This window comes from Pontibacter sp. CAU 1760 (genome assembly GCF_054482735.1).
Window position 1 is genome coordinate 403,699 of record NZ_JBTLRL010000002.1, and the last position, 176,957, is coordinate 580,655.

Consider the following 176,957-nt stretch of genomic DNA (forward strand, 5'->3'; position numbering starts at 1 on the left):
GGCCTTCCCTGGAGCCTTACGAGTCCCTATTGCCGGCTGAGGGGCAGAACTTAGCTGCTTCGCAGGCAAAGCAGCCCGCTCCGCTTCTGGCTGGCAACTACCTAAGCGAGTCGGTTATCAGCGCCTTATTCGAACACTACCATCAGGTAGGCGTGTGCCTGGATGAAAACCGGCGTGTGGTGCAGGCTTATGGCGATTTATCGCCCTATCTTGTCTCGAAAGGGTTTAACTTCAACTTTAACCTGATGGAGTTAATGCCCCAATCGCTGCTGGTGGCGTTTGGCACAGCCTTCAGCCAGGCCTTACAAACACAGGCACCAGTAGCCATCGGGGGAGTCCGCAATGACTTGGACGATACCAGTAGCATTGATCTGCTGATAAAGCCCTTTGTAGCCGCCAGAAATAACCAAAAGTTAATGCTGCTGCTGCTAAGCCCGGCAGGGCCACCCCCAAACGGGTGGCAGAAAAGCAGTCCCTTCGATGCCGAGCAGCAAACCCGGGAATACATTAACCACTTAGAAGAGGAACTGCAGCAGAGCAAGGACAGCTTGCTGCTCGCCTCCGAGAAGTTGGCTGCTTACCAGGAGAATTTGCAGTCTTTCCATGAGGAAATGCTCTCAGCGGGGGAGGAAATGCAAAGTGGCAACGAGGAACTGCAATCCCTGAACGAAGAGCTGCAAACCATCAACGCCGAATACCACACTAAGATCAAAGAGCTCACCGAACTGAACGATGACCTCAACAACTATTTCCGCAGCAATGTGGGCGGGCAGCTATTCGTTGACAAAAACCTGCTCCTGAAAAAATTCTCTCCAGCGGCAGTGCAGCACATTAACCTGCAGGAAAGCGACATTGGCCGGCCGCTGCACCACCTGACCACCAACATCCGGTTTGATACGATAGCGGATGACATTGTCGAGGTGCTGCACAAAGGGGGGACGCTCACCAAAGAGCTGCAATCTACTTCTGGAAAGTGGTTCGAGGTTACGGTAATGCCTTACGTTCGGCAAGCCGACAACCAGTCGGATGGCGCGATGGTGACCTTCTACGACATCCACGAACTGGTGCTCGCCCGCCAGAAAATGGAGGAAAATGCGGCTGCAGTACTTGCAGTCCTGGAGGCAATGCCCCAGATTGCCTGTACCACCTTCCCGGATGGGAGGATAGATTACTTTAACCAGCATTGGTACACGTACTCCGGCATGAGCGTGGAGCAAACGAAAGAATCCGGCTGGCTGCCAGCGGTTCACCCTCATGACAAGAAGAAGCTGCTACGGCTCTGGCAACAATCCCTGGCTAGCGGAAAATCATTCCAAAACGAGTTTAGAATCCGGCGGGGAAAGGATAGGTCCTATCGCTGGCATCTGGCCCGGGCTGTTCCTATTCATAACGCCGCAGGGGAGATCATCAAGTGGGTAAGCACCGCTACCGATATAGATAATCAGCGAAAGCTGCTGGAAGAGCTGACGGTAACTAAAAATGCGTTGCTCAACACCAACGGGAAGCTAAGTAGAATCAATGTGGACTTGGATAACCTTGTCTATATCGCCTCCCACGATTTACGCTCGCCTGTTATTGCCTTACAGGAACTGCTGAAAATCGCCACCCCTAAACTAGAGGGCCTATTGGAAGGAGAGGACGCTGAGTTAGTGGGGATGATGCAAACGTCAGTAGCTAAATTGCAACAGGTAATAAACGACCTGACCCGGATTACGCAAGTGCAGAAAGAAACCGATTTAGAAAAAGAAGCCATTTCTTTCCAGGAAATGCTACAGGATGTGCTCACGGATCTTGAAAAGCCCATCCTGGAATCGGGTGCTCTGATTCACCAAGACCTCTTGTTGGATGAATTGGTGTATGCCAGAAAAAATTTGCGCAGTATTCTATACAACCTGTTAAGCAATGCGATTAAGTACCGTTCCGAGGAGCGGACGCTGCAAGTGCACCTTACCTTTAAAATGGACCCAGAGGGGCCCCTGCTCCAGGTTGTTGATAATGGATTGGGCATAAGCCCCACCCAATTGCCGAAGCTGTTTACGGCCTTTAAGCGTTTTCATTCCCATGTGGAAGGCACGGGTGTAGGTTTATATATAATTAAGCGGATGGTGGAGAACAATGGTGGTTGGATAGAAGTGGATAGCCAGGAAGAAGTCGGAACTACCTTTAAAGTGTATTTTGGGCAGAAAGCAGTCAGTAAGAAAGAAGCTGAAGGAAAAGAAAAGAGGTGACTCCCGCGGCAGGCAAGCTAAACCAACTGGTGGCGGAGCAGAATACTATTACAAGGTTAGTAAACATAAGCCGTTGAAGAACGGTATGAGATCTTGTATGTACAAGAGATAGAATAGAGCGCCTGGTCAGGCCTGCCTTTCAACCCCGGCAAAGCTGACCAGGTAGTTTATCTGGTCATTGGTGAGCGGCTTGGTCAGCAACCCCTTTATCATCGGGTTCTGAGTGACATGCTCACTTCCTTCATATTTCTCAGAGGTGGTCATCAAGACAACGGTAGGGGGAGTAAGGCCTGTCGTTTCCACAAGCTTTTTAAGCGCCTCCAAAAATTCATACCCATTCATAACCGGCATATTCACATCCAGCAGGATGAGGTCCATTGCCTCACTCAGAAGCAGTTCAAGCGCCCTGCTTCCGTCTTCCGCTTTAAATACCTGCTTTATCGCGTTTGCCTGGCACAATGCACGCGCACTTAAGAAAGTATGTGCCGCATCGTCGTCAACCAGTAAGACTTTGCCTAATTCATGCATACACTTCAATCAGTTTAATGAGTACAAGGAGAGATTGACAGTGCCCATCAACTAACCTAGAGTGGAGGCCATGTAATACAATGTACGGATAATTTAAGATGTTAATTGTATAATGAACATCTTGGTTAGTGCTAAAACGAGATAAATTGAGCTAGCAACCATATATAAGGTGTATAGAAGTAAACTTTTCAGGTATGGCGCGCTCAAATACTGCTCCATCTTGACAAGGGCAAGCAGTCTGAGGTCGTAACCGAGGCAGTGTGTGTGTGCCTGGCCACGTTTTACAACGTGCATGGCCGCTTTCTGAAGGACAGGCTTGGGGCCCTGGAGGAGAAGCCGCGCCCGGGCCAGCCCCGCAAGGTGACCCCGGAGATGAAGGTGGCCGTCACGCGCATCACCTGCAGCGCAGGTGGAGCTGTTGCAAGACAACCTCACTACCCAAAGCCGCGGCTCGTTCTACGAAAACCTGCCTGCCGCACAGGCCAGGGAGCTTGCCCGCGCTCCACTTCCATTTCACCCCAAAGCACGGGAGTTGGCTCCATATGGCAGAGATAGAGCTTTCTGTGTTGGTATGGGAAAGCCTGAACAGGAGGATTGGCAACATGGAGGGGCTGGAAAGGGAGGTGCTGCGCTGTGTGAGAAGCGTAACAGAAAGGCTGCTAAAGTACATTGGAGCTTTCCGGTCAACTCTGCCAGGGAAAAGCTGGCAAAACAGTGCCAGAAAGTAAATACAGATAATGCTTTATCTAATAATTGAATTGGAGGAGCACTAGTTTTCCTTCTCATCCATGATGTTTCATTTAGTGGAAATTGCCTTTTCGTTCAAATGAGGCCATTGTGTTACACAATCACAAAGATTTGTTACATGTATTTTTACTCATGTAACACGGCTTGATACACGTGTTACGTGAACACGATTACTTCACCTTTTCGCAAAATATATTTGCTCACATATAAGTGAGCCGCTGCTTTGATGAGGAAGCGTCAGTTTCCGGACAAGATGCATTCGCGAAAAGAGCCAATAGAAGTTGTTGCTCCCCAAAAGAAAGCTTCGGGTACTGGAGGTATTTATTCCAGACGGTGATAGAAGTACAATCGCTAGTAATAAAGATAGCTTAAAAGGTAGGGATGACATATCAAGGAGAAAGCCTATTCAACAAGGAGTACAAAGACAAGTGGTACACCAACTATCGCAAGTTGAAGCCCTATGTTAGCAGCAACGAACTTCCTGCTGGTACTATTGACATAGAGCTTGCGAAGTGGGTAAGCATTCAGCGGCGCATCAGGCATATGCTTTCGGGTGAGTTAAAGGAGAAGCTGGAGGAGTTGAATAGTATAGTAGATGAATCAACAAGCTCCTGGAATGCCATGTACAGGCAGCTGGTCCTCTTCGTGCAGGAAACCGGCCATACCTCCATTCCAGATGATGAAAAACATGAGCAGCTTAAAGACTGGCTGATGCGGCAAATCATCCATAAAAGGCTCCTGTCGGAAACCCAGCTACAGCAGTTAGACAGGCTAGAGGTGGATTGGGACATATCCATTAGCAGGGAGCACCGCTGGAATCAGATGTACTGGAGGTTAAAGGATTTTTATGCAGCCTTTGGCCATAGCCGCGTACCCAGACGGTGGGAAAAGGACAAGCAGCTTGCCCTGTGGGTGACGATGCAGCGAAAGATGCACAGGGAGGGCAAGTTGAGTGAGGACCGGGAACTCAGGCTCAACGAACTGAAGTTTACCTGGAGCATTCTTGATGTGTATGATGCCCAGTGGGAGATGTATTTCCAAAAAATGGTCGCCTTCAACAAGAGACATGGCCACTGCCGGGTACCCTGCAAGCACACAAAGCTGGTAAGCTGGATAGAACGACAGAGGCTTTCTAAGCAAAAGGGTCAGCTCCCACAGGACAGGTATAAGCGGCTTGAAGAGATCGGGTTTACCTGGAGCTGTGAGGATATGAAAAGGAGTAGCTGGGAGGAAAGGTATGAACAACTGAAGGTATACAGAAAAAACAAAGGCGATTGCTTTGTACCTACTAATTATAGAGAGAACAAGAGCCTTGGCAATTGGGTAGCTACGCAAAGGAGACTTGAGGCGAAAGGTAGGTTACAGGCCACAAAGAAGAAGAGGTTGAATCAGTTGGGCTTTGTGTGGGGAAAGGATGTGAAGCACAAACTGCAGGCGATTTATGATAAGCAGTGGAGCGACAGCTTTGAGCAGCTAAAGGCTTACAGGGAGGAGCATGGTAGTTGTCAGGTATCACTGAAGATAAACCCGGTGCTTCAGCAATGGACCAACTGGCAACGCAAGCTTTTCTGCCAGGGCAAGCTCTCGCTTGCGCGCATCAATCGTCTGAATGAAATACACTTTCCGTGGAGCGTGCAGGAGGAGTATTGGATGAAGATGTACGAGGCGTTAGTTGATTTTAGGAATCAGTTTGGCCACACCTGTGTCCCTTTTCGGTGGGAGCCGAATCCACAGCTATCAGCTTGGGTGTACAGAATGAGGTTAAACAAGTTGACCTTGGGTACACCAAAGGTAGAGTTGTTAGAGCAGATTGATTTTGAATGGACTCTCAACCGCCGAAGCATCCTGCCGTGGGAAACAATGTATAAGCGCTTAACTGAGTTCAAAGAGGTTCATGGGCATACATGTGTGCCAGTTAAGTGGCACGAAGACCAAAAGCTGGGCAAGTGGGTAAGTAGGATGCGGCATGAGAGGGAAAAGCTGGATCCGGAACGGCTGTTTCTCCTGGAGGCAATAGGTTTTGAGTGGAAACACCGATTTGATTGCAAAAAGAACAGCGGTACTAGCAACTGATTTGCTTTATATATACGTACGCTTGTGTCTGCTTCAGGGATATTTCCCTTTGGTATAAAATACAATGGCTTGATCCATTAAATGCTCAAACTGGTGCATGAATAACATAGGGTGTATGGGTTAAGTGCTGCTTGCTGTTTCAAACTGATTTAAGTGCGTTTCCATGTAAGTTGTTGGAGGTACTCCATAAAGTTCTTTGAAGGCAGTTGAAAAAGAGGCTAGGCTTGTAAACCCAACCGCAAAGGCTACTTCAGAAATATTTATATGCTTGCTTGAAAGTAAGCCTGCTGCTTGCTGCAAGCGGATGTTTCGAACAAAATCCCGTGTTGTCTGGTTTGTTAGCTGCTTCATTTTCCGGTGTAAGTGTACACGACTTATACCAGCCTCATTGGCAAGCATTTCAACACTTAGAGCAGGGTTGTTGATATTCTGGTTGATAATATCCAAGAGTTTGGCTAACAGCTTTTCATCTGCAGACTTTAAAGCAACCCTCTGTACTTTATCAGCGTGGTGCTGATTGCCGCTAAAATTGTTTTTTAGCATTTCCCGGTTCCTGATGATATTTTGAACGGTCTTTCTTAAAATTTCAATGTTGAATGGTTTTACAAGATAAGCGTCAGCCCCCATGCCCAAACCTTCTAAATTGTCTTCTTCTTCAGATTTAGCGGTCAATAGTACGACTGGGATATGGTTTATATTGACGTTTTGTTTGATTTTCCGGCAAAGGGTGATACCGTCCATTTCAGGCATCATCACATCACTGATAATCAGATCGGGTGTTTCGCTTAACAAAATAGAAAGTGCTTCTTTCCCATTAGCGCTCTCCATCATGTGGTAGTCTGCGGCAAACTCCTGGCAGATATACCTCCTGATTTCTTCGTCATCGTCTACAACGAGCACATGGCTTTTGGGCTTAGATTTGATTTTTACTTCATCTGTATCATCTGCTGGTATGGGTAAGGCATGTATGGCAGGCGCAGATTTTTGCACTAGAGTTGTTTGTTCCTGCAGGTCTTCTGCCTTTAGGTGTTCCTTCCCTAAAGGTAGGCGCATGACAAAGCGGCACCCACGGCCTTCCGGTTTGTTTTCTACCCAGATGTTGCCGTGGTGAAGCGCTACAATTGAGCGGGTTAGGTTCAGGCCAATGCCTGTGCCTCCCACGAAATGGTTGTGGGGTGTTTGGACCTGGTAAAAGCACTCAAAGACTTTTTCCCGCTCACTTTCCTCAATGCCGATGCCGTTATCTGATACAATTATCTCCACATACTGGCGCAGCTCATTTTGCTTGTTTTCGTCTTCTCCGGAATGGAGGTAAATACTTATTTCTCCGTTCTTGGGTGTAAACTTAAACGCATTGGAAAGCACATTCAATATAGCCATGTCGAAATGTTTGGGGTCCACCCACACCGGTAGCTGTTGTACATTGTGGAGGAAGTGGAACTTTATACTTTTGGCCTGCGCCTGTTCGTCGAATATGGTGCAAAGCTCCTTGACGAATCCTACAATTTCTGTTTCCTGGAATTTCAACTGCATTTTTCCCTTATCGATCTTCCGGATATCCATGAGCTGGTTAATGAGAAGCAAGATGCGCTCAGCGTTACGCTGCATGGTGGCATAGGATTTCTGGCGCTCCCTGTCTTTGTCTGTTGCCATCAGCTTTTTCAAGGGGCTAATGATAAGGGTCATAGGTGTGCGGATCTCGTGCGAGATATTGATGAAGAACTGCAGCTTGGCATCGTTAATCTGCCTGGCATGCAAGTGCTCCTGCATTTTCTGGCGGGTGCGCTGCCGATGGCGAATCTGCATCGTCACCAATACGAAAACGACTGCCAGTATAAGCCCATAAGCGGCTTTAGCCAGGGGAGAAAAATACCAGGCAGGGGAAACAAGAATTGAAATTTCCCTGGCAGGTGAATAATGACTGTAGTCTTTTGCCCTGAACCTGAAGCGATACGTTCCAGGTGCCAGATCAGTGAAGTTGACGGTGTTCGTTCCCGGGCGCAGGTTAATCCAATCGCCATCCTGCAGGGAGTACTGGTATGTAATACGCTCTGGATTAGCAAAGTCCATGGCCGATAACTCTATGCTGAAGGAGTTGTCTTTGTTGGAGAGGTGGAATCTGTCGGCATCCATCACAGCGGTGTCGACAATAGCATACTTGCCGGATTTCATTCCTTTCTTTACCGCCTGGTTGTGCAAATAAAAGCCTGTGATACGAACATCCAGCTTATTTTCGGAAGCGGAAATCACCTCTGGTATTTCTGAGGGGTGGAAGTAGGTGACACCATTGATTCCCCCAAAAATGATTTGCCCTTTTCCTGTTACAAATGCTGCTCCCTTGCTAAACTCGTTTCCTTGTAAGCCGTCGTTTGCATAATAATTGATAAAGCTACTTCGCTGGGAATTCAGCTTTGAGATACCATAATTCGTACTGATCCAAATATTGCCGGCATCATCTCCTTTTATCGCACTTATCACATTGCTGGGCAACCCATCATCCATCGTATAGGGCCTTATTTTACCTGATTTGCTGTCCAGGTGCATCAGGCCCTGTGAGGTGCCAACCCAGATGTTCCCTTTTGGGTCTTCGTATAGGGAGTATACAATAGACCCATGCAGCAAGCGATTGGTACCATGTGTAGAAACGAAACTTTTGGTCTTTAAGTCGAGGCAGCCAATGCCATCATAAGTGCCGATATAAAGCTTGTCTTTGCTTGTCAGCAGTAGGCAGTTAATCCAGCGGTTATGGAGGGTATTTTCCGTGCCTTTGTTCTCGGAACCCGAAATGGCATCGTAGTGTGTGACCTGGTGCGATTGTAAGTCCATGGAAAACAACCCGGCGCCCATACTGGCAATCCAGAGTGTCTTGTGCCGGTCTTCCACCAGGCTGTAAATCCGCTCCACCCGATTGGAGTTTTCATCCCTTATTTCAGGTATGTATTCACTCTTTCCTGTTTTCCGGTTCACTTTCGCCAAGCCGTGATGGTACGAGCCCAGCCAGAGGGTATGATTAGAGTCTTCGTAAATGCTCATGATAGAGGAAGACACGGAGGCGGGGTCCGAGGTATGGCTGAAATGGGCTTTTTGCTTTCCATCCGGGCCGATCCCATAGAGGCCGTCGCTGTCTGTGCCAATCCAGAGCGTGCCCTCATGGTCTTCGAAAACAGAGAGAATGGCATTAGAGCCGATTGTGTTGTTATGAACTGACTTATAACCGATGTACTTAAAGTTACTGGCACTGGCAGGTAGTAGCATCACTCCTTTCTGATAGATGCCTAACCAAAGGTTGCCCACCTTATCCTCCAGAATGGAGTGGACCTTTGACTTTTTGAAATCGAAGGTCGCTACATTGAAATTTCCATCCGTTATGATCTTTTTACTCAGGTCATAGATTTTCACTCCTTCGCCATCGGTCCCCAGGTATAGCTTGCTCTCCTGCTTGCTCTGGTGCATAGAACTGATGGATAAGTTCGGAGAAGGCGAATAGGGAATCAGGCTAAGGACATCGGTCGCTTTGTTATGGACAAAAAGCCCATTGCTGCCTGTGCTAATATAAATATTGCCCTCCTTATCCTGGCAGATGCCAGTGATGGGGCTCCTGGGCATTTCAGCTTCGCTAAAGCGCTTGATACGCCCACTCTTTCCGATTCGAAAGAGCCCTTTGTCCTGGGTGGCTACCCACAGGTTCTGATTTGTGTCCTCAAAAAGGTAATCGATGATGCCGGCCGGGAGCTGAAATTTAGCTTGCTGTACTTTGGGTTCTGTGCCCTCAAATTTCAATGAAAATACCCCGTAACCAGAAGTGCCTATTAATACTTCCCCATTTTGACGTTCAGTTATACTCAGCACATGTGCATCCAGCTTGCCGTTTCCTTCCCACAGCATTGGGATTTGCCTGAATGAGTCTGTTGCATGGTCGTATAGCTGCAGGCCATTATAATACCCTACCAGCAGATGACCCTTCCTGTCCTCGAACAGGAAACTGACATAATTATTCAAGATAGAATGAGGGTCCTGCTGCTCATGCTTGTAGATAGTGAATTTAGACCCGTCGTACCGATTCAACCCATCTTCAGTGGCAACCCATATGATACCCTTACTATCCTGATAGACCTGATGTATTAAACTGTTGGAAAGCTCCATGTCAGCGGAAAACATTTTTCCGGCTTGTGCAAATGCACCATCGAACATCCAAAAGAGTATAAAAAGTAGCTTAATTTTTTTATGCACAGTACTAGAGTCATTAATGTAAACCAAGAGTTTAACCACACCGCTTAGCAAAATAGCTTATAAGAGAAACAATACTCTGTTTTCAGGGTGCGTCAGCTTCCACATGTTATAAAGCTTTCCCATCTTACGGGTTATGAGTTTAAACAATTTTGAAGAAAGTCTGTGATATTTTTGAAAACTTCTACTATAAAGTAAGTCTTCAGTTTAACCCGGCAGCTGCACATCCTTTGACTTTATGATGGAGAGACTGGGCCATCCTGTATGATGATAACCAGCGACAGCAGCTCCCTTTTACTTGTTTCCTGACTGATAGGGCCTAACCTATTGCTTTGGCTCCTGTTGATTTAGGAAGTTTGGCGCTTGCATTAATTAAAGCAGGTGCAGTTGAATTGAATTATCAAGCATGGACAAAGGAATTTCGCTTTTCGTTCGCTTAAAAGGATACTTTCTAGTTAAATAAGCTAATCAGTTGCCTTCCCGCTGACATCAAACTGACATATAACATGAACATATAAATATGTTATATGAGTTCTTGTTCATGTAACATGGCCTGAAGCACGTGTTATATCAATCTGATTAATTTTTCCTGTAAAACATTATATTTGTTTAAACATGTGGTTTCTTTACATGTGCACATAAGCTTTAAAGCAATTTACAGGGTGATCCGATAGGTATAAGGGAGTATTTGGTATTGAAAATAGGCTAAGAACAGAGAAAAACCAGAGAGCAAGCAAGACAGAACGCTTCCATAGCACGCCCTGCTGGGGTTTTACTTCACAGTCCGTCTGGCCTGGATGCCGCTCACTGCCTTTGCCCTGCCCCGCTCTTAGCCACCAGTCAGGTATTGGTAAATGATGGATTGTGGCATTCAGCCTTTAAGATACTTTGCAGGATGCACGCTTTTAACGGTATTTCTATTCACTACAAAATGTCAATGAGATAATGAGGTTTGCACTTACAATTCTTAATGTTTTGCTGTTCGCATCACTTTCCTGGGCACAGCACCTGGACAAAAGGGCTCCAATAGGATTTGACCAGTTCCAGACAAGTATCCCGCATGGGCAAGTCGACACGGTAGAGTACCATTCAAAAACAGTTGGTACAAAGCGAAAGGCGTTGGTGTATACGCCTCCGGGATTTACGGAGAAGGAGAAATACCCGGTCTTATACCTTTTGCATGGGATTGGCGGTGATGAATATGAGTGGTTAAGGAACGGGCAACCCCAAGTTATCCTGGACAATCTTTATGCACAAGGCAAATTGAAACCCATGGTAGTGGTGCTTCCGAATGGCCGGGCAATGAAAGATGATCGGGCGGTGGGGAATGTCTTCGATAGCGTGAAGGTACAGGCGTTTGCCACCTTTGAAAGGGATTTGCTGGATGATCTACTCCCTTTCATTGAACGGGAATACCCTGTTTATAAGGATCGGAAGCGCCGGGCTATAGCAGGCTTATCTATGGGAGGTGGCCAATCCCTTAATTTTGGCTTAGGAAACCTGAACAAATTTGCATGGGTTGGAGGGTTCTCGTCTGCACCTAACACGAAAGCACCGGAAAAATTATTGCCTGAACCGAAAAAGGCAAAAGAGAAATTAAAGCTGCTTTGGATCTCCTGTGGAGAGGATGATAACCTCATGAGCTTCAGTAAGCGCACCCACGATTACCTGGACAGGCATAATGTTCCGCATGTCTTTTATGTGGAACCAGGCGGACATGACTTTGAGGTTTGGAAAAATGACCTGTATATGTTTTCTCAGCTGTTGTTCAAGAACGGGGATATGTACAGAACTTTCTAAATCACTGGAAGGACGCAAAGGCGAAGCTTTCACGCAGCCTTTGCGTCAAGTAGCCAATGTGAGAACGCTGCAGGTTCGCCTTCGCAGGATTACGTTTCGAGGTTGATGCTTGCTTGTTCAGCCTGTACCAACCCACCGTATTGTTATAGCAGGCAGCAACTGTTACTGTTGTCCTAAGCGTGTACTCTCCAACTCAACTTTCTGGGCTGAAAAGCCTATTCCAGGTAAAATATGGCTCAATGTTACATGATCGAAAGTGTTTGTTACACTCATTTCTGGTGATGTAACATGGTCTAAAAGGCCTGCACCACACAGAAGTTCTTTCTTCCACTGATTAGATATATTTGTTTAAGGGTTTTGATACTGATGTAGGTATAGGGTTGGAGGCGCCAGGTGAATAAGACGCGGTGGCCGAACAAACCGGAATGGCATAGAACCAGATACAGATAGTGCAGCTATATTTCTGCACACTCTCAAGAGGCGAAAAATTTAGGAATGATGATAAAATGATGATAAGAGGAATATTAAATAAATCAATAGTAGCTATTCTTGGAGTTGCGCTTCTCTGTGGCGGCTGTAAGGTCGCTAACCCAGGTGCATCTGAAACCAATACCGCAGAACTATCGCTCAAGGAAGCCTACAAAAACAAGTTTTACATTGGTACAGCGCTCAACACCCAGCAGATTACAGGCCAGGACACGGCAGCCATCAGGGTGGTGAAGCAACATTTCAATGCGATTGTTGCCGAGAACATCATGAAGAGCGGGTTGATCCAACCAAGAGAGGGTGAATTCCGATTTGACCTGGCAGACCAGTTTGTGGCATTTGGTGAGCAGAACAACATGTACATCAACGGACACACGCTCATCTGGCACTCGCAGCCGCCACGTTGGTTCTTCACCGACAGCCTTGGCAATGATGTATCGCGTGACGTGCTGATCCAGCGCATGAAAGACCACATCCATACGGTTGTCGGCCGTTACAAAGGGCGGGTGAATACCTGGGATGTGGTGAATGAGGCTATCATGGACGACGGCTCCTGGAGGATAACGAAGTTCTATGAAATCATCGGTAAGGATTTCGTAAAGCTCGCCTTCCAGTTTGCCCATGAGGCCGACCCTGCTGCAAAGTTGATGTACAACGACTACTCCATGGCCCTGCCTGGCAGAAGAAACGGTGTAGTGGCCATGGTAAAGGAGCTGCAGCAGCAGGGGATGCGGATAGACGGAATCGGCATGCAGGGGCATATAGGCTTAGACCACCCCTCCCTCGAGGAGTTTGAAAAGAGTCTTCTTGCCTTTTCTGACCTGGGGCTGGAAGTTTCTATTACCGAGCTGGACCTCTCTGCGCTTCCTTCTCCAAGACGGGATGTAGGGGCCGATGTGGCTACCAGTTTTGAATACCAGCAAAGCTTGAACCCCTATACCGAAGGGCTTCCTGATTCCGTGACGGAGGCATTCAACGCACGTTATGTGGATTTCTTCAGGCTCTTTTTAAAGCACCAGGATAAAATTTCCAGAGTGACACTGTGGGGCGTAAACGATGGGCAATCCTGGAAAAACAACTTCCCTGTCAGGGGCAGGACAGACTACCCATTGCTTTTTGACAGAGAGAATCAACCAAAGTCCGTCGTTAAGGCTCTTATTCAGGCTGCTCAATAAAAGATGATCATGCGTTTAGAGGGTATAAAAAGATCAGTTCAGCTTTTAGTTTATTTGGTTGCGGTAGTTCCATGCCTGGCACAGGCACAAACCGGCACCGTCAAAAGTCCTGACGGTCAGCTTAAGATAGAGGTGTTCCTGCAGGGTGGTCAGCCATTTTACCGGGTAGCGTATAGAGGAGAGGCAGTTCTGGAGGATTCTCCCTTAGGGCTGGTCACCAATCTTGTTGATTACTCCAAAGAATTGACCTGGGTTGGTACTGAGCAGGAAACGATTGAGAAAACTTACCGGCAGGATAAGATAAAGCAATCCGAAATTCATTACCAGGCCAACAAACTGGTTTGCGCTTTAAAAAGCAAAGACGGCAAACCGCTGAAGATTGAGTTTAGGGTCAGCAACAATGACATCGCCTTTCGATACGACATCCCGGCATCCGGAGACCCGCTGGCTCTTGTTGTGGAAAGGGAGGTGACAGGGTTCAATCTACCTCAGGGTGCGAAGGGGTTTCTAACACCGCAGTCGAAGAGCATGGTTGGTTTTGCACGGACAAAACCGAGCTATGAAGAAGGGTATCAGGTAGAGCAGGACATTGCTGCCCAATCACCAAACGGCAAGGGCTATACCTTTCCGTGTCTCTTCCGGATTGGCGAAAAATGGACGCTGATTTCTGAAACCGGGGTGCGGGGACTTTACTGCGGTTCCCATTTAAGCGATCCCACGCCTGATGGGACGTATACCATTGCGTATCCTGACGAGACGGAGAACAACGGATTCGGAAGCACTGGCGCAGCCATCGGCTTGCCGGCCACGACTCCCTGGCGAACCATTACGGTAGGCCAGGGCCTGAAGCCCATTGTAGAAACAACCATTCCGTTTGATGTGGTAGAACCGCTTTACGAGCCTTCTATCGATTATGCGTACGGTAAGGGAACGTGGAGCTGGATTATGTGGCAGGACCAGAGCATGAACTATGAGGACCAGGTGAAGTACATCGATCTGGCGGCGCAGTTAGGCTACGAGTTTATATTAATAGACGCGTGGTGGGACCAGCGTATTGGCTACAAGCGCATGGAAGAGTTGATCGATTATGCCCGTTCCAAAAATGTTGGCGTTTTCCTCTGGTACAACTCCAACGGTGTAGTCAATGATGCTCCCCAAACTCCCATCAATAAAATGAGTACGGCCATCGCCCGGAAAAAGGAAATGCAGTGGATGCAGAAAAATGGTGTAAAGGGGATTAAGGTGGATTTCTTCGGAGGCGACAAGCAGGAGACCATGCGCTTGTATGAGGATATCCTGTCGGATGCCAATGATTACGGATTGATGGCGGTTTTTCATGGTACGACGCTGCCGCGCGGATGGGAGCGCATGTTTCCTAATTACGTGGGAAGTGAAGCCGTTCTGGCATCTGAGAACCTGATGTTCAGCCAGCGTGCCAATGATATGGAAGCTTATCATGCCACCCTGCATCCCTTTATCAGAAATGCCGTGGGCAGTATGGAGTTTGGTGGTGTGGTTTTAAACGAGCGGTACAACCGGACCAATGACGGGGGGAATTACAGAAAAACCACCGACGTATTTCAGCTGGCTACTGCAGTTCTTTTTCAGAACCCGGTACAGTTTTTTGCCCTGACGCCCAATAACCTGAACGACGCGCCTGATTACGCAATTGATTTTATGAAGCAGGTACCTACCACATGGGAGGAGACTATGTTCCTCGACGGGTATCCTGGTAAGTATTGTGTCCTGGCCCGAAAGCACGGAGACAAATGGTATGTAGCAGGGGTGAATGCCCTCTCAGAACCTGTTAAATTGAAGTTACGTGTGCCGATGCTCTCGGGGAAAGAGGTGAAGTTCTATGGAGACAAAAAAGACGGAACCAGCATTATGAAACGGGTGAAGGTAAATAAGAAAGGTGAGCTTGAAGTTACTATTCAGCCGCAGGGTGGAGTGGTTTTAGAACAATAACTACTTCTGGAGAGGTAACTACTTGATATTAATGCCTGCCATACAGTAACCATCCTAAGGGGAGACCTATCTGACGATGGTATTTAGTGAAGATACTTGTAGCGTGTCGCTGTTGAAAATTAAATCTATGAGAACATGAAATTTAAAATCAGCTTTTCCCTTCTTATCGCGTTGTTTTTAGTGCAATTACCCGCTTTTTCGCAGGGCAAGAATTTTTACGTCTTCCTAAGCTTTGGGCAATCTAATATGGAGGGCCATGCCAGGTTTGAACCGCAGGACACAACAGGGGTGGGTGATCGGTTTAAGGTCTTGGAAGCGGTAGACTGTGAAAATTTAGGGAGGAAAAAAGGAGAGTGGTATACCGCTGTTCCGCCTTTAGCCAGATGCAATACTGGCCTTACGCCCGCCGACTATTTTGGTAGAACTTTAATCGCAAACCTGCCCGACAGCATTAAAGTTGGGATTATCAATGTTTCTGTTGGAGGTTGCAAAATAGAACTGTTTGAAAAAGAAGGTTACAAGTCCTATGTTGCTACAGCTCCCGATTGGATGACGGCTGCCCTGAAGCCCTATGACAAAAACCCTTACGGGCGCCTGGTGGAGATGGCAAAGCTGGCTCAGAAAGACGGGGTGATAAAGGGAATCCTGCTGCATCAGGGAGAGTCAAACACAGGAGATACGGAGTGGCCCGTAAAGGTTAAAGGGGTGTATGATAACCTGGTGAAGGATTTGGGGCTCAACGCTGCTGCAGTCCCTTTGTTAGCCGGGGAAATGGTAAGCAAGGAGCAGGGAGGTGCCTGTGCCAGTATGAATGCCATCATCGCGAAGCTACCCGAAACAATTCCGAATGCACACATCATTTCTTCAGAAGGCTGCCCTGCCGTTGATGATCACCTGCACTTCAGTGCGGAAGGCTACAGAATGCTGGGCAGACGTTACGGAGAGAAGATGCTGTCACTGATGGGGTATGGCAAGGTTCAGCCTAAATAGTTAGGCTAAGATTTTAAATATTAGTAAGCTTATGCAATTGAAAAGAACCATTTAGGCGGGAACTACCGCATCATCACTCCTGAAATAACTTATAACACACCACCACAACATTAAATAATATGAGAGAATCTGTGAATAAATGGTTTTTATTGGTTGCTGCACTGTTAGTAACATTTGCTTCTCATGCGCAATCCAACTTCAGTAGCAAGTTAATTGGGTTAGGTGTGGTGGTGTCTGACCTGGACCGCTCTTTAGACTTTTATGTAAATGGAATTGGTATGGTGAAGGTCAACAGCTTTACGATCAATGAGGAATTTTCAAAGCGTTCGGGTCTTTCAAACGGCTTTCCGGCTTCTGTAACAGTCCTGAAGCTAGAGAATAGTTCGGATGCCAACGAATGGAAACTCATGAGCTTTGGGAAAAAAGCAACGCATCCGAAACAAACCTTCATTCAGGATGACACAGGGGTGCAGTACATTACCATCAATGTGAAAGCATTAAAGCCTGTAATCGAAAGGCTGAAGCAGCGGGATGTTGCATTCCTGGGAAGTTCTCCTACGCCTCTGAACCAGAATACGCATTTTGTGCTGGTGCAGGATCCGGATGGGACTTTTGTCGAATTGATAGGACCTATGGAATAAGTAGTCACTTGAAACTTTCATACCCGTTCAGTATGAAAGCAAGAGGCGAACAATCTTTTAACGGTAGTTATACCTTACAGAAAGCGAATAATACCCATGATAAAAAAGCTTTTCCAAGTAGTTTTTCTGACCCTCGTATACCTGTGCGTGGCCTTGCCTTCGCGCGGGCAAGGTGCCCAGAACCCCATCCTTCATGCTGACGTGCCCGACATGGCCATGATTCGGGTTAGGGACACATACTATATGAGCAGTACCACCATGCACATGAGCCCGGGCTTGCCTATCATGAAGTCCAAAGACCTGGTTAACTGGGAGCTGGTGAATTATGCTTATGACGTTCTGGGTGACGTGGATGCTCTGAATTTAGTCAATGGGAAAGATGCCTACGGGAGGGGTTCCTGGGCCAGCAGCCTGCGGTATCATGACAACACCTACTATGTGACCACCTTCGCCCAGACTACCGGGAAAACCTACATTTACTCGACAAAGGACATTGAGAACGGCCCCTGGAAGGTCCGGTCCTTTGAGCCCTCTCTCCATGACCATACCTTGTTTTTCGACGATGACGGCCGCGCTTACATGATCTGGGGCGGTGGACAGTTAAGGCTGGTTGAGTTGAAAGAGGATCTCTCGGGAATAAAGCCAGGTACGGAAAGCGTGCTGATTGAGAACGCAACGGCTCCCGCCGGCCATGACATTATGCTACCTGCTGAGGGGGCCCAGCTTTTCAAGGTGAACGGGAAATATTACCTCTTTAACATTGCCTGGCCTAAAGGCGGTATGCGCACGGTTATCGTGCACCGGGCCGATAGGCTGACAGGCCCCTACGAAGGCCGGGTGGCCTTGCAGGACAAAGGCGTGGCGCAGGGTGGGCTGATTGATACACCCAACGGCGATTGGTACGCCTACCTGTTCCGCGATTATGGTGCGGTCGGGCGCACCCCATACCTGGTACCGGTAAAATGGGAGACTGGCTGGCCCGTCATCGGTGTGGATGGCAAAGTGCCGGATGAACTAAGCCTTCCTGCCAGCAAGGGCCTGATGCCAGGTATTGTGGCATCCGATGAGTTTACGCGCAAAAAAGGGGAGCCTGCATTCCCCTTGGTTTGGCAATGGAATCACAATCCTGTTAATGAGCTTTGGTCCGTTAATGAGCGGAAAGGCCATCTGCGGCTAAAAACCGGGCGCGTTGACAAAGGCTTTTTGCAGGCAAGAAATACCTTAACGCAACGCACCATCGGGCCTGAAAGCGCTGGTTCAACAGTAATTGATGTATCGAACATGAAGGAGGGGGATTTTGCCGGTCTTGCCCTTCTGCAGAAACGCTACGGCTTGGTTGGGGTCCAATATGAGAAGGGCGCTAAATCCATTGTGATGGTCAGTGCCGAATCAGATAGCTCGGTTGTAGCGGAAAGTGTGCCGCTCAAACAGAAAAAGGTATACCTGAAAGCGGAAGCAGACTTCAATGAGCGCAGGGATGTAGCCACTTTCTATTACAGCCTGGATGGCAAAACCTGGAAGAAGATAGGTTCACAGCTGAAAATGGCTTACACCCTGCCACACTTTATGGGGTATCGTTTCGGGCTGTTTAACTATGCCACTAAAACGCCGGGCGGCTATGCAGACTTTGACTATTTCCACATCGAAGACCGGGTTTCCAGCGCTAGCAAAGCTCAAAACCCAGAACGAAAAAATCAACAGTAAAAATTAAAGATGAATAGAATGAAATTTAGATTTACTCCACCCATAAACAGGCGGTTTGTGCTACGATGTGTTTTCATGGCTTTGTTTTCTTTTATAGGATTAGAGGGGTATAGCCAGGCAAAGGGGAAGATGGCAAAGAACGCGCCCGTGTTTTCCAATTTTGTGTATGAAGGAAAAGACGAGGTATACAAAAACCACCCCTTAAAGGCGGGGGAATTTTACAATCCCATTTTGCAGGGCGCGTACCCCGACCCGGCCATTACCCGCAAGGGCGGGGACTACTACATGGTGCATTCCTCGTTTGCCATGTTTCCCGGGGTGCCCCTTTTCCATTCCAAGGATTTGGTGAACTGGACGCAGATTGGGCATGTGTTGGACCGTACCTCGCAGTTGGATGTGCACGATACTGGAATCAGTGCTGGGGTGTATGCCCCGGATATAGAGTACAATCCGAATAATGACACCTTTTACATGATCACGACAGCATTTGCCGGAGGGCTCGGCAATATTGTCGTCAAAACCAAAAATCCCTTAAAGGGCTGGAGCGAGCCGAACAAGCTACAGTTCGAAGGTATAGACCCTTCTTTATTCTTTGATGATAACGGGAAAGCCTATGTGGTGCACAACGATGCGCCGGATAAAGGAACAGAACTCTATGAAGGGCACCGCGTGATTAAGGTTTGGGAGTATGACCTTGAAAAGGACCAAGTCATAACCGGAACTGATAAGATTATTGTAAACGGCGGCGTTGATATCGAAAAAAAGCCGATCTGGATCGAGGCTCCCCATATCTACAAAAAGAACGGGCGGTATTATTTAATGTGTGCCGAAGGCGGTACGGGCGGTAACCATAGCGAAGTAGTTTTTATTAGCGATAATCCGATGGGGCCCTATACGCCTGCACCGAACAATCCCATCCTGTCACAAAGACATCTTCATCCAAACAGGGCAAACAAGGTGGACTGGGCCGGGCATGCCGATTTAGTGGAGGGGCCTGATGGCAAACATTATGGGGTGTTCCTGGCTATCCGGCCAAACGAAAAGGGCAGGGTCAACATCGGTCGGGAGACCTTTATCCTGCCTGTCGATTGGTCCGGGGAGTTTCCTGTTTTTGTAAACGGGCTTGTGCCTCTAGAGCCGAAGCTGAAAACGCCTGAAGGAGTAGAAAACAAAACAGGAAAAGAAGGTTTCTTCCCCAATGGTAACTTTACCTTCACCGATAACTTTGCTTCTGACAAACTGGACTACCGGTGGATAGGTTTGAGAGGACCACGTGAGGCGTTTGTTGCATCAACAAAGAAGGGGTTGAAAATAAACCCTTTCCCGGTAAATATCAAGGAGGTTAAACCTACCTCAACACTCTTTCACCGGCAACAGCACAGCAGCTTCTCCTATACCACCACACTGGATTACAGGCCGGCATCCGAAAAGGATTTGGCCGGTATCGTGGCTTTGCAGAGCGAAAAATTCAACTATGTTTTTGGTGTTACCAAAAAAGGTAAGGACGACTATATCGTGTTGCAAAGAACAGAAAAGGGGCAATCAGAAATTATTGCCAGCAGCAAGATAGATGTCAGAAAGCCCATACGACTGCAGGTAAAGGCAGATGGAGATAACTACCAGTTCAGCTATGCAACAAATGGGACCGACTTCGTGAATTTGGGTGGCACTGTCTCAGGTGACATCCTTTCGACCAATGTGGCGGGAGGTTTTACAGGGACACTGCTTGGCTTGTACGCCACTTCAGCAAATGATGCCTCACCCCAATAATAGGGTACTATGAATTCCTAATGCTGCATCACCACCTAACAGGCACATTGAAGCTACTACTTCAATGTGCCTGTTAGGTGGTGATGCCATAGTTCGTATAAAATCAAAAAGGCTGTTTTGATTTCATTAAAATAAATTTTTAGGTATGATGTCTATCATGGTAATCTGTATCATGGTCTCGGCAGACTTGGTGCAGCATTCATAGTCTTTGGAAAGCCTTCGGTAGAGGTTGAACCAGCCAAAGGTTCTCTCTCTGATCCACCGCTTGGGCAAAGCCACGAAGGCCTTTTTGTGAATCTTGTTGAAAATCTGCACCTTCCAGCCCAGGTGCCGGAAGGTATTGCTCACCCAGTCCCTCATCCGCTGCCCGCCATATCCCTGGTCTGCGAAAAAGACCCTGAGCCTGCTGAAATCCGCTATCCTGGAGGCTATGTCCAGCTACTGGAGAGGCGTTCATTGCGCTTTCTGTCTGCTCCGTACCCCTGCACTTCCAATAACTCTGCCATTTTGTGGGTATGAAACAAGGAGTATATCAGCTTTAGCTTGTCTGTCTCTTCCTCTAGCATGAGGTTCTCTTCATCTGCATTAGCTGTTAACAGAAAACGGAGTGGGTAAGCCCCTATAATTAACACTTGCTGCTGTGATGGGTGCGTTCCAGCAGGGCAGCTCACAGACGCCTGTCTCCCGCACCTGGTCTGCTCCCCTGGCTCACGGTCACATCATGCAAACGGCTGCTGTATCAGCACCTACTACGTGAGAGTTCATAATCTGTCCCCTTCTTTATACCTTAAACTGTAACGGATGCGATCAAAAAAACATGTGCTGTTGGTCTCAAAAGCATCCTGAGCGCGGTCTTCCACCCAGAAAAGTTGCATCTCCACCTATCTTCTACTCCCATAAATATTCTGTACAGAAGCATAATTTCGCTTGCCTATGATAATATGTCTTAATGGTTGGATAGTATATAGCATCGAAATAGGCATTTAAATTTATTCCTTTGAATACCATATGAGTGAGGGGTCACTCCAGAGGAAAAGCTATTGCTTTTGATTTCTAATAGGTGAGACAGGCTGTAATGGGTTTCGGCTTGTTGTGTAACTGAAAACCATGCATAAGAGGTATGCCAAAAGCTTGCTTTTGCTGGTGAAGCCATATCACTTCAGTGCCCGCAGCTTTAGGATCTGCCTTCATCGGCAGGTTGCCGGCACTCTGTTTTGTATGAACATCTTTTATTATAGATATATGGAAAAAGAACTACACCACAAGACAAGAACTTTAGAAGTTCTATCCTGTATTAAGAAAAGCAGGGTAAGGCTATCTTTGCTGCTATTGGGGACATGTGCCACATACTATCCAGTTCATGCCCAGAATTATGCAGATGTTGGTACGACAAAAACTACTGTTCCCATTCCCCTCATAAGAGCTGTTGACGAAACCAATCTGCTGGCGCTAGACAAAAAAGCTGGATTTGCGAAAAACATCGCTTTACAGACGGCTACTGTTTCCGGTAAAATTACCGATGAGAATGGCGAAGGGTTACCAGGAGTAACGGTATTGATCAAGGGGACCACGATTGGTACGGCCACAAGTGCAGATGGTAGCTATTCCTTAGCTGCCCCTGATGGTAATGCAACCTTAGTTATCTCCTTTATCGGTTATCAGACACAGGAGGTGCTGATTAAAAACAGGTCTACCGTAAATGTGTCGCTGAACGTAGACACTAAGGCTTTACAGGAAGTCGTGGTAGTGGGTTACGGTACGCAGAAAAAAGAAACCTTGACTGGGTCGGTTTCGCAGGTGGAGGGTGATGCAATCGCCAAAAGCCCTTCTGCGAATGTAACGGCTTCTTTACAAGGCCGGTTGCCAGGATTGACTGCTAGCCAGAGAAACGGCCAGCCAGGCAGAGACGACCCTGCTATTTTAATTAGAGGCTTAGGTACCCTAAATGACAATTCACCACTCGTGATTATTGATGGGGTGCAGAGAAGCCAACTAGGCAGATTGAATCCAGAGGACATTGAAAGTATATCTGTATTGAAGGATGCATCTGCGGCTATTTATGGTGCTCGTGCCGCTAACGGTGTAATCTTGGTCACCACTAAAAGTGGCTCCAAAGGAAAAGCGGATTTTACTTTAACCTATAGATACGCACTTGCCAGCCCTACTAAAATTCCCGACGTGCTGGATGCAGCAACATTTGCAGAAGTTTATAATGAAGGAGTGTTCTACCGCTCAAACCGTGATCCCAACTATACTCCTGCGTTTCTGCCTGATGCTATCCAAAGGTATAGGGATGGTTCTGACCCTGTATTGTACCCCAACACAGACTGGGTGGATGAGGTGCTGAAACCTTCCTCGTATCAGCAGAACCTAAACCTTCAGGTCAATGGAGGAAGCGAAAATGTCCGTTACCTGCTTTCTTTTGGTGCTTTGGAACAGGATGGCAATTTTAGAAATGACCCAACTTTTTACAGGCAATACAATATCCGAACGAAAGTGGATATCGACCTGACTAAGAACCTTACTGTTGGGGCCAATATTTATGCCATCCTGAACAGGCGGACATACTCCTCCACGATCCAGGGCGATAATTTCGTCAACATTTTACAGGCTAATCCAACCATTGTTTCCCGTTATCCTAACGGATTAATTGGTCCTGGCAGGCTGGGTGAAAACCCTCTCCTCATTGACCAGCGGGGTTATAATGAAATTGATGATAACCCCATCTATTCCACTTTTACAGCAAGTTATCAGGTTCCTTTTGTTCAGGGGCTTAAGCTGGATGCTTCCTTTAACTATGATTTGAGCAACCAGACTGAAAAAGTGTGGAGCCTCCCTTATTTCTTCCACGAGTACAACACAGTGACAGGCGAGTATGACCAAAAGCAGGGGACCGGGCAGGCGGCTGCTTCTTTGAATAATATTTCACGTAAGTGGACCACCATGCTTTACAACTTCAGGGTTTCGTATGATAAGACCTTCCTGGAGCATCACCATGTAGGAGCAATGGTGGGGCGGGAGCAACAGCAAAATACGTCCTCGTTTGTCAGCGCTTTCAGAAGGAATTATCTGAGTACCGCCATTGATCAGATCAATGTGGGAAGTACGGCTGCGGAGGACAAGGACAATAGTGGGTCAGCTTCAGAGAGTGCTTATGATAATTATTTAGGCCGCTTGAACTATGATTTCAAATCAAAGTACCTTTTTGAGTTTTTGTTTCGGTATGACGGCTCGCAAATATTTCCTGAAGACAAACGCTATGGTTTTTTCCCAGGCGTTTCGGCAGGATGGCGCTTGTCTGAAGAAGATTTCTTCCGAAATTCGGTTCCTTTTGTAAACCAACTGAAACTCAGGGCTTCTTATGGTGAGCTCGGTAATGATCGCGTAGGTGCGTTTCAATACCTGCAATCGTTTTTATTTGGCAACAACTATGTTTTCGGGACCAATGACGCTCCGGGCATTTATCCTGGCGTGATGCCGAATCCTTATATTACCTGGGAGCGGGCCAGGAAAACGGATGTTGGCCTGGAGGCGCAACTTTGGAATGGAAAGATTGGCGTCGACTTCACCTACTGGAGGCAGAATAGGAACAACATTCTGGTTACACGCAACTTATCAGTAAGCAACATATTTGGTTTCTCCGGTCTGCCATCGGAAAACTTCGGAGAAGTTAACTCCCATGGTTTTGAGCTTATTCTATCACATGGGAACACTATTGGCGATTTTACCTATAACCTGAGCGGCAATGGTGCTTACCAGAGGAGCGAGGTTGTTGAATTGGATGAAGTGCCGCCTGCAGAGTCTTACCAGCGCTATACAGGAAACCCTGTAGGTTCGCAATTATATTACAAAGCAGATGGCATATTTAATACGCAGGAAGAACTAGACAATTATCCGCATCATGATAATACACAGGTAGGGGATATAAAAGTTGTGGACCTGAATGGGGATGGGGTAATTGATGATAAGGACCGGTATCGGGTACCTTACACTGCCGTTCCGAGGTATGTATTTGGCCTGAACACAGATTTCCAGTATAAAAACTTTGATTTAAATATCTTTTTTCAGGGACAAACCGGGGCGTATAATTATGATGGTACTGCTGCGGCCCTCGGAGGTACTGACTTTGCAAACGCTTCCGTGTGGAGAGCGACTGATCGCTGGACAGCAGATAACCCTAATGGCACTAAGCCAAGGGCAGATGCATGGCAGCCCGGCAACACCACTTTCTTCCTGTTTGATGCGACCTTTGTGAGATTGAAAACGGTTGAGTTAGGGTATACTTTTCCGGAGTCGATCTTAGCAAAGACCAATTTCCTTAAGAGTTTTCGCGTGTTCGCCAGTGCATTCAACCTGGCAACTTGGTCTAAAGAAATTACTTGGGCAGATCCTGAGTTCAGTGGCGGCTTTCTTACCTACCCTCCACAGCGTTTAATCAACTTCGGAGCCAGTGTTAAATTTTAATACTTTACATATGAAAAAGATAATAGGAATATTCATACTACTGTCTGGCTTTCTCTTTTCATGTGAGAAAAACATTCTAGACATCGCACCTCTGGATCGTGTTGCAGAAAATGCAGTTTGGTCTGACGAAAACCTCATCAGGGCTTATCACAATGAGTTATACAATGCCATCCCACATGGGTTTTATATTCACATGTACTCTAAGTACACAGATGAAGCATACAATAGTGCACCGTGCTGTGGGGCCGATCTTTTCAGGCTCAATAATTATACGCCGGACAATATTGGGGGTGCCAGTGGCGGAGACTTTTGGGGAGGATACATGGCTTACTGGAGCCGAGGATACCAGTACGTTAGAAAGATAAATGTTTTTCTGGAGAAGATGTCTGCTGCAGATGCGCTGCAATTCGAAAACAAGGAGCAACTCATAGCCGAGGCCAAGTTCCTGAGGGCGTTTGTCTATTTCAATCTAATAGAAAGATACGGAGGCGTACCCATTGTTTCACAATCTTATAATTTAGAAGACGCAGGCGCTGTTTCTTTTACCAGAAATTCATTTGATGAAGTCGTTGCTTTTATAGAACAAGACCTGGATGAAGCGACACCTGGTCTGCCGGAACGATATGCGTCAGGTAACGCAAACTATGGCAGGGCTACACAAGACGCGAGCCATGCCCTGCGTTCCAGGGTTCTGCTGTATGCAGCCTCTCCTTTATTTAACCCTTCGAACGATAAGCAAAAATGGCAAAAAGCTGCCGATGCAGCAGCTGTGTTCATCAATGATAATGATAGAGGATATACGCTTTATCCTGAATACGGTGAACTATTTAACAGGCCCAGCGGCGCTCCGCAAAATGAGTTTATTTTTACCAGGAACTTTACTGTCACGAGCGGTCATCAGGCACCCATGCATAACATTGGCAGGCGCTACGGTGGATACGGTGGATGGTGGGCAAGCAATGGGCCTTCTCAAAACCTGGTGGATGATTATGATATGATAAATGGCGAGCCTGCATTTACCTGGTCCGGTGATGTGCAATCCATAAACTCCGCTTCAGGGTATAATCCCAACCATCCCTATAAGAACAGAGACCCTCGATTTGAAGCAACCATCATTCACGATTCCTCTTTGTTTCGAGGTGATCTGCATGAAATGTGGGTAGCGGCGAATGTAGACCAATGGGGGTTTGACTCCTGGAAGCAAAGCAGTGATAATCCACGCGGGGGTTATATTTTGAGAAAATTTATGCCAAATGACGGTGCCCTTAACTGGCAGGAAATATACACTATTCCATGGCCGCACTTCCGCCTGGCAGAGATATACTTAAATTATGCAGAAGCAAAGTTTGAGTTGGGTGAGGGGGCAACCACCAGGGAATATATATCAAAAGTAAGGGCAAGGGCAGGGTTACCGCCTATACCTAGTACAATAACGGGAGAGGCCCTAAGGCAGCGGCTTTATAACGAAAGGAGAATTGAACTGGCTTTTGAATCACATAGGTACTTTGATATCAGGAGGTGGAAGATAGCAGGTGTTATCGAAAACAGACCAATACGTGGGATGGATATCGTTAAAAACCTAACCACAGGCTTCACAACCTATACCCCCGTGCAATTGTCGATAAAAAATCCTTATCAGGAGAAAATGAACCTTCTTCCGATAGAAACAGCTGAACTCAGAAGAAACGAGAAACTGACACAAACACCGGGTTGGTAAACCCCTGTTTCCGTTGGGCAATGCTACATGAGGGGCCCAAAAATCGCCTTGTGTATCATTTTTTTTATATCTTCTCAGGCAGCCCAGCGAAAACTACTTTTCTTTTGGCAAGAATAGCCAACTCTGGAGCCTCTCCTGCCTACGCCAAGCCAAGAGAGGCTCCGGAGTTTATGTCAGGCAGACCTTATACCAATAGCAGTTGGTTGGTGCGCAGAATATTTTAATACACTTACAGGGAATTTCCCTCCTCGGAGGGGTTAGAGGTGGGTTGAAGTTATAGGCATAGTATGGAACGGCTTTATTATGCGGTGTTTAGTTGATAATGGGATGAAGTAAAAGTAGTGATTTTGGAGAGTGCACGTATGGGCGTATAAGTTTTACGGGTTAAATGCGGTTTTAAGATAAGTTGTTGCCTGCTGATTCTTTTCCCTGCTCTTCTTCCGTTATAAGCTCAAAAAGTATTTTAAAAAGCGGGGAACAAGGCGATGGAGTTATGGGCCCACTTATTAGACTTCGACTTTCAGGTATTCAAACTGATACAACTGTGGGGTTATCCCCATAATCTCTTTAAAATTCTTATGAAAACAGCTTAAGTTGTTGAACCCGCTTTCAAAGCACAGCTGCTTAATGCTCATCTTGTTGTCAATAATTAATTTGCAGGCAAAACCTATACGTACTTCGGTCAGAAACTGGAAGTAAGTTTTGCCGGTTATCGTCTTGAAGTAGCGGCAAAACGAATTAGGAGTCATGCCTGCAATATCAGCGATCTCCTCAAGGGAGATCTTCCTTTTAAAGTGAGTAAGGCTGTGCTCATATATGGCGTTAATCCGCTCACTCTGCGCATTAGAGAGATCAGCCTGAAAACCTATGGAGGAAAGTATCGTCATCTGTTCTTCCTCTGAAATGGCCAAAAGGCACTCTAACAAGGTGATTATCCGGTTTACATTTGATGAGTGGTATGACTTTTCTATAAGTTTACCCACTTTGTGACTAGCCTCACCCCGTATCATCACTCCTCTTCTTGCCCTTTCAAGTAACACTTTGAGCTGTTTGTTTTCGGGCAGGTGTAGAAACCTGTCTCCCCAGAAGTTCTCCAGAAAATGGATGGAGGTGGAAAAAGCAACCTCTTCGTTCGTATCGCAAAGAAATTCCTCATCCAGCCGCCAGTAATGCGGCAGGTTAGCACCAACCAAAACTATATCATCCGGCTGGAATCGCATGATGCTGTCTCCAACAAACTGTAACCCGCTTCCTTTATGGAAATGTATAAGCTCCACTTCTGGGTGAAAGTGCCACCTGTTATTCATGTAAGGGATTATGTTCTGGCGAACACTGAAAGAATTGGCTGGCCCTGTTGCAACTTTTAGGAACTGAGGTTTCATGTGGTATATGCTAGCTTAATCTGTGCTGAGAGAGAATATATGTTAAAATACCATAATGATAGGTTAATTAACGATTAGCAAGTTTTCTAAAATAAGCATTACTTTGAGAAGTAGCAACTGATTAAACACTTACTGCAACCACAGTTTTTGGTAGTAGTTTATATGAATGTATTATTTCTTGACTAATTTAAGCAGTCGCCCAAGGACAACAGTTGGCTTCAGGCATTTTCTCAACTTATAGTTCAGGGGAATGTCAGTAATTTGAAATACAGTGTGTATCTTAAAATATCCATAAAAAATGGCTGCAGTCACTAATAGAATTTCGCTGCTCAGAACAGGTAACGTTTGGCCGTTTATATTGATCACGAGCCTTTTCTTCCTGTGGGGGCTGGCCAATAACATGACCGACACGCTGCTTTCGGCCTTCAAGCGGATCATGAGCATGTCCGACTTCCAGACCTCCTGGATACAGATGGCCTTCTACGGGGCCTACTTCTGTCTGGCCCTTCCGGCGGCCATTCTCATCAAGAAATATACCTACAAGACCGGCATCCTGGTAGGGCTGGGGCTCTTTATCTTGGGCTCGCTGCTCTTCTACCCGGCCAGCGTCACCATGGCCTATGGGCATTTCCTGATTGCCTTGTATGTGTTGGCCGGGGGGCTGTCCATTCTCGAAACCACGGCCAACCCCTATATTGTGGCCATGGGACCGGAGGATACAGGCACCCGGCGGCTGAACCTGGCTCAGTCCTTCAATCCCATTGGCTCCATTACAGGGGTACTGCTAAGCAAGGTTTTCATCCTCTCCCAACTCAACCTCTCTGGTGCAGCGGAGCGCGCCACTATGAACCGGGAGCAGCTAAAGGCTATACAGTCTGAGGAACTGACTGCTGTGATGGGACCCTATGTGGGCGTGGCCGTTTTCCTGGGGGTGATATGGCTGGCCGTGAAGTTCACCAAGATGCCAAAGGCCTCCGATGCAGGTGGAAAGCTGGACCTGCTCCCCACCTTTAAGAGGCTTGTGAGAAGGCCGCATTACGTGTGGGCCGTAGCAGCGCAGTTCTTTTACGTGGGCGCCCAGATCTGCGTGTGGTCTTACACCATCCGTTATGTCATGCAGGAGATAGGGCTAAATGAGGACGGCGCCTCCAGTTATTATATGGCTGCCCTTGTGCTGTTTATGGTCTCCCGGTTCATCTTCACGGCACTGATGCGGTACGTGAGCCCGGGAAGCCTGCTGCTGCTGAGTGCCATAGCTGCTGCTGTCTGCACACTCATCGTGATTTACGGTAGCGGCCTCCTGGGAGTATATGCTCTAATTGCCATATCCGGGTTTATGTCGCTGATGTTCCCGACCATCTACGGCATGGGCATCAGGGGACTAGGCGATGACACAAAGATCGGGGGCTCTGGCATAATCATGGCGATCCTTGGAGGCGCTGTGCTCACCTCACTGCAGGGCTACATTTCGGACGTGACGCAGGATATCAGCCAGGCCTTCTATGTTCCTTTTATTTGCTTTTTGGTGGTGGCCTTATACGCTGCCTTTTCAGGAAAGCTTAGGCGTGAGAGCATAAGCACGACAGGAAAGGAGGCGGAAGCACTTCCTAGCGATGCTTTCCAGCAGGTGAGATAAGCCACATCAAGCATTAAACCAATAGCACATGAAAAGACATTTCCTGGCACTGGATCTGAAAGGCAACCCAGCGCACATCGCTGAATATGTGCGTTGGCACCACGACAACTTGCCGGAAATAAGGCAGAGCTTTCTGGGCGCTGGAGTAGTAGTCATGGATATGAATCAGTTCGGTAACAAGCTGTTCACAATTATGTAGACGGACGAACCTTTCAGCTCCAAGAGTGCAGGAATGGAAGCTATTGATGTGGAAGCACCGGCACGGGATCCAGCGTGCTGATGAGAAAGATGTTCTCTTTGTAGAATGAAAAATCATGGTTATAAATACACTTTATGTTTCGGTTAGATAACAAGATAGCCCTAATCACAGGTGGCGGGAGCGGCATCGGAAAGGCTGTCGCGCAGACCTTTGCCCGACAGGGCGCTGTGGTGCATGTGCTGGATGTTAGCCCTGAGAATGCGGGACAAACAGTAGAGGAGATAAAGTCGGCAGGAGGTAATGCTTCGTTTCACACCTGCGACGTTACCAACCAACAAGAAGTAGTGCAGGTGTTTCAGAGCATCGGAAAGCTGGATATACTGGTGAACAACGCCGGCATTTCCAATATCGGTAGAGCCGACACCACCTCAGAGGAGGATTTTGATAGGGTGTACAAGGTGAACGTGAAAGGCGTTTACAACTGCCTTTTTGCGGCCATACCGCTGCTGAAGGCAAACGGAGGTGGCGGTATCCTGAATTTAGGATCTGTTGCAGCTCTTGTTGGCCTCAACGACCGCTTCGCCTACTCCATGAGCAAAGGGGCGGTGCAGGCTATGACCCTGTCTGTGGCCAAAGATTACCTGCAGGATAACATCCGCTGCAACAGCATCTCACCGGCCCGGGTGCACACGCCTTTTGTAGATGGCTTCCTGGCAAAGAACTATCCCGGTCAGGAGGAAGAGATGTTTCGGAAGCTGTCTAAAACACAGCCCATCGGCAGAATGGCAAAACCCGAAGAAATCGCAAACCTAATCCTGTACCTCTGCTCCGACGAAGCCTCCTTCATTACCGGCACCGACTATTCTATAGACGGGGGCTTTGTTAAACTCAACAGCTGAAGAGGCCAAGAGAAAGCGTCATACAGTGCTGTAGAAACAGAACCCACCCCTGCCCCACCAAGGAGGGGAATCCATGCAAGAGTAACAATTCACCTCCTTAGAGGGGTAAGGGTGGGTTTTCAGCATGAGGAACAAAATGAAAATTTACTTATAAAAGGAGCCCGCCATTTTTGAAGAGCTAAAAAAAATAGAATATGAAATTGATACGATTCGGAGAACCGGACAAAGAGAAAACTGGAATTATGCTGGATGACGCTTATTATGACACGTCCGCCTTTGGGGAAGACTATAATGAGCAGTTCTTCCAAACAGACGGCCTTTCCCGCTTGCAAGAATTTGTAGAAAACAACAAGGGAAAGCTTAATCGCATACCTGAGGGCAGCCGTTTGGGCAGTCCTGTTGCCCGCCCGTCCAAGATTGTCTGCATAGGGTTGAACTATGCCGACCATGCGAAAGAAACAGGAGCTAAGCTACCCGAAGAGCCCATCATTTTCATGAAATCCACGACGGCGGTGGTGGGGCCAAACGACGATATCATCATCCCGAAGAACTCAGAGAAAACAGACTGGGAAGTGGAGCTGGCTTTCGTGATGTGCAAAAGGGCCAGCTATGTAGAGGAAGCCGAGGCAATGGATTATGTGGCTGGTTACTGCCTGCACAACGATGTATCGGAGCGGGCGTTCCAGCTGGAGCGCGGTGGCACCTGGGACAAAGGCAAGGGGTGCGACACCTTCGCACCCATCGGTCCTTTCCTGGCTACCAAAGACGAGGTGGCGGATGTAGACAACCTGCGCCTGTGGCTGAAGGTGAACAGCGAAATAATGCAGGACGGCACCACTGCAAACTTCATCTTCCGGATTCCAAAGCTGGTCTCGTACCTGAGCCAGTTCATGACCCTGCTCCCCGGAGATGTGGTTTCCACGGGCACACCTGCCGGCGTAGGTCTGGGCTTTAAGCCGCCAATATACCTGAAGCCCGGCGACGTGGTGGAGCTGGGGATAGACGGTCTCGGAACTTCTAAGCAGCAGGTAAAAGGATATGCTAAAAATTGACGCGCATCAGCATTTCTGGAAGTTCGACCCGGTAAGGGACAGTTGGATTACAGAAGACATGGCCGAAATACGCCGCGACTTCGGCCCGAAGGACCTGCAGCCCGTTTTGCAGCAGCATGGCTTTGGCGGATGTGTGGCAGTGCAGGCGGACCAATCGGAGGCGGAGAACGATTTTCTGCTTGCCCATGCCGCTGCTCATGATTTTATAAAAGGCGTGGTGGGCTGGGTTGATTTAAGAGCAGCGAATGTGCAGGAGCGCCTGGAGTATTATGCTGGACTGAAAAAAATGAAAGGTTTCCGGCATGTGCTGCAGGGGGAGCCAGACAGGGCGCTGATGCTGCAGCCGGAGTTTAAAAACGGTATAAGCCAGCTCGGCATGTTCGGTTTTACATATGATATCCTCATTTATCCAGACCAGCTTCGGTTCGCAAAGGAGTTGGCATCCACCTTCCCTGAGCAGCCTTTCGTGTTAGACCACCTAGCCAAACCCTATATTAAAGACCGGGAGATAGGTGCATGGTCAAGGGACATCAGGGCGATATCAGAGCATGAGAATGTGTACTGCAAAGTATCCGGTATGGTAACAGAAGCGGATTGGCAGAACTGGAAGCAGGAAGATTTCAGGCCTTACCTGGATGTGGTAGTGGAAGCATTCGGCACAAACAGAATCATGTACGGCTCTGACTGGCCTGTCTGCCTCGTTGCGGCAAGCTATGGCGAGGCGCTGAATGTAGCGGAAAGTTATATTTACTCCTTCAGCCAATCCGAACAGGCAGCCTTTTTCGGTGACAACGCCAGCCGGTTTTATAAGCTTACTTAACTGAAAATATCACCATGGACTTAGGACTGAAAGACAAAGTAATCCTAGTATCGGGAGGCGCGAAAGGTATTGGCAATGGCATTGTGAGCGTGCTGGCCGCGGAGGGAGCCATACCCGTGATTATAGGCAGAGACGAAAAAGACAATAAAAACGCAGTTGCCGAAATAGAAGCGAAAGGAGGAAAGGCCTTTCAGGTAGTGGCAGAACTTTCGCAGCCAGAAGAATGCGAGAAAGCGGTGAGGTTGACGATAGAGCAGTTCGGCAGGACAGAAGGGCTAGTAAACAATGCTGGCTTTAATGATGGCGTAGGGCTGGAGAACGGCAGTTACGAGAAGTTTATGGCTTCGCTGCACAACAACCTGACGCACTATTACCTGCTTGCCCATTATGCCCTGCCCGAACTAAAGAAGTCCAGAGGCGCTATCGTGAACATTAGTTCCAAAACCGCTGAAACCGGGCAGGGGTCTACCTCTGCTTATGCAGCGGCCAACGGCGGACGCAATGCCCTTACCCGCGAGTGGGCCGTGGAGCTGGCAAAGTACAGCATCCGGGTGAACGCAATTATTGTAGCCGAAAGCTGGACACCTGCCTACGATAAATGGATAAAGACGCTGCCAAACCCGGAGGAGAAGCTAAAGGAAATTACAAGCCGTATTCCGCTGGAAAAGAGAATGACCACGCCAGAGGAAATCGCCAACACCACCGCTTTCCTGCTCTCAGAGCGATCCAGCCACACCACCGGCCAACTGATACACGTAGACGGCGGCTATGTACACCTGGACCGGGCAATGGTAAGTGCGTGAAGCAGCCTAATAATATTAGAGAATATGAAAACATTAATATGTACCACACCTGGAACATTAGAATACAGTGCAGCAGCAAAGCCGGAGTTAACTAAAGGCAGCGCAATCATTAAAATCAGACGAATTGGCATCTGCGGGACTGACCTTCATGCTTTTGAGGGAACCCAGCCATACTTTGAGTATCCGCGCATATTGGGGCATGAGTTAGCCGGCGAGCTGGTTGATTTTGACGATGCACCAGGTTTTAAGAAAGGAGAGGCGGTCACATTCATTCCTTATTACAGCTGCGGTGTTTGTATTGCCTGTCGATCCGGTAAACCCAATTGCTGTACAAAAATGCAAGTGTGCGGGGTGCATATTGATGGCGGCATGGCAGAGTATATTACAGTACCCTCCAGTTCCCTGGTGCACGGGGGAAGTTTATCTTATGACGCTTTGGCATTGGCGGAACCTTTAGCCATTGGGGCACATGCTGTCAGGAGGGCCGGAATACAGTTCGGTGAACATGTGTTAGTTGTAGGTGCCGGCCCTATTGGCATGGGGATCATGGAGCTGGCACGCATCGCTGGAGCTACGGTCATGGCGTTAGACATAAATGAAGCACGCCTTGCTTTTTGTAAAGAGAAGTTAGCGATACCTAATATTATTAATGCCACTGACCGTGATGTGATGGAACAATTGTCTGAAATCACAAATGGGGACATGCCCACCGTTGTGATGGATGCGACAGGAAGCCAGCAAGCCATCCACAGTTCATTTCAGTATCTGGCACATGGCGTCAGGTATGTACTAGTGGGCTTGCAAAAGGGAGAGATCTGCTTTAGTCATCCCGAGTTTCATAAGCGTGAGGCTACTTTAATGAGCAGTCGCAACGCCACACGGGAAGACTTCAGCAAGGTTATTTCATCTATGGAAAAGGGTTTAATCGATCCCATGGCATACATAACGCATCGGGTAACTTTTGATCAGGTACAGCATGATTTTGACTCCTGGCTCAAGCCAGAGACAGGAGTGATAAAAGCGATGGTTGAGTTGAGTTAATATATGGTAGCCGGCATTAGTATCATAAGAAAGGAAGTTTAGAATGCGCATGAATTGATGATGATGAACTTTTAAGTTAAGACCTAAATAATGAAAGGATTACATAGAAAGCTGATGAGAGGACTTTTCTGTTTGCTGTTCAGCCTGACGTTCGTGGGCGGTGCATTTGCGCAACATGATGATCCTTCGAAGCTTTGGTACACACAGCCGGCACAGCAGTGGGTAGAGGCCCTGCCGGTCGGAAACGGACGCCTGGGCGCCATGGTGTTTGGTAACCCTGTTGCGGAAGTGATTCAGCTGAATGAGAACACGGTCTGGGCCGGGCAGCCCAACCGCAATGACAACCCCCAGGCCAGGGAAGCCCTGCCTGAGGTCCGGAGACTGATTTTTGAAGGCAAGTACAAGGAAGCCCAGCAACTGGCGAACCAGAAGTTCATCAGCAAGACATCGCACGGGATGCCCTACGAGACCGTGGGCAACCTGAAACTTTCCTTCGCCGGCCATGAAAACTACACAGACTACCGTAGGGAGCTGGATATTAAGAATGCGGTGGCTACCTCCAGTTACCGTGTCAACGGGGTGAACTACAAAACAGAGGTGTTTTCCTCTTTTCCGGACCAGGTCATCGTCGTCCGTATGACGGCGGACAAACCTGGTGCGATAAGCTTCTCCGCTACCATGGACAGACCTGCAAATGCCGGGGTTTCCACCAGGGGCCGTGACGAACTTGTGCTATCAGGAAAAACAGGAAGTCATGAGGGGGTGGAAGGAAAGGTGCAGTTCCAGGCCAAGGCCAGCGTCCAGAATACGGGCGGGACAGTCAAAGCCACTGAGGGCAGTTTGCATGTGGAGCAGGCGGACGAAGTCACTATTTACATCTCCATCGCGTCTAATTTCAACAACTACAAAGATATCAGTGGAGAGGCGGGAAAGCGGGCAGACGCATACCTGCAAAAGGCACTGAAGAAGAATGCCGAGGCGATTTATAAGGATCATGTGACGGACTACAGGCGGTATTTTGACCGGGTAAGCTTCGATTTAGGCGCAACAGGTGCCGCAAGCCTGCCTACCGACCAGCGGGTAGCGCAGTTTAAAAGCGGCAACGACCTCGGTTTGGTATCCCTTTATTTTCAGTTTGGCAGGTATCTCTTAATTTCTTCTTCAAGGCCCGGTGGGCAGCCAGCGAACCTGCAGGGGATCTGGAACGACCAGCTCACCCCGCCCTGGGACAGCAAATACACCGTGAACATTAATACGGAGATGAATTACTGGCCCGCTGAGATAACCAACCTGACAGAGCTGAACGAGCCGCTGATACAGATGGTGCGCGAAGTTTCCGAATCCGGCCGCCAAACTGCAAGAGACATGTATGGAGCCCAGGGGTGGGTGTTGCACCACAACACAGACATCTGGCGCATCAACGGGCCAGTAGACGGTGCCTTCTGGGGCATGTGGCCGATGGGCGGGGCATGGCTCTCCCAGCACCTGCTCGACAAGTACGCGTTTTCCGGTGACAGGGAATACCTTGCCTCCGTTTACCCCATCCTGAAAGAGGCTTCCAGGTTTTACCTGGATTTCCTGGTGGAGGAGCCGGAGCACGGGTGGTTGGTCGTGGCCCCTTCCGTGTCGCCTGAAAACGCGCCCGCTGCCCACCCTGGTGCGTCTGTGACAGCGGGCACCACCATGGACAACCAACTGATTTTCGACATGTTTAGCAGGACCATCGAAGCGGCTGAGATCCTCAAAACAGATGAGGCATTGGTCGCTGAAATGAAGGAGAGCCTACAGAAGCTGCCACCCATGCAGATTGGCAAGTGGGGGCAGCTCCAGGAGTGGATGCAGGACTGGGATAACCCGGAGGACAGGCACCGGCATGTGTCGCATTTGTACGGGCTTTACCCCTCGAACCAGATATCCCCCTATCGGCATCCAGCGTTGTTTGAGGCAGCCAAAACCTCCCTGGTTGCCCGGGGTGACGAGTCCACGGGCTGGTCCATGGGCTGGAAGGTGAACCTGTGGGCACGGCTGCTGGATGGGAATCGCGCCTATAAACTTATAAAGGACCAGCTGACACCTGCCGGTCGTGAAGCCTCTGGAGAAGGGGGCGGTACGTACCCGAATCTCTTTGATGCGCATCCCCCTTTTCAGATAGACGGTAATTTTGGCTGTGCGGCGGGTATTGCCGAGATGCTCCTGCAAAGCCACGATGGCGCCGTGCACCTCTTACCGGCTTTACCTGACGCCTGGCAGAAGGGCAGCATCAGTGGCCTCAGGGCTAGGGGAGGATTTGGGGTGGATATCAAATGGGAGGACAACAAACCAGATGAAGTGACCATCCAGTCTGCCTTGGGAGGCAACTGCAGAATACGTTCTTACTACCCGCTCTCTGGCAAAGGCTTGAAGCGAGCGAAGGGGGCGAATCCGAACCTTTTATACCAGGTAGCCGACATAAAAGAGCCGCTGGTTTCCCCTGGTGCAAACGTAAAAAGTGTGCAAGTCAGAAGCATCTACGAGTATGACCTCAAAACCAAACCGGGAAGTGTTCATGTCATCTCGCGGGCAAAATAAATGATCACATAAAATTTGTGGAAGGTCGGGGTGCCATGGCATTCTGACCTCCCTGTCTTCAAGGGTGGCAACAGACTAGCGGGCGCCGAAAGCAGAGGGCAGCCAGGTGAAAGCTGCTAAGTTTCATCCGTACCCTAAAGTCGAGTAGAAGAGATTTTATAGATCATGCGATTAAAATGGTTTTGCTCCGCCTGAGCGATACATCTGTTACAGGGAAGCGAAAAAGGGGACACAGGAAAGCCGTGATGAACTTCATAAGAACACGTTCAAGATGTCCTTCATGTAACATGGGAGAAAACACCTGTAACATGAAAAGTATTGTGTTAGGGTTCAGCTGTTTAAATTTGATTGTGCGAGTGAAATGACTTTCAGGATTTTCGCTGGTGGTATCTGTCTATGGAATATAATACATAGGGATGACTTCTGGGTGTACCATTCTCCACCACATGATACCCCCTTTTTGATTTGCATGGCAAGCTGGGAACTGACATCGCGGTGTTGATAATGCAGGTCGTTAGCCGATGTGGTGGTCCTGAGTTTCTGATGAAAGTGGTAATGATACTATTTCCTATTCATAGGATTTCTTTAGGGAGAGTCCTTTAACCTACTTAGAAAAAGATTTAACAGATGAGAAAAGTATTTATTAGTGGTGTTCTACTTCTTTGCAGCCTGATAAGCTATGGGCAGACCTTTATAGTCCTTGATGCCAAAGGCTCCGATCAGCAGATTAGCCGCCACATTTACGGCCATTTTGCCGAGCACCTGGGGCGTAGCATCTACGGCGGCTTTTATGTAGGAGAAGACAATACAAAAATCCCGCACGTTAACGGAGTACGTAAAGATGTTATTGCCGCTCTCAAAAACTTAAACATCCCCAACCTGCGCTGGCCCGGGGGGTGTTTTGCCGATACCTATCATTGGAAAGACGGTATTGGTCCTAAAAACCAGCGGCCTACCATTGTAAATACCTGGTGGGGTGGGGTTACCGAAAACAACAGCTTTGGCACTCACGACTTCCTGAACTTATGCGAAGTACTGGAGACGGAGCCTTATTTGGCTGGAAACATCGGTAGCGGAAATGTACAGGAACTGATGGACTGGGTGCAATACACAAACTTTGAAGGCATAAGCCCCATGTCGAAACTACGGGAGGAGAATGGTCGTGCCAAGCCCTGGCAGGTTAAGTACTGGGGCGTTGGCAACGAACCCTGGGGCTGTGGCGGAAACATGACGGCCGAATACTACGCCGATCTTTACAAGCAGTACGCTACCTACCTGGGCGGAGGCTACCTGAAAGGCGGCATCTACCGCATTGCATCGGGGCCTGCCGGAGACGATTATAACTGGACAGAGGTACTGATGAAAAAGATACCCCTTTCGCTCATGGAGGGTATTGCCCTGCATCATTATGCCGTTACCGACTGGGACGCAAAAGGCCCGTCCACCGCTTTTGACGAAAAGCAGTATTTTGGCACAATGAAAAAGGCGCTGTTGATGAACGAGCTGGTGGAGAAGCACAGTGTCATCATGGACAAGTACGACCCACAGAAAAAAATAGGCTTGGTGGTAGACGAATGGGGCGGCTGGTATGAAGTGGAACCTGGTACCAATCCCGGATTTTTATATCAGCAAAACACCATGCGCGATGCCATGATTGCTGGTGCTACGCTTAACATCTTCAACAACCACAGCGACCGCGTGCGCATGGCCAACCTGGCCCAAACCATTAATGTGCTGCAGGCAGTAATCCTTACCGATGAGGAAAAAATGCTGCTTACCCCAACCTACCATGTGATGGAAATGTACAAGGTGCACCAGGACGCTACCTTGCTGCCACTACAGGTAAAATCAGCAGAGTACCCCCTCGGTGGTGATAAATTGCAGGCAGTATGGGCATCGGCATCCCGCAGCAAGCAGGGCGTCACCCACATCAGCTTGGTGAATGTGCACGCAAGCAAAGCGCAGGAAATTAGCATCGACATTAAAGGAGCCAACTATAAAAAGTTAAGCGGTAGAATCTTAAGGTCCAAAAAGTTGCAGGATTATAATACCTTCGAAAATCCCAACCTGATCACCCCAAAAGCTTTTAAGGACGCCAAACTAAAGGGCAATACCCTTACCCTGGAAGTACCGCCCTTCTCGGTGGTAGTACTGGCGTTGGAGTAATGATGGCTTAGTAGTGTGTCCTTGAGAACGTCACCACCTTTACCTCAGCGTGCTGTCCCTGCTGAGAACTTCTGTCAACCATTTTGGCAGAGAGATAGCCAACTTGCCGCTATACTGCAAACAGTGCAGAAGTGGTAATCTTCCTCCTTGAGGAACAGGTAATCCTAGTGGTAGCAAAATGAAAAGGTTTTGCCGCCTTCGATGCGGTCCCAACGGATATGCTGGCTATAGCTGCTTAATCAGGATAATATAAAATTGTACCTCATGCTTATGGTAATCAGGAAAATTGTATTCAGCCTCTTACTGTGCTGTATGGCGGGCATTCAGGCAGGGCTTGCGCAAAGGGTATACGTGCAGTGCGATTCAGCTACTCCTCAGGCAGCATATGCCTCCAGGCAGTTAAAAGAAGCGCTATTAACGCAAAAGTATACCCTGCTTGAAGACCGGAACGGGTATGATTATTTGATCAGGATAGGGATAGACTCTGCCGGTTTGGAAAGTGAGGCATTCACTATCGTACCGGAGCAGAACAGCATCACCATCCGTGGTGGCGATAACAGGGGGATGATTTATGGCAGCCTCTCGCTTGCTGAAAGTATACAGCATGGCATTCGCCTGAAACAAGTGCAAAAGCGCAGCGAAAAGGCGCATTACCCATTTCGTGCCATCAAGCATAACACTCCCTGGTATACCTATCGGTCAAGTTCTGCCCTGGATCTGCATTACGAAACAGTGCGGGATGTGCGTTACTGGGAGTCTTTTCTGGATATGATGGCTGAAAACCGCTTCAATTCCCTTTCCCTCTGGAATCTTCATCCCTTTGTGTACATGATAAGCCCGAAGAACTTTCCGGAAGCCAGCCCGTTCAGCGCGGCTGAAATGAAAGATTGGCAACAACTGCACCGGGAAATATTCCGGATGGCCCACGAGCGTGCCATCGACACCTACATCATTCCTTTTAACATCTTTGTGAGTCCGGAATTCTCGGAAGCATACGGGGTGGCGCACAAAAATGTATACCCCAATTATTATGTGTCTGGAGATACTTCTGAGGTTGTAAAACGCTACATACGGGAGAGCATCACCCAAATGTTGCAGGAATATCCGACCCTTACCGGCATGGGCCTCACGCTGGGTGAGGGGATGGCCGGCATGACGCCACAGCAACGGGAGGACTGGATTTATGACACCTATATTGAGGGAATGCGCCAGGTGGGCCGTCCGCTTAAACTGGTCCATCGCATTCCTTTTTCCAGTACCACCGAATCGCTGGGGGCTACCAGTGTAGACCTAGAGCGACTCACCCGGAAATCCATCGAAAGGGAGGCAGCGCTGGATTTTATCCAGGAGCCTATCTGGGCCGACTTAAAATACAATTGGTCGCATGCTCACTCTACGCCAAAACTGGTAAAAGTGCATGGAGGGGAGATGTTTGATACATTTTACAACCCCATGCCGGAAGGCTACAAAATCACCTATACCGCTCGTAACGAAGATTTCTTTGCGCTTCGCTGGGGTGTACCGGCTTTCGTTCGTGCCCATGTTGCCCAGAACAGCCAGCCCTATGTAGGTGGGTACTTTATTGGGTCAGAGACTTATATTCCTGCAAAAGATTATTTTACAGCCGTGGAGGCACCCGTAAACTGGAAGTGGGCATTTGAGAGGCAGTGGCTATTCTATAAGTTATGGGGAAGGTTGCTGTACAATCCTGCCACTCCGGATCAGGTATTCCGGAATGACTTTACCATGCGCTATGGTAAACAGGGCAAGGACCTGCTGCAGGCATATTCCCTGGCTTCGTCTACCCAGTTGCACCTCGCCTCGCTCTACGATTCGAGGTGGGATTTCACGCTCTACGGTGAAGGGTTTATGGCGCTGATAGGCGACAGCACCCAGTACATTTCTGTAGACGCCCTGATCAACCAGCCGACCCTGGACCCGGATTATGTATCAGTGAAGGACTTTGTGCAGAAGGGTATGGCAGGAGGCACATTTGGGAAGAAGAACATTACGCCGCCTGTTCTAATAAAGATGCTGGAGCGGAACAGCCGAAAAGCCCTCCGCCTGGTCAATGACATTGATACCAAAAACAGTGCTTCGTTGATGTATGAGGTGGCAGATGTGAAAGCCTGGTCATACTTGGGCCTGCACCTTGCTGAAAAGCTGAAAGGGGCCGTGGCGCTTCAAACTTACCGGATGGGAGGCGGGAAAGATAACCAGCAAAAAGCGGTGGGACACCTGCAAAAAGCACTGGGTTATTGGGACGAAGTCATCAAAATAACCCGCCCCATTTACAAAGACATGCCCCTGACGCACTACAATGGAAGCAGCCATGACCGAAATGACAACAATCTGTTTCACTGGGCACGCATTAGGCCGGAAGTAGCCAGAGACATTGATATTGCAAAAGAAGCAACCGTTCAAGCTATCAGGTAACATGCGATTTTACTTATAGCAAAGGGGCAGTCACCGACGGAAAAAATTTTGCATACGTCACCAGAGCCAGGTAGATATCTGGAAAGGGATGCCTGGCTTACTCTATGTACGAAACAAAGGAGTGGGCTAAATACGTGCAGTGGCTTTGATGCCGAATAGTTATCCTGAAGGCAGAAAATTAAAATGCCAAAAAGTATAAACATCTTTCTTTAAAATTTAATCTATTAATCACATCTCTATGACTTTGAAACTTATAAACTTGACCAGGACGTTCCTTTTGGGCACCTTACTCTTTTTTGCCGCACCAGCAATGGCGCAGGATGGTACCATCTACCCACTCAAAGCCCCTGCAGAGCCGAATGCCATTCCACTGGGCACGGGTGGTGTCGATGACCAGCCTGCCCCAGAAACCTGGTTCCGCCAGTGGGGCGACCCGATGGCACGCAATATCTCCACAGCAACCCTCACCCCCTTCCTGCCTAAACCGGGCAAGGCGAACGGCACGGCCGTGATTGTGGCACCCGGCGGAGGGTTCAGGTGGCTTTCAATGGGCAACGAGGGCTGGGATGTGGCAAAGGCACTTGCCGACAAAGGCATCGCCGCCTTTGTGCTTAAATACCGGCTTCACCCGACTCCGGCGTCGCTCGACGATTTTACGGCATGGATGAATCGACCCCGCCCGGCACCAGCCGCGTCTGCAAGCACATCTCCAGGTGCAACACCGCCGAGTCCCCCGCAGCAGGACCTGTCTAACCAACTCGAGGACGCCGAGGCCGCCTATGCCATGATTCTCAATCGGGCTAAAGAGTGGGGGGTGGATACTAACAGAATAGGTATGATCGGTTTCTCGGCCGGTGCCGGCCTTACAATGCACGCAACACTCAATTCCAAGACCATGAAGCTGGCCTTTATCGGTCCGATTTATGGGGGTATGGGCCCGGTGGAGGTGCCGAAGAACGCCCCGCCTATGTTTAATGTTATCGCGACCGATGATTTTCTCTTCCGCGGTCAGTTCGGTGTGATTGATTCCTGGTACAAAGCGGGCATTCCTGTTGAGTTCCACCTCTACCAGAACGGCGGCCACGGGTTCGGCCTCGGCAACCCTGACCGCACCAGCAATCGCTGGTTCGATGCCTTCATCCATTGGCTGGAGGTGAACAAGTTCCTCTCAGCCAAGTCTGTGAAGTAAACACAGAGTTAGTTAAGGAACGCCACAGCTATGAGTCGCCGAGAAATTTACAAGACTAAATAGCTGTATGATTGATGTTGTATTTTCATGCAAAATACAACATCAATCTATTTTCGGAAGAAAAGGTTTGCTTGAGAAGTATTCAAAAGGCAATAGATAAAGTTTGTGTGGGTTGTTATGAAAAAGCACAATAACTGAGCTTATGGGCTATAAGCAAGGAAGGTTCCCCATGACAGGGAGCCTTTCTTGTGCTAGTGCGGAAAGTATAGTTGATGGGAGGAGCTTCTTGTAGTTGCAGCAACGTTTCAGCCTATGCCTAGGCCGTCTTTCCTTTTCTCATGCTGAACCTTTGGGTTTTACCGAATTCAAGGGTCAAGCCACCTCTTATCCTTCTAAAAATATCGCCTCTTCTATACGCACAGAAGGGGGAGTGTCGTGGATTTCTTTGACCTGGTGATCGATCATCGAGAAGCAAACCTACCACTGTAGCAGGATGGTCGATACGGCCAAGGGTTTATTCTTCAATATCCGGGCGGGCTTTGATGACGGGCGAGACAGCCAGCACCTGCCTCTTTGGGTGATGTAGGTGCAAAGCAGGCTAAAAGAGTACACGTTGCTCGTGCTGGAGCTGCTGGCTGATGCCGTTTACTCCATTTGAGGCCTTCAGCATACTCCTTACGGTACGAACTATATTAATATTATACACTTCATCTTACTTCCTGTCCTGTATAAACCGGTAAAGGTAGGGGGCTTTGTGCGCCGCACCCGTCCACTTCTTATCCACCCGCTCCAGGATGTTCAGGCTTAGCATTCTTCGCTGAAAGCTGGACCGGTTCAACTTCTCGTTCAGGATCGTTTCATGCAGGGTCTGTAGCTCGCCCATGGTGAAGGTCTCGGGTAGTAAGTTAAAGCCAATGAGCTTCCGGTCCAAGTTTGCCCGGAGTGCGTCGAGTGCTTTTTGAATCATAGTCTCGTGGTCCAACATCAAAGAGGGGAGGTTAACCAAATCGTGCCATTCGCAGTGGTCCGACAAAGCATCAGGGTTCGGGACGGCTTTTGTGAAATCAACCAAGGCATAAAAACCCACCGAAATGAATCGACGCAACAGCCAATGGTCCTTTGAGGGAGAGATGCCTTTCCCTTTCAGAATAGCCTGAAGCGGGGATGGGTCATGCCGGCTGCGGTCGCCGAACACGTAAAACTGCTCCAGGAAAATGTCCTGCAGCCCTGTCCGCTCGGTAAGTGCGCGCAGTGCTGCAGCGTTCAAGTCTTCCTCTTCTTGTATAAAACCTGCCGGAAGCGCAAATAATCCGGTATTCTCGTACTCCAGCACCAGTACTTTCAACTGGTCATGATGAAAACCCAGAATGACAAGGTCAATGGCCAGGCCAGGCAGGTAACCTGCACCGTTTGGCTCCACAATGCCTGGTAAACTAGTTGTTTCTCTTAAAGCTGTCATTCTCCTCTGAAAAAGTAGCAAAATACGCTTAAATTCTTATTGTCGCAATTAGTAACAATAATACTTGGATTTGTTTTCCGGTTTTTTTATAATTGTTGCATGTTGCGACAATGGTTTTTATACCCAATAAGATGAAGAGGCTACCCGTGAAGCAGTAGCCCCATGGGCATCAGGATTTGTTTGTTTAAGCTTGTTTTATCTAACCACCACCGTATGAAGATTTATCACCTGTTTCTTGTTGCTATCTTCCTGCTGCAGGGCTCTCTTACTTTTGCTGCCAAGGTAGACTCGCTGGATATTCCCAGCGCTGCCATGCACAAAACGTATAAGGCGGTTGTGGTGCTGCCGAGCTCTTATGCCAAAAGCAAAGCTGCCTATCCAGTAATGTACCTGCTGCACGGCGGGGGCGGACAGTTCAGCGACTGGCTGAAGCAAACGCCCGACAAGCAATTGCTGCACAAGCTGGCTGACCAGTATAATCTCATCATTGTAACGCCGGAGGGGGAGCGGCTAGGCGGTTACCTCGACAGCCCTGTAAAGCCGGATAACAAGTTTGAGACCTACATCACGAAAGAGGTTATCTCGAAAATTGACAATACCTACCGCACCATCCGAGACCGTAAGGGCCGCGTGATTACGGGCCTGAGCATGGGCGGCCACGGAGCCCTTTACCTGGCTACGCGCCACCCGGACCTCTACAGCGCTGCCGGGAGCATGAGTGGAGCGCTCGACTTAGACCCGAAGCACTGGAACATAGCGCCGGAATTCGCAGCGCAAATCAAACCTGCCTTCGCCAGTATTCTAGGTCCGCTTGGAGGCAAGCCAGATTATTATGCTGCGAACTCAGTGGTGCACATGGCCAACCAGATGAAAGAAAACGATGTGAAGCTGGTGATTGACTGTGGCGTGGATGATTTCCTGATTGAGCCGAACCGGGAGTTGCACCGCCGTCTGGTATACAACGGAACACCGCACGACTATACGGAACGTCCTGGCGGCCATACCTGGGACTATTGGGAGAATTCTTTGCCATACCATGTGCTATTCTTCAGTAAAGCTTTGAAGGGCAACGGTGCGCTGGCGCAATAGAATTCCTCACACCCGGATGGCTTACGGCCACACGGCTGAAACCAATGCTGATGTTTATTCTCTTTTATCCATTATGCAAGTATTCCAAAAAATCCTGCTGCTGGCACTCTTTTGCCTCGCCTTTACTTCCGCTACGCTAGGCGCGAAAGTGGATACGCTGGTGATAGCCAGTGCGGCCATGGGCGAAGATGTAAAAGCGGCAGTAGTGCTGCCTGCTTCTTATAAAAAAGAAAAAAAAGCTTCTTTCCCGGTACTGTACCTGCTGCATGGCGGCACTGGCAGCTACCGCGACTGGCTGAGCAAAACCCCGGATAAAATGCTCCTGCACCGGCTGGCCGACGAATACAGCCTCATCATCGTGACGCCCGACGGCGGGCCTACCAGTTACTATTTCGACAGCCCCCTCGACAAATCAAGCCAGTACGAGACCTTCATCTCAAAAGAACTGGTTGACAAAATCGACAATACTTACCGCACCGTCCGCGACCGCAAAGGGCGCGTGATTGCTGGTTTGAGCATGGGTGGCCATGGAGCCTTCTACATTGCCTCCAGACACCCTGATTTATATAGTGCCGCCGGAAGCATGAGCGGTGTGATGAACATCAATACCGCCACCTGGAAAGTGCCGGCAGAGTTTGCCCAGCTACGGGCACAGAACTTCGCAAACCTGTTGGGGCCACCGCAGGATGCCGCCAGTCCTTATCCGGAATACACGGCCGTGGGTAGAACAGAGGAGCTTAAAAACAGTGGCCTGCAATTGATCTTTGATATCGGCGTAGACGACTTCCTCATAGATACCAACCGTGATCTGCACCGCCTCCTGTTAGAGAACGGAACGCCCCACACGTACATCGAACGCCCCGGTGCCCACACCTGGGAGTACTGGGGAAAAGCGCTGCCTTACCAGGTGCTCTTCCTCACGAACGTCCTAAAAGAGAATGGAACCCTCGTGCAGTAGGTTGGTTTTGTTAGAAGCCAGACAATCAAAATAAGAATGCCACAGCGGCAACAGATATGATAGTTGATGAGCCTGAAAATAAGCTGCACCTATATAAAGATAGTGACCTGCCCGCTTCTTGTGAAGCGATTGTCATTGTTCTGAAGCCGGACGCAGTGAGGCAGCCAGTACAGAGCCAGCGTAGGTGCAGCCACACCGCGTTGAGTGGGGGAAATCCCTTCCTGCAGGAGAGGGCCACTATATGAAATGGATGTAAAAGAACTATTGGGTAATCTTTCGCAACCGCAGCTCAGGCAGAAATACTTTAAATTGATCAGTATTCGAAACAGTTTTTCAAACATTATATATATAAAACCTCACCTTATGCTATATAGCATCAAAAGCAAAATGTTACTGACTGGCCTGGCCTTACTGCTGGCAGCAAACCCTGGCATGAGCCAGAAGAAAAGCACGTCTTCGGACCCTGTGCAGGCTGGAGCCAACATAGCCGTTGCGCAAACCGACAACGGTAAAGTGCGCGGTTATATTAGCAACGGCATCTTCACCTACAAGGGCATTCCATACGCCCAGGCAGAGCGCTTTGAGGTAGCGCAAAAGCCAGCGGCATGGGAGGGAGTGCGCAGTTCCATGAGCTACGGTCCCGTTTGCCCTACCGATCCAACCACTACGGTGAATGACGAGATTGAATTTCCGTTTCAGCATAACTGGGGCTATACCAACGAGCATTGCCAGAGCCTGAATGTTTGGACGCCAAAACTAAAAGACGGGAAAAAGCGCCCGGTGATGGTGTGGCTGCACGGGGGAGGTTTCACGGCCGGTTCGTCGGTAGAACTGCCTTCGTACGACGGGGAGAGCCTAAGCAGCAAGGGCGATGTCGTGGTGGTGACGGTGAATCACCGCCTTAACATACTAGGCTTCCTGGACCTGTCTGCCTACGGCGAGAAGTACAAAGGCTCCGCAAATGCCGGTTTAACCGATCTGGCGATGGCCCTGCAGTGGGTGAAGCAGAACATCGACCAGTTTGGCGGCGACCCCAACAATGTGACCATCTTCGGGCAGTCGGGTGGCGGCGGAAAGGTGACCTCCCTGATGAATGCCCCGGCAGCCAAAGGTCTTTTCCACAAGGCCATTGTGCAAAGCGGAAGCTACATCACAAACTTTACGGACCCTGCGCTGGCAAAGAGCGTAAGCGCTGCCTTGCTGGAAGAACTGAAGCTACAGCCTAACCAGGTAGACTCGCTACAGAGAATATCTTATGAGCGGCTGAATGCAGCCGGGAAAGTTGCCATCCGAAAAGTGCAGGAGAGCTTGAAAGCAGAGGGCAAGCAGCCGGCTAACCTAGGCTGGGGTCCAATATTAGACGGGGAGTTCCTACCGTACCAGCCTTCTGATCCGGCTGCCATTGCACTTTCCAAAGATATTCCGCTCTTGGTGGGCACGACCAAAACAGAATTTGCTCCCTTTATGCCGACTAACCGGGTTACAAGCATGGAGGAGGCCAGAAAAAATCTGCAGCAGAAGTACGGCGATAAGACAGACACCTATTTAACGGCGGTGAAGAAAGCCTATCCGGAAACTGCCACGCCATCTGATTACGTGCTCTTCGACTTCAACTTCCGCTCGCTGGCCATTGAGCAAGCCACGCAGAAAGCAAAGTCCGGTACCGCGCCGGTTTATATGTATTTGTTTACCTGGGATTCGCCGGTGATGGATGGCATCTATAGCTCCATGCACTGCATGGAACTGCCTTTTGTGTTCGACAATATCAGCCGCTGTGCAGAAATGACAGGTGGAGGCAAAGAGGCACACGCACTGGCCGACAAGATGAGTAGCGCCTGGATCAGCTTTGCCCGCACCGGTGATCCGAATCACAAAGGCCTGCCAGCCTGGCCGAAGTACACAGGCGAGAATGGCGCGACGATGCTCTTCGATAAAACAAGCGTTGTAAAAAATCACCACGATAAAGAGCTTATCAAGGTGGCCACTGCAAACCAGTAACATATGAGAAGTTTCCGAAGCATCCTCTTGCTCCTTGCCTGCGCGCTGGGGCTGGCTTCTTTTATCTTCGCACCGTCGGGCCTTGAGGTGGTCAAAACTACGGCTGGCATGGTGGAGGGTGCCAGGAACCAGGCAGGCGACGTGGTCAGCTTCAAGGGCATTCCCTTCGCGGCACCCCCCGTTGGAGCCCTTCGCTGGAAAGCCCCGCAGCCGGTGAAGCCCTGGGCGGGCGTGCGCAAAACCGTTGCATTCGGACCCAGCCCCATGCAGCCCGAACCGGCCCCTTTCAGTATGTGGTCGGCTGAGTTCCTGATCCCGAAGGAGCCTATCAGCGAGGATTGCCTGTACCTGAACGTCTGGACGGGGGCTCAGTCGGCCAAGGAGAAGCGGCCGGTGCTGGTCTGGATATATGGCGGAGGGTTTAACAGCGGCGGAAGTGCCGTGCCAATTTACGATGGGGAGGCCATGGCCAAAAAAGGCATTGTGTTCGTGAGCCTGAACTACAGGGTCGGCCCCTTTGGCTTCTTTGCCCATCCTGCGCTGACGGAAGAGTCGGGCAGGAATGCCTCGGGCAATTATGGCCTTATGGACCAACTTGAAGGCCTGCAGTGGGTGAAAGAGAACGTGGCCGCCTTCGGCGGGGACCCCAACAATATCACCATTGCCGGTCAGTCGGCTGGTTCGATGAGCGTGAACGCACTGGTGGCCTCGCCTTTGGCAAAAGGCCTGTTTCATAGAGCCATTGGCCAGAGCGGGGCTAACTTTACGAGGGGTAGCGCCACGCTGCAGCAGGCCGAGGCGGATGGGGAAAAGCTGGCCCAGTCGCTGCATGCCGCCTCTTTGGAAGAACTGAGAGCGGTTCCGGCCAAAGAACTCCTGCAGAAAGCACAGGGCATGCGCGGGCCAATCGTCGACGGCTATGTGCTGCCCAACTCTATTGCAGCCATTTTCAAGGCCGGTGAGCAGAACAGGGTAGACCTGCTGACAGGCTGGAATGAAGACGAGGGACTGCTGTTTAGCCCTATTCAAAGCGCTGGCGACTTCCGGAAGCAGTTAGCGGAGCAATATGGCGCCGATGCCAAGACTTTCCTGAGTTTTTACCCCGCCTCTACGGACGCTGAGGCGGCAGCCTCGCAGTTGAACCTGTCCCGCGACATGCTATTTGGCGTGCAGAACTACACCTGGGCCAATGTGCAGAGCGAGCGGGGAAAGAACAGGGTATATGTCTACCGCTTTACCCGCGATGTGCCGGCAACAGGGGAATATGTGAAGTACGGCGCCTTCCATACCGGCGAGGTTCCGTACGCGTATGATAACCTGAATTTTGTGGACCGCCCTTGGGAGCCAGTGGACCATGCGCTGGCAAAAACGATGTCAGCCTATTGGGTGAATTTCATCCGCACCGGCGATCCGAACGGCAAAGAACTACCCCAGTGGCCAGTTTACCATACGGGCAAAAGGCAGATCATGACCTTCGGTAAAGAGGTCGAAGCAAAATCGTTACCGGACGGAGCAGCCTTAGACTTTCTGCACAGCTGGATGAGCAGCAGGTAGTCTGTTTTTATGTATTGAATAGCCATTTATATTTTTTTCATCTCGAGTGCAGTGAGAGGTCTTTTTAAAATTCAAGGTAGATTTCTCGCTGCGTCGAAATGATAAATTAACTTTTTTCTTGAGTTGACGGCATTACCCTAACCCTTCCGAGTAATGGAATTTTACTTATTGCGTGATTCCCCTCTTGGGAGGGGCGGGGGCGGGTTTCCTAAATCAGGTATCAAGCTGATCAAGAATGTCATAACCTGAGTTTGCTAATTTTTCTCCATAGTAGCTTACCCACCGACTAAACAAATGCACATGATTTCAAATAGAAGAAGATTTCTGAAGCAGATGGGAGCCGGCGTGGCTGGCATAGGCTTCCTTTCCCTGCTGCCGCATACGCTTTTGGCAGTACCTTTCAAGGCAGATAGTATGCCTCGCAGTACACCTGAACTACAGGGCGTTTCTTCTGAGGCAATTTTACGTTTTGTGGAGGCCGTTGAAAAGCAAAACCTTGGGTTGCACAGCCTGATGGTGGTGCGGCACGGGCAGGTAGTGTCAGAGGGCTGGTGGGCCCCGTATGCGCCTGAGCTAAAGCACACGCTCTTTTCGCTGAGCAAGAGCTTCACTTCCACGGCGATCGGTTTTGCGGTAGCCGAAGGCAAATTAACAGTCTCCGACAAGGTCGTGTCTTTCTTTCCTGAGGCTAAGCCCGCTGAGCTTAGCCCGAACCTGGCGGCCATGCGCATCAAAGATTTGCTGACGATGACGACGGGGCATGAGGCGGATACCCTGCGGCCTCTGCTGCAAGAAACCTCCGGCGGCTGGGCGCGCAAGTTCCTTTCATTGCCTGTGGAGCGGGAGCCGGGTACTCACTTTGTCTACAACACGGGGGCAACCTACATGCTGTCGGCCATTCTCCAGAAAGTTACCGGGCAAACCGTGCTGGCGTATCTGACGCCGCGCTTGTTCCAGCCGCTCGGCATAGAGGGTGCTGACTGGGAAAGCGACCCAGAGGGCATCAACACAGGCGGCTTTGGCCTGCGGGTCAGAACCGAGGACATCGCCAAGTTCGGGCAGCTCTACCTGCAGAAAGGAAAGTGGAACGGCAGACAGATACTGCCGGTAAAGTGGGTGGAAGAAGCCACTGCATACCAGGTGCCTAATGCGCCCAGCCCGACACCCGCTCATGATTGGAACCAGGGCTACGGCTACCAGTTCTGGCGAAGCCGCCACAATTCCTGCCGTGGCGACGGCGCGATGGGGCAGTTCTGCCTGGTGCTGCCGGAGAAAGATGCCGTGATTGCCATCACAAGCGAAACGCACGACATGCAGGCTATCCTGAACCAGGTGTGGGATATCCTGTTGCCAGGCCTGAACCCGGCTGCTTTACCTCCGAATGCTGCGGCCCAAAAGGCATTGAGTCAGAAGTTGGCTTCACTCACCCTGCTGCCGCCCATGAGCAGTCCCAGCTCACCTGTAGCGTCCCGGGCTTCGGGCAAAACATACAGATTACAGGAAAATCCGATCCACATCGATTCCGTGTCCTTCACCTTCAGCAAGGATAAAGCAACCATGAAGTTTAAGGAAGGCGAAAGCGTGCACCAAATTGTCTGCGGCCTTCATGATTGGGTAAAAGGGGAGACACAGCTACCGGGTAGCCCTCCTTCTTTTGTGCCCATGAAAAGGAAGCTACCCATGCCAACAGAGAAAGTAGCCGCCTTCGGTACCTGGGCATCCCCGGATACTTTCGTCATGACCTGGAGCTTTAACCAGACCCCACACACTGATACCGTTACCTGCCATTTTGAAGATAAGAAAGTGCGACTGGTTTTCACGGACAGCATCGCCCAAAAGGCACCTGAACGCAAATCCGAAAGGCCGGTACTGGTAGGGCAGATGATGGAGTGATGTATCCTGGCACATCAGGGTGGGGAAAAGAGTCGTGTTGGAAAGTAGTTATAATTGATCGCTGTGATGCAAACTTGTCCCAATATTCCCCCTTCAAAGGGAGACTGTTCTGAATTTTATCTTGCGAAACGTCACATCTAAAGCTTTCTTTAATACCAAAATCACATGCTTGCACTCCTCGGGCTCCTGACCATTCTACTCCTTCTCGTGTTGGTGATGACCCGAACAACCTCGCCGGTGGTGGCTTTGATTTTAGTGCCGATCGTGACGGCCCTTCTTGCAGGCTTTACAACCGAGGTAGTGGACTTCATGACGGAGGGCATCAAAGCCATAGCGACGACCGCCGTCATGTTCATCTTTGCTATCCTGTTCTTCGGCGTGCTGATGGATGCCGGTACTTTTGATCCGGTCATCTCCCGCCTGCTGAAAGCGGCCGGAGGCCATCCGCCACGCATTACGCTTGTTACAGCCATACTGGCTATGCTCGTGCACCTGGATGGTTCCGGCGCCGTTACTTTTCTGGTCACTGTTCCGGCCATGCTGCCACTTTACGATGCCCTGGGCATGCGCAGAACCACGCTGGCTACCGTGGTGGCCCTGGCAGCCGGCACCATGAACATTGTGCCCTGGGGCGGACCTACCATCCGAGCCGCCACTGCGCTGGAGGTGCCTGTTACGCAGCTGTTCAACCCCATGCTCATTCCGGTCTTGTGCGGCCTGGCAACGGTACTGGCGATTTCCTATTGGATGGGAATAAAAGAAACGAAGCGCATGACCGTGCCGGTTAGACTAGGCTTAGCAGCAGGACTGGAGACAGCGCCAAAGCCTAACAAATTGGCACGGCCGAAGCTGCTTTGGTTTAACCTGCTGCTCATCGTGGCGTCTATTGTGGTGCTGATCTCTGCGCTGGCCCCGCCGCACCTTATTTTCATGGTTGCCTTCACACTTGCCATTTCGGTTAATTACCCGAGTCTGGCTGAACAGCGGGAGCGGGTAGATGCGCATGCCAGAGCCGCCCTGCTGATGGCCAGCATCCTGTTTGCCGCAGGCTGCTTCACGGGCATCCTAAAGGGTTCTGGTATGATCGATGCGATGGCCGCCGCGGCGGTAGAGGTGATTCCCGCTTCCTTTGGGAACCACCTGGCCCTTATCACAGGGTTGCTTTCGATGCCGGCCAGCCTGCTCTTTGACCCGGATTCTTTCTACTTCGGCGTGCTGCCCCTGCTGGGGACCACCGCTACACATTTCGATGGTACTGCCATTGAGGTAGGCCGGGCTGCCCTGCTGGGTCAAATGACCACAGGTTTTCCCGTGAGCCCTTTGACCGGGGCTACATTTTTACTTATCGGTTTAACCGGCGTTGACCTGGCGGACCACCAGCGGAAGACGATTCCGCTGGCTTTTCTGGTCACGCTGGTCATGCTATTTGTCTCCTTGATGTTAGGCGTGATTTCTCTCTGACGTATGAAGAACAAAATAAGAATTGGCTGCGGAGCCGGCTTTTCCGGCGACCGCCTTGAGCCTGCCGTCGTGCTGGCCGAAAAGGGAGAACTGGACTACCTGGTGCTGGAGTGCCTGGCCGAGCGCACCATTGCCCTGGCACAAAAGCGGCGGATGCAGGACCCGGCGAAAGGCTATGACCCACTGCTGGAGCGCAGGATGGAGGCGCTGCTGCCGATTCTGGTGAAAAACAAGGTGCGGCTCATCTCGAACATGGGCGCTGCCAACCCTGCCGCTGCGGCAGAAGCCGTGTGCCAGCTGGCAAAGAAGCTACACCTAGATGTGACGGTAGCAGCCGTGACAGGTGACGATGTGTTTACGCAGCTCACAGGAGATGAAATAGCGCTTGAAACTAGGCAACCCATAAGGGTTTCCGGCCAGCTGATTTCTGCGAATGCCTATATGGGTACAGACGCCATTTTGCCTGCTTTGGCTACCGGTGCGGACGTGATCATCACGGGCCGGGTAGCAGACCCCTCGCTGGTTGTGGCTCCTTTGGTGCATGAGTTCGGCTGGTCCTTGGATAACTTTAACCAGGTGGGGCAGGCAACGGTGATAGGACACTTAATGGAATGCGCCGGTCAGTTGTGCGGGGGGTACTTTGCAGATCCGGGCAGAAAGAACGTGCCCGACATGGCTCATTTGGGCCATCCCTTTGTCGATGTTTCTTCCAAAGGGAAAGCCGTGTTTGGCAAGGTTGCCGGTACAGGGGGCCTCATTAGCTTGGCTACTGTGAAAGAGCAGCTGCTGTACGAGGTGATGGACCCCAGCCGGTATATCACCCCTGATGTGGTGGCAGACTTCACACAGGTCCGCTTGCAGGAAATCGGGGCTGACCAGGTAATGGCAACAGGCGGGCGCGGACAAACCAAGCCCGATACGCTGAAGGTCAGTGTGGGCTACCAGGCGGGGTATATCGGGGAAGGCGAGATCTCTTACGCAGGCACCCATGCACTGGCAAGGGCACAACTGGCGGGCGAAACGATACGGCAACGACTGGAGGGGCAGTTTCAGGACTTGCGGGTGGATTACATTGGGTGTACCTCTGCGCACCGTATTGCCTTTGGCCATTACCCGGAGCCTTACGAGATCAGGCTCCGCATTGCCGGGAAGGCTGCCACGGCCGCTCAGGCAGCCTTGGTAGGAGAGGAAGTAGAGGCCCTTTATACCAATGGCCCGGCAGGAGGGGGAGGCGCCCGGAAGTATCTGCACGAGGTAGTCGGGATTGTTTCTGTTCTTATGCCCCGGGAAAAAGTTACACCAGCTGTTACCCTTTCCAGATCATGAAGAAGAAACTATATGACATTGCCCATAGCCGGGCAGGCGACAAAGGCAATACGCTGACCCTTTCTCTCATACCTTACGAGGAGGAAGATTACCCGCTGCTACTGTCTCAGGTAACGGCCGAGGCGGTAAAAAAGCACCTAAGTAAGATAGTGGCTGGGGAAGTATCCCGCTACGAGTTGCCCAACCTGCCAGCGCTGCTTTTTGTATGCCAGCAGGCGTTGACGGGGGGTGTTACCACTTCCCTCGCCATGGACACGCACGGTAAAACCCTGAGCTATGCCTTACTGGAGATGGAAGTAGAAGTTTAAGCAGCTAAATTGTGCAGTTTTAGGTGGCAAGAATTTTATGTAAATAACTATATATCATCTTGTTGGTAAATATTTGCGATCCCCCGTTCGCTGCTGGTAGCAGTAATGGAATTAGACAGAAGCCCGTAAATGATCAATTTACGGGCTTCTATGACATTGGCTCCTAGGTTTCATTACTTTTTCCCTTGGCATTAGGTGTATGCACCCAGGCACCTGAATAGCTGTTGGCAACATAAAAATGACTGCAAAGCAGTTTAAACTGAGGAGGTTGCGCATGTGCTTTTCAAATGGTTCTCAACGAATAAAAGTGATTCAATGATTGTCAGCTCAACCAAGCGCATTGTCGCTCTGGGGGTTTACTTTCCCTTTGGATTTGGCAGGGCAAAAGCTACGTAGCTGTCTCCGCCTGCTGCCCCTAGTTTCGTGCCGCCACAGGCAATGACCACATACTGCCGGCCATTTACTTCATAGGTGCTCGGCGTAGCAAAAGCGGCTGCCGGCAGTTTGGTCTCCCAGAGCAGCTTTCCGGTTTTCTTGTCGTAGGCCCTGAACTTGCCATCTTTAGTGCCTGCTATAAACAAGAGTCCGCTGGCGGTAACGACCGGCCCGCCATAGCTTTCCGCCCCTGTCTGTGGAATCCCCTTTGCCATCAGCTCCGGGTGCTCCCCATAAGGCACCTTCCAGACATATTCTCCTGTGTTCAAATCAATGGCGTTCAGTGTCCCCCAGGGTGGGCGAACAGCAGGGTAGCCCTTGTTGTCTAAAAACTTGTCGTAACCTGAAATCTGGTAGGGCGCTTTTTGATTGGCCCCCTTTCCTAGTCCTGGCTCTTTCGCAATTACCGGCTGTGGCTGCTCCTCCCCAAAAAGGAATCCCACCAGCGCCGCCTTCTCATCTTCCGAGAGCTTGCTGAAGGCGGGCATCATACCCTTGCCATGGGTGATCACATTGGCTACATGCTCTTTACCCCGGCGGCTGCCAATCTCCTCCAAAGACGGATAGCCGCTGGCAGGGTTCCCTTTGCGCTCGGCACCATGGCAGGGCGTGCAGTTCAGGGCATACAGCCGCTGCCCAAGGCTAAGGCGCTTCAGCTCCTCTTCAGAAACGGAAGCACCCAGTGAAATACGCCAAGCCATCTCGTTGCTGTTCACATAAAGAATTCCTTGCGGGTCAACAGCTGCTCCTCCCCATTCAGCTCCTCCGTCCAGGCCGGGGTAAATGATGGTGCCTTTGCTGCTGAGAGGGGTATAGGGGCCTTCAGACCGGCTGCCTTGTAGCTTCTCAAGCAGTTCCCCACGGTTCTCGGCATATGGACTGATGTCGGCCTCCGTGAAAGTCTGCCGGGCAAAAGGCGCCGGCTTGGTAGGGAACGGTTGTGTGGGCCATGCTTCTTCCCCGGGTATGTCGGAGGCGGGCACTGGCCTTTCCTCAATAGGAAAGAGGGCCTCGCCGGTTGCCCTGTCGAAAACAAAAACATACCCTTGTTTAGTAACCTGTGCCACGGCATCCACTTTCTTTCCATCACGGGTAATCGTCACCAGGTTAGGGGGGGCAGGCGGATCGCGGTCCAGGATGTCATGGTGCACCAGTTGGTAATGCCAGATGCGCTCACCCGTTCTGGCATTCAGGGCCAGGAGGGTATTGGCAAAGAGGTTTTCTCCTTTCCGGTTGCCCCCGTAAAAGTCGAACGCGGCCGAGCCCGTCGGAACAAAAACAATTCCTCGCTCGCGGTCTACAGCCATACCCGCCCAATTGTTTCCTCCGCCGATTTCGGTGTTTTTGTAGGCATCCTTTGGCCATGTCTCGTAGCCATAGTCGCTCGGCTGTGGAATAGTGCGGAAAACCCAAGCCAGTTTACCTGTCCGGATGTTGAACGCCTGCACGTACCCTAAGGCAGCGTCAGAACCTTCTGATACCCTTAGCGGCATGATGATCAGGTCTTCGAATACGGTACCGGGTGTATTGGAGATAACCATCTTGTTAGCGGCAGTCTCTCCCAGCCCTGCCTTGAGGCTGGTGCGGCCGTTTTCCCCGAAAGTAGCAATCGGTTTACCAGTAGTGGCGTTCACGGCAAAGAGCCACTGGCCGTTGGTGTACAGGATGCGCTTGTCCTTCCCCTTTTCCCAGTAAACCAAGCCCCGGCTGGTGCTCAGATTATCAAAGCCCGCTGACTCCTTCCGCCAGATTTCCTTTCCCGTGGTCGCATCCAAAGCAAAAGGCTGCAGCCTGGCAGTCATGCCAAAGAGCACACCGTCTATGATGATAGGGTTGCATTGTATCTGTCCGGTGTCGCGGGTGTGGTACTCCCAAGCCATCTCGAGTTGCTGCACATTGGAGGGGTTTATCTGCTTTAGCGTAGAGTACTGATTTCGCCCCGGCCCGCCTTGGTACTCGCTCCAGTTCCGACCGGCCACAGAAGGTTTATCTGCCCGAGGGGAGAGTGCTATAAATCCAGAAACTACAAGAGCAACAAACAGCAGAGGAAGGAGAAGTTGTTTCATCTATAGTGATTATTAAGTATCCATTTTGAATCTGTGAAGAGAATCTGACTTACCGGGAAGCGCTTTTATAGTTCATCTCTATACTATATGGAGCTTAGCTTCCGGTTATTTCCAGGTTATACAGCATGCTCACCGCCCAAATACAAGGCTGTGCAGTCAAAAAGATGCACATGCTTCCCCCAACCACGAAGTTTTTGCAAACCTGATACCCTAAGGCTATTGTCGTTTTTGCCTGCAAACTGCGCTTAAGCCCAAAAGATAAATATGGTGAATTATAGAGTTCCATACCCAAGAATTCTTCTTAAAAATCACTTTTGCGAAATTAGATCTACAGTTACATCGCCATTTATTGACAGGGACAGAAGTGATGCACTCTGGCTAGAGGTAATTGGAACAAAATTTTCGTGAAGATTAAAGTTGATTTCAACCCTGAGCCCGCACTGGACACGGGAAAGAAAATGGTGTGAATGGATGTACAATGATGTATAACTGCCTAATCAAAAGAGCCACAGAAGTGGGAAGTGAGAATTTACCAGGATAAATAATTCAGCCAGCTTTTGTGAATCTCTCGTTGGCTTTCCTATCTTAAGAATGTTTAAACTCCATACGCTTATGCTTGTAACTGAGTGAAGTAACAGCAAATGCGGCGAAATACTTTGTCCAGACAAATGAAACGACTTAACTAATGTTCAAAAAAACGATTGGGTTATCTCTCTTGCTCCTGAACCTGGCTACAGGTATGACCCTGGCTCAAAAGAGCGGGAAGAAAATGGAATTTCATAAATGGGCTGCCACCCCGCCGATGGGTTGGAACAGCTGGGACAGTTATGGGCCAACCGTGACGGAGGAAGAAGTAAAAGCCAATGCCGATTACATGGCGAAGCACCTGAAGTCGTCGGGCTGGGAATATGTGGTAGTAGACATCCGCTGGTACGTGAGCAACGATAAGGCGCACGGCTATAACCAAACCGACCCGCAGTTTAACATGGATGAGTACGGGCGGTTTATCCCGGCCCCGAACCGGTTTCCTTCTGCAGCCAACGGGCAGGGCTTTAAGCCGCTCGCGGATTATATTCATAGCAAAGGGCTGAAGTTCGGGATTCATATCATGCGGGGTATACCGGTCGTGGCCGTGAAGCAGAATACGCCAATCAAAGGCAGCAGCGCCAGGGCTCAGGATATTTACTCGCCCGAGGACCAGTGCCGCTGGCTCCGCGACATGTATACCATCCTGCCTGACAAAGCAGGGGCACAGGAGTACTACAACTCGCTGTTTGACATGTATGCCGCCTGGGGCGTTGATTTCGTGAAGGTAGATGACCTCTCTTCGCCCATTTATTTTGCCGGTGAGGTAGAGATGATCCGTAAAGCCATCGACCGCACCGGTCGCAAGATAGTGCTCAGCACCTCGCCCGGCGAAACGCCAGTCGAGAAGGCCGCGCACGTGCAGCAGCATGCCAACATGTGGCGCACTGTAGGCGATTTCTGGGATAGCTGGCTGCAGTTGAAAGAGCACTTTGAGGTGTTTGCCCGCTGGAACGACTACCGCATGCCGGGTGCCTGGCCTGACGGCGACATGCTGCCGCTAGGCCGCCTGAGCATCCGGGGCGAGCGGGGCGACGACCGCATGACGGCCTTCACAAAAGACGAGCAGTATACCCTGATGACACTGTGGTCCATTTTTAAATCACCGCTGATGTTCGGGGGGGATTTGCCCAGCAACGACGCCTTCACCAATGAACTTCTCACAAACAAAGAAGTCCTGAAGGTGCTGAACACCAGCACGAACAACAGAGAGCTTTTCCGAACCGATGAGCAGGCAGCCTGGATTGCCGATGACCCCAAGACAGGCGACAAGTACCTGGCGCTTTTCAACATAGCCGACCAGGTGGAAGCGCTGGAAAGCAAAGCCAAATGGGTAAGCCCCATCATCAACAGAGAAACGCCAAGAGGGGGTATGGCAGTGGACGTGGCGATATCCGGAGCTAAAAAGCTTTACCTGGTTGTGACAGATGGCGGCGACGGGATAGAGTGGGACCATGCCGACTGGATCAGCCCAACCCTTTACAATGGCAAAGACTCGCTGCAACTGACTTCGCTGAAGTGGGACAAGGCTAAGGCGGGTTGGGGGAAGGCAACCCTGAACAAGGGGGTGGCTGGTGGCCCCTTAATGGTAAATAACAAGCAGTATGCCGATGGTATCGGCACCCATTCCAACTCTGTCGTGGCGTATACACTGCCCGGAGGGTATAACCGCTTCAAAGCCTTTGCCGCTCTTGATAAAGCAGGAGCAGAGCAAAACATAGGAGCTACTGTTAAGTTCATGGTGTTCACAGAGGAACCAGCAGGCCCGAAGCCAGCCTCCTCTGCCATGGTATCGGTACAACTGAAGGAGTTAGGCTTTGAGGCCGCCAAAGTAAAAGACCTTTGGAGTGGCAAAGACCTAGGTGAGTTTGAGGGTGAATTCGGAGTTGTGCTAAACCAACACGGGGCCGGGCTTTACAGACTGAAGCCTGTGAAAAAGAAGAAGATATGACGGACCTGAAAAGAGTATTTCTGATTGTAGCATTCCTTGCCACCGGCCTGGCACCGGTCTTCTCGCAAAACAGGCCGCGTGTCATAAAAAAGGATGTTTCCCTGGATTCCATACGCCTCAGCGACCCGGCAATTCTGGCGGACAAAAAAACAGGCATGTACTACATGACCGGCACCGGGGGGATGTTGTGGAAAAGCCAGGATCTTGAAAAGTGGACAGGCCCTTTCCAGGTAGTGCGGACTGACCCGAATTCCTGGATGGGAATGAACCCGATGATTTGGGCAGCAGAGCTGCATCAGTATAAAGGTAAATATTACTATTTCGCTACCTTCACAAACCGGGATGTGAAAATTGATACCGTGCGCGGAAACGTCATTGAGCGCCGTGCCAGCCATGTGCTGGTTAGCGGCAAACCCGAGGGGCCTTATGTGCCGATGAAAGATCCAGTGTATCTGCCCGCTGATAAGCCCACGCTGGATGGTACTTTTTGGATGGACAAAGACGGAAAGCCCTACATGGTGTACTGTTATGAGTGGCTGCAAAACTGGAATGGCACGATAGAGAAAATAGCGCTGAAGCATGATCTGAGCGGTCCGGTAGGGGAGAGCAAGTTGCTTTTTCGGGCGAGCGAGTCTCCCTGGAGCAAAGAGCGGGATGCAGCCGGTAATGTTGTGCCAAACAAAGTAACCGACGGACCATGGTTGTTTCGCACCCAAACCGGAAGACTAGGCATGTTGTGGACAAGTTGGGTACATGACGTTTATACCCAAGGTGTTGCCTATTCCGAAAGCGGGACCCTCGATGGCCCCTGGATACACGAAAAAGCACCGATCACACCGCCAGGCTTTGGGCACGGCATGATGTTTCGGACTTTAGGAGGCAAGCTCCTGATGGCGGTGCACAGCCACAAAGAGGAAAAGGATGGGCGTTCTATCCGCATTCCCCATTTGTTTGAGGTGGATGATACAGGAGATAAGTTGGTGCTAGGAAAGCTATTGTGATCCATTACCATTGTGATCCATTACCATTGTGATCATTAACTATGCTATCCTTGAAATAAGGCAAAGGTATACGGGAAAGTAGAAAAAAGCTGCTGCCTATACTATCCCTGCCAACTAAGATTAACACTATTATCAGCTGCATATGGTCTGGATATTACGAGCATGGTTTATGAAATCTACGGTGCGGAAGTTTAAAAAATCACTTTTGTTGCTCTTGGTGCCCCTCTCCTTTAGTTGTGGTGTGCATCATCAACGTAGCCTCCAGCGGCCAGGAAACCAGGTATGGATGGGAGTGGTTATTCAGGTTGATCCTGCCCAGCAGTATCAGACCATAGATAATTTCGGCGCTTCAGATGCCTGGAGCTGCCAGTTTGTGGGGCAATGGCCTGTAGAAAAACGAAACGCAATCGCAGACTTGCTCTTTAGCACCGAAACGAATGCCGATGGCAGCCCCAAAGGAATAGGGTTGTCTTTGTGGCGATTCAACATGGGGGCGGGAAGCGCACAGCAGGGCGCGCAAAGCGGAATTCGGGATGAGTGGCGTCGGGCGGAGTCATTTCTGGAGGCAGATGGCAGCTATAACTGGCAGCGGCAAGCCGGGCAGGTATGGTTCCTGAAAGCAGCCAGGGAGCGCGGTGTGAACAAATTCCTGGCCTTTCCGAACAGCCCCCCTGTGAATTTAACGAAGAACGGCAAAGCGTTCGCTTCCAATGCGCAGCCTAACCTAGCGCCGGAGCGGTATAGCGCTTATGCGGATTACCTGACTAACGTAATACAGGGAGTGGAGCGGACCCAGGGCATTCATTTTGATTATATCAGCCCGGTAAACGAGCCGCAATGGGACTGGAGCGACGGCGGGCAGGAAGGCACACCCTTCGGCAATGACGACATCGCCGGGATCGTAAGAGCGCTCAACGCTTCCCTTGCAAAACGAGATCTCAACACGAGAATTGATGTTGCGGAAGCCGGCAAGATCGATTACCTGTACACCCAAGGCGATAAGCCGGGCAGGGGCAACCAGATCGATGCGTTCTTTCAGCAGAACTCCCCGCACTACCTAGGTGACCTGTCCCACATTGGCCATAGGATCTCGGGCCACAGCTATTTTACTACCTCCCCGTATGATCAGGCGGTGGCTAAAAGGAGGCAGCTGGCACAAAAAGTCGCCAGTGTGCCGGGTTTGAAATTCTGGCAGTCGGAATACTGCATTTTGGGTGATAATGCCGGAGAGATAAACGGCAACAAACGAGACTTAGGAATCGACCCCGCCCTATACCTGGCGCGAGTGGTGCATAACGACCTGACTGTCGCCAACGCCACTGCCTGGCAGTGGTGGTTGGCGGTATCCCCTTACGATTACAAAGACGGTTTGGTGTATATAGATCGTGACAAGGCAGACGGGGCATACTATGAGAGTAAAATGCTTTGGGCACTGGGCAATTACAGCCGCTTTATTCGCCCGGGTGCTATACGCGTCAGCACGCATATAGCAGGGGAGCAGTTGGAGGATAATTCGCTGCTGGCCTCCTCATACATATATGCTGCTAAAAACCAGCTGATTATGGTAGTTGTGAATGCCGGAACAGCGCCCGTCAAATTCAGGATGAGTACCAAAGGAGTACGCATTGCCAGCATGAGAACGTATACCACCTCCGCTGATGACAACTTGAAGCCAGGTGCTTTGGTGATGGGCAGTAGTGAAGTAAAGCTGCTTCCACGTTCTGTCACCACGCTTGTCGCTAGCCTAAGGTAGGAGGCGTTATTTGTAGCGGCGCATCTTAGATATAAAAGAAGGAGCCAGCTGCGCAGGGGGCATGGCAAGCAGCAGTAATGCGGCAAGCACAGGAATTAAGAGGCGTCTCAAATTAACAAGTTATAAAATTGATCAATCCGATTTTCAAGCCTTCAACCTTTAGCACCTGAAAGGCCTGTCTCTGGTAGGCCGCTCATTTTATAGGCCATTTGGTGTATCCATCATCAGCTTAAAAGCAGGAGGAATGGATAAATTTTGTATAAGTGTATTTTTTACATTAATTTAGAAACAAGATTAAAAGTAGGTATTGTTTCAGTATATACAGCACGGAAAATGGAATTCACCAAACACGCGAAGCTTCTTATAATTGCCCTGGCGCTCCTGATCAGCGGATGTTCCGTTGGTGCGCAGAAGTCTAAAGAGATTCAGTTCGACAACCCGATTGCCCTGCAAAGGGCGGATCCGTTTGTGACGAAGGCGGCCGACGGGACGTATTACTTTATTGCCACTGCACCCGAGTACGACCGCATCGAGATACGCAGTTCGAAAACCATTAACGGTATAAAAGAGGCGAAGCCTGTGGTGGTGTGGCGCAAGCACGACCAAGGCCCAATGGGCAACCACATCTGGGCACCGGAACTGCACCGGATAGACGGGAAATGGTATATCTATTTTGCTGCCGGCTCGGCAGAGGAAAAGTGGAAAATACGCAAGTACGCCTTGTCTAACCCGTCAGAAGACCCGACAAAGGGCGAGTGGAAAGAGGAAGGGGAGATTCTGAGCAAGCGAAACGAGTTTACCCTCGATGCCACCACCTTTGAGCACAAGGGGCAACGCTACATGATTTGGGTAGACCGGGCATCTGACAAAGAGGTAAACACAGGGTTATACATTGCCAGAATGACCAGCCCCACCACCCTTGACGACAAGCAGGTGGTCATTTCTGTGCCGGAGTATAACTGGGAGGTGATTGGGCACCGGGTGAACGAGGGACCCGCAGTGCTTACCCGAAACGGGAAAGTGTTTGTGACCTTTTCGGCCAGCGCCACTGATGCCAACTACAGCATTGGCCTGCTTTGGGCCGATGAAGATGCTGACCTGCTCGACCCGGCCTCATGGCATAAACTCCCCAAGCCCGTGTTCTACTCTAATGAGGAGCTGAAGCGTTTCGGTCCGGGGCACAACAGCTTTACAGTAGCCGAGGACGGCAAAACCGATGTGATGATTTACCACGCTCGTGACTATAAGGAAATCGATGGGGAACCCTTGTATGACCCTAACCGCCATACCCGTGCCCGCGTTTTGAGATGGACGAAAGAGGGCATGCCTGACTTTGGCCAGGAGCTGAGCGACAACGAGACGGCTGAGAAAAAATAATTTCCTAAACCGGTCCATCCCTCGTCACCAGCATAGTTTAGCCAAACTCCTCATACCGCAGCACAGCATGGTGCTGATGAAAGCCAAAAAGCCTGCAAATAACTTTTGCAGGCTTTTTGGCTTTTGGGCCTCCAACTGGTAACTTAGGCGTTTCTTAAGAATTTGCCATTCAATCAATAGTTCATGGACAATATTAAACAGGAATACGCTATAGGAGTGGATGTTGGCGGAACCAATACGAAGTTCGGTATCGTGAACCACCGTGGGGATATCAGCCATAGCGGCCGTATGTCTACCAGCGGCTACGCGACCGTAGAGGGGTTTATCGCGGACTTATATAAAGCCCTGCTTCCAGCCATCGAGGCGGTAGGAATAGAGAACATAAAGGGAGTTGGAGTGGGCGCACCCAATGCCAATTACTTTACCGGCTCCATCGAGCACGCTCCCAACCTGAACTGGAAAGGCATTGTTCCTTTTGCCAGCCTGATCAGCGAGCAGTTCGGCTTGCCTTGCTCCATCACCAACGATGCCAACGCAGCGGCAGTAGGCGAGATGATGTATGGTGCAGCCAAAGGCATGAAAGACTTCATCGTGATTACCCTTGGCACCGGCGTAGGCAGCGGCATCGTAACCAGTGGCCACCTTATTTACGGCCACGACGGCTTTGCCGGCGAGTTGGGCCATACCATCATCCGGCCGGGCGGCAGAAAGCACTGGTCTACCGGGCTGGTGGGTTCTCTGGAGGCATACGCCTCCGCAACCGGCATTGTGCTGACGGCGAAAGAGCTGCTAGCCGAAACGGATAAGCCAAGCTCACTGCGCCAGTACCCTTTGGAGGAAATTGACTCTAAAATGGTGTTTGAGTGCGCCATGCAAGGCGACGATCTGGCACAGGAAGTTTACCGCTTCACCGGGCAGATACTGGGCGAGTCGCTGGCCAACTTTGTGATGTTCTCTTCTCCGCAAGCCATCATCCTTTTTGGTGGCGTAACCAAAGCCGGCGATTTGCTGATGAACCCCGTGCGTGAGCACATGGAGAAGAACCTGCTGACTGTTTTCAAGAACAAAGTGCAGCTGACTTTCAGTGAATTGAAGGAAGCAGACGCGGCTATACTTGGGGCATCTGCGCTGGTATGGGCCATGAAGCGCTAAGTTTTTTTACAGCCTTACGATCTTGATAAGATGCTCAGACGCCTGCAACACCTGCAGGCGTTTTTGTTTACAGGTGTCGTCTGGTTTCTCATTACCGGGACCCAGTTTGTTCAAAGCCAATAAAAAAGCACGGTCGCTTGTCTAAATAAGGATGCCGCGTGCTCTATACCTAAATAAGGGATGCGCGTGCGCAAGGTGGTCTATTGTGGCTTCCGCCTTTACTGGATGAGGCCTGGTTGGCAGAAAACGGAGGAGTAAAGCGCATCAAATTACGGGCAGGCCTACCGCACTCTAAACGAAATTAGCCTTGATCAACAAAACTATGTGGATAAGTCTGGCACTTGCGGCCACTTTGCTTTTATCTTGTCAGCAAAGCGATAACAGCGCAAAAAGGATCACCGTTAAAAACAACCTCGACCTAGGCCGCACGGAGACGGTGAGCGTGCCTGCACACCAAATCAGCGACTTGCTTAAACAGTACGGTGCCGAGAACATACTGGTCCGGGATGCAGCCACGGATAGCCTGCTGGTAACGCAGCCGCTGGATAACGACGCGGACGGCACCATCGATGAGATCCTGTTTCAGGTGAAGATCGGGGCAAACGCGCAGCGCACTTTCCTGCTGGCGGGCGCCAAAGACGCTGCCAGGAAGCAACCCAAAAGCAAACGTACCACCTACTCCCGCTTTGTGCCGGAGCGCACCGACGACTATACTTGGGAAAACGACCACGTGGCCTTCCGGACCTATGGGCCGGTGGCGCAGCAGATGGTGGAGCAGGGGAAAAGCGGCGGCACCTTAACCAGTGGCATGGATGCCTGGCTGAAGCGGGTAGATTACCCGATCATCAACAAGTGGTACGAGGGGTATAAAACAGATGGCAACTTTTACCATCAGGACCGGGGCGAAGGCTACGATCCCTACCATGTGGGGATAAGCCGCGGCATTGGTGGCATCGGGGTGCTGGAGGACGATTCGTTGTACGTGTCCAGAAACTTCACGGGGTATAAGACTATCGCCGAAGGTCCCATCCGAACCGTGTTTGAGCTGACGTATGCGCCGTGGCAGGCAAATGGCCGCACCATCACCGAGAAAAAGCGCATCTCCCTGGACTTGGGCAGTAACCTGACGCGCTTCGAGGAGCACTTGCAAAGCAACAAGCCGCTGCCAAACGCTACCATCGGCATCACGCTGCATGACGAGCAGGGAGAAGTGAAGGCCAATCCGGTGCAAGGCTGGTTCCGCTATTGGGAACCCATGGACGGCGCGCACCTGGGAACCGGCGTTGTGCTGGCCCCTGCGGCAGTGCAGGACTACAAAGACCACCGCGTCGCGGCAAAAGACCAGAGCCACCTCTATGTCATCGCAAGTCCTGACAAGGGCAGGCTGGTATACTACGCCGGATTCGGATGGGACAAGAGCGGCCAGTTCGAGACCAAGGAAGCATGGGATGCCTATTTAGAGAGCTTTGCAAAGCGCTTGGCCTCGCCGCTGGAGGTGAAATTCTAGCTTAAGGTATAGCGTGGAATGTAGGCTGGGGCGATTACTCCGGGACATACATTAGCGAATGCCGATTCAGAATCGTAAAATTAACTGTAGCAAGTGCCTTAGCCGTTTTTAGGGGTATGGCAGCCATTCAGCGCATGAGCAAACAGCCTCAATACACCATTAAAGACATCGCACAGGAGCTAGGCGTGTCTGTTTCTACCGTTTCCAGGGCGCTCAACGATCACCCGCATATCAGCGAGGATACCAAAGCAAAGGTGCGCGAGTTAGTGGAGAAATATGACTACCGGCACAACGCCCTTGCTTCCAGCCTGCGCAACAGCAGCTCAAACACCATTGGCCTGATCCTCCCCAGGCTGTCGCAGCACTTCCCGTCCACGGTGGCTACGGCCATCCAGAACAAATTACACGGATATGGCTATAACCTCATGATCTGCCAGTCGAACGACTCGCCCGAGATGGAGCGGGAGTTGATCAACGCGCTATACGCCTCGCGGGTGGCGGGGCTGATCGTGTCTACGACGCTTTATACCACGGATTTCTCTCCCTTTGATATTCTGGCTAAAAGCAGGGTGCCGCTCGTGTTTTATGACCGTGTGCCAAAAGACTATCCGGCCCATAGGGTGATTGGGGATGATTATGCCGGAGGGTATGAGTCAACCCTGCATTTGCTGCAGCAGGGCTGTCGCCGTATTGCGCACATCAGCGGCCCGCTGACCTGCCGGATCTATGAGGACCGTTACAACGGTTACCTCGCCGCCCTGCAGGAGTACGACGTGCCCTTCGATGCGTCGTTGGTGTACTTCCATGAGCTTACAAAGGAGAATGCCCTGAAAACCAGTGAAGCGATACTGGCAAAAGAAGTGCTGCCCGATGCCGTCTTTGCCTGTAACGATACCACCGCGATCGCGGTGCTGGAAGTGGCCCGGAAGCGCAGTATCCGCATTCCGGATGACATGCTGCTGACCGGCTACTCTAACGACCCCCGGGCAGAAATCATTACGCCAGCGATTACTTCGGTAGAGCAGTTTCCCTATGAAGTGGGGGAGAAGGCGACGAATCTGATGATGGACCTGCTGCAACACAAAATCAAGCAGGAAGGAAGTTATGTGTCGCTTCGGACTCCTGTCCGACTCGTGAAACGCGAGTCGAGCCAGCAGGGAGTGAAGCCTGTAAAAAGCCCTGCTTCGGCGGTGCGCTAAGCGTTCGTAGGCGAGGTATGCTATCCTTTTAGCTACCCTGCTTAGCGACTCTATTCCATACCCTTACTGTAAAGGCGGCTTTATAACATCCGGTTCGCTGCTGCCTTCTTCTAAACTTATACCTGCCAAAAGTGCGCGCTATTCCCGGCGGCGCTCTGGTATGCTGGAATTCGGCACATGGAGGTATACAGAAGGCCTGACTGTATTTTGCTTACAGCCTATCGTGCTAAAGCCTTTTCCTGTCAAGTGATTGAGCAGTAATTTCTGCCGGGCAAGCGCATGGTGGCGCCTAACAGGTTCAGTACCTGCACAAAGCATTTCGTTGGCGGCGCGGCAAGATTTTCAACACCATGTCCCGCCAAGCTTGTGAGTGCGCGCTCATTTAATTCATCAGAAAAAGCCTTTAGAATTTTGGAGTCAGAAAATCATTTTATACTTTTAAAGAGTAAACGCATCAGATACAAAATGCTTTGCGCTGCATTTCAGCATCCATCTGTCGTAAACCGATAACGAAACCCACATGACCGGGAAGGAAAACCACTTGTTTCAGGCAACATCTTTTCAGCAGGCCTTTTATTTTAAGCGCTATATGCAAACGTTTGCAGGCGTTTCATTCCGGCATGCGATGCAAACGGTAGATAATTTATTTCAGAGTTGTTTCTGCAAACGTTTGCAGAAATTTTAAACATAAGAAGATCAATTCATTGGGAGAATCAAAATCAACCATCATGAACAAAGGAGAAAAGATACGCTACGCAGTTAGCGCAGGGGAAACCAAGCAAATGGACACATCTGCTCTGCGTGAGAATTTTTTGATAGAAGAGGTGTTTGTGCCCGGGCAAGTGAGCCTGACTTATACCATGTATGACCGCTACATGGCCGGCGGTGCCATGCCCGTAGGCGAGCCGCTGCCCCTGGAGACAATTGATATCCTGAAGGCTTCTTATTTCCTGGAGCGGCGAGAGATGGGCATCATCAACATTGGCGGTACCGGCACAGTGCAGGCTGGCGGCGAGCGCTTTACCCTTCAGAACAAAGAGGCGCTCTACCTCGGGCGCGGCACAAAGGAAGTGGTGTTCGTGAGCGAGGATTCCCGGAACCCTGCCAAGTTCTATCTGAACTCGGCTCCGGCGCACCACGCTTACCCTAGCAAAAAAGTGACGCGCGAGCAGGCCGAAGTGGTGCAGCTTGGGAGTCCGGAAACCTCTAACCAGCGCACGATCACTAAACTGCTGGTAGCTGGCGTGATTGAGACCTGCCAGTTGCAGATGGGCATGACCGAGCTGCAGCGCGGCAGTGTTTGGAACACCATGCCCGCCCATACCCACGACCGCCGGATGGAGGTATACCTCTACTTCGACGTGGCGGAGGGGCAGTCGGTGTGCCACTTTATGGGCCCGCCCACCGAAACCCGCCACATCTGGATGCAGAACGAGCAGGCCGTGATTTCGCCGCCCTGGTCCATCCATTCCGGTGCGGGTACCACCAACTATACCTTTATATGGGGTATGGCCGGCGAAAACCTCGATTACAGCGACATGGACGGCTGCAAAGTAACTGATTTAAGATAGGCACAGAGAAGATAGCATATGATATTACAGCAATTTGACCTGACAGGGAAAGTGGCCTGGGTAACGGGCGGCACCCACGGCTTGGGTATGGCCATGGCCAAGGCGCTGGGCCAAGCCGGTGCTACGGTGGTGGTGAACGGTAACTCCTCCCGCGAGAAACTGGAGCAGGCCCTGAAAGCCTATGAGGCCGAGGGCATCAGCGCGCACGGGTTTATGTGCGACGTGACCGACCAGCAGCAGGTAATAGCGGAGGTGAAAACCATTGAACGCGAGATCGGCCCGGTGGACATCCTGGTGAACAATGCCGGGATCATCAAGCGCACGCCGCTGGTGGAGATGGAGCTGGCCGACTGGCAGCAGGTGATCGACGTGGACCTGACCTCCCCCTTTATCGTGTCGCAGGCCGTGGTGAAGGGGATGATGGCACGGGGCCATGGCAAGATTATTAACGTGTGCTCGATGATGAGCGAGCTGGGCCGCCAGAACGTGGGCGCCTACGCAGCGGCCAAGGGCGGCCTGAAAATGCTGACCAAGAACATGGCTACGGAGTGGGCCAAATTTAACATCCAAGTAAACGGCATCGGTCCGGGATATTTTGCCACGGCCCAAACGGCACCGTTGCGCGTGGAGGGGAACGCTTTCAACGAGTTTATTCTCAACAGAACACCCGCAGGCAAATGGGGCGACCCGGACGAGTTGGGAGGCGCTACCGTGTTCCTGGCCTCCAGGGCGAGCGACTTCGTGAACGGGCAGATCCTGTATGTGGACGGGGGTATACTGGCCACTATCGGTAAGCCACATGGCGAGTAATAGAAGGCCGCAGCAAGTCCTTAAGGCAAGTTTTGTGAGTGCAGTACTGGTGTAAGCCAATGGTTTATTCAATTTTAGAGTAGGTTTTACAATGAGCGTTACTTCCCGATCAGCTAAAAGTACACAGTCCGGAGCCAGCGTGAGCAGCATGGAGCAGGAAGCTGAAAAAGCCCTGTGGTTGCGTTTTCAGGCGGGCGACCAGGATGCCTTTGGCGCTATCTATGAAATGTATGTGCAGGTGGTTTACAATTACTGCCGGAAGTTCTCCACAGACGAGTTGCTGATCGAGGACTGTATCCAAGGGTTGTTCCTGGATATGTGGAAGAACCGCGAAAGCCTGTCGTTGCCAAATTCAACCCGCTTTTACCTGTATGCCGCCGTGAAGCGGAGGCTTTGCAAGGAAGCGAATAAGCTGAAAAACCTGCAGCTGAAAGGCCAGGAGGATTTGGAGTCCGTTTTGCAGGAGACAAGCGCAAACATAGAAGACCAACTGATTTATACCCAGGCGAAAGCTGAGCAGAAGGCTGGGCTGAAGCAAGGTCTGCGCCTGCTGTCTGATAACCAGCGCAGGGCCATTCTGCTGAAGTTTTACAGGAACCTGTCGTTTCAGGAAATTTCGGAGGTGATGCACATGAGCACCGACAACATCTATAAATTGGTGAGCCGCGGGATTCTGGTGCTCCGGAAAAGCGTCCAGTATGTGCATGCCGCTTAAGTGGCTTGAAAGGCAACCACTGTACCGAACCGCATTACCTGCTGCATCAGGCTGCGCTGTTGCGTATTTTTCGGTTATTTTGTCTAAACTTCAGGCAGCAGCTCTCTGTTAAGGTATATGGAGCGTGTTTGAAACGATGGAAGCCGGATGTTTGATCAAAAATACAAAGGATATACCGCTGAGCAGTTTGCCGAGGATGAAGCGTTTTGGCTATGGGTCTTAGGAGAAGATAAAGCCTTGAATGCAGCATGGGATGACTTTCTGCGTGCACATCCGGAGCAAGCTGCATGTATGGAGGAGGCGAGGGGGTATGTATTGGAACTGAACGGCCTACAGCACACGCTGCCGGAAAGCAAAAGCCAAGCCCTATTTGATAAAATACAGCACAGCATCAGTGAGAGCGAAGTCAACCCAAACTCTCCTACGGAGAGGGCTGCTGACAGTAGTTGTAACCAAGCGACAGGCAGTGAAACCTTGGGTTGCCGATAGCGAATAAGATAGCGTTTCCCGGTTGATCGATTGCACCCGGAGGACTCTGAATTTAACGGGTAGACTCTCACGCGTGAGATGGGTATAAACCACTCGATCCGGAATTACCTTGCCGACTTGCCAGCAACAACAGGGATTTGAGGCGCAGTTCCGGAAGCTGTTCGAGCCGCACCATCTAATACTTCAAAACTTAGAGAAAACCCTTCAGGAGAGGTATAGCCTAAGCGAGAAGCTTGTGAAAGAAACGGTTGGCTAGCCGTGCAAATCATCACTTCGTCAGCACGCCTGGAGGCTGCACCGCGTGTTTTGGAGCTTACAAGACCGGCAATTACAGATTAGCCCTTCTGAATAGAAGACACTCTCCCCCTTTCTTGTGAGGAAGGAGGAGAGAATTTGATATGAATCCAGGTTCGCAGCTGCGATATGGATCTTACTATTAACCATTTTCCCCACTAATCAACCACAAATTTCGCATGCGAAGCATTATTTTTATCTTGTGCATACTCTGGGCTCATGTGCTGGTGGCCCAGCAGCGTACGGTCAATGAATGGGAAAACCCTTCCGTGCTGGACTTCAACAAGGAAGCACCGCACGCCGCCTTCATGCTGTATGGCAACGCACAGGATGCACGAAAAAATGACTCCAGCCAATCGAAGTTCCAGCAATCGCTGAACGGCCTCTGGAAGTTCTCGCTGGTGAAGACGCCGGCGGCCCGGCCTACCGACTTTTACCGTGAAAACCTGGACGACAGCAAGTGGAAAACCATTCCGGTGCCCGCTAACTGGGAGCTGGAAGGTTTCGACACGCCGATTTATACCAATGTGGCTTATCCGTTTCCGGCCAACCCACCTTATATAGACAGCAGCTACAACCCGGTCGGCACTTACCGCCGCACCTTCTCCGTGCCCTCCGACTGGAAAGGGCAGGAGGTGCTGCTGCACTTTGGCTCCATCTCGGGGTATGCGCAGGTATATGTGAACGGCCAGAAAGCAGGCATGACCAAGGCCTCCAAGACACCGGCTGAGTTCAACATCACCAAATTCCTGAAGCCAACCGGCGAGAACCAGCTGGCCGTGCAGGTATTCCGCTGGCACGACGGCAGCTACCTCGAGGACCAGGATTTCTGGCGATTGAGCGGCATTGAGCGCGACGTGTTTCTGCAAGCCCTGCCCAAGCTGACGGTATGGGACTACTTCCTGAAAGGCGACTTAGACACCAACTACAGGCATGGCCTGTTCAGCGCCGCCGTGGACCTGCGCAAGTTTGAGGGCAGCCCGACCGATAAGGCAGCCGTGCGCGTGGAGCTGTTCGACAGCAAAAACAGGAAAGTGTTTGCGCAGGAGAAAGCCGCGACGGCAGGAACAACCGAATTTAGCGGAACCATCAACAACGTGCAGCGCTGGAGCGGCGAGGAGCCGAACCTGTATGACTGCGTGATCACGCTGAAAGACACAAAAGGCAACGTGATAGCGGTAACCGGCAGCAAGGTAGGCTTCCGGAAGGTAGAGATCAGGGAGGCACAGCTGCATGTAAACGGCGTGCCGATTCTGGTAAAAGGTGTTAACCGCCACGAGCACGACGGTGTGAAAGGCCACGTGATCAGCCGGGAGTCGATGCTGGAGGATATCCGGCTGATGAAACTGAACAACATTAACGCCGTACGCGCCAGCCACTACCCGAACGATCCGCTCTGGTACAGGCTCTGCGACGAGTATGGCATATACCTGGTAGACGAAGCCAACATCGAAACACACGGTATGGGAGCCGAGTGGCAGAGCTGGTTCGACAAGGGCAAGCACCCGGCTTACCTGCCTGCCTGGGCACCGGCCCATATGGACCGCATCCAGCGCATGGTAGCGCGCGACAAGAATCATGCGTCGGTGATCATTTGGAGCATGGGAAATGAGAGCGGCAACGGGCCAGTGTTTCATGATGCCTACAAGTGGATTAAAGCGAACGATACCACGCGCCCAGTGCAGTTTGAGCAGGCCGGCGAGGATTGGAACACAGACATCGTTGCCCCGATGTATCCTTCCATCCGCCACATGAAAGAGTATGCGGCCTCAGACAAAAAGCGCCCGTTCATCATGTGCGAGTATGCACACGCAATGGGAAACAGCAGCGGCAATTTCCAGGAGTATTGGGACATTATCCGAAGCTCTCCCAAAATGCAGGGCGGCTTTATCTGGGATTGGGTAGACCAGGGCCTCAAAGCCAGGGACGATAACGGCCAAGAATTTTGGGCCTATGGTGGTGACCTGGGTGGCTTCCATTTGCAAAACGACGAGAACTTTAACGCCAATGGCCTGGTGGACGCTGACCGACAGGCGCACCCAGGGCTATACGAGGTGAAAAAGGTATACCAGAACATCCTGTTCAGCGCCAAAGACCTGGATAAAGGTGTCATTTCAGTGAAAAACGACTTTGACTTTACGAACCTGGAGCACTATACCTTCAAGTGGCAGCTCTTTAAAAACGGGGAGTTGGAGAAAGAAGGAACCTTCGACGTGAAGGCCGGACCGCACGAGGTGAAGGACGTGAAGCTAAGACTGCCTAAAACCAATGCCGAGGCTGGGGAAGAGTATTTCCTGAATGTATACGCCTACACTAAAAATGCTTCTGCACTGGTGCCTGCAGGGCATGAGGTGGCCCGCGAACAGTTTGGCATCGGCAATAGCCAGTACTTTGCCAACGCCTCAGCCAAAGGGAAGGAAAACCTGAACATTACGAGAGAAGGCGATAAGCTGAAATTTACCGCTGGCAAAGTGGCCGGTGAGTTTGATCTGAAAGAAGGTCGCCTGAGCCGGTATGGCAACGGAAACCAGGGCGCCAGGATCATTGCCAAATACCCCGAACCATACTTCTGGCGTGCCCCCACCGACAACGACTTCGGTAACAACATGCCCGTGAAATCGGGGGTATGGCGCACAGCACACGTTAACCGGCAGGTAAAAAACGTGCAGGTGGGCGAGCAGCAGGCAGACGGGCTGAAGATAAAGGTGACCTACGAACTGACTGACATCCACGTGCCCTATACCGTGGAGTACCTGGTGCAAAACGACGGAGCAGTGCAAATAACCGCCGCCATCGATATGGAAGGCAGGGAATTGCCGGAGCTGCCCCGCTTCGGGATGCGCATGGAACTGCCCGGCCAGTATGATAGCCTGAGCTATTACGGCCGCGGCCCTTGGGAGAACTACAGCGACCGAAACACGGCCACCTTTGTGGGCAAGTATGCGGATGCGGTGAAAAACCAGTTCACGGCCAATTACATCCGTCCGCAGGAGAACGGTTACCATACCGATGTACGCTGGCTGAAGCTGACCAATAAGGACGGGCAGGGTTTGCTGGTAGAAGGCTTACAGCCGATCGGCTTTAGCGCCCTGCATTACAGCGCCGAGCAGATGGACCCCGGCCTGACCAAAAAGCAGCAGCACCCAACCGATATCCGGCCTGCCAACACCGTGTTCCTGCACATCGACCTGAAGCAGCGCGGCCTGGGCGGCGACAACAGCTGGGGTATGCTGCCACACGATGCCTACCGGCTACTGGACAAGAAATACAGCTATACCTATAAAATCAAGCCGGTTGGTAGCCGGAACAATCTGTAAGAAAGCCAGCCCATGGAGGTGCATGTTGCTGCCCACATGGGCTGGGTCTTTTAACCTATACCTGAAACGAAACATCATACCCTACAGCATGAAGCACCTATGGATTGGCCTTGTGATATTGCTTGCTGTATCGGGGCAGGCATTTGCGCAAAAGGGCAAGGGCAACACCTCTTTCAAGCCCGGTGCGATCTGGCCTGATACAGACGGGACCCATATCAATGCCCATGGCGGGGGTATACTGCCTTATAAAGGCACCTATTATTGGTTTGGCGAGCACAAAGTGGCGGGCAAAATGGGCAACAGGGCCATGGTAGGCATTAGCTGCTACTCGTCTAAAGACCTCTATAACTGGCGCAACGAGGGCGTGGCCCTGGCAGTGGCCCCCGAAAACAGCGGCTCTGAGATTGAGAAAGGCGCTGTACTGGAGCGGCCAAAAGTGATCTACAACCAGAAGACCGGCATGTTTGTGATGTGGTTTCACCTGGAGTTGAAAGGCCAGGGGTATGCCGCTGCCCGCACTGCCGTAGCGGTTGCTGATAAAATAACCGGCCCTTACACGTACCTGAAGAGCCTGCGCCCGCACGCCGGGGTATGGCCGCAGAACGCCACCGAAGCACATAAGTCAAATCCCATTGCGGTGTCCGACAATGACCCGGCATGGGAACAGAAAGTGGCATCGGGAGCATTCCTGCAGCGCGACTTTGCGGGTGGGCAAATGGCACGGGATATGGCACTGTTTGTAGACGATGACGGCACGGCATACCATATTGCGGCCTCCGAGGAAAACCGCACCCTGCACATCAGCAAGCTGACTGAGGATTACCTGGATTTCACAGACGAGTATGTGCGGGTGTTTCCGGGAGGCAGAAACGAAGCCCCCGCTATCATCAAGAAAGACGGGAAATACTACATGATCAGCTCAGGCCTGACCGGTTGGGCCCCTAACCCCGCCCGCTCGGCGGTGAGCGACCACATGCTGGGAGGCTGGAAAGAACTGGGCAACCCCGTACTCGGGACCGAAGACGAGCGAAAGACCACTTTCTGGTCGCAGAGCACGTTTATACTGCCTTGGGCCGGACAGAAGGACACCTACATTTTCATGGCCGACCGTTGGCGGCCTGAGAACCCGATTGATGGGCGATACATCTGGCTGCCGCTGGAGTTTGAGGATGGAAAGCCGGTGCTGAGGTGGCAGGATGAGTGGAAGCTCCCCACGGGCCGCCAGACAAAGCACAAGGCAGGCAGGTCATCTCACTAAATTAGGCTGGGCACATGCATTTAACGAACCGCATCCTTTTCTTATTTGCCCTGGCCGGGTTTTTCGCTTGTAGCCCAAAGCGATTAGCTTATAGGCCGAGTGTGGGCGCTCCGGTTGCCAAGGCAGGGTATGAACTGGTGTGGCACGATGAGTTTAACACAAACGGACGGCCCGACAGCGCTAACTGGCAGTATGAGCATGGCTTTGTGCGCAACAATGAATTGCAGTGGTACCAACAGGACAATGCCCATACCCAGGGCGGTGTGCTGGTGATCGAGGGGAGGAGGGAGCAGGTGAGAAACCACCGCTATGAACGCGATAGCGAAGACTGGCGCAGGAGCCGCGCGTTTGCCGACTATACCTCGGCCAGCATCAATACCCGGGGCAGTCAACAGTTCCGGTACGGCCTAATCGAGGTGCGTGCCCGGATAGACACCACGCTGGGCATGTGGCCCGCCATCTGGACACTGGGCGTTTCGGAGCGCTGGCCCGCCAACGGAGAAGTAGACATCATGGAGTATTACCGGGTGAATGAAAAAGGCACAATCCTGGCCAATGCGGCTTGGGCAAACGAGCGGATGAACGCGGTTTGGGACGACGCGAAAATCCCGATCACTTACTTCACCGACAAAGACCCGGACTGGCCCCGAAAATTCCATACATGGAAAATGGACTGGACCGAAAACTATATCCGGCTATACCTGGATGAGGAACTGCTAAATGAGATTGACCTCACAAAAACCCACAACGCCGATGGGTATAACCCCTTCCGGCAGCCGCATTACCTTCTGCTGAACCTGGCCATCGGGTCTAACGGCGGCGATCCTTCGGAAACCAGCTTCCCGAGAAGGTACGAAGTGGATTACGTTCGGGTGTTCCAGAAGAAGTAAGCCTGCGCAGGCAGGAATAAAAAAGAGTATAACTGTTTCATCCTATACGAAATGAGAAGCCTGACATATTGTTGGGCTTTTCTTTTATTTTGTGTAAATTATACACTTAATTGATGGCGCAAGCTCTAAATAGGAGTTTCAACGCTCTGTCAGCTTAGGTTTTGCTCTGATGTTTATACCTGTTTATCCATGAAAATGCCTTCCTTATTCTGTAAGACCCTGCGCCTGCTGCTTGTTTGCGGGCTGTTGCCTGCTTTGGGTTTTGCACAGCACCAAACTTCCCTGGAACCCTTCCCGCTTTCGTCGGTGCAGCTGCTGGAGAGCCCTTTCCGGCAGGCGCAGCAAACGGACATGCAGTACATCCTGGCCCTGGAGCCGGACCGGCTGCTGGCGCCCTACCTGCAGGAGGCTGGGCTAAAGCCAAAGGCCAAAAGCTACGGAAACTGGGAAAACACGGGGCTGGACGGGCACATTGGCGGGCACTACCTCACGGCGCTCTCGCTGATGTATGCGTCTACAGGCAACCCGGAGTTGTTGCAACGGCTCGGCTACATGGTGGACCAACTGGAGAAATGCCAGCAGGAAAACGGCAACGGCTACATCGGCGGCGTGCCGGGTGGCGAGGCCATGTGGCAGGAAATTGCCAACGGAAACTTGAAGGCGGAGAGCTTCTCGCTCAACGACAAATGGGTGCCCTGGTATAACATCCATAAGCTATATGCCGGTTTGCGCGACGCGTACCTGATTGCCGGTAACGAAAAGGCCAAAGACATGCTCGTGAAGCTGTCGGACTGGAGCATCCGGCTGACCCAGAACCTGACGGATGCGCAAATGCAGGACATGCTGCGCAGCGAGCACGGCGGCATGAACGAGGTGTTTGCCGACGTGGCCGCCATCACCGGTGACAAAAAGTACCTGGAGCTGGCGCGCCGCTTCTCGCACCGCGCGGTGCTGGACCCGCTGCTGGCCGGGAAAGATGTACTAAATGGCATGCACGCCAACACCCAGATCCCGAAAGTGATCGGCTACAAGCGGGTGGCCGAGGTGGCCGGAGACAGGGATTGGGCAGACGCGGCTGATTTTTTCTGGGGCACGGTGGTGAACAACCGCACCGTGTCTATTGGAGGTAACAGCGTGCGGGAGCATTTCCACCCGGCAAATAACTTCTCCTCGATGGTAGAGTCGAAGGAGGGACCGGAGACATGCAACACCTACAACATGCTCAAACTCTCGAAGCAGTTATACCTGTCCAGCGCCTCCACCGCTTATATGGACTATTACGAGCGCGGCCTCTACAACCATATCCTGTCTTCGCAGCACCCCACGCGGGGCGGCTTTGTGTACTTTACGCCCATGCGGCCCCGCCATTACCGGGTATACTCGCAGCCAGACGAAGGCTTCTGGTGCTGCGTGGGCTCGGGCCTGGAAAACCACGGCAAGTATGGCGAACTGATCTATGCCCATCAGGACAAAAACCTCTTCGTGAACCTGTTTATCCCGTCCACCCTGAACTGGGAGGCGCGTGGCCTGAAAGTGACGCAGCAAACGAAATTCCCTTTCGAGGAAACTACCCAACTGACCCTGGACCTGAAGAAAGCGCAAAAATTCGCCCTTTCCATCCGTCGCCCTGCCTGGGTGAAACCGGGGGGGATGGAAGTGCGCGTGAATAACAAGCCCGTACAGCTGAAAGACGATGCCGCGGCCTACGCAACGGTAGAGCGCAAGTGGCGCAGAGGAGATGTGGTAACAGTGTCGCTGCCGATGGAAACAAAGGCCGAGTACCTGCATGATGAGTCGGATTGGGTGTCGTTTGTGCACGGGCCGATTGTGCTTGCTGCCTCCACCGACACGACTGACCTGCAAGGGCTGGTAGCCGATGGGAGCCGCATGGGGCACATCGCCAACGGGCCTTTATACCCCGTGGAGGAAGCGCCGGTGCTGGTAACATCCAGTCGAAACCTGGCCACAGCCCTGAAGCCGGTAGCAGGCAAGCCGCTTACATTTACGGCTTCCAGCCTCATCGCATCTGACAAGTATAAGCATGTGGAGCTGGTGCCTTTCTTCCAGGTGCATGATGCCCGCTATATGGTCTACTGGCCTGTGGCTAGCCCCGAGGAACAAAAGGCCCGCAAGGAGGGCTTGCATGAGAAAGAGGCCGCCAGAATGGCCCTTGAAACGGAAACCGTGGACCAGGTGGCGCCCGGCGAGCAGCAGCCGGAGTCGGACCATAACTACAAAGGCGACAGAACCGAGTCGGGAGTGCACCGCGACCGCCACTGGCGGCATGCCAGCGGCTGGTTTAGCTACGACCTGAAAAATCCGAAGCAGGAAGCACGCAAACTGCGCATCACCTACTTCGGCCTCGATAAAGACCGCACCTTCGACATCCTGGTAAACGGCACGCTGCTGAAAACCGTGACCCTGGACGGCTCGCATGGGGACCGGTTTTTTGAAGAGGAGTATACCCTGCCGCAAAATATAGTGGCCAAGGCCTCCAAAACGTTGCAGGTAAAGTTTGTCGCGCACAAAGGTTCAGTGGCAGGCGGTATTTACGAGGTACGCTTGATGAAGTAACATACAGGTTTATACCTTTTTGAAGGAGGCTGTCCCGGTGTTGGGTCAGCCTTTTTTGCTTTTAGCCAGGCCTGCTAAAGCAGTATGGTAACCAGATTCCGGTCACGTAGGGGATAAGTTCAGCATTTGCTTCCCTTTAATGGTGGATTGCACTCCTGCTGTCTGCAGGAAATTCTTCAGACTTAAGTAACTGATTGCTTATTTGTTGCTGAGGAAATGCGCTGCCAACGAAGCAGTAGAAGCCATTTCGAGTCACTTAGAAATTAAACGAAATAATTTGTCTAAAAACTGCGGGAGGCACCTCTCTAAAATTATAAGTGTAAAATCAACATGAAATGCACATGGCGAATGTGAAAGGCACGCTGCAAAGGAGTAGCGCTTCAAGCCACGAATGCACCATGTCAGCACTGCAGAAAAGCAATTATCAACCTAATTCTTATTAGTTTATGCAATACAATTTACCAAAGGAGTTGCGGTATCTTTTGATACTCCCGCTATTGTTTCTCACTGTTGCCGGGGCCATTGCCCAGGGGCTGACTGTGCAGGGGAAAGTGACCGATGCGACTGGCGCTGGCCTGCCAGGCGTGACAGTGCTGCTAAAGGGAACCAACGTAGCTGCCCCTACTGGAAGTAACGGTAACTATACCATCAACCTCCCATCAGGCAACGGCACCCTGATCTTCTCCTACATCGGGTTTATGACACAGGAGGTGCCGGTAAACAACCGGACGAACATTGATGTGCGGCTCGGCACCGATGCCAAAGCACTGGAAGAAGTGGTGGTAGTGGGGTACGGCACGCAGAAGCGCTCCGACATTACCGGCTCCGTAGCATCTGTGCCGAAGGAAAGGCTTTCCAACCTGCCGGTAACAGACTTAACACAGGCCATACAGGGCACCACGGCCGGTCTGAACATCTCGCAGGGTTCCTCTGTGCCGGGCAGTTCCGGCAGTATGAGTATACGGGGCGTGAACTCGATCAGTGCCAACAACTCTCCCTTTATTGTGGTGGACGGAACGCCGTTCTTTGGCCAGATAAACGACATCAACGCAAATGACATCGAGTCGATCGAGATCTTGAAAGACGCTTCGGCGGTAGCTATCTACGGTACACGCGGCTCGAACGGTGTGATCCTGATCACCACCAAAAGAGGTAAGTCTGGCAAGCCGCGCATCAATTACAGTGGCTATTACGGTGTGGAGAACCTGGCCAATAAGTTTGAGCCGAGCTCGCCGGAGCGCTATGTGCAGAAGTACAAAGACTACCTGGTGGCTCAGGGGTTAACCCAGACGCAGGTGCTGCCGAACACTTTTGAGGTGGATAACTACAATGCAGGCAACACGGTGGATTGGCTGGATGAGGCCACCCAAGCCGGGAAAATCACGGAGCACAACCTAAGCATTGCGGGCGGGACAGATAACCTGCAGTATTACGTGACCGGAGGCTACCTGAACCAGACAGGCGTGGTAAAAGGCTATGAGTTTCAGCGGGCCAGTATCCGTTCTAACCTGGATGCTACCCTGACAGACTATCTGAAGGTAGGTACTTCCCTTTACTTTGCTGACCATAACTCCGACGGTGGTCGCGTGAACCTGTTGTATGCCACTGCCCTGAGTCCTTACGGCCAGTTGTACAACGAGACAGGCGGCTACGAGATTTTCCCGATGTACCCTGAGTTGCTGTTTGAAAGCCCTATGCTGGGTTTAACCACCGACAGGCTGGACAGACGCAAATACATCACGGGCTCGGGGTATGCCGAACTGACGCCAGGGTTTGTGAAAGGGCTGAAGTACCGGTTGAATACGTCTTATACCTATGAGATCGGGAAGCAGGCAGGCTACACCGGCCGGTTAGCTAACGACCGGGTTGGCTCAGCTTACATCAACAATCAGGAAACCAACAACTGGGTGGTGGAGAACATCCTGACGTATGACAGGGATTTTGGCAAGCACCACGTGGGCCTTACCGGGCTGTACAGCGCGCAGGGCACCGAGTACCTTACTTCCGGGGCAAACGCCAATACCTTCATAAACGACCAGCTATCCTACTTCAACCTGGGGGCAGGCGAGAACAGAACCTCGTCTTCTTACAGCGACAGAACCAACCTGCTGTCTCAGATGGCGCGTGTCAACTACTCTTACAACAGCCGTTATTTACTGACGCTGACTGCCCGAAGAGACGGTTATTCCGCTTTTGGCGCAAACACAGACAAATACGGGGTCTTCCCGTCATTGGCGCTGGGCTGGAACATTGCCAACGAGGCGTTTATGCAGAACAACGACTTCGTGAACCAGCTGAAGCTAAGGGTCTCTTATGGCCAGTCGGGTAATCAGGCTATTGGCGTAAACCAGACGGCCACCCTGTACAACACGGTACGCTTTCCGTTTGGCGGTGCCAGCACCATCGGTGTGTTAGCCAGCAGGCTCGGCAACGCCGACCTGAACTGGGAGACGACCACCTCCGGCAACGTCGGTGTGGATTTCGGCTTCTTCGGCAACAGGGTCAACGGTACGCTGGAAGTCTATAACTCGCATACAAACGACTTGCTGCTGAGCAGGCAGATCCCGAACGTAACGGGCTACTCCAGTGTGTTCTACAACCTGGGCGAAGTGAAGAACCAAGGCGTTGAAATGACGCTGAACACGGTAAATGTAACGGCTGGCAAGTTTAGCTGGGAGTCTAACATCAACTTCTCCCGAAACAAGAACGAGATCGTGGAGCTTTACGGCGACGGGCAGGATGACATCGGAAACCGCTGGTTCATCGGCAAGTCGCTGGGCGCAGTGTATTCCTATAACTGGTTAGGCGTGTGGCAGGAGGGTGATGATATTCCGGATGGCCTGAATGCGCAACCCGGCGACCTGAAATTTGAGGATGTGAACGGCGACGGCAAAATTACCGGCGATGACAGGGTATACCTGGGTTCTACCTTGCCAAAGTGGTACGGCGGCCTTACCAACACATTCAACTACGGCAACTTCCACCTGAGTGTGTTCCTGCAGACTTCGCAGGGATCGCTGAAGGGCAACCCGGACATCTTCTACGGCGATGAGGCCGGCAGAAGAAACCTCCCAGCCGAAGTAGGTTACTGGACACCGGAGAACAGAAGCACCGAGTACCCATCGCTTGCCTACCGAAACCCGCATGGCTACAACTTCGCCCGCGACAACAGCTATGTCAGAATCAAGGACGTACGCCTGAGCTATACCGTGCCACAGACCCTCCTCGACAAGTATGGCATCGGTGGCTTAACGATCTACACGGCTGGCAGAAACCTCCACACCTTTACCGACTGGGTAGGCTGGGATCCGGAAAGCAGCCAGTCCTCACGAGGGTCAGGAGACTGGAGAAACAACTACCCGCTCGTGCGATCTGTTTCTCTCGGCCTGAACCTTACCCTTTAACCGTCACGCTAAAATCTCGAACAAAATGAAAAGATATATAAAGATATTTGCTTTCGCCTGCCTCGGGTTGCAAACCTTCACCGCCTGCGACAAAGACTTGCTGGATGAGGAAGTGCTCAGTAGTTACTCTCCGACAACTTTAAGGGACTTACCGGGTTTGGAGGCATCGCTCGTAGGGCTTTACAACCACAACAGTACGTTTTACTCCGTGAGCTGGGCGCAGGGCTGGCCAGCCGTTTGGCAGGTAGGTACCGATGTGGTATGGCCGATACAGCCGCAGGGCATTGAGGTGCCTTATTTCAACTACAATACCCTGACGTCGCTGGACGGAGCCGCCGACCATACCTGGAACTGGTCTTATACCATGATCAACAACGCGAACGTGATCATCAAGAATGTGGAGAGCGCTGACTTGGTTGGGGTATCGGAAGCAGACAAAAACAGAATCAATGCAGAGGCGCGCTTTTTCAGGGGGCTTGCCTACAACACCCTGGCTACCGCCTTCGGCGGGGTGCCCCTGGTAAAGGAGCCGCTTACGGCCCCTAAAACGGATTTTGTGCGGGCACCGCTGGAAGAGGTAAACAGCCTGATCTTGACGGACCTGCAGTTTGCAGCCGAGCAGCTGCGCGACATACAGGACATCCCTTCCGCACAACAGGCGCGCGCTAACAAGTACATGGCCAGGCAGTTGCTGGCAGAGGTATACCTGCGAGTGGGCCAACCCGCGAAAGCCGAGGAGCAGACAAGCGCCATCATCAACAGCGGAGCCTTCAGTCTGGTTACCAAGCGCTACGGTGTGGCGGCCAGCCAGCCCGGCGATCCTTTCTCCGACATGTTTAAGTATGGCAACCAGCGCAGAAGGCAGGGCAACACCGAGGCCATCTGGGTGATGGAGGCTGAGAACCCCCGTAACGTGCCAGGCGGTATGACCGACAACCCGCAGCAGCGCCGCGTGTGGCAGGCCTCCTACCACAGCAGGGCGGGTATGATCCCGGCAGACTCACTGGGAGGCAGGGGAATTGCCCGAATCAGGCTGAGCAACTGGGTGCTGTACGGCCTCTACCCGGAAGGCGACATGCGCAACTCCGAGCACAACATCAACCGCAAGCTGTACTACAACGACCCTGCCCCGAAGTACAGCGCGATCTACAAAACCCGGGTGCCTTACGAAGGGCCGGACACGCTGTTCATCATCGCGCCTTACACCATGAAGTGGGGGCAGTTTGACCCGCAGGATGTGTTTGGCTACGGCATGTGGAAAGACTTTATCCTGATGCGCCTGGGCGAGACGTACCTGCTGCAGGCAGAGGCGCAGTTCAAGCAAGGCAAGCTGGCTGAGGCGGCCGAGTCCATCAATGCCCTAAGGCGCAGGGCCAACGCGCCGCTCGTAACAGCTGCCGACATCACGCTGGACTTTATCCTGGATGAACGGGCACGGGAGCTGATCGGGGAGGAGAACCGCCGTTTCACGCTGATGCGCACAGGTACCCTGGTAGAAAGAGCCACCAGGCTGAACACCAGCATACCAGGCTTGCCGGAAAACAGGCAAATCACCGGCCTGACGGAAACGCACCTGCTCATGCCGATTCCGCAGAATGAGATTGACCTGAACAAGGATGCTAAACTGGAGCAGAACCCAGGTTATTAATCCTGATGCGGTGACTTTTAAAATACTTATATAAATAGCTGAAAGACAGTGGTCAAAGCAAGTGTTCGCTTTGGCCACTGTCTTTTGTTTTGCAAAAGAACATAGTCAAATGAATAGATACAGGCGCGTGAGCAGCGCTTGCCAACCCACCATACCACAACTTGTATGACGACAACAACAACCCGCTACACCACCACAGGATTTTTACTCATCACACTGCTCTTACTGCAGGTTATGCTGCCCCAGCAGGCTTTTGCACAGAGGAAGAAGCAAACGAAAAAAACAGACCGGGAGGTATGGCTGCAGTACATGGACAAGGTGGCGCGACCTGTGCTGGCCAACCTGGCGGCAAACCAGCTGAAGGAGAGAATGCCGGTGGCCCTGTCAGACCGGATCGATAACAAGGCCTCGCGGACACAGGTGGCTTATTTGGAGGCATTTGGCCGCGTGATGAGCGGCATCGGGCCGTGGCTGAACCTGGAAGGCGGCTCGAAGGAAGAGGTAGCGTTGCGCAACCAGTACCGGCAGTGGACCCTGCAAGCGGTAGCCAATGCCGTGAACCCCAATGCCGAAGACTTCTTGCGCTGGGACGGCGGCCAGCCGCTGGTAGATGCCTCCTTTCTGGCTCTGGGCCTGATCAAAGCGCCCTGGGTATGGCAGCACCTCGATAAGCAGGTGCAGGAGCAGGTGGTCTCGGCATTCTTAACCACGCGCAACACCGTGCCGGTATACAGCAACTGGATTCTGTTTTCGGGTATGATCGAGGCGTTCTTCGCCAACTACGGCTTGGACTATGACCCGGTGCGGGTGGAGTTCGGCATCCGGGAGTTTTCGGAGCACTGGTATGCAGGCGACGGCATGTACGCAGACGGAAACAACTTTGCGCTGGACTATTACAACAGCTATGTCATCCAGCCTTACCTGGCCGTGATACTGGATGTGGCGGGCAGGCAGAATAACCGCTACAAGGGCTACGACCCGACGTTTGATAAGATCAGCAAGCGCTATGCCGAGATCCAGGAAAGACTGATCAACACCGACGGTTCCTTCCCGGTGATTGGCCGCTCTATTGCCTATCGGGGCGGCGCCTTCCACCACCTGGCGGACATGGCTGCCCGCAAGCAGTTGCCGGAGTCGCTGTTTCCAGGGCAGGTGCGCAGCGCCCTCACCGCCGTCAACCGGAAAACGCTGGATGCGCCCTCGGCCTTCACCAAAGACGGTTGGCTGAACATCGGCCTGTACGGCTACCAGCCCGACGCGGCCGATTTTTATATCACCACGGGCAGCTTATACCTGTGCGCCACCATTTTCCTGCCGCTTGGCCTGCCCGAGTCAGATCCGTTCTGGGCCTCGCCACCGGCCCCCTGGACGGCCGTGAAGGCCTGGACCGGACAGGATTTCCCGGCAGACCATGCCCTGCACCTGCGCTAAGCGACGCATAGGGATCGGCTTGATGCCGCTTCCCGGATTTTACAGACTTCGCTTGATACTATAATAGGTAAATTATATCTTACTACAATGAAAAGTTATTTATGCTTTGCTGCGGTAGCGATAGGGACACTCGCAGCGTCCTGTGGCAAACAATTAGCAAGCAGCACAACGGCAGGTAACGCGGCTGGCGAGGCCCTAAACAGCACAGCCAAGGAAGAACCCAGCGCCTACCTGTTCACTTACTTCACCGGCAACCGCAAAGACGAGGAGGCGATCCGCTTTGCCCTCAGCACCGACGGCTATACCTACCGCGCCCTCAACGGGAACGAGCCCGTGATCAACTCCGCCGACATCAGCTCGACAGGCGGGGTGCGCGACCCGCACATTCTGCGTGGAGCCGACGGCAGGACATTTTACATGGTGGTAACGGACATGGTGTCGGCCAACGGCTGGAGCTCAAACCGGGCAATGGTGCTGCTCAAATCCACGGACCTGGTTAACTGGACTTCCAGCGTGGTGAACATGCAGGAGCAGTTTCCGGGCAACGAGGACCTGCTACGGGTATGGGCGCCGCAGACCATTTATGACCCGGAGGCCAACAAGTACATGGTTTACTTTTCGATGAAGCACGGCGAAGACCCGGATAAGATTTACTATGCCTACGCCAACAAAGATTTCACGGGGCTGGAAGCCGCCCCGAAACAGCTTTTCCACAGCCCCACCAACGGCGCGTCCATCGACGGGGACATCATCCACAAGGACGGCAGGTATCACCTCTTCTTCAAAACCGAGGGGCAGGGCTCAGGCATCAAAATAGCCACGTCTGATAAACTGACCGAAGGGTATGAGCTGCAGGACAGGTACGTACAACAGACCCAGGATCCGGTGGAAGGCTCAGGCGTGTTTAAACTGAATGGTAGCGACGAGTATATCCTGATGTATGATGTGTATACCAAAGGGAAATACCAGTTTACCAAGAGCAAAGACCTGCAAAGCTTTACGGTGATAGACGAAGACGTCAGCATGAACTTCCACCCGCGGCACGGCACCGTGCTGCCCATCACGGCTACGGAAGCTGCCCGGCTGATGCGCAAATGGGGCTCCGCAACGGACGTAATTGCCTCGGCCAAAGCGGGTGCCATCAAGCAGACCAACATCACCTTCGACACAACCAGCCATACCCTGCACCTGCCGCTCAAGCCCGGCACAAACCCAAGCGCGCTTGATCCGGAGTTTATGACTTTTCCGGGTGTAACCATCAGCCCAAAGGGAGCACAGGATTTTAGCAAAGGACCGGTTGCCTACTCCGTGACGGTGGAAGGGCAGAAGCCGCAGGTATACCAAGTAACGGCTGGTGTGGCGCACAACCCCGTGCTCGGTGGGCTCTATGCCGACCCGGATGTGCTGTATGCTGAGAAAACCGGCAAGTTCTACATCTACCCGACCAGCGATGGGTTTACGGGTTGGGCAGGCACGTACTTTAAAACCTTCTCTTCTGAGGATCTGGTGAGTTGGAAAGACGAAGGCGTGATCCTGGACCTGCACAAAGACGTGCGCTGGGCTGATCGCAATGCCTGGGCTCCCACCATCATCGAGAAGAAACTAAACGGGGAGTACAAGTATTTCTACTATTTCACGGCTGCCCAGAAAATAGGCGTGGCGGTAGCCGATAACCCCACCGGCCCTTTCGTGGATTCCGGTAAACCGCTGATCGACAAGTTGCCGGAGGGGGTAAAAGGCGGCCAGCAGATAGACCCGGATGTATTCACGGACCCTGAATCAGGCAAAAGCTACCTATACTGGGGAAATGGCTACATGGCCGTTGCCGAACTGATGCCTGACATGACCTCCTTGAAGCCGGGGACCACCAGAGTCATCACCCCGGATGCCACGTTCCGGGAAGGTGCGCACGTGTTCTTCCGCAACGGAACCTACTACTTTTTATGGTCGGAAGACGACACGCGGAGCGAGAACTACCGGGTACGCTACGGTATGTCCACCTCACCGGTCGGCAAAATAAAGGTCCCTGAAAACAACCTGGTTATCGCCAAAGCCCCGGAGAAAGGCATTTATGCCACCGGCCACAATTCGGTTATCCAGGTGCCGGGCCGCGACGAGTGGTATATTGTGTATCACCGATTCAATTTTCCTAAAGGCATTGCAATGGGCGATGCAGCAGGGTATAACCGCGAAGTTTGCATCGACAGGATGGAGTTCAATGCCGACGGCAGCATCAGGCAGGTGATGCCTACGCACGAGGGAATCAAACCGCTGCAAAGAGCCAAGGCAAGAGGGAATTAACACAGCTTGTGCCAGTGCTTCGGCAAGAAAGGAGCAGTGTTCAACTGCTTTAAACAGATGGACCATAGGGGCCGGTAATTAAAACGAGATTGTTCTATGCAAAGACGTGACTTCATCAAGCTAACCAGCGCCACCGGCATGTTGCTGCTGGTAACGCCAACCGGAATCCTGCAGGCCTCTTCGCCCAAGTATACCTCCACGCTGGAGAAGCTCTTTGCCGATCCGCCTACGGTGGCGAAACCGGGCACGATGTGGTTCTGGATGAACGGGCAGGTATCCAAGCAGGGCATCACCCTGGACCTGGAGGCCATGCACCGGGTGGGGGTTGGCGCTGTGTTTAACTTTGATGCTGGCACGGGCATCCCGAAAGGGCCGCTGGAGTATTTGAGCCCCGAATGGCTGGAAACGAAGAAGTTTGCCTTTGCAGAAGCGGAGCGGCTGGGCATAGAGTTTAACATGCACAATTGCCCCGGCTGGTCCTCCAGCGGCGGCCCCTGGATAACCCCGGCCTTGGCGATGCAGCAGCTGACCTGGAGCGAAACCACCCTAAAAGGAGGCAAACGCGTGCGAGCGTCAGTACCCAAGCCGTTCCATAAGCTGGACTACTACCAAGATGTGGCAGTGGTGGCCTTTCCGACGCTGGCAGGGGAGGAACCGCTGGCGCAATTGCTAAGCAAGGTAACTTCAAGTAACGGTGCTGTGGATATAGAGCAGTTGAATACCAGTGACCCGAACGCTGTTGTGGTGCAGCCAACAGATGGGGAGGCCTGGCTGCTGTTCGAGTTTAAGAAAGACTTTCCGGCCCGGTGTGTTTCCTTTACTACCGCCGCCGTGAAAGCGAAGGCCCCAACCGGCGCTGTCAATACCATCCTGCCGGAGCAGCAGGAGCAGCTGGTGTTGGAGGCTTCCGAAGACGGCGTGACTTTTCATCCGGTAGCGACACTGGCGGCCTCGGGCAGCTTGGAACCTACGCAGGTAATAAGGGATTTCCCGGCCACGAAAGACAGATACCTGCGGCTAAAATCCTCGGGTGCCCGCAGCTTTTCGCAGGTGCGATTCTCGGCTGCAGGTAAGTTCAACGAGTGGCAGAAGCGGACAAACCTGGAGTATAACGGGCTGGGGCTGGAAGAATTGGCGCCTGCCGCAGGTACGGCCATCGACCTGAACAAGGTAGTGGACATCACCCGCTATATGAACGAGAATGGCGAGTTGAGCTGGAGAGCTCCTGCCGGCAACTGGACGGTGCTGCGCCTGGGGTATACCCCCATCGGCACAACGAACCGCTCCGCCCCCGACACCGGCTTTGGCCTGGAGTGTGACAAGTACCGGGCCGAGGCGGTGGAATTCCACTTTAACAAGATGATGGATATCCTGCTGCCGGTCATCGGTTCTATGGCAGAGAAAGGCATGGTGGGGCTGGAGATAGACAGCTGGGAAGTGGGCATGCAAAACTGGACGCCCGGTTTTGAGCAGGCCTTCGAGAAGCGGAATGCCTATGACTTGACCCGGTACCTCCCGGCGATGACCGGGCGCGTGGTAGGCAGTGCCGATACCACCGAGCGCTTCCTCTGGGACCTGCGGCGCACGCAGGCCGATATGCTCGCCGATAACTACTACGGCAAGTTCGATGAGTTGTGCAACCAGCACCAGATCATTTCGTACGTTGAGCCCTACGACAGAGGCCCGATGGAGGAGATGCAGATCGGCTCCCGCGCAGACAGGGTGCTGGGCGAGTTCTGGAATGGCCTTTCTTCCATCTTCCAGAACAACCTGACCATGCGCCGCACCTCGAAGCTCGCCGCCTCCGTCGCGCATATTAACGGGCAAAGGGTAATCAGCACCGAGTCCTTTACGGGAGAGCCCGAGGCCGCCCGCTGGCAGGCGTATCCGTTTGGCATGAAGGCCACCGGAGACAAGAACTTTTGCCTGGGCATCAACCGCATCGCCATACACCGTTTTGCGCATCAGCCGCACCCTACTGCCGTGCCCGGTATGACCATGGGGCCCTGGGGTATCCATTTCGACCGTACCAATACCTGGTGGGAGCCCGGCAAAGCGTGGCTGAACTATATGGCGCGCTGCCAGAGCCTGCTGCAACAGGGGCAGTTTATTGCCGACCTGGCCTATTTCTCCGGCGAGGACCCCGGCATGTACACCACCGTGAACCGCGAAGACCTCCACCCATCCCCGCCCTTCGGCTACGATTACGATGTGATCAACGCGGAGACCATCCTGAAAAGCGCCCGGGTGGAGAACAACCGCCTGGTGCTGCCGCATGGCATGAATTACGGCGTGCTGGTGCTGCAGGAATATGAGCGCATCACGCTGCCGTTCCTCCGGAAAGTGCACGAGATGGTGCAGCAGGGGCTGCCGCTGGTGGGGGCCAGGCCTGTCGGCACGCCTGGCCTTCAGAACCATTCTGCGCAGGCAGAGGCAGAGTTCAACAGGCTTTGCGAAGAATTGTGGGGAAAGCAGGAGGAGGCCGTTGTAAACCGCAAGGTAGGAAAAGGACACGTATACTGGGGGCAACAGCTGACAGATGTGCTGCAGGCGCTGCAGCTCCAGCCCGATTTTGAGTATTCTTCCCGCTCCGGCGATGCCCCTATCACCTATATCCACCGGACAACAGACGAGGGAGATATCTACTTTATCAGCAATCTGCGGCGCACGCCGGAAGAGGTGGTGGGCATATTCAGGGTAAGCGGCAAGCAGCCGGAGCTCTGGGATGCCGTGACCGGGAAGATGATTTCCACGCCGATCTACGAGGAAAGCCATGGGCGCACTCACGTGCCGGTGCAACTCAACCCTTATGGCTCCATGCTGGTAATTTTCCGTGGCGCTGCCGCTGAGGAGCGCGTGCAGGCCATCACCCGAAACAACCAGGTGGTACTCGGGACGCAGCCTTTCCCTGGGGTAGCGCGGGAACTGTACAAGGATGTGATCAACAACTTCACCGTCCTGTTTTGGGCGAAGCCTGAGCAGAACATCATGCTACGCACAGATAACTTTATGGAGCGCGTAGAGCACCCCTGGACGGATTTTTATGCCGTATACCCTGCCTCGGGAAGCGCCCTGTACGGGCCGGAACATGCAGTGAGCGGGGTGGCGCTGGGCCGGAACGGGGTGGCTGTCTGGGAAAATACCGCGAACCTGCCGGTTTTTGTGCTGGCAGCTCCTGTGGCTATTTCCGGCTGGTCTCACATCGCGATTGTATACAGCGAGGGGGTGCCCTCCGTGTACGTGAACGGGCAGCTGGTGAAAACAGGGGAGAAAAAACATACCTACGTGCATCCGGGCATCGGCAAAGCCTACCTGCAGGAGGGCGCTTCCTACTTCAACGGCGACATGACGAAGCCGGAGCTTTTAAACGAAGCCCTGCCCGAAAGCCGGATCAAGGCACTGGCTGCCAAGTCTCCGGACACCACGGCCGCATGGACTAAGGTAGTAGAGCCCGTGGGTGAAAAGTCGGCTGAATTCCTGTTCTGGCAGGAGGGCAGCTATACTGCCCTTAGCTCCCGTAACAAGTCTTACAAAATGTCAGTCGCGGGGCTGGAGCCACCGAAAGTCCTCACTGGCTCGTGGCAAGTCTCTTTTCCGCCGGATCGGGGGGCGCCTGCCAGCATCACACTGCCGCGGCTCATGTCGCTGCACAAGCACGCCGTAGATGGGGTAAGGTATTTCGCTGGCACGGCTACGTACAGCCACAGCTTCCGCGTCGTGGCCAGCAACCTCCAGAACGGCAAGCGCTTGTTTTTGGACTTGGGCCAGGTAGAAGTGATTGCCGAGGTAAAGGTGAATGGGAGGGATATGGGGATTCTCTGGACACGGCCCTATATGGTAGACATCACAGACGCTGTGAAACCGGGCACGAACCAGCTGGAGGTGAAGGTAACCAACCAATGGCCAAACCGCCTGATCGGGGATGCGCAGTTGCCGGATGTGGATGCCTATATGCCCGGAGGGGGGAACAGCGCCTTTGCGCCTTTGGTGAGCGGTGCCATCGAGAAGTTGCCAGCGTGGTACCAGCAGGGGCAGCCAAAGCCCGACGATGGCCGCGTGACCTTTACCACCTGGAAGCACTACACCGCCGACACACCGCTGCTGGAGTCGGGCCTGGTGGGGCCGGTACTTATCCGGACAGCTATGCTAAAAGCGCTTCGGCAGGTGTAACTGTACAGCGCGCAGGTTTGAAAGGAACGATCGCCTGGTGATAAAGCAAAATCAGGAAATTCATCAGCTGCTTTCGGAGGGATAGGAGGTATAAAATGACGCAAATTTATACCCCACGTTCGTCCAAAAACAGTTTAGCCTGCCTCTACACTGTAACAAGCCGCGCTATAGGCAGGTGCAACCGCACTCTGACATGCCGCGCATGGTTGCCAAAACGCAGCGTGTGCTGTCCCGGGCGGCTTCGGTGGATGACGATTTTCCTATGATTGATAATATACCCCAACAGGCATCGAAAATACTTTGCGCCCTGTTCTTTTTGTGCCTCAGTGTTACCTCCTGCACCACCCCGCGGCTGGCGCAGCCCACTTCCACCACAATTGCCGACGGCTGGGCCAACAACTCGGTGAATGCGGTGGTGTTCCGGAAAAACTCGTTGGTCACGCACCAGGGCACCCAGTACGCCGCCTGGTACGCTGCCGACCGGCAAGTGGTGCTGGCCAAGCGCAGGAGCGGGGCTGAAACCTGGGAAATCAGCAAAACCGGCTTTACCGGCAACGCCTCCGATGCGCATAATACCATTAGTCTGATGGTTGATGGCAACGGCTTCCTGCACCTTTCCTGGGACCATCATAACAACCCCCTCAACTATGCCCGCAGCGTAGCGCCCGGTTCGCTGGAACTGACCGAAAAAATGCCGATGACGGGGCAACAGGAGAAAGTCGTGTCTTACCCGGAATTTTACAGACTAGCGGATGGCAACCTGCTTTTCTTTTACCGCGACGGAGGTTCCGGGCAGGGCAATATGGTCATCAACCGCTACGACACCAAGCAGCAGAAATGGACCCAGCTTCACAGCAACCTGATCAGCGGCGAGGGGGAGCGCAACGCCTACTGGCAAGCGTACATCGACGAGCGGGGAACCATCCACGTGTCGTGGGTATGGCGCGAGAGCCCCAATGTGGCCAGCAACCACGACCTGAGTTACGCCCGCTCCACGGACGGGGGCATGACCTGGGAAAAAACAAACGGGGAGAAGTACACCTTGCCCATCACGGAGGCAACAGCCGAAATCGCCCAACGCATTCCGCAAAACAGCGAACTGATCAACCAGACCTCCATGGGGGCAGACGCTACCGGCAACCCGTTCATTGCCACCTACTGGCGGGAGGCTGACTCGGACGTACCGCAGTACCACCTGGTATATCATACCGGAAACAACTGGAAAACCCTGGCGCTTGACTTTCGCGCAACGCCGTTTAGCCTGAGCGGCGTGGGCACCAAAAGCATCCCGATTGCCCGGCCGCAGGTGCTGGTGAAAAACGCCGGCGATGCGACGTCGGTGCTCATGATTTTCAGAGATGAGGAGCGCGGCAGCAGGGCCTCGGCAGCCGTCATTCAAAAGCTGTCTGATGCCACCTGGACGATCCGAGACTTGACGCAGGAATCGTTGGGGGCATGGGAGCCAAGCTATGACACAGAACTCTGGAAGGCAAAAGGCATTCTGAACCTGTTTGTGCAAAAAGTGGTGCAGGTGGATGGTGAGGGCCAGGCCGACGTACCGCCGCAGCCCATCCGGGTAGTGGCGTGGAAGCCGGAATTTTAGGAGCTAATGGTGTGGCTGAGGATGAAAAATCACTGAAGCGAACAGCCGTACCCGGCTTCGGGTGAATAGTCTCAGGCAAGAGTAAATCGCTTTCACCCCCCCTTGGTAACAGAGGCGCATTCCACTATCAGACCTACATTAAGATAAAATTTATACCTCATGATAAAGACCAGATTGTCTGTTTATTGCACGTTTTTGCTGTTTTTGCTTGGTGCTTGTGCCACATCGTCCGGCACAAAGTCCGGTCACCCGCTTTTGCCTGACTCAAAGGAGGAGGTGGTGCAAGTAATCGATAAGGCGAACACGTATTGGCAGGAAACGAACCCGACGCCGGGCTGGGCCTTCTGGGACATCGCGGCCTACCATACCGGCAACATGGAGGCTTACAAGGTAACGCAGAATCCGGCTTTCAAATCTTACTCGGAGGCTTGGGCGGAGCAGAACCAGTGGAAAGGGGCTAAGTCAGAGAACAGGGCCAACTGGAAATACCATTACGGCGAGACGGATGAGCACGTGCTGTTCGGAGATTGGCAGATCGCGTTCCAGACCTACATCGACCTGTATAACCTGGACAAGGAAAAGGACCCGAAGAAAATTGCCCGCGCCCGCGAGGTAATGGAGTACCAGATGAGCACGCCCAACAGCGACTACTGGTGGTGGGCCGATGGCCTGTACATGGTGATGCCCGTGATGACCAAACTCTACAACGTGACGGGCAACGAGCAGTACCTAGATAAGCTCTACGAATATTACCGCTACGCCGACTCGGTGATGTATGACCCGCAGGAACAACTGTATTACCGTGATGCCAAGTATCTATACCCCAAGCACAAGAGCGCCAACGGGAAAAAGGACTTTTGGGCGCGTGGCGACGGGTGGGTGTTTGCCGGACTGGCCAAGGTGCTGCAGGACCTGCCGAAGGATGCCCCGCACCGGGACTTCTTTATGGAAAGGTACAAGGGCATGGCAGAAGCGGTGATGAAATCGCAGCAGCCGGAGGGCTACTGGACGCGCAGCATCCTGGACCCGGCACACGCCCCTGGCCCCGAAACCAGCGGCACCGCTTTCTTTACCTATGGTCTGCTTTGGGGCATCAACAAGGGCTACCTGGACAAAGAGGAATACCTGTCAGCTGCCGCCCGGGCCTACCATTACCTGACTACCACGGCCTTACAGCCCAGCGGCAAAGTGGGGTATGTGCAGCCCATCGGCGAGAGGGCCATACCAGGCCAGGTGGTGGACGTGAACTCAACCTCTGGCTTCGGGGTAGGCGCTTTCCTGCTGGCCGCCTCCGAGTTGTACCGCTTTCTGGATAAAAATTAGTGAACGTCAATCGCACAGGTGCCCGTTCCGAATGGTAACTGCGCTGCAGTTAGTATAAACAACACTCCTGAGGTTATGCTTCTTTGACCCAGCATCCTGCTCAGCGGCTATCCCGCTATTTGGGGTTTTAGAGGTGTATTTCTGTTGCGGATTTTGAAGTAGAGGCGAAGGGTATAAAAGCGAGCAGGGATAACTCAGGATAAATTTATTAATTTAAGGCATCAAAAATTAAAAACATATGGGCAAAGTACTCTCTTTCGGTGAGCTTTTATTAAGGATATGCCCCGACGAAGGCGGCCAGTGGTTACAGCACAACAGCCTGCCTTTTTATGTGGGCGGGGCTGAGGCCAACGTGGCCACGGCGCTGGCACTATGGCAAGTGCCTTCGGCTTATTTTACTGCCGTGCCCGACAACTTCCTCTCCGAGCAGCTGATTGGTTACCTGCAAAGCCGACAGGTTGGCACAGCGCCTATCGTGAAGCAGGGGGAGCGGCTGGGCCTCTACTACCTGCCCAAGGGCAAAGACCTGAAAAACACGGGGGTGATCTATGACCGTGCCGGCTCCTCGTTTGCTACGCTGCAGCCAGGCACCATCGACTGGGCGCAGGTGTTCGAGGGCGTTAGCTGGTTCCATTTCAGCGCCATCTGCCCGGCCATCACACAAAGTGTGGCCGACGTTTGCGCAGAGGCACTGGAGGAGGCGCGGCGGCGAAACGTGTTCGTGTCGCTGGACCTGAACTACCGCGCCAAGCTCTGGAAGTACGGGAAAGACCCTGTGGACATCATGCCGCAGCTCGCGCAGCAGTGCAACCTGATTATGGGCAACATCTGGGCAGCCAGCCAAATGCTGGGCACACCCCTAGACGAGGGGCTGATAGCCGACCGCAGCAAGGAAAGCCTGCTGCAGCACGCCCAGATCACCTCCGAGGCCATCATCAACCAATTCCCGAACTGCAGCATTGTGGCCAACACGTTCCGCTTCGATTACGGCACGGAGGGCATCCGCTACTATACCGCACTCTACACCGAGGGCCGGCTTATCGTGTCGCAGGAGTACGTGGCCGACAAGATATTGGACAAGGTAGGCAGCGGCGACTGCTTTATGGCGGGCCTGATTTATGGCTTCTACAACCAGTTGCCGCCCGCCGACACATTGGCGTTTGCCACCGCCGCAGCCTTTAAAAAACTGTTTATACCCAGCGACGCCACCACCTCTACGGTAGCCGAGATACACGAAACCATCCATACATATGCCAACTAAAGAAACCGCCTTGCAAGCCATCGTGCAGCAGGGCCTGTTGCCGCTTTTTTTCTACGAAGACCCGGAAGTGAGCCTGGAGATTGTCCGCGCGCTCTACAAAGCCGGCATCCGGACGCTGGAGTACACCAACCGCGGCCCGGCCGCTCTGGAGAATTTCACTTACCTGAAAAAGGAGCTGAGCCAGCAGTACCCGGACCTGCACCTGGGCATCGGCACCATCAAGACCACTGCGCAGGCAGATGCTTTCATCAAAGCCGGAGCCGACTACCTCGTTTGTCCGGTGGTGGATACAGCGGTAGGAAATGCCGTGCACGAGGCCGGGCTGCTATGGATACCAGGCTGCTTTACCCCCACGGAGATTCATACCGCACAACAGGCCGAGGCAGCGCTCATCAAGCTGTTTCCGGCTAACATACTGGGGCCGGCTTTCATGTCGTCTATCAAAGAGCTCTTTGCGGGGCAGCTGTTTATACCAACCGGCGGCGTGGAGCTGGAGAAAGCCAACATCAGCACCTGGTTTAAGGCAGGGGTATGCGCGGTGGGCATGGGCAGCAAGCTTATCAGCAAAGAGGTGTTAGAGCAGCAGCAGTACGGCCGTTTGCAGGAGGCCGCCGAAGAGGCCCTGCGCCTGGTAAAGGAAAGCAGGTAACTATCCTCTTTCTGATCAAGGAATAGCCATCTTTGGGTGTTTCGTTTAGACAAACCGGGAGAGCTGGTTTTACGCTGGCGGGCACCTGTCGTGGCCTGCCCAGGCGTGCCTGCCGCTAGGGGCTTTTCTTTTATTTGGTTATATTTACAGCATTGCCGCCGAAGTTGTCCCAGATGAAAAAGAAAATCCTTATAAGCGATATTGCCAAAGAGCTTAATATCTCTATCACTACTGTTTCCTTTATTCTGAATGGAAAGGCAAAGGAGAAACGCATCAGCGACAGCCTGACCGCCAAGGTGCTGAAGTTGGTAGAGGAGGTAGACTATAGGCCCAACCAACTGGCGCAAAGCCTGCGTACCGGCAAGACGAATACCATCGGGTTGATGGTGGAGGATATCTCGAACCCCTTCTTTGCGAGCATTGCCCGCAAGATTGAGGAAAAGGCCTATAGCGAGGGGTATAAAATCATTTACTGCAGCACCGAAGATAACGCCGAAAAAACCAGGGACCTGATCAGTATGTTCAAAGGGAAACTGCTGGATGGCTATATTATCACGCCGCCTTCGGGTATAGAAGAGGAGGTACAGAAACTGATGAGCGAGGGGCTGCCCGTGGTGCTGGTTGACCGAACCATTGCGGGCCTTGATACCAATACGGTCGTAGTGGATAACTTAACCGGGGCGTATGACGCCACTTGCCATTTGTATGAGCAAGGGTTTAAGAAAATCGCCTACATCACCACAGATTCCACGCAAACCCAGATGCAGCTGCGCCTGGAAGGTTACCAGAAAGCCGCCAATAGCTATGGCTTTGAGCCGATGGTGCTGGAAATCCCGTTCGGGAACGAGGCGGATGCGATCGTGCGGCAGGTGCGTGACTACCTGGAGGCGCATCCCGCTGTAGATGCCGTTTTCTTTGCCACGAACTACCTAGGGGTGCGGGGGCTGGAGGCCATTGAGTCGCTTGGCCTGGAGATTCCGTCGCGCATGGGCATGGTATCTTACGACGACAACGATGTTTTCAAGCTGCACAAACCATCCATCACGGCTGTGGCACAACCAACAGACGAGATAGCAAACCATACCATCAGCATCATGCTGGACCTGCTGAAAGCAGATAACCAGAAAACAGCCGCTAGCCAGTCTGTTATGCTGCCCACCCAGCTGATTGTCCGGGATTCCAGTCACCGCAGATAGTTCATCCGATCTCCTTTAATTTCCCGCTTTATCCATACATATGACAGCAGCAGTTAAGCACTGCTGCTTTTTGCTTTTTTCCGGGTGTTGCCTGCCTTTACCTGGCTTAGTTTTTCGATTGCTGGTGAGCTGTTTCGGTTCAAAGGTTCCGGGCTGAGGGTGAGTTCCAGGCCGTAACGCACCAAGCGGCCTGTGTCCCGGGCGGCTTTGTCCTCTATCTTCAGCGTCCAGGTGCCTTTGGCGCTCTTGCCCCGGAAACGGGTCAGGTCCGGCGTGGTCATCGCATCGAATACCTTGTTCAGGTTATTCGTGGAGCCCCCGCTCCGGTTGTGCAGCACCACGCTGCTGCCGGTAGGGGGAATGAGCGTCACCACCAAATCGCCGATATAGGTATGCCGGATGTCTACCTGCACGGTCAGGTCGTCCACCAGGTCTGTTTCCCCGACCTCTACTGCCACCCGCACGGTATGCAGGTCTGGCAGGCGCCGGTTAAAGGTGCGCACCACGCTTACCTTGTTGGTAGGCGCAGGCTTGGCCAGGCGCACGGCGGCAGCGGCATTCAGGCGGCCATACCCATAGAACTTGCTCCAGCCTTCCTCGTTATACCCGCCGCCATGCGGGTCGATCTTGTCGCAGCACTGGCGCATGATGTCCCGTACTTCTTGCCAGCGCAGGTCCGGGTTCTCTGCCAGGATGAGGGCTGCCACGCCTGCTGCCCCCGGGCAAGAGCTGGAGGTTCCCCCAAAGCTATTGGTATAGTTCCCGGCGACATCGCCTAACTGTGGCCGTCCGTTGTTATACCCTGCTGTGCCCGTCCGGTCGGTGGTCCAGATGCCGGTGGTCAGGGCATCGGGGTGGTTGTAGGGGGCATAGCCGAAATCGCTGCTCGGGAAGGCGCACCAAACCGCGTTGCCAAAGTCGCTGTACACGCTGCGCGTGCCCCGGTCGTTGCAGGCGGCCACCGCAATCACACGCTCGTAGCTGGCGTAGCCGTCGTTATCAACGCTCTCGTTGCCGTTACCGGCGGCAAACAGCACCACGCAGCCTTTTCCGTTGCGGCCCTGTGTGGTGGCGTAGTCGATGGCAAGGCGGGTGCTGGCCGGGATAGGCACCGTTTGGTTGTGGCGCGGGTCATCGGGGTTATACCAGGCCCCATCGGGTGGCCCCCAACTGCACGAGATCACATCAGCCCCATGGTCGGCGGCCCATCGGAAGGCGCTGGCTTCCTGCTGTGAACCGAGTCCCGACACTAACCTGATGGGCAGGAGCTTTGCTTCGGGCGCGACACCGGAGGCACCCACGCGGCCATCGGCACAGGCTACCCCGGCGCAGGCAGTGCCATGGTTATCGGGGTACTGCGGGTAAGAGTCTTTGGGGCGTGGGTCGGAATTACCTATAGTGGCATCGCGCGGGGCGACCACTTTACCCGCACTGGCAAATTCGGGATGGTCAATGTCTATGCCATCATCTATCACCGCAATGGTCATGCCCTGGCCTTTGGTGGTCTGAAGGGCGGCAGCCACGTTTGCGCTTGCGTTTACCAGCACATTGCTGACCGTGGTGGTGTGCAGGTGCCACTGCGGCGGGAAAACCTCCCTGAAATTCCGCTGCCGCAGGATCTCCGGATGGCAATACTCCACGTCCTCCCGATCTAGCAGGGCCAGCGCCAGGTCAAATACCTGCGTACCGCTGCCTTCCGGAGCCGCCACAAAAAAAGCGTTGGTGGCATAGTCCACCTCCTGTTTGATGGACAGGCCAGCTTCACGGATCACCTCCCGGCAGTGTTCCGGGTCGGCTTCGTCTACAAACTTCACAAACAGGTTTTCGGTATAGATCACCGGCTCCCTGGACTGCTCATCTACCAGCACTCCTCCGGCAAAGCGCACATCAGTCTGCATCCGGAGCGTATCTTTCCTTTCCTGCACCGACCTTGCCTCCAGGCCGCTGGGCAGGACTTTGTATACCTCCACGCCTGCTTCCGGAAAGGTCATGATAAGTTGGCTGTCTTCCACGGCTTTGGAGGCAGGCGTCAGGACCGGGCCGCCCAGCAGCGACCGTGTAGACCGGGTGCGCACGGCAATCAGGTCATTGCTTTTTTCGAAGGTAACGGCCGGTTCATCTTTTCGGCCAAATTTAACTTGAGGCATAAGGCAAGGCTTGTTTTCGTGGATGATGTTTTATGGTGGTGCGTCTGTCGATAGCTTCAGGACAGGAGCCAAGGGTGGTATGGGTAGGCAAAAGCACGAATCAATGATGGGAGCGTATGGTTTTATACTGCTAACCAAAGCTATTGTTGTATTATGAAAGGTATTTTTGTTTGTATTTATAGCTTTTCGTGGGCATCGGATTCCTACAAAACGCTCACAAGTCAAGAAAAAGGAAAAGGTGTCGCCGGCAAACATCATCGCGCACCTTTTACACAAAGCAGTCACATAAACCTGGTAAGATGACCTTAAAAACCTGTTTTTAATTTGATTAATCTTATTATCGTCCGTATACAGGTAAACCAGAACCATCAAACTACCTGCTGCGTCACCCACGTGCCCTTTTTGCCGCCCTGCCTTTCATGCTGCCTGCTGCAGCACTCTTGTTGAGACTTTATTTATTTGATGACCATATAGCGTGAATACTTATGAAGAATCTATTTACTCCCCAGGCGATAGCTGGCCGTGAAGTCAAAAAATGGCAACAAGCAGTGAACGAGCGGCTGCAGTGCCTGACCGTTTTTACCTATACACAAATCTGGCGCAATGCTGGCAGACACCTGGGTTTGCTGTGCCTGCTGCTGCTGCTTACCCAATGCGAGCAGCTGACAGACGTGGAGCCCGGCCGCAACATAAGTGAAAACAAGCGCGGCGCAGTGCAGGATGTGCAGGTTATAACAACAGTTGACGGGGAAACCACCCGCGTTACCCGGACCATGGAAGTGTTGCCTTCCGGGGAAATTATCCAGATAGTGGTGCCCGAACACTGGAACGGTGAACTCATTCTGTATGCCCATGGCTATGTGCCGGCGTTTGTGCCCCTGAGCCTGCCGGATGAGGCGGCGAAGTACATGCCACTTTTCACAAGTCTGGGGTATGCCTTTGCCACCACCAGCTTCAAGCAGAACGGCATTGCCATTCTGAGCGGGCTGCAAGACATGGTGGCGCTGCGTGCGCTGTTCATAGAACGGCACGGAATGCCGGAGCGTGTGTACCTGACGGGCGGCTCGCAGGGAGGGGTGATTACAACCCTCGGGATGGAGCGTTACCCGAGCTTGTTCGATGCTGGTCTAACGCTGTGCGGGCCATGCGGCTATTTTCAGGGGCAGATCAACTACTATGGCAATTTCCGGGTACTGTTTGATTACTTTTTTCCGGGTGTGTTGCCGGGCAATGCCATTGATATCCCACTGGAACTTCAGTTGAATTGGGAGGGGAAATATGTGCCGCTTGTGCTGCAGGCCATCCAGCAAAACCCTGCGGCCACCGAAAAACTGCTCCGAACCTCGATGGCCCCCTTTGACCCCAATGACCTGAGCACTGTTGGGGAAACCGTGATTGGGGTGCTGACTTACGATGTGCTGTATACCGAAAATGCTAAACAGGTGTTTGGCGGAAACCCATTCGACAACAGCAAGCAGGTATACTTCGGCACCGGCAGCTTCCGGGAAGACTATAAACTGAATGTCAGGGTGCAGCGCTTTTCCGGCGATAGAAGGGCCCTCCAAAACATCCGGGAGAACTACGAGACAAGCGGCGAACTGGCCCGCCCCCTGGTAAGCATGCACACCACCCGCGACCCGATCGCTTTGTTCTGGAACCAACCCATTTACCGGGGCAAGGTGTTGCTAAAGGGCAAGAGCCAGTACTTCACCGCTTTCCCGATCAACCGCTACGGGCACTGCACCTTCACCGACAGCGAGGTGTTTGCCAGTTTTTCGGTCATGGTGCTAAACGCAAATGGGCAGCAACTTCTTGCCAAAGCCAGCGACACGGAAGGGCGTATTGTGCGCTCCGTTGTTACACAGTAGCGCTGATCGGCCCAAATAAACCGGGATGCGTTGTTCTCTGTATGGGAATACGACGACAAGGGGATCTCCCAGCCAATGCATCAACTAAAACTTTCGTGCGAAAATCTACTTAAACCTGAGAGGTCCTGTTGCCCAATGCAGCAGGACCTCTCAGGTTTACAGACAGGCGCTAAAAAATAATTTCCTTAAAAACAGCCTGAAGCCGCAGCCTGTGCGGGAATCCAGGATTGTAAAAAATGTTCACACCATAGATAGAGTATAATACAATTTTTTGCAGTACATTGGAGGACTCATGACGACACGTTTTGCATTGTGCAACAGGGTTTTAATAAGCAAAATGATCGATTTTGATTTATAATTTTGTTAAAATATAATTTTATAAAACAATTTTTTAAAAATTATGTAAGTAATTGTTGGTCTGGCAATAAATCATTGAAATATATTTTTTTATAAAATAACTCATTTTAAACAGGAGGATACGGCTTGGGTATACTTGTACTAGCAAAAACGTAACATGGATGACAGCACACGTTGCGGGCGGCAATGACTTGTTTAGCCGTGACAGCAGTATGTATTGCTTTGATAAGTTGCTGCTACCGTTTAAGGTAGATAAGCTTCCCACGCCACTCCTCACTTTAGCAGGCATAAGATCATACCTGCTTTCTTAATCATTATCTTTTGAACCGAAGGTTAAGGGGATGCCATATCTGGCATAAACTTCGCACCAAAGGATTTTGCATCCTAAGGTGTCAGACAAGCGCTGGCGCCTCACTACAAAGCTTTTAAAATGCATACTAATCATAATCACACCTCAATTGAAGAAGAACGCTTAGCGCTCTCTACAAGCAACAGAAACTGGAAGAAGTGGGGCACCTATCTTTCGGACCGCCAGTGGGGCACCGTGCGGGAAGACTATAGCCCGGACGGTGAAGCCTGGAGTTTTATCTCGCATGATATGGCGCAAAGTAATGCCTACCGCTGGGGCGATGAGGGCATTGCCGGCATCTGCGACAACCAGCAGATTCTTTGCCTGGCACCTGCTTTCTGGAACGGGCAAGACGACATCCTGAAGGAGCGCTTGTTCGGACTCACGAACGGACAGGGCAACCACGGCGAGGACGTGAAGGAGCTCTATTACCACCTGGATGCCACGCCAACGCACTCGTACACCAGGTTCCTGTACAAATACCCGCAAACGGCCTTCCCTTACCAGGAGATTGTTGAGAAGAACCGCCGCGGCCGCCACCAACCTGAATTTGAGTTGCTGGATACTGAGGCTTTCCGGGAGAATCGCTACTTTGACATTTACATTGAGAGTGCCAAGGCCGAGCCCAACGACATCCTGCTGAAGGTGACCGTGTATAACCGCGGACCGGAAGAGGCTACCATCCATGTGCTGCCGCACCTATGGTTCCGGAATTACTGGAAGCACAACACGCGCTACACCAAGCCGAACATGACGGCACCTGCCGACAATTGCATCCGGACCAGTTCCGACCGAAACGGGAGGTTTTACCTGTATCACCAGGATGGCCAGCAGTTGTTTTGCGACAACGAAACGAATAACCAGCGTGTGCACCACCGCGACAACGAATTCCCTTATGTGAAGGATGGCATTAATAACCACGTGATCCATCACCAGGACACCGTGAACCCAGAGAAGCAGGGGACGAAAGTGGCTATCTGGTATAAAGAGAGCATTCCGGCCGGTGAGTCCGCCACGTTTAAGGTGCGCCTGAGCAAAAAGAAACTAGAGAACCCCTGGTCTGACTTCGACACTGTTTTTGACCTGCGGAAGGTAGAAGCAGACGAATACTACAAACAGCTTTTGCCAGCCCGGCTTTCTAAAACGCACAACCAGCTGGCCCGCAGCGCCTTTTCCGGCATGCTCTGGACGAAGCAGTTCTATTACCTGGACATGTACAAGTGGCATTATGGGGAGACACAGGAAGAGGCGCCTTTCCGCCACCTGAAGCGCAACCTCAATTGGCAGCACCTGACGTGTCGGCACATCATCTCGATGCCCGACAAGTGGGAATATCCCTGGTTTGCTGCCTGGGACCTGGCGTTCCATGCCACCACGTTTGTGCACGTAGACCCTGATTTTGCCAAACACCAGATGCAGCTTATGCTGCGCGAGTATTACATGCACCCGAACGGGCAGATTCCGGCTTACGAGTGGAACTTCAGCGATGTGAACCCGCCGGTACACGCCTGGGGGGTATGGCAGGTATACGAAACCGATAAAGCCAAGACCGGCGTGCCGGATTATGACTTTCTGGAGCGGGCTTTCCAAAAGCTGCTCATGAACTTTACCTGGTGGGTAAACCAGAAGGACGTGAACGGAACGGACCTGTTTGAGGGTGGCTTCCTGGGGTTGGATAACATCGGGGTTTTTGACCGAAGCCATTTGCCTCCGGGTATTAAAAAGCTACAGCAGGCCGACGCCACCAGTTGGATGGCCATGTACTCGCTGAACATGCTGCGCATGTCTCTGGAGCTGGCCCAGCACAACAAGTCGTATGAGGAATCGGCGGCGAAGTTCTTCCGCCACTTCCTGAACATCGCCAAGGCCATGCACCAGATCGGTAAGACCGATATTCCGCTGTGGGACGACGACGAGAAGTTTTATTATGATGTGGTGCAGTTTGAGGGCGGCACCAACGAGCGGCTGCGGGTGCGGTCGTTGGTGGGCATTATTCCGCTGCTGGCCGTAGAGGTGATTGACAGTAGCTTGTTTGATAAGATGCTGGAGTTTAAGCTTCGGGCAGTGAGTATTATCCGCACACGGCCTGAGATTGGGCAGCTGATTTCGGATATCGAGGAGAAAAGCAAAGACGGCAACTACCTGTTCTCAATCATGCGCGGCTACCGCCTCGACCACTTACTGCGCCGCATGTTAGATGAGAATGAGTTCCTGTCGGATTTTGGTATCCGCTCGCTTTCGAAGTTCCACGAGGAAAATCCGTTTCAGTTCGGGCATAACGGCAGCCACCATACCATCCAGTACGAGCCGGGCGAAAGCTCCAGCCCTATGTTTGGCGGCAACTCTAACTGGCGCGGCCCTATCTGGTTCCCGCTTAACTACCTGATCATCCAGTCGCTGCGCAAGTACCACAAGTATTTTGGCGACGACTATCGGTTTGATTTCCCGACGGGTTCTGGCAATAAGCTAAACCTGAAGGAGATTGCAAATGAGTTGACCAAGCGGCTACTCCGCATTTTCGGGCGCGACGAGAATGGGAAGTACCAATATCATTCTGACCATGCGCCTTACGCCGAGGACGAGCACTTCCGGAACCATCACCTTTTCTATGAGTTTTTCCACGGCGATACCGGCCAGGGGCTGGGTGCCTCGCACCAAACCGGCTGGACCGCCATGGTGGCCAACCTGCTACTGGAAATGGAAGATTACGATGCCAAGGAGTTTGAAGACTTGGAGCGCCAGGTACAGGCATCTGCTGTAGCGGCGTACTAAGTACTCCTGAGTTACCTAAAACAAGGCGGCCTTGCTCTCACTAGATTGTTATAGTGAGGGCAAGGCCGATTTTTGTTTGACTGGAAATTATTGCTTCAGCACCTGGCCCCGAAGTTCGCCCCCTGGGTTGGCGGTGGTATGTATGTTTACGTACCACAGTCCGTTCAACAAGTCAGCCTCCTGGGCAGCAGTCAGGGCAGGTGTCTGGCCCTGTATCGGGCTGGTGTACGGAGCTGTACCGATTGGTATTTCCACACCACCTGCCACGCCAACTGCCCCCTTATGGAAGTGCATTGCCGTTGGCGTCAGGCCCTGGAACGTGATGGTATAAGACAGGACATTGGTATCATCGTTATAAGTGCCGGAGAAGGTGCCGGTGGCCGAGGTGGTAACAGGTGGGGTTTCCTGGGCACCGGTAAGGTTAACCTGTTGCAGTGCAACCAGGTTAGGGGTTCCGTCATCGTCGTCGTCATCATCGTCATCACAGCCGCTGAAAGCCAGAAAGCCCCCAAGCAACACGATCATCCAAAATACATTTGGTTTATGGTTCGTCTTCATAGTCAGAAAATTTGTTGGTTTGATAAAATATTAATAACTCTATTAGTACGTGTGCGGAAGGGTGATGGGGTATGGAATAATTAAGTTTTTAAACTGACAATCAATAAGTTGTAAATAGAAGTCGGGCAATATGACTGGTGCCTACCATAGCTGAGCGGAGACCCGCATCGGATAATAAAAACACTGAAGATTGGAGTTTAGAAAAGGGGGGTTAGGTTGGAGCAAATACAGGGTTTGCTGCTTGGTTTTAACTGAATAGAGCGGATATGGCCCTGGAGCCAATAAAAATCACTTTCTTAGTAGTTCGTACCAAACCCTAACCTCACTACCACATTTATGGAGCAAGCCGCTGCCAATCCTGCTTTAATTACCAACGATGCCGTCGTGCTGGGCATCCTGGTGCTGATCCTGGCCTTTGTATTCAAGACCTCCTCCAGCCAGCATCCCTTTTTCCGGAAATTTTACGGGGTGGTGCCCTCGGTGCTGCTGTGTTACCTGCTGCCGAGTTTGCTGAACACCTTCGGCGTGATTTCGGGCGAGCATTCCGGTTTATACCATGTGGCATCCCGCTACTTGCTGCCGGCTAGCTTGGTGCTTTTCACTGTCAGCCTCGACCTGAAGGAGATTTGGAAACTGCGCCACAAGGCCGGCCTGATGTTCATCACCGGCACCGTGGGCATCCTGATCGGCGGTCCGCTGGCCATCCTGATCGTGTCTAGTTTTGCCCCTGACCTGGTGGGGGGGGCGGGTCCGATGGCGGTATGGCGCGGACTCTCGACGATAGCGGGCAGCTGGATAGGCGGCGGCGCCAACCAGTTGGCCATGTTCGAGGTGTTCCAGCCAGACCCTGACCTTTTCTCTGCCATGATCGCGGTGGATGTGATTGTGGGCAACGTATGGCTGGCCGTGCTGCTGTATGGCGCGGGCATCTCCGACAAAGTGGACAAGTTCTTCGATGCTGACAGCTCCGCCGTGAACGAACTGAAGGAGAAGGTGGAGAAGTACCGCCTCAGCATCATGCGCATCCCCACCGTGGCCGATACCTTTATGGTGGTGGGTGTAGGACTGGGTATCACGGGCATCTCGCACTTCTTCGCCGACATCATCGCCCCCTGGATCTCTGAAAACGCTCCTTACCTGGATAAATTCAGCCTTACTTCCGGGTTCTTCTGGCTCGTGGTTATTGCCACCGCATTCGGTATGGGCCTGTCCTTTACACGGGCACGCCAGCTGGAGGGCGTGGGGGCTTCGCGCATCGGCTCGGTGTTTTTATACCTGCTCGTGGCCACTATCGGGATGCAGATGCAGATCGGCGCTATCGTGAGTCAGCCCGGTCTGTTTCTGGTGGGCTTCATCTGGATCCTGATTCACCTGCTGCTGCTGGTGATTGTCGGGAAGCTCATCAAGGCGCCATTCTTCTTCCTGGCGGTGGGCAGCGAGGCCAACGTCGGTGGTGCCGCCTCAGCACCTATTATTGCCAGCGCCTTCCACCCAGCCCTGGCGCCGGTAGGGGTGCTACTGGCAATTTTCGGGTATGCCATCGGTACGTATGCCGCCTATATTTGTGGCTTGCTGATGCAGATGGCGGCAGGATAGGTATGGGAGTAAGCGCAGGTGCCAACGGGGTATGGGTGATTTAGTATCGCCCATACCCCGCTTGGTTTAATGGAAGAACAGGTATGCGATGGTGATGGCGGCAATGATGCCTGCCAGGTCCGCAATCAGGCCACAGGTAAGGGCATAGCGGGTTCTGCGCACGCCCACAGAGCCAAAGTACACGGCCAGAACGTAGAAAGTCGTTTCGGTGGAGCCCTGGATAGTGGAGGCCAGCTTCCCGACAAAAGAGTCCACACCATAGGTGTTCATCGCCTCCACCATCATGCCGCGTGCGCCGCTGCCGCTCAGGGGCTTCATGAAAGCAACAGGCAGGGCCGGCACAAAGTCCGTGTTCAAGCCCATCACACCAAACAGATAGCCCAGTCTGCCCACCAGTATATCCAGGGCACCGGAAACCCGGAACACCCCGATGGCGACCAGTATGGCCACAAGGTAGGGAATGATGGTAATGGCCACAGAAAAGCCTTCCTTAGCGCCCTCAATAAAGGCCTCATACACGTTCACCTTCCGGATGAGGGCCAGGGAGATGAAGGCGATGATGATGGAAAACAGAATCACGTTGCTGGCCACCGTAGAGATGATGCCGATCTGCTCCTGCGATATGGTACTGAAGTAATAGATCAGCCCCCCGATCAGCAGCGACAGCGTACCCAGGTAAGCCAGAATGACGGGGTTGAAGAGGTTGAGGCGCTGGTATAAGGCCACCGCAATAAGGCCCACCATGGTGGAGAAAAAAGTGGCCAGCAGGATGGGTATAAAGATATCAGAAGGGTCGGCGGCGCCCAGCTGCGCCCGGAACACCATGATGCTGATCGGGATGAGCGTGAGGCCGGAGGTGTTGAGCACCAGGAACATGATCTGCGCGTTAGAGGCCGTGTCCTTGTCAGGGTTCAGCTCCTGCATCTCCTTCATGGCCTTGAGGCCAAGGGGGGTGGCGGCATTGTCGAGGCCCAGCATGTTGGCCGAGAAATTCATCAGGATAGAGCCAAACACGGGGTGGTTTTTGGGAAGCTCAGGGAAAAGCCGGTTAAAGAACGGCCCCACCATCCGGGCAAAAATAGCGATGATGCCCCCGCGTTCCCCCACTTTCATGAGCCCCAGCCAAAGTGTCATCACCCCTGTCAGACCCAAGGAGATCTCGAAGCCCAGCTTGGCGTTGTCGAAGGTACTGGCGACCAGCTTCTGGAAAATTTCGATGTCTCCGAAAAAGATGAGCTGAAAAAGGGCGATGCAGAAAGCGATCAGGAAGAAAGCTGCCCACAGGTAATTTAAAACCATCAGAAGGTAAGGTTAGGGTGCTACAGATGAAGCCGTAAGTTACAAAGCCGCCCGGCATAAAAAAATACGTCCCTGACACGCCTGCTCCCTGGCTGGCCCCACTGCCATACCGCCGGTACTTGAGTAAGGGAATAATAAATTGCTGTTTTCAAAGAATTTTGCTCGGAGGTATAAAAAAGCGCCGAAGCGTTTTCATATATAATAAACTGATATACAGTGTGGTGTGCGGGAGGCGCTGGGAGAGGGGGATGGCATAGCGGTTTTGCCCAAATCCGGATAGGCAAGAATGGTCGTATTTTTGCCGTTCTAAACGCGTTACACCAAATACCTTTATTATGAAGAAGTTATTCTTTGCGATTGCCCTGTTAGTGGGTTCTTTCACAGCCGCACAGGCACAGGCCACCTTCGGCATCAGAGGAGGCGCCAACCTGTCGAACCTGTCAGGTGACCTGCGCGATGAGGAGATGTTCGAGAACAAGGTGTCTTTTCATGGCGGTATTACCCTGAACTTCCCGATCGTGAGCGACTTTGTGTCGATTCAGCCGGAACTGCTCTACTCCAGAAAAGGCTTTAAAAGCAGCGGCGAGGAGTATACAAACCTGCTGTTGCAGAAACGGAGAAGAGAGGGAAGCGTAAGCTACAACTACCTCGACCTGCCGATCCTGGCGAACGTGAATGCCGGTCCGGTATACTTTGAGTTTGGCCCGCAGTTGAGCTACCTGCTGAACGTGAACAACGAAACCCGCCTGTATGATGGCAGCGGAAATGAAATCGACAGCTCCAGCGAAAGCAAGAGCAAAGACGGCCTGTCGGAGTTTGAGATTGGCTACGCGGCTGGCTTCGGCTTCACTTCCAAGAACGGCATCAGCCTGGGGCTGCGCTATAACGGTGCCCTGACCGACTTTGTGGATGACAAAAACTACTTTGACGGCGACCTGTCAAATGCGCGCCACTCTGTGTTTATGCTGACGCTGGGCATCCGGGTGCCGTCTGCTAACTAAACCGGATTTACTTTGATCAAAAGCCAGTCTTGCCTCATGGGCAGGGCTGGCTTTTTTGTTTTTGTCGTATCAGCGCACCGCCACCACATGGAAGGTGTCCAGCATGTTGCTGATCAGGGTGACGAGGGCAGTGGGGTATACGCCGATGCCAAGCAGCAGCAGCACCAGCACCGAAAGCGTGCCGACACTGGCCAGCAGTATGGAGGGCCGCAGCCGCTCGCGCGGTTCCTCGCCCACTTCGGGTTGCTGAAACATCACGGCAATAATTTTAATGTAATAGTATAAGCCGATGACGCTGTTGAGGACAAGCGCACCCACTAGCAGCCAGAGTTGCGTGTTCACGCCTGCCGCCAGAATGTAGAACTTGCCCACAAAGCCCGCCGTGAGGGGTATACCCGCCAGTGAGAGCAGCATGGCCGTGAAGGCGGTGGCCGTCCAGGGGCGGCGCCACAGCAGGCCGCGGTAATCGGTGAGTTGCTCGGCGTCGCGGGCCTCGCCGGAGAGCATCGCCACGGTGCCAAATGCACCCACGGTGGTGATGAAATAGGCTACTAAGTAGAATGTAACCGCCTCCACGCCCATCTGGTTTCCGGCCATAAATGCCACCAACAGGTAGCCTAAATGGGAGATAGAGGAGTAAGCCAGAATGCGTTTCACGTTCTTTTGCATCAGGGCCAGCAGGTTGCCGGCAAACATCGAGGCAATGGCCACAATGGTAAAAATCAGCACAAGGGTAGGGTAGCGGAATCCGTCCACCTCCATGAAAAAGCGCATCAGCAGGCCCAGCACGCCGCCCTTCGACACCGTGGCCACAAAGGCCGATACAGGCGCGGGCGCACCCTCATACACATCGGGCGTCCACATATGGAAGGGTACCACACTCAACTTAAAACCGATGCCAATGATCATCATCCCGAATCCGGTGAGCAGCAATAAGGGCAGTTCCCGGTAAGCTGCCATGGCATTGGCAATTCCCTCAAAGGTCATGGTGCCGGTGCTGAAGTACACCAGGGCCATACCGAACAGCAGGAACGCAGAAGAGAAAGCCGCCAGGATAAGGTACTTGATGCCCGCCTCATCCGACCGCTCCCGCACCCGCAGGTAAGACACCAGGGCATACAGCGCCACGGTTAACACCTCAAGGCCTAGGAAAAGCGAGGCAAAATGCTTGCTAATGACCAACACGCAGGCACCCAAAGTAGCCAGGATCAGGAGGATATAATATTCCTCTTTCTGCTCTTTCTGCTGCTCGAAATAGGCGTAACTGAGCATACTAATGAGCAGCGACGTAGCCAGGATCAAGCCGATGTAAAACACCGCAAAGCCATCGATCACCAGCAGCGGCTCGATGGTATAGGGCACCACGTCCCGCAACTCAAACAACGACAGGAAAGCCGCCACGAAAGAGATGGCCGTGATGACGTAAATGATCTTGTGATTGCGCCATGCCGCAATCACGAGCATGATCAGCAGGGCCGCAAAGGTCAGGATAAGCAGCGGCATCAGGTGAAAAAAATCATTTTGGGTCATGGTCATGGCAGCTATGTTTTCTGATCATTTTATTGTCCCCCTTTAAGGGGGTAAGGGTGTTTCTTTCTCTATTTTACTGGCGCCCCGAATGCTTTCGGGGTGTCTATAAATGATGTCGAGTTTTTAACTCGACTGGGCCAGAGGCTCACTTATTCCTTCACTCGTTTTTTACTTTTTTAAGTCCCGCGTTTATTGTCCCCCTTTGAAGGGGGTAAGGGGGATGATTACATCTGTGAGCAATATATTTTGAGGATAAGTGTTTAGGTATTTCTGACGGCCTTTCATCCCCCTGCCCCCTTCTTTGTAGAGGGCCCCTACCCCCAAGGGGGACTTTTGGCTATTACTGCTATCCACTGGCATCACATTCAAAGCGACCTCTATTGGCTGTTCCGGCGGCGGCGCATACGCCTCCAGTTGCTTCATTAAGGCAGGGCGGGCGGTATCCAACACGGGTTGGGGGTATAGGCCGAGCCAGAGAATCATGACAACCATCGGAATGGCGATTAGCATCTCACGGGAATTTAAATCTGGAAGCGGTCTGTCGGTGGGGGCGGGCTCGAAGAATACTTTTTGCATGATGCGCAGCGAGTATACCGTTGCCAGCACGAGGCCGATGGTGGCAAACACCGTGAGCCAGTTATTGGCTTGCCAGGAGCCCACCAGCGTCAGGAATTCGGCGATGAAGTTGCCCAAGCCCGGCAGGCCGAGGGAGGCCATCACGAAGATGAGTGCGATGACGCCCATCTTCGGAGCCTTCGCCCAGAAGCCGCCCATCTCCCGGATGTCGCGGGTATGGAGGCGCTCGTAGAGGAAACCGGCGATGATGAAGAGCGCGCCGGTACTGAGTCCGTGTGCGATCATCTGCATCACCACGCCCTGCAGCGCCCACTCGTTAAAGGCAAACACGCCCAGAATCACGAAGCCCATGTGGCTCACGCTGGTATAGGCAACGAGCCGTTTCAGGTCGGTTTGGGAGAACGCGAGAATCGCGCCGTAGATAATGCCAACCACTCCGAGCAGCATCGCCCAAGGGGCAAACTCCACAGCAGCCATCGGAAAGAGAGGCAGCACGAAACGCAGCAGGCCATAGGCCCCGGTCTTCAGCAACAGCCCGGCCAGGATCACACTGCCTGCGGTAGGAGCCTCGGAGTGCGCGTCGGGCAGCCAGGAATGGAACGGCACCACGGGCAACTTGACCAGGAAAGCGGCCAGGAAGCCGAACATCAGCAGGCGTGCAGCCAACGGTGCCAACGGCGTGTTCAGCAACTCAAAATAGTTGAAGGTATACGTGCCGGTCTGGCTGCCGTGGATGAAGTATAAACCGAGTATGGCCAGCAGCATCAGCAGCCCGGATGCCTGCGTGAAGATGAAGAACTTATAGGCGGCGTAGTTGCGGTTGGCGTGGCCCCATACCCCGATCAGGAAGTACATCGGGATGAGCATCACCTCCCAGAAAAAGTAAAACAGGAACAGGTCCATGGTGAGGAAAACGCCTGTGATACCGGCCAGCACCCACAATAAGTTGAAGTGAAAGAAGCCCGTTTTGGTGTTGATCTCGCGCCAGGAAATAAGGACCGCCAGTATGCCCAGGAAGAACGTGAGCATGAGCATCAGCAGACTCAAGCCGTCCAGCGCCATCGAGAAGCCCACGCCCCACTGCGGAATCCAGGGGATTTCGAGGCGAATGAGCCAGGGCGAAGCGCCCAGCGTGGCTGCTGGCGTGGTGAGCCAGATCCAGACGGCGATTAACAAAGCGTTGAGGAGGGCGAAAAGGGCAATCCAGCGGGGCAGCATGGGGTGCACCTTCTTGGAGAGCCACGCCAGCAAGCCGCCACCCATCAAAAGCACGATCATCCAGAGCAGTATCATAGCAGTAGACTTATGGTTAGAATCATGATCGCGCCCACCACTATGCCCATCACGTAGTTGCGCAGTATCCCGCTTTGGGTTTGGGAGAATATCACATGGAAGCCCTCGGCCATGCGGGCAAGGCCGGTATAAAAGCTGTCGATAATGTCGCGCTTGTTAAGGTTGGAGAAAAACACATAAGGCCGCACGAGCAGGTTATCGTACAACGCATCGAAGCCCCAGCCCGCGAACCAGAAACGGTGCAGGCGCATGGCCGTGTCGGAGCGCTCGATGCTGTGCAGCAGGTGCGGGCTTTTGAGGTAGAAGAGGTATGCCACCAACACGCCGCCCAACGAAACTACCGCCGCCAGCAACTGAAACAGCCACTCGTTTGCGGCCAGCACCTCATTGGCCGAGATGCCGGGCAGCACCGGGGCCAGCAGGTCGGAGAACAGCACGACGTGCCCGAAGTTGTGCGGCAACTCGATAAAGCCACCCACCAGCGACAGCACAGCCAGTATGATGAGGGGTATGGTGATGCGCTTGCCCGGCGGGTGCTCTAGGTGCGTTTTACTTTCGCCATAAAACGTGAGGAACACCATCCGGAAGGTATAAATCGAGGTGAGGAAGGCGCCTGCAAGTCCGGCCGCATAGAGCCAGATATTGCCGTTCTCCCCGGCCAGCGCATACCACAGAATCTGGTCTTTGCTGTAGAAACCGGCGGTGATGATCGGCAGTGCCGCCAGCGAGGCCGCCCCAATCAGGAAGGTCCAGAACACGACGGGCATTTTGTGGCGCAGGCCGCCCATTTTGCGCATGTCCTGCTCGTGGTGCAGCGCCAGAATGATGGCCCCGGCACAGAGAAAAAGCAGCGCCTTGAAGAAGGCATGGATCATGAAATGGAAGATGCCCGCCGACCAGGCCCCCACGCCCAGCGCCAGGAACATATACCCGATCTGGCTGATAGTGGAGTAGGCAAGCACACGCTTCAGGTCATATTGGGTGAGGGCTGAAAATCCCGCGATGAGCAGAGTAACAGCACCAATGATAGCGACGGTTAATTGCGCCACGGGGGCCAGCTCAAAAATGACAAACATGCGTGTGATCAGGTATACCCCGGCCGTGACCATGGTGGCGGCATGGATGAGCGCCGAAACAGGCGTTGGTCCGGCCATGGCGTCGGGCAGCCAGGTTTGCAGCGGCAATTGCCCCGACTTGCCCACGGCACCACCCAATAAAAGCAGTGCTACCAATAAAGCCCCTTCGGCACCTACCGGCCATACCTGTGGTGCATCAGAAAGGATGCTTTGGATGTTAAGCGTGCCGAAAAGCTGGAAAAGCATGAACAGCCCGATGGCCATTGCTGTGTCGCCGACGCGGGTGATGATGAAGGCTTTTCGGGCGGCATATCCGTTGGCGGGCTCTTTATACCAGAACCCGATCAGCAGGTAACTGCACAGGCCCACGCCCTCCCAACCGAGGTATAACAGCAGCAGGTTATCGGCCATCACGAGCACCAGCATCGAGCCCACAAACAAATTCATACAGGCGAAAAAGCGCGAGAAATCTTCCTCGTCGGCCATGTAGGCGGTGGAGTAGAGGTGGATGAGAAAGCCCACGAAGGTGATCACGAAAATGAATACCAGCGAGAGCGCATCGAGGTGAAAGCCAATAGACGGACTGAATCCCGCCACACTGAACCACTGCCATACCTCCTGCTGGTAAAAAGCCGGTCGGGTAGCCAGAAAATCCATCCCCAAAATAATTGTGACCAATGCTGAAATGCCCACGCTGCCCACCCCGATGAGACCAGCCGCCGTACGCGGGAGTCTCGTACCGAAAAGCACTAGGAGCACAGCGCCTAAAAAGGGGAGGGCGGGAATTAACCAAAGTAGATCTGCCATAGCGTTATCCTTTCATAAAGTTAGCCGCGTCGCTGTCGAGCGTCTTGAGTTGGTGATAGATCTGCATGATGAGGGCCAGGCCCACCGACACCTCGGCGGCGGCCATGGTCAGGATGAAGATGAACATGATTTGCCCGTCGGGCTGCACCCAGCGCGAGCCAGCCACGATGAAGGCAAGCCCGGCGGCGTTCAGCATGATCTCCACCGAGATGAGCATGAAGATGATGTTGCGGCGGATGAGCACACTGATCAGGCCCAGCATAAAAAGTATGCCTGCCAGCAGGAGGGCGGCTTCCATGGATGCGGTGCTCATGCGGCGGCGCTCCTTTCCTGTAAGAACCGGTGAATGACTTTCTTCTTCTGCCTGCCCAGATGGTAAGCGCCCACAATGCCGGCCATCAGCAGGATGCCGCACAATTGCACGCCCAGCAGGTATGGCCCGAACAGCGCCAGGCCCACCAGCTTGGCATCCACGGCCACCAGGGCCTCTGTCTGTGCGGGGTTCGAGGTGGTCAGAATGTGAATCAGCTCAGCCAGCAGCACCGCCGACAGCAGGGCGGGACCTACCCAAACAGAGGGCTTCAGCCAGTCCTTTTCGCGCTGTATATCCTCCTTGGTCATGTTCAGCATCATGATCACGAAGATGATGAGCACCACGATGGCTCCGGCGTAAATGATGATCTCCAGGGCGGCCATAAACGGGGCGCCCAGCGTGAAGAACACCACGGACACAGCCATAAAAGAGACCACGAGGTAGAGCAGCGCATGAATCATGTTGTAGCGCGTGATGACCATGATGGTGGAGAGTATGGCCACCGCTGCGGCGATGTAAAATGTGAGTTCCATAGGCCTTAGGGGATTAAGCTTTTGATGTCTACTGGCGGGGACTCGTTCTCGGCCTCGCCTTTTCCTTTGCCGCCAATGGCCATACCGGCCACTTTGTAGTAGTTATATCCAGGGTACTTGCCCTCGCTGTTGATAAGTAGGTCCTTCTTTTCATACACCAGGTTCTGGCGGTTATACTCGCCCATCTCAAAGTCAGGGATAAGCTGGATGGCGTAGGTCGGGCAGGCGTCCTCGCAGTAACCGCAGAAGATGCAGCGCGAGAAGTTTATCCGGAAGAAGTCGGGGTAGCGGCGACCTGTCTCGTCCTCGGTGGCTTGCAGCGCGATGCAGTCGACGGGGCAGGCCACGGCGCAGAGGTTGCAGGCCACGCAGCGCTCGCCGCCGTCCGGGTCGCGCGTCAGCACAATCCGGCCACGCCAGCGCGTAGGTAGGAAAGGTTTTTCCTCGGGGTATAGAATGGTCTCCCGCTTATGAAACGCGTGCAGAAACGTGAGCCACATACTGCGCAACAAACTAAACATAGCTGCTCCTTTCGTTTTAGGGTTCCTTTATCTTGTAGAGGTATTGAGTATTTCTCCCCCCCAACCCTCCCCTAAAAACAGGGGAGGGAGCTTTATACATATTCTTCATCATACTATCCCTTTCACAGAGACTTTTGTCCGATGCCCGAGCACCGCAAGAGAAAGCAATGGAAAATGATTCTCCAAAATTCCTTTTGCTGGTGCGAGCTTGTAGCTCGTACCAATTTGATGTGCGGTACGAGCTACAAGCTCGCACCAGCGATCGGGCCTTTATTCACTCATTCAATCATGCACTCATTCAAAATTCCCACCTTACCCCTCCAGCCACAGCACCACCGCAGCCGTCACCATCAAATTCACCAGCGTCAGCGGCAGCAGGATTTTCCAGCCGAACTCCATTAGTTGGTCATACCGTGGACGGGGCATGGAGGCGCGGAGCAGGATGAAGATCATCAGGAAAAACACTGTTTTCAGGATGAACCATACCACCGGCGGAAGGAAATCCGGACCGAGCCAACCGCCGAAATACAGCGTCACGATCATGCAGGAGATGAGCGTGATGCCCATGTACTCACCGATGAAGAACATGCCGAACTTCATGCCCGAGTATTCCGAGTGGAAGCCCGCAATCAGCTCACTTTCCGCTTCCGGAATGTCGAAGGGCAGACGGTGCGTTTCGGCGATGCCCGCGATGAAGAAGATGATAAAACCGAGGATCTGCGGAATGATAAACCAGAGCCCTTCCTGCGCCAACACGATCTCCCGCAGGTTAAAGGAGCCGCTAAGCAAGACTACGCCCATCAGCGACAGGCCCATGAATACTTCGTAGGAGATCATCTGCGCCGCGCCACGCATGGCACCCAGCAAACTGTACTTGTTATTCGAGGCCCAACCGCCGAGGATGATACTATAAGCGCCCATAGACGACATGGCCAAGAAAAACAACAGCCCGATGTTCAGGTCGGCTACAACGACGCCGGGCGCAAACGGTATCACCACAAAGCTCATCAGCACCGTGACCACCACAATGGCCGGGGCCAGCACATACACGGCCTTGTCGGCGAAGGGCGGAATCCAGTCCTCTTTGAAAAATAGCTTGATGGAGTCGGCGGCCACGATGAGCAGGCCAAAAGGGCCTGCACGGTTCGGGCCATACCGGTCCTGGAACAGGGCCAGCAGGCGCCGCTCGACCCAGATAAGTGCCGCCGCCACGTTGAGCATGACGAAGAGCACACCGCCGATGATTAGAAAGTAGTTTGGGGCTGCTGTTTCCATTTGATGTCTCGGTTAAGTATGGCCCAGGCGGGAAGCTCGGCAAAGGGCACGCCCGGCAATCCGTTGGGCATGCCGGCTGTTCCGCTCGGTATCGTTTCACTTATTTTCGCTGGCAACTGGTAAACCTGCCCCTCAATGGAGAAGCTGAGCAGTTGGCCCTCGCTGAGTTTTAGCTGCACGGCGTCAGCGGAGTTTATTGCCACGTATGGCTCCGGGATGCGCTGCATGATGCCGGCGGCCTGGTTGCTGAGTTCCTCGGAGCCGAAGGTGTGGTGCAGCGGCAGCATGTATAAATGGCCCTCCAGGGGTATAAATCGCTGCGGCACCGCGATGGAATAGGCGGCTGTACCAGACGGCGCAACCAAACGCACGCCGGGGTCGCCGCCTTTCAGGTGGCCGCCCACTTCCTGCTGGTACTTGTTCGTGGACTGCACCGAGTTCCAGCCGGGTGCCCAGAAAAACGGGATCATGGCGGAAGGCGGCTGCCCGCGGTAGCCCTCCATGGTATAGGAAAGCGGCGAATCAGGGTCTACGGGCGGTTTGGGCTCGCTCACGTTAAAGCCCGCGTTCATGGAGGTGCGCCCGCTGAAGCGATGCGGCGCGCGCGGAATCCGTTGGCCAGCAATACGAAAATCGGAGGAAGGCGCCTCTTTGGTGATGGGTTGGAATTCCGGGATCTCCTTCGCCATGGCCTTCAGCACATCATCATACCCTACCCAATTGCTGATTTCCTCCTCGTTCATGATCGTGCCCAGTTCCGCGAGCCAGCGCCAGCTTTCCTGCAGTTCGTCGGGTGTGGCGTGCACCTGGAAGAAGCGCTGTGCCCGCCCCTCGTTGTTGATCAGCGTGCCGTCTGCCTCCGAGAAAGTGCCTGCTGCCAGCAGCACGTCCGCGTGCTCGGTGGTGGCATTGTGCAGGTGGTCCAGCACAATGACCTGCTCGCACTTCTCAAAAAACCGGGTTAGGGCTGCCGTATTTGCCCGGCGGTATAAATCGTTTTCCAGGATGATCACAGTGTCGGCATAATCGTTCAGCACAGCGTCAAAAGCCGACTCCAGTTTATGGCCTCCGAGCATCGCCAGCCCCATGCTGTTGCACTCCGGCACCACCAGGCTTATACCTGCCGACTTTTCTTTTGCGGCCAGTGCCTGGGCAATGTTGGCAGCGGCTTTCAGCACCCGCTCGCTGCCAGACGACGTGCCGGAGATGATGAGCGGCTTGTTGGCCTTCATCAGCGCGTCGGCTATCTGCTGCGCCATTTCCTGTTCTTCCCCGTTTATCTGCCTTACCTCCGGTGCGTCTGGGTGGATGAGGTTGGCTACGGCAAAGCCGAGCCGGGCAATGTCGTCCGGTGAGTCGAAATGGGTATGGGTGGCCAGTTCGTCGAGTTTGGTGGGGGTATAATGCGCGATAAAAAGTGGGCCTTTCTCCTGCTGCACCAGGCAGCGCACAGCGGCATCCTGCCATACCGGTATATTGGCTTTGGAAACCTGCTCTAGCTCAGGCTGCTGCCGTACCGATTGCCGTACCGCGAGGGCCAGCATGGGGGCGGTGTTGGTGAGGTCTTCGCCCAGTATAAACACGGCATCAGCCTGCTCCACTTCCTGCAAAGAAGGGGTTCGCACAGCGCCATCGCGTAGGATGTGCAGGGCCAGGTCTACGAGGTCGTGCTCCAGGTCGGCCACGCCATGATGAAAATTATCCTCGCCCACCAGTTTCTTCAGCACGTAATTCGATTCCAGGGAAGCCCGCGGCGACCCGATGCCAATCACCCGCCCGGCTTTGATGGCGGAGGCCGCGGCTTTAAGGGCGGTATACTTATCGGTGGCCTCCGGCAGTTGGCTGCGCACGAGCGGCTTCCGCACCCGGCCCGCGCTGTTCACGAACTCATACCCAAAGCGACCGCGGTCGCAGAGAAAATAGCCGTTCACCTCACCGTTATACCGGTTGGTGATGCTGCGGATGGTGCCGTAGCGCTCTCCGGCAATGGTGTTGCAGCCCAGGCTACAGTGGTGGCAAACCGAGGGCGCCATTGTCAGGTCCCATTTGCGGGTATAGTGCTGTTTCAGGGTTTTGTCCGTGAACACACCTGTTGGGCATACCTCGGCCAGGTTGCCGCTGAACTCGCTTTCCAGCACACCTTCTTCGGCGCGGCCGAAGTACAGGTGGTTGTGGGCGGCAAACACATCCAGGTCCTTGCCGCCGGCATAGTCTTTATAATAGCGCACGCAGCGGTAGCACTGGATGCAGCGGTTCATTTCGTGGTTGAGGAAAGGGCCAAGATACTGGTTGACGTAGGTGCGCTTGTCGAAGCGGTATTGGCGGTAGTTGTGGCCCGTCATCACGGTCATGTCCTGCAAATGGCAGGCGCCGCCCTCGTCGCACACGGCGCAGTCGTGGGGGTGGTTGGTCATGAGCCAACCGATGATGTGTGCCCGGAATTCCCTGGCCTCCATGTCGGCAATAGACACCCGCATACCCTCGCGCACCTGCTCCATGCACGACATGAACAGCTTGCCCTTGGTGTCGTTCTCGTCGCGGTATACCTTCACGGCACACTGGCGGCAGGCCCCAATGGAGCCCATGGCGGGGTGATAGCAAAAATAGGGCACGTCGAGGCCGAGAGAGAGGCAGGCCTCCAGCAGGTTCTTGCCTACCTTCACGTCGTAGGTTTTGTTATCTATATGGATGGTTGCCATGCTTTGGTTTTGCTCCAGGGACAGTGTTGCTCGTGTATGTGTCGTTCAAAATCCTCTCTGAAGTATTTCAGAGCGCTCTGCAGGGGTTCCATGGCACCGGGGGCAAGGGCACAAAACGTGTTGCCGGGGCCAAGGTATTTGGTATGGAAATCGAGGGTGGTCAGGTGTTCGGGTTTGCCCTCGCCGCGGTCGATGGCCAATAATATTTTCTCTACCCACGGCAGGCCCTCGCGGCAAGGGGTGCAGAAGCCGCAGGACTCCTGGGCAAAGAAGTGCTGCAGGTTGTGCACAAAACCCACCGGGCAGGTCTGGTCGTCCATGATGATCATGGTGCCCGTGCCCAAACGGCTTCCCGCTGCCTGAATGGAGGCGTAATCCATCGGCACGTCCAGGTGCTCTTCCACCAGGAAATCGGTGGAGGCCCCGCCAGGCAGAAGCCCCCGGAACAGGTAGCCGTCCTGCATGCCGCCTGCGTGTTCTTCCAGCAACTCCCGTATGGTTACGCCCATCGGCAATTCCCAGCAGCCCGGCGTATTCACACGGCCACTCACGCCATACAGCTTGGTGCCCGCATCCGCACTTTTGCTTAGCCCATTAAACCACTCCGCGCCGTTGTTGATGATGTGCGGCAGGTTGCAGAGGGTCTCCACGTTGTTCACGATGGTGGGCTTGCCAAACAAACCGCTCACCTGCGGGAAAGGCGGCTTGGCCCTGGGGTTGGCGCGTTTGCCTTCGAGGGCGTTGAGCAGCGCAGTTTCCTCGCCGCACATGTAGCGCCCCACGCCGGTGTGCAGGTGCATCTCCAGGTTAAAGCCGGAACCGAGGATATTTTTGCCGAGGTAGCCCGCTTCGTAGGCTTCCTGCATGGCTTTGGTTACCTCGTGGGCCGCCAGTTTGTAAGCCCAGCGCAGGAAGACGTAGGAGATGCTGGCCTGTATGGCGTAGGAGGCCACGATCATACCCTCGATGAGCTGATGCGGGTTGCCCTCCAGCAGCACACGGTCCTTGAAGGTGCCGGGTTCCATCTCGTCGGCGTTAGCTACCAGGTATTTAGGTTGTGCCGCGTCCGGCCCCATCGGCACAAAGCTCCACTTCAGGCCCGTGCTGAAACCGGCTCCACCACGCCCTTTCAGGTTCGAGGCCTTCACCAGTTCCTGCACCTCGGTGGGTGTCATTTCCTTCAGGATCTTGCGCACCGCTTGGTAGCCGCCCACTTTCTCATACTCCTTTAAGCTGAGGGGCTGGCGGCCCGGTACGATATGTTGGGTCAGGGGCTTCTCCATAGGTGCCCGCTTGGGTTTTAGGTGTACTTGCTCAGTATCTCATCCAGTTGTTCCACCGTCAGGTCACGGTACAGGTCGTTGTCAATCATAAGGGCGGGGGCACGGTCGCAGGTGCCGAGGCAGCAGTTGGGGAGCAGGGTAAAGCGGCCATCTGCTGTAGTCTGGCCATACTGTATATTTAATGTATTATAAAGATGATCGCGGATGCCGTCGTAGCCCATTACGTAGCAGCTGATGCTGTCGCAGAGCAGGATGACGTGCCGGCCAACGGGCCTCCGGAAGATCAGGTTGTAAAAGGTCGCCACGCTGTCCAGTTCGGCCGTCGACATGCCCACATAATCCGCCACATCCTTCAGGCTCTCATCCGACACCCAGCCGTGGCTGTGCTGCACAATCTTGAGGGCCTCGATGCAGGCGTTTTTCGGTGAGGGCACCAGGCTGATTTCGTGCTCGATTTTTTGTTTTTCCTCTGTGCTTAGCATAGTTCAGACACAAGATTTTTTACCTATTTTCTTTGCTGGTGCGAGCTTGTAGCTCGTACTCAATGTTCAATGATCGTGCTGTTTGGTACGAGCTACAAGCTCGCACCAGCGTGTGAAGCCTCTCCTGTACCCCCTCCACTCGGTAATCATAATTTGTGCTCCTGCCGGTGCGAGCTTGCGATTCGGTGTTGTCAGGACCTAACAAGTAAGTTCGCACCGGCGGAGACTTAAACTTTTAGTATATCTTTTGTTGGCCGTTGTTGGTGTTTTCACCAACAACGGCGACTAGCTCTTTTTCCCTGCAGCATTAATGATTGTAGGGAGCTGCCTTTTTACCTCATCTTTATACCGAAAGCCAAACCCATATCAAAGCCGCTGAGCTTGACTTTTACTGATCTGAATTCTGAACTATGCACTTCGGGCTCAGGCAATACAATACCCGTTTCGTGTTCCGCTATAAAAGGTCCTACTTCTGACTCTGGTGCCCATCTGGCATTTGCCTGATAAGCCAGGAACCAACTCCTTTTGTTGATGAGGTGAAGCGTATACCCTCCGGCTACACCCACCTTTGTGTTCCTGTTCTTTCCCTGGGCAGGGCTTGCGGATTTATCCTCTACCGCATGTAGAAATAAGGCCGGGCCAATGCTCAGATAGTGTCTTTCATTCGTGGAGCGTAGCACATAGTTCAGAGCTAGCTCCCATAGGGCACTTCTCAGCGTTAAGTAATTTCCAATGCCAACATCATCATACCCTCTCACCTCAAGGTGGTCTGCTAACCCGGCACTTGCTTTTATACCATGCCCTCTCTGGAAAAAATAGGCAGCCCCAAGCTTGGCAATTGGCAATCTGTAACTTTCAGGGTATTGCTTCTCATCACCAGAGAACCAATTTGAGCTCTGGTCATTGAAGCCTGAAGCTTTCATTTGATTCTCTATTTCTGTTTTCGGTCCTGCCAACCCTATGCCACCAGACAGAGACAAGTAAAATTTCGCTGGTGTACCCTGCCTTTCCGTGTTTGTTTTCCTCGTATCCTGAGCCTTGACTTCTGCCAAGTACAAGCAGAGAAAAAGACCAAGGATAGTGATTACCAGAGTTTTCATTATATGCTTCCTGTTAACATGCTGCACACTGTACCTCAACTCTTGATTCAACCTCACCTGTCAATATCCGCCAGCACATAATCCATGGCCCCGAGTATGGATAGCAGGTCGGCGACGGTATAGCCTTTGGTGATATAAGGGAGCATTTGCATGTGCGGGAACGAGGGTGTCCGGATGCGCAGGCGGTAGGGCGAGGTGTTGCCGTCACTGGTGACGTAGTAGCCGTTGGCGCCCTTGGTGGCCTCGATGCAACTCATGGCTTCCCCAAATGGCATCACTGGTCCCCAACTCACACCCAGAAAGTGCGTGATGAGGGTTTCGATATCGTGCATGGTGTTTTTCTTGATCGGTGGCGTGGTCAGCGGGTGATCGGCTTTGTAGGGGCCCTCCGGCATGTTCTTGAGGCATTGCTCAATGATGCGCAGGCTCTGGCGCATCTCGGCTACCCGCACCAGGGCACGGTCATAGCAGTCGCCGTTGGCGGCAGTCGGGATCTCAAAATCGAACATTTCGTAGCCGGAGTAGGGCTGCTTTTTGCGGAAATCCCAGTCGAAGCCGCAGGCGCGGAGGTTTGGCCCCGTCACACCCCACTCAATAGCCTCCTGCATCGTGAAAATGCCGATGCCTTTGGTGCGCGCCTTGAACAGGCTGTTTTTGAGCACCATGTTGTCGTACTCTTTCAGCCGTTTCGGGAAGTAATCGATGAACGTCTGCACCAGTTTTTCCCAGCCTTTGGGCAGGTCCTGGGCCACGCCCCCGATGCGGAACCAGTTGGGGTGCATGCGCCCGCCGGTAATGGCCTCCACAATGTCAAATATCTTCTCGCGGTCAGTAAACATATAGAACACTGGCGAAAGCTGGCCCACATCCTGGGCAAAGGTGCCATACCATACTAGGTGGCTGGCGATGCGAAAGAGTTCGCACAACATCACCCGAATCACTTTCACGCGTTCGGGCACCTGTATCCCTGCCAGCTTTTCCACGGCCATCAGGTAGGCCAGGTTGTTCATCACGCCACCCAGGTAGTCCACGCGGTCGGTATAAGGCAGGTAGGTATGCCACGACTGCCGCTCGGCCATCTTCTCCTGGCCCCGGTGGTGAAAGCCGATATCCGGGATGGCATCCACTATATCCTCGCCGTCCAGCTGCAGAATGATGCGCAACACACCGTGCGTGCCGGGGTGCTGCGGGCCGATGTTCAGGAACATAAAGTCGCTGTCCTCGCTTTGCCGAGCCAGCCCCCATTCCTCGGGCTTAAACTGCAGGGCGGCCTGCTCCAGGTCCACTTTGTCGTCATACAGCGCGAAAGGGCCCATCTCGGTGGCCCGGGCGGGGTGCTCCTTGCGCAGCGGGTGACCCACCCAGGTGCGCGGCATCAGAATACGCGACAGGTGCGGGTGCCCCTCAAAACGGATACCGAACATATCATACACCTCGCGCTCATACCAATTGGCGTTGGCCCACAGACTGCTGATGCTCTGCACGGTCGGGAACTCGTCGCGGAAGCCGACCTTTAACCGGATAAAACGGTTGCGCGCAAAAGAAAGGAGGTGGTAGATGATGGTGAAGGCAAAGGGCGCATGGCCGTTCTCGTGCTTGCGGGTGCGCTCATCGGTAGCGGTAAGGTCGTAGAGCAGGGGGAAGGGCTGCGGAATCTCCGTTTTCAGGAAAAGCAGCACGTCCTTTATCTTGTCATGCGGCATCCAGAGGGTGAGAATCTCATCCTGGGTGGTTTGCGGTTTGAAGGTGTCGTCTCCGAACCGTGCCTGCAGTTGCTCCAATATGCCACTTCCGTTTTCCATGTATAGGAAAGTTTAAATGCCCTGTATGCTTTACTTCATTTGATGCTAAGTGTGTTGTAAATCAAATTTATGCTGCTTTATATTTGGTAGTGATTAAACCACCCCGCCTGCGGCACCCCTCCTTAAAAAAAGGAGGGGAGTTGAAACATGCGTTCGCTTTGCTCACAGCTTGTCAATACTTGTTGCTTTGTCAGTCTTTTAATTCTAAAAAAGTAAGTCTAAAATCTTATGTCTGGCGTCTAAAGTCTGATTTTATACCTCCGCTGGTGCGAGCTTGTAGCTCGTACTCAATGTTCAATGATCTGTCCAGTTTGGTACGAGCTACAAGCTCGCACCAGCGCATAAAGTCTTTACTTCACAAACCTTTAACTTTCCAACTTCCTTACACCTCATCCGGCGAACGGAACTCGGTCATTTTGGACCGGGCTTCCTGCCGCCGTTCTTTCACATCTATTTTTTCGGGTCTGATTACGCCCTGTTCGCCAATGGTCCAGCTGAGGGGGCGTTTCTCCTTGCCCACCGATTCGGCCAGCAGCATGAGGCCCTCCATAAAAGCATCGGGGCGTGGCGGACAGCCGGGAACATAGACATCCACCGGCAGGAACTTGTCCACGCCCTGTACTACAGAATAAATGTCGAACATACCGCCGGAGTTGGCGCAGGAGCCCATCGAGATTACCCAGCGGGGTTCCATCATCTGCTCGTGCAGGCGCTTGATGATGGGGGCCATTTTAATGAAGACAGTGCCGGCGATGATCATCACGTCGGCCTCGCGCGGCGTGCCGCGTATTACCTCGGCACCGAAACGGGCCACGTCATATTTTGGGGTCATGCTGGTGGCCATCTCCACGAAGCAGCAGGAGAGACCGAAGTGAAAGGGCCACATGGAGTTCTTGCGGCCCCAGGCTAGCAGGTCCTGCATGGTACTCAGCATCACGCTTTGCTGTATGGTTTCCTCGTAAGAACTGGTGCCGCTGGTTGCACGCGCCGGGTCATCGGGTTTACTTAGCCACCATTTCATATGGTATCGGGTTTAGGGTGTTACGTCATGTTATCCGAAGGGTGATGATCTGAAAAGTGGCGCGCAATGCGGTAGGATGTCAGGTGCGGGGTATCGTATTATTTGGGGAGAAATATCTTGTTAGGAAGCCGGTGGCTGTATCAGGCGCTTGTAGGCAGCCAGAATTTTCTTGCCATCTGGGCCAAAATCCAGCGCGCCGTTTCGCCACTCGTAAATGAGCACGACTACCAGCATCAGCATAAAAACAGCCACACCCATATAGCCATACCACCCCAGCTCGCGGAAGGCGATAGCCCAGGAAAGAATGAAGACCGTCTCGACATCGAAAATGACGAAGAGCATGGCCACTAAGTAAAATTGAGAGGAGAAGCGGATGCGTGCGGACCCTGCGCTCATGATACCGCCTTCATACGGTTCGTTGGTGGCATGGCCCGTATGCCGTTGGCCCAGCACATGAGAAAGACCCAGTATAATGGCGACCAGGCTAAGCACAATGCCGCCATAGACCACCATGGGCCACAATAAAGTAGAAGACGCGGTAGGTATATCCACTTTGTATTGCCTCCTCCTAAGGCGTATGTTCTAAGTAAGGTATGCGTAAATTTTATCTGGGAGCCTTCAGGCGTTTAAGTACCGGTGATGTAATGCTCCAGGTTATCGATAATGAATTTCTGCTCTTCGATGATGTACTTCACAATGTCACCAATGGAGACAAGGCCAACCAACTGGCCATTTTCCACCACGGGCAGGTGGCGGAAATAATGCGAGGTCATGAGGGCCATGCATTCCTCTACCTTAGTGTCGGGGGTAACGGTGGCGGGATGTTCGCTCATGATCTCGCGGATATACGCCTCACGCGAGGACTTGCCTTTCAGCATCACCTTGCGGGCATAATCGCGCTCTGTGAAGATGCCGACGAATTTCCCGTTGTCCATCACCAGGATAGAGCCGACGTTCATTTCTACCATCAATTCCAAGGCGCTGTAGACTGTTGCGTCTGGTCCAATGGAGATAATATCGCCACCTTTTTTTTGAAGGATGTGCCTAACAGTTCCCATGTTGCCTCCTTTAAATGAATGATCTACTATGTTTTTTCTTGTTTTTGGGTATACGGGAGGCAGTGGAAATAAGTATAATATATATTATAAAAATTAAACAATTTTTTCGGACGTGCTATGTTGTTATCACATTGATGCTGCGTTTTTACCGCGTTCAAAACGCAGCGCCTCCCAGGCACCTATGTAAAAAAAGATGGCACCTGGGAGGCGCTGTTGTTGAGATGTCTGTTTCTTGCTCTGCGGGAGGTGGGCTAAACCGGAAACAGCAACTTGAATGCGGTGCCAGTGCCGGGAGTAGAGGTAACGGCCAGTTTCACCTGGTGGAACTGCGCGACTGTCTGCACAATGGCCAACCCTAAGCCCTGGCTTTCTCCATCCGGTGCATGTGAGCGCTTGAAGCGGGTGAAGATTTTAGGAAGCTGGTCTGCCGCAATGCCCGTACCTGTGTCCTCCACGGTGAGTGCATAGCCATCGGGCGTTTCAGAACCGCTGATGCGGATGCTACCCTCGGGTTTATTATATTTGATGGCATTGTTCACCACGTTAAAGAGCATCGTAAACAACAGCGAGTTGTTGGCCTGCGGCAGCACATGGTTCTGATCCATGGAAACATCCACGCGGATATCCTTCATCTCTGCCCGGTCACTGATCTCCTCCACTACTTCCTGTACCAATTCCTTCAGATCAACCGATTCGTTTTTCAGATACTGCGCGTTCTCAATCCTCGAAATAAACAGCAGTGCCTGGATGATGCTCTTGAGGCGATGCAAGGTTTTTTGGCTTTCCACTACTTTTAACATCATCTCCTCCGTCACACCGGGGTCCGAGAGCAGGTTCTCAAGGCGCGTTTGCAGGATAGAGACCGGCGTCAGCAGCTCATGCGACACATTGCCGATGAATTCCTTTTCCTTCATGAAGGCATCCTTTATCTGTCCCATCATGCTGTTAATGGTGTCGTTCAGGTAGATGAAGTCGCTGGTGGTGGTGGCGAGTGAGGCTGGCTTGAAAGTATCAGGGTGTCCGATGCGCTGTAGCCGCCTTAAAATCAGGGTAAGGGGGCGGAGCAGGATTTTGGCAAAAGCCAGGTCCACGAACACCGTCAGCAGCACGACAGCCACCAGAAAGTACAGGGCATACCGCTGCAGGGTACCGCTCGTTTCACGGATGGTGGCCAGGCTGCGGCCAATCTCCAAAAGGTAAGTTTCACTGTGCAGCTCGAAGGCCAGACTCAGTACCCGGTATTCTACTACCTCGCCCTCCACTTTGCGCAGGGTGTTCTCGATCCGGTTGTTAATCTGCGACGGGTCGATAGGTTCCATCGATATAAACTCCTCTTTCAGCAGGTTATAACTGCCGTAAGTGCTGTCTTCATTGGCTAGTATAAAGGAGTCAATACCGCGCAGCTCGATAATATCAAACACCTGTTCTTTTTTCTCTAGTAAGCCCTGGTCGGTGTTGCGCATGGCCACCTCATGGATGAGAGGCGGAAGCACCAGTACCAGCAGCAGCAGAATCAGGATCTTAGAGACCGCGTTGAACAGGGTAAGCTTGGACTGTAACCGCATCTTATACCGTTAGTCTGTAGCCTACTCCGCGCACTGTCTCCAGCCAGTCGTTGGGTATAAATTCTGACAGTTTCTTGCGCAGGTTCTTGATGTGCACGTCAATGTAATTGGAGTCGTAGCTATCCTCCAGGATATTACCCCAGATGTGCTCAGTCAGCTGTAGCCTCGTCAGGATTCGCTTGCGGTGCAGGAGCATGTAGTGCAGCAAGTCAAACTCCTTTTTAGTGAGGGAGATTTCTCGCTCCTGGTATGTAACCCGCCGGGCCACACTGTCAAGCGCGATGCCGTGCAGTTCAAACACCGAGGACTTCACTTTGAACTTGCGGCGGATGATGGCTTGCATGCGGGCCTGTAGCTCCAGCAGCGAGAAGGGCTTTGGCAGGTAATCGTCCGCGCCAAGTTCCAGCCCTTCAATCCGGTCTTCTAAAGCGCCACGGGCCGTCAGTACAATAATAGCCGGCTCGTGCTCCAGTTGCTTGGTTTCCCGCAACAGGTCCAGCCCGTCATAGTCGGGCAAGCCCAAATCCAGCAGGATGATGTCGTAGAGGTTAACTGCAATTTTCTCGGAGGCTTCCAGGCCGGTGCTTGCCCAGTCGCAGGTATAGTGCTCTTGTGCGAGGAAGTGCTTTAGCTCAGTGGCCAGGCTTACTTCGTCTTCAACAATAAGGACGTGCATAAGGGTGCTAAATAGGTGTTTTGCTTGCGTTAGAAAGTATACTTCACGCTTAGGGTATAGAACGACTGTGCTTTGGATTCATCGCCTTCCAGCTGGTTTACCGGTATCGAGTAGCGCCACGAAGGCTCGAGCTCAAAGTTACCATAATATACAACCAAAGGCACTTTAAAATCATAATTCAATACTCTGAACCTGCTTACGTTCTCGGTGGTGCTAGTCGTGATGGTTTCCTCTTGCTGTTGGCCGTTGTTGCCGTTATTGTTTCCGCCTGGGTTCAGCGGGTCCAGTATACCCCCGATCGGCCCGTTGCCGCTACTTCCGTTTCCGGCAGCGTTCTTCTTGCGGGTGGTGGTAACGGTATGGGTTTCGGAGAAGTGCTGCGTGCCAGCCGTCAGGCTTACCTTAGGGTCCAGGGCTACCAGCATCCCGCCTTTCCAGAGAGGGTTGAGGGGTATAAAGCGGGAGTTCTCCAGCACCGTGAATACGTCATTGTCGCTGCCGATGATGTAGCTGTTCGTCAGGGCGCTGTACAGGTACTTCCAGTCGTAGGCGGTACGGACGGAGATGGCATCGGAGGTAGAGGCATTCACCAACGGTGTATTCTCCCCAAATATAAAATGCGAATAGCTCAGATCCACCTCTAGGCGTTTCCGGATCTTGAAGCTATACCCCACGGTCACATCTACTTCATCCAAATAATCCTCGGTGTTAAAAAGCTGGTATGCCGAAGCCGCAGCCCACAAGCCGGTATGGTGGATATAAGTGACAGAAGGTGCCACGTAAGGATAACGGCGGGCAGTGTTTCTGCCAAAGAAAGAAGAGTTGTTCGCGGTTTCGAGGCCCAGCACCACCCAGTTTTGCTTGGTAGAGTCGGCGGGCGCTTCGGTTTTTGCCTGGCTCGGGTTCGCTAAAGCCAGCATAGGCAGCAGCAAGGTTGGTACAATCCATTTCCAAAGTCTCTTCATTTAATTAAAGGTTTAGTAAGCAGGCAGCCTGCGCGCATGCAAAGGCTGCCTGCTCAGTTACTTTAGCGTGAATTTAGTTGCCAATCCTGATCTTGGAACCAACCCCAACCCCAACGGCACCACCTACCTGCACCGGGCGGTTAGACTTGGCAGGCACAACAGCTTTAGTGGCTGCGTTTACGGCCCCTGTTGCCGTGGAGGAAGCTGCCCCAACGTTGGCTTTGGCACCACCACTAGCTCTGGCAGCACCTGCGGCACGGCTGGCACCACCTGTTACTTTCGCTCTGCCAGAGGCATTGCCTTCAGTCTCTACTTTAGCGGGTTTCTCTTTGCGCTTGGCGGTTGCTACTTCTTTCACTTCCTGCCCCTGGCCTTCAGCCGACGCCTTGTTACCCTGCGCTATCTCTGCCACGGCTTTGCCATGGTTCTGTGCGCCTTGTGCCTGGCCTTTCACGGTGGCTTCCGCCTGATGACTAGTTTCCAGGGCTAGCTGATTGGTTCTGTCAGCGGCACTGGTTACGTCGGCCTGCACGGAGGCTTGTGTACGCTGGGTGGCTTCTGCATTCGCTTTGCCCTTGCGCTCGGCTTGCTGGGCCTCAAACGCCGCAGTGGTCTTCGACTCTTGTGTGATGTTCAGGGCTACCTGCTCCTGCGTTTCTTTGGTGCGCTTGCCTTTGGCCGCTAAGGCCGTTGCATTGCTTTGGGCTACTGCTGCTACGGCCTGGCCGCGGTTCTCAGCTTTCTCGCCCTCGGCGGTGGCATTTGCTTTTAGGGTATGGGCTGTTTCAGAAACCACCTGGCCGTGGTTTTCCTTCGGTGCTTCCTCCTGGCCTTCCTGTGGTGCCTCCGGAGCCGGGGTAGGCTCAGCCTGCTTTTCTTTCTTATCTGCCTTCGCAACTGATGACCCTTTCAGGAATCCGCGGCCCTCGGCCTTGGTCTTGCCTGATTTTGTTTCTGTGGAGGTATTTGCCTCAGCGGTCGTGTTGCTGTTCACGTTCACGGATTTGCCGTTTCCATCAGCAGCTACCTGCGCAGTGGTGGCCGAGCTGGTCGTTGCTGAAGTTGTGTTTGTCTGGGCGAATGCTGTAGCTGTGCCTAGCAGAGCTGTAACTAAAAAAGTCATTTTCTTCATCGTCTTCGTGCGGTTTAATTAATTTATGATTCAAAACTACAGTGTCAAGATGAAGACAACATGAAGAAGCATATATATGAAAAAAAAATACAGAAAATCGAAAATAATATACTGGAATGGGTATAAGTATCTGTAAAACAGTATTTTATTTGTTTTGCTTTTGGCGTTTTTAGCTTAAGTTTTACCTATAATGAGCACCTGCTATAAGTTTTATGAAAAAAAAAACATGAAGCACACCTGAAAAATGAGTTCATACGACCATATTTATCAAACACGAAGTTGCATACAGGTAGACGAATACAGCAAGGACGCTGGCAAAGTAAAAAAGGCGAGCAATGTACAGCTCGCCTTTCTATGTAGGTATGTTCAGTGCTCTTGCTAGGAGGTTGCTTTCTGCCGCCGGGTCTCTGCTGTAGGAGCAGCGGATTTAACAGGGTGGCCCTCACGGAACGGTTGGACCTGCTGTTCCATGAAAGACTTCGGGTAGTGTTCAACTTCATCAAAGCCCAGTTCGATGTCACGCCCGTCTTCTGGCTCATAAGCGGTTCCGAATAAGTAATCCCAGACGCTTAGCGTGATGCCATAATTGGCACCGTAGCGGCGTGGCATGTGCTTGGCGTGGTGCCAGATATGCATCTGCGGGTTGTTGAACAGAAAGCGGAACGGGCCAAGCGGTACCTTAAAGTTTGAGTGGTTAAAATGTCCGACTGCCGTAGCGAAGATATGCACCAGGAAAAAGTCCTGAATACCAAAGCCGATCATGGCTAGCGGAATATACTCTAAGGTACGGTACACCACCGTTTCACCCCAATGGAAACGCAGGTGGGCCGCAAAACCCATCTGCTGTACCGAGTGATGCACCTTATGGAAATTCCACAGGAACTCGAAGCGATGTAGCAAGCGGTGCACGTTCCATTGAATAAAATCACGCACTACAAACAAGGTTAGCAACTGCGCCCATACCGGCCACGACTGCACCTCAAAAGCTACGAGGTTGCTAATCCCAAACAGGCCAAGAAAATCGTTGAATGCCTCGACTCCTACATTAGAAACTGCATTGAAACCGACCAGCGAGAACAGAAAAAAGTTAAAGAACATGTAAAAGCCATCGAGCCAGAAGTCCATGCGGAATTTAGGCTGATGCTGTCTCCAAGGGGCAATGATCTCCAGTAGCCAGAAGAACAGCGACAAGCCGATCAGCCAATAGAAGTAATTGCCCCAACTCGGGTTCAGGACCTCACGCCACAGGTAGCCCCCGTAGTCGGCGAAGGAGTTGATGAAAATGCTCCAGTATTTTTCCATGTAATGTGTTTAGGTTATAGCCTGATGTAGCTCCAACCTTCCTCTTGCTTTTCGATGATCTCCACCACACCCATCGGCACCGTAATCACACCCGGCAGTAACTGCTCTTTTTGCACGTTATGGGCACGCATGGCATTTTCGCAGGCTGCAAACACCACACCCTTATCCTGAAGTGCTTTCAATTGCTCGGCTGCGGTTGCTTTGTCTTTTACCAACATATCCAGGCCATTGCCATGCACCACTACCTCTAGTTTCGCCTCGGGCCAGTGGTTCATCATCCGGTCCATATGTTGCATGATTTTGCCTTGTCGATCACCGTCAGCCGAGACCACATCATACACCACGAGGTGCTGCTTGGCGGCTTGTGCTGTTTGGGTGCCTGCCAGTTTTGCCTTTGTTTTTACCTGGGCAAAAGTCAGTGGCGCAGCGAACAGGAAGAATGCTGCAAGAAAGGTCAGTTTCAGTTTCATGGTTTTATAGGTTAGGTGAGAATTATACGATTATTCAACAGGAACGCCTGCGCTTTTCAGGGACGAGAACCCTTCGGTGGCATCGTATACCTGCTTAAAGCCAAGTTGCTGCATCTGTTGGGCCGCTTGTCGGCTTCTGCCTCCAACGGCGCAGTATACCAGGTAGGTTTTCGACTTATCCAAAGCCTGCAGGCGCTGCGAAAAATCAACGGCACTGATGTCTACCAGCGTCGCGTTTTGCAGGTGACCAGAAGCGAATTCGCCAGGTGTGCGCACGTCCAGCACCACCACCTCGGGCTGCTGCGCCAGCAAAGCCTTCGCCTCCTGGCTGTCAACTTTTTTCACTGTTGCTGCTGTTTGTGCGGTGGTGGCAGTTTGCACGGCGCTGGTTTCGTCTGATGCGGCTGACTCGGCACTGCACGACGACAGGAGCGCGCCTGCTATCAGAAACAAGGATAATCCTTTCATAAGGGTTGTTTGGTGTAGGTTGAAGTTGAAAAGTATGTTGGCCACTGCCACGCAACAGCCAACATACGGTTTATTGATGTTATTTTACCATGCTCTGCAGGAAATCACGGACTTCTTGGTTGTCGTAGTCGGCCATACCTTCCTGTTTCGCCACAATCTTGCCTTCTGGCGAGATGATGAACGTGGTTGGGATAGCATTGCTGTAAAACTCCTGTGGTAGCTGGCCAGTCGGCATGTATACCGGGAACGTAAAACCTTTCTTGTCGATAAACTTCCTCACTTTCTCCGGGCCGCCCTCATCCACCGACAGCATCACGAAGGCAATTTTGTCGGAGCCCACTTTATCATAAAGCTTCTGGATGTTTGGCATCTCGGCCACACACGGCGGGCACCAGGTGGCCCACATGTTCAGGAACACTACTTTTCCTTTCAGGCTCTCAAAATTCACGGTCTTGCCATCCAGGGTCTGCATCTTAAAACCGGCTCCGGCCATCGGCGAGGTCTCGAACTCTGATGTCTCCGCAATTTCTCCAGCCGTTTTTGCAGGCAGCGTTTCTGGCATGTCAGCATTTTTTATACCCGTAGCGAGCAGCAGGCGCTGCACTTGCCCGATGGCCTCGGTATGAAGACCGGTAAGGTATAGTATTCCAAAAATGGCCAGTGTAATAGCCCAGCCCGGTATGTCTTTGAATGAAAATCTCTTCTTATCCATTTTATCTCTGTTTATTCTTGTTCAAAAATTGAGAATGATTTGCTGGCACCTCAATTGGTGCCAGTATTAGTTTAAAGTTCAACAGTTGTAAAGCCCTGCTGCTTCAGGTCGAACATGTGCGTCAGGCCGTTTGGTACCACTTCTATACCGTCCATCAGCGTGCCAGGGTCAATGTTGAATTTTTTGAGCGACATGCCACACACGCGGTACGTGACGCCCGCTTTTTTGCCTGCTTCAAACTCCTGGCTCATATCGCCACCCTTTACAAAAGCCTCCACAGATTTGCCGCAGGCTATAATCACGAATGCGCCGCTGTTGTATTTGCTTTCCTTCGTGATGGTTTCCGCTGTGTTTACGGCAGCCTTCAGGTGGTCGGGCTGGCTGATGAGCACGGCATATTGCTGCTTGGCAGCAGTAGTCGCGCCTTGCTTTGTAGTTGCTTGCGCCACAGAATCGATGGTAGTGCAAGAGCCTAGCAAAAAGAACAAGCCAAATGTGGCAAGCACCATCGCGCTACGCGCCTGAACGTTGGCAAATATATTTTTTCTCTTTAACATCTGATCTAATCCGTAGTACATGGCTCCGTTCGTTATGAAAAATAAAAGGACACCGAGCAAAGCGATGTTCTTGAAAAATGGTCCCGCCCCCTCGGGGTTTCCTATCTGTATGGTAAGGGTTATCGGGACGAGTATAGATAGCAACAACGATGCCGCTATCCGGGTTTTTAGGCCCAAAAACAGCATAAACCCGCCAACTACCAACCCCATACCCGACAGGATAACCAGCGTCTCCGCCGGCGCGATCCAGGTAGCCAGGTGGCCCATATCGGCGCTTTCCAGGCGGGCAGTAGCGCCGGCAGTTTTGAACAGGTGGTTAAAGCCCGCCATAATAAATATCAGGCTGCCCATAAGGCGCAGCGCTAAAAAGGAGATTTTCTGCAATGGTGTGATTTCCATAGTATGTTTTCTTAAAATAAAGGATGCAGGCATAGCGATTCGATAGCCTGATTGCCAAGGTAAAAAAGAGATACAGCGTTTGATTAGAAGCAGTATGGAGCACAGGTTTCCTGCGCAACTGCCTGCAAAAGCTGTTTAACCTAAGATTTTAAGAAAACCGGGGTGGGTCAGGGTCTGTCGCCAGATCAGGGGGGAGGTGGCTGCGCGTGTTCGTCTGAAAGCGTGTTCGCTCCACCTGGTTGGTGTATGAAATGTTGTATTCCGATGCCGACAAAACTGCATATACCTGCTGTCCGCATTCAATAACAATATTCGCGGCACTTTGCTGCTCGGAATGGGTCTGGTGCTTGATGCACTTTTTCCGGCAGGTGCGCTTCAGGGCGATCTTGTTTTTACTGCACGAGCTGCTGATTTCGCTTTGCCCGTTAGCCCCCATGCCACGCAAACTGCTGTTGTTTTTCGGCAATGCGAAAAGCAGCAGGAGGGTGCTCAGGAACAATAACAGGTAGGGCTTCATAGGCAGTTTAGCGCAATGTTGTTTCTGGGTTTATATGCGGTCTTAGTTTGAACAACAAACCAAGTGGTGTAAATCGTTTCAGCGGGTATAGTTGCAGGTATAAATATAGGCATTCTGGGCTTCTAAAACTACCCGACACCACATTCGTGGCTATGCCAGAGCAGCTTTTTTGTGCAGCACATCCGGACCTCTGAAAGCACCCCGGCACCGATGGTTAAAAAAGCCGTGCCCAGCAATACCGCCTGCAGGCCAAACATGTCGCTGAACACACCGGCTATCACAGCGCCGGCCACGTAGCCGAAATCGCGCCAGAAACGGAAAATGCCCAGGCTCTGCGGTCGTTGGGTGGGGTGCGTGTTCTCGGCCACCACCGACAGGAAGTTTGGGTATACCAGTGCCGTGCCCGCCCCCAGTATCACCAGCGCCAAAACCAGGATAGGGTAGGAGCCGGAGAAGTAAAGCAGCCCGATCGCTGCGCCTTGTATCATCATGCCGAGACTCAACAGCTGCTTTTTGCAGAGCATGTCCCCGAGTTTGCCCGTTACCAACTGGCCCAGTCCCCATACCACCGGGTAGATACCAGCCAGAAAACCAGTCTCCGTCAGGCTATACCCCTTCGAGAGCAGCAGCACAGGCAAAAGGCCCCACAAAATGCCATCGTTCAGGTTATTCACAAAGCCGTTGAGCGTGACAGAGCCCAGGTTACTGTGGCGCCAGGTTGTGTCCTTCCAGATGTTGCGCAGCAGCGGGATGTTGGTTTTGGCCGCCTCGGTTTTCACATGCGCGTGCGTATCGCGGATAAAGAATACCGTAAGCAGCAAGCCGATGATGGAGAAAGCGATGCCCGGTGTGAAAGCGTAGGATACGACACCCGTTGTGGAGGCGATATACCCTGCTAGAAACGACATCAGACCAACCGCGAGGTAACCGGCAAACTCGTTGATGCCCATGGCCAGGCCACGGTTCTTTTCGCCTACCAGGTCTATCTTCATCACCACCGTGGCCGACCAGGCAAGCCCTTGGTTAAGGCCCAGCAGAAGGTTGGCTGCAATTACCCACCACCAGCTACCTGCATACAGCAACAGCCACGGCACCGGCAGCGCAAATAGCCAGCCCAGGGTTAACAATTGTTTTCGGGTATACTTGGTGGCCAGGCGGCCCATCATCAGGTTGGCAAACGATTTCGCCAGTCCGAAAGCCACGATAAACGAGAGCAGCGCGGTATGGCCGCTGATGCCGAAAACGGTCTCGGCAAACTCCGGTATCACCGAGCGCTCCAGCCCGACCATCGCGCCCACAAACCCGTTGATCAGCACCAACAACCAGAACTGCGTGGCGTTTTCCCTTAATCCAAGTTGTGTGTCCGTTGTGCTCATCTTGTTACTTTTGTTGTCAGTAATGTGAACTCGTGAATTTAGCAACGATAGCAAGACTCGGAACTCTGTGTTTTCATAGCTTGCTTTGCGCTCCACGCCCGCTGGGGCGCGTTTTCCCGCTCGGCACTGTGTAGTTGAAGCTGCCTTCGCCTTGCTCAGGCTGCCTCTCTTCGTTCGGCACCGCAACACCTACAAGGTGCCTCTCGGAAAAACTGGAAATCATTTAGCCTTGATTTAGCTATACTATGCTTCTCAAGTGTTCAGAGATTTATTTCAAAGTAAGTTAACATATAGCAATTCCTGAGTTTACGTTGTCAGTAATGTGTACGTGCTGCCGGGTAGGGTATGGCTTGTGTCAAATTGAAGCACTATGCCATACCTAGGTAACCGCCTGTAAACACAGAACCGATAGACTTTGCAGGCCATCGGTTCCGGTTGTGTTTTAATCTTTGTTTCGCTTAATGAGGGAGCTTGTCGCGCAGCACCCCGTACAGGTAAGTGCCTATCAAGGCGCCTACTATGGCAATCAGGATGGCCCAGTAGCCATACCCCAGGTTCACGAACATCGGGCCCGGGCAAGCGCCTGTCAGTGCCCAACCCAATCCGAAGATGGTACCACCGATCAGGTAGCGCGGAACTGACTTTTCCTTTGGCGTGAAGATGATCGGGTTGCCCTGATAATCCTTCATGTTGTACTTCTTGATCAGATAGGTGGCAATAACTCCCAGTACAACGGCTGTTCCGATGATGCCATACATATGGAAAGCCTGGAAACGGAACATCTCCTGAATTCTGTACCATGAGATCGCCTCTGACTTACTCATCACGATGCCAAACAAAATGCCGGCTACTATATATTTTAATCCTTTCACGGTCTTGCTGTTTCTTGTTTATGGATAGTTGCTTTAGCGCGCTGCTGTTCTTAAAAAATTAACGGCAACAAGAGGTGTGTCATGATCAGGCCACCGATGAAGAAACCGATAACAGCGATCAAAGACGGCAGCTGCAGGTTAGACAAACCGCTTATGGCGTGGCCCGACGTACAACCACCTGCGTAGCGCGATCCGAAACCGATCATCAAACCACCGATCAGCATAATCAGGAAGCCTTTCACAGAGAAAATCGCCTCTAAGCTGAAGAGCTCGTCTGGCTGTAAACTGTCTGGTGACGAAATACCCAGAGCGCTTAAGTCCTGAATAGTTGCCTGTGAGATTTGCACGGCATCACCGTTTGATAAAAACTCAGAGGATATCCATCCGCCCAGGATAGCACCCACCACAAACAGCAGGTTCCAGGTTTGGGAGCGCCAGTCGAAGTCAAAGAATTTTGTATGTTTCCCTGCACCGCAGGCGGCGCATATCACACGCAGGTTAGATGAAAAGCCAAACGATTTACCGAAAAACAGGAGGATCACCATGACAAATGCGATCAAGATTCCTGAGGTGTACCAAGGCCAAGGCTGGCTAAGATATTCTAACATTTTCCTTATTCTAAAATTAGTGAGTGTGTATGGTTGAAGTAAGTATGAACAGGCCACTTGCGGTTCTGTTCATACCGATGGTTTCGTTTGGGTGATTACCTTGGCCAGGAGCCTACGCCCCCCACCAGGTTATGCGCTTTGTATCCCTGGTCTGCCAGCAACTTGCAGGCAGAGCTGCTGCGGTTGCCGCTGCGGCAAAACACATAATACGCCTTGTCTTTGTCGAGCTTGCCTAAAGCAGCCTGAAACTGGCCAGACAGGAAGTCGAGGTTTTTGGAGCCGGAGATAGTGCCTGATGCAAACTCACCTACGGTGCGCACATCCAGCAACTCGGCGTTATCAGCCTTCTCGAACTCAGCCTTGAATGTCTTTCCGTCCAGGTCGCTGTAGTTCTTCGGGGTTTTATTGAATATGTTAAACATGGTTTTATTTCTTTAGTGGTTTCCTTTTCTTTAGTGGTTTCCTTTACAACTTACTATATAAAGGTCCGGCTTTTCCAGCTTTCGTTCAGTGACTTAGGTCACGTAAGGGAAATTGTTATAAATAATTGTCATTTCGAACAAAGTGAGAAATCCGGAGCATTTTATAGACTCAAAATATTTCAGATTTCTCACGAAGTTCGAAATGACAAAGTTGATTTACTTCAGTGTAGAAGGGCAAACGAAAGCCGTTTTCGGAACGGCTGTTTCACTGATGGATTTGAAGCCACCTTCTACGTTTATGACGTTGTCAAACCCTCTTGCCTTCAGGATAGAAGCCGCGATCATGGAGCGGTAGCCACCGGCGCAATGCAGGTACATATCCTCCGTTTTTGGCAACTCAGCCAGGTAGTCGTTGAGGAAATCGAGGGGTGCGTTTTCGGCTGTCTCCACGTGCTCCGACTGGAACTCGCTTGGCTTCCGCACATCCACCACTTTGATGCTGCTGTTCTGGGTATAGCGGTCCGCAAACTCGGTGGCAGCAATAGAACTGATTGTGTCTACTTCCTTGCCTGCATTTGCCCAGCTGTTAAAACCACCTTTCAGGTAACCGATCGCGTGGTCGTATCCTACACGGGCCAGTCGGGTTACTACTTCCTCTTCGCGGCCTTCCTCCGCCACAAACAGGATTGTCTGCTTGATGTCCGGGATCAGGGCACCTACCCAAGGGGCAAAGTTACCGTCGATACCGATGTTGATGGCGTTCGGGATAAAGCCTCTGGCAAACTCCTCCGGCTTGCGGGTATCCAGTACCAGCGCGCCTGTCTCGTTAACGGCTGCCTCAAATGCCTCCGGCGATAAGGCCTGCAAGCCCTGCTGCATCACGTCGTCGATGTTGGCGTAGCCTTCCTTGTTCATCTTCACGTTCAGCGGGAAGTAGCTTGGGGGCGGTGCCAAACCGTCTGTCACTTCTTTCACAAACTCCGCTACCGTCATGTCGGCGCGCAGGGCGTAGTTGGTGGCTTTCTGGTTGCCGAGGGTGTCGGAGGTCTCCTTGCTCATGTTCTTGCCACATGCCGAGCCCGCTCCGTGCGCCGGGTAAACGATCACGTCATCTGCCAACGGCATGATCTTGTTGCGGAGCGAGTTGTACAGATGCGTTGCCAGTTGCTCCTGCGTCAGTTCCGATTTTGCGGCCAGGTCCGGGCGGCCCACATCCCCGATAAACAGGGTGTCGCCGGTGAAGATGGCGTAGTCTTTTCCTTGCTCGTCCTTCAGCAGGTAAGTAGTCGATTCCATGGTATGGCCGGGCGTGTGCAGCACCGTAATCGTCACGTCTCCAACTTTCAATACCTCACCGTCTTTAGCGATGTAAGAATCAAAACTGGTCTGGGCGTTCGGGCCGAAAACGATCTGCGCATTGGCGGCTTTCGCCAAATCGATGTGGCCTGAAACGAAGTCGGCGTGGAAATGCGTTTCGAGCACATATTTGATTTTTACGCCGTTCTGCTCTGCTTTCTCCAGGTATGAGCTGATCTCGCGAAGCGGATCAATGATGGCGGCCTCGCCGTTGCTTTCGATGTAATATGCGCCTTGTGCCAGGCAGCCGGTATATATTTGTTCTACTTTCATGGTATGCTTGTTTTGTTATCTGTAGTGCCACCCTTTCTGCCAGATGACATTACAAATATCGTAAGATTATTAGCTAAAGTCTGTGACAAAGGTCACCGGGGGCTGCCGCTTAGGCGAAAAATATCTCTTTCGTAATGATGTAAACACCCATGGCAAGCACGAACCAACCAAAGGAAGTCTTGAGTTTATCCGCGTGGATCTTGGTAGACAGGAAGGAACCCAGGAAGATACCCACCACTGAGATAGAGGAGAAGATAGCCAGGAACATCCAGTCGATTTCATAGTTGTACACATCGCCGATGAAACCGAACAGCGACTTTGCCGCAATGATCAGCAGGGACGTGCCCACCGCCATTTTCATGTCCAGCTTGCTGAACAGTACCAGCGCCGGGATGATCAGGAAGCCACCACCAGCACCTACAAGGCCTGTAAGCGTACCTACCACCAACCCTTCGGCCAGTATGCCAAAGTAGTTGAATTTAGGCTTCGGGTGCGGTGCATTCGGGCTTTCGTGCTCCACATCAATCTCTGTATCGATGTTATCATCCACAGTGCCGTTTGCCTCCTTCTTCTGTCGGATCATGCTGATAGACGCGAACACCATCAGGGCAGCGAAAAGCATCATCATCATCACGCCTTTTGTCACCTCAAAGTCACCTACACTGAACAGGTGTGTCGGGATGGCGGGTACCAGGTAACGGCGGGTGGTATAAACTGCGATGATGGAAGGTATACCGAACACTACCGCCGTTTTAAGGCTCACCAGCCCCTTTTTGTAGAACCTGTAGCTACCAAACAAACTGGTAAGGCCCACGATGAAAAGAGAGTAAGCCGTTGAGATTACCGGGCTCAGACCCAGCAGGTAAACAAGCACCGGAACGGTGAGGATAGAGCCGCCGCCGCCAATCAAGCCAAGGGAAAGCCCGATAATAAGGGCCGCAATGTATCCAAGTATGACAATCATAAGTTCTTTGTTTTATTTTCAACGCTACAAAGGTACAGCAGGCAAACCCCGACTACTGTGACAATGGTCACATAGATAGCAAACTCAGGATATATTTTCGGCCTCGTGTCGCATAAACTATTATGTGTACTGCTTTCGCTCAGGACTAGGTAATCGGCTGAACCGTTAATAATGCCGCGCGTATGCTAAGAGGCACAACATACGAGATGACTATGAATTACAACTTCACGAAAAAAGTAGACTTTACCTTTCAGGAGGCACTGGAAAAGACAAAAGAGGCACTCAAAGGGGAGGGCTTCGGCGTCATCAGCGAGATAGACCTGAAAGAGAAATTCAAGGAAAAACTGGATGTGGACTTCAGAGAGTATATGATTCTGGGGGCCTGCAACCCGGCGCTCGCGCACAAGGCCATTGCGCAGGAAGACAAGATTGGGACGATGCTGCCCTGCAACGTGCTGGTGCAGGAGCACGACGGCGGCAAGGTGGAGGTAACCGCCATCAACCCGATGGAATCAATGGCATCGATCGAGAACGATAACCTGGCGAAGATCGCCAAAGAGGTAAGCGAAAAGCTCAAAGCGGCGCTCGACAAGCTGTAAACCGGTATTTATACCCCATAAAGCAACAAGCCCTGGCAAATTATTTTGTCAGGGCTTGTTGCTTTTAGATGTTGTCCAGGTCGTGCACTTCGAGGTAGCTGCGGTGCAGGGTAATGGCCCCTGTCTGCTCCAGTTTTTTGAGTAGCCTCGAGATCACTTCGCGGGAGCTGTTGAGCTCGTAGGCGATTTGCTGGTGCGAAAGCTTTATCTCGTTGCCGCTCACTTTTACGTGGCGCTTCAGGTAAAACAGCAGGCGCTCGTCCAGGCCCTTAAAGGCAATGCTGTCCAGGGTTTGCAGCAGTTCATCGAAGCGCTGGCGGTAGGAGGCGATCACGAAGTTGTGCCACGTTTTATACTTGGCCAGCCAGGATTCTGACAAATGTGACGGTATGAGGATGATCTCGGCATCGGAAACGGCTTTCGCCATAATCTGGCTTTTCTCGTTTTTGGCAGTGCACATCATCGACAGGGCGCAGGCGTTGCCGGGCTCCAGGTAATACATCAGGAACTCGTTGCCCTCATCGTCCTCGCGGTATACCTTCAGCAGGCCGCTCAGCAGCAGGATCGTGGACTTGATGAACTGGCCGGTGCGCATGGCCTCTTCGCCTTCTTCAAGCTCTTTCAGCGTGCTCTCGCGCATGATCTCTTCCAGCAGCGGTTGCTCGAGTTGTGGGAAGGCCTTGTGCAGGATGTGTTCGGGAATCGTTTCCATGAAGGAGGATATAGGTATGGTGAATGTGTCTTTAAATATACGGGATTGAAAAATGAGAGCTTAAGAAACTTAGCTGTTGTTCCACAACTTGAAACTCTTTGCTTTCATAGTCTGCTTTTCGCTCCACGCCAGGGGTAGGGGCCCTTCTTAAGCTGGGGCGCGTTTTCCCGCTCAGCGCTGTGTAGTTGAATCTGCCGGGAGGGGCCCTCTATCGCTCTGCTCAGGCTGCCTCACTGCGTTCGGCATCGCAACACCTACAAGGCACTTCCCGGAAAAACTGGAAACTACAAAACCTTGATCTGGCTATATAATTTCTCAAAAACGCTAAAATATTTCTTTTAAAGCTATGCAGCTTAAACTTATCTCTTATTTCAAGAAAAAATAAAACCAGTAGGAGCAATGGAATGCCCCTACTGGTCTGTATATCAAGGGTACAAAGTAACCCTTTTCTTATTTGAAGTCGTTTACGGCTTCGCTCAGGTCTAGCACTTTGGTTTTCGGCAAGGCAGACTCCACGATGCTGCTACCCGCCGCAGAACGATACCCGCCAGCGCAATGCACCACCACAGGCTTGTCGTTCGGGATCTCGTCGGCGCGCTCGCGCAACTCCGGCAACGGAATGTTGATGGAATCCTTAAAGAATTTCTGGCTCTTCACTTCCGACGCGTTACGGATGTCGACGATGGTATATTTCTCCGGGTGTTCTTTAAAATCGCCAAGGTCAATTTTAGGAGAATCTACCTCTGCCTTGCCGTCCAGCACGAAAGCTCCTCTTATAAGCGCCTCATACCCAATTTTAGCGGCTTTCCCGATGGCAGTCTGCAGTTGCTCCTCGTCGGCAGCCACCAAATAATACTGCTCCTCCGGGCCCACGATGCTACCTAACCACGTCTCGAACTTGCCGCCTTCCTGCACGTTAATGGCGCCTTTCAGATGGCCTTTTTTGAACGTCTCCTGGTCGCGGGTGTCCACGATGATCGCGCCTTCTTCCGGCTGAAAGTTTTTCTCCAGGCGCTTCACGCCATCAACGCTTTGCTGGTAAGCCGGGGCGCCTTTCTTGTTCAGGGCCACATCATAGCCAAAGTACTTCGGCACGAACGGCTGCTCCTCGGTGATAAGTTTCACGAACTCGTCCTCGCTCATTTGCTGCAGGGCGTAGTTGCCTGTTTTCTCGGCACCGATGGTGCTGCTGTTGGCCTCGCTCAGGGCTTTCCCGCAAAGCGTGCCGGCGCCGTGCGCAGGGTATACCAGCACATCGTCGGTCAGCTTCATCAGCTTTTCGCGGGTGCTGTGGTACATTTCGCGGGCAAGTTCCTCGCGCTTGGCAGTTACGTTACCGGCACTCTCGCGCAGGTCCGGGCGGCCCACATCCCCGATAAACAGGGTGTCGCCAGTAAATACGGCATGGTCTTTTCCGTTCTGCTCCAGCACAATACTGATGCCGTCAGGGGAGTGGCCCGGGGTATGGATCGAGCGAAGTTTGAAGTCTCCGAAATCCAGCGCTGCGCCTTCGTCGAATGCCTCGAACGGATAGTCGGCCCCTACCATGCTGTGGGCATAAATGGTAGCGCCTGTTTTCTGATGTATCTCTAAGTGCGAACTCACAAAGTCAGCGTGCGGATGCGTTTCGATCACGCCTACGATCCTGGCCTTGTTTGCTGCTGCGTAATCATAGTATGGCTGCGGGTTGCGGGCAGGATCAACTAAAATTATTTCGGATGTATGCTCGCTTAAAACCGCATAGGAGTAGTGCGCTAAGCCTTTATCTTCAAACTGTTTTATTTTCATACGATGTCGTGTTTTTTATGAAATGATATTCTGGGCATGTATACATTTCAAGTGCTCAGAAGATTATACCCACAAAGGTATAGCATGGTTAAGATGCGCACAGTGATAATAGTCACACAAGCTAAAGGGAGTATAAAATAATTAGCCTCACAGCCCGCGCTAGAAAGTGAGTTGGGTGACGAAATTGAGGTTATGGAAATTGGTTTTGTAATACATATCCGCCAGCGGCAGGCTGGAGCCAGGGGACAGTTTGTTCACATAGAGCAACCGGAAGCTTAAGCCGTCCAGCACGGGCTTGCTCGGTTTGTACTGCAGGTCGGTTACAAAGCTGTAATAAGAGGGGTTTTTATATTTGTTAAAACGAAAAGCATTGGGGGCTGGCAACCAGGCTTTTGCCACGGCACCCTCCAGCGACAGGTTTTTCGACCATTGCTTCCTGACTTTTATATTCACCAAGTCAGATTTGCCGCTGCCTTCCATGCGGCCCCGCGGCAGGGTGGCGAAAAACTGCTCGCGGCCCCACTCCCTCGGAAACAGAAAGCGACCGCCATCCCCGGTATGCAGGTAGTTGACAGAAACATGCCAGGTGGCAGGCTCATACGCCAACCTGCCGCCCACCAGCCATTGCCGCTGGTCAGGGAAATAGGCGAGTTCCGCAGCCTTGTTGCCGCCGTTTCCTACCCTGAACTGGTATAGGCCTTCCATACCTGCCTTTACCTGTGGCGCTACTTCCAGCACCGCGCGGGCATACAGATTGTCCGAGACGTTATCTATCCAGTAATTCCATACCTCCGCTTGCAGTTTATCAGTCGGGTTGGCTTGCAGGCCTGCAATGGCCACGCCCTCGGTATGGGTATGCTGCGCGTAGCCGGAGGCCTGCCCCCGGTCATCGACACCCACCGCGTAAATGCCAATGCTTTCCGCAGCCGAAAACCACTTAACGGTGCTGCGCGGCGAGAACTGCCCAAGCCAGGCCAAGGTTAACATGCTTTTTTCGTGTAGCGGCAGTTGGAGGTGCGCCCCCTGTGCGGCATAAGGCTTCATGCGGGTGTCCTGCGGGTTGATGAGCGGGGAGGTGAAACTGATGCGGCCAACTCTTGCAAGCACCTTTCCGCTGCTGTACTCCAGGTATAATTCATCCAGCCGGTCCAGGTCCGCGTGGTTTTCGGGGTCCTGCACGTCAAACAGCTCCAGTTCCTGCTGAGGGTACTTGCCGGCAATAGCATCCCGCTCCGCAAGGTCAGAGGAAAAAGCATTATAGGTAAACAACCCCGCAAACCCAAACCTGAAACCATGGAGCGGAGCCGTCCGAAACCCAATGCGGGCCCCGATGGCGTTGGCATAGTTATCGGAAAGCTCCCGGTGGTTAAGGGTAGCCATAAAGTAGTTGCGAACATGACCTTCCACCTCCCCTTTGGTGAAGAGTTCTTTCACGCTCTTCACCTGCACAGTGTCGGAGGCAGGAACGTTAGGCGGGTGCGTTTGGGCTATCGATGTGCTCCCGCCTGCAAAGGCCATGAGGCAGGTCGCAAAAAAAACTTTGATGATCATATCAGATTATAAGGCAGCCAAATGTAAAGCCGCAGAAAAATTATTGCAAGGTTTCGGGTTTGGTAGCCACCAGCCGGGTCACGAAGCCTTTGCCCTCATGGTAGGTGCCCTCTGCCAGCGTGATCTCCCGTTCTTCGCGTAGCGTAATCTTCAGCCCCTGAAACTCCTGCTCCAGCAGGTCGGCGGTATAGAGCATACTCACGTCCTTCGGTCCTCCGGAAGGGTAGTGCTGCTGGAGTTGGTTCGGGTGAAAAGCCTCCAGGATAAGCGTGCCACCGGGTTTGAGCCACTGCGCCACCCGCGGATGGAACTGTTTCCGCACTGCACTCGGGAAATGGGCATAGATCAAGGCCACCGCATCCAGCGACTCCGCGGGGCAGGTATATTCAGCTGCATCAGCCACCTGGAAGTCAATACTCACGCCGGACTGCGCGGCCAGTTTCAGCGCCTTCTCGCGGCCTGCGGCGCTAAAGTCGAAGGCCAACACCTCCCAGCCCTGTTGGGCCGCATACACCGCGTTTCTACCCTCCCCCTCGGCGGGGAGCAAAATCTTGCCCGGTGTTAGACGGTTAAGCTGCTCCCGGAAGAACTCGTTTGGCTCTTGCCCATATGCCATGCCTTCACGGTCGTACCGCTCATTCCAGAATTCTTTCATCTTATCTTGTTTTAAACTGCTAAAGGATACTGCCAGCACAATAACTTTGATGCCACCAAAAGCAGGCAGTTACTCTTTTTGGTGATGCAAAGGTCGGCATGTGTGGCACCGCTTTCTGTGACATTGGTTACAGAGGCACTGTTTGCCTGCCGGTTCCGGGTTTTACGGAGTTATAGGGCCATAGTGCCGCGAAAGAAAATCAGCCAGGAAGCGTAACCAATCACGGTTTCTGATGTAAGGTATATTTTTTATGTTCATTCACGTATTATGTGGGCCAAATGTGGAAACGGATAGCTACATTTGAGGTGCATGCATACCCGGCAACCTTTAACCAGCGATTTTTTGGCTGATTTTGACTAGAAGTTGGGAAGGGGTTGCGCTTATTTTTTTATAACCTTATCGTACATGATAGAGCATACGACGCCCGAGCTTAAGAAAACCGGTAATGGCAAGCAAGCGCTTTCGTTTCAGCATATTTTTGAGTCGCAGGCAGGGGCCATAGCGGTTTTGTCGCAGCAGTTTGAGGTACAGGCCGCTACCAATGCCTTTGTGGCAGAAACCGGGATGCAGCGGGAAGAGCTGATCGGTAAAAATATTACGGCGGTGCTGGCGCTGCCACCTCTAGGTACAGGGCTTTTCACACAGGTCCTGCAAGCCTCGCTGCAGCAGGTGCTGAGCACGAGGGAGGCCTATCAACTCCAAAAACCCTTGCCATATACCCCCAGCACGGCAGCATTAGAAGCTAAGACCGAAACGCAGCACCGGCTCTTTCACCATACTCCTGTACTGAACGAGCAGGGCGAAATAGCCTATATACTATTTGAGTGGACAAAGGCGGTTGGCTGTCTGGAGGCCGAACAGGATCTTTTGGAGCGCAAGAATTGCGAGGAGGCTACCGAGGCGCTACAGCGGTATGAGCACACCTCGTTGCGCCTCGACCCGCTCTACAAGAAGCTGTCTGCCCCGGTCGCCATTCTGGAGGGCCCGGACTTTGTGTACGCTGATTACAATGATGCCTCCGCGCAGCTGTTCCGGGAAAAGAATAAGCTGGGGTATGCGCTGTTTGACATGCTTCCGGAATTAAAGGGGCAGGAGATAGAGAAGATACTGAACCATACCTACCAGACAGGTGAGACCTTCGAGGGGATGGGCATTCTGGTTCCGGTGGCGCCGCAAAAAGGGGCTGAGCCCGAGGACCGGTACTGGAACCTCATCTGCCAGGCAATCCGCAACGGCAGCCAGGAAATTACCGGCCTCATGGTGTTTGCACAGGATGTTACCAGCTGTGTGGAATCGAGGAAGGAAGCGGAGAAGCGCGTATTTAACCTGCAGGAGTTTAACCAGGAGCTGGAGAAACGCCTGAAAGAGTATACCGAAGAGCTTCAGCTGGCCTATGCCGAAACCAACAAACGCATCGAAAGTTACCATTCCCTGTTTATACAGGCACCGGTGGCCATCGCCATATACCGGGGCAGCCAGCACATCGTTGAGCTGGCGAACCCGCTTTTGTGCCAGTTAACGGGCCGCACGTCCGATGAGCTGCTCAACAAGCCGGTATTTGAGGTGCTGTCTGAGTTGAAGGGACAGGGCATCGAAGAGATTCTGGCCGATGTATACAATGAGGGCATCGACTTTGAGGTGAAAGAGATGCCGGCCATTGTGGACCTGAACGGGCAGAAGCACCACGGCTTTTACCATACGCTTTATACCCCGCTGCGGAACGTCAATAACGAGATCGAGGGCATTCTGCAGGTAGCTTACGAAGTGACTGAGCAGGTAACCGCCCGCGACAAGGCAGAGGAGATCGCCGACAGGATCCTGTTTATGGCGAATGCCATGCCGCAGAAGGTATGGACCGCCGATGCCAACGGAGCCGTGGACTATTGCAACCAGCAGTGGCTGGACTACACGGGCCTGAGCAGGGAGGAGTTTATAGGCTGGGGATGGCAGCACATTCTGGAGCCAGCCCTCGTAGAGTCTAACGTTCGGGTTTGGAAGCATTGCGTGGCTACCGGCGAGGAGTTTCAGTTAGAGCACCGGTTAAGGCGCAAAGACGGCGAGTACCGCTGGCACCTGACCCGTGCCCTGGCGCAACGCAACGAAAAGGGTGAAATCACGATGTGGTTTGGTACCAGCACCGACATCCACGACCAGAAACTGGCAGAGGAATCGTTGCAGGACCTGACAGCGGAACTGAGCGCGGCGAACATTTCTATCCGGCAATCGAACGAAGACCTGGGGGCCATGAACCAGAAGCTGACGCACATCAACTCGGACCTCGACAACTTTATTTACACCGCCTCCCACGACCTGCGCGCGCCGATCTCCAACATCGAGCGCTTGATGGAAGAACTGCTGATCGAACTTCCTGAGGAAAGCCTACGCAAGCAAGAGGTGAAGGCGATAACAGGTATGATGAGCAATGCGGTGGACCGTTTCAAGAAGACCATCATCAACCTGACCGAAATCACGAAGCTGCAAAAGGGAGAGGACGCAGTGATCACGCCGCTCAACCTGGAGGAGATTGTGGAGGATGTGAAGCTCGACCTGGCCCAATTGATCGGAGCCTCCAAGGCTGAGGTGACCATAGATTTCCATGGCTGCACGTTTATTACGTTCTCGGAGAAGAACATGCGCAGCATTATTTACAACCTGCTATCCAACGCGCTCAAGTACAAGCACCCGGAACGCGTGCCACAGATTGAGGTCAGTTGCCGCGAGGAAGGGGAGTTTGTCGTGCTTCGCGTGGAGGACAATGGCCTGGGTATCGGAGAGAAACACCAAAGCAAGCTGTTCGGCATGTTCAAGCGCTTCCACGACCATGTGGAGGGAACCGGCGTCGGGTTATACATGGTAAAGCGGATTATGGACAATACCAACGGCAAGATAGAAGTGAAAAGCAATGTCGGGGAGGGCACCTGCTTCAGCGTGTACTTCCGCAAGGTATAGCCATACCCTTTGCTCGTTGCCTCAAAAAAGTTCGCGCGCATCCTTAATCCGGTGCGCGCGAACTTTTTAATTTTTATACCTATTAAACGGTCACTATATATCATAAAACAATACTTTTAGCGTTACCTTACTTTGATTATAGCGCTACTGTTCAGATATTTTCATGCGACATTTTTACCGTAGCACCTGCTTTAGTACCTTTAAGTTTCATTCACTGCCTGAACCCCCTACGACTGGTTTCATCATGAAAAACAGCCTTCTTCTTTTATTCTTTTCCTTATTGATATGCATGCAAGCTGTTGCGCAGGAAGCCCCGGCTCCAGACACTACGGCCCAGGCGCCGCCGCTGCAGCTGAACTTTCCGGGCAAAGCCGGTTGGAATGTGGTGCAGGAGGGGCAGAAGTTGGAGTTTAAGGTGCAATCGATTGGCGGCAGAGGCACTAAGCCCACCTATGCCCTTACCCAAGGCCGTGTAGAGGGGATTAGCTTCGACTCGTTGGGCCGCTTCTCCTGGACGCCAAGCTACAGTTTTGTAGACCGCCTGAGCGGCAGCCGTAATGTGCAGTTGCTTTTTGAAGTGAAGAACGAGCAGGGCGAAAGCGTAAGCCAGGTGGTGGAGCTGGAAGTGAAGCACGTAAACCGCCCACCCATGGTAGGGGAGCTGAAGCCACTCTATGTGCTTTATAACAAAGAGAATACCTATACCATTGAATCGTCGGTGGTGAAGGACGAGGACAGCGACCCGGTGGTATTCGTGCCGATTATAGAGAGTATGCCGGAAGGGGCGAAGCTGTCGGCTCAGGGCGAGTTTACCTGGAAGCCGTCGTATACCCAATTCCGGAAACTGCAGCAGAACTCAATCATGCTCGAGTTTTACGTGGAGGACCAACCGCACAAGGCCCGTACCAAAGGGGCTTTCCGGATCGAGCCCACGCAGCAGGACTTGCCGCCCAGCATCCAGATGATCCCTTCGCAGAAAAACTTTGTGTATGACGAAGGGGCCACGGTTAACATCAAGTTCCAGCTCTACGACCCGAACGGGGAGAGCGACATCACCTCGTTCAGCTTTCTGTCCAGCAACCCCGATGTGCCGACTTCGGCCTTGGTGCGCAACACGCCCTCGCAGTATGAGTTCATCTGGAAACCGGGCTACGACTTCGTGAAAGACCCAAAAGACTCGGTGACGTTTGACATGACCTTCGTGGTGATGGACAAATCGAACAAGCGTGAGGAGCGCCAACTGCACTTCTCGATCCGGAACGCTGTGAACGAGGACGAGCGGGACAAGAAGCTGTACCAGGAGTACCGTGCTCCGCTGGTAAAGGCCTGGGACCTGATCGAGCAGCTGAAAGAAGTAGAGAAAGACCTGAAAAAGAAATACAAGCGCGCCAAGAAAGGCAAGAAAGGGCGTTCCCTTACCAATGCATCGCTAGGCGCCGTAACGGGCATCTCGCCGGTGGTGGTAGAGGAGCCGGCTACCTCTAAAAAGATAACAGCCGTAGGCGGCACCGTGGTCATGACCATCGGCACGCTGGAGGCCACCGAGGTGATCGGGCGTTCCACCAAAGACCTGATCGAGCGGCTCAACTATATCATCGAAAAACGCAACGAACTGCAAACCAAGGGCGACATCTTCGCCCGGAAGTATGCCCTGAAATCAGCGCGCCGCAAGCAGGAGTTTATGAAGGACTCGGATGAGCTGGTTGCCGCCATGAACCTGAAAGGGCTGGTGATGCTGGAACTGGACGCCAGCTGGCAGAACAAACACAAGCCTACGGACGAGAACATTGCCAAGACCTTCAAAGACTTCAGCCCGGCAAGCAGCCAGTAACAAGGTATAATCTGAAGCAAAGCGAGCCCCTGCCCGGACCATGTATAAATATACAGACCGGGCAGGGGCTCGCTGCTTTGAGTTGAGCGGGTATGGTCAGGGCTTGTGCCTGGGGTGTCTGATCAGTGCCCGGTACTTGGCTTTCAGCCGGGTGAGGGCGTGCTCCAGTTCCTTCACCTGCGTCACGTCTTTGAAGTCCACTACGCCGGCGGTTACCTTGCCCTCCGCCGACATGATCGGGCGCCCGGATACCCGAATGGTCCTGCCATGGGGATTTTTCTCGTTCCGGACCAGCATCTCCACTTCTGTGCTCGCAATGCCCTGCAAGGCCCTGGAAAGCGGAAGTTCCTCTGGCGGGAAAAGCGTTTTCCCATCGGGTTTATACAGCCCATACCGCGCGGGCCATTCCGAAATGGGCACATCAACCGCCCCGGTACCTAAGATCCCCTCAGCGGTTTTGTTAAATAGCAAAAACTTGCCTGCCTGATCGGCCACTACCACCCCTTCGCCGATGCTGGCCAACACTGTCTTCAGCTTTAGTTCGCTCTCGTTGATCAGGTCCTCCAGGTCTTTCTCGTTCGTGACATCCCGGAACACCACGACACTGCCGACAATGCGCTGCTGTTTGTCGTAGACCGGACGCCCGGTTATTTTGATGAATCGCCCGTCTGGTACATTGTTGTTCCGGACAAAAAGTTCTACCTCATTCGTGGATTCACCCTTGAGGCCCCTGGCCAAAGGCAGCTCCTCTGGCGGGAAGGGCGTAATGCCATCTGGCAGGAAAGAGCCGTACGTTTTTGACCACTCGGTCAGCGGGGTGTCGGTTATTCCCAGCCCAAGAATTTTCTCCGAAATGTCGTTGAAGTAGATGAATTTGCCCGTAGCATCTGCCACGACCACGCCTTCGCCCAGGTTTGTGAGAATGGCGTTTAGCATCTGCTCGCTCTCGCGCAGTTTCACCTCGGCCTCTTTACGATCGGTAATATCAGTGGCGATGCTGCACAAAGCATTAATGTGGCCAGCCATGTCTTTTAAAGGGAATTTCACGGTGATGTATGTTCGCTCCTTGCCTTGGGTCCTGAACACCTCTTCCATGGTTTTTTTCTGTCCAAGCTCCAGCACCTCATGGTCATACTCCTCGAGCGTGGATATCACCTGGTTGGGCAACACCTCTGCATCCGTCTTGCCTTTAATGGTATCGGCCTTCACCCCAAACACCCGTTCAAACTCCGAATTGACCAGTTCATACTGGCCCTGTTTGTTCTTGATATAAATGGGCGTGGAGGTGTTGTCCAGGATAGATTGGAGCTTGTGGGCGTTCTCCCGGAAAATAAAGTCGGCCCTGAACTTCGCAATATTTGTCCGCAGCCGCTCCTTGGCGTTTCTTCCCAGCAAAAACATGGAGATCGCAAAGGTGAGAAGCGCAAAAACAGCTGTGCCGAATTGCTCGGTGTAATACCCTGAATACTGGCCCTGCAACTTCACCCAACCCACCAGCAAAGGAACCACCAACGCCGACAAGCGTGTAAAGAGCTTCTGCCCGGTCTCCTCGCAAAAGATAGGGAACATGGTGCCTTTATCTGGACGGGAAAACAATATGCCAACGGCCAACAGCAAAAAAAGCAGGGCCGTATGCAGGGCCATGGGAATGTAGGCGGCAAACCCGATCAGGTACCGGACATCATAGATGTACCCATAAAGTGATAAAAGCGAGATAAGCGTAACCAGGATACTAAAAAACTGGGCAGGTCTCTTATGATTACTCGTCTCTACGTCCAGTAGCATCAGGGCCAGGGCAGCCAGCACAAAGCAAAGCGCAGTGTTCGGTGCCATGCGGTTCTCGAGCCCAAACTGTATTTCTGCCAAGTGCGTGGAGAACAGCAGCCTATCCAGGGCATAGTTCCAGTCCGTGAAAACAGAGACAAACTTGGCAGCGCAAACCCCCAGCACTACAAGGCTGATGAGCCGGGCTACCCGCATGCGCGTAGGCGAGGGGTAAACGAGCAGCCACAATGCCACACCGCATAAGATGAAGCAAACAGCGGTCAGCGGGTTCATGGCCACATAGTCCTCGCTCACACGCTTGAGTAACTCGATATCCAGGAGCCAACCTACTAACACCAATATGCCCGCCACCACCACCAGTATGCTGATTGAATTGGTCAATATGATCAGCCTTTTTTTGATATAAGGTCGTATCGTCGTGAAGTGATCGGGGATAGGCATTGTTGCCATGATAGTTGCCTTGTATAGAGTTGGTTATATAAATATCTACGTGCCAAAGTTGGTGTATGATTTGAAGCGAAAGAAAGCTCCCCTGCAACGGTGCTTCTATACGGGCATAAACTTTTTTAACTTGAGCGGATGATTCAACGTGCTTTGCTGATTTTGCTTATCTGGTGCTGCTCTTTCCCGGGAGTGGCGCAAACTATACCTGCCAAGCTTGCCGCTGCCTACAAGGCCTTTGCCCAGGACCAGCAGTTGCGCTATGCTATTGCCTCGCTGTATGTGGCCGAGGCAGAAACCGGGGAGGTGGTGTTTGCCGAAAATGCCTCTATCGGGCTTGTGCCTGCCTCCACCCTGAAGGTGGTGACTGCGGTAAGCGCCTATGAGCTTTTAGGAAGAAACTTCCGGTACAAAACCAGCTTCGCTCTGGCCAAACAGGCTGACGGCGCCTCGCTGCTGGTCCTGCCTTCCGGCGACCCTACCCTGGGGAGCTGGCGCTGGAACAACACCCGCGAGAAAGGGGTGCTGCAGGGCGTGGCGCAGGCAATCCGGCGGCAGAACGTTGGCCACATCAAAAGCCTTGTAGTAGACAACCGGGGCTGGGACGCAGAGCGGATACCCGACGGTTGGGTTTGGCAGGATATCGGCAATTACTACGGTGCGGGCCCTGCCAAACTAAACTGGCGCGAGAACCAGTTTGATGTATACCTCACATCCGGCAGCCGCATCGGCGACCCGGTATCGGTGGTAGGCACAAAACCGAGCATCAGCGGTTATAAACTGCGCTCCGAACTGAGCAGCGCTGCAGCAGGCTCCGGCGACCAGGCCTATATTTATTTCCCTCTTCAGGGCGATGTAGGCACCATACGGGGCACTATTCCTGTCAACCAGTCCCGTTTCAAAATATCCGGTGCCTTGCCCGATGCCTCTGCCCAGTTTATTGCCCAACTGCAGGAGGTGCTGCAGGAAAGCAAAATCCAAAGCCCCGGCAAGGCCATAGACGCAGCGGAGGTCAATATTCATCCGGACAGGTACAGCCTGGTGCATACCGTCACTTCTCCGCCCCTCGACAGCATCATTTATTGGTTTAACCAGAAGAGCATCAACCTGTTTGGCGAGGCACTGGTTAAAACCATGGCATTTCAGAAGACCGGCACAGGGGCCACCCGGCAGGGTATGGAAGTAATGCAGGAGTTTTGGGCAAAGCAGGGGATACAGGCAGCCGAGCTGAATGTTGTAGACGGCTCCGGGTTGTCGCCCCTGAACCGTATTACCACCAGGGCGCAGACTGCAGTGTTGCTGTATGCCCGCAAGCAGCCCTGGTACAGCGGTTTTTATACCTCCCTGCCCGTATACAACGGCATAACAATGAAGAGCGGCACCATGCAGGGCGTAAAGGGATTTACGGGCTACCACAAGGCTCCTAACGGAAAAGTGTACGTTTTCTCCTTCCTAGTAAATAACTACACGGGTAGTTCAGGCGAGCTGGTGCCGAAGATGTACAAAGTGCTGGATGCCCTCAAATGATGCTCCCCTGCTGCCGACCACTGCCTTCTATAAAACGTGCTTTGCATCCCTCGCTGAGTGCTTTCAATAGTTAATCGGGCCAAACATAGATTCATATAATTATTGTCCGTAAGATATACTTTAGTCTTTCTGGTTTTTAACTTAAAAAAGAAATTTTTATGGGAAACTTAGATGAAACTCAGAAATTCATTCAGGCAGACACGAAAGTGGAGGAAATGCAAGCCTGTTTTCAGAATGTGACGGTGGTAACAGGCGGGCACCATACCCATAAGGGTGAAGTGAAATGCCAGAAACTGGAGCGGATAGCCCGTGAAAAAGGTGCCAAACTGGTGCACTACTACCTGGATGAAAACATGCACCTGTACAAAATCACCTATGCTCCCCTAAGCGGAGAAGTCACCGTGATCTGCGCCATCGATCTGCTGGAGCCGGAAACTAAAAGCGTGCTGCTGCAGCTGCCGGATATCGTGATCGAGTATACCGCTTAGGTTTAACTGGTTGAACTTAAGCGGTATCTGCCTGAGTACAGCAGAACAGAACTTGGAGAAAGGATGAATAGCGTAGGTCGGCAGGTTGTAGAACCGGCACTACACAAACTGTGGAGGATTTACACACTTTCTGATGTTTGCTAGCGGGAGAGGGCTTGCCAGAATGGTTTAGAGAAGCTGTATAGGCCGCTTTAGGCCCTGCTTGCTGACTTTGGCACGGTTCTGCTATAGTGTAGTACATGAGCATAACCAAAGCGGCCTGTTTCACCAATCAATTGTTGGCAGAGGGTAACCCCTTCGCTATGTCAGGTTTAATCGCATTTTCTGCTCTTCCTCGATAAAAAACAGCTTTTAGCCAAGCTTATGCCTCCGTTCTGCGGAGGCTTTTTTGCTTCTTGCGCTACTATTGCACCTTCAGCACCTGCACACGGTGGCGGATTTTTCCACAAACCAGACTTCTGTTTTGCTTCTCACCCCATGCATTCACCATAACCTGTAAGCACATGACATTTAAAACGGCATACGAATCGGCTTTTTACAGAATTGAGGTAGACGTGCGCGCGAACCTGCTGAAGTCCGTTTGGCTGCGGCCCGCATCCGAGGAGGAGATCCGGACAGGTGGCATGAAGCTTTATGAGGTGCTGCGCGATACGAAGGTAGAATTTGTTCTGGCAAACGCCACGCTTCTGGGCGTGCTGACAGCCGCCTCGAAAGAATGGCTGGCCACAAAATTCTATGAGATGCTCTCGCAGACGAACCTGAAGAAGCTGGCCCGTGTGCTGCCCGAAATGGTGTTTCACCGGATTGCGCTGGAGTCGGTGGTGACGCGGGCAGAGGCCATGGGTACGATTTCCTTTTTGGTGAAGAACTTTTCGGGCCAAGCGGATGCAATGCGTTGGCTCCATACCTCCCATGCACCAAGTGGGTTGGTACAGCGCTAAGCAGGCGATACGGTGGCCTGTTTCATGCCGGCTTCTGTTGTTTTCAGGATATCCTGGCTTACCTTCTGAATAAAGGCCAACTGCTCCTGTAACGGGGCTTCCTCCTTTTCTGAACTGGGCATAAATACTGTTTCGGGTTGCGCGATGCCGCCTGTTGCGCTGGCCACAGGGGTTGGGTTTAACTGTTGCAAACTCTGCTGCAGGGCCTTTACTGCCTGCCAGACGGGTTGGGCATAGCTGTCGGGGTAGTCCTGCTCTTGCTGCGCCAGTAACGACGACATGACCGAGGCGATGTTTGAGGAAAGAATATGGTTGAGCACCAGAAACGAGTGGATTTTATCGACGTTTCCCTGCTTTCGCTTAGGCTCAGAGGTCATGCGCTGAAAAGCCGCCGCCAGGTTGGCCGCCGTAATGTATACCTCTTTCCGGGCCAGTTTATACTCCGTCATGCTGCGCCGGTTACCTGCCAGGTAGGCTGCCAGATGCTCCAGGTAACTGATGTTTGCCCGCACCACCTGCTGCATCAGCCCACTCAACTTCTCCGTTTCCCAGTTCGGAAAAATCAGGTAGCTGGCCGAAAAGGCAATGGCAGACCCTAAAAGCGTATCTACAATCCGTTCTTGCGCCAGGTTGAGGTTCGTGCCTCCCAGGAAACTGAAAATGATCAGGATGAAGGGAGTCATCAAGGTCACGCTCACTACATAGTTGATGCGCTGCGCGCTGAACGTGCCGATCATGAAAAAAACCAGCAATATAGCCTGCACCACCCGGTCCTGCACCACGGCCAAAATAATCACACCCAGTATACCACCTATCACCGTCCCGACCAGGCGCTGGTAATTGCGTTGTTTCGTCAGGCTGAAGGCAGGCTTCAGGATAACGATGATGGTGAGGAGCACCCAATAGCTATGGTGGCCAAGCGCGATGTACTTCGTGAGGGCATAGCCGAAAAAACACACCAGTGCCACCCGCAGCGAGTGCCTGAAAATAGCGGAAGTGGGCGTGAGGTTATCGCGGAAGGCCTTTAAGTCGTACCCTTGGCGGGGAACAAAGCGGGCATACTCCAGTTCATCCACTTTCCCGGTTTCGCTGGCCTCGGTGCCCGTCCGGAAATAGCGCTGAATCGCTTCCATGCGCTGGGCCATGTTCGTTAGGTTTTGCAGGGTGCGGTTGAGCATCAGGCTGCTTTGGCCCGGTTTTTTAGCCTGCTCCTCCCTGATCTGACTGGTGAGTTGCTCCAGGTCGGTCATTAGGGCATGGCGGCGCTGAAAGCGGTTGTTGGTTTGAATAGCCCAGCCCATCTCGTTCAGCTCGTCTGCCATAACGCTGGCCAGGCGCCCGATCTGCTCCAGAATACCCGATTGCCCATAGGCCCGCCGCAGCGTTTCGTAATCATATTGGGTAGCGGCAATTTGCTCGTAGAGGTCCACCACATCCACAAAAGTCAGTAGCAGCACATTGTCAATGTCCGTGGATTGCTTGTTTAGTCCGCGGCCCCGCAGCAGCATTTCGCGCACGGCGTCCTGCTTCTCGCTCACCACGGTCTGCTGCAAAATCATGTTGCGGTAGTCTTCGTTCAGGTTGGTAGCAGGGCTATAGAAGTCGGCCTTTAGCTTCAGGAAGCGCGCTGTCTCGCGAATGCACTCCCCCAGGGCGTGTTGGGCAGGCCGGTGTGGCAAGATGCTGGAGAAAGCCATGCTGAGCAGCACATACCAGCCGCCTCCTGCTGCCAGCATACCGCTGAAAACCCATGCATTGGCAGGTGCCAGCCCCATTACCAGCACCAGCACCAGCAAGCCCGCCGTACCGATCATGGCGGCGCGGTTGCCATATACCGAGAACATAGACAGGAAAAAGCAGGCAAGCAGGATCACGCCGCTCATGGCCACCACATGGGTATGGGCAACTCCCGCCAGCAGCGCCACCGAGAAGATAACCAGCGTACACACCAGTAAGCCGTTTCGCTTGTGTGCCACGGGGCCGGGTATATCGGTCAGGCTGCAGGCCAGTGCCCCCAGCGCCATCGGGATCCCCAGTGACAAGTGCCCGAGCTGATAGAACACGAGCGCCGGCAACAGGATTCCTACCGTAGAGCGGACCCCTTCAGCAAAATATTCACTTGATAGAAAGCGCCTCGCTGTCCATGCTTCTGTGCTCATGCGTGCTTATTTGGTAAGGACGTTGGTTTTAATGCCAGCGGGGCAAAGGTAGCAGATTATGGGCGGTTGGCCTATAACAGCAGCGCATCGATGCGCTGCGCCTGCACTATCTCCTGCGCCTGCGACCAGCCAAACACCGTGAAGCGCCCGTCCTGCGAGGCCACCAGGGCCAGGGCGTCATGCTGGTCATACACAAACTGGGCTGCAGACAGGTGCCGGGTGCCACCTAACTGCGCCGGGTGCATCACCGTGTTAATGCCGCCCACCACAGGCTCTTTGATGCACACCTGCGCAACAGGCGCGTTTTTGTCGGGCCGGCCGATTTTGGCACCGAAGGCCAGCAACTCATACTGGTTGCTGATCAGGGTGGCGCCATCCACAGCAGTGAGGCCGGCAATGCCGTCTATGGACTGCTGCAGGCGGCTGCGCCAGGGGCCTTTGTCCTGTACCTGCTCCGTCAACTGAATCACATCTTTCAGGCCACTGTAAGCGGGCTCCACGGCATAGGGGATCGGGCGGATAATAGACTGTTGCCAGGCATCGGACCCGTGGGGAACAACCAGCAGTGAGCCGCCACGCCCATGGTTGCGCATCGACACGGCTAACTCAATGAGGATATTTGCCGTGTCGAAAGAGGTGGAGGCAAAGTCGAGCACCGACGTCAGCAGGTCGCTACTGTCGGTCAGTGTGGTGGCATTGCCGTCCAGCAACTTGATCTCCTCGCCCTTTAGCACCACCACGTTGGCAAACTTGCCATATCCGGCCATGCGCCGGTGCTTTACCACCAGCAGCCCCGGTTCCACCACCTCCAGCACAAAGCAGAAGCTCGGGATTTTGCGGGTAGCGCCCCAGATGTATAACTCCTCTCCCTCATGCCATACCCCCAGGTGAATGCCGGGCCGCTCCACGGCGGGGGCCAGTTTTGTGATAGCGCCCGGTGTGAGCGGCAGCCGCAGGCTAAACAACATCGGTTGCTGTGCCTGCTCCGGCGGCAGGAACGCCAGCGATATCTTAGGGGAGCGCCCTTCCTCGCGCAGCAGGCTTGCCCAAAACGACACGTCAATCATGGCTTCGATGGCAAGGCGTTGCGGTGGCATGGCCAAGGCTTGCCCACCTCTCTGTCTGGCCGCGGCAATATGCAGGGTAAAGTGATTTTCTATTGCCTGGGCGACCGTACGCGCTGCCTGGTAAGTTGTTTTTTGCATCATCCTTCTGAAGACTTAGTTCTTCTGTACCCCCATCAACAACAATGGATAGCTTAAGTTACGGGAAGTGCCCTGGCAGAGATAGGTTTGGTGATTGCTACGCAGGGTAGGATGAATGGTCAGCGGCTTGTGAACTAGCCCCATGTGATGCGTCGGGTTGTGACAACGGTAAAACACACGCTAACAATAGACGCATTCAAGCTAATGCCGTTTAATGGTTGAGAGGCCCATTAGGGGTGTTTGCCCTGCACCCTCTCTGAAAAGGAAAAGCACGGGGGTACACATGAAAACAGACGCAATGCCAGACAAGAAACCGATCAGAGTTGTAGTGACAGATGACCACACGATAATCCGGGAAGGACTAAAGTCGCTGCTGGAGCGGGACCAGGCCCTGGTGGTGGTTGGAGAGGCGAGCAATGGCAACGAGCTGCTGGAACTGCTGGCCCATACACCTGCCGACGTGGTGCTGATGGACATCAACATGCCTTACATGGATGGGATTGTGGCTACACGCCAGGTCCTGGAGCTATACCCTGATACAAAGGTGATAGCCTTGTCGATGCTGATCAACATGCCTGTGGTAGAGAAAATGATCCAGAGCGGAGCGTCTGGGTACCTGCTCAAGACCTCCGGCAAAGAGGAACTGAGTTCGGCCATTCAGCTGGTAGCCTCCGGCACCACCTACATCTGCAGTGATTTGTCACTGGCCATGTTAAACAAGTCCGCCAGCCCCGGCAAACCAACAGAAGCTACCGCTAGCCGGGGCAGTATCCTCTCGAAGCGGGAACTGGAGGTGCTCTCGCTTGTCGCCGAAGGGTATACCAATGCCGCCATCGCCGAAAAGCTCTTTACAAGCAAACGCACCATCGAGACCCACCGGCAAAACATCATCGAAAAAACCCAGACAAAGAACACGGCCAACCTGATTAAGTACGCTATCCAGCACAAACTGATTGAGGTAGATGGGGAAGGGTATGCTTAATGCCAGTCCAGTAGGATGCAAGGAGAGGAGTATGACCCCGCTTTATCAGTTTCCATATCGGTGCCAGCATCTCCCCCCGCACAAACGGCAAGCGCAGGCTGCCAACGACAAACACAAATCCTAAAACAGTTAAAATTTTAAGCGAGTACTTGCTTATGTAATTCTTTTAGGCTTAATTTATAAATGTATTTTTAACATTTATAAAGAGGCGTTCGTACGAATACGCTATTACCTAAACCGTTACAACGTAAATACCAGCACATGAAGAAGACAATTGCGGCACTTTTGATGTTTGCCGGCAGCCTTACAGCCCAGGCCCAAAACACAGGAGCGCTTAACGTACCAGCAAAACCAGACAGAGAAATCAGCCGCCACATTTACGGGCACTTTGCCGAACACCTGGGGCGCTCTATCTATGGAGGGTTTTATGTGGGCGAAGACAACACGAAGATTCCCAATACCAACGGCGTTCGGAACGATGTAGTGGATGCCCTGAAGAAACTGAAGGTGCCTAACCTGCGCTGGCCGGGTGGCTGCTTTGCCGATACCTACCATTGGATGGACGGCATTGGCCCCAAAAGCGAACGACCGACGATTGTGAATACCTGGTGGGGCGGCGTGACTGAGAACAACAGCTTCGGTACCCACGACTTCCTGAACATGTGCGAATTGCTGGGAACAGAGCCATACCTGGCCGGAAACATGGGCAGCGGCGCGGTGCAGGAACTTGCTGACTGGGTGCAGTACGTGAATTTCGCCGGGCAAAGCCCTATGTCGGCCCTGCGGCAGAAAAACGGCCGTGAGAAGCCCTGGAATGTGAAGTTCTGGGGAATCGGCAACGAGGCCTGGGGCTGCGGCGGCAACATGACCGCCGAGTACTATGCCAACGAGTACCGCAAATACGCCACGTTTGTGTCTGACTGGACCAATACCGGCAACCTGTTCCGCATTGCATCCGGTGCCAACTCCGCCGATTACAACTGGACGGAGACGCTCATGAAGAATGTGCCGAAGAGCCTGATCGAAGGAGTGGCCCTGCACCATTACTCGGTGATTGATTGGAACAAGAAAGGCCCATCCACCACATTTGACGAGCAGCAGTACTTTACCACCATGCAGCGCGCCTTGTTTATGGAGGAGTTAGTGCAGAAGCACAGCGCCATCATGGACAAGTATGACCCGGAGAAAAAGATTGCCCTGGTAGTGGACGAGTGGGGTGGATGGTATGAGGTGGAGCCGGGCACCAACCCGGGCTTTTTATACCAGCAGAACACCATGCGCGATGCCATGATTGCGGGAACCACGCTTAACATCTTCAACAACCACAGCGACCGCGTGCGCATGGCCAACCTGGCACAGGCCATCAACGTGCTACAGGCCGTGATTTTGACAGACGAGGAGAAGATGCTGCTGACGCCAACCTACCATGTAATGGAAATGTACAATGTGCACCAGGATGCCAGCTACCTGCCGCTCACCATCAAAAGCGAGAGCTACACCATGGGCAACGAAAAGCTGCCGGCCATATCAGGATCTGCCTCGAAGGACAAAGCAGGTCTGACACACGTCTCGCTGGTGAACATCGATGCCAAAAAAGCGCAGGAAGTAGAGATCAACATCGCCGGTGCCAAATACAAAAACGTGTCCGGCAGAATCCTGTCATCCAAGAAGCTGCAGGATTATAACTCTTTTGACAACCCGAACATCATCACCCCGAAAGCTTTCAAAGACGCGAAGCTGAAGGGAGACAAGCTGACAGTGAAACTGCCGCCTTTCTCGGTGGTAGTGCTGGAAATGAAGTAACAATGCAGACCCGCTGTGGCTTGATTTTGAATGCAACATAGGATGAAAAACACACTTTTAGCCGGTGTAATGGCATTGGGTGCAGTAGCGTTTGCTGCTGCCCCAGTTGCTGCCGGCAACCTGCTCATACCCTCCGATACAACCTTCAAGGCAACGTCCAACCCCATCATCACGCACAAGTACACGGCCGACCCGGCGGCGCTGGTGCACGACGGTAGGGTATACCTGTATGCAGGCCATGACGAGGCGCCCAACGATTTCAATTTTTACAAGATGGATGAGTGGCTGGTTTTCTCTTCGCCGGATATGGTGACCTGGACAGAGCACCCGGTTCCTCTGAAGCCTTCGGACTTTAAGTGGGCCAAAGGCGATGCCTGGGCAGCCGAGGTGATCGAGAAGAACGGCAAGTTCTACTGGTACGTGACGGTTACCCACAACGACTCCAAGCCCGGGAAGGCGATTGGCGTAGCGGTAGCCGACAGTCCGGTCGGACCTTTCAAAGACGCCCGTGGCTCCGCCCTGATCACCAACGAAATGACCACTGCCACCTCCATCGACTGGGACGACATTGACCCGACCGTATACATCGACGATGACGGGCAGGCTTACCTTTTCTGGGGCAACACAAAGGCGTACTATGCCAAGCTAAAAGACAATATGGTGGAGCTGGATGGCCCGATCCGGACGATCGATAACCTGCCGCACTTTACGGAGGCCCCTTATGTGCACAAGTACAAGGATAACTATTACCTCTCTTACGCTTACCAGTTTCCGGAGAAAACAGCCTATGCCATGAGCAAAAGCATTGAAGGGCCTTGGGAGTATAAGGGCATATTGAACGAGTTGGCCGGCAATTCCAATACCAACCACCAGGCCATCATAGACTTCAAGGGCAGGCATTATTATATCTATCATACCGGTGGTGTGCAGCCGCATGGCGGCAGTTTCCGCCGCTCGGTCGCCATTGATGAGCTTTTCTATCACAAGGACGGAACGATAAAAAGGATCGTGATGACCTCGGAGGGTATCAAGCCAGTCACAAAGAAACAGGCGTTAAAGTAAACAGCACCGGGCAACACTTGTAGGTAGGCTTTAGCCATGCATGATACCCCGGCAGCCGAAGCTTTAAAGTTGTAGCACCAAAAAACAGGGTGAAAACTGCAGTAAGTCAATCCCTGTTTTTTTGATGCGCTCAAAAAATAAATCACTCCTGCACCAGCCTCTCAGAAGGTAAGAATAGTGCAGGAAAAGGTGTCAGACAGATTTAACAACAGCGATGAAAGTAAGCAGGTATTTTAGCATTGGTGTCATGTGTTTGCTAGGAGCAGGGGTGTTTTCCTGTGCTGAAGACAAAGAAGACCCAACCCCCCCGATTGATCCCGGCACCACGCCTCCGGAGGTTGCCTTTGATATAGACCAGATTGCGGATACCTACGCGGATATTGCGCCTTACCAGTTTCGCTTCAAGTGGGGGCCTTACAATACCCACGACCCTTCCATTCTGAAGGTAGGGCAGTATTTCTACAGTTACAGCACCGACGCGGCCTACGGCACCACGGCCCCGGCGGGTATACAGGTTCGCAAATCAAAGGACCTCGTGAACTGGCAGTTTGTGGGCCAGGCCTTTGACGGCTTGCCTAAAAAGGGAAGCGACTTTATTAAGCAACGGGGCAGCACGCCCTTTAATTCGCTGTGGGCGCCCTACATGATGCAGGTTGGCAACGAGTACAGGCTTTATTATTCACTGTCGTCGCCTGCACCGCGCCTCAGCGTTATTGGGCTGGCCACTGCCTCCAGCCCAGAAGGGCCATGGGTGGAAAAGGACCTGGTGGTTACCTCCCTCAACAACAACACATTGCAGACAAACGCCATCGACCCGGCAGTGGTGGTGGATGCCGCCGGGGACCATTGGTTTTACTATGGCTCGGCGTGGGACGGCATTTACGTGCTGAAGCTTAACCCCGCCACAGGCTTACCCGCAACGGCCGGCGACAAGGGCCGCCGCATTGCGCAGCGGGGTTTCACGGGTAGTAACATCAACGGCAATATCGAGGGGCCGGAGGTGATCTATAACCAGCAACTCAACAAGTATTTCCTTTTCCTCTCCTACGACTGGCTGGAAACCAAATACAATGTGCGCGTGGGGCGGTCTGACTCCCCAACCGGCCCGTTCTACGACTTTAACGGGCAGGACCTAAACGAGCCTGCGGATAATTTGCCAATGATCCTGGCGCCTTACAAATTCCAGGGCCACAGCGGGTGGCAGGGCGTGTCGCACCCCGCCGTGTTCCAGGACAATGGCCAATATTACATCGCGCACCAGGGCAGGCCGGGAGTAGACAAGTATTTTATGGTGCTGCATGTCCGCAAGATGCACTGGACAGAGAGTGGCTGGCCGATTGTGTCGCCGGAGCGGTATGCGGCGGTAGAGCAAACGCCCGTTGCCCAGGCCGATCTGGCAGGGGAGTGGGAGCGCATCGTGCTGCGGTATAACGTGGTGCCGGGTTACGCCAGCGAGCAGGTCACACCTGATTTCCAGGTAGCCACTTTGCTCACCCTGAACGAGAACGGCACGCTCAACAGCGACGCGTCGAGCAGCTGGGCATACCAGTCGCCCTGGCTAACCTTGAACTGGGGGAATGGCCAGACAGAGCAGGTATACGTGGAGCGTGGCAGAGACTGGGAAAATAAAGTGGCCAGTACCGTCCTCTTCACAGGGTTGAACAGCGAGGGGATAGCTGTTTGGGGCAAGAAGCTAAAGAAATAACAGGGTATGGAGTGGCGCATGCCAGGCCAGCACGACGTGTAACTATGAAAGAGATGACAAAGAGCTTAAATAAGCTAACAACCAGCTTATTCCTGTGCCTGGCTTTGATGGGTACCGGCTGCGCACAAAGTAAGAAAATATCCGTGCACGACCCTGTCATGATCAAACAGGGCAAAACCTATTACCTTTTCGCTACCGGCAGGGGAATCGCTATCTGGTCTTCCCGTAACATGAAAGACTGGCAGCGGGAAGAACCGGTGTTTGCGCAAGCCCCGGCATGGACCTCTGAGGTAGTGCCGGATTTTAAAAACCACATATGGGCCCCGGATATCAGCTACCATAATGGGCAGTATTATTTGTACTACTCTATATCGGCCTTCGGCAAAAACACCTCTGCCATTGGCGTGGCCACAAATGCTACGCTGCACCCAACCGACCCGGCTTATAAGTGGGTGGATCATGGTGTGGTGATAGAGTCGGTTCCGGGCCGTGACTTGTGGAACGCCATCGATCCGAACCTGATTGTAGACGAGCAGGGGCAACCCTGGCTTAGCTTCGGTTCTTTCTGGGAGGGTCTGAAATTGGTGAAGCTGGAGGATAACCGGCTTTCTGTGGCGCGGGAAAACCCGGTTTGGCATACCATCCTGAAGCGGGATCGCACCGAGACGGATGATCGCAAAGCCGGAAATGCAGCAGTGGAGGCTCCCTTCATCTTTAAGAAAGGCAAATACTACTACCTGTTCGCATCTTTTGATTATTGCTGCCGTGGACCTAAAAGCACCTACAAAATGGTGGTAGGCCGCTCGGAGAATGTAACAGGCCCATATCTCGACAAAGAAGGGAAGAAGCTGACACAGGGCGGTGGCAGCCTGCTGTTGGAGGGCAACGAGAATTGGTATGGCGTCGGGCATAATTCCGCCTATACCTTCGAAGGGCAGGATTACCTTGTTTTTCATGGGTATGATGCTGAGGATGAGGGTAAATCTAAGTTGCGCATTGAGAAGCTTGCTTGGGATAAAAAAGCGTGGCCTGTGGTGAAAGCAGGGAAGAAATCAAATAACTAACCCGGTTTAGTAATTTTTTTGTCCGGAACAGTGAAAAAGGTGCTCTGGAAGGACACTATTTTTCATGCAAAATTTTTTAATTGTAAAAATGACGCTTATATTTGAGTAGTCACTCATTAGAGTAGCGGCGCCCTAAACTACAGTAGATGAAGCAGAAGTACTTTAAGTCGATAGCCATAGCAGCGGGAATGCTTGCATGTGCAGGTTCGGTGCTCGCCCAGCAGGAACAGGTATACACTGTTAAGGCAAACGAGTTGAAAGCGGAGATAGCACCTACCATGTGGGGCGTCTTCTTCGAGGACATCAACCTGGGAGCTGACGGGGGCATTTACGCAGAGCTGGTAAAGAATCGCTCCTTTGAATTTGCCACGCCCATGATGGGCTGGAAAGAGCAGAAGCGCGGAAGTGCGGACGGCACCCTGTTGGTGCACAACCGCGGTGCAGCCGGGTTAGGAAACCCAAGGTTCCTGCGGGTAAACGTAAAGTCGGCGGAAGGCGAGTACGGCTTGTCGAACGAGGGCTTCCGGGGAATGGGTGTGCAGAAAGGGGAACAGTATAACTTCTCGGTACTGGCACGGCAGGAGCGTGGCGAAAAAGTAACGCTGAAAGTAGAATTGATAGATCCGAAGGGACAAAGCATTGGCGCTACCACCCTTACGCCAGAGGGCAACCAGTGGAAAGAATATAAAGTTAGCTTTAAGGCGACAGCGGCCGAACCGAAGGCGCAGCTCTATGTATGGGCCAAAGGCAAGGGCGAGGTAGACCTGGACATGATCTCGCTGTTCCCGGAAAAAACCTGGAAGAACAGACCAAACGGCCTGCGTCCGGATATGGTACAGCTGCTGGCAGACATGAAGCCGGGCTTTTTTCGTTTTCCGGGAGGCTGCATTGTAGAGGGCCGCACGCTGGATGAGCGCTTCCAGTGGAAAAAAACCATTGGCCCGGTGGAGACCCGCGAGATGACCGTGAACCGCTGGAATACAGAGTTTGGCCATCGCCTGACGCCGGACTATTACCAGTCGTTTGGCCTTGGCTTTTTCGAGTATTTCCAATTGGCCGAGGATATTGGGGCGGAGCCGCTCCCGATTTTGAACTGCGGCATGGCCTGCCAGTTCAACACAGCTGAGTTGGTACCGATGGACCAGCTGGACACGTATATCCAGGATGCGCTGGACCTGATCGAGTTTGCCAATGGCTCTGTAGAAACCACCTGGGGCAAAAAGCGGGCTGAGATGGGGCATCCGGCACCTTTCAATATGAAATACATTGGGGTAGGCAACGAGCAGTGGGGCGAGCAATACATCGAGCGGTATAAGGCTTTCGAGAAGGAGCTGACCGCCAAGCACCCTGAGATACAACTGATCACGACTACCGGCCCTTTCCCTGACGGCAAGGAGTTTGACTACCTGAACACTACGCTGCGGGGTATGAAAGACACCCGGGTAGACATCATTGACGAGCACTATTACCGCGCGCCGGAATGGTTCCGCGAGAACGTGACCCGCTATGACAGCTATGACCGCAACGGGCCGAAGATATTTGCCGGAGAGTATGCCTCTCAGACGGTGGCGGTCACAAGCCCGGAGAATAAGAACAACTGGAACGGAGCCATATCTGAGGCAGCTTTTATGACTGGCCTGGAACGCAACGCCGATGTGGTGGTGATGGCGTCTTACGCCCCGCTCTTTGCCCATACCGATGGTTGGCAGTGGACCCCGGACATGATCTGGGTAAACAACCTGGAGTCTTTCGGTACGCCTAACTACCAGGTGCAGAAGCTTTTCTCTACCAACAGTGGCACACACGTAGTGCCCGTGTTGCAAAATGAGAAGCCAGTGATAGGCCAGGAAGGCGCTTTCGCATCGGCTACAATCGATAAAGAAACAAACGAGCTCATTCTGAAAGTAGTGAACACCACAGACAAGCCACAGCAGAGCAAATTTATGGTGGATGGGGTGAAGAAACTGAAAAGCAAAGGCACCATGACAGTGCTTCAAAGCGATAATCTGAGCCAGGAGAACTCTTTTGAGAACCCCAAAGCAATCAGCCCGCAGCAGAAGCAAATCAAAGTAAACGGCAAGACAATCAATGCTTCGTTGCAGCCTTACTCTGTGAATGTGATCCGGGTGAAGCTCTCTTAGTTATAGCGATATAAAACAGCTGCCTTAACACGGTGTAGCGATTAAGTCAGCTGTTTTATACCTAAAAAAATTTACGCATTTTTTTAAATGTATTTTTTACGTTTAAACATTATTTGTCATCCAGAGCTACGCTAATGGTAAGATTTAGCATAGGGCAAAGTAGTCAGGAAGTGCAGTGATTGCTTTGTCTGTAGCAGGATGCATTGTCCAACTATATGATAAAGTACCCGTGGATAGCTGAAACATATTGAGAAGGAAGGCGATAGCTGAATCTGTCACAAGCTCACCGACCCCCCTGGGCCTGCATGACCGCAGGAGATACTGATTTGCAGAAGAACTCACTACCCTCAAACCCATACTATATGAAGAAACGTTTTCTTAAATTCCCACTTCTGGCGCCCGTAGTGCTTTGCGCCGGGCTTCAGCTGCCTGCCCAGGCACTGCCTGCATTGCCTGGCATGCTGGCAGCCGGCGAGAAGCCAAAAACAGAGATCGCTGCTAAAGCAGTGGCTGTGACCGTGTCTGGTAAAGTTACAGGCGCCGATGGCACAGGGCTGCCCGGTGTAAGCATTGCCCTAAAAGGAACTTCCGTCGGAACCATTACGGACGTGAACGGAAGCTACTCGCTGCAGATACCCAGCGGCCAGGAAAACGGCATGCTGATATTTTCCTATATAGGCTATGTCGCACAGGAAGTGCCGGTAAACAACCGCAGTACAATCAATGTGCAGATGTCCGCTGACCAGCAGTTGCTGGATGAAGTGGTAGTGGTAGGTTACGGTACGCAGAAGAAATCCGACATTACGGGTTCTGTGGCTGTCATCAACGCGGAGGAGATGAAGAAGGTCTCGACCAACGATGTGGCGCAGCTGCTGCAGGGTAGAGCGCCAGGGGTTGCCGTAACAAGCGACGGACAGCCGGGTGCATTCCCAAATGTAAGGATACGCGGCGTGGCCACCTTCGGCGATTCGCAGCCTTTGTATGTAGTGGATGGGGTTCCGGTAGGGACGTCTCCTCGTGACTTTAACCCGAACGACGTTGCCTCCGTGCAGGTGTTGAAAGATGCTTCTGCAGCGGCAATCTACGGTTCGCGGGCAGCCAACGGGGTTGTGATCATCACAACCAAGCAGGGCCGCAAGAACATGCCGCTGAAAGTAGAGTACAACGGATATTATGGTGTGGATGAGGTTTGGCAGCGCATACCGGTTACCAATCGGACAGAGTACCAGATGCTGCAGAACGAAACCCAGCTGAATGGTGGACAGACGCTGGCCCCGGCCAACGACCCGAATTCACCGAGTTTCATCAGCGACATCGACACCGATTGGCAGGAAGAAGGCCTGAAACTGGGTAATCGCCAAAACCACAACGTGGTGCTTTCGGGTGGTGGGGAGTTCAACACCTATAACATCTCCCTGGACTACTTTGACAACGAGGGAACTTTCGAGGGCAACGGACCTAGCTACGAGCGTTACTCAGGCCGTATTAACACCACTGCCGAGAAGGGTATCTTCAGCTCCGGCCTCTCGCTATACTATGCCCACTCCTTCGAGAACTCGCTTACTTTCCGGGATGATATCCTGTTGGGAGGCAGACCACCCCTGATCGGCGACCTGGTAACAGCCATACCCACTTTACCGGTCTATGACCCAAACCGCCTGGGAGGCTTCGCAGGCACCTCATCAGCCATTGAGCGGGGCATCATCCTGAACGCCATTGGCGCAAACAGCCTGATCGAAAACAACGTGACCGTTGACCGCGTGTTCGGTACCGGCTGGGGCCAGTTGCAGCTGCTGAATACCAATGGGCATAGCCTGAAGTATAAGCTGAACCTGAACTACGACCGCACCATGATCCGGGACTATGCCTTTGTGCCTGCCTTTGACCTGGGGTATTTTTTCACAAACGATATATCAAGGTTAAACCAGGGCAGCAGAATCCTGACCACTAGCCTGATCGAGAATACGTTGAATTACGACAAAACCTTCGGCCAGCATACCGTGTCGGCTTTGGTGGGGCAGATGTACCAGGAGGGCTCTTTCTCTGGCCTGGGCGGATTTTCCCAGAACCTGACAACCCCATACTTCCCGGTGCTGGACAATGGGTCGAACAAGACGGCAAGCGGCTCAGAGGCAACAAACACACTGGCCTCTTACCTTGGCCGGGTGAACTACGGGTATGATGATCGTTACCTGTTAACGGCCACGTTGAGAAGAGACGGATCTTCGCGCTTTGCTCCTGCTAACCGCTACGGTAACTTCCCTTCCATCGCACTCGGCTGGAAACTGCACAACGAGAAGTTCTTCACGCTTCCGGATTTCATCGCAGAGCTGAAGTTGCGTGGCAGCTACGGCGAATTGGGTAACCAGAACATCGGCGATTACCTCTACTATGCCACCATCAACCCGAATATCGTTTACAACTTCAATGCTGTTCCGGTAACAGGGGGCCTGCAAACCTCGCTTGTGGCAGAAGACATCAAGTGGGAAACCAAGACAACCAGCAACGTGGGCTTAGACGCACGCTTGTTCGGCGGCAAAATTGACTTCACGGCAGAATACTACCGTAGCACCACCACCGATATCCTGGTAGGGGTGCCGATCCCGGCCTCTACCGGTTCTTTGAACCTGGCGCCAGTGGTAAATGCCGGCAGCCTGCGCAACTCAGGTTTCGAGTTCGATGTGGCCTACCACAAAATGGAGGGCGATTTCACCTTCGACATCTCAGCAAATGCCTATACGCTTAAGAACAGAGTACTCGCCCTGGGCGGTAACGAAGAGCCGATTTACGGCGCCGGTTCCAGAACGCAGGTAGGTCGTGAGATCGGGGAGCACTATGGGTTTGATGTGTTGGGAATCTTCCAGACAGAGGAGGAGGTGAACAACCACGCGTTCCAGAATGCCAACACAGCACCTGGCGATTTGATTTTCAGGGATGTGAACGGGGATGGCAAAATTAATGCAGAAGGTGACCGTGTGTTTCTGGGCAGCGGTATGCCAAACATCTACTACGGCCTGAATTTCAGCGCACAGTATAAGAGTTTTGATTTCACGATGTTCGCCTCCGGAATGGGCGACTACCTGATCAACAGCAGGTTCTACAGAGACCTGATGCACACCCAGGATTACCTGAACTACCACGAGGATGCCCTGGACCGCTGGACGCCGACCAACACAGACACGAACATACCGCGTCTGGTGGCAGGTGACCCGAACCAGAACATGCGCGACTCTAACCGAGAAGGCTGGCTGCAGAGCGGCACGCACCTGAGAATCAATACGGTGTCGTTGGGTTATACCTTGCCAACAGATCTGATCAAAGGCTTGTCGTCGGCCAGAGTTTATGCAACTGCGCAAAACCTCTACACTTTCCAGGCCTACAAAGGGTATAACCCTGACTTTACCTCCGGCACTTTTAACCCTGGTTTCGACTTTGGGTCGTTCCCGAAGCCGAGAACGGTGATGCTTGGTGTACAGGTTTCGTTTTAGTAGTGAGCGCGCGTTTTATCAATTTTTTATCTGACAAATCATGAAGAAATTAAAATATATAGCATTCCTGTTTCCATTGCTGCTGGGATGCGACGATAAACTGGATCTTGCCAACCCGAACCGCCAGACAACGGCTGATTACTGGTCTACCCAGGCACAGGCCCTGGCGGGTGTGAACGCAGTGTACAACGCCCTGATCATCGACGGCATGTACATGCGTATGCTTCCGGCTGCCACCGATGGACGCGGGGATGACATGACCGGAGACAGCCCCTGGGGTGACCTGGTGCAAATGAGTAACTTCACCATCCCAACCACCTCCGGCCCGATAGAGTGGGTGTGGCACGGGCACTACCAACTGATTTTCCGGGCAAACCAGGTGCTGGCCAACGTTAACGACATCGAGATGGATGAGGCCTTGCGGGCAAGGATCAAAGGGCAGGCGCATTTTCTGCGCGGCTTAGCTTATTTCAATCTGGCAAATACCTATCAGGTTATTCCGGTTATAACAGATCCTCCTAAAAGCCAGGACGAGTATTACCCTGCCACCGCTACCGAGGAAGTGATTTGGAGCCAGATCATCTCTGACTTTAAGTCGGCTGAGGAAATGCTGCCGAAGTCGTACGCGGAGGTAAGCGGCCCGGATGCGGGCCAGGTAGGCCGTGCCACCAAGGGGGCTGCTGCCGGCATGTTGGGCAAAGCCTATTTATACAGGCAGCAGTGGCAGCAGGCCGCTAATCAGTTCGAAAAGTTGATAAACGGACCGCTGAACAGCTATAGCCTGGTGCCAAACTACCGCGATAACTTTTCGCCGTTTACCGAGAACAACGCTGAGTCGCTGTTTGAGGTGCAGTTTGCGACAACTGGCCAGGTAGGCGGCTCTGACTTTAACTGGGGCGGTGACCCGGGTGCCAACTGGAAGCAGGTATCGGCGCAGGGCGTGACGTACGGGGCCGATGACTTCGGTTTCTCTGACTTCCTGCCGACCCGCTGGATATATCAGGAATTTAAGGACGAGCCAACGGTAGACGGCAAAGTAGACCCACGGTTACTGGCAACCATTGCCTCGTTGGAGCCGGCTGCCAATTCTACAACCATCTACGGTAATCCCTGGCCTTATGCCCCGGACGCAATTTACCCCCGCAAGTACACCAACGACGGGTTCGGTTTACCGCATGAGTATGAAATTAACTCAGGTATAAATTACCGCGTGCTGCGCTTTGCGGATGTGCTGCTGATGTATGCCGAAGCCCTGAACGAGCTGAACCGCACTTCGGAGGCTTACCAGTATATTCAGCGGGTACGCAGCAGAGCAAACCTGCCGGACCTGGCTACTGTAAAGCCTGGCATGACCCAGGAGCAGATGCGTGACCAGCTCGGCCACGAGCGTGCCCTGGAGTTCGCCAGCGAAGGCCAGCGCATCAACGACATCATCCGTTGGGGATGGCTGTACAAAGCCGATAAACTGGCCATGCTACAGGCCCATGACAAGGATTTCAAGACGTGGACCGCAGGCAACGAGTACCTGCCGATTCCGCAGCGGGAACTGGACGTGAATCCAAACCTGCTGCCTAACAAGGCCAATGACTAAGTAAACATGTAAAGTGGTTTGGTACCCTCATATGCGGCCAGCACGATCATTCGGCGGCTACGTATGGGGGTATTTTTTTGAAGAGTAGCTTTATGGGCACGGCGGGAATGAAGCATGCCATTATCTTTTCTCTTTAGGATAAAAAGGGCAAATCCTTGCCCTTTTACCACCCTGCTTATTAGAATAATGCTTAAATTGAAAATCAATAGACTGTCATCATGTTTAACCATCCATATGAAAAAAAGAGAAGTAAGTAGAAAGCTATTGCTGCTGGTTTTGCTGGGTAGTATGGGAGCAACCAGTTTGGTGAGTTGCTCTAACCAAAGCACCAACGAAACCGAAACCACGACCGCATCAACTGATCAGGATACAATGGACATCAAGCAAGAAGCCTTCGGAAAAACAAAAGAAGGAGAAGAAGTAAACCTGTACACCCTCACCAACGAGCAGGGTATGCAAGTGAAGATCACAAACTATGGAGCGACCATCACCTCTGTGCTCACACCAGACAGAAACGGTAAAATGGGCGACGTCGCGCTTGGCTTCGACAGCATGGAAGCGTACCAGAGCGACGCATACGTGAAAAGCGGCCCCTATTTTGGCTCTGCCATCGGGCGCTACGGCAACAGAATCGCGAAGGGAAAATTCACCCTGGATGGCAAGGAGTATACCCTGGCCCAGAACAATGGCGAGAACCACTTACATGGCGGTAACAAAGGCTTCGACAAGGTAATCTGGCAGGCAGAGCCGCTTCCGGGGCAGAATGCGGTGCGCTTTACCTATGTGAGCCCGGACGGCGAAGAAGGATACCCAGGTAAACTCACCACGGCGATTACCTATACCCTGACAAACGACAACGAGATCAAGATCGACTACGAGGCCACGACCGACAAGGCCACGCCCGTTAACCTGACCAACCACAGCTACTTTAACCTGGCTGCCGGAGAGGCCAACGATGCCCTGGACCATGAGCTGACCATCAATGCCGACAAATACACGGTAGTGGATGAGGCGTTGATTCCGACAGGCGAGCAGCGCGATGTGAAAGGCACACCGATGGACTTTAACACCCCAACCGCGATCGGTGCCCGGCTGAAGCAGGTAGAAGGTGGTTACGACCACAACTACGTGCTGAGCAACACAGACGGTAGCCTGAAGCAGGCCGCGACAGTGTATGAGCCGACAAGTGGCCGCGTGATGGAAATCATGACAACTGAACCGGGCATTCAATTCTACTCAGGCAACTTCCTGGATGGCACCATCAAGGGCAGAGGCGACAAGTCTTATAACAAGCACTATGGCTTTGCCCTCGAGACGCAGCACTTCCCGGATTCCCCCAACCAGAAAGACTTCCCGTCTACTATCCTGAAGCCGGGTGATACCCTGAAGTCTACCACGATCTACAAATTCTCTGTAAGAGAGGAGGGAGCTTAGTAGCTTTAAGTAAACAGGAATAGCAAAAGCCGTTTCAGCCCTCGTTGAAACGGCTTTTGACTTTCAGACGCCGGCTATAGGGCCTAATCTTGTAGGGAAAAAAGGAAGGAAATCGGGGTGGAATTGTTTCGGTTGAAACAATTAGCTTATGTGGGCATCAGCAGAGTTTGGGGTAAGGTTTGACGGGATCCATGGCCGGAACGTAAGTAGTTTAGTAAGGGCGGCGGAAGTGGTGTCTGCTACGATAGGCTCTTCTTTCTCCAAAGCCCTGGGTAATACGTTTCGCCAGGCAGTGGCAGCCATATTTGCAAAGAAAGCAATGGATACAGACAAGATGTTGGCGGGCCATACCCGGGCCACAGTGGCCCGCTGCGCCGCAGCAAGCGGCGATGTGGTGGTGGTAAGCCAGGACTCCACCTAC

General features: G+C 52.6%; 126 protein-coding genes (1 of these 126 running past the window's edge). 78 read left to right on the forward strand and 48 right to left on the reverse strand.

Annotated elements, in window-relative coordinates; genetic code table 11:
* On the forward strand, positions 1-2,228 hold the 3' portion of the coding sequence (locus ACXYMU_RS04205) for a chemotaxis protein CheB (protein ID WP_458985100.1). The gene continues 1,495 nt to the left of window position 1, outside the view; the window shows 2,228 of its 3,723 coding nt (coding positions 1,496-3,723); the start codon falls outside the window, past its left edge; its stop codon occupies positions 2,226-2,228.
* Between the two features lie 126 nt (positions 2,229-2,354).
* On the opposite strand, the gene ACXYMU_RS04210 is transcribed toward ACXYMU_RS04205, so the two are convergent.
* A complete protein-coding gene (locus tag ACXYMU_RS04210) occupies positions 2,355-2,756 on the reverse strand; it encodes a response regulator (protein WP_458985101.1) in 402 nt (133 codons plus the stop codon).
* A 210-nt stretch (positions 2,757-2,966) separates the two neighbouring features.
* On the opposite strand from ACXYMU_RS04210, the gene ACXYMU_RS04215 reads away from it, so the two are divergent.
* The 3 genes from ACXYMU_RS04215 (at position 2,967) to ACXYMU_RS04225 (ending at position 5,576) form a co-directional block, all read left to right on the forward strand.
* A complete protein-coding gene (locus tag ACXYMU_RS04215) occupies positions 2,967-3,311 on the forward strand; it encodes a helix-turn-helix domain-containing protein (protein ID WP_458985228.1) in 345 nt (114 codons plus the stop codon).
* Positions 3,299-3,484, forward strand: a complete 186-nt coding sequence (locus tag ACXYMU_RS04220) for a hypothetical protein (protein WP_458985102.1) — start codon at positions 3,299-3,301, stop codon at positions 3,482-3,484. Before ACXYMU_RS04215 ends, ACXYMU_RS04220 begins: the two co-directional genes overlap by 13 nt.
* Positions 3,485-3,884: 400 nt before the next feature.
* Positions 3,885-5,576: a helicase associated domain-containing protein gene (locus tag ACXYMU_RS04225; protein ID WP_458985103.1), complete on the forward strand. Its 1,692-nt coding sequence runs from the start codon at positions 3,885-3,887 to the stop codon at positions 5,574-5,576.
* A gap of 120 nt (positions 5,577-5,696) precedes the next feature.
* On the opposite strand, the gene ACXYMU_RS04230 is transcribed toward ACXYMU_RS04225, so the two are convergent.
* Positions 5,697-9,806, reverse strand: a complete 4,110-nt coding sequence (locus ACXYMU_RS04230) for a hybrid sensor histidine kinase/response regulator transcription factor (protein WP_458985104.1) — start codon at positions 9,804-9,806, stop codon at positions 5,697-5,699.
* 972 nt (positions 9,807-10,778) lie between these two features.
* Between ACXYMU_RS04230 and ACXYMU_RS04235 the strand changes: the two genes are divergently transcribed.
* From ACXYMU_RS04235 to ACXYMU_RS04265, 7 genes are all read left to right on the forward strand, one after another.
* Positions 10,779-11,603 (forward strand): alpha/beta hydrolase, encoded by an 825-nt coding sequence (locus ACXYMU_RS04235; protein ID WP_458985105.1) that lies wholly within the window; start codon positions 10,779-10,781, stop codon positions 11,601-11,603.
* Positions 11,604-12,109: 506 nt separating this feature from the next.
* On the forward strand, positions 12,110-13,264 hold the full coding sequence (locus tag ACXYMU_RS04240; protein ID WP_458985106.1) for an endo-1,4-beta-xylanase: 1,155 nt from the start codon (positions 12,110-12,112) through the stop codon (positions 13,262-13,264).
* A 3-nt stretch (positions 13,265-13,267) separates the two neighbouring features.
* A complete protein-coding gene (locus ACXYMU_RS04245; RefSeq protein WP_458985107.1) occupies positions 13,268-15,232 on the forward strand; it encodes a glycoside hydrolase family 97 protein in 1,965 nt (654 codons plus the stop codon).
* A 135-nt stretch (positions 15,233-15,367) separates the two neighbouring features.
* On the forward strand, positions 15,368-16,222 hold the full coding sequence (locus tag ACXYMU_RS04250; RefSeq protein WP_458985108.1) for a sialate O-acetylesterase: 855 nt from the start codon (positions 15,368-15,370) through the stop codon (positions 16,220-16,222).
* A gap of 119 nt (positions 16,223-16,341) precedes the next feature.
* Positions 16,342-16,863, forward strand: coding sequence for a VOC family protein (locus ACXYMU_RS04255; protein ID WP_458985109.1), 522 nt, complete (start codon positions 16,342-16,344; stop codon positions 16,861-16,863).
* Between the two features lie 96 nt (positions 16,864-16,959).
* Entirely contained in the window at positions 16,960-18,567 is a 1,608-nt protein-coding gene (locus ACXYMU_RS04260) for a glycoside hydrolase family 43 protein (protein WP_458985110.1), read from the forward strand.
* A gap of 129 nt (positions 18,568-18,696) precedes the next feature.
* Positions 18,697-20,337 (forward strand): glycoside hydrolase family 43 protein, encoded by a 1,641-nt coding sequence (locus tag ACXYMU_RS04265; RefSeq protein ID WP_458985111.1) that lies wholly within the window; start codon positions 18,697-18,699, stop codon positions 20,335-20,337.
* A gap of 126 nt (positions 20,338-20,463) precedes the next feature.
* On the opposite strand, the gene ACXYMU_RS04270 is transcribed toward ACXYMU_RS04265, so the two are convergent.
* Both ACXYMU_RS04270 and ACXYMU_RS04275 read right to left on the reverse strand, forming a co-directional pair.
* Positions 20,464-20,775: a transposase gene (locus tag ACXYMU_RS04270; protein ID WP_458985229.1), complete on the reverse strand. Its 312-nt coding sequence runs from the start codon at positions 20,773-20,775 to the stop codon at positions 20,464-20,466.
* Positions 20,766-20,903 carry a hypothetical protein gene (locus ACXYMU_RS04275; RefSeq protein WP_458985112.1) on the reverse strand — a complete coding sequence of 46 codons (138 nt, stop codon included), beginning with the start codon at positions 20,901-20,903 and terminating at the stop codon, positions 20,766-20,768. The genes ACXYMU_RS04270 and ACXYMU_RS04275 overlap by 10 nt, the downstream gene beginning before the upstream one ends.
* Positions 20,904-21,579: 676 nt before the next feature.
* On the opposite strand from ACXYMU_RS04275, the gene ACXYMU_RS04280 reads away from it, so the two are divergent.
* Together ACXYMU_RS04280 and ACXYMU_RS04285 are read left to right on the forward strand one after the other, a co-directional pair.
* Complete coding sequence (locus tag ACXYMU_RS04280; RefSeq protein ID WP_458985113.1) at positions 21,580-24,801, forward strand: SusC/RagA family TonB-linked outer membrane protein; 3,222 nt, start codon at positions 21,580-21,582, stop codon at positions 24,799-24,801.
* A 10-nt stretch (positions 24,802-24,811) separates the two neighbouring features.
* Positions 24,812-26,518, forward strand: a complete 1,707-nt coding sequence (locus ACXYMU_RS04285) for a RagB/SusD family nutrient uptake outer membrane protein (RefSeq protein WP_458985114.1) — start codon at positions 24,812-24,814, stop codon at positions 26,516-26,518.
* Between the two features lie 506 nt (positions 26,519-27,024).
* Here ACXYMU_RS04285 and ACXYMU_RS04290 read toward each other — a convergent pair.
* The gene (locus tag ACXYMU_RS04290) at positions 27,025-27,900 is read right to left on the reverse strand and encodes an AraC family transcriptional regulator (RefSeq protein WP_458985115.1); all 876 of its coding nucleotides are present in this window, start codon (positions 27,898-27,900) and stop codon (positions 27,025-27,027) included.
* 298 nt (positions 27,901-28,198) lie between these two features.
* On the opposite strand from ACXYMU_RS04290, the gene fucP reads away from it, so the two are divergent.
* The 11 genes from fucP (at position 28,199) to ACXYMU_RS04345 (ending at position 42,709) form a co-directional block, all read left to right on the forward strand.
* Complete coding sequence (gene fucP / locus ACXYMU_RS04295) at positions 28,199-29,536, forward strand: L-fucose:H+ symporter permease (protein ID WP_458985116.1); 1,338 nt, start codon at positions 28,199-28,201, stop codon at positions 29,534-29,536.
* Positions 29,537-29,564: 28 nt separating this feature from the next.
* Complete coding sequence (locus tag ACXYMU_RS04300; RefSeq protein WP_458985117.1) at positions 29,565-29,735, forward strand: L-rhamnose mutarotase; 171 nt, start codon at positions 29,565-29,567, stop codon at positions 29,733-29,735.
* A 134-nt stretch (positions 29,736-29,869) separates the two neighbouring features.
* Entirely contained in the window at positions 29,870-30,634 is a 765-nt protein-coding gene (locus ACXYMU_RS04305; RefSeq protein ID WP_458985118.1) for an SDR family NAD(P)-dependent oxidoreductase, read from the forward strand.
* 194 nt (positions 30,635-30,828) lie between these two features.
* Positions 30,829-31,686 carry a fumarylacetoacetate hydrolase family protein gene (locus ACXYMU_RS04310; protein ID WP_458985119.1) on the forward strand — a complete coding sequence of 286 codons (858 nt, stop codon included), beginning with the start codon at positions 30,829-30,831 and terminating at the stop codon, positions 31,684-31,686.
* The gene (locus tag ACXYMU_RS04315; RefSeq protein WP_458985120.1) at positions 31,673-32,506 is read left to right on the forward strand and encodes an amidohydrolase family protein; all 834 of its coding nucleotides are present in this window, start codon (positions 31,673-31,675) and stop codon (positions 32,504-32,506) included. The genes ACXYMU_RS04310 and ACXYMU_RS04315 overlap by 14 nt, the downstream gene beginning before the upstream one ends.
* Before the next feature lie 14 nt (positions 32,507-32,520).
* Positions 32,521-33,309, forward strand: coding sequence for an L-fucose dehydrogenase (locus ACXYMU_RS04320; RefSeq protein ID WP_458985121.1), 789 nt, complete (start codon positions 32,521-32,523; stop codon positions 33,307-33,309).
* Positions 33,310-33,333: 24 nt separating this feature from the next.
* Positions 33,334-34,350 (forward strand): zinc-binding alcohol dehydrogenase family protein, encoded by a 1,017-nt coding sequence (locus tag ACXYMU_RS04325; protein WP_458985122.1) that lies wholly within the window; start codon positions 33,334-33,336, stop codon positions 34,348-34,350.
* 90 nt (positions 34,351-34,440) lie between these two features.
* Positions 34,441-36,918 carry a glycoside hydrolase family 95 protein gene (locus ACXYMU_RS04330; protein WP_458985123.1) on the forward strand — a complete coding sequence of 826 codons (2,478 nt, stop codon included), beginning with the start codon at positions 34,441-34,443 and terminating at the stop codon, positions 36,916-36,918.
* Positions 36,919-37,545: 627 nt separating this feature from the next.
* A complete protein-coding gene (locus ACXYMU_RS04335) occupies positions 37,546-39,084 on the forward strand; it encodes an alpha-N-arabinofuranosidase (protein ID WP_458985124.1) in 1,539 nt (512 codons plus the stop codon).
* A gap of 270 nt (positions 39,085-39,354) precedes the next feature.
* Positions 39,355-41,520, forward strand: coding sequence for a hypothetical protein (locus ACXYMU_RS04340; protein ID WP_458985125.1), 2,166 nt, complete (start codon positions 39,355-39,357; stop codon positions 41,518-41,520).
* Between the two features lie 310 nt (positions 41,521-41,830).
* Entirely contained in the window at positions 41,831-42,709 is an 879-nt protein-coding gene (locus ACXYMU_RS04345; RefSeq protein WP_458985230.1) for an alpha/beta hydrolase, read from the forward strand.
* 712 nt (positions 42,710-43,421) lie between these two features.
* Here ACXYMU_RS04345 and ACXYMU_RS04350 read toward each other — a convergent pair.
* A complete protein-coding gene (locus ACXYMU_RS04350) occupies positions 43,422-44,168 on the reverse strand; it encodes an NUDIX hydrolase (protein WP_458985126.1) in 747 nt (248 codons plus the stop codon).
* A 213-nt stretch (positions 44,169-44,381) separates the two neighbouring features.
* Between ACXYMU_RS04350 and ACXYMU_RS04355 the strand changes: the two genes are divergently transcribed.
* From ACXYMU_RS04355 to ACXYMU_RS04390, 8 genes are all read left to right on the forward strand, one after another.
* On the forward strand, positions 44,382-45,257 hold the full coding sequence (locus tag ACXYMU_RS04355) for an alpha/beta hydrolase (protein WP_458985127.1): 876 nt from the start codon (positions 44,382-44,384) through the stop codon (positions 45,255-45,257).
* Between the two features lie 73 nt (positions 45,258-45,330).
* Complete coding sequence (locus tag ACXYMU_RS04360) at positions 45,331-46,215, forward strand: alpha/beta hydrolase (RefSeq protein ID WP_458985128.1); 885 nt, start codon at positions 45,331-45,333, stop codon at positions 46,213-46,215.
* A gap of 363 nt (positions 46,216-46,578) precedes the next feature.
* Complete coding sequence (locus ACXYMU_RS04365) at positions 46,579-48,213, forward strand: carboxylesterase/lipase family protein (RefSeq protein WP_458985129.1); 1,635 nt, start codon at positions 46,579-46,581, stop codon at positions 48,211-48,213.
* A 3-nt stretch (positions 48,214-48,216) separates the two neighbouring features.
* The gene (locus ACXYMU_RS04370; RefSeq protein ID WP_458985130.1) at positions 48,217-49,767 is read left to right on the forward strand and encodes a carboxylesterase/lipase family protein; all 1,551 of its coding nucleotides are present in this window, start codon (positions 48,217-48,219) and stop codon (positions 49,765-49,767) included.
* A 300-nt stretch (positions 49,768-50,067) separates the two neighbouring features.
* Positions 50,068-51,660 (forward strand): serine hydrolase domain-containing protein, encoded by a 1,593-nt coding sequence (locus tag ACXYMU_RS04375; RefSeq protein ID WP_458985131.1) that lies wholly within the window; start codon positions 50,068-50,070, stop codon positions 51,658-51,660.
* 165 nt (positions 51,661-51,825) lie between these two features.
* A complete protein-coding gene (locus ACXYMU_RS04380) occupies positions 51,826-53,121 on the forward strand; it encodes a CitMHS family transporter (RefSeq protein WP_458985132.1) in 1,296 nt (431 codons plus the stop codon).
* A 3-nt stretch (positions 53,122-53,124) separates the two neighbouring features.
* On the forward strand, positions 53,125-54,447 hold the full coding sequence (locus ACXYMU_RS04385) for an acyclic terpene utilization AtuA family protein (protein WP_458985133.1): 1,323 nt from the start codon (positions 53,125-53,127) through the stop codon (positions 54,445-54,447).
* A complete protein-coding gene (locus ACXYMU_RS04390) occupies positions 54,444-54,755 on the forward strand; it encodes an AtuA-related protein (protein WP_458985134.1) in 312 nt (103 codons plus the stop codon). The genes ACXYMU_RS04385 and ACXYMU_RS04390 overlap by 4 nt, the downstream gene beginning before the upstream one ends.
* Positions 54,756-55,111: 356 nt before the next feature.
* Here the strand turns inward: ACXYMU_RS04390 and ACXYMU_RS04395 are convergent, their stop codons facing one another.
* Entirely contained in the window at positions 55,112-57,256 is a 2,145-nt protein-coding gene (locus ACXYMU_RS04395; protein WP_458985135.1) for an outer membrane protein assembly factor BamB family protein, read from the reverse strand.
* Between the two features lie 685 nt (positions 57,257-57,941).
* On the opposite strand from ACXYMU_RS04395, the gene ACXYMU_RS04400 reads away from it, so the two are divergent.
* The 25 genes from ACXYMU_RS04400 to ACXYMU_RS04520 all read left to right on the forward strand — a co-directional run bounded on the left by ACXYMU_RS04400 (position 57,942) and on the right by ACXYMU_RS04520 (position 98,685).
* Positions 57,942-59,792, forward strand: a complete 1,851-nt coding sequence (locus tag ACXYMU_RS04400; RefSeq protein ID WP_458985136.1) for an NPCBM/NEW2 domain-containing protein — start codon at positions 57,942-57,944, stop codon at positions 59,790-59,792.
* Positions 59,789-60,793, forward strand: coding sequence for a glycoside hydrolase family 43 protein (locus ACXYMU_RS04405; RefSeq protein WP_458985137.1), 1,005 nt, complete (start codon positions 59,789-59,791; stop codon positions 60,791-60,793). Before ACXYMU_RS04400 ends, ACXYMU_RS04405 begins: the two co-directional genes overlap by 4 nt.
* Before the next feature lie 169 nt (positions 60,794-60,962).
* Entirely contained in the window at positions 60,963-62,546 is a 1,584-nt protein-coding gene (locus tag ACXYMU_RS04410) for a glycoside hydrolase (protein WP_458985138.1), read from the forward strand.
* A gap of 333 nt (positions 62,547-62,879) precedes the next feature.
* Complete coding sequence (locus ACXYMU_RS04415) at positions 62,880-63,923, forward strand: glycoside hydrolase family 43 protein (protein ID WP_458985139.1); 1,044 nt, start codon at positions 62,880-62,882, stop codon at positions 63,921-63,923.
* A gap of 183 nt (positions 63,924-64,106) precedes the next feature.
* On the forward strand, positions 64,107-65,075 hold the full coding sequence (locus ACXYMU_RS04420) for an ROK family protein (RefSeq protein ID WP_458985140.1): 969 nt from the start codon (positions 64,107-64,109) through the stop codon (positions 65,073-65,075).
* Positions 65,076-65,382: 307 nt separating this feature from the next.
* Entirely contained in the window at positions 65,383-66,582 is a 1,200-nt protein-coding gene (locus ACXYMU_RS04425) for a DUF4861 family protein (RefSeq protein WP_458985141.1), read from the forward strand.
* Positions 66,583-66,716: 134 nt separating this feature from the next.
* Positions 66,717-67,781 carry a LacI family DNA-binding transcriptional regulator gene (locus tag ACXYMU_RS04430; RefSeq protein WP_458985142.1) on the forward strand — a complete coding sequence of 355 codons (1,065 nt, stop codon included), beginning with the start codon at positions 66,717-66,719 and terminating at the stop codon, positions 67,779-67,781.
* A gap of 728 nt (positions 67,782-68,509) precedes the next feature.
* Entirely contained in the window at positions 68,510-69,352 is an 843-nt protein-coding gene (kduI, locus tag ACXYMU_RS04435) for a 5-dehydro-4-deoxy-D-glucuronate isomerase (protein WP_458985143.1), read from the forward strand.
* A gap of 18 nt (positions 69,353-69,370) precedes the next feature.
* A complete protein-coding gene (locus ACXYMU_RS04440) occupies positions 69,371-70,162 on the forward strand; it encodes a gluconate 5-dehydrogenase (protein WP_458985144.1) in 792 nt (263 codons plus the stop codon).
* Between the two features lie 91 nt (positions 70,163-70,253).
* Positions 70,254-70,877 (forward strand): RNA polymerase sigma factor, encoded by a 624-nt coding sequence (locus ACXYMU_RS04445; RefSeq protein ID WP_458985145.1) that lies wholly within the window; start codon positions 70,254-70,256, stop codon positions 70,875-70,877.
* Positions 70,878-71,024: 147 nt separating this feature from the next.
* On the forward strand, positions 71,025-71,366 hold the full coding sequence (locus tag ACXYMU_RS04450; RefSeq protein WP_458985146.1) for a hypothetical protein: 342 nt from the start codon (positions 71,025-71,027) through the stop codon (positions 71,364-71,366).
* Between the two features lie 473 nt (positions 71,367-71,839).
* Complete coding sequence (gene lacZ, locus ACXYMU_RS04455; RefSeq protein WP_458985147.1) at positions 71,840-74,977, forward strand: beta-galactosidase, LacZ type; 3,138 nt, start codon at positions 71,840-71,842, stop codon at positions 74,975-74,977.
* Positions 74,978-75,065: 88 nt separating this feature from the next.
* On the forward strand, positions 75,066-76,235 hold the full coding sequence (locus tag ACXYMU_RS04460) for a glycoside hydrolase family 43 protein (RefSeq protein WP_458985148.1): 1,170 nt from the start codon (positions 75,066-75,068) through the stop codon (positions 76,233-76,235).
* Positions 76,236-76,249: 14 nt separating this feature from the next.
* On the forward strand, positions 76,250-77,125 hold the full coding sequence (locus ACXYMU_RS04465; protein ID WP_458985149.1) for a glycoside hydrolase family 16 protein: 876 nt from the start codon (positions 76,250-76,252) through the stop codon (positions 77,123-77,125).
* A gap of 195 nt (positions 77,126-77,320) precedes the next feature.
* Positions 77,321-79,699 carry a beta-L-arabinofuranosidase domain-containing protein gene (locus ACXYMU_RS04470; RefSeq protein WP_458985150.1) on the forward strand — a complete coding sequence of 793 codons (2,379 nt, stop codon included), beginning with the start codon at positions 77,321-77,323 and terminating at the stop codon, positions 79,697-79,699.
* A 446-nt stretch (positions 79,700-80,145) separates the two neighbouring features.
* Positions 80,146-83,103 carry a SusC/RagA family TonB-linked outer membrane protein gene (locus ACXYMU_RS04475; RefSeq protein WP_458985151.1) on the forward strand — a complete coding sequence of 986 codons (2,958 nt, stop codon included), beginning with the start codon at positions 80,146-80,148 and terminating at the stop codon, positions 83,101-83,103.
* A 25-nt stretch (positions 83,104-83,128) separates the two neighbouring features.
* Positions 83,129-84,751, forward strand: coding sequence for a RagB/SusD family nutrient uptake outer membrane protein (locus ACXYMU_RS04480; protein ID WP_458985152.1), 1,623 nt, complete (start codon positions 83,129-83,131; stop codon positions 84,749-84,751).
* Positions 84,752-84,916: 165 nt separating this feature from the next.
* On the forward strand, positions 84,917-86,182 hold the full coding sequence (locus ACXYMU_RS04485; RefSeq protein WP_458985153.1) for a DUF2264 domain-containing protein: 1,266 nt from the start codon (positions 84,917-84,919) through the stop codon (positions 86,180-86,182).
* Positions 86,183-86,269: 87 nt separating this feature from the next.
* Positions 86,270-88,483, forward strand: coding sequence for a family 43 glycosylhydrolase (locus ACXYMU_RS04490; protein WP_458985154.1), 2,214 nt, complete (start codon positions 86,270-86,272; stop codon positions 88,481-88,483).
* Between the two features lie 96 nt (positions 88,484-88,579).
* On the forward strand, positions 88,580-92,653 hold the full coding sequence (locus tag ACXYMU_RS04495; protein WP_458985155.1) for a glycosyl hydrolase: 4,074 nt from the start codon (positions 88,580-88,582) through the stop codon (positions 92,651-92,653).
* Between the two features lie 175 nt (positions 92,654-92,828).
* Positions 92,829-94,256, forward strand: a complete 1,428-nt coding sequence (locus ACXYMU_RS04500) for a BNR repeat-containing protein (RefSeq protein WP_458985156.1) — start codon at positions 92,829-92,831, stop codon at positions 94,254-94,256.
* Between the two features lie 159 nt (positions 94,257-94,415).
* Positions 94,416-95,579: a glycoside hydrolase family 88/105 protein gene (locus tag ACXYMU_RS04505; protein WP_458985157.1), complete on the forward strand. Its 1,164-nt coding sequence runs from the start codon at positions 94,416-94,418 to the stop codon at positions 95,577-95,579.
* 238 nt (positions 95,580-95,817) lie between these two features.
* Positions 95,818-96,840: a PfkB family carbohydrate kinase gene (locus ACXYMU_RS04510; protein ID WP_458985158.1), complete on the forward strand. Its 1,023-nt coding sequence runs from the start codon at positions 95,818-95,820 to the stop codon at positions 96,838-96,840.
* Complete coding sequence (locus ACXYMU_RS04515) at positions 96,830-97,489, forward strand: bifunctional 4-hydroxy-2-oxoglutarate aldolase/2-dehydro-3-deoxy-phosphogluconate aldolase (RefSeq protein ID WP_458985159.1); 660 nt, start codon at positions 96,830-96,832, stop codon at positions 97,487-97,489. Before ACXYMU_RS04510 ends, ACXYMU_RS04515 begins: the two co-directional genes overlap by 11 nt.
* 173 nt (positions 97,490-97,662) lie before the next feature.
* Positions 97,663-98,685: a LacI family DNA-binding transcriptional regulator gene (locus tag ACXYMU_RS04520; RefSeq protein WP_458985160.1), complete on the forward strand. Its 1,023-nt coding sequence runs from the start codon at positions 97,663-97,665 to the stop codon at positions 98,683-98,685.
* Positions 98,686-98,738: 53 nt separating this feature from the next.
* Here the strand turns inward: ACXYMU_RS04520 and ACXYMU_RS04525 are convergent, their stop codons facing one another.
* Positions 98,739-100,832 (reverse strand): S8 family serine peptidase, encoded by a 2,094-nt coding sequence (locus tag ACXYMU_RS04525; RefSeq protein ID WP_458985161.1) that lies wholly within the window; start codon positions 100,830-100,832, stop codon positions 98,739-98,741.
* Positions 100,833-101,317: 485 nt separating this feature from the next.
* Here ACXYMU_RS04525 and ACXYMU_RS04530 point away from each other — a divergent pair, with 485 nt between their 5' ends.
* From ACXYMU_RS04530 to ACXYMU_RS04540, 3 genes are all read left to right on the forward strand, one after another.
* Entirely contained in the window at positions 101,318-102,700 is a 1,383-nt protein-coding gene (locus ACXYMU_RS04530; RefSeq protein ID WP_458985162.1) for an alpha/beta hydrolase family protein, read from the forward strand.
* A gap of 518 nt (positions 102,701-103,218) precedes the next feature.
* A complete protein-coding gene (locus ACXYMU_RS04535) occupies positions 103,219-103,368 on the forward strand; it encodes a hypothetical protein (protein ID WP_458985163.1) in 150 nt (49 codons plus the stop codon).
* Between the two features lie 119 nt (positions 103,369-103,487).
* On the forward strand, positions 103,488-106,178 hold the full coding sequence (locus tag ACXYMU_RS04540; RefSeq protein ID WP_458985164.1) for an MGH1-like glycoside hydrolase domain-containing protein: 2,691 nt from the start codon (positions 103,488-103,490) through the stop codon (positions 106,176-106,178).
* An 87-nt stretch (positions 106,179-106,265) separates the two neighbouring features.
* Here the strand turns inward: ACXYMU_RS04540 and ACXYMU_RS04545 are convergent, their stop codons facing one another.
* Positions 106,266-106,736 carry a CHRD domain-containing protein gene (locus ACXYMU_RS04545; RefSeq protein ID WP_458985165.1) on the reverse strand — a complete coding sequence of 157 codons (471 nt, stop codon included), beginning with the start codon at positions 106,734-106,736 and terminating at the stop codon, positions 106,266-106,268.
* A gap of 336 nt (positions 106,737-107,072) precedes the next feature.
* Here ACXYMU_RS04545 and ACXYMU_RS04550 point away from each other — a divergent pair, with 336 nt between their 5' ends.
* Complete coding sequence (locus tag ACXYMU_RS04550; RefSeq protein ID WP_458985166.1) at positions 107,073-108,332, forward strand: DUF819 family protein; 1,260 nt, start codon at positions 107,073-107,075, stop codon at positions 108,330-108,332.
* A 66-nt stretch (positions 108,333-108,398) separates the two neighbouring features.
* Here the strand turns inward: ACXYMU_RS04550 and ACXYMU_RS04555 are convergent, their stop codons facing one another.
* On the reverse strand, positions 108,399-109,631 hold the full coding sequence (locus tag ACXYMU_RS04555) for a nucleoside recognition domain-containing protein (RefSeq protein WP_458985167.1): 1,233 nt from the start codon (positions 109,629-109,631) through the stop codon (positions 108,399-108,401).
* Positions 109,632-109,966: 335 nt separating this feature from the next.
* On the opposite strand from ACXYMU_RS04555, the gene ACXYMU_RS04560 reads away from it, so the two are divergent.
* A complete protein-coding gene (locus ACXYMU_RS04560) occupies positions 109,967-110,632 on the forward strand; it encodes a porin family protein (RefSeq protein ID WP_458985168.1) in 666 nt (221 codons plus the stop codon).
* A gap of 69 nt (positions 110,633-110,701) precedes the next feature.
* On the opposite strand, the gene ACXYMU_RS04565 is transcribed toward ACXYMU_RS04560, so the two are convergent.
* From ACXYMU_RS04565 to ACXYMU_RS04715, 31 genes are all read right to left on the reverse strand, one after another.
* Entirely contained in the window at positions 110,702-112,168 is a 1,467-nt protein-coding gene (locus tag ACXYMU_RS04565) for an NADH-quinone oxidoreductase subunit N (protein WP_458985169.1), read from the reverse strand.
* 183 nt (positions 112,169-112,351) lie between these two features.
* A complete protein-coding gene (gene nuoM / locus ACXYMU_RS04570) occupies positions 112,352-114,031 on the reverse strand; it encodes an NADH-quinone oxidoreductase subunit M (protein WP_458985170.1) in 1,680 nt (559 codons plus the stop codon).
* Complete coding sequence (gene nuoL, locus ACXYMU_RS04575) at positions 114,028-115,914, reverse strand: NADH-quinone oxidoreductase subunit L (RefSeq protein ID WP_458985171.1); 1,887 nt, start codon at positions 115,912-115,914, stop codon at positions 114,028-114,030. Before nuoL ends, nuoM begins: the two co-directional genes overlap by 4 nt.
* Before the next feature lie 4 nt (positions 115,915-115,918).
* Complete coding sequence (gene nuoK, locus ACXYMU_RS04580; protein ID WP_458985172.1) at positions 115,919-116,227, reverse strand: NADH-quinone oxidoreductase subunit NuoK; 309 nt, start codon at positions 116,225-116,227, stop codon at positions 115,919-115,921.
* Positions 116,224-116,760 (reverse strand): NADH-quinone oxidoreductase subunit J, encoded by a 537-nt coding sequence (nuoJ, locus tag ACXYMU_RS04585; RefSeq protein WP_458985173.1) that lies wholly within the window; start codon positions 116,758-116,760, stop codon positions 116,224-116,226. The genes nuoK and nuoJ overlap by 4 nt, the downstream gene beginning before the upstream one ends.
* A gap of 5 nt (positions 116,761-116,765) precedes the next feature.
* Positions 116,766-117,281: an NADH-quinone oxidoreductase subunit NuoI gene (gene nuoI / locus ACXYMU_RS04590; protein ID WP_241640143.1), complete on the reverse strand. Its 516-nt coding sequence runs from the start codon at positions 117,279-117,281 to the stop codon at positions 116,766-116,768.
* 312 nt (positions 117,282-117,593) lie between these two features.
* The gene (gene nuoH, locus ACXYMU_RS04595; protein WP_458985174.1) at positions 117,594-118,556 is read right to left on the reverse strand and encodes an NADH-quinone oxidoreductase subunit NuoH; all 963 of its coding nucleotides are present in this window, start codon (positions 118,554-118,556) and stop codon (positions 117,594-117,596) included.
* Complete coding sequence (nuoG, locus tag ACXYMU_RS04600) at positions 118,526-121,255, reverse strand: NADH-quinone oxidoreductase subunit NuoG (RefSeq protein WP_458985175.1); 2,730 nt, start codon at positions 121,253-121,255, stop codon at positions 118,526-118,528. Before nuoG ends, nuoH begins: the two co-directional genes overlap by 31 nt.
* Positions 121,237-122,538 carry an NADH-quinone oxidoreductase subunit NuoF gene (gene nuoF, locus ACXYMU_RS04605; protein ID WP_458985176.1) on the reverse strand — a complete coding sequence of 434 codons (1,302 nt, stop codon included), beginning with the start codon at positions 122,536-122,538 and terminating at the stop codon, positions 121,237-121,239. The genes nuoG and nuoF overlap by 19 nt, the downstream gene beginning before the upstream one ends.
* A gap of 17 nt (positions 122,539-122,555) precedes the next feature.
* Complete coding sequence (gene nuoE / locus ACXYMU_RS04610; RefSeq protein WP_458985177.1) at positions 122,556-123,020, reverse strand: NADH-quinone oxidoreductase subunit NuoE; 465 nt, start codon at positions 123,018-123,020, stop codon at positions 122,556-122,558.
* A 332-nt stretch (positions 123,021-123,352) separates the two neighbouring features.
* On the reverse strand, positions 123,353-124,120 hold the full coding sequence (locus ACXYMU_RS04615; protein WP_458985178.1) for a hypothetical protein: 768 nt from the start codon (positions 124,118-124,120) through the stop codon (positions 123,353-123,355).
* Positions 124,121-124,173: 53 nt separating this feature from the next.
* Positions 124,174-125,922, reverse strand: coding sequence for an NADH-quinone oxidoreductase subunit C/D (gene nuoC, locus ACXYMU_RS04620; protein WP_458985179.1), 1,749 nt, complete (start codon positions 125,920-125,922; stop codon positions 124,174-124,176).
* A 382-nt stretch (positions 125,923-126,304) separates the two neighbouring features.
* Positions 126,305-126,943 carry an NADH-quinone oxidoreductase subunit NuoB gene (nuoB, locus tag ACXYMU_RS04625; RefSeq protein WP_458985180.1) on the reverse strand — a complete coding sequence of 213 codons (639 nt, stop codon included), beginning with the start codon at positions 126,941-126,943 and terminating at the stop codon, positions 126,305-126,307.
* Positions 126,944-127,063: 120 nt separating this feature from the next.
* Complete coding sequence (locus ACXYMU_RS04630; protein WP_458985181.1) at positions 127,064-127,495, reverse strand: NADH-quinone oxidoreductase subunit A; 432 nt, start codon at positions 127,493-127,495, stop codon at positions 127,064-127,066.
* A gap of 74 nt (positions 127,496-127,569) precedes the next feature.
* The gene (locus ACXYMU_RS04635) at positions 127,570-128,001 is read right to left on the reverse strand and encodes a CBS domain-containing protein (RefSeq protein ID WP_458985182.1); all 432 of its coding nucleotides are present in this window, start codon (positions 127,999-128,001) and stop codon (positions 127,570-127,572) included.
* Positions 128,002-128,252: 251 nt separating this feature from the next.
* Complete coding sequence (locus ACXYMU_RS04640; RefSeq protein WP_458985183.1) at positions 128,253-129,566, reverse strand: sensor histidine kinase; 1,314 nt, start codon at positions 129,564-129,566, stop codon at positions 128,253-128,255.
* A gap of 1 nt (position 129,567) precedes the next feature.
* Positions 129,568-130,242 carry a response regulator transcription factor gene (locus ACXYMU_RS04645; RefSeq protein WP_458985184.1) on the reverse strand — a complete coding sequence of 225 codons (675 nt, stop codon included), beginning with the start codon at positions 130,240-130,242 and terminating at the stop codon, positions 129,568-129,570.
* Between the two features lie 29 nt (positions 130,243-130,271).
* Positions 130,272-131,207 (reverse strand): hypothetical protein, encoded by a 936-nt coding sequence (locus tag ACXYMU_RS04650; protein WP_458985185.1) that lies wholly within the window; start codon positions 131,205-131,207, stop codon positions 130,272-130,274.
* A 73-nt stretch (positions 131,208-131,280) separates the two neighbouring features.
* On the reverse strand, positions 131,281-132,339 hold the full coding sequence (locus ACXYMU_RS04655) for a hypothetical protein (protein ID WP_458985186.1): 1,059 nt from the start codon (positions 132,337-132,339) through the stop codon (positions 131,281-131,283).
* A 378-nt stretch (positions 132,340-132,717) separates the two neighbouring features.
* A complete protein-coding gene (locus tag ACXYMU_RS04660; RefSeq protein WP_458985187.1) occupies positions 132,718-133,641 on the reverse strand; it encodes a sterol desaturase family protein in 924 nt (307 codons plus the stop codon).
* A 14-nt stretch (positions 133,642-133,655) separates the two neighbouring features.
* Positions 133,656-134,111, reverse strand: a complete 456-nt coding sequence (locus ACXYMU_RS04665; protein ID WP_458985188.1) for a DsrE family protein — start codon at positions 134,109-134,111, stop codon at positions 133,656-133,658.
* A 30-nt stretch (positions 134,112-134,141) separates the two neighbouring features.
* On the reverse strand, positions 134,142-134,579 hold the full coding sequence (locus ACXYMU_RS04670; protein WP_458985189.1) for a rhodanese-like domain-containing protein: 438 nt from the start codon (positions 134,577-134,579) through the stop codon (positions 134,142-134,144).
* 79 nt (positions 134,580-134,658) lie between these two features.
* Positions 134,659-135,291, reverse strand: coding sequence for a TlpA disulfide reductase family protein (locus tag ACXYMU_RS04675; RefSeq protein ID WP_458985190.1), 633 nt, complete (start codon positions 135,289-135,291; stop codon positions 134,659-134,661).
* 71 nt (positions 135,292-135,362) lie between these two features.
* A complete protein-coding gene (locus ACXYMU_RS04680; RefSeq protein ID WP_458985191.1) occupies positions 135,363-136,247 on the reverse strand; it encodes a DoxX family membrane protein in 885 nt (294 codons plus the stop codon).
* Positions 136,248-136,395: 148 nt separating this feature from the next.
* Positions 136,396-136,764, reverse strand: coding sequence for a hypothetical protein (locus ACXYMU_RS04685; protein ID WP_458985192.1), 369 nt, complete (start codon positions 136,762-136,764; stop codon positions 136,396-136,398).
* 128 nt (positions 136,765-136,892) lie between these two features.
* Positions 136,893-138,140: an MFS transporter gene (locus ACXYMU_RS04690; protein ID WP_458985193.1), complete on the reverse strand. Its 1,248-nt coding sequence runs from the start codon at positions 138,138-138,140 to the stop codon at positions 136,893-136,895.
* A gap of 458 nt (positions 138,141-138,598) precedes the next feature.
* Positions 138,599-139,012 carry a YeeE/YedE family protein gene (locus ACXYMU_RS04695; RefSeq protein ID WP_458985194.1) on the reverse strand — a complete coding sequence of 138 codons (414 nt, stop codon included), beginning with the start codon at positions 139,010-139,012 and terminating at the stop codon, positions 138,599-138,601.
* A 50-nt stretch (positions 139,013-139,062) separates the two neighbouring features.
* Complete coding sequence (locus ACXYMU_RS04700; RefSeq protein ID WP_458985195.1) at positions 139,063-139,572, reverse strand: YeeE/YedE family protein; 510 nt, start codon at positions 139,570-139,572, stop codon at positions 139,063-139,065.
* 143 nt (positions 139,573-139,715) lie between these two features.
* The gene (locus ACXYMU_RS04705) at positions 139,716-140,042 is read right to left on the reverse strand and encodes a rhodanese-like domain-containing protein (protein WP_458985196.1); all 327 of its coding nucleotides are present in this window, start codon (positions 140,040-140,042) and stop codon (positions 139,716-139,718) included.
* Positions 140,043-140,258: 216 nt separating this feature from the next.
* The gene (locus tag ACXYMU_RS04710) at positions 140,259-141,671 is read right to left on the reverse strand and encodes an MBL fold metallo-hydrolase (protein WP_458985197.1); all 1,413 of its coding nucleotides are present in this window, start codon (positions 141,669-141,671) and stop codon (positions 140,259-140,261) included.
* Between the two features lie 109 nt (positions 141,672-141,780).
* A complete protein-coding gene (locus tag ACXYMU_RS04715; protein ID WP_458985198.1) occupies positions 141,781-142,635 on the reverse strand; it encodes a sulfite exporter TauE/SafE family protein in 855 nt (284 codons plus the stop codon).
* A gap of 212 nt (positions 142,636-142,847) precedes the next feature.
* Here ACXYMU_RS04715 and ACXYMU_RS04720 point away from each other — a divergent pair, with 212 nt between their 5' ends.
* Positions 142,848-143,234, forward strand: coding sequence for a DUF302 domain-containing protein (locus ACXYMU_RS04720; RefSeq protein ID WP_458985199.1), 387 nt, complete (start codon positions 142,848-142,850; stop codon positions 143,232-143,234).
* Positions 143,235-143,298: 64 nt separating this feature from the next.
* Here ACXYMU_RS04720 and ACXYMU_RS04725 read toward each other — a convergent pair whose 3' ends face one another.
* From ACXYMU_RS04725 to ACXYMU_RS04740, 4 genes are all read right to left on the reverse strand, one after another.
* A complete protein-coding gene (locus ACXYMU_RS04725) occupies positions 143,299-143,946 on the reverse strand; it encodes a Crp/Fnr family transcriptional regulator (RefSeq protein WP_458985200.1) in 648 nt (215 codons plus the stop codon).
* A 450-nt stretch (positions 143,947-144,396) separates the two neighbouring features.
* A complete protein-coding gene (locus tag ACXYMU_RS04730; RefSeq protein WP_458985201.1) occupies positions 144,397-145,734 on the reverse strand; it encodes an MBL fold metallo-hydrolase in 1,338 nt (445 codons plus the stop codon).
* Positions 145,735-145,893: 159 nt separating this feature from the next.
* Positions 145,894-147,285 carry a porin gene (locus ACXYMU_RS04735; RefSeq protein ID WP_458985202.1) on the reverse strand — a complete coding sequence of 464 codons (1,392 nt, stop codon included), beginning with the start codon at positions 147,283-147,285 and terminating at the stop codon, positions 145,894-145,896.
* Between the two features lie 40 nt (positions 147,286-147,325).
* Positions 147,326-147,940 carry a class I SAM-dependent methyltransferase gene (locus tag ACXYMU_RS04740; RefSeq protein ID WP_458985203.1) on the reverse strand — a complete coding sequence of 205 codons (615 nt, stop codon included), beginning with the start codon at positions 147,938-147,940 and terminating at the stop codon, positions 147,326-147,328.
* Between the two features lie 405 nt (positions 147,941-148,345).
* Between ACXYMU_RS04740 and ACXYMU_RS04745 the strand changes: the two genes are divergently transcribed.
* Together ACXYMU_RS04745 and ACXYMU_RS04750 are read left to right on the forward strand one after the other, a co-directional pair.
* Positions 148,346-150,889, forward strand: a complete 2,544-nt coding sequence (locus tag ACXYMU_RS04745; protein ID WP_458985204.1) for a PAS domain-containing protein — start codon at positions 148,346-148,348, stop codon at positions 150,887-150,889.
* 289 nt (positions 150,890-151,178) lie between these two features.
* The gene (locus tag ACXYMU_RS04750; RefSeq protein WP_458985205.1) at positions 151,179-152,720 is read left to right on the forward strand and encodes a hypothetical protein; all 1,542 of its coding nucleotides are present in this window, start codon (positions 151,179-151,181) and stop codon (positions 152,718-152,720) included.
* 96 nt (positions 152,721-152,816) lie between these two features.
* Here the strand turns inward: ACXYMU_RS04750 and ACXYMU_RS04755 are convergent, their stop codons facing one another.
* On the reverse strand, positions 152,817-154,955 hold the full coding sequence (locus tag ACXYMU_RS04755; RefSeq protein WP_458985206.1) for a PAS domain-containing protein: 2,139 nt from the start codon (positions 154,953-154,955) through the stop codon (positions 152,817-152,819).
* A gap of 129 nt (positions 154,956-155,084) precedes the next feature.
* Between ACXYMU_RS04755 and dacB the strand changes: the two genes are divergently transcribed.
* The 3 genes from dacB (at position 155,085) to ACXYMU_RS04770 (ending at position 157,902) form a co-directional block, all read left to right on the forward strand.
* Positions 155,085-156,473 carry a D-alanyl-D-alanine carboxypeptidase/D-alanyl-D-alanine endopeptidase gene (gene dacB, locus ACXYMU_RS04760; RefSeq protein WP_458985207.1) on the forward strand — a complete coding sequence of 463 codons (1,389 nt, stop codon included), beginning with the start codon at positions 155,085-155,087 and terminating at the stop codon, positions 156,471-156,473.
* A gap of 158 nt (positions 156,474-156,631) precedes the next feature.
* Positions 156,632-156,961 (forward strand): hypothetical protein, encoded by a 330-nt coding sequence (locus ACXYMU_RS04765; protein WP_458985208.1) that lies wholly within the window; start codon positions 156,632-156,634, stop codon positions 156,959-156,961.
* Between the two features lie 503 nt (positions 156,962-157,464).
* Complete coding sequence (locus tag ACXYMU_RS04770) at positions 157,465-157,902, forward strand: hypothetical protein (protein WP_458985209.1); 438 nt, start codon at positions 157,465-157,467, stop codon at positions 157,900-157,902.
* Here ACXYMU_RS04770 and ACXYMU_RS04775 read toward each other — a convergent pair.
* Positions 157,899-160,061, reverse strand: coding sequence for an FUSC family membrane protein (locus ACXYMU_RS04775; protein WP_458985210.1), 2,163 nt, complete (start codon positions 160,059-160,061; stop codon positions 157,899-157,901). The two genes, ACXYMU_RS04770 and ACXYMU_RS04775, sit on opposite strands and share 4 nt — an antisense overlap.
* A 71-nt stretch (positions 160,062-160,132) precedes the next feature.
* Positions 160,133-161,269, reverse strand: a complete 1,137-nt coding sequence (locus ACXYMU_RS04780) for a putative sensor domain DACNV-containing protein (protein WP_458985211.1) — start codon at positions 161,267-161,269, stop codon at positions 160,133-160,135.
* A 280-nt stretch (positions 161,270-161,549) separates the two neighbouring features.
* On the opposite strand from ACXYMU_RS04780, the gene ACXYMU_RS04785 reads away from it, so the two are divergent.
* The 10 genes from ACXYMU_RS04785 to ACXYMU_RS04830 form a co-directional block, all read left to right on the forward strand.
* Complete coding sequence (locus ACXYMU_RS04785) at positions 161,550-162,248, forward strand: response regulator (RefSeq protein WP_458985212.1); 699 nt, start codon at positions 161,550-161,552, stop codon at positions 162,246-162,248.
* A 261-nt stretch (positions 162,249-162,509) separates the two neighbouring features.
* Positions 162,510-164,051: an alpha-N-arabinofuranosidase gene (locus ACXYMU_RS04790; protein ID WP_458985213.1), complete on the forward strand. Its 1,542-nt coding sequence runs from the start codon at positions 162,510-162,512 to the stop codon at positions 164,049-164,051.
* A 42-nt stretch (positions 164,052-164,093) separates the two neighbouring features.
* Complete coding sequence (locus ACXYMU_RS04795) at positions 164,094-165,113, forward strand: glycoside hydrolase family 43 protein (RefSeq protein ID WP_458985214.1); 1,020 nt, start codon at positions 164,094-164,096, stop codon at positions 165,111-165,113.
* A 247-nt stretch (positions 165,114-165,360) separates the two neighbouring features.
* Complete coding sequence (locus ACXYMU_RS04800) at positions 165,361-166,818, forward strand: family 43 glycosylhydrolase (protein ID WP_458985215.1); 1,458 nt, start codon at positions 165,361-165,363, stop codon at positions 166,816-166,818.
* Between the two features lie 44 nt (positions 166,819-166,862).
* A complete protein-coding gene (locus tag ACXYMU_RS04805; protein ID WP_458985216.1) occupies positions 166,863-167,882 on the forward strand; it encodes a family 43 glycosylhydrolase in 1,020 nt (339 codons plus the stop codon).
* Between the two features lie 146 nt (positions 167,883-168,028).
* Positions 168,029-170,023: an alpha-L-arabinofuranosidase C-terminal domain-containing protein gene (locus ACXYMU_RS04810; protein ID WP_458985217.1), complete on the forward strand. Its 1,995-nt coding sequence runs from the start codon at positions 168,029-168,031 to the stop codon at positions 170,021-170,023.
* A 362-nt stretch (positions 170,024-170,385) separates the two neighbouring features.
* Positions 170,386-173,511, forward strand: a complete 3,126-nt coding sequence (locus ACXYMU_RS04815; RefSeq protein WP_458985218.1) for a SusC/RagA family TonB-linked outer membrane protein — start codon at positions 170,386-170,388, stop codon at positions 173,509-173,511.
* Positions 173,512-173,551: 40 nt separating this feature from the next.
* Positions 173,552-175,102, forward strand: a complete 1,551-nt coding sequence (locus ACXYMU_RS04820; RefSeq protein WP_458985219.1) for a RagB/SusD family nutrient uptake outer membrane protein — start codon at positions 173,552-173,554, stop codon at positions 175,100-175,102.
* 234 nt (positions 175,103-175,336) lie between these two features.
* Positions 175,337-176,536: an aldose epimerase family protein gene (locus ACXYMU_RS04825; protein ID WP_458985220.1), complete on the forward strand. Its 1,200-nt coding sequence runs from the start codon at positions 175,337-175,339 to the stop codon at positions 176,534-176,536.
* Positions 176,537-176,684: 148 nt separating this feature from the next.
* The coding region (locus ACXYMU_RS04830; protein WP_458985221.1) for a hypothetical protein at positions 176,685-176,957 on the forward strand (273 nt) is incomplete at its 3' end.

What these genes read in the sequence shown, in the direction of transcription:
- ACXYMU_RS04210 (WP_458985101.1), bottom strand. Translation starts at nt 2,756, where the DNA reads ATGCATGAATTAGGCAAAGTCTTACTGGTTGACGACGATGCGGCACAT.
- ACXYMU_RS04220 (WP_458985102.1), top strand. Translation starts at nt 3,299, where the DNA reads ATGGCAGAGATAGAGCTTTCTGTGTTGGTATGGGAAAGCCTGAACAGG.
- ACXYMU_RS04225 (WP_458985103.1), top strand. Translation starts at nt 3,885, where the DNA reads ATGACATATCAAGGAGAAAGCCTATTCAACAAGGAGTACAAAGACAAG.
- ACXYMU_RS04240 (WP_458985106.1), top strand. Translation starts at nt 12,110, where the DNA reads ATGATGATAAGAGGAATATTAAATAAATCAATAGTAGCTATTCTTGGA.
- ACXYMU_RS04245 (WP_458985107.1), top strand. Translation starts at nt 13,268, where the DNA reads ATGATCATGCGTTTAGAGGGTATAAAAAGATCAGTTCAGCTTTTAGTT.
- ACXYMU_RS04250 (WP_458985108.1), top strand. Translation starts at nt 15,368, where the DNA reads ATGAAATTTAAAATCAGCTTTTCCCTTCTTATCGCGTTGTTTTTAGTG.
- ACXYMU_RS04255 (WP_458985109.1), top strand. Translation starts at nt 16,342, where the DNA reads ATGAGAGAATCTGTGAATAAATGGTTTTTATTGGTTGCTGCACTGTTA.
- ACXYMU_RS04260 (WP_458985110.1), top strand. Translation starts at nt 16,960, where the DNA reads ATGATAAAAAAGCTTTTCCAAGTAGTTTTTCTGACCCTCGTATACCTG.
- ACXYMU_RS04265 (WP_458985111.1), top strand. Translation starts at nt 18,697, where the DNA reads ATGGCAAAGAACGCGCCCGTGTTTTCCAATTTTGTGTATGAAGGAAAA.
- ACXYMU_RS04275 (WP_458985112.1), bottom strand. Translation starts at nt 20,903, where the DNA reads ATGCTAGAGGAAGAGACAGACAAGCTAAAGCTGATATACTCCTTGTTT.
- ACXYMU_RS04280 (WP_458985113.1), top strand. Translation starts at nt 21,580, where the DNA reads ATGGAAAAAGAACTACACCACAAGACAAGAACTTTAGAAGTTCTATCC.
- ACXYMU_RS04285 (WP_458985114.1), top strand. Translation starts at nt 24,812, where the DNA reads ATGAAAAAGATAATAGGAATATTCATACTACTGTCTGGCTTTCTCTTT.
- ACXYMU_RS04290 (WP_458985115.1), bottom strand. Translation starts at nt 27,900, where the DNA reads ATGAAACCTCAGTTCCTAAAAGTTGCAACAGGGCCAGCCAATTCTTTC.
- fucP (WP_458985116.1), top strand. Translation starts at nt 28,199, where the DNA reads ATGGCTGCAGTCACTAATAGAATTTCGCTGCTCAGAACAGGTAACGTT.
- ACXYMU_RS04300 (WP_458985117.1), top strand. Translation starts at nt 29,565, where the DNA reads ATGAAAAGACATTTCCTGGCACTGGATCTGAAAGGCAACCCAGCGCAC.
- ACXYMU_RS04305 (WP_458985118.1), top strand. Translation starts at nt 29,870, where the DNA reads ATGTTTCGGTTAGATAACAAGATAGCCCTAATCACAGGTGGCGGGAGC.
- ACXYMU_RS04310 (WP_458985119.1), top strand. Translation starts at nt 30,829, where the DNA reads ATGAAATTGATACGATTCGGAGAACCGGACAAAGAGAAAACTGGAATT.
- ACXYMU_RS04315 (WP_458985120.1), top strand. Translation starts at nt 31,673, where the DNA reads ATGCTAAAAATTGACGCGCATCAGCATTTCTGGAAGTTCGACCCGGTA.
- ACXYMU_RS04320 (WP_458985121.1), top strand. Translation starts at nt 32,521, where the DNA reads ATGGACTTAGGACTGAAAGACAAAGTAATCCTAGTATCGGGAGGCGCG.
- ACXYMU_RS04325 (WP_458985122.1), top strand. Translation starts at nt 33,334, where the DNA reads ATGAAAACATTAATATGTACCACACCTGGAACATTAGAATACAGTGCA.
- ACXYMU_RS04330 (WP_458985123.1), top strand. Translation starts at nt 34,441, where the DNA reads ATGAAAGGATTACATAGAAAGCTGATGAGAGGACTTTTCTGTTTGCTG.
- ACXYMU_RS04335 (WP_458985124.1), top strand. Translation starts at nt 37,546, where the DNA reads ATGAGAAAAGTATTTATTAGTGGTGTTCTACTTCTTTGCAGCCTGATA.
- ACXYMU_RS04340 (WP_458985125.1), top strand. Translation starts at nt 39,355, where the DNA reads ATGGTAATCAGGAAAATTGTATTCAGCCTCTTACTGTGCTGTATGGCG.
- ACXYMU_RS04345 (WP_458985230.1), top strand. Translation starts at nt 41,831, where the DNA reads ATGGCGCAGGATGGTACCATCTACCCACTCAAAGCCCCTGCAGAGCCG.
- ACXYMU_RS04350 (WP_458985126.1), bottom strand. Translation starts at nt 44,168, where the DNA reads ATGACAGCTTTAAGAGAAACAACTAGTTTACCAGGCATTGTGGAGCCA.
- ACXYMU_RS04355 (WP_458985127.1), top strand. Translation starts at nt 44,382, where the DNA reads ATGAAGATTTATCACCTGTTTCTTGTTGCTATCTTCCTGCTGCAGGGC.
- ACXYMU_RS04360 (WP_458985128.1), top strand. Translation starts at nt 45,331, where the DNA reads ATGCAAGTATTCCAAAAAATCCTGCTGCTGGCACTCTTTTGCCTCGCC.
- ACXYMU_RS04365 (WP_458985129.1), top strand. Translation starts at nt 46,579, where the DNA reads ATGCTATATAGCATCAAAAGCAAAATGTTACTGACTGGCCTGGCCTTA.
- ACXYMU_RS04370 (WP_458985130.1), top strand. Translation starts at nt 48,217, where the DNA reads ATGAGAAGTTTCCGAAGCATCCTCTTGCTCCTTGCCTGCGCGCTGGGG.
- ACXYMU_RS04375 (WP_458985131.1), top strand. Translation starts at nt 50,068, where the DNA reads ATGATTTCAAATAGAAGAAGATTTCTGAAGCAGATGGGAGCCGGCGTG.
- ACXYMU_RS04380 (WP_458985132.1), top strand. Translation starts at nt 51,826, where the DNA reads ATGCTTGCACTCCTCGGGCTCCTGACCATTCTACTCCTTCTCGTGTTG.
- ACXYMU_RS04385 (WP_458985133.1), top strand. Translation starts at nt 53,125, where the DNA reads ATGAAGAACAAAATAAGAATTGGCTGCGGAGCCGGCTTTTCCGGCGAC.
- ACXYMU_RS04390 (WP_458985134.1), top strand. Translation starts at nt 54,444, where the DNA reads ATGAAGAAGAAACTATATGACATTGCCCATAGCCGGGCAGGCGACAAA.
- ACXYMU_RS04395 (WP_458985135.1), bottom strand. Translation starts at nt 57,256, where the DNA reads ATGAAACAACTTCTCCTTCCTCTGCTGTTTGTTGCTCTTGTAGTTTCT.
- ACXYMU_RS04400 (WP_458985136.1), top strand. Translation starts at nt 57,942, where the DNA reads ATGTTCAAAAAAACGATTGGGTTATCTCTCTTGCTCCTGAACCTGGCT.
- ACXYMU_RS04405 (WP_458985137.1), top strand. Translation starts at nt 59,789, where the DNA reads ATGACGGACCTGAAAAGAGTATTTCTGATTGTAGCATTCCTTGCCACC.
- ACXYMU_RS04410 (WP_458985138.1), top strand. Translation starts at nt 60,963, where the DNA reads ATGAAATCTACGGTGCGGAAGTTTAAAAAATCACTTTTGTTGCTCTTG.
- ACXYMU_RS04415 (WP_458985139.1), top strand. Translation starts at nt 62,880, where the DNA reads ATGGAATTCACCAAACACGCGAAGCTTCTTATAATTGCCCTGGCGCTC.
- ACXYMU_RS04420 (WP_458985140.1), top strand. Translation starts at nt 64,107, where the DNA reads ATGGACAATATTAAACAGGAATACGCTATAGGAGTGGATGTTGGCGGA.
- ACXYMU_RS04430 (WP_458985142.1), top strand. Translation starts at nt 66,717, where the DNA reads ATGAGCAAACAGCCTCAATACACCATTAAAGACATCGCACAGGAGCTA.
- kduI (WP_458985143.1), top strand. Translation starts at nt 68,510, where the DNA reads ATGAACAAAGGAGAAAAGATACGCTACGCAGTTAGCGCAGGGGAAACC.
- ACXYMU_RS04440 (WP_458985144.1), top strand. Translation starts at nt 69,371, where the DNA reads ATGATATTACAGCAATTTGACCTGACAGGGAAAGTGGCCTGGGTAACG.
- ACXYMU_RS04445 (WP_458985145.1), top strand. Translation starts at nt 70,254, where the DNA reads ATGAGCGTTACTTCCCGATCAGCTAAAAGTACACAGTCCGGAGCCAGC.
- ACXYMU_RS04450 (WP_458985146.1), top strand. Translation starts at nt 71,025, where the DNA reads ATGTTTGATCAAAAATACAAAGGATATACCGCTGAGCAGTTTGCCGAG.
- lacZ (WP_458985147.1), top strand. Translation starts at nt 71,840, where the DNA reads ATGCGAAGCATTATTTTTATCTTGTGCATACTCTGGGCTCATGTGCTG.
- ACXYMU_RS04460 (WP_458985148.1), top strand. Translation starts at nt 75,066, where the DNA reads ATGAAGCACCTATGGATTGGCCTTGTGATATTGCTTGCTGTATCGGGG.
- ACXYMU_RS04465 (WP_458985149.1), top strand. Translation starts at nt 76,250, where the DNA reads ATGCATTTAACGAACCGCATCCTTTTCTTATTTGCCCTGGCCGGGTTT.
- ACXYMU_RS04470 (WP_458985150.1), top strand. Translation starts at nt 77,321, where the DNA reads ATGCCTTCCTTATTCTGTAAGACCCTGCGCCTGCTGCTTGTTTGCGGG.
- ACXYMU_RS04475 (WP_458985151.1), top strand. Translation starts at nt 80,146, where the DNA reads ATGCAATACAATTTACCAAAGGAGTTGCGGTATCTTTTGATACTCCCG.
- ACXYMU_RS04480 (WP_458985152.1), top strand. Translation starts at nt 83,129, where the DNA reads ATGAAAAGATATATAAAGATATTTGCTTTCGCCTGCCTCGGGTTGCAA.
- ACXYMU_RS04485 (WP_458985153.1), top strand. Translation starts at nt 84,917, where the DNA reads ATGACGACAACAACAACCCGCTACACCACCACAGGATTTTTACTCATC.
- ACXYMU_RS04490 (WP_458985154.1), top strand. Translation starts at nt 86,270, where the DNA reads ATGAAAAGTTATTTATGCTTTGCTGCGGTAGCGATAGGGACACTCGCA.
- ACXYMU_RS04495 (WP_458985155.1), top strand. Translation starts at nt 88,580, where the DNA reads ATGCAAAGACGTGACTTCATCAAGCTAACCAGCGCCACCGGCATGTTG.
- ACXYMU_RS04505 (WP_458985157.1), top strand. Translation starts at nt 94,416, where the DNA reads ATGATAAAGACCAGATTGTCTGTTTATTGCACGTTTTTGCTGTTTTTG.
- ACXYMU_RS04510 (WP_458985158.1), top strand. Translation starts at nt 95,818, where the DNA reads ATGGGCAAAGTACTCTCTTTCGGTGAGCTTTTATTAAGGATATGCCCC.
- ACXYMU_RS04515 (WP_458985159.1), top strand. Translation starts at nt 96,830, where the DNA reads ATGCCAACTAAAGAAACCGCCTTGCAAGCCATCGTGCAGCAGGGCCTG.
- ACXYMU_RS04520 (WP_458985160.1), top strand. Translation starts at nt 97,663, where the DNA reads ATGAAAAAGAAAATCCTTATAAGCGATATTGCCAAAGAGCTTAATATC.
- ACXYMU_RS04525 (WP_458985161.1), bottom strand. Translation starts at nt 100,832, where the DNA reads ATGCCTCAAGTTAAATTTGGCCGAAAAGATGAACCGGCCGTTACCTTC.
- ACXYMU_RS04530 (WP_458985162.1), top strand. Translation starts at nt 101,318, where the DNA reads ATGAAGAATCTATTTACTCCCCAGGCGATAGCTGGCCGTGAAGTCAAA.
- ACXYMU_RS04535 (WP_458985163.1), top strand. Translation starts at nt 103,219, where the DNA reads ATGACAGCACACGTTGCGGGCGGCAATGACTTGTTTAGCCGTGACAGC.
- ACXYMU_RS04540 (WP_458985164.1), top strand. Translation starts at nt 103,488, where the DNA reads ATGCATACTAATCATAATCACACCTCAATTGAAGAAGAACGCTTAGCG.
- ACXYMU_RS04545 (WP_458985165.1), bottom strand. Translation starts at nt 106,736, where the DNA reads ATGAAGACGAACCATAAACCAAATGTATTTTGGATGATCGTGTTGCTT.
- ACXYMU_RS04550 (WP_458985166.1), top strand. Translation starts at nt 107,073, where the DNA reads ATGGAGCAAGCCGCTGCCAATCCTGCTTTAATTACCAACGATGCCGTC.
- ACXYMU_RS04555 (WP_458985167.1), bottom strand. Translation starts at nt 109,631, where the DNA reads ATGGTTTTAAATTACCTGTGGGCAGCTTTCTTCCTGATCGCTTTCTGC.
- ACXYMU_RS04560 (WP_458985168.1), top strand. Translation starts at nt 109,967, where the DNA reads ATGAAGAAGTTATTCTTTGCGATTGCCCTGTTAGTGGGTTCTTTCACA.
- ACXYMU_RS04565 (WP_458985169.1), bottom strand. Translation starts at nt 112,168, where the DNA reads ATGACCATGACCCAAAATGATTTTTTTCACCTGATGCCGCTGCTTATC.
- nuoM (WP_458985170.1), bottom strand. Translation starts at nt 114,031, where the DNA reads ATGATACTGCTCTGGATGATCGTGCTTTTGATGGGTGGCGGCTTGCTG.
- nuoL (WP_458985171.1), bottom strand. Translation starts at nt 115,914, where the DNA reads ATGGCAGATCTACTTTGGTTAATTCCCGCCCTCCCCTTTTTAGGCGCT.
- nuoK (WP_458985172.1), bottom strand. Translation starts at nt 116,227, where the DNA reads ATGAGCACCGCATCCATGGAAGCCGCCCTCCTGCTGGCAGGCATACTT.
- nuoJ (WP_458985173.1), bottom strand. Translation starts at nt 116,760, where the DNA reads ATGGAACTCACATTTTACATCGCCGCAGCGGTGGCCATACTCTCCACC.
- nuoI (WP_241640143.1), bottom strand. Translation starts at nt 117,281, where the DNA reads ATGTTTAGTTTGTTGCGCAGTATGTGGCTCACGTTTCTGCACGCGTTT.
- nuoH (WP_458985174.1), bottom strand. Translation starts at nt 118,556, where the DNA reads ATGGAAACAGCAGCCCCAAACTACTTTCTAATCATCGGCGGTGTGCTC.
- nuoG (WP_458985175.1), bottom strand. Translation starts at nt 121,255, where the DNA reads ATGGCAACCATCCATATAGATAACAAAACCTACGACGTGAAGGTAGGC.
- nuoF (WP_458985176.1), bottom strand. Translation starts at nt 122,538, where the DNA reads ATGGAGAAGCCCCTGACCCAACATATCGTACCGGGCCGCCAGCCCCTC.
- nuoE (WP_458985177.1), bottom strand. Translation starts at nt 123,020, where the DNA reads ATGCTAAGCACAGAGGAAAAACAAAAAATCGAGCACGAAATCAGCCTG.
- ACXYMU_RS04615 (WP_458985178.1), bottom strand. Translation starts at nt 124,120, where the DNA reads ATGAAAACTCTGGTAATCACTATCCTTGGTCTTTTTCTCTGCTTGTAC.
- nuoC (WP_458985179.1), bottom strand. Translation starts at nt 125,922, where the DNA reads ATGGAAAACGGAAGTGGCATATTGGAGCAACTGCAGGCACGGTTCGGA.
- nuoB (WP_458985180.1), bottom strand. Translation starts at nt 126,943, where the DNA reads ATGAAATGGTGGCTAAGTAAACCCGATGACCCGGCGCGTGCAACCAGC.
- ACXYMU_RS04635 (WP_458985182.1), bottom strand. Translation starts at nt 128,001, where the DNA reads ATGGGAACTGTTAGGCACATCCTTCAAAAAAAAGGTGGCGATATTATC.
- ACXYMU_RS04640 (WP_458985183.1), bottom strand. Translation starts at nt 129,566, where the DNA reads ATGCGGTTACAGTCCAAGCTTACCCTGTTCAACGCGGTCTCTAAGATC.
- ACXYMU_RS04645 (WP_458985184.1), bottom strand. Translation starts at nt 130,242, where the DNA reads ATGCACGTCCTTATTGTTGAAGACGAAGTAAGCCTGGCCACTGAGCTA.
- ACXYMU_RS04650 (WP_458985185.1), bottom strand. Translation starts at nt 131,207, where the DNA reads ATGAAGAGACTTTGGAAATGGATTGTACCAACCTTGCTGCTGCCTATG.
- ACXYMU_RS04655 (WP_458985186.1), bottom strand. Translation starts at nt 132,339, where the DNA reads ATGAAGAAAATGACTTTTTTAGTTACAGCTCTGCTAGGCACAGCTACA.
- ACXYMU_RS04660 (WP_458985187.1), bottom strand. Translation starts at nt 133,641, where the DNA reads ATGGAAAAATACTGGAGCATTTTCATCAACTCCTTCGCCGACTACGGG.
- ACXYMU_RS04665 (WP_458985188.1), bottom strand. Translation starts at nt 134,111, where the DNA reads ATGAAACTGAAACTGACCTTTCTTGCAGCATTCTTCCTGTTCGCTGCG.
- ACXYMU_RS04670 (WP_458985189.1), bottom strand. Translation starts at nt 134,579, where the DNA reads ATGAAAGGATTATCCTTGTTTCTGATAGCAGGCGCGCTCCTGTCGTCG.
- ACXYMU_RS04675 (WP_458985190.1), bottom strand. Translation starts at nt 135,291, where the DNA reads ATGGATAAGAAGAGATTTTCATTCAAAGACATACCGGGCTGGGCTATT.
- ACXYMU_RS04680 (WP_458985191.1), bottom strand. Translation starts at nt 136,247, where the DNA reads ATGGAAATCACACCATTGCAGAAAATCTCCTTTTTAGCGCTGCGCCTT.
- ACXYMU_RS04685 (WP_458985192.1), bottom strand. Translation starts at nt 136,764, where the DNA reads ATGAAGCCCTACCTGTTATTGTTCCTGAGCACCCTCCTGCTGCTTTTC.
- ACXYMU_RS04690 (WP_458985193.1), bottom strand. Translation starts at nt 138,140, where the DNA reads ATGAGCACAACGGACACACAACTTGGATTAAGGGAAAACGCCACGCAG.
- ACXYMU_RS04705 (WP_458985196.1), bottom strand. Translation starts at nt 140,042, where the DNA reads ATGTTTAACATATTCAATAAAACCCCGAAGAACTACAGCGACCTGGAC.
- ACXYMU_RS04710 (WP_458985197.1), bottom strand. Translation starts at nt 141,671, where the DNA reads ATGAAAGTAGAACAAATATATACCGGCTGCCTGGCACAAGGCGCATAT.
- ACXYMU_RS04715 (WP_458985198.1), bottom strand. Translation starts at nt 142,635, where the DNA reads ATGATTGTCATACTTGGATACATTGCGGCCCTTATTATCGGGCTTTCC.
- ACXYMU_RS04720 (WP_458985199.1), top strand. Translation starts at nt 142,848, where the DNA reads ATGAATTACAACTTCACGAAAAAAGTAGACTTTACCTTTCAGGAGGCA.
- ACXYMU_RS04725 (WP_458985200.1), bottom strand. Translation starts at nt 143,946, where the DNA reads ATGGAAACGATTCCCGAACACATCCTGCACAAGGCCTTCCCACAACTC.
- ACXYMU_RS04730 (WP_458985201.1), bottom strand. Translation starts at nt 145,734, where the DNA reads ATGAAAATAAAACAGTTTGAAGATAAAGGCTTAGCGCACTACTCCTAT.
- ACXYMU_RS04735 (WP_458985202.1), bottom strand. Translation starts at nt 147,285, where the DNA reads ATGATCATCAAAGTTTTTTTTGCGACCTGCCTCATGGCCTTTGCAGGC.
- ACXYMU_RS04740 (WP_458985203.1), bottom strand. Translation starts at nt 147,940, where the DNA reads ATGAAAGAATTCTGGAATGAGCGGTACGACCGTGAAGGCATGGCATAT.
- ACXYMU_RS04745 (WP_458985204.1), top strand. Translation starts at nt 148,346, where the DNA reads ATGATAGAGCATACGACGCCCGAGCTTAAGAAAACCGGTAATGGCAAG.
- ACXYMU_RS04750 (WP_458985205.1), top strand. Translation starts at nt 151,179, where the DNA reads ATGCAAGCTGTTGCGCAGGAAGCCCCGGCTCCAGACACTACGGCCCAG.
- ACXYMU_RS04755 (WP_458985206.1), bottom strand. Translation starts at nt 154,955, where the DNA reads ATGGCAACAATGCCTATCCCCGATCACTTCACGACGATACGACCTTAT.
- dacB (WP_458985207.1), top strand. Translation starts at nt 155,085, where the DNA reads ATGATTCAACGTGCTTTGCTGATTTTGCTTATCTGGTGCTGCTCTTTC.
- ACXYMU_RS04765 (WP_458985208.1), top strand. Translation starts at nt 156,632, where the DNA reads ATGGGAAACTTAGATGAAACTCAGAAATTCATTCAGGCAGACACGAAA.
- ACXYMU_RS04770 (WP_458985209.1), top strand. Translation starts at nt 157,465, where the DNA reads ATGACATTTAAAACGGCATACGAATCGGCTTTTTACAGAATTGAGGTA.
- ACXYMU_RS04775 (WP_458985210.1), bottom strand. Translation starts at nt 160,061, where the DNA reads ATGAGCACAGAAGCATGGACAGCGAGGCGCTTTCTATCAAGTGAATAT.
- ACXYMU_RS04780 (WP_458985211.1), bottom strand. Translation starts at nt 161,269, where the DNA reads ATGATGCAAAAAACAACTTACCAGGCAGCGCGTACGGTCGCCCAGGCA.
- ACXYMU_RS04785 (WP_458985212.1), top strand. Translation starts at nt 161,550, where the DNA reads ATGAAAACAGACGCAATGCCAGACAAGAAACCGATCAGAGTTGTAGTG.
- ACXYMU_RS04790 (WP_458985213.1), top strand. Translation starts at nt 162,510, where the DNA reads ATGAAGAAGACAATTGCGGCACTTTTGATGTTTGCCGGCAGCCTTACA.
- ACXYMU_RS04795 (WP_458985214.1), top strand. Translation starts at nt 164,094, where the DNA reads ATGAAAAACACACTTTTAGCCGGTGTAATGGCATTGGGTGCAGTAGCG.
- ACXYMU_RS04800 (WP_458985215.1), top strand. Translation starts at nt 165,361, where the DNA reads ATGTGTTTGCTAGGAGCAGGGGTGTTTTCCTGTGCTGAAGACAAAGAA.
- ACXYMU_RS04805 (WP_458985216.1), top strand. Translation starts at nt 166,863, where the DNA reads ATGAAAGAGATGACAAAGAGCTTAAATAAGCTAACAACCAGCTTATTC.
- ACXYMU_RS04810 (WP_458985217.1), top strand. Translation starts at nt 168,029, where the DNA reads ATGAAGCAGAAGTACTTTAAGTCGATAGCCATAGCAGCGGGAATGCTT.
- ACXYMU_RS04815 (WP_458985218.1), top strand. Translation starts at nt 170,386, where the DNA reads ATGAAGAAACGTTTTCTTAAATTCCCACTTCTGGCGCCCGTAGTGCTT.
- ACXYMU_RS04820 (WP_458985219.1), top strand. Translation starts at nt 173,552, where the DNA reads ATGAAGAAATTAAAATATATAGCATTCCTGTTTCCATTGCTGCTGGGA.
- ACXYMU_RS04825 (WP_458985220.1), top strand. Translation starts at nt 175,337, where the DNA reads ATGAAAAAAAGAGAAGTAAGTAGAAAGCTATTGCTGCTGGTTTTGCTG.